General features: G+C 63.8%; 182 protein-coding genes, 4 tRNA genes and 4 rRNA genes (2 of these 190 running past the window's edge). 85 read left to right on the forward strand and 105 right to left on the reverse strand.

The window, feature by feature from the left end; all coding sequences use genetic code 11:
- From DVU_RS10835 to pgl, 5 genes are all read left to right on the forward strand, one after another.
- Positions 1-1490, forward strand: partial view of a methyl-accepting chemotaxis protein gene (locus tag DVU_RS10835; protein WP_010939584.1) — the 3' portion only. The gene continues 598 nt to the left of window position 1, outside the view; the window shows 1490 of its 2088 coding nt (coding positions 599-2088); the start codon falls outside the window, past its left edge; the stop codon is at positions 1488-1490.
- Between the two features lie 228 nt (positions 1491-1718).
- Positions 1719-2465: an N-acyl homoserine lactonase family protein gene (locus tag DVU_RS10840; protein ID WP_010939585.1), complete on the forward strand. Its 747-nt coding sequence runs from the start codon at positions 1719-1721 to the stop codon at positions 2463-2465.
- Between the two features lie 367 nt (positions 2466-2832).
- Complete coding sequence (locus DVU_RS10845) at positions 2833-4092, forward strand: hypothetical protein (RefSeq protein ID WP_010940659.1); 1260 nt, start codon at positions 2833-2835, stop codon at positions 4090-4092.
- Between the two features lie 33 nt (positions 4093-4125).
- Positions 4126-4593 carry a CesT family type III secretion system chaperone gene (locus tag DVU_RS10850; protein WP_010939586.1) on the forward strand — a complete coding sequence of 156 codons (468 nt, stop codon included), beginning with the start codon at positions 4126-4128 and terminating at the stop codon, positions 4591-4593.
- Between the two features lie 217 nt (positions 4594-4810).
- On the forward strand, positions 4811-5560 hold the full coding sequence (pgl, locus tag DVU_RS10855) for a 6-phosphogluconolactonase (RefSeq protein ID WP_010939587.1): 750 nt from the start codon (positions 4811-4813) through the stop codon (positions 5558-5560).
- Positions 5561-5841: 281 nt separating this feature from the next.
- Here pgl and DVU_RS10860 read toward each other — a convergent pair whose 3' ends face one another.
- Positions 5842-6570 carry an IMPACT family protein gene (locus DVU_RS10860; RefSeq protein WP_010939589.1) on the reverse strand — a complete coding sequence of 243 codons (729 nt, stop codon included), beginning with the start codon at positions 6568-6570 and terminating at the stop codon, positions 5842-5844.
- Between the two features lie 82 nt (positions 6571-6652).
- Between DVU_RS10860 and DVU_RS10865 the strand changes: the two genes are divergently transcribed.
- The 7 genes from DVU_RS10865 (at position 6653) to DVU_RS10895 (ending at position 17622) form a co-directional block, all read left to right on the forward strand.
- Positions 6653-9241, forward strand: coding sequence for a type IA DNA topoisomerase (locus tag DVU_RS10865; RefSeq protein WP_010939590.1), 2589 nt, complete (start codon positions 6653-6655; stop codon positions 9239-9241).
- A 289-nt stretch (positions 9242-9530) separates the two neighbouring features.
- The gene (locus tag DVU_RS10870; RefSeq protein WP_010939591.1) at positions 9531-11300 is read left to right on the forward strand and encodes a methyl-accepting chemotaxis protein; all 1770 of its coding nucleotides are present in this window, start codon (positions 9531-9533) and stop codon (positions 11298-11300) included.
- 611 nt (positions 11301-11911) lie between these two features.
- Positions 11912-12406, forward strand: a complete 495-nt coding sequence (locus DVU_RS10875) for a rubrerythrin family protein (protein WP_010939592.1) — start codon at positions 11912-11914, stop codon at positions 12404-12406.
- A 125-nt stretch (positions 12407-12531) separates the two neighbouring features.
- Positions 12532-13188, forward strand: coding sequence for a winged helix-turn-helix domain-containing protein (locus DVU_RS10880; RefSeq protein ID WP_010939593.1), 657 nt, complete (start codon positions 12532-12534; stop codon positions 13186-13188).
- A gap of 25 nt (positions 13189-13213) precedes the next feature.
- A complete protein-coding gene (locus DVU_RS10885) occupies positions 13214-15052 on the forward strand; it encodes a UbiD family decarboxylase (RefSeq protein ID WP_010939594.1) in 1839 nt (612 codons plus the stop codon).
- 425 nt (positions 15053-15477) lie between these two features.
- Positions 15478-16950 carry a UTP--glucose-1-phosphate uridylyltransferase gene (locus DVU_RS10890; RefSeq protein WP_014524502.1) on the forward strand — a complete coding sequence of 491 codons (1473 nt, stop codon included), beginning with the start codon at positions 15478-15480 and terminating at the stop codon, positions 16948-16950.
- Positions 16951-17199: 249 nt separating this feature from the next.
- Positions 17200-17622 carry a hypothetical protein gene (locus DVU_RS10895; protein ID WP_010939597.1) on the forward strand — a complete coding sequence of 141 codons (423 nt, stop codon included), beginning with the start codon at positions 17200-17202 and terminating at the stop codon, positions 17620-17622.
- 212 nt (positions 17623-17834) lie between these two features.
- On the opposite strand, the gene DVU_RS10900 is transcribed toward DVU_RS10895, so the two are convergent.
- Positions 17835-20552 carry a heavy metal translocating P-type ATPase gene (locus tag DVU_RS10900; protein ID WP_010939598.1) on the reverse strand — a complete coding sequence of 906 codons (2718 nt, stop codon included), beginning with the start codon at positions 20550-20552 and terminating at the stop codon, positions 17835-17837.
- Positions 20553-20824: 272 nt separating this feature from the next.
- Between DVU_RS10900 and DVU_RS10905 the strand changes: the two genes are divergently transcribed.
- Positions 20825-21022 (forward strand): heavy-metal-associated domain-containing protein, encoded by a 198-nt coding sequence (locus DVU_RS10905; RefSeq protein ID WP_010939599.1) that lies wholly within the window; start codon positions 20825-20827, stop codon positions 21020-21022.
- A gap of 96 nt (positions 21023-21118) precedes the next feature.
- Here the strand turns inward: DVU_RS10905 and DVU_RS10910 are convergent, their stop codons facing one another.
- Together DVU_RS10910 and DVU_RS10915 are read right to left on the reverse strand one after the other, a co-directional pair.
- Complete coding sequence (locus DVU_RS10910) at positions 21119-22021, reverse strand: AMIN domain-containing protein (protein ID WP_010939600.1); 903 nt, start codon at positions 22019-22021, stop codon at positions 21119-21121.
- A complete protein-coding gene (locus tag DVU_RS10915; RefSeq protein ID WP_049775581.1) occupies positions 22021-22737 on the reverse strand; it encodes a tetratricopeptide repeat protein in 717 nt (238 codons plus the stop codon). Before DVU_RS10915 ends, DVU_RS10910 begins: the two co-directional genes overlap by 1 nt.
- 273 nt (positions 22738-23010) lie before the next feature.
- On the opposite strand from DVU_RS10915, the gene DVU_RS10920 reads away from it, so the two are divergent.
- The 4 genes from DVU_RS10920 (at position 23011) to DVU_RS10935 (ending at position 26459) form a co-directional block, all read left to right on the forward strand.
- The gene (locus DVU_RS10920; protein ID WP_010939601.1) at positions 23011-23364 is read left to right on the forward strand and encodes a hydrogenase maturation nickel metallochaperone HypA/HybF; all 354 of its coding nucleotides are present in this window, start codon (positions 23011-23013) and stop codon (positions 23362-23364) included.
- 10 nt (positions 23365-23374) lie between these two features.
- A complete protein-coding gene (hypB, locus tag DVU_RS10925; protein ID WP_010939602.1) occupies positions 23375-24049 on the forward strand; it encodes a hydrogenase nickel incorporation protein HypB in 675 nt (224 codons plus the stop codon).
- A complete protein-coding gene (locus DVU_RS10930) occupies positions 24046-24927 on the forward strand; it encodes an Mrp/NBP35 family ATP-binding protein (protein ID WP_010939603.1) in 882 nt (293 codons plus the stop codon). Before hypB ends, DVU_RS10930 begins: the two co-directional genes overlap by 4 nt.
- Before the next feature lie 302 nt (positions 24928-25229).
- A complete protein-coding gene (locus DVU_RS10935; RefSeq protein ID WP_010939604.1) occupies positions 25230-26459 on the forward strand; it encodes a Smr/MutS family protein in 1230 nt (409 codons plus the stop codon).
- A 330-nt stretch (positions 26460-26789) separates the two neighbouring features.
- Here DVU_RS10935 and proC read toward each other — a convergent pair whose 3' ends face one another.
- Both proC and ndk read right to left on the reverse strand, forming a co-directional pair.
- Positions 26790-27587 carry a pyrroline-5-carboxylate reductase gene (gene proC / locus DVU_RS10940; RefSeq protein ID WP_010939605.1) on the reverse strand — a complete coding sequence of 266 codons (798 nt, stop codon included), beginning with the start codon at positions 27585-27587 and terminating at the stop codon, positions 26790-26792.
- A complete protein-coding gene (ndk, locus tag DVU_RS10945) occupies positions 27587-28006 on the reverse strand; it encodes a nucleoside-diphosphate kinase (protein WP_010939606.1) in 420 nt (139 codons plus the stop codon). Before ndk ends, proC begins: the two co-directional genes overlap by 1 nt.
- Positions 28007-28083: 77 nt before the next feature.
- On the opposite strand from ndk, the gene DVU_RS10950 reads away from it, so the two are divergent.
- Positions 28084-28275, forward strand: a complete 192-nt coding sequence (locus DVU_RS10950) for a hypothetical protein (RefSeq protein WP_164928137.1) — start codon at positions 28084-28086, stop codon at positions 28273-28275.
- A 282-nt stretch (positions 28276-28557) separates the two neighbouring features.
- Here DVU_RS10950 and DVU_RS10955 read toward each other — a convergent pair whose 3' ends face one another.
- The 12 genes from DVU_RS10955 to dut all read right to left on the reverse strand — a co-directional run bounded on the left by DVU_RS10955 (position 28558) and on the right by dut (position 40644).
- The gene (locus DVU_RS10955) at positions 28558-30108 is read right to left on the reverse strand and encodes a divergent polysaccharide deacetylase family protein (RefSeq protein ID WP_010939608.1); all 1551 of its coding nucleotides are present in this window, start codon (positions 30106-30108) and stop codon (positions 28558-28560) included.
- An 80-nt stretch (positions 30109-30188) separates the two neighbouring features.
- Complete coding sequence (locus DVU_RS10960) at positions 30189-31475, reverse strand: S41 family peptidase (RefSeq protein ID WP_010939609.1); 1287 nt, start codon at positions 31473-31475, stop codon at positions 30189-30191.
- A gap of 32 nt (positions 31476-31507) precedes the next feature.
- Entirely contained in the window at positions 31508-32680 is a 1173-nt protein-coding gene (locus DVU_RS10965) for a murein hydrolase activator EnvC family protein (protein WP_223294660.1), read from the reverse strand.
- Between the two features lie 8 nt (positions 32681-32688).
- The gene (locus DVU_RS10970; protein ID WP_010939611.1) at positions 32689-33369 is read right to left on the reverse strand and encodes an endonuclease III domain-containing protein; all 681 of its coding nucleotides are present in this window, start codon (positions 33367-33369) and stop codon (positions 32689-32691) included.
- 249 nt (positions 33370-33618) lie between these two features.
- Positions 33619-34470 carry a 50S ribosomal protein L11 methyltransferase gene (locus DVU_RS10975; protein WP_010939612.1) on the reverse strand — a complete coding sequence of 284 codons (852 nt, stop codon included), beginning with the start codon at positions 34468-34470 and terminating at the stop codon, positions 33619-33621.
- A 3-nt stretch (positions 34471-34473) separates the two neighbouring features.
- Positions 34474-35166, reverse strand: a complete 693-nt coding sequence (locus tag DVU_RS10980) for an amino acid ABC transporter permease (protein ID WP_010939613.1) — start codon at positions 35164-35166, stop codon at positions 34474-34476.
- A 10-nt stretch (positions 35167-35176) separates the two neighbouring features.
- Positions 35177-35878 (reverse strand): amino acid ABC transporter permease, encoded by a 702-nt coding sequence (locus DVU_RS10985; protein ID WP_010939614.1) that lies wholly within the window; start codon positions 35876-35878, stop codon positions 35177-35179.
- 61 nt (positions 35879-35939) lie between these two features.
- Positions 35940-36752, reverse strand: a complete 813-nt coding sequence (locus tag DVU_RS10990; protein ID WP_010939615.1) for an ABC transporter substrate-binding protein — start codon at positions 36750-36752, stop codon at positions 35940-35942.
- Positions 36753-36809: 57 nt separating this feature from the next.
- Positions 36810-37538, reverse strand: coding sequence for an amino acid ABC transporter ATP-binding protein (locus DVU_RS10995; protein WP_010939616.1), 729 nt, complete (start codon positions 37536-37538; stop codon positions 36810-36812).
- A 409-nt stretch (positions 37539-37947) separates the two neighbouring features.
- Complete coding sequence (locus DVU_RS11000; protein ID WP_010939618.1) at positions 37948-38268, reverse strand: hypothetical protein; 321 nt, start codon at positions 38266-38268, stop codon at positions 37948-37950.
- Positions 38269-38727: 459 nt separating this feature from the next.
- Entirely contained in the window at positions 38728-39927 is a 1200-nt protein-coding gene (locus DVU_RS11005; RefSeq protein ID WP_010939620.1) for an aspartate aminotransferase family protein, read from the reverse strand.
- 204 nt (positions 39928-40131) lie between these two features.
- Entirely contained in the window at positions 40132-40644 is a 513-nt protein-coding gene (gene dut, locus DVU_RS11010; RefSeq protein ID WP_011791926.1) for a dUTP diphosphatase, read from the reverse strand.
- A 182-nt stretch (positions 40645-40826) separates the two neighbouring features.
- Between dut and glgP the strand changes: the two genes are divergently transcribed.
- The 3 genes from glgP to DVU_RS11025 all read left to right on the forward strand — a co-directional run bounded on the left by glgP (position 40827) and on the right by DVU_RS11025 (position 45588).
- Positions 40827-43394: an alpha-glucan family phosphorylase gene (gene glgP / locus DVU_RS11015; protein ID WP_010939622.1), complete on the forward strand. Its 2568-nt coding sequence runs from the start codon at positions 40827-40829 to the stop codon at positions 43392-43394.
- Positions 43395-43734: 340 nt separating this feature from the next.
- Positions 43735-45147, forward strand: coding sequence for a methylenetetrahydrofolate--tRNA-(uracil(54)-C(5))-methyltransferase (FADH(2)-oxidizing) TrmFO (gene trmFO, locus DVU_RS11020; RefSeq protein WP_014524506.1), 1413 nt, complete (start codon positions 43735-43737; stop codon positions 45145-45147).
- A 72-nt stretch (positions 45148-45219) separates the two neighbouring features.
- The gene (locus DVU_RS11025; RefSeq protein WP_010939624.1) at positions 45220-45588 is read left to right on the forward strand and encodes a hypothetical protein; all 369 of its coding nucleotides are present in this window, start codon (positions 45220-45222) and stop codon (positions 45586-45588) included.
- A gap of 100 nt (positions 45589-45688) precedes the next feature.
- On the opposite strand, the gene DVU_RS11030 is transcribed toward DVU_RS11025, so the two are convergent.
- On the reverse strand, positions 45689-47326 hold the full coding sequence (locus DVU_RS11030; protein ID WP_010939625.1) for a glycosyltransferase family 2 protein: 1638 nt from the start codon (positions 47324-47326) through the stop codon (positions 45689-45691).
- A 126-nt stretch (positions 47327-47452) separates the two neighbouring features.
- On the opposite strand from DVU_RS11030, the gene DVU_RS11035 reads away from it, so the two are divergent.
- Both DVU_RS11035 and DVU_RS11040 read left to right on the forward strand, forming a co-directional pair.
- Positions 47453-49177, forward strand: a complete 1725-nt coding sequence (locus DVU_RS11035) for a glycosyltransferase family 2 protein (protein ID WP_014524507.1) — start codon at positions 47453-47455, stop codon at positions 49175-49177.
- Positions 49174-50421 carry a glycosyltransferase family 2 protein gene (locus tag DVU_RS11040; RefSeq protein ID WP_010939627.1) on the forward strand — a complete coding sequence of 416 codons (1248 nt, stop codon included), beginning with the start codon at positions 49174-49176 and terminating at the stop codon, positions 50419-50421. Before DVU_RS11035 ends, DVU_RS11040 begins: the two co-directional genes overlap by 4 nt.
- 260 nt (positions 50422-50681) lie before the next feature.
- On the opposite strand, the gene DVU_RS11045 is transcribed toward DVU_RS11040, so the two are convergent.
- A complete protein-coding gene (locus DVU_RS11045) occupies positions 50682-51272 on the reverse strand; it encodes a TrmH family RNA methyltransferase (protein WP_010939628.1) in 591 nt (196 codons plus the stop codon).
- Positions 51273-51473: 201 nt separating this feature from the next.
- Here DVU_RS11045 and DVU_RS11050 point away from each other — a divergent pair, with 201 nt between their 5' ends.
- The gene (locus DVU_RS11050) at positions 51474-52901 is read left to right on the forward strand and encodes a sodium:proton antiporter (RefSeq protein WP_010939629.1); all 1428 of its coding nucleotides are present in this window, start codon (positions 51474-51476) and stop codon (positions 52899-52901) included.
- Between the two features lie 295 nt (positions 52902-53196).
- On the opposite strand, the gene DVU_RS11055 is transcribed toward DVU_RS11050, so the two are convergent.
- Positions 53197-54306, reverse strand: coding sequence for an HDOD domain-containing protein (locus DVU_RS11055; RefSeq protein ID WP_010939630.1), 1110 nt, complete (start codon positions 54304-54306; stop codon positions 53197-53199).
- Positions 54307-54852: 546 nt separating this feature from the next.
- Between DVU_RS11055 and DVU_RS11060 the strand changes: the two genes are divergently transcribed.
- Complete coding sequence (locus DVU_RS11060) at positions 54853-56508, forward strand: sigma-54-dependent Fis family transcriptional regulator (RefSeq protein WP_010939632.1); 1656 nt, start codon at positions 54853-54855, stop codon at positions 56506-56508.
- A gap of 103 nt (positions 56509-56611) precedes the next feature.
- Positions 56612-57418: a ferredoxin reductase domain-containing protein gene (locus tag DVU_RS11065; protein WP_010939633.1), complete on the forward strand. Its 807-nt coding sequence runs from the start codon at positions 56612-56614 to the stop codon at positions 57416-57418.
- A 223-nt stretch (positions 57419-57641) separates the two neighbouring features.
- Here DVU_RS11065 and thiE read toward each other — a convergent pair whose 3' ends face one another.
- The 13 genes from thiE to lysS all read right to left on the reverse strand — a co-directional run bounded on the left by thiE (position 57642) and on the right by lysS (position 72878).
- Positions 57642-58301 carry a thiamine phosphate synthase gene (gene thiE / locus DVU_RS11070; RefSeq protein WP_010939635.1) on the reverse strand — a complete coding sequence of 220 codons (660 nt, stop codon included), beginning with the start codon at positions 58299-58301 and terminating at the stop codon, positions 57642-57644.
- The gene (gene thiM / locus DVU_RS11075) at positions 58298-59101 is read right to left on the reverse strand and encodes a hydroxyethylthiazole kinase (RefSeq protein ID WP_010939636.1); all 804 of its coding nucleotides are present in this window, start codon (positions 59099-59101) and stop codon (positions 58298-58300) included. The genes thiE and thiM overlap by 4 nt, the downstream gene beginning before the upstream one ends.
- Before the next feature lie 329 nt (positions 59102-59430).
- Positions 59431-60597, reverse strand: coding sequence for an aminotransferase-like domain-containing protein (locus DVU_RS11080; RefSeq protein ID WP_010939637.1), 1167 nt, complete (start codon positions 60595-60597; stop codon positions 59431-59433).
- A 34-nt stretch (positions 60598-60631) separates the two neighbouring features.
- On the reverse strand, positions 60632-61468 hold the full coding sequence (locus DVU_RS11085) for an LpxI family protein (RefSeq protein WP_014524508.1): 837 nt from the start codon (positions 61466-61468) through the stop codon (positions 60632-60634).
- Positions 61469-61667: 199 nt separating this feature from the next.
- Positions 61668-62471 (reverse strand): acyl-ACP--UDP-N-acetylglucosamine O-acyltransferase, encoded by an 804-nt coding sequence (lpxA, locus tag DVU_RS11090; protein WP_010939640.1) that lies wholly within the window; start codon positions 62469-62471, stop codon positions 61668-61670.
- Positions 62471-62935, reverse strand: a complete 465-nt coding sequence (gene fabZ / locus DVU_RS11095; RefSeq protein WP_010939641.1) for a 3-hydroxyacyl-ACP dehydratase FabZ — start codon at positions 62933-62935, stop codon at positions 62471-62473. The genes lpxA and fabZ overlap by 1 nt, the downstream gene beginning before the upstream one ends.
- Entirely contained in the window at positions 62935-63969 is a 1035-nt protein-coding gene (gene lpxD, locus DVU_RS11100) for a UDP-3-O-(3-hydroxymyristoyl)glucosamine N-acyltransferase (RefSeq protein ID WP_010939642.1), read from the reverse strand. Before lpxD ends, fabZ begins: the two co-directional genes overlap by 1 nt.
- Positions 63970-63979: 10 nt before the next feature.
- Complete coding sequence (locus tag DVU_RS11105) at positions 63980-64507, reverse strand: OmpH family outer membrane protein (protein WP_010939643.1); 528 nt, start codon at positions 64505-64507, stop codon at positions 63980-63982.
- 150 nt (positions 64508-64657) lie between these two features.
- Positions 64658-66364, reverse strand: coding sequence for an N-acetylmuramoyl-L-alanine amidase (locus tag DVU_RS11110; protein ID WP_014524509.1), 1707 nt, complete (start codon positions 66362-66364; stop codon positions 64658-64660).
- A 396-nt stretch (positions 66365-66760) separates the two neighbouring features.
- Positions 66761-69451 (reverse strand): outer membrane protein assembly factor BamA, encoded by a 2691-nt coding sequence (gene bamA / locus DVU_RS11115; protein ID WP_011791908.1) that lies wholly within the window; start codon positions 69449-69451, stop codon positions 66761-66763.
- Positions 69432-70133: an ABC transporter ATP-binding protein gene (locus DVU_RS11120; RefSeq protein ID WP_010939647.1), complete on the reverse strand. Its 702-nt coding sequence runs from the start codon at positions 70131-70133 to the stop codon at positions 69432-69434. Before DVU_RS11120 ends, bamA begins: the two co-directional genes overlap by 20 nt.
- Positions 70130-71365, reverse strand: a complete 1236-nt coding sequence (locus tag DVU_RS11125) for a lipoprotein-releasing ABC transporter permease subunit (RefSeq protein WP_010939648.1) — start codon at positions 71363-71365, stop codon at positions 70130-70132. Before DVU_RS11125 ends, DVU_RS11120 begins: the two co-directional genes overlap by 4 nt.
- Before the next feature lie 7 nt (positions 71366-71372).
- Positions 71373-72878 (reverse strand): lysine--tRNA ligase, encoded by a 1506-nt coding sequence (lysS, locus tag DVU_RS11130; protein WP_041722967.1) that lies wholly within the window; start codon positions 72876-72878, stop codon positions 71373-71375.
- 268 nt (positions 72879-73146) lie between these two features.
- Between lysS and DVU_RS11135 the strand changes: the two genes are divergently transcribed.
- The 17 genes from DVU_RS11135 (at position 73147) to DVU_RS11215 (ending at position 94916) form a co-directional block, all read left to right on the forward strand.
- Positions 73147-73222 (forward strand) — tRNA-Asn (locus DVU_RS11135).
- Positions 73223-73645: 423 nt separating this feature from the next.
- Positions 73646-74503 carry a helix-turn-helix transcriptional regulator gene (locus DVU_RS11140; protein WP_014524511.1) on the forward strand — a complete coding sequence of 286 codons (858 nt, stop codon included), beginning with the start codon at positions 73646-73648 and terminating at the stop codon, positions 74501-74503.
- 124 nt (positions 74504-74627) lie between these two features.
- Entirely contained in the window at positions 74628-77645 is a 3018-nt protein-coding gene (locus DVU_RS11145) for a M16 family metallopeptidase (RefSeq protein ID WP_010939652.1), read from the forward strand.
- Positions 77642-78547 carry an ABC transporter ATP-binding protein gene (locus DVU_RS11150; RefSeq protein WP_010939653.1) on the forward strand — a complete coding sequence of 302 codons (906 nt, stop codon included), beginning with the start codon at positions 77642-77644 and terminating at the stop codon, positions 78545-78547. The genes DVU_RS11145 and DVU_RS11150 overlap by 4 nt, the downstream gene beginning before the upstream one ends.
- Positions 78548-78564: 17 nt before the next feature.
- A complete protein-coding gene (locus DVU_RS11155; RefSeq protein ID WP_010939654.1) occupies positions 78565-79233 on the forward strand; it encodes a hypothetical protein in 669 nt (222 codons plus the stop codon).
- On the forward strand, positions 79230-80594 hold the full coding sequence (locus DVU_RS11160) for a DUF4857 domain-containing protein (RefSeq protein WP_010939655.1): 1365 nt from the start codon (positions 79230-79232) through the stop codon (positions 80592-80594). The genes DVU_RS11155 and DVU_RS11160 overlap by 4 nt, the downstream gene beginning before the upstream one ends.
- Positions 80595-80626: 32 nt before the next feature.
- The gene (locus tag DVU_RS11165; protein WP_010939656.1) at positions 80627-83254 is read left to right on the forward strand and encodes a TonB-dependent receptor; all 2628 of its coding nucleotides are present in this window, start codon (positions 80627-80629) and stop codon (positions 83252-83254) included.
- A 52-nt stretch (positions 83255-83306) separates the two neighbouring features.
- Positions 83307-85226 (forward strand): extracellular solute-binding protein, encoded by a 1920-nt coding sequence (locus DVU_RS11170; protein ID WP_010939657.1) that lies wholly within the window; start codon positions 83307-83309, stop codon positions 85224-85226.
- A complete protein-coding gene (locus tag DVU_RS11175; RefSeq protein WP_010939658.1) occupies positions 85226-86347 on the forward strand; it encodes a microcin C ABC transporter permease YejB in 1122 nt (373 codons plus the stop codon). Before DVU_RS11170 ends, DVU_RS11175 begins: the two co-directional genes overlap by 1 nt.
- On the forward strand, positions 86344-87375 hold the full coding sequence (locus tag DVU_RS11180; protein ID WP_010939659.1) for an ABC transporter permease: 1032 nt from the start codon (positions 86344-86346) through the stop codon (positions 87373-87375). The genes DVU_RS11175 and DVU_RS11180 overlap by 4 nt, the downstream gene beginning before the upstream one ends.
- Before the next feature lie 5 nt (positions 87376-87380).
- Positions 87381-89159, forward strand: coding sequence for an ABC transporter ATP-binding protein (locus tag DVU_RS11185; protein ID WP_010939660.1), 1779 nt, complete (start codon positions 87381-87383; stop codon positions 89157-89159).
- A gap of 3 nt (positions 89160-89162) precedes the next feature.
- Complete coding sequence (locus DVU_RS11190; RefSeq protein ID WP_010939661.1) at positions 89163-90116, forward strand: MotA/TolQ/ExbB proton channel family protein; 954 nt, start codon at positions 89163-89165, stop codon at positions 90114-90116.
- Positions 90100-90513 carry an ExbD/TolR family protein gene (locus DVU_RS11195; protein WP_010939662.1) on the forward strand — a complete coding sequence of 138 codons (414 nt, stop codon included), beginning with the start codon at positions 90100-90102 and terminating at the stop codon, positions 90511-90513. The genes DVU_RS11190 and DVU_RS11195 overlap by 17 nt, the downstream gene beginning before the upstream one ends.
- Positions 90510-91418 carry an energy transducer TonB gene (locus DVU_RS11200; RefSeq protein WP_010939663.1) on the forward strand — a complete coding sequence of 303 codons (909 nt, stop codon included), beginning with the start codon at positions 90510-90512 and terminating at the stop codon, positions 91416-91418. The genes DVU_RS11195 and DVU_RS11200 overlap by 4 nt, the downstream gene beginning before the upstream one ends.
- 281 nt (positions 91419-91699) lie before the next feature.
- Positions 91700-91775, forward strand: a tRNA-Asn gene (locus DVU_RS11205).
- Between the two features lie 479 nt (positions 91776-92254).
- On the forward strand, positions 92255-92707 hold the full coding sequence (locus tag DVU_RS11210; RefSeq protein ID WP_010939665.1) for a CesT family type III secretion system chaperone: 453 nt from the start codon (positions 92255-92257) through the stop codon (positions 92705-92707).
- A gap of 112 nt (positions 92708-92819) precedes the next feature.
- Positions 92820-94916 (forward strand): hypothetical protein, encoded by a 2097-nt coding sequence (locus DVU_RS11215; protein WP_010940660.1) that lies wholly within the window; start codon positions 92820-92822, stop codon positions 94914-94916.
- 246 nt (positions 94917-95162) lie between these two features.
- On the opposite strand, the gene DVU_RS11220 is transcribed toward DVU_RS11215, so the two are convergent.
- From DVU_RS11220 to DVU_RS11285, 14 genes are all read right to left on the reverse strand, one after another.
- Complete coding sequence (locus DVU_RS11220; RefSeq protein WP_010939666.1) at positions 95163-96554, reverse strand: sigma-54-dependent transcriptional regulator; 1392 nt, start codon at positions 96552-96554, stop codon at positions 95163-95165.
- A 5-nt stretch (positions 96555-96559) separates the two neighbouring features.
- Positions 96560-97816, reverse strand: coding sequence for a PAS domain-containing sensor histidine kinase (locus DVU_RS11225; RefSeq protein WP_010939667.1), 1257 nt, complete (start codon positions 97814-97816; stop codon positions 96560-96562).
- Position 97817: 1 nt separating this feature from the next.
- Positions 97818-98960, reverse strand: coding sequence for an iron-containing alcohol dehydrogenase (locus DVU_RS11230; protein WP_010939668.1), 1143 nt, complete (start codon positions 98958-98960; stop codon positions 97818-97820).
- A 488-nt stretch (positions 98961-99448) separates the two neighbouring features.
- A complete protein-coding gene (locus DVU_RS11235; protein ID WP_014524512.1) occupies positions 99449-100330 on the reverse strand; it encodes a hypothetical protein in 882 nt (293 codons plus the stop codon).
- A gap of 68 nt (positions 100331-100398) precedes the next feature.
- Positions 100399-100890, reverse strand: a complete 492-nt coding sequence (locus DVU_RS11240; RefSeq protein ID WP_010939670.1) for a ferritin-like domain-containing protein — start codon at positions 100888-100890, stop codon at positions 100399-100401.
- Positions 100891-101147: 257 nt separating this feature from the next.
- A complete protein-coding gene (locus tag DVU_RS11245; protein ID WP_010939671.1) occupies positions 101148-102035 on the reverse strand; it encodes an FAD/NAD(P)-binding protein in 888 nt (295 codons plus the stop codon).
- Positions 102028-103107 carry a 4Fe-4S dicluster domain-containing protein gene (locus tag DVU_RS11250; RefSeq protein ID WP_041722705.1) on the reverse strand — a complete coding sequence of 360 codons (1080 nt, stop codon included), beginning with the start codon at positions 103105-103107 and terminating at the stop codon, positions 102028-102030. Before DVU_RS11250 ends, DVU_RS11245 begins: the two co-directional genes overlap by 8 nt.
- On the reverse strand, positions 103107-104591 hold the full coding sequence (locus tag DVU_RS11255) for a hydrogenase iron-sulfur subunit (protein WP_010939673.1): 1485 nt from the start codon (positions 104589-104591) through the stop codon (positions 103107-103109). The genes DVU_RS11250 and DVU_RS11255 overlap by 1 nt, the downstream gene beginning before the upstream one ends.
- Positions 104579-106537 (reverse strand): CoB--CoM heterodisulfide reductase iron-sulfur subunit A family protein, encoded by a 1959-nt coding sequence (locus DVU_RS11260; protein WP_010939674.1) that lies wholly within the window; start codon positions 106535-106537, stop codon positions 104579-104581. The genes DVU_RS11255 and DVU_RS11260 overlap by 13 nt, the downstream gene beginning before the upstream one ends.
- The gene (locus DVU_RS11265; protein ID WP_010939675.1) at positions 106534-107538 is read right to left on the reverse strand and encodes a CoB--CoM heterodisulfide reductase iron-sulfur subunit B family protein; all 1005 of its coding nucleotides are present in this window, start codon (positions 107536-107538) and stop codon (positions 106534-106536) included. Before DVU_RS11265 ends, DVU_RS11260 begins: the two co-directional genes overlap by 4 nt.
- Complete coding sequence (locus DVU_RS11270) at positions 107535-108095, reverse strand: 4Fe-4S dicluster domain-containing protein (protein ID WP_010939676.1); 561 nt, start codon at positions 108093-108095, stop codon at positions 107535-107537. The genes DVU_RS11265 and DVU_RS11270 overlap by 4 nt, the downstream gene beginning before the upstream one ends.
- 227 nt (positions 108096-108322) lie before the next feature.
- Positions 108323-109504: an iron-containing alcohol dehydrogenase gene (locus DVU_RS11275; protein WP_010939677.1), complete on the reverse strand. Its 1182-nt coding sequence runs from the start codon at positions 109502-109504 to the stop codon at positions 108323-108325.
- A gap of 584 nt (positions 109505-110088) precedes the next feature.
- Positions 110089-110589: a methyltransferase family protein gene (locus DVU_RS11280; protein WP_010939679.1), complete on the reverse strand. Its 501-nt coding sequence runs from the start codon at positions 110587-110589 to the stop codon at positions 110089-110091.
- A gap of 354 nt (positions 110590-110943) precedes the next feature.
- Positions 110944-111735: a transporter substrate-binding domain-containing protein gene (locus DVU_RS11285; protein ID WP_014524513.1), complete on the reverse strand. Its 792-nt coding sequence runs from the start codon at positions 111733-111735 to the stop codon at positions 110944-110946.
- 276 nt (positions 111736-112011) lie between these two features.
- Between DVU_RS11285 and DVU_RS11290 the strand changes: the two genes are divergently transcribed.
- Both DVU_RS11290 and DVU_RS11295 read left to right on the forward strand, forming a co-directional pair.
- Entirely contained in the window at positions 112012-112728 is a 717-nt protein-coding gene (locus DVU_RS11290) for a superoxide dismutase (protein ID WP_014524514.1), read from the forward strand.
- Between the two features lie 183 nt (positions 112729-112911).
- Positions 112912-113328, forward strand: a complete 417-nt coding sequence (locus tag DVU_RS11295) for an EF-hand domain-containing protein (protein WP_010939683.1) — start codon at positions 112912-112914, stop codon at positions 113326-113328.
- A gap of 341 nt (positions 113329-113669) precedes the next feature.
- On the opposite strand, the gene DVU_RS11300 is transcribed toward DVU_RS11295, so the two are convergent.
- Entirely contained in the window at positions 113670-116675 is a 3006-nt protein-coding gene (locus DVU_RS11300; RefSeq protein ID WP_164928138.1) for an ATP-binding protein, read from the reverse strand.
- 115 nt (positions 116676-116790) lie between these two features.
- On the opposite strand from DVU_RS11300, the gene DVU_RS11305 reads away from it, so the two are divergent.
- Complete coding sequence (locus DVU_RS11305) at positions 116791-118833, forward strand: YgiQ family radical SAM protein (protein WP_010939685.1); 2043 nt, start codon at positions 116791-116793, stop codon at positions 118831-118833.
- Positions 118834-119027: 194 nt separating this feature from the next.
- Here the strand turns inward: DVU_RS11305 and DVU_RS11310 are convergent, their stop codons facing one another.
- The gene (locus DVU_RS11310) at positions 119028-120788 is read right to left on the reverse strand and encodes a hypothetical protein (protein ID WP_010939686.1); all 1761 of its coding nucleotides are present in this window, start codon (positions 120786-120788) and stop codon (positions 119028-119030) included.
- A 352-nt stretch (positions 120789-121140) separates the two neighbouring features.
- On the opposite strand from DVU_RS11310, the gene DVU_RS11315 reads away from it, so the two are divergent.
- The 3 genes from DVU_RS11315 to DVU_RS11325 all read left to right on the forward strand — a co-directional run bounded on the left by DVU_RS11315 (position 121141) and on the right by DVU_RS11325 (position 123598).
- Complete coding sequence (locus tag DVU_RS11315) at positions 121141-122568, forward strand: DNA integrity scanning protein DisA nucleotide-binding domain protein (RefSeq protein ID WP_011791846.1); 1428 nt, start codon at positions 121141-121143, stop codon at positions 122566-122568.
- A 329-nt stretch (positions 122569-122897) separates the two neighbouring features.
- Complete coding sequence (locus tag DVU_RS11320; protein ID WP_010939688.1) at positions 122898-123380, forward strand: EVE domain-containing protein; 483 nt, start codon at positions 122898-122900, stop codon at positions 123378-123380.
- Positions 123377-123598, forward strand: coding sequence for a SlyX family protein (locus DVU_RS11325; RefSeq protein ID WP_010939689.1), 222 nt, complete (start codon positions 123377-123379; stop codon positions 123596-123598). Before DVU_RS11320 ends, DVU_RS11325 begins: the two co-directional genes overlap by 4 nt.
- 435 nt (positions 123599-124033) lie before the next feature.
- On the opposite strand, the gene DVU_RS11330 is transcribed toward DVU_RS11325, so the two are convergent.
- From DVU_RS11330 to DVU_RS11350, 5 genes are all read right to left on the reverse strand, one after another.
- Positions 124034-124453, reverse strand: a complete 420-nt coding sequence (locus DVU_RS11330; RefSeq protein ID WP_011791844.1) for a VanZ family protein — start codon at positions 124451-124453, stop codon at positions 124034-124036.
- Between the two features lie 360 nt (positions 124454-124813).
- Positions 124814-125497 carry a rhodanese-like domain-containing protein gene (locus tag DVU_RS11335; RefSeq protein WP_014524516.1) on the reverse strand — a complete coding sequence of 228 codons (684 nt, stop codon included), beginning with the start codon at positions 125495-125497 and terminating at the stop codon, positions 124814-124816.
- Between the two features lie 160 nt (positions 125498-125657).
- Complete coding sequence (locus DVU_RS11340; protein ID WP_010939692.1) at positions 125658-125987, reverse strand: hypothetical protein; 330 nt, start codon at positions 125985-125987, stop codon at positions 125658-125660.
- 133 nt (positions 125988-126120) lie between these two features.
- Positions 126121-126318 carry a 4-oxalocrotonate tautomerase DmpI gene (dmpI, locus tag DVU_RS11345; RefSeq protein ID WP_010939693.1) on the reverse strand — a complete coding sequence of 66 codons (198 nt, stop codon included), beginning with the start codon at positions 126316-126318 and terminating at the stop codon, positions 126121-126123.
- Between the two features lie 2 nt (positions 126319-126320).
- Positions 126321-126830 (reverse strand): nitroreductase family protein, encoded by a 510-nt coding sequence (locus tag DVU_RS11350; RefSeq protein WP_010939694.1) that lies wholly within the window; start codon positions 126828-126830, stop codon positions 126321-126323.
- A gap of 101 nt (positions 126831-126931) precedes the next feature.
- On the opposite strand from DVU_RS11350, the gene DVU_RS11355 reads away from it, so the two are divergent.
- Positions 126932-127411, forward strand: a complete 480-nt coding sequence (locus tag DVU_RS11355; protein ID WP_010939695.1) for a winged helix-turn-helix transcriptional regulator — start codon at positions 126932-126934, stop codon at positions 127409-127411.
- A gap of 425 nt (positions 127412-127836) precedes the next feature.
- Here the strand turns inward: DVU_RS11355 and DVU_RS11360 are convergent, their stop codons facing one another.
- The 5 genes from DVU_RS11360 to DVU_RS11380 all read right to left on the reverse strand — a co-directional run bounded on the left by DVU_RS11360 (position 127837) and on the right by DVU_RS11380 (position 131722).
- A complete protein-coding gene (locus DVU_RS11360; protein WP_223294680.1) occupies positions 127837-128745 on the reverse strand; it encodes a DMT family transporter in 909 nt (302 codons plus the stop codon).
- 98 nt (positions 128746-128843) lie between these two features.
- A complete protein-coding gene (rarD, locus tag DVU_RS11365; RefSeq protein WP_011791842.1) occupies positions 128844-129746 on the reverse strand; it encodes an EamA family transporter RarD in 903 nt (300 codons plus the stop codon).
- 240 nt (positions 129747-129986) lie between these two features.
- Positions 129987-130541, reverse strand: coding sequence for a hypothetical protein (locus DVU_RS11370; RefSeq protein WP_011791841.1), 555 nt, complete (start codon positions 130539-130541; stop codon positions 129987-129989).
- 122 nt (positions 130542-130663) lie between these two features.
- Entirely contained in the window at positions 130664-131122 is a 459-nt protein-coding gene (locus DVU_RS11375) for an outer membrane lipoprotein (protein WP_010939700.1), read from the reverse strand.
- 333 nt (positions 131123-131455) lie between these two features.
- The gene (locus DVU_RS11380) at positions 131456-131722 is read right to left on the reverse strand and encodes an RNA recognition motif domain-containing protein (RefSeq protein WP_010939702.1); all 267 of its coding nucleotides are present in this window, start codon (positions 131720-131722) and stop codon (positions 131456-131458) included.
- 261 nt (positions 131723-131983) lie between these two features.
- Between DVU_RS11380 and DVU_RS11385 the strand changes: the two genes are divergently transcribed.
- Positions 131984-136225 (forward strand): EAL domain-containing protein, encoded by a 4242-nt coding sequence (locus DVU_RS11385; protein ID WP_010939704.1) that lies wholly within the window; start codon positions 131984-131986, stop codon positions 136223-136225.
- Between the two features lie 338 nt (positions 136226-136563).
- Here DVU_RS11385 and DVU_RS11390 read toward each other — a convergent pair whose 3' ends face one another.
- A complete protein-coding gene (locus DVU_RS11390) occupies positions 136564-137073 on the reverse strand; it encodes a hypothetical protein (protein WP_011791839.1) in 510 nt (169 codons plus the stop codon).
- Between the two features lie 264 nt (positions 137074-137337).
- Here DVU_RS11390 and DVU_RS11395 point away from each other — a divergent pair, with 264 nt between their 5' ends.
- Positions 137338-138285: a magnesium transporter CorA family protein gene (locus DVU_RS11395; RefSeq protein WP_223294656.1), complete on the forward strand. Its 948-nt coding sequence runs from the start codon at positions 137338-137340 to the stop codon at positions 138283-138285.
- A gap of 305 nt (positions 138286-138590) precedes the next feature.
- A complete protein-coding gene (locus DVU_RS11400; RefSeq protein ID WP_010939708.1) occupies positions 138591-139223 on the forward strand; it encodes an HD domain-containing protein in 633 nt (210 codons plus the stop codon).
- Positions 139224-139300: 77 nt separating this feature from the next.
- Here DVU_RS11400 and DVU_RS11405 read toward each other — a convergent pair whose 3' ends face one another.
- The 5 genes from DVU_RS11405 to DVU_RS11425 all read right to left on the reverse strand — a co-directional run bounded on the left by DVU_RS11405 (position 139301) and on the right by DVU_RS11425 (position 145496).
- The gene (locus DVU_RS11405; RefSeq protein ID WP_010939709.1) at positions 139301-140521 is read right to left on the reverse strand and encodes an ABC transporter permease; all 1221 of its coding nucleotides are present in this window, start codon (positions 140519-140521) and stop codon (positions 139301-139303) included.
- On the reverse strand, positions 140522-141988 hold the full coding sequence (locus tag DVU_RS11410) for an ABC transporter permease (RefSeq protein WP_014524517.1): 1467 nt from the start codon (positions 141986-141988) through the stop codon (positions 140522-140524).
- Positions 141985-142884: an ABC transporter ATP-binding protein gene (locus DVU_RS11415; protein WP_014524518.1), complete on the reverse strand. Its 900-nt coding sequence runs from the start codon at positions 142882-142884 to the stop codon at positions 141985-141987. The genes DVU_RS11410 and DVU_RS11415 overlap by 4 nt, the downstream gene beginning before the upstream one ends.
- Positions 142881-144116 carry an efflux RND transporter periplasmic adaptor subunit gene (locus DVU_RS11420; protein ID WP_010939710.1) on the reverse strand — a complete coding sequence of 412 codons (1236 nt, stop codon included), beginning with the start codon at positions 144114-144116 and terminating at the stop codon, positions 142881-142883. Before DVU_RS11420 ends, DVU_RS11415 begins: the two co-directional genes overlap by 4 nt.
- Positions 144117-144587: 471 nt before the next feature.
- On the reverse strand, positions 144588-145496 hold the full coding sequence (locus tag DVU_RS11425) for a hypothetical protein (protein WP_014524519.1): 909 nt from the start codon (positions 145494-145496) through the stop codon (positions 144588-144590).
- 204 nt (positions 145497-145700) lie between these two features.
- On the opposite strand from DVU_RS11425, the gene DVU_RS11430 reads away from it, so the two are divergent.
- Positions 145701-146111 carry an Hsp20/alpha crystallin family protein gene (locus DVU_RS11430; protein ID WP_010939712.1) on the forward strand — a complete coding sequence of 137 codons (411 nt, stop codon included), beginning with the start codon at positions 145701-145703 and terminating at the stop codon, positions 146109-146111.
- A gap of 60 nt (positions 146112-146171) precedes the next feature.
- Positions 146172-146525 carry an Hsp20/alpha crystallin family protein gene (locus DVU_RS11435; RefSeq protein WP_010939713.1) on the forward strand — a complete coding sequence of 118 codons (354 nt, stop codon included), beginning with the start codon at positions 146172-146174 and terminating at the stop codon, positions 146523-146525.
- Between the two features lie 225 nt (positions 146526-146750).
- On the opposite strand, the gene DVU_RS11440 is transcribed toward DVU_RS11435, so the two are convergent.
- Both DVU_RS11440 and DVU_RS11445 read right to left on the reverse strand, forming a co-directional pair.
- On the reverse strand, positions 146751-147377 hold the full coding sequence (locus DVU_RS11440) for a DUF2238 domain-containing protein (RefSeq protein WP_010939714.1): 627 nt from the start codon (positions 147375-147377) through the stop codon (positions 146751-146753).
- Positions 147378-147557: 180 nt separating this feature from the next.
- On the reverse strand, positions 147558-148451 hold the full coding sequence (locus DVU_RS11445; protein ID WP_010939715.1) for a flagellin N-terminal helical domain-containing protein: 894 nt from the start codon (positions 148449-148451) through the stop codon (positions 147558-147560).
- A 258-nt stretch (positions 148452-148709) separates the two neighbouring features.
- Between DVU_RS11445 and panB the strand changes: the two genes are divergently transcribed.
- A complete protein-coding gene (gene panB / locus DVU_RS11450; RefSeq protein ID WP_010939717.1) occupies positions 148710-149633 on the forward strand; it encodes a 3-methyl-2-oxobutanoate hydroxymethyltransferase in 924 nt (307 codons plus the stop codon).
- Positions 149634-149751: 118 nt separating this feature from the next.
- On the opposite strand, the gene DVU_RS11455 is transcribed toward panB, so the two are convergent.
- Entirely contained in the window at positions 149752-150327 is a 576-nt protein-coding gene (locus DVU_RS11455; protein WP_010939718.1) for a hypothetical protein, read from the reverse strand.
- 172 nt (positions 150328-150499) lie between these two features.
- Here DVU_RS11455 and panC point away from each other — a divergent pair, with 172 nt between their 5' ends.
- From panC to DVU_RS11470, 3 genes are all read left to right on the forward strand, one after another.
- Positions 150500-151351: a pantoate--beta-alanine ligase gene (panC, locus tag DVU_RS11460; RefSeq protein ID WP_010939719.1), complete on the forward strand. Its 852-nt coding sequence runs from the start codon at positions 150500-150502 to the stop codon at positions 151349-151351.
- Between the two features lie 51 nt (positions 151352-151402).
- Positions 151403-152578, forward strand: coding sequence for a methionine adenosyltransferase (gene metK / locus DVU_RS11465; RefSeq protein WP_010939720.1), 1176 nt, complete (start codon positions 151403-151405; stop codon positions 152576-152578).
- Positions 152579-152748: 170 nt separating this feature from the next.
- Positions 152749-152955, forward strand: a complete 207-nt coding sequence (locus tag DVU_RS11470; RefSeq protein ID WP_010939721.1) for a twin-arginine translocase TatA/TatE family subunit — start codon at positions 152749-152751, stop codon at positions 152953-152955.
- Between the two features lie 296 nt (positions 152956-153251).
- Here the strand turns inward: DVU_RS11470 and DVU_RS11475 are convergent, their stop codons facing one another.
- A complete protein-coding gene (locus DVU_RS11475) occupies positions 153252-154964 on the reverse strand; it encodes an L-lactate permease (RefSeq protein ID WP_010939722.1) in 1713 nt (570 codons plus the stop codon).
- A gap of 1129 nt (positions 154965-156093) precedes the next feature.
- Between DVU_RS11475 and DVU_RS11480 the strand changes: the two genes are divergently transcribed.
- On the forward strand, positions 156094-157044 hold the full coding sequence (locus tag DVU_RS11480; RefSeq protein ID WP_010939726.1) for a UDP-glucuronic acid decarboxylase family protein: 951 nt from the start codon (positions 156094-156096) through the stop codon (positions 157042-157044).
- 263 nt (positions 157045-157307) lie between these two features.
- Here DVU_RS11480 and rrf (DVU_RS11485) read toward each other — a convergent pair.
- The 6 genes from rrf (DVU_RS11485) to DVU_RS11510 all read right to left on the reverse strand — a co-directional run bounded on the left by rrf (DVU_RS11485) (position 157308) and on the right by DVU_RS11510 (position 162559).
- Positions 157308-157422, reverse strand: a 5S ribosomal RNA gene (gene rrf, locus DVU_RS11485).
- 46 nt (positions 157423-157468) lie between these two features.
- Positions 157469-157583, reverse strand: a 5S ribosomal RNA gene (gene rrf / locus DVU_RS11490).
- Between the two features lie 102 nt (positions 157584-157685).
- A 23S ribosomal RNA gene (locus DVU_RS11495) occupies positions 157686-160615 on the reverse strand.
- 148 nt (positions 160616-160763) lie between these two features.
- A tRNA-Ala gene (locus DVU_RS11500) sits at positions 160764-160839 on the reverse strand.
- Between the two features lie 22 nt (positions 160840-160861).
- Positions 160862-160938: transfer RNA gene (locus DVU_RS11505), tRNA-Ile, on the reverse strand.
- 72 nt (positions 160939-161010) lie between these two features.
- Positions 161011-162559, reverse strand: a 16S ribosomal RNA gene (locus tag DVU_RS11510).
- The 16S, 23S and 5S rRNA genes sit together here with 2 tRNA genes alongside, the layout of an rRNA operon.
- Positions 162560-163064: 505 nt before the next feature.
- Here DVU_RS11510 and rdgC point away from each other — a divergent pair.
- The 7 genes from rdgC to DVU_RS11545 all read left to right on the forward strand — a co-directional run bounded on the left by rdgC (position 163065) and on the right by DVU_RS11545 (position 171144).
- Complete coding sequence (rdgC, locus tag DVU_RS11515; RefSeq protein WP_010939729.1) at positions 163065-163679, forward strand: recombination-associated protein RdgC; 615 nt, start codon at positions 163065-163067, stop codon at positions 163677-163679.
- Positions 163680-163843: 164 nt separating this feature from the next.
- The gene (locus DVU_RS11520) at positions 163844-164374 is read left to right on the forward strand and encodes a hypothetical protein (RefSeq protein WP_011791831.1); all 531 of its coding nucleotides are present in this window, start codon (positions 163844-163846) and stop codon (positions 164372-164374) included.
- An 11-nt stretch (positions 164375-164385) separates the two neighbouring features.
- Complete coding sequence (locus tag DVU_RS11525) at positions 164386-165405, forward strand: ABC transporter permease (protein ID WP_010939731.1); 1020 nt, start codon at positions 164386-164388, stop codon at positions 165403-165405.
- Positions 165402-166304, forward strand: a complete 903-nt coding sequence (locus DVU_RS11530; protein WP_010939732.1) for an ABC transporter permease — start codon at positions 165402-165404, stop codon at positions 166302-166304. Before DVU_RS11525 ends, DVU_RS11530 begins: the two co-directional genes overlap by 4 nt.
- Positions 166305-166745: 441 nt before the next feature.
- On the forward strand, positions 166746-168365 hold the full coding sequence (locus DVU_RS11535; RefSeq protein ID WP_010939733.1) for a DNA repair protein RecN: 1620 nt from the start codon (positions 166746-166748) through the stop codon (positions 168363-168365).
- Positions 168366-168367: 2 nt separating this feature from the next.
- Positions 168368-169951: a hypothetical protein gene (locus DVU_RS11540; protein WP_010939734.1), complete on the forward strand. Its 1584-nt coding sequence runs from the start codon at positions 168368-168370 to the stop codon at positions 169949-169951.
- A 323-nt stretch (positions 169952-170274) separates the two neighbouring features.
- Positions 170275-171144, forward strand: coding sequence for a pesticin C-terminus-like muramidase (locus DVU_RS11545; protein WP_010939736.1), 870 nt, complete (start codon positions 170275-170277; stop codon positions 171142-171144).
- A 360-nt stretch (positions 171145-171504) separates the two neighbouring features.
- Here the strand turns inward: DVU_RS11545 and rnr are convergent, their stop codons facing one another.
- From rnr to DVU_RS11560, 3 genes are all read right to left on the reverse strand, one after another.
- On the reverse strand, positions 171505-174165 hold the full coding sequence (gene rnr, locus DVU_RS11550; protein WP_010939737.1) for a ribonuclease R: 2661 nt from the start codon (positions 174163-174165) through the stop codon (positions 171505-171507).
- Between the two features lie 29 nt (positions 174166-174194).
- On the reverse strand, positions 174195-175259 hold the full coding sequence (gene lpxK, locus DVU_RS11555; RefSeq protein ID WP_010939738.1) for a tetraacyldisaccharide 4'-kinase: 1065 nt from the start codon (positions 175257-175259) through the stop codon (positions 174195-174197).
- 166 nt (positions 175260-175425) lie between these two features.
- A complete protein-coding gene (locus DVU_RS11560; protein ID WP_010939740.1) occupies positions 175426-176127 on the reverse strand; it encodes a Bax inhibitor-1/YccA family protein in 702 nt (233 codons plus the stop codon).
- A gap of 494 nt (positions 176128-176621) precedes the next feature.
- Here DVU_RS11560 and DVU_RS11565 point away from each other — a divergent pair, with 494 nt between their 5' ends.
- Both DVU_RS11565 and DVU_RS11570 read left to right on the forward strand, forming a co-directional pair.
- Complete coding sequence (locus tag DVU_RS11565; protein WP_010939741.1) at positions 176622-177920, forward strand: (Fe-S)-binding protein; 1299 nt, start codon at positions 176622-176624, stop codon at positions 177918-177920.
- A 305-nt stretch (positions 177921-178225) separates the two neighbouring features.
- Positions 178226-180565 (forward strand): DUF3536 domain-containing protein, encoded by a 2340-nt coding sequence (locus DVU_RS11570; protein WP_010939742.1) that lies wholly within the window; start codon positions 178226-178228, stop codon positions 180563-180565.
- Positions 180566-180861: 296 nt separating this feature from the next.
- On the opposite strand, the gene DVU_RS11575 is transcribed toward DVU_RS11570, so the two are convergent.
- Positions 180862-181344, reverse strand: coding sequence for a hypothetical protein (locus tag DVU_RS11575; RefSeq protein WP_010939744.1), 483 nt, complete (start codon positions 181342-181344; stop codon positions 180862-180864).
- A 260-nt stretch (positions 181345-181604) separates the two neighbouring features.
- Between DVU_RS11575 and DVU_RS11580 the strand changes: the two genes are divergently transcribed.
- From DVU_RS11580 to pstA, 5 genes are all read left to right on the forward strand, one after another.
- Positions 181605-182447 (forward strand): sulfide/dihydroorotate dehydrogenase-like FAD/NAD-binding protein, encoded by an 843-nt coding sequence (locus DVU_RS11580; RefSeq protein ID WP_010939745.1) that lies wholly within the window; start codon positions 181605-181607, stop codon positions 182445-182447.
- Positions 182440-183870 (forward strand): NADPH-dependent glutamate synthase, encoded by a 1431-nt coding sequence (gene gltA / locus DVU_RS11585; RefSeq protein ID WP_010939746.1) that lies wholly within the window; start codon positions 182440-182442, stop codon positions 183868-183870. Before DVU_RS11580 ends, gltA begins: the two co-directional genes overlap by 8 nt.
- 241 nt (positions 183871-184111) lie before the next feature.
- Positions 184112-184924, forward strand: a complete 813-nt coding sequence (locus tag DVU_RS11590; protein WP_010939747.1) for a phosphate ABC transporter substrate-binding protein — start codon at positions 184112-184114, stop codon at positions 184922-184924.
- A 79-nt stretch (positions 184925-185003) separates the two neighbouring features.
- A complete protein-coding gene (gene pstC, locus DVU_RS11595; protein ID WP_011791822.1) occupies positions 185004-185897 on the forward strand; it encodes a phosphate ABC transporter permease subunit PstC in 894 nt (297 codons plus the stop codon).
- A gap of 86 nt (positions 185898-185983) precedes the next feature.
- Positions 185984-186913, forward strand: coding sequence for a phosphate ABC transporter permease PstA (gene pstA / locus DVU_RS11600; RefSeq protein WP_010939749.1), 930 nt, complete (start codon positions 185984-185986; stop codon positions 186911-186913).
- Between the two features lie 454 nt (positions 186914-187367).
- Here the strand turns inward: pstA and DVU_RS11605 are convergent, their stop codons facing one another.
- The 7 genes from DVU_RS11605 to DVU_RS11635 form a co-directional block, all read right to left on the reverse strand.
- Positions 187368-188081 (reverse strand): 4Fe-4S dicluster domain-containing protein, encoded by a 714-nt coding sequence (locus DVU_RS11605; protein WP_011791820.1) that lies wholly within the window; start codon positions 188079-188081, stop codon positions 187368-187370.
- A gap of 179 nt (positions 188082-188260) precedes the next feature.
- Positions 188261-191272, reverse strand: coding sequence for a formate dehydrogenase-N subunit alpha (gene fdnG / locus DVU_RS11610; protein WP_010939752.1), 3012 nt, complete (start codon positions 191270-191272; stop codon positions 188261-188263).
- A gap of 16 nt (positions 191273-191288) precedes the next feature.
- Entirely contained in the window at positions 191289-193034 is a 1746-nt protein-coding gene (locus DVU_RS11615; protein WP_010939753.1) for a cytochrome c3 family protein, read from the reverse strand.
- 26 nt (positions 193035-193060) lie between these two features.
- On the reverse strand, positions 193061-194353 hold the full coding sequence (locus DVU_RS11620; protein WP_010939754.1) for a cytochrome c: 1293 nt from the start codon (positions 194351-194353) through the stop codon (positions 193061-193063).
- 3 nt (positions 194354-194356) lie between these two features.
- Positions 194357-195421, reverse strand: a complete 1065-nt coding sequence (locus DVU_RS11625; RefSeq protein WP_010939755.1) for a hypothetical protein — start codon at positions 195419-195421, stop codon at positions 194357-194359.
- A 394-nt stretch (positions 195422-195815) separates the two neighbouring features.
- The gene (locus DVU_RS11630; RefSeq protein WP_010939756.1) at positions 195816-196361 is read right to left on the reverse strand and encodes a GNAT family N-acetyltransferase; all 546 of its coding nucleotides are present in this window, start codon (positions 196359-196361) and stop codon (positions 195816-195818) included.
- Between the two features lie 48 nt (positions 196362-196409).
- Positions 196410-197504, reverse strand: a complete 1095-nt coding sequence (locus tag DVU_RS11635) for a hypothetical protein (RefSeq protein ID WP_223294655.1) — start codon at positions 197502-197504, stop codon at positions 196410-196412.
- A gap of 838 nt (positions 197505-198342) precedes the next feature.
- Here DVU_RS11635 and DVU_RS11640 point away from each other — a divergent pair.
- From DVU_RS11640 to DVU_RS11675, 8 genes are all read left to right on the forward strand, one after another.
- Positions 198343-198633 carry a late competence development ComFB family protein gene (locus DVU_RS11640; RefSeq protein WP_011791814.1) on the forward strand — a complete coding sequence of 97 codons (291 nt, stop codon included), beginning with the start codon at positions 198343-198345 and terminating at the stop codon, positions 198631-198633.
- A 570-nt stretch (positions 198634-199203) separates the two neighbouring features.
- Positions 199204-200028 carry a histidinol-phosphatase gene (locus DVU_RS11645; RefSeq protein WP_010939760.1) on the forward strand — a complete coding sequence of 275 codons (825 nt, stop codon included), beginning with the start codon at positions 199204-199206 and terminating at the stop codon, positions 200026-200028.
- A 5-nt stretch (positions 200029-200033) separates the two neighbouring features.
- Positions 200034-201932: an ATP-binding cassette domain-containing protein gene (locus tag DVU_RS11650; RefSeq protein ID WP_010939761.1), complete on the forward strand. Its 1899-nt coding sequence runs from the start codon at positions 200034-200036 to the stop codon at positions 201930-201932.
- A gap of 85 nt (positions 201933-202017) precedes the next feature.
- Positions 202018-202944 (forward strand): phosphoribosylanthranilate isomerase, encoded by a 927-nt coding sequence (locus DVU_RS11655; RefSeq protein ID WP_014524521.1) that lies wholly within the window; start codon positions 202018-202020, stop codon positions 202942-202944.
- Positions 202945-203453: 509 nt separating this feature from the next.
- A complete protein-coding gene (locus DVU_RS11660; protein ID WP_014524522.1) occupies positions 203454-204440 on the forward strand; it encodes a 4Fe-4S binding protein in 987 nt (328 codons plus the stop codon).
- A 186-nt stretch (positions 204441-204626) separates the two neighbouring features.
- On the forward strand, positions 204627-205487 hold the full coding sequence (locus DVU_RS11665) for a zinc metalloprotease HtpX (protein ID WP_010939764.1): 861 nt from the start codon (positions 204627-204629) through the stop codon (positions 205485-205487).
- A gap of 74 nt (positions 205488-205561) precedes the next feature.
- On the forward strand, positions 205562-206095 hold the full coding sequence (locus tag DVU_RS11670) for a PaaI family thioesterase (protein ID WP_010939765.1): 534 nt from the start codon (positions 205562-205564) through the stop codon (positions 206093-206095).
- Between the two features lie 29 nt (positions 206096-206124).
- Positions 206125-206577, forward strand: a complete 453-nt coding sequence (locus DVU_RS11675) for a lipoprotein (protein ID WP_010939766.1) — start codon at positions 206125-206127, stop codon at positions 206575-206577.
- A gap of 235 nt (positions 206578-206812) precedes the next feature.
- On the opposite strand, the gene DVU_RS11680 is transcribed toward DVU_RS11675, so the two are convergent.
- The 16 genes from DVU_RS11680 to mraZ form a co-directional block, all read right to left on the reverse strand.
- Positions 206813-207547 carry a DUF4851 domain-containing protein gene (locus DVU_RS11680; protein WP_010939767.1) on the reverse strand — a complete coding sequence of 245 codons (735 nt, stop codon included), beginning with the start codon at positions 207545-207547 and terminating at the stop codon, positions 206813-206815.
- Positions 207548-208093: 546 nt separating this feature from the next.
- On the reverse strand, positions 208094-209443 hold the full coding sequence (gene ftsZ, locus DVU_RS11685; RefSeq protein WP_010939769.1) for a cell division protein FtsZ: 1350 nt from the start codon (positions 209441-209443) through the stop codon (positions 208094-208096).
- 49 nt (positions 209444-209492) lie between these two features.
- Entirely contained in the window at positions 209493-210719 is a 1227-nt protein-coding gene (gene ftsA, locus DVU_RS11690; RefSeq protein WP_010939770.1) for a cell division protein FtsA, read from the reverse strand.
- 30 nt (positions 210720-210749) lie between these two features.
- Complete coding sequence (locus DVU_RS11695) at positions 210750-211586, reverse strand: cell division protein FtsQ/DivIB (RefSeq protein WP_010939771.1); 837 nt, start codon at positions 211584-211586, stop codon at positions 210750-210752.
- Entirely contained in the window at positions 211577-212467 is an 891-nt protein-coding gene (murB, locus tag DVU_RS11700; RefSeq protein WP_010939772.1) for a UDP-N-acetylmuramate dehydrogenase, read from the reverse strand. The genes DVU_RS11695 and murB overlap by 10 nt, the downstream gene beginning before the upstream one ends.
- A gap of 1 nt (position 212468) precedes the next feature.
- Positions 212469-213833, reverse strand: coding sequence for a UDP-N-acetylmuramate--L-alanine ligase (gene murC / locus DVU_RS11705; RefSeq protein ID WP_010939773.1), 1365 nt, complete (start codon positions 213831-213833; stop codon positions 212469-212471).
- A gap of 10 nt (positions 213834-213843) precedes the next feature.
- A complete protein-coding gene (gene murG / locus DVU_RS11710; RefSeq protein WP_010939774.1) occupies positions 213844-214941 on the reverse strand; it encodes an undecaprenyldiphospho-muramoylpentapeptide beta-N-acetylglucosaminyltransferase in 1098 nt (365 codons plus the stop codon).
- 3 nt (positions 214942-214944) lie between these two features.
- Positions 214945-216087: a putative lipid II flippase FtsW gene (gene ftsW / locus DVU_RS11715; protein WP_011791803.1), complete on the reverse strand. Its 1143-nt coding sequence runs from the start codon at positions 216085-216087 to the stop codon at positions 214945-214947.
- On the reverse strand, positions 216084-217385 hold the full coding sequence (gene murD / locus DVU_RS11720) for a UDP-N-acetylmuramoyl-L-alanine--D-glutamate ligase (RefSeq protein ID WP_010939776.1): 1302 nt from the start codon (positions 217383-217385) through the stop codon (positions 216084-216086). The genes ftsW and murD overlap by 4 nt, the downstream gene beginning before the upstream one ends.
- 15 nt (positions 217386-217400) lie before the next feature.
- The gene (gene mraY, locus DVU_RS11725; RefSeq protein WP_010939777.1) at positions 217401-218477 is read right to left on the reverse strand and encodes a phospho-N-acetylmuramoyl-pentapeptide-transferase; all 1077 of its coding nucleotides are present in this window, start codon (positions 218475-218477) and stop codon (positions 217401-217403) included.
- Positions 218467-219903 carry a UDP-N-acetylmuramoyl-tripeptide--D-alanyl-D-alanine ligase gene (locus DVU_RS11730; RefSeq protein WP_010939778.1) on the reverse strand — a complete coding sequence of 479 codons (1437 nt, stop codon included), beginning with the start codon at positions 219901-219903 and terminating at the stop codon, positions 218467-218469. Before DVU_RS11730 ends, mraY begins: the two co-directional genes overlap by 11 nt.
- On the reverse strand, positions 219894-221354 hold the full coding sequence (locus DVU_RS11735) for a UDP-N-acetylmuramoyl-L-alanyl-D-glutamate--2,6-diaminopimelate ligase (RefSeq protein WP_010939779.1): 1461 nt from the start codon (positions 221352-221354) through the stop codon (positions 219894-219896). The genes DVU_RS11730 and DVU_RS11735 overlap by 10 nt, the downstream gene beginning before the upstream one ends.
- Positions 221351-223423 carry a penicillin-binding transpeptidase domain-containing protein gene (locus DVU_RS11740; protein ID WP_010939780.1) on the reverse strand — a complete coding sequence of 691 codons (2073 nt, stop codon included), beginning with the start codon at positions 223421-223423 and terminating at the stop codon, positions 221351-221353. The genes DVU_RS11735 and DVU_RS11740 overlap by 4 nt, the downstream gene beginning before the upstream one ends.
- Before the next feature lie 14 nt (positions 223424-223437).
- Positions 223438-223725, reverse strand: a complete 288-nt coding sequence (locus DVU_RS11745) for a hypothetical protein (RefSeq protein ID WP_010939781.1) — start codon at positions 223723-223725, stop codon at positions 223438-223440.
- 2 nt (positions 223726-223727) lie between these two features.
- Positions 223728-224699 carry a 16S rRNA (cytosine(1402)-N(4))-methyltransferase RsmH gene (gene rsmH / locus DVU_RS11750; protein ID WP_010939782.1) on the reverse strand — a complete coding sequence of 324 codons (972 nt, stop codon included), beginning with the start codon at positions 224697-224699 and terminating at the stop codon, positions 223728-223730.
- 13 nt (positions 224700-224712) lie between these two features.
- Positions 224713-225162, reverse strand: coding sequence for a division/cell wall cluster transcriptional repressor MraZ (gene mraZ / locus DVU_RS11755; RefSeq protein WP_010939783.1), 450 nt, complete (start codon positions 225160-225162; stop codon positions 224713-224715).
- Between the two features lie 153 nt (positions 225163-225315).
- Between mraZ and pyk the strand changes: the two genes are divergently transcribed.
- Together pyk and DVU_RS11765 are read left to right on the forward strand one after the other, a co-directional pair.
- Positions 225316-226725, forward strand: a complete 1410-nt coding sequence (pyk, locus tag DVU_RS11760; RefSeq protein WP_010939784.1) for a pyruvate kinase — start codon at positions 225316-225318, stop codon at positions 226723-226725.
- A 2-nt stretch (positions 226726-226727) separates the two neighbouring features.
- Entirely contained in the window at positions 226728-227783 is a 1056-nt protein-coding gene (locus DVU_RS11765) for an HD-GYP domain-containing protein (protein ID WP_010939785.1), read from the forward strand.
- A gap of 219 nt (positions 227784-228002) precedes the next feature.
- Here the strand turns inward: DVU_RS11765 and DVU_RS11770 are convergent, their stop codons facing one another.
- Together DVU_RS11770 and DVU_RS11775 are read right to left on the reverse strand one after the other, a co-directional pair.
- The gene (locus DVU_RS11770; protein WP_010939786.1) at positions 228003-228488 is read right to left on the reverse strand and encodes a CBS domain-containing protein; all 486 of its coding nucleotides are present in this window, start codon (positions 228486-228488) and stop codon (positions 228003-228005) included.
- Positions 228489-228849: 361 nt separating this feature from the next.
- On the reverse strand, positions 228850-230091 hold the full coding sequence (locus DVU_RS11775) for an HD domain-containing protein (protein WP_010939787.1): 1242 nt from the start codon (positions 230089-230091) through the stop codon (positions 228850-228852).
- A 197-nt stretch (positions 230092-230288) separates the two neighbouring features.
- Between DVU_RS11775 and rplM the strand changes: the two genes are divergently transcribed.
- Positions 230289-230686, forward strand: partial view of a 50S ribosomal protein L13 gene (gene rplM / locus DVU_RS11780; RefSeq protein ID WP_010939788.1) — the 5' portion only. The gene runs 37 nt beyond the window's last position; the window shows 398 of its 435 coding nt (coding positions 1-398); the start codon lies at positions 230289-230291; the stop codon falls past the right edge of the window.

Raw genomic sequence — 230686 nt, forward strand, 5'->3', positions numbered from 1 at the left:
CCCTCACTCGCGTGACAAGTGCCTTGCATATTGGGCAGACGGGCTATGTCATGCTTGTCGAGGACACCGGCATCATCATCTCCGATCCCAAGCACGAGCAGTTCGCCTTCAAGAACATCACCGAAACGGGAACCCCCGCGTTCACGCGCATCATGGGCATGAAGCGCGGCATGTTCGAGGACTCCCTCGACGGCAAGGACCGCATCTTCACGGTGGTCACCGGCTATCTCGGGTGGAAGCTCGTCTCGGTCATCGATGCGGACGAAGTCTACGGCAAGGCCCGCTCACTGGTCTTCACCATCGTGAGCATCGGCTTCGGCATCGCACTGGTCCTTCTCGCCGTTGCATGGTTCATCGCCCGCTCGGTGGCAGAACCCATCCGCATGCTGGTCGAGGCCTCCGGCGAGGTGGCGAGGGGCAACTTCAACGCCCTGCCATCCGAACGGCACTTCAGCGGCGAACTGCTCACCTTGCGCGGTAGCCTCAACGACATGGTCACCCAACTCGGCAACCTCGTCTCAACGGCAGAGACCAAGACCCAAGAGGCCGAAGAACAGGCCCGCAAGGCCGGCGAAGCACTCACGCAGGCGGAAGAGGCCCGACGCGCAGGAGAAGTGGCACGGCGGGAAGGCATCATGCAGACTGCCGGAAGGCTCGAATCCATCGTCGACCAGATAACCTCCGCCTCGCAGGAACTCGCCTCGCAGATTGGCGAGGCGACGCGAGGCTCGGATATCCAGCGGGCCCGCACCACCGAAGCCGCCACCGCCATGGAGGAGATGAACGCCTCGGTGCTGGAGGTTGCCAGTAACGCCTCACGCGCGGCCGAGAGTGCCGAACATGCCCGCAAGGAAGCTGAGGGCGGCGGCGGTATCGTACGCGACGTGGTGAGCAGCATCGGCGAGGTGAACCGCTTCGCCGCCGAGATGGGCGGCAGCCTCGACGACCTCGGCAAGCAGGCCGAGGGAATCGGGCACATCATGACCGTCATCACCGACATCGCCGACCAGACGAACCTGCTGGCACTGAACGCAGCCATCGAAGCGGCACGCGCGGGCGAAGCTGGCAGGGGCTTCGCCGTGGTCGCCGACGAAGTACGCAAACTCGCCGAGAAGACCATGACCGCCACCAAGGAGGTCGGCGACGCCATCGGTGCCATCCAGCGCGGCACACGCAACAACATCGACGGCATGTCGCGGGCTTCCGGCGTCATCAGCCAGAGCACCGACCTCGCCTCGCGGGCGGGCGACGCCCTCGGGCGCATCGTCAACATCGTCGAATCCACGGCCGACCAGGTACGTTCCATCGCCACGGCGAGCGAGGAACAGTCGGCGGCTTCGGAAGAGATCAACCGCAGCACCGAAGAGGTGAACCGCATCGCCTCCGAAATGGCAGAGGCCATGTCGCAGTCGGCGGTGGCGGTCAACGAACTGGCCCGCCTTGCAGCCGACCTGCAGGACATCATCCGCCAACTCAAGGAAGACCGCTGATACCCGTCGTCGGACGTCGTAGCCACAATGAGGCCCCCGGTCGGACAGACCGGGGGCCTTTCACGAGGCGCGCAGGCCCGAAGATGCCAACCGGACAAAGCCTACCTGAATGGAAGGTTATGGGGTGACAAGGGCACCATCCGGCATTACCTTGCCTTCCGGACGACGGTGTCGCCGCATGACGGCCCCGGTTTCATCGTAACGGCAACCGGCAACGGGAGACCCATCATGAAATACAGAATCCACCCCATCGTCATGGGTTCGAAGGTGTTCGACAAGGGCATGATGACCTATCAACTCGACTACGGCACGCCCTACACCATCCCCATCTACTGCTGGTACATCGAAGGCGGCGACAAGAAGATTCTCGTCGACACCGGCGAAATGCAGCCCATCGTCTCCGAAGACCGCGAGAAGGCCCTCGGCGGGCATATCCACACCTTCGAAGAGGGGCTGGCGCGCTTCGGCCTCAAGCCCGAAGACATCGACATCATCATCCACACCCACCTGCACAACGACCACTGCGAGAACGACTACAAGTGCCCCAACGCGGAGATATACGTCCACGAGAAGGAACTCGAGAGCATCCACGACCCGCACCCCCTCGACTTCCGCTACATGGAGGACTACATCGCCGACGTGGAGGACAATGGACAATTGCGCGTGGTGAGTGGGGCTGAACAGGAGATAGTGCCCGGCATCCGCGTTGTGCACACGCCCGCCCACACAGAGGGCGGCCTCACCGTGCTGGTGGATACCGACAAGGGCCGCGCCGCCATCACCGGGTTCTGCATCATCGACGAGAACCTCAACCCGCCCAAGCAGATACGGGCCATGGAGATGGAGGTCATCCCTCCGGGAACCTGCATCAACCCCAAGGAAAGCTACGACATCCTGCTGCGGGTGAAGGACATGGCAGACATCATCCTGCCGCTGCACGAACCCCGTTTCGCATCGGGCGAAGCCATCGGCTAGCCCTCCGCCATATGCATTCGACAGGCCACCTTCCGGGGTGGCCTTTTTTGTGCCGTGGGCAAGAACGCATGCAACCGGCATGGTCGGCAACCGGCATGCCTACGCCCTGCGAAGCATGCCAACGACGTTGCAGCCCTGGCAACGACGTTGGCCGGGGACTATGCCGTCATGCTCTCGCTCGCGTACCTGACAGCTGACAGCACGCCTGAAGCCGGGAGGCAGACGACAGCAGAGACGTGCACCGGGGAGTGACGCCCCGGCCCATAATGTGCATACTGTCAAACGAAGGTGCTGCAAGCCGCCGAGGGTTGTCAGCCCCCCCTTCTCAGCCCGCATCCCGCGCCACGCGCGGTCACGAGGAGACCCCATGCCCCCGACGATACGACATGCTGGCGATGCAGCCTCATACGCACGCCTTGACGGCAGTTTCGAGCACGACCTGAAACAGTCAGGACAGGGGACGTTGACCGTCGGTACGACCAGATACCGGGTCAGCCTCCACCATGACGGCTTGTCCGTGACACCCGACAACGTGTTCGCCAGACTACGCCATACCTTCTCGGCACGTCGCCCGGAGAAGCTGCAATGGCTGCTTACGGAACGTCTGCAATCGTCGCGTGGCGCCGAAGCACGATTGGAAGTCATGCAGCAGGCCAAGGAACACGCGTTTGCAGACCGTTTCTCACACATCGACATACGCAGTACGAGTACCCTGTCTCCCGGCGAGATAGATGCCATGCGGCAACAGGCAGCCTACGGCTTCGAGGTTGCAAAGCCCATAAGGGGCACACTGTCCGTGGTCGGAGACACGCCGCAACGCGCCCGGATGCAGATGGTAGACACCCTCAACCTGCGAACGGGCATCATGTACCAGCCCGTGATGCGGGCGGCGGTATTCAACCTCATGGGCACAGCGCCCGGAGAGGGACTGCTGTCAGCCGGCGGGTTGCCCCGAAAGACCTACCCCGGCGACGATGAAGGCACCGCATGGCGCACCTTTCTTGCCGAACGCATCGAGGCGGGCACCGCCCACCTCGACCTTTTCGCCCGGCTTGACACCCTGCGGCAGGCCCTTCCGAACCTTCATGACGGGGCCGAAGCCTGCGGCCTGACACCCGCACGGCATACACGGCTGCTTGCCCACGGGTTCGACGGAGAAATACGCGATGCCCTTCTCAAGAACTCGCCAATCCTCGGCAAGACACTGCGCGACATGACCCCCGACGCGAAAGAGAGGCTGCTGCGCGAACTCGTCGAAGACGTCAAGACACTCCTCGAAAAACCCACACTGGCGGAACGGGGCCAGCACCTCGACCGGCTCATCACCATGCGGCCCCAGTGCGGAGAAATCATCGCAAACGCCATGCAGACCCACTTCTTCAGACAAACCAGCAAGCTAGGCCTTGAATTCTTCTCCACACGCGGACAGGGAGTGAAGTTCTGGATGCAGACCCTCGATGGAGAAAAGATAACAGACAGCGCGACGTTTGCAGGAACGGCGCAACGCAGGGCCAGACTTGAGGAAGGATACAGCGAAGCCATCACCTTTTCCGAGATGCGGCATGCCATGCGCCTGTTGCAGGCCAATCCCGACGCCGATATCGGCTTTCTCAGCTACCGCGACTGACGACTTCCCACCAGCTTTCTGTCAGGAGACACTATGCATAACGCCCCCCTCTTCCAGAGTGCCCTTGCCCAACTGGCCTGCGACCTCGACATCGCCGGGCTGGATTTCGATGAAGGCGGTTTTGTGAACCTCGACGTGGATAAGGACGACGGCATCTCCATCTACCGCGACGAACAACGTACCTGCCTCGTGCTTGCGGGGGTCGTGGGGCCTGTGGACGAGGGGACGCTCTTTGCCCTTGCCCCCGACCTTCTGGCCCTTGCCCTCGTTCCCATGAACACCCCGGCACCATGCCCCGGCTACGACGAGGAACAGGGGCTGCTCGTGGTCTACCAGCATTATCCGGTCTTCGATGCCCCGGCACCCGGCGAAATGGGGAAGGTGCTTTCCGGCTTCATCGCGTATCTCAAGACGATGCGCCGCCTTGCAGCCTCGGCACAGGACAGGTTGATATCATTGCAGGAAGAATCCCCTGCGCCAGAATCCGGCCTCAAGGTCTAGCACAAGGGGGTCGCGGAGCAGCTATCCGGGCAATGGACGGCAGGGCGCACAGAAGGTGTGCGCCCTGCCCTTTCCGCCGGCAACGGAAAAACCGTTCCCATGCTGCGCAGAAACGGGCCCCACTCGCACAGGTGTCTTCCCAACGCAAGGCACGTATGGCAATGTCGAACACACGCCATCACGCGCACATCACACGAGACACCGCAAGGAGCCAACCATGTTCCGCAGCCGTTCCATCCACCTCTCGCTGCACATCCACAAGAACCCCGCCGCCATGGCAGAGCGCGCCGCCCACCTGCTGGCCGACTGCTGCGAACAGGCCATCGCGGAACGGGGCGTGTTCAATCTGGCCCTTTCTGGCGGCTCCACCCCCATCCCGCTTTTCAGACTGCTTTCAAGCTCCGACTGGGCCGAACGGCTGCCGTGGGAGAAGATAGCCGTATACTGGGTGGACGAGCGCTGCGTCGGCCCCGAGCATCCCCAGAGCAACTACGGCGTGGCCCGCCGTGAACTGCTCGGCAACGTACCCGCCACGCGCTTCTACCGCATGAAGGGCGAAGCCGACCCCGTGGATGCGGCCCTCGCCTACGAGAAGCTCCTGCGCGAGCATTTCAACCTCGGCCCGGGCGAATTCCCGCGCTTCGACTGTGTCATCCTCGGCATGGGCGACGACGGGCACACCGCCTCGCTCTTTCCGGGCGAACCCGGCCTTCAGGAATGTGAACGGCTTGTCATCGACCAGTACGTCCGCAGGCTCAAGACCGACAGGCTCACCCTCACCCTGCCCGTGCTCAACAACGCCCGGTGCTGTCTCTTCCTCGTCACGGGCGAAGAGAAGCACGACGTGCTCTCCAAGGCCCTGAACCTGCTCTCCGAACCTTCACTGCCCGCCCATTTCGTGCGTCCGCCCTCCGGCGACCTTGTATGGATCGTCGACGACGCGGCAGCACGCGGCCCCGAAAAGTAGCTGGCGCGACGCGACAGGTCGCCTGCCGCCAGAGGCACAGTACGGTCTGCTCCTGCGATTTACATGCAAAAGGGGAAGCTTCGGCTTCCCCTTTGCGTTTACTGAACACGGGCATATCACTCCGGGGCCGACGGCGGGCACGCCTTGGCGAGCGAAGCAGTCGCAGACACCATCAAAGCTGTCCGTCAGAGCATATCAACAGGATTTCAGGGCATATCCGCCGGATGTGGCGCAGGCCGGGGCCTCATGTCCCTGCATCAGACTTGCCCCTCATGCGGCAGCTAGCCCGCCGTGTCATCGTCCCCGCCAGCCTCATGCCGCGCGATGGCGGGCTGCGTGGCCCCACCCTGACCGCAGGCCCTTTCCTGATCATCATCTGCGGCAGCATCAAGGACAGAGGTGAGCACGGCCCCCCCGGTCATCTCCACCAGTGCCGCCTCGAACATGGCAAGACGTTCATGCGGCAGCGAGACCTCGAAGACGGCGTCGACACCGAAACGTTCTGCCACCGTCACCGCCTCGAACGTCGGCAGCAGCCGCTGGAAGAGCGTCACCTGCGTATAGTCGATGACCACCTCCACACGCACGGGAATGATGCGCTCACGCCGCGGCAACGTATCAAGACCTATGCGCACGAGGCCCTGATACGCCCGGACGAGGCCCCCGGTACCAAGCTTGACCCCACCGAAATATCGTGTCACCACCGCCGCCACCTCACCCACTCCGCCATGCAGCAGCATGGTCAGCATGGGCCGCCCCGCCGTGCCGTGCGGTTCACCGTCATCGCTGAATCCTACGCGGGCTGTGGCACCGGGTGCGCCCGCCGCGAAGGCCCAGCAATTGTGCGTGGCATCCGGGTGTTCACGCCGGATGGCCTGCACGAAGGCATGGGCCGAAGCCGTGTCGGGGGCATGTGCCAGCGTGACGATGAAGCGGCTACGGCGTATCGTCTCCTCCTCACGGTGGAAGACGCCGGGGGCGAGGTCTGGTATGGGGTAACGCGCACTCATGAAGGCTGCCGTTAGCCTCCCCCGCACGCCCGGTCAACCCGCAGCCACCCGTACAACACGTCGAAACGTCCAGCAGTACAGCATGTCCAAAACGCTCATCATCGCCGAAAAGCCCTCCGTGGCCCGTGAAATCGCCCCCCTCGTCGGCGCACAGGGGCGCCGTGCAGGCTACCTTGAAGGCCCCGACCATCTGGTCAGCTGGGCCGTCGGACATCTTGTGGGCATCGCGGAACCCGAAGAACAGGACGAGGCATGGGCCGGACGCTGGACACTCGAGCAACTGCCCATGCTCCCCCCGCGCTTCCAGTTGCGCGTACTGCCCGAAACGGCAGACCAGTTTTCCGTACTCCAGCGTCTGCTGCTGGACGACCGGGTGACCGGCATCGTCAACGCCACCGACGCCGGACGCGAGGGCGAACTCATCTTCCGGCGTATCTACCTCGTGGCGGGATGTGACAAACCGGTGCGCCGCCTGTGGGCCAGCGACATGACAGAGGAAGGTCTGCGCAAGAGCCTCGCAAGGCTACTGCCCGACGAGGAGAAGCGTAACCTCGGCCTTGCCGCCTTCGCCCGCGCCGAAGCCGACTGGCTTGTGGGCATGAACTTCTCGCGCCTGTTCACCGTCAAATCTGGCGGCCTCGTCTCCGTGGGGCGCGTCCAGACCCCCGTACTGTGCCTGCTGGCCGACCGCCGCCGCGACATCGAGCACTTCACCCCGCAGGACTTCTGGACCGTGGAGGCGACGTTCGACAAGAACCTCGATGCTGGCACGTCGACCGGCACAAGGCCGATGACGTCTCCCGCAGCCCGCAGCACCGTGCCCTGCCTCGCGGAATCCGGCCCTGCCACCGGCGATGCCCCTCCTGCACCCGACGGTGACAGGACAACACAGTCCGAGGCCCAGACAGACGAGGGAACGAAGCCCGACGCGCAAGCAGACGCCCTTTCAGATGCCTCATCTGCCGCACCAGCAACATCCGCGCCGGACACTCCCGTCGCGTCGGATGTCCCCGATGCTGAAATCGCCGCCCCCGAAGCCGCCGCAAACGACGACAGGTTCCGTGGCGTATGGCACCGCCCCCCCGACCGCCGGGAGACGCGCGTGGACAGCGGCGAAGAAGCCGACGCCATCGCCACGGCATGCACCGGAAAGCTGGGCATCGTCGAATCCGTACAGGGTCGCGCAGGAACGCAACAGCCCCCCCTGCCCTTCGACCTGACGACTCTCCAGCGTGAAGCCAACACCCGCTTCGGCTACTCTGCCAAGGATACGCTGACCCACGCCCAGTCGCTGTACGAGACGCGCAAACTCATCACCTACCCGCGTACCGACTCGCGCCACCTCACCAAGGAACTCTTCGGCGAGATTCTCAACCATTTGCGTGCGGTGCATCACCTCTACCCTGAAGAGACCATGCTCGCCGTAGGGCGCATCAAGTCGGGCAAGGCCAGATTCGCCTGCGTCGACGACCGCAAGGTCACCGACCACCACGCCATCATCCCCACGGCACGCAAGGGCAATCTGACGCAACTTTCCGCACCTGAACGCAACATCTACGACATGGTCTGCCGCCGCACCATCGCGGCCTTCTGCCCCGAGGCGAAGTTCAGCACGTCCACCGTCACCGTCATGGTGGGCGAACACCCCTTCATCGCCAAGGGCAAGGTCTTCAAGGACAAGGGCTGGATGGTCGTCGAACCGTGGCGCACAGCCGAAGACACCCCCCTGCCCCAACTCCGCAAGGGGTCTAAGCTGCTCACCCTCGATGTGGGGCCAGTCAAACGCCAGACCAAGGCCCCGGCACATTTCACCGACGCCTCGCTACTCGCCGCCATGGAAACCGCAGGGCGGCTGGTCGAGGACGATGCGTTGCGACAGGCCATGAAGGAAAGGGGCCTCGGCACTCCGGCGACCCGGGCGCAGGTCATCGAAACCCTCGTGGCCCGCGGCTATGTGGCGAAGCAGGGCAAGAAACTCGTCGCCACCGACCGGGGCATGCAGGTCGCGGAGACCGTCACCACCCTGCTGCCCGATGTGGCCTCGCCCGAACTCACAGGGCAATGGGAAAAACGCCTCAAGGACATCGAAGCCGGGGCCGACAGCTACCCCGCCTTCATGCGTTCCATCCGCGAAAGCGTGTGGCACGGCGTCCATCGCATCCGCAACCGCGACATCCGCCCCCTGTTGCGCGACATCGCCGCGCGTAACAGCCGCCCGCCGGACGGGCGCTGCCCCCTGTGCGGTGGCGACGTCGTGGAGACGCCGCGCGGGTTCGCCTGCAAGGGCGACTCCAAGGGCAAGACAGAGGGTGACTCCACCGCCGCCCGCTGCCCGTTCATCATCTGGAAGGAGATGCACGGAAAGGCCATGGATGAGGACATCGTGCGAGAATTGCTCGCCAAGGGCCGCACAGCGGAGGCCTTCGACCTCACATCCCGGCAGGGCAAGAGCTTCCGGGCGCACCTCGTCCTCGAAGGAGGACGGGTGGGCCTCGATTTCGTGCGCGACAGAACCCCCTTCCGCCGCGACGAAGACCCGCAACGCACCGTCCATGCTACGGGGGCACGCCCTGCCGCAGTCCCTGACGTCGACACGACTTCCGATGCACATCCCGGTGCGGATGATGCTTCCGCCCCCCTCACCGAATCTTCTCACGCTGAAGGTGGCTAACGCCCCTACGTCTCTGCCACGATACCTGTCCCGGCATCTGTCTGCCCAGAATCTAGCCCTCCGTGCACTACGGGGGGCTCACTTCTTTTCGTTCTACTCGACAATATGCCGATACATGTGTCCAACAACCTGTAACCATTCTGATATAACCAGCCCTCAAAAAGCGATTACTCGCTGACTATTTTCTGAAAATGAGGGCTATCCCCCATGCCATACCCCAGGGAGATATGCTAGACAGGCTGCTCTTCTGTTCCGGGAACCAGTCAACTAACGTATCAGGATCGAAAAGATGAACACGACTCGCACCATCGGCCTGCGGACCAAGCTCCTCACGGCTTTTCTTTTGGGCTCTTGTATCACCCTCACCATCGCCATGATCGGCATCAACAGGCTTCATGCCCTCGACGTCGCAGATACTAGACTCTACGAACGCATGACCGTACCCCTCGACGCCATAGGCAACGCTGCCGTGGCCTTCCAGCGCACCCGTATCAACATGCGCGACGCCCTCAACGCACCGACCGAGGCCGAACGGGCAAAAGCACGCGAGACCATCCGTGGCCTTCGCGGCACCTTGGACAAGGACCTTGCCATTTTCGGGAAGGCTCTCGACTCGGAATCCGAACGCAGGGACTTTGATACCTTCGAGAAGACCCGACAGACCTATCAGGCGCTGATGGACAAGGTCTTCCTGCTTCAGGAATCTGGCCAGCACGATGAGGCCGTATCCATCGTCAATGGAGAAGGACGCGACCTTGCCCACAGATATCAGGAGCTTCTTGACAAGCTCGTGCAGGCGAAGGTCTCAGCGGCAAGACAGACCTCCACGGACAACTCCGACCTCGCTGACAAGGCCACGGCCCTCATGTATCTGCTCACCGCCCTCGGTCTGCTGGTCTCCGTGGGGTCGGGCCTGTTGCTCACCCGCAACGTCATGAACCAGCTGGGTGAAGACCCGGGCTACCTTGCACAGGTCGCGGGCGAAATCGCCTCCGGCAACCTCGACGTCCGGTTCCGGGAACAGAAAAGGGAAGGCGGCGTCTACCATGTCATGCGTGGCATGGTGCAGACCATGAAAGACAAGATTACAGAGGCTGAAGCGCAGACCGCCGAAGCCGCCGAACAGGCGCGACTTGCACGCATCGCCACCGACGAGGCCAACGCAGCCAAGACGGCGGCGGAACGCGCAAGGGCTGAAGGGATGATGCACGCGGCACAGCAGCTGGACAAGGTCGTCGAGATCGTGAGCAGTGCCAGCGAAGAACTCTCCGCACAGATAGAGCAGTCCAGCCGTGGCGCGGAAGTCCAGTCGCAACGCGTGGCCGAGACAGCCACGGCCATGGAGGAGATGAACGCCACAGTCCTTGAGGTGGCGCGCAACGCCTCACAGGCTGCCGACTCGTCCGCAGAGGCGCGCGCCAAGGCCGTAGCGGGTTCCGACGTGGTGACGCAGGCCGTGGCGAGCATCCGTTCCGTCCAGACCGTGTCTCTGGCACTCAAAGAGGATATGGCAGCACTGGGCAAACAGGCCGAAGGCATAGGCCGCATCATGAACGTGATCAGCGACATCGCCGACCAGACCAACCTGTTGGCCCTCAATGCCGCCATAGAGGCGGCGCGGGCTGGCGACGCCGGACGCGGCTTCGCCGTTGTCGCCGACGAGGTGCGCAAACTGGCCGAAAAGACCATGGCTGCGACGCAGGAGGTGGGTGACGCCATCCGCGGCATCCAGCAGGGTGCGGCACGCAACATGGAGCACGTGGAGAACACGACGACCACCATCCATCAGGCCACCGAACTGGCAGGGCAGTCCGGGACCGCCCTTGAGGAGATCGTCCGCCTTGTGGAGGTCGCCACCGATCAGGTTCGCAGCATCGCCGCAGCCAGCGAGGAGCAGTCCGCAGCCAGCGAGGAGATAAGCCGCAGCGTGGACGAGATCAATCGCATCTCGGGCGAGACGTCGAGCGCCATGAACCAGTCGGCGCAGGCCGTGGGAGAACTCGCGGCACAGACGCACAGCCTGCGCGGGCTCATCGACAGGATGAAGACCGGAGGTTAGACCCCTCGGCATACATATGCAAAGGGCGCGGCATCCTCGGGTGTCGCGCCCTTGTCGTTCAACCGCCCTGTGGTTGGCAGTGGCGAGAGTCCTAGGAGGGTCATGCACCGCGCCGGGGTCCCGCCTCTGGCAGAACACGGCTAGGGGAGACTGCATGCTACGCCGGGGTGGCAGGCCTTCGGCCTGTCATCTCCCCCGCCACGGCCGCACCGGGAGGGAGACATCATCCCTCCGCAGGGGGCAATGCGTTCTGACAGGGACCGCCCCCTCCCCGAAGCATGGACCGAAAGGCGACGGCGCCCTGTCCCGCAGTACACGCCTGAGAAGTCATAGTCTCGTGCGAAACGCATGACGCCAGACTTCGCGTTCCGTCTTCACGTGCGGGAAAGGCCCGGCAGCAGGCCTCGGCCAGCATCTCAGCGACAACGTCGTCGCCGCTGACGCGAACACACCATACCCAGACATGCCGGTCAAAGTGTCGCACGGGCTTCCTCTTTTACGCTACATGTGCTGTTATGACGAATAAACTTCAAAAAAAGCCTTTACAAACCTCCGTCTGTTTCATAAATAGGAATCGTTCCTGTTATTAAAAAACAAGTAAGGAGAACATAATGTCCAAGACCCATGAGAACATGATGGCTGCTTTCGCCGGTGAGTCCCAGGCCAACCGCAAGTACCTCGCCTTTGCCCGTCAGGCTGAGAAGGAAGGCCTGCCGCAGGTCGCCAAGCTGTTCCGTGCCGCCGCCGAAGCCGAGACCATCCACGCCCTCGCCCACCTGCGCAATGCGGGCAAAATCGGTTCCACCGCCGACAACCTCAAGTCCGCCATCGAGGGCGAGACCTACGAATTCACCAAGATGTACCCCGAAATGATCACTGAAGCCGAAGCCGAAGGTGAAAAGGTCCCCGGCCGCTACTTCGGCTGGGCCAATGCAGTGGAAGAAGTGCATGCCAATCTTTACAAGAAGGCCCTTGCCGACCCCGCCGCCCTGCCGGAAGTGGACTACTATGTCTGTTCCGTATGCGGATACACCCACGAAGGCCCGCACGACGGCAAGTGCCCGGTGTGCAACGCAGCCCCTTCCGCCTTCTACAAGGTCGACTAGTCTTCCGGCGGTGGCGCAGCCGCGCGCCGCAACAGCCTTCTCCTCACTGCCCCTGCGGGTCGGCATCCATGCGATGTCGGCCCGCAGCCGCGTTGCGGGCATGTCGCCCATGACCGGGGTGGCGGATGTCCCGCCCTCGACAAGGCCCGGACGTTGGCATATCTTCGGGCATCATCATGCTGCTCACCGTCCGCGCCGAAAGCGCCCCTCTTATCGACTTCCTGCGAACGGGCCTCGCCCCTGAAGGGGTGCGGGTGCGCAGCATTGCGCCCGATGCCCCGGCCCCCATCGAAGGGGGGGCACTGCTGACGACAGACCCTGAAGAACCCGGGCGTGTACCGCACCTGTGTGCCGTACTCCTGCTTGACCGCGACACGCCAACGCCCAAGGGTCGCGACGCACCGCCCGTGCTGCGGATGCCCTTCTCGCTTGGGGCACTCTGTGACGTGCTTCGTGCGGCTGGCTGCCATCCTCTTGCGGGACCGAACACACTGGCAGCCGGAGAGTTGACCCTCGCCCTCGACACCGGACGCGTCACACGCGACTACGGCATACTTGCCTTGCACCCGCAGGAACGCTACCTGCTTGAAAGGTTGCTGCGTCAGCCCGGTCGCGTCCTGCACCGGGCCGACATCGGACCGTGGTGCTTCGATTACGAGGCACCCCCGCGCCCGGGGCAGATAGACGTGCTGGTCTCACGCCTGCGCCGCCGCCTCGACAGGAACTTCGAACGCCCCATGCTCCACACCATGCGTGGCGTGGGCTATGTGCTGCATCCCTGACGATGCGCCCCATCCGGAGAACAACGTGACCTACAGAAATCTCTCGAGTTGCCTCATCGACCTCGAACGCAACGGGCATCTCATCCGCATCGACACCGAGGTCGACGCCCGTCTCGAACTGGCCGCCATCCAGCGGCGCGCCTTCCGCGCCAAGGCCCCCGCCATGCTTTTCACGCGGGTGAAGGGATGCCGCTTTCCCATGGTCGCCAACCTCTACGGAACCCGCGACCGCATCCGTTTCATCTTCCGCGATACGCTGCGCGCCGTGGAGGGCATCTTCCGCCTCAAGATAGACCCCTTCGACCTCTTCAGGCATCCGCAACGCTATCTCGGTGTTCCGCGGTCGCTGTGGGGAATGATGCCCCGGACGGTACGCCGCGGCCCGGTGCTCGAATGCCGCACCACGGTGCGCGAACTGCCTCAGCTGGTATCATGGCCCATGGATGGCGGCGGCTACGTCACCCTGCCACAGGTGTACACCGAAAGCCCCGACCGTCCCGGCTTCATGCACTCCAACATGGGCATGTACCGCGTCCAGCTCACGGGCGACCACTACGAACCCGACCGCGAGGTGGGGCTGCACTACCAGATACACCGCGGCATAGGCTATCACCACGCGGAGGCACTACGTCGCGGCGAACCGCTGCGCGTCAACATCTTCGTGGGCGGGCCGCCAGCCATGACCGTCGCTGCCGTCATGCCCCTGCCTGAAGGCATCGCCGAAGTACTCTTCGCCGGGGCCTTGGGCGGATTCCGCATCCCCATGATACGTCGCGCTGGCGGTCTGCCCATTCTCGCAGAAGCCGACTTCTGCATCTCGGGCACCATCGCCCCCCACCAGAAGCCGGAAGGGCCCTTCGGTGACCACCTCGGCTACTACAGCCTCGCCCACGACTTTCCTGTACTGCGGGTCGATGCCGTCCACCACAGGCGTGACGCGGTGTGGCCCTTCACCACCGTGGGGCGCCCTCCGCAGGAGGACACGGTGTTCGGCGAGTTCATCCACGAACTCACCGCTGCGCTGGTACCGCAGGTCTTCGCCGGGGTGCACGAGGTGCATGCCGTGGACGCAGCGGGCGTGCATCCGCTTCTGCTGGCCGTGGGCAGCGAACGGTATGTGCCCTACGCCGGGGAACGCCAGCCGCAGGAACTCATCACATGCGGCATGGCATTGCTGGGCAACACCCAGACCTCGCTCTCGAAATACGTCATCATCGGGGCACGCGAAGACGACCATGACCTGTCGGCCCACGACATCCCGGCTTTCTTCACGCACATGCTCGAGCGCACCGACTTCTCGCGCGACCTGCACTTCATCACCCGCACCACCATCGACACCCTCGACTACACGGGCATCAGCCTCAATCAGGGGTCGAAGGTGGTATGGGCCGCCGCAGGGTCTCGCCGCCGCGACCTCGCCGACACCCTGCCCGAGACGCTGACGCTGCCCGACGGCTTCGGCAGCCCGCGCCTGTTCCACAAGGGCATCGTCGTGTTGCGCGGCCCACGGCATACAGCCCGTCGTGACGAACACGACCCGGCCATGGAACGGCTGGCACAGAGTCTTGACGATGTGCGCGGACTCTCCGGCGTCCCCCTGTTCGTTGTCGTGGACGACGCCGACTTCACGGCTGCCGACTGGGACAACTTCCTGTGGGTGACCTTCACACGCTCCGACCCCGCCACCGACCTCTACGGTGTGGGGGCGTCGACCCACTGCAAGCACTGGGGGTGCCGCGGGCCCCTCATCGTCGACGCACGCCTCAAGTCGTTCCATGCCCCGGCACTGGAGACCGACCCCGAGGTGGAACGTCGCGTCGATGCGCTGGCAGCCCCCGGCGGGCCGCTTCACGGCTATCTCTAGCCGCCAGCACCACCAGAGATATAACAGGCCCCCATGCTCATGCATGGGGGCCTTTCACACCCTGAAGCACAGGGGTATGGCCCGATAACCGGCCCCACCTTCCCGCTGCATACGTCAAGCGGTCTATCGTCTTGCTGTGTGGGGCCGCGCGCCTGCCACGACATGCCCGCGCATACCCGAAGCCATCCGGCATGGAGGCAGCACGGCGATGCTACCCGTACAGGCCGCCATAACCTGTGCAGTCATTGGCTTTTCTGTTGCCTCTGAGCCACTCCATGCGCTACAAGGCAAGGCCATTCACCGACACCATGACACCAGATGCGACATTTTGATGATAAAGACGCCCGCTGAAGCACTCCCCCTCGCACGCGCATACAGCATGTGCTATGCTGAAGGCTCGGACATGCAGCACGCGAGGAGACACCATGACCGCATCCACCGGTGAACAAAGCCCATTTATGGAATCGAGCGCCCCCATGTCACCTCGCCCCGAACATGCGACACATTCCGCGCGCGAGTCGTTCAGTCGCCTCATGCGTGAAGAGAGGCTGCCGGGCGAACTCATCGACCTCTTCCTCGGCTATCATGGCGAAATCGAGGCCAGCCATACCGGACTCATCGGTGAGAATGACATCCTGCCCGCCAAGGTCGAGGATTTCACCCATCTCGACAGCCTGACCCGCTATGCCCCCGAAGGCCGCAAGCTGATGCACCGCGCCGTCTGCATCAGGCTCAATGGTGGTCTCGGCACCAGCATGGGCATGACACACGCCAAGTCGCTTCTGCCAGCACGACACGACAGGAGTTTTCTCGACATCATCCACGGACAGGCAGAACATCAGCGCAAGGCCCACGGCGGCGCATCGCCCCTGCTGTTCATGAACAGCTACGCCACGCACGCCGACACCCTGCGTGCCCTCGAAAGCATGGCGGCCCCCGAACACATGCCGCGTTGCTTCCTGCAGCATCGTTTCCCCAAGGTCGACCGCGCCACACTCCTTCCCGTACGAAGCCATGAAGCCGGCGACATGGCGTGGAACCCTCCGGGGCACGGCGACATCTACGCCGCCCTCGTACTCTCGGGCATGCTCGACGCCCTGCTTTCCGAAGGTCGCCGATGGGCGCTGGTTGCCAACGCCGACAATCTAGGGGCATCACTCGACCCGGCCATTCTCGGCTACATGGCGGCACATCGCATCCCCTTTCTCATGGAATGCGCCCGTCGCACCCCCGCCGACAGCAAGGGCGGGCACCTTGCCCGCACACCGGAAGGCGGTCTCGTCCTGCGCGAGGTGGCACAGTGCCCTGCCGACGACATGGCCCACTTTCAGGACATCCATCGCTACGGACTCTTCAATACCAACAACATATGGCTCGACCTCGCGGCACTGCGTGACAGGGTTGAACGCTACGGCCTGTTGCGGTTGCCCCTCATCCTCAATCCCAAGACGCTCGACCCCCGCGACCCCGAATCCACTCCCGTCTGGCAGGTGGAAACGGCCATGGGGGCGGCCATCGCCCTCTTTCCGGGTGCGACAGCCATCGTCACCCCCCGCCGCCGCTTTCTGCCGGTCAAACGCTGCAACGACCTGCTGCTACTCTGGTCGGACTGCTTCAGCCTCGGCGAGGACTTCCACCTCAATCGCCGCGTGGCGCATGACAGCCCCCTGCCCCGCATCGACCTCGACCCCAAGCATTACGGCACATGGGACAGGCTCATGCAGCGCTTTCCGCACGGCGCCCCCGCCATGCGCAGCTGCACCGCCATGCAGGTGCGCGGAGACGTCCGCTTCGGCGATGACGTAGCCCTCGACGGAGAAGTCCGCATCCGTAACAGTGCAAAGGCACAGGCTGTCATCCCCGACGGCACGCGTCTGTCTGGCGAAGTGCACTTGTAGCCTGCTGGACGGGCTGTCGCCTGAACATGCCCACAGAGTCCGGTGTGCCATGCGTGACTGCCGGACAAGCGTGCCCGTGCGCTGGACGATGGGCGGATGCCGAATCTGCAGCACACCACATGCTCTAGGCGCGCTGCATTTCTCTAGATTTTTTCTTGAATTACGCACAGCCATGGGCTAACGTCGGCGAGAAGAGCCGCAGCCCGACGGCAGCGGCACCACCATGCGATAGCAAGGGGGCCACGCAGTATGCCGCAGGTAGCAGCCCGCATCAACGAACAGCAGGAAAAATGGCTGAAGGACTACTTCAGAACCAAGAGTGCGGGGGCCGAGTTCATCCTGCCTTGGGCTGTCGACACCTTCTTCAGGGCCATCTCAGCTATCAAGGGCATCTTCTCGGGACCTGAACTCAAGACCATCGTCGAGGCGCACCGCGACATGCGTCTGCTGCCCGACCACACCCGACTCGACTACCTGCTTCTGCGCGTCATGGATGCCTGCGAGGTGACCCAGCTGCACGTCAAGCACGGGGCCAGCAAGGCCAGCCTCGAAGCCAAACTCAAACGTCTCGACGATACGCAGGCCACGGCGCTCATGGTCTGGGCATCTGCCTTCTGGGTAAGCCGCAACCATACCGCCGAGAATCTCGAAGTCTACATCAAGGACTACTAGACGCTCTATCCGGCAATCTCTTGTCATACCTACCTTTCCGGATTCGCTCCGGATTTGTCCCGGACAGATCCGGCCACGCCCCTGATTCGGGGTGTGGCAGCAGGCCCCGCCGCTGAACCCCGACGGCAGTTCGAGAATAGCATACCCCCTCCAGAAACGTCGGGGGGCACCTCTCGATGAGGTGCCCCCCGAACGCATTCAGGGTATGGGAATCAGCAAGTGCCTCCGCGTTCAGGCGTGAACAGCCGCAGCCGCAGGGCGTTGCCGACCACTGAGACCGAAGACAGGGCCATGGCCGCACCGGCAAGCATGGGCGACAGCGTCGGCCCGCCGAAGGCATACAGCAGCCCCGCAGCGACAGGGATGCCAAGCACATTGTAGCCGAAGGCCCAGAAGAGATTCTGGCGGATGTTGCGCATGGTGGCACGGCTCAATTGCATGGCCACGGGCACACTCGTCAGCCCGCCACGCAAGAGCACGATGTCTCCCGCCTCCACCGCCACGTCGATACCCGTGCCCATGGCAATGCCCACATCGGCCCTCGCAAGGGCCGGGGCGTCGTTGATACCGTCGCCCACCATGGCCACCACGCGGCCCTCACCCTGCAACCGGGACACTTCGCGTTCCTTGGCATCGGGCATGACCTCGGCGACGACCTCATCCATGCCCGCCTGACGGGCGATGGCCTCTGCCGTGCGCCTGTTGTCGCCGGTCAGCATGACAGCGCGCACACCGCACTGGCGCAGGCGTTCCAGCACTCCGCGCGCTTCGGCGCGCAGCGGGTCTGCCACACCGACGATGCCGCGCATCTCCCCGGCGGCGGCAAGCAGCAGTGGCGTGACGCCCGCGTCGGCGAGGGCATCGAGCATCTCCCGCAAGCCATGGGCATCCAGCCCCGCAACACCTGCTTCAGCCATGAAGGCATGGTTGCCCAGAAGGACGCCAGACTCTCCGGCATCGGTACGCACACGCCCGCGCACGCCACGCCCCGGCACGGCCTCGAAAGCCTCAACCGGCCACGGGGCGATGCCCGCCTCCGCAGCCCCGGCGAGGATGGCCTCCGCCAGCGGGTGCTCGGATACGGCCTCCAGCGAAGCCGCAAGCCGCAGTACCATCCGGCGAGGCGTGTCTTCGGCCACATCCGGTGCAAGCGGCTGCGTGAGGCGCATGCCAGATGCGCCGCCTTGCGTGCCGTCCCCGCCCGACGCGGACACGTCAGTCTGCCACGGGCCGTCTTCAACGGCACTCACATGGACAAGACGCGGCTTGCCCTCCGTGAGGGTCCCCGTCTTGTCGAAGACCACGGTGTCGACGCGACCGGCTGTCTCCAGTGCGGCCCCGCTCTTCACCAGAATGCCCAGCTGCGCCCCGCGTCCCGTGCCCACCATGATGGAGGTGGGCGTGGCAAGCCCCATGGCGCACGGGCAGGCGATGACCATGACCGCCACGAAGATGCGCAGCGCGAAGGTGAAATCGGCGTCTCCCACCGTATACCACCCCACCCCCGCCAGCACAGCAAGGGCCATGACCGTCGGGACGAAGTACAGGCTCACCCTGTCTGCGATGTTGGCGATGGGGGCCTTCGACCCCTGTGCCTCCTCCACGAGACGGATGATGCGCGCCAGCACGGTATCGGCCCCCACGCGTTCTGCACGCATGACGAAGGTACCGAGACGGTTGATCGTGCCACCCGCCACGCTGTCTCCGCCCGTCTTCGAGACGGGCAGGCTTTCGCCCGTGAGCATGGATTCGTCCACGCTGGATGTGCCGGACACCACCGTGCCGTCGACGGGGATGCGAGCCCCCGGACGCACCTGCAACAGGTCGCCCGCACGCACCTCCGCCACCGGAACTTCCTGCACAGCCACGTTCGTGCCGTCTCCGGCCTCGTGCCCGACAGCTGGCCCGCCGTCAGCAGACACAAGACGCAACGCAGTCTCCGGGGCGAGGTCCATGAGCGACTTGATGGCCTCTGACGTGCGCGCACGTGAGCGCATCTCGAAGTACTTGCCCAGCGAGACCAGCGTGATGAGCACCGCCGCCGATTCATAGTAGAGGTCCATCACCCGGTGCGCCACGTCCACGCCAAGGGCTATCTCCACGGTGTTCCACAGGCTGTAGATGAAGGCTGCCCCCGTGCCCAGCGCCACAAGGGAGTCCATGTTGGGAGACAGACGACGCAGGTTGCCGAAACCGATGCGGTAGAAGTCGCGCCCCGACCACATGACGGGCAACGTGAGCAGAAGCTGGGCCACGGCGAACGTCAGCGGAGAATGGGCGGGATGCAGGAAACCGGGCAAGGGCAACCCCATCATGTGCCCCATCGAAAGCAGCAGAAGCGGTACGGTGAAGCCGAATTCCGGGACAAGACGCGCCTTCATGCGGGCAAGCCTGGCGTCGGCATCATGCCGCTGCCTTTCCCACAGCGACGCACTCGACGCCGCATCCGCTGCCTGTTCCTGCAAGGTGGCACCGAAACCAAGCCCGCTGATGCGTTCTACGACGGAGGCCGCCAGCGACCCGGCGTCCACACCGGGCAGGGGCGTCACCTGTGCGGTCTCGGCAGCGAGGTTCACAGACACCGCCCCGACCCCGTCCATGGTGCCCACCACCTTCTCGATGCGTCCGGCACACACGGCGCAGGTCATGCCCGAAACGGCGAAACGCAGGTCGTTCCCCCCTCCCGCAGGGGCGGCGTCCGGGGGCATGGCTTCGAAGCCGAGGGCGGACACCTGCCGGACGATGGCGTCGAGGTCCGTGCGGTCATCCCACGTCACATCCATGACCTCCGTGGCAAGATTCACCGCCACGGTCTCCACACCTTCCATGCGGCCGACCATCTTCTCGATGCGTCCGGCGCACACGGCGCATGTCATGCCCCGCACCGGCATCCGGCTACGGTGTCTCACGGAATCGGTCTGGCTATCCATGACTCCTCCTGTTCACCCGGTCGCATCGCGCGCGCAGTGTCCGGCAACGGACATCCGTGCTTGCACAGTCCAAGAGGGTGGCTATCTCTACGTTGCTTCCGCTGCTGCGAAGACTTGCCGACGAGCATAGTCCCGACCGGGACAAGCCGCTTATCCTGCCTTCGCACGGGGAAAAGAGAATGCCCGCCCCGACTAGCGAGGCTATGACAAACCCTTTTCAAGATAGCCACATTGGCGTACATGGCAAGATAATCATTATCAGGAGGAACGACATGCCCACTCTCAACGTGCAGGGAATGTCCTGCAATCATTGTAAGATGTCTGTCACCAAAGCCCTGTCGGACATCCCCGGCGTCAAGGACGTGGACGTGAGCCTTGAAAAGGCACAGGCTTCATGGACGGAGACCGCGTCGGTGGATATCGAGAAGGTCAAGGATGCCATACGACGCATAGGCTTCGACGTCGCCTAGACAACGCTGTTGACGAAACAACGATGAACCCCCGCCACGGCATTCGTGACGGGGGTTTTCTGTATCATCAACGGGGACACGCCCCGCTGCTTCAGACTACTTCACGCGGACTTCAAGGGCTCCGCCCTTCTTGACGACCTCATGCCCGTCAGGCCCCTTGTCGAGGTCGAGGACGATGCGCGTCTTCTCTCCGGGCTTGCCCACGCGAACGGCCTTGATGACCCTGTTGGAAGGCACGGTGGGCACGTTGACGGTCCACGCCCCGACGAGGTCGACGACCATACGGTCGGGTTCCTTGAGGACGAACGACTTGTACTGCGCGCCGGAAGCACCTTCAAGATGCAGCACGGCTGTGCTGCCTTCGAACTTGATGCTCGCCTTCGCGGTCTGACCGCCAGAGGTGGCCTTGGGCGCAGGTGCGGCTTCGGTCTTGGCAGCCGGGGCAGCAGCCTGCTTCTTGGCGGGCTCGACCTTGGCAGGTGCGGCCTTGACGGCTTCTGTCTTGGCAGGCTTCGGGGCTTCAGCCTTGGCCGGGGCTTTAGCGGCCTCCTTCTGCGCAGGCTTGTGTTCCGTCTTCTGCGCGGGCTTCGCGGCATGGGCAGGCTGACTGGGCACAGCCTTGGCAGCCTTGTGCGTTTCGGGCTTCAGACCGGGCTGGTCGACCAGCGGGCCCTCCTCTTCGCCCGGCTGCACACCGGCAAGACCACGCGGGTCTGCCAGCGTTCCGGCACCGCCAGCCTCACCCGCCGGGGAAAGCTCACGCAACGTGCCGTTATCGAGGGGCATCAGGCCACCGGGCATGGTGCCGTTCCCGGTCGCGGCGTTACCGGCGTCGACAGTGCCAGCTTGTTCCGTCACCTGCCCGGTGACCTCAGGGCCCGCCGTCACCCCTGCGGGGGCCGTGGGGTCTGGCTCGCCGGAAGAGAACTGGTTGACCGCAATGAGCGCCATGGCGAACAGCAACACGGCGACGATGAGCATGGCGATATTCTTGTTCATCAGCGTCTGGTCTCCTGCGTTGTCCCGGTCGTCGTGCCACCGGAACCTGCGCCCTCTCCCGCCGGACGATGCCGTTCTATATAGGCAAGGAACAGCGATGCCGGTTCAAGGTCGGGCGATATGTTGAGTGAATGGTTGAGATGCCTCACCGCCGCGTCGATGTCTCCGTCTTCGTACAAGGCGCGAGCGGCGTTGAAATGCGCATGGCTGTCCTCTGGTGACAGCGCAAGCACCCTTCGGTGAAAGTCGCAGGCCGTCTTCAGAAGCCTGCGTTTACGCAAATGGATGCCGAACTCCGTGAACAGATGCTTATGGACAGGCCCGACACCCTCTTCGGTGGCAAGGACATGCTCGAAGAGACGAAGCGCCCCTTCGCGGTCTCCGTTGCGCAATCGCGTCATACCGAGTGCGAACCCGGCGCGCAACTCATGTTCGAGTTCGTCTTCCCCCGCGTCACCGCCCTGGACGCCATCGCGGGCTGGCTGCGGTTCGAAATCCCGCAGCGGAACGGCGAGAATGCCCGGTTGCGGCTCGAAATCATCGCGAAAGGTGGCCGCGCTCACAGGCCGGACATCGCCAGCCGGCTGATAGGCACCGTCGAGCGGCTGGACGAGATAACGGTCTCCGTCATCCCATACGAACCAGTACCGCTTGAGTCGACCGTCACCGCCTCGCGGACGCGTGGCATGAACGCCGATGAAAGCTCCGGTGTGCATCGCTCCTCCCCGGCCCTGCATTGCAAGGTTCGGCAACGGAGACATACCCCTTTTCCCACCGCTTGCAAACGGGTGAGCGCTCCTTGCGCACCCTGAAATGTGACGGAACAGAAGGTGTGACAGGGCGGATGGCAGGCGGCCTTGGTGTCTGGCGGGCGGGGACAAGAGGCAGAGGGACAGGGGGAGGATCGAACGGACGGGGCGACAGGTGAGACGACGGGGGAGACGGCGGGCGGGGTGGACGCCCTCTGGCTTTTCCAGTATCCAAGGCACATGCATGAAATGTCCGTAGCCACAAGCCTTCTTGACATCGTCAGGGAAGAACTGGGCAAGCACGAGGTCGAAAAACTGCTTCTCGTGCGCGTCCGGTACGGCGCTCTTGCCAATCTCGTCCCCGAAGCCCTCGAATTCGCCTTCGAGGTGCTCACGACCGGGACGGATTTCGAGGGCGCACGGATAGAGCTTGTCCAGAACCCGGTGCGTCTGGCCTGCGGGGGCTGCGGCAGGGAGTTCGAGCCGGAGGGACGTGAACTGCTCTTCAGCCCGTGCCCCGCATGTGGCGAGGAGGTGGGTCACACCGTCCTTTCCGGGCGCGACCTCTATGTCGAACACATCGAAGCCGAATGACGGAGCCGACATGGACATTCCGGTGATTCGCAACGTGCTGGAGGCCAACGACAAGATGGCCGACCAGCTCCGCAAGCTTTTCGCACGCCACGGCGTGCTGGTGCTCAACCTCATCAGTTCGCCCGGGGCGGGCAAGACCTCGGTGCTTGAACGCACTCTCACCGACCTGCGCGACGAATTCCGCATGGCCGTCGTCGAGGGCGACCTCCAGACCGACAACGACGCACGCCGCGTCGCCGCCACGGGCGCCCGTGCCGTGCAGATCAACACCGACGGCGGCTGCCACCTCGACAGCAACATGGTGCTCGACGCCATCAGCAACTTCGACCTCGCAGACCTCGACATCCTCTTCATCGAGAACGTCGGCAACCTCGTCTGCCCGGTGGAGTTCGACTGCGGCGAAGACCACAAGGTGGCCCTGCTCAGCGTCACCGAAGGCGACGACAAGCCGGAGAAGTATCCGCTGCTCTTCAACCTTTCGTCCGTCATGCTGCTCAACAAGGTGGACCTTCTGCCCTACGTCGACTTCGACGTGGAACGGGCACGCCGCTTCTCCACCCGTCTGAACCAGAACCTCACCATCTACGAGCTTTCATGCCGCAGCGGCGAGGGGTTGGCCCCGTGGTACGACTGGCTGCGTGAGGCCCTCAAGGCCAAGCGCGCCGCAGCGGAGGCCAAGGCATGAGTGAAGCATGTTCCGGCTGCTCCAGCACGGCGCAGGGCGGCTGCGGCGGTAGCGGCGCCCAAGACCTTGAGGCCATGGCCGCACAGAAACGGCTCAAGGACAATCTCGCCCGCATCAGACACCGCATCGTCGTCATGTCCGGCAAGGGCGGCGTGGGCAAGAGCACCGTGGCGGCGAACCTCGCCGCAGGTCTCGCTCTTGCCGGCAAGCGCGTGGGCCTGCTCGACGTCGACGTGCATGGCCCGAGCATCCCGCGCCTTCTCTGCCTCGACCAGTCGAAGGTGGATGTTGAGGGCGACCTCATCAAGCCCGTCATGTGGGGTGACAACCTCAAGGTCATGTCGCTGGGCTTCTTTCTGCCGAACGGGCAACAGGCCGTCATCTGGCGCGGACCGGTCAAGATAGGCTTCATCCAGCAACTCGTCGGCGATGTGGAATGGGGCGACCTCGACTACCTCATCGTCGACTGCCCTCCCGGCACGGGTGACGAACCTCTCTCCGCCGTACAGCTGCTCAACCCCGGTGCCCACGCCCTCGTGGTCACCACGCCGCAGGCCGTGGCCATCGACGACGTACGCCGTTCCCTCGGCTTCTGCGCCGAGATAGGCATTCCCGTACTCGGCCTCGTGGAGAACATGAGCGGCATCGTCTGCTCGCAATGCGGCAACATCGAAGAGTTGTTCGGCAAAGGCGGCGGCGAAGCCCTCGCCAAGGAGATGGCCGTACCTTTCCTCGCCGCGCTGCCCCTCGACCCGCAGGTCGTCCGCAGCGGTGACGAGGGATGGGTGTACATCAAGCATCACCCCGAACGCCCCACCGCGCTGGCACTGCGTCCGGTCATCGACGCGGCGCTGGGGCTGGACGCCGCCAAGGCATAACCCGTCTCTTCTCGCTCATCCCGGGGCGGCCCGCACAGGCGGGCCGCCCTTTGCGTCCGGTCCCGTACCCGGCCCCGTGCCCGCCTCCGTGCCTGGCCCCGCGCCTTACGGCGCCCCCCTCGGCTTCAACGTATGCACCCACGCCTCCATGACGCGCACGACCGTCCATCTGTGCAGAGTGCGTCAGGGCGCGTACGTTTCCGCCATCCCTTCACCATCCCCCTGCCATCGTCTCACAGCACGCGCCGTCTTGACATGCGCCCCCCGGCGGATGAACAATCGCGCTCTTACAGGAGCCTGTCATGTCCAAGCACGATACGCCGATAGACGACACCAATCCCTTCCGCGCCCTCCAGAAACGCCAGTTTCGCGATGCGCGAACCGCCTCTGCGGAAAAGAAACCCGAACCAGCACGCCATTCGGTCGCCCTCCCCGACGACGAATCCGAAGCCTTCGCCGCAGCCATGGGCGGCGTACAGCGTCTTGATGCCCCTTCCGGCAAGGCACCTTCACCCGGCAAGGGCGGCAAGACGAACAAGGGACACAGAGAGGGCGGCGCTTCAGGTACGCCCCATGCCCCCCAGCCTGCTTCCGGCGCCGTCAATCCGGCCACACCCACCGGCCATGAGGGGACGCCCCGTGCCCGTGACGCCCATGGTCGTCCGACGCCCGCCATGGAAGCCGCACTGCGCGACAAGGCTGGCATCCAGCCCGCAGATGAGGGCAGTTTCGCACTGGGGCAGCACCCGGCGTTCAAGTCGCTTCGCGAGAATGCACAGCAAGCGGATGCGGACGTCCTGCTGCCGGAAGCCCCGCATGGACAGCCAATCCAAGGCCCTGCCAGCCATCCCGACGTGAAGACCTCGCAGCGACGCCTCGACGTGCGTGAACGTTCACGCCATGCCGTCAGCGACCACGGGACGCAACACCCCACCCGCGCGACATCCGGCGATGATGACGATGACATGTCGTTCGCCACAGCCATGCGCGGCATCACGCCCCTGTCGGGCAAGGGGCGCGAAGTGCCCCCCGCCGTGACACCGGGCAAGGCGGCGACCTCCGGACGCGACCCCGTGCAGGACTTCCTTGAGGGACGCATCGAGTTCGCCCTTGAGTACACGGAAGAATACCTCGAAGGGCATGTGGTGGGGCTGGACGAGTTGACCATCGGCAAGCTTCGCGCCGGGCAATACAGCCCCGAAGCGCACCTTGACCTGCACGGGCTGAACGCCTTGCAGGCTTACCAGTCGCTGGTCGGTTTCTTTCGCGGGGCCTATCTCAAGGGGCTGCGTACCGTGCTGGTCATTCCGGGACGTGGTCGCAATTCGCCGGATGGCCTCGGCATCCTGCGTGAGAAGCTGCAATCGTGGCTTACCCGCGACCCGTTCAAACGGGTGGTGCTCGCCTTCTGCACGGCACAGCCTACCGACGGCGGTGCCGGGGCGGTCTACGTGCTGCTGCGCAAATTCAAGAAGAGTCGCGGCAAGATACAGTGGGACAGGACACCGAGCGACGCCGACCTGTTCATGTAGCACGCCCCCTCACACACGGGACAGCCCGCCACCACAGACCGGGCGGCGACAGGTCAGCGGCGAGACATCCCCATATGGCCTGATTCAACGCCCCTGTGTAACGCGCTGGGTGCTGACTGCGGGAGGGATTCAGGGTCCCCCGCAGGGGACGGCAGGGAGACACCCCGTCCCGGCCCTTGGCCACAGATGATCGGGCCGTGCCCTCTTGCGGCCTGACGCCGATGCAACCGGAACCCATTGCCATGCCTGCGAGAACGCCCTCCGTCTTGCGACGGAGGGCGTTCTTTCAATCACATGGACGGCGCATGGACATGCACCGCACCCGACGCTCTAGCGTTCCATCTCCTGCCCACGCCTGTAGGCGGCGAGGATGGCGTCGATGATGCGTCCGCGCACGGCATCCCTGTCGAACTGGTTCATGGCGGCGATGGTGTTGCCCGCTGGCGAACACACGGCCTCGCGAAGCAGAGAGAGATGCGTACCTGATGTGGCAGCCAGCTTCACCGAACCGGCGAAGAGGTCGACCACCATGTCCGTCGCCTCATGACGCGGAAAGCCCAGCGTCACCGCAGCCTCGACCACGGCTTCCATGAAATGGAAGACATAGGCCGGGCCACAGCCCACGACCGCCGTGAAGGCGTTGAACTTCTCTTCAGGCAGCACCAGCACACGGCCAAGCGCCTCGAAAAGCTCCTTCACGAGAGTGCGGCGTACCTCATCGAGGGTCGCGTCCTCGAAGCACAGGGCGAAGACGCCCGCCCCCACCATGGCGGGGGTGTTGGGCATGACGCGCACCACAGGACAACGCCCGCCGCTCATCTCACGCAGTGAGCCGACGGACACGCCCGAGGCGATGGAGACCACGACCTTGCCGGAATCGAGTTCCGGCATGGCCGCACCAAGCACCGCGCCGACCTGACCCGGCTTCACGGCCACGAGAACAATGTCCGAAGCGCGCACGGCGGCGGCGATGTCAGCCACCCCTTCGACGCCCGCGTCGGCAAGCGCAGCCAGCTTGGCGCCCGTGGGGTCGCAGCCGACAAGACGCAGTCCTTCACGTCCGGAAAGCCCGCGCAGAATGGCGGAGCCCATGTTGCCGCAACCTATGCAGCCGAGTGTTGTTTGCATTAGCCTACGATCTCCAGCGCGTTGAAGAAGTACGAGATCTCGAACGCGGCGGTTTCAGGGGCGTCGGAACCGTGAACCGAGTTGGCCTCGAGGCTCACGGCGTACTTCTTCCGGATGGTACCTTCCGCGGCATTGGCCGGGTTGGTGGCCCCCATGATTTCACGATACCGGCTGATGGCATTCTCGCCTTCGAGCACCGAGCAGACCACCGGGCCGGAGCACATGTAGGTGGTCAGGCTATCGAAGAAGGGACGCTCACGGTGCACGGCATAGAAGCCTTCGGCCTGCGCCTTGGTCAGATGGATCATCTTCATGGCGACGACCTTGAGCCCTGCGCCCTGGATCATGGCGAGGACCTCGCCCTGCAGATTGCGCTCTACGGCGTCGGGCTTGATGATCGAAAATGTACGTTCAACCACGGTACTACCTCCACTTGCAGTTCGGACGACCCGCGTCAACGGAACAGGACGCGTCGTCCGCTAGGGGTTGCACACAGGTGCCATTCACCTGTGCGTTACAGGGGCGCAACGGGATTCCCGCCCGTGACGCCCGTACATCACCACACATGCGACCCGGTCGACGCGGCACGTCAGTCGGCTTGCCCGACATCAACGGCATCATCGACGTCCTCGACATCAGCGGTATAGGTGTTCCGCTCCTCAACGGCGCACCCGTCGCCTTGTGGTGACATGATTCGCTATCCCCCCACCCGCAGGGGGGAGAATCCGGCGACGGCACACCGCCGGAGGGCATGAAACATCTGATCAAAACCGTAGTGCCAGTGGCTTGCCTCTACACCTCACGCCGGACACCCGCCGTTCACGCGCAGGTCATGTCGCACAGGCCGCCACATCCGGCGTCGGCGTCCGGCGTCGCCCACAACGCCCGACAGCTGCATCGCCATCTGCATCGGCCTCTGGCATGAGCACCCGGCACAGCATCCGGGAATGGCCCGTCTCTCCGGCACCTGTCATCGGCGCGCAGTCGTCTCCGCATCAAGCAGCTGACGCATGGTCACGATACGCACCGACTTGTCGCGCGTACGCTGCCACTCCTTGAGTGCCGCCACTGTCTCGGCGAGAGGATGCCCGATGGCGACAGCCACGCCCTGTTCATGGGCTACGCGCGCCGCCTTGTCGAGCTGGAACATGATGTTGCGCTTGTCGTGGATGACATCAAGGAACACGTTGCGCTTTCCGGCGGGCAACCCTGCCTTGCGCGCCTCACGATAGAAGACCGACCCGGAATGCGTCACGCTGTCGAGCACGAAGAGCCCCTTGCCCTCCAGCGCGTCACATACGGCGCGTACGCCACGGGTGTCCTGCGTGAAACGCGACCCCATATGGTTGTTGAGGCCCACGGCGTGGGGTACCCGGGCGAGGTTGTCCCGCAGCGTCGCCTCTATCTCGTCACTGCCCATCCGTACATAGATGGCACCCGGCCCCGGCTTCACCGACGGATACTTGAGCGGTTCCATGGGCTGGTGGATCATCACCTCACGTCCGGCGCGGTGTGCCGCCTCCGCAGCCTCACGCGCATGCGAGCTTCTGGGCCACACCGCGAAGGTGACGGGGTAGTCGAGCTTCAGCAGGTCACGCACCGCCCCCATGCTCTCGCCTATGTCATCGATGACGATGGCAAGCAACGCGCCTTCCACCGGGGTTCCGGGACGGGGCTCTTCCACCGACTCATACAACGAAAGGGTGATCTCATGCGTGAGCACCCCGCCCACGTAGACCTCAATGAGGTCATCGGCCTTCTTGCGCATCTGCGCACGCTCGGCCCATACGGAAAGAGCTTCGACGAACGCCTTGACGAAACGGTCGGGGGCGTCGCCGACACCCAGTGTCATCTGCTGGAAATGGTAGCTTTCGCCCTGTTCGTTGCGTGTCTCGACGCTCGCGATGCGCAGCCTCTCCCGCGCGATGCCGAGACGCACCAGCGTCTGCACCAGCGCGTAGTCGACCTGCTTCACCCCTTCTTCCAGCGGGGCGTCGAGGGATTCCTCGTAGGGCAAGGCCCCGGCGTTGACCGGGGCACGCACCGCGCCCTCACCGTCCACGGCGTCGGAAGTGGCGTTTCGGGGCACGGACGGCGCGGCCTTGTCCGCGTCCCCACCCGGTGTCGAGGCATCAGACTGCGCGTCGGCGTGTACGCCCTTACCGGTCGTCCTTGAGGCTTCACCCGACTGCACCTTCCCGGCTGTGGCGGAAGGCTGCGCTGGCGTCGGCCTCGCGGGAGAGGTTGCCGCGGGGGTCTTCTGACGTTCGGTCTTCGAGGGGGGTACGGGCCGTGTGGCATCAGCCCCGCCCTGCCACAGCCAGTACCCGGCCATGACCGTGAAGACGAGGCACAGCACCCCCATGATGACGATGACAAGTCGCGTCAGGGTCTTCTCTGTAGCTGCGGGGGTCTTGCTTCCCTTGCGGGTGCCAGACTTGGTGCCACTGCCGCGTGAACGGCCTGACGTGCCGTCTCCCTTGGCTGTGCTGCTTTTCTTCTGCGGGCGTTTGGCGGCCATGGTATCCCATACGGAAGGAGGGCGCGGTCACCCGCGCCCCTCCGTATCTGCGTCTCGCACACCGTCTTCCGGTATGCCTTCTAGCGTATTTCCTTCAAGGCGGGCAGCCGCTTCACGAACTGCAATGCCATGCGCAACTGGTTGTCGCGTTCAAGCAGGTCACGCACCTCGTCAGACTGGTCGTTCTTGCCCTGCTTGCCCCCGGCACCGTTCTCCAGATGACGCGAAAGATCCTTCTCCCGCAACATGTTGAAACGCTGCATGGGTTTGGCGTCGTCCTCACGCGGGGCTTCGAAGGGAATCTCAATGTCAGGGTCGATGCCCTCGGCCTGAATGGAACGGCCATTGGGCGTGTAGTACAGTGCAACCGTGAGCTTGAGTCCCGCGCCGTCGGAAAGCGGGATGACGTTCTGCACCGACCCCTTGCCGAAGCTGCGTTCACCCACCAGAAGCGCGCGCTTCTGGTCGCGCAGGGCCCCGGCGACGATCTCCGAAGCGGAGGCAGACCCGGCGTTGATGAGCACCACCATGGGCGCGGTCACGTCGGTGGACTGCGCCTTGGCGTTGTACTCACGCCCCGTGTCGTCGCCGCGCCCGCGGATGGAGACGATGCCCCCGTCACGCAGGAACACGTCGGACACGCTCACGGCCTGGTCAAGCAGACCGCCGGGGTTGTTGCGCAGGTCGAGCACCACGCCCTTGACGGGCCCGCGCTTGTTCGCCTCGCGCAGTGCTTCCAGCAGGTCGCTGGTCGTACGTTCGCTGAAGCGGGTGAGGCGCACCCACACGTACCCCTGCTCAAGCTGCTTCGACTTGACGCTGACGAGGGGGATGGCGTCGCGCACGATTTTCACCGTGCTGGGGGCCTTGGCTTCGCGATGCAGGATGAGCAGTTCCACTTCGCTGCCCTTGGGCCCGCGAATGCGCGATACGGCCTCCTGCGTGCTCATCTCCTGCGTGGGCTGCCCGTCGACGGCGAGAATGAGGTCGCCCGCCTTGAGTCCCGCCTTGAACGCAGGAGTGTCCTCGATGGGCGACACAACGGTGAGTTGCCCGTTCTCGCTGGATATCTCGATGCCGATGCCGAAGAACTCACCAGAGGTGGTCTCCTGCATCTCCTTGAATTCTTCCGGGGAGAGGAAGGTGGAGTGGGGGTCAAGCCCCTGCAACATGCCCTTCACCGCTCCGTTCATGAGGTCCTTGCGGGGCACGTCGCGCACGTAGTAGCGCTCGACGATGTCGAGCACCTGACTGAAGCGCTTCAGCGCGTCATACTTGGACTCTTCGGTGGTCGCGAAGACTGCTCCACCTGAAAAGGCGACCGCGGCACACAGGCCCAGCGATACCACCCATAACGTAACGCGCATACCGATGATCCTCCGAAAGCCAGATAACGTCGCTAGTTGGCCCTAGTTAACCACCCATCAGGGTTAATGGCTTTTTGATGAAAACGCAATTCGAAATAGACTCCGGGCCCGTCGGCACCGGGGTAGAAGCCCGCGGCGCCCACAGCCGCACCCGCCCCCACCTCCTGTCCCACCCGCAGGGGGCTGTCGGCAAGGAACGCGTAGAGCGTGTAATAGGCCTTGTCGTGCATGAGAATGACCACACGACCGAAGCCGCGCAACACGTCGTTATGCACCACCTTGCCCCACGCCACCGCACGCACGGGCGTGCCCTCGCGCAGGGCGATGCCCACGCCGCGCACCGGCGGGTTGGCCTCCGGCGCCCAGCGGCGGACCACCCGCCCTTCCGCAGGCCACGGCAGTCTGCCCTTCATCTTGGAGATGTCGCGCCCCGCCATCTGCTCAAGGCGTACGTTGAACTCCTGTATGAGGGCCAGCACGTCGCGCAGTTCACCTTCGGCATCCTGCTTCTCGCGCCGCACGTCGGACAACTGCTGCCTGAACCGCAACTTGTCCTGCAAGAGGCTGTCCCTGTCCGCGCTGATGCGGGCCACCTGCGTCCGCACTTCGGCCATGAGGGTCTCGCGCTTCTCAAGCGAGGCGGAGATGGCCTCCTGCTGGTGACGCAACTCGGCACGATGCGTCTCTATGCTGCGGTATATCTCCTGCGTCCACGTATATTCGCGTTCTGCGGTCTGCCAGTCCTCGATGTCGCGCCCGCCGGTACCCTCCTGCCGCACGTGCAGGGGCCAGAGCATGGACATGAGCCGTGCGAGTTCGGCCTCTGACGCATCACGATCCTTCTGGAGGCGTTCCAGTGCCTGACGCACATCACCCACAGCCGACTCCAGCAGCGCGAGTTCAGCCTCCTGCTTCGCCACCTTGCTCTCCAGCAGGGCGATACGGTCTTCAGCGGCGGCAAGATTGGCGTTGAGCGAACGCTCTTGCGCAGAGAGTCTGGCGAGGCTGTCGCGACGGGCCTTCTCACGGGCACGCTCTTCACTGATGGCCTCGCGTAATTCCTTCTCACTGGACGGGGCGGCATGGGCAGGTGTGACGACAAGGCAGCACAGTGCCACAAGAAGCAACGCCAGCCATACCGGGGCCGAGGGGGCCGCATGGCCTACGGTCAGACCGTGCCCCATCAGGCCGCGCGTCCCTAGCACTCGCACCCCTAGCACGCGCACCCTTCCATGAAGGGACCGAGAGGGCACGCCGCGCAGTCGGGACGGGACTTGTGGCACCACCCTTTGGCCACCCGGACGATGAGGGCGTGGAATTCGTTGTAGAGCACCGGGTCGGGGTCGAGAACATCCATGAAGAAGTCACGCATCTCGTCGTAGTGGACATCCTCGGGCAGAAGGCCGTGCCGCGAGAGGATGCGACGCGTGTACGCATCGACCACGAAGGAGGGATGCCCGAAGGCATAGAGCAGGATGGAGTCGGCAGTCTCCGGGCCGATGCCCTTCACGGACAGCAGGCGCTCACGCAGGGCGTCACCGTCCTCCCCGGCAGACGCCGAAAGCGCGTCGAGGTCGCCCGCGCAGGCCTCGTCGAAGAAGAGCATGAGGTCACGCAGACGGGTCGTCTTCATGCGGAAATAGCCCGAAGGCCTGATGCAGGCCTCGACCAACTGGGGCGAAGCGGCGAGAAGCGCGCCCACATCCGAGAGAAGACCGGCATCACGCAGGTTGGCGATGGCCTTCTCCACATTGCCCCACGCCGTATTCTGGGTGAGCACGGCCCCTATGGCCACCTCAAGGGGAGTCTCGCCGGGCCACCAGCCGCTTGGGCCGAGGCGGGCAGACATCGCCGCGTACATGTCAAGGAGAAGTCGTTGCCTGTCGCTTCGCATGACGGGACTCTAGCCGTTACGACAGCGCATCGCAACAGACGGGACTGACAGGACTGACGACAAGAGCATACATGGCAAGGTGCTGGAGATGGGACCGGACAGCCCGACACTTCACGACGGGACTGCCGGACGGGTGAAGACCGAAAGACCGGCGGCAGGCATACCACGTATGCCGCAGGGCCGCCGCGAGGTGCAGGGGCGGCTACACGACTGGCGGGCGTGAAGTTCCCCCCACGCCCGCCACGAACGCTATTCCCAGACCAGCGCGGCCCACTCGCCATCGATGATGCGTCGGGCCGGGCCGAGGCCCTGCGCCCTGTAGGCGGCCTCGACGCCGTCGGCCTGCACTTCGAGAAGCCCGGAGAGGACGAGGCAGCCCGCGTCACCCTTGAGGGCCGTGATGTCGGCGGCAAGTTCCTTCAGCGGCTGCGCGAGGATGTTGGCCAGCACCACGTCGAAGGTGCGCCCGCGCACGACTTCGGTGCTGCCCGCCATGACGTCGAACGCCTCTGCCACACCGTTGATGTGGCGGTTCTCATCGGCGTTCTCCACCGCGAGGGGGTCGATGTCGGTGCCTGTGCCGGAAAGTCCGAGCAATGCGCAGCCGATGCCGAGAATACCCGACCCCGTGCCGAGGTCGAGAAAGCTCATTCCGGCGCGGATGCGACCTTCCGCCGCCAGTTGCGACACCACGCCAAGGCAAAGGGCCGTGGTAGGATGGTGTCCGGTACCGAACGCCGTCTTGGGTTCGATGACGATGGGCATGCGCCCTTCGAGAGGGGCACTGTCGCGCAGCCACGGGGGAATGACCAGAAAGTGCGTGCCCACGGGGACGGGTGTGAAGAACTCGCGCCACGAGGCAAGCCAGTCGGCGGCCTCGACGTCTTCACGGTCAAGCAGGGCGTCGGGCAGGAAGGCCCGCACGTCGGCCACGAGGGCTTCTATGAAAGGGGCGTTCTCGCAGTGGACGCGCAGACGCACCTCTCCGGTGGGCAGCGATTCCTCTTCCCACCCGAAGGCGACCTTCTGCGAAAGAAGGCCCGAGGTGAGCTCTGCGCTTTCCTCGGGCACGATGATGTCAAGTCTGTGTAGTTGCGGCATGGCTCATGTTCGCGCCTGATACCGCGCCATCTGCTTTTCAAGCCGTCGACTCGTGGCCGTGAGCACCCAGCAGATGACGAAATACATCAGGGCGATGGTCAGAAAGATTTCAGTCGGCGCCGTGAGCGTGCGGTTGTTCACCTGCGTCGCGGTGCGGGTCAGTTCCGATACGCCGATGATGTACGCCAGCGAGGTGTCTTTGGTCAAACTGACGAACTGGTTCACGAACGAGGGAATCATGTTGCGCAATGCCTGCGGCAGGATGACGAAGAGCATGGCCTGCGTCTTCGAAAGCCCCGTACCGCGTGCGGCCTCCATCTGTCCTGCGGGCAGGGCCAGCACGCCAGCGCGCACTATCTCCGCGATGTAGGCGCCGGTGAACACGATGAAGGCGATGAGGGCGCTCTCCGCCTCGGGCAGGGTGTGCCCAAGAGCGATGGGAGCGAGAAAATAGAACCAGAAGATGAGCATGAGCAGCGGAATGCCGCGTATGACCTCGACATACACGATGGCGGGGGCGCGCACCCACCATTTTTCCGAAAGGCGCATAAGGCCGAAGGCCAGACCAAGCCAGAAGGCCCCGAAGATACCCCCTATAGCGAGGAGGATGCTCATGGCCATGCCACCGAGAGGCCCGTCGGGGTACGACCCGACGAGCAGATAGTTCATATTGTTCCAGACGACATCCCACTGCATGGTGCACCCCCTAGTATTTGATCGTCCGCAGGAAGTGCGTGTTGTACAGGTTGATGAGAAGCGAGACCATGAGCGATATGCACAGGTAGATGAGCGTGCTCACGGTGAACGCCTCGAAGCCGTGGAACGTGTACGACTCTATCTGGCGGGCCATGTAGGTGAGTTCCATGACACCGATGGTCATGCACAGCGAAGAGTTCTTGAACAGGTTGAGCGCCTGCGAGATGAGCGGCGGCACGATGATGCGAAAGGCCTGCGGCAGCACGACGTAGGACATGGCCTGCATGAACGACAGGCCGCATGCGCGTGAGGCTTCAAGCTGCGTGCGGGGAATGGAGAAGATACCGGAACGTATCTCTTCGGCGATGAACGCGGCGGTATAGACGGTGAGCGAGATGACCCCCGCCGCGAATTCGAAGTTCTGCTTGTACAACCACTGGTTCACGGCGTCGGGCAATACGGCGTCGGAACCGAAGTACCAGAAGAATATCTGCACCAGAAGCGGCGTGTTACGGAAGAACTCCGTAAAGGCAACGCTGAACCACACGAAAGGCCGTACGCCGGAAAGGCGCATGACGGCGATAAGCGTACCCAGCAGCATGGCGAGCACGAGTGAAAGGCCTGAAAGCTGGCAGGTGGTGATGACCCCCTGCACTATCCAGTCGAGACGCTCACCCGAGAGAACGAGATTCCAGTCGAACGTGTACTGCAATGCGGTATCCACTTGAACCGGGGCGCGGTCGACCCGCGCCCCGGGAAAGGTCGGTCATGCCTCAGGGCCAGACTTCCATCTTCCACTTGAGGGGGATGAAGTACTTGGTGTCCTTGCCGAACCACTTGTCGTACGACTTCTGGTAGGCACCGGTTGTCCACATCTCCGCAAGGCTCTTGTTCACGAAGTCGCGGAACTTCGAATCGTTCTCGACCAGGCCGAGACCGTAAGGTTCAGAGGCGATGAAGTCGCCCACGATGTCCCACTTGTCAGGCTCGGGGTCGGAATTCTTGAGGCCCACGAGGATGGGTTCGTCGGTGGTGACGGCTTCGGCCTTGCCCTGCTTGAGGGCGAGGAACGCCTGCGGGTACTCGTCGAACGACACCACCACGCAGTCGGGCTGGGCGGCCTTCATGTTCTTCTCGGAGGTCGACCCCTTCACGGTGGCGACCTTCTTGCCCTTGAGGTCGGCCGCGGACTTGATGCCACCGCCCTTCTTCACCAGCAGGCGCTGACCTGCGTCGAAGTAGGTGATGGAGAAGTCGATCACGTCGTCACGCTCGAACTTGTGGGTCATGGTGGCAGCCACGAGGTCCACCGAACCCTGCGTGAGCATGGGGATGCGGGTGGCGCTGGTCACGGTCTTGACCTCCAGCTTCACCCCTGCCCTGTCGGCGATGAACTGGCAGATGTCGACGTCGAAGCCCACAAGCTGCTTGGACGTCTCATCGATGAAACCGAAGGGCACGACGGAGTCTTTCACGCCGCACACGAGCGTGCCGCGCTGCTTGATCTCGTCGAGCTTGCCGGCATGGGCCACCGCTGCGGTGAGAACCAGACCGAGGGTCAGGGCCAAAAGCAACAGACGCTTCATGATGCTCCCTCTCTGCTACGGGTTGCGGGAGAAGCTCTCCCTGTGAATCCGCTCCGTCTACAGTATCTCGCGCAGGAACGCCTTGGTGCGCTCATGCTGCGGGTTCGAGAAGAAGATGTCCGGCGGGGCCTCTTCGACGACGTTGCCGCCGTCCATGAAGATGACCCTGTCGGCGACCTCGCGGGCGAAGCCCATCTCGTGCGTGACGCAGAGCATGGTCATGCCTTCGCGTGCGAGGTCTTTCATGCAGTTGAGCACTTCGTTGATCATTTCCGGGTCGAGCGCGGAGGTGGGTTCGTCGAAGAGCATCACCTTGGGCTGCATGGCAAGCGCACGCGCGATGGCGACACGCTGCTGCTGCCCGCCCGAGAGTTCGACCGGATACTTGCCCGCCTGGTCGTGGATGCCAACCCGTTCGAGAAGTTCCATGGCGACGGCCTCGGCCTTGGCGCGAGGCATCTTGCGCACCTTGATGGGCGCGAGGGTGACGTTCTTGAGAACGGAAAGATGCGGGTAGAGATTGAACTGCTGAAAGACGATGCCCACCTCGGTGCGCAGGTCGTTCACATCCACGTCCTTGTCATGGATGCTCTTGCCCTCGAGCAGTATCTGCCCCTTCTGGATGGGTTCGAGCCTGTTGAGACAGCGGATGAACGAACTCTTGCCGGAACCTGACGGGCCGCAGATGACGAGCACCTCGCCCTTCTCGACCTTCTGGGTGATGCCTCGCAGTACGTGGAATTCACCATACCACTTGTGGACATCGTGGAACTCGATCATGGCCATATGGTCACTTCCGTGGGCTTGGTCGATGCGGTGGCGGCGCGCAAGGGGCCGCGCTCCGAACCGGGGGTATGCTTCCCCCGACGCAGGAGATGGCGTCGCAAGAAGCACGGGTGCACACGTATCGAGGCACTCGACCCTTGCCGCCATCGCCGGGAGTCAGGAGCATCTGACGTTTTTTCGTAATGACAACCAAGCTGTAGCGGAGCCTGCGACGCCGTGTCAATAGCGCGTTGTGACAAAAAAGTAATTCAAGGCCGATCAATCGCATTTCAGCCGAAATATGCACCATGGCCGAAGCTGTCACACAACAACCCGGTTTACCATGTGAAAACGACAAAAATACGAAGGTCGGAAGCAGCGGCTCGCTCGCTTCCGACCTTGACTGATTTTACAAACAAGACAATTCGCCTCACACGCTCATATCGAGAAAGGTACCTTTCCCCGTCCACGGCATGAGCACGCTCTTGTTGAAATTGTAGTCCTCCGCCATGGCGGCGGATGAACCTGAACCCGCGAGAACAGGGCCGTTCAGGCGGTCAAGGGTCGATGTCACCACCATCGCCCCCATGGTCTGCCTGTCCATGGGCATCGAGTCCGGGGAAGCGGCGACCGCAGACATGCCACCTGCACCGCCGGCACCCTTGCCGGAAGCGAGAGGCATCCATGAAGACTGCTGGTTACCGGCAACCGCCGCACTCCATCCTCCTCCCGAAGAGATAGCATCGAGCATAGCCCCCTCCCTTTTGCAATTTTGAAAACACGCATGACGCCCTATACGGGACTGTTCCGATTGTACGACGGGGGCACCCCTGCGGACATTATTTTCACTGACGCCCGCCCGCCTTCATCGCGCCCGCTAGGGGATGATACCGCTGCACCTGAATGCTTCTGGGTGCTTCTGCGGAAGGCGTTGGCAGATGGAGGCGGCATATCGCGCCGACCATCGGTGTCGGTGATGGCTTCGGGCAGATTCGGCCAGATCTGGAAGGTTGCGGAAGGATGGGTATAGGCCAACGACGGTGGTATAGGTATGAGAGGTAACCCAGTCCATGAAAAAGGCACTCGCCCACGGCGGGAGTGAATCCCGCCGTGGGCGAGTGCCTTTCGCTGCCCGCCGCCCTTCAGGCGGCAGCACAAACCGGGGCGACTCGCGTCGCCCCGGTTTGACTATACCACGATATGATGTCGCCTAACGGCGTGCGAGGATGTCTTCGAGGGTGTCGGCAAAGGCGGTGAGGTCTGCCTCGTCGATGGTCAGGGCGGGCACGAGGCGCAATACCTTCTCCTGCGTGTTGTTGCAGACGAAGCCGCGTGCCACCAGTTCCTTCCACACCTCCTTGCCGGAGAAGGTCAGCACGATGCCTATCATCAGGCCATAACCGCGCACTTCCTCGATGGTTCCCGGAAGCTTCGCGCCGATGGCCCGGAAACGCTCCATGGCCCTACCGCCCACGGCGGTTGCGCGTTCATCGAGACGGTCGCGCTTCATGATGTCAAGGGTGGCCGCCGCCACGGACGACACCAGAGCCCCTGCCCCGAAGGTCGTGGCATGGCTGCCCGCCACGAAGCCCTGCGCCACCTCGTCGGTGGTCATCATGGCCCCCATGGGCAGTCCATTGGCAAGGGCCTTGGCCGACGTCACGATGTCGGGTTCGACACCATAATGCTGATGCGCCCAGAAGCGACCGGTGCGGCACAATCCGGTCTGGATTTCGTCCACCATGAGCAGCACGCCCTTCTCGCGGCAGAGGTCGGCCACGGCACGGGCATAGTCCTGCGTCATGGGACGCACACCGCCCTCGCCCTGCACCATCTCGACCAGCACTCCCGCAGTGGCGGGGGTGATGGCGGCCCGCAAGGCGTCGATGTCGCCCCACTCCGCCTGCCTGAAGCCGGCGGGCATGGGTGCGAAACCGTCCTGAAAGCGCTCCTGCCCGGTGGCAGCCACCGTTGCCAGTGTGCGCCCGTGGAACGCGCCGGTGAGCGTGACCACTTCATGGGCGTCGACGCCACGCACGCGCTGCATGTAGCGACGTGCCAGCTTGATGGCCGCCTCGTTGGCCTCCGCGCCGGAGTTGCAGAAGAACGCCTTGGTGCAGTGCAGGGTGGAAAGGAGCTTCTCCGCAAGGTCGAGTTGCTCTTCCTGATAGAAGAGGTTGCTCACGTGCACCAGCTTGCGTGCCTGCCGCGCCATGACCTCGGCGAGTTCAGGGTGACAGTGGCCGAGACTCGTGACAGCGATACCTGAAAGCAGGTCTATGTATTCACGCCCCTCATGGTCCCACATGCGCGAACCCTCGGCCCGCTGCACGGAGATGGGATATCTGCCATAGGTGCGGCAGAGGAGCGATTCTTCACGATTCTTGAGTGCTTCGAACGAAGTGGTCATCATAGACTCCTGAACTATGAGGTTCATACGCGCCGCGCGGTCGGCACCATGGGATGCCATCCTCTCGCGTTGTGGCGCGGTCATCGGACGATGCGGAAAAGGCGACATGGCGCAGGCACGATGCACGGCGGGCAAACCCGCCATCCTGTCGTGTCCTCGGGGTCGCGTCCCTTCTGGACGGGCCACAGCCCGTCGCGGACGCGCCTAGATGCGGCCCGTGTGTCCGAAGCCGCCTGCACCGCGGTCTGTCTCTCCAAGGCTTGCGACCTCTTCGAGAGCCACGCGGCAGAAGGGCTGGAACACGAGCTGCGCCATGCGCTCGCCTCGTCGGAGTCGACGGGGTTCGCGCGAGGTATTGAGCAGCGAGACGATGATCTCGCCACGATAGTCGGGGTCGATGACGCCCACGCCCTGACTGACGGTGAGCCCCATGCGCGCACCCAGGCCGCTGCGCGAATAGACGAAACCCGCCATGCCCTGCACGAGCGGTTCGACAGCCACCCCGGAAGGGACCATGAACCGTTCACCGGGAAGGAGCGTCACCTCGGCAGCGTCGAAACAGGCCCGCAGGTCGAGTCCGGCCGAACCGGGGGTGGCATAGGCGAGGCCGCTGCCGGATTCGGCGTCGGCGGTGTAGAGGGCGCGTGCGTCGCGCAGATAGAGCACCCGTACTCCCGGCATGGAGGGGGAGAGCACATTTTGGCACGGACTTGTCACGGGGGTGCTCCTGTGTAAAGACTAGTTGAATCTGCGAAGCCTGCGCACGAAGACCTGTTCCTATGCCAGACGGGGGTGCAAGTCAAAACCGCAGCGCGATTATCATTGCCCGCCGTCTGACGGTATCCGACAATTCCCGTAGCATCCCCTTTCCGCCATCATCGCCGACAGGAGGCGTGTCCATGCAGCCACTCAAGGTGTTCAGCGTCGTCCCGAAGCTCCCCGAAGGTCTCGAAGGTCTGTGGGAACTCGCCTACAACCTCTGGTTCTCATGGAACGAGGAGATTGCGGCACTCTTCTCGCAAATCGACCAGCAACTCTGGATAGAGAGCTACCGCAACCCGGTGTGGTTTCTGAACCATGTCCCGCAGAGGGCCCTTGAGACGCTGGCACAGGACGCCCTCTACAAGTCCCGCCTGCGTGAGGCCGTGGCACGGCAGCGGCAGTATCTTTCGCGTCCCGCATACACCCTCAAGGGTGATGAAGGGGGCGAAGGCATCCGCGTCGTCTACTTCAGCCTCGAATACGGCATCTCGCTCTGCCTTCCCATCTATTCGGGCGGACTCGGCATTCTCGCTGGCGACCACCTCAAGTCGGCCAGCGACCTCAACGTCCCCCTTGCCGCCATCGGCATCGCCTACCAGCAGGGCTACTTCCGGCAGTACATGACGCCCGACGGCTGGCAGCAGGAACGCTACCCCAACTACGACTTCGAACAGATGCCCATGCGCCCCGCCCTCACCCCCGACGGGCAGCCCGCCGTGGTGCACCTCGACATCGGCGACCGCCCGCTCAAGGCCCGCATATGGCGCGTGGACGTGGGGCGTGTGCCACTTTACCTGCTCGACACCAATATCGCCGAGAACCCGCCGGACTTCCGGCAAATCACCGAACGCCTGTACGGTGGCAACAACGAGATGCGCCTCTGGCAGGAGATGCTCATCGGCATCGGCGGCATCAAGGCGTTGCAGGTGCTCGGCATCTCGCCCAAGGTCATCCACATGAACGAAGGACACTCGGCCTTCGCCGGTCTTGAGCGCGTCCGCCTGTTCATGAAGGAGCACGGACTCTCGTTCGAGGCCGCCGTCGAGGTCGCCGCCGCGGGTTCCATCTTCACCACCCACACCCCGGTGCCCGCAGGGAACGACCGTTTCGCCCCCGACCTCATGGCCCGCTATTTCGAACCGTACGCCAGCGACATGGGGCTCGCCTTCAAGGTGTTCATGGCACTGGGCCGCGAGGTGCCGCATGACGACAGCGAACCGTTCTGCATGCCCGTGCTGGCCCTGCGCCTGTCACGGTTCAACAATGGCGTCTCCAAACTGCACGGGCGCGTGTCGCGCAACATGTGGAAGCGCGTGTGGAACCAGTTCCCCGTCGAGGATGTGCCCATAGGAGCCCTCACCAACGGTGTGCACGCCCCCACATGGGTGGCCCCGGACATCGGCCTGCTCTATGACAGGTACCTTGGCTCGAACTGGCGCGAAGACCCCGACAGCAGCCGCGCGTGGAGCCTTGTCGATACCATCTCCGATGCGGAACTCTGGCGCACCCATGAGCGGCTGCGCGCCCGCCTCGTCGACTTCGCCCGCATGAGACTGCACAGGCAGCTGGCGGCACAGGGGGCACGCAGGCAGGACATCCAGATGGCCGAAGAGGTGCTGAACCCCGAGGCCCTCACCATCGGCTTCGCGCGGCGGTTCGCCACCTACAAGCGCGCCAACCTGCTGTTGCAGGAACGTGACAGGCTCATACGCCTTGTCACCAGCACCGACCGTCCGGTGCAGTTCATATTCGCGGGCAAGGCCCATCCGCAGGACCAGGAAGGCAAACAACTCATGAAGGAGCTCATCGCGCTGTGCCGCAGCCGCGAATGCCGCATGAGCATGGTCTTTCTGGAAGACTACGACATGGAGGTGGCCTCGCACCTCGTCTCCGGCTGCGACATCTGGCTCAACAACCCGCGCCGCCCGCTCGAGGCCTGCGGCACCAGCGGCATGAAGGCCATGCTCAACGGCGTCATGCAGTTTTCGACACTCGATGGCTGGTGGGACGAGGCATACAGACCCGACAACAGCCTCGGCTGGGCCATCGGCAAGGGAGAGGAATACGAAGACCCCGACTATCAGGACTTCGTCGAGGTGCAGACGCTCTACAACATCCTCGAGAACGACATCATCCCCGACTTCTACGACCGCGGGCACGGCGGCATTCCGCGCACATGGGTACGGCGCATGAAGGCTGCCCTGCGTGAACTGGCCCCGGCCTTCAACTCGCACCGCATGGTCATGGACTATGCCGGCACCGCCTATGCCCCGGCCCTGCACAACTTCAATGAACTGACGCAGCGCGACTTCGCCCCGGCACGCGAACTCTCCGAATGGCGCATGGACATCATGACCAAGTGGAGCATGCTGCAGATACGCAACGTCCGCGCACAGCAGGCCGATACCCTGCACGTGGGCGACGCCCTCACCGTGGAAGCGGAGATACTCCTGAACGGCATCGACCCCGGGCACATCCGGGCCGAGATTTACGCCGGACATCTCAATCAGGACAACAGCTTCGCCCATCGTGAACTCAGCCCGATGCAGCACGTGGGACAGACCGACGACGGCTGGCAGGTCTTCCGGGGCACTACGGCCCCGGCCGAGGCGGGCCGCTACGGGTTCACCGTGCGTGTGTGCCCCACGCATCCCCGGCTGGCCGACCCGCACTCGCTGGGCCTCATCCGCTGGGCGGGGGTCTAGGGCGCGGCGACACCACGCCTCGCCCGTTCACACAAGACACGAAGGCCGTCTCCGCCAAGGAGGCGGCCTTTCCGCGCACGGACAGGCGCCCTGCGACACCGGAACACACAGGCCGCCCAGAAACGATATGCTCCTCTACGCCTCCGGCAGAGGCATGACGAGACGCACCGACAGCATCCGACATAGCCCGTACATACCGACCGTGCGTCTCACTCTGACGCAACGCACTCGTACGCTACCCGCGCGCGCCACACTCGTGCACCACACTCGTGCACCACACTTGCCTATCGGCCCGCGATGACCTACTTCTGCGGGCCAACGACCCCACGTGGAGGACAGCTTGACCACCATCACCACCGCCGCCATCATCGGTGCGGGCCTCGCAGGATGCGAGTGCGCCCTGCGCCTCGCCCGCGCGGGCGTTCGCGTCACTCTCTTCGAGATGAAGCCCGCCGCCTTCTCGCCTGCGCACTCCAACCCCGACCTCGGGGAACTTGTGTGCTCCAACTCGCTGCGTTCCGATGACATCGCCTCCGGCGTGGGGCTGCTGAAACAGGAGATGCGTGAACTCGGCAGCATCGTCATGGAAGCGGCCGACGCCACCCGTGTTCCGGCAGGGAAGGCCCTTGCCGTCGACCGCGACCTCTTCGCGCGGCACATCACCGCCGTCATCGAGGCGGAACCCGGCATCACGCTGGAACGCCGCGAAGTGGCCTCGCTGGACGACCCTGCCCTTGCGTCCGCCGATGTGGTGGTCATCGCAGCCGGGCCTCTTGCCAGTGCGGGACTCAGCGACAGCCTCGCCGCCGTGGTCGGCGGGCAGTTGTACTTCTACGACGCCATCGCCCCCATCATCGCCGCGGAATCCATCGACCTTTCCATCGTCTTCAGCGGTTCGCGCTACGGCGAACCCGGCGAAGAGGGCGACTACCTCAACTGCCCCATGAACCGCGACGAATACGACGCCTTCTACGAAGCGCTGCTGGCAGCCGAGAAGGTTCCCTCGCGCGATTTCGAGAAGGAGTTGCACTTCGAAGGGTGCATGCCCATCGAAGCACTGGCCGAACGCGGCCCCCGCACGCTGGTCTTCGGCCCCTTCAAGCCCGTGGGATTCACCGACCCGCGCACCGGAACCCGCCCCTACGCCATCATCCAGTTGCGTGCCGAGAACCGTAACAAGACGGCCTTCAACATCGTCGGCTGCCAGACCAAGCTCAAGTACGCCGAACAGGAACGGGTCTTCCGCATGATACCCGGTCTTGCCGGGGCCGAGTTCGTGCGCCACGGCAGCGTCCACCGCAACACCTACGTCAACGCCCCGCGTGTGCTGGCAGACGACCTCTCGCTACGTGCCGACAAGCGCGTCTTTCTCGCCGGGCAGATTACCGGTGTTGAGGGCTACGTCGAATCCGCAGCCTGCGGCATGTGGCTCGGAATGGTGCTGGCGGCGCGGATTCAGGGGCGCGAACTCCCCACCCCGCCGCCCCAGACGGCCCTCGGTGCCCTGCTCATGCACCTGCGCACCCCGGTGAAGAACTTCCAGCCCTCCAACGCCAACTTCGGCCTCATGCCCGAACTGGGCCTCAAGGTGAAGAAGCGCGAACGCAAGCCGCTCTACAGCGCCCGCGCCCGTGAGCACTTCGTGCGCTGGCTTGCCGAGGCGGGTGTGACGCCCGTCATCGAACCGCTGTTGCCGACGGCGCCAGACACGACAGGCGCGGCAGGGGAAGAGACGACACAAGCCGAATCGTAAACCCACCGTCTTTACGCCAGTGCCTGTCTTCAGGTAGGGTCGTCTGAAGCCCCCATAGGGAGGAAGGCAGGCATGGCATATGACGGAACGGACGTCCTACTGGTCGCAGCTTCGGCACTCGGTTTTCTCGCCGGCGCCTTTATCCATGGGTCCGCAGACCAGTTGATGCGACGGTACGTGCCCTACACGTTCGCACAGGAAGACACGCTCAGGTGGTCTGCCCACGAATTCGCCTTCGAAAAAAACGTGCCGCTACATATCCAGAAGAGGTATGTAGCGGCCGGTCTTTTGTGCGGGCTGGCGTCACTTGGGGCCACAACCGTCGCGTTCAGGGCGGGCAACCTCATGGGAATGGTGCTCTTCTCCCTTGCCAGCTGCGCCATCATCCACTCGTACATCCGCGACGTTCTCGCCTACAGGCGGAACAGGGAATCGCACTGAACGACGCGCCCACGTTCCGCAGACATCAGAAGGCCTGACCGACTCCAGCCATACAGGGCAGCGTCTTGAATGACCTGACAGGATTAGAAGAGCACACGCCCTACCCGGAACAGCGTTGCAACACGTCGGCGAGGAGTGCCTCGTGCTCACGCTGGCGCACGGCATCGAAGTCCTCCGGCGTGTAGCGCATCTGCAACTTGTACAGGTTGGCCCACGCGCTGGAGAGATGCACGGCGTCCGCCTGCGCCGCACGCCCCGACCGCTTCATGTGCCGCACCCGCAGGTGCCCCTGATAGACGGGCAGGTCGCCCGCCACGGCATGGCGTATGTCATGTTCGAGGTCGTCGTACTGGCTGGGAGAGAAGCGCACGTCGAAGTGTCCGCAACGGTCGATGGCCTCCCGGCGGAACAGGTGACAGCAGCCCGTCACCGACACGCAGGGCCGCATGTAGCCGAAGACCCCGAAATCCAGTTCCTGATGCTGGATGTCCGACACCGAGAAACGCCGTTCGTAGACCGGCACCGGGCCGCCCGGTTCACCCGAAGGCCCCCCGGGGTCGAGGTGCAGGTCGACACTCTGCAACATCATGGGCACGGCATGGTCAACCACCCGGCACCCGTACACCCCGTGGCCGGGGTACGCCGTCATGGCGGCGCCGAAGAGACGCAGCCAGTCCGGGGGCACAACTGCGTCGTCGTCAAGGAAGACAAGCCAGTCGCAGCTGCGGGTCTCCGGCAGGGTGAGCAGCCAGTTACGGGCAGCGGGCGCACCGACGTTGCACGGCAGCGTCACCACCAGCAGCCTGTCGCCAAGACGCGCTCGGTACTCTGCCAGCACCTCCTGCGTGCCGTCGGTGGAACCGTTGTCGAGCACGATGACCCGCGCATCGCCAAGGTCTGAACCGGCAAGCGCAGCCAGGGTCTGCGGCAGGCAGTCCGCCTTGTTCCAGCTGTAGAGAAGCACAGCCCCTCGCCCCGCCGGGAGGTCTCCGGGCCTGTCGCGCCCGCGTGCCACATCATCACAGCGCAGCAGCAGGTTGACCTGCCATGGCATGTCCGGGAGTGCCGCCTGCCATGCTGCGAGGGCAGCCCCGGCATCGCCCGCCCGGTACGAGGCCTCGCCCATGCGTATCCGCCACACGTCCAGCGGCAGCCCCCTGAAGGCACGGGCGTAGCCTGCGGCGGCGTCCGTCCACGCCTCGCGTGCGAAGGCAACATCGGCACGCATGGCCTCCAGCAACGGGGCAGGAATCCCCTCCGCACCGGCAAGCCAGCCCTCGAACCAGTCGAGGCAGCCCTCCGCAAGTCCCATCAATGCCGCCTGCCGCGTCCAGAAGAGGTTGCGGGGTTCAAGCCTGCGCATCCTTTCGAGGTGGCGGCAGATGGCCTTGGCATCACGCGAATGCAGCACCTGCAACAGTGCCCCGGCATCGGCGGGCGGCGTGTCATGGTCTGCCAGATGCGCGGCAAGACGCGCCACCTGCGTCGGCAAGAAGGGGTAGGCACCATGCAACACCAGCATCTGCCTTGCCGTGCGCCCCTCCAAGGGTGCCGACTCCCACGCTGCCCGCATCAGCCCGCCCCCGAGTCGCAAAAACCGAAACGCTGCGTCGGGGGGCGCACCGCCCGCCTTCTGCAACGCGACCTCCGCCACGGAAAGCAGATGCAGCCTGCCCACCCCGCCCTTGAGCAACGGCACGCGCAAGTCGTCGGGGAGTTCATTCCAGAAGCTGAACATAGGGTACTCCGTGGCGTTTCGGGCGTGGGCCGGGTTGACATCATGGGGCGAACACCCCCACACTGCGGGCATCATCCTGCATGGACAGGACAACCTCTAGCCCGCACGCACGCAAGCCGCAACCGTATGTCTTCATCGCCCTCTTCCGCCTCCATCGCCGCGCTGGTCGACCTGTGCTGCACGCACGTTCCCCTGTGGGAATGCGGCGCACTGGGGGCGGACAACGCATGGCGGCTTGCCTCGACGGCACTTCAGACCGGCGACGCTGCCCTTTGCGGGGTGGGTGCGCAGCTGGCACGTTTCGCATGGGAGGCCGACCCTCTCGACCCGCGCCTGTCTCGGCTTGTGGCTGCGCTGGAAGAGGACGGACTGCTTGCCGCCCCTGCCGCTTCGCTGGCACAGGACGTCGCCCGCCGCTGCCGCGTACCAGGCGACCACGCCCTCCTGCATTCCGTCACGGACGGCAACGCGCTACGCGACATCGTACTGCCGCGTCTTGCCGACCCCGCACACGGTGCCTTCTGGCTTGGGCGCGGCGTGGCTTGGTGCATGTCGTCTCAGGCGGAGGATGCCGCAGCCACCCTCGACATGCTGCTGGCAGCCTTTCCCGGTTGCCACCCTGCGCTGTCGCACCGTCTGCGTACCGCCTACGCCGTCCTGCACGGAACACACGGCGAAGCCCACACACTGCTGGAGACCTTCGCCCCGTCAGGCCGTGATGGTGTCGCCGTCGCAAACGGTGCCGAATACGGCGGTCACGACGCCACGCGACACGGTACGCATACGCCGTTCATGAACTGGGCCATCGTTCGCCGTGCTGCCCTCCTTGCCGAAGAAGGCGACACGGCCGAAGCATCTGCCCTGCTTCGCCGTGTATGGACGGCCATGCCGTGGCACCCCAACCTCGTTCTGGCACTGCACGAACTTGAACGGCCCCACCCGGCCCCGCCCAAGGACACGCCGCCGCCTGCCATCCTGCTCTATTCGTGGAACAAGCGTGATGTCCTCGCCGCCACACTGGATTCGTTGCGCGCATCGGGAACGGGCGACGCCCCGGTCTTCGTGCTCGACAACGGTTCCACCGACGGTACGGACACCATGCTCGACGCCATCGCCCGGCAGTGGGGCAGCCCGTTCACCAAGCTGCACCTGCCCGTGAACATCGGCGCGCCTGCCGCGCGCAACTGGCTGCTCTCGCTGGATGCGCTCAAGCGCCACGACCGGGTGGTCTTCCTCGACGACGACGTGCTGCTCGACCACGGCTGGCTCGACGGGCTGCTCTCCGTCGCCGTGGCGCATCCCTCCGCCGCTGTCGTGGGGTGCCGCATCACCGACGCCGCCGCCCCCCACGCCGTGCAATGCGCCGACTTCTTCGCCCTTCCACCCGCATTGGGGCAGCGCAGCTTCGCAGACCTCGAAGAGCACCTGTTCATCCACGGCAACGCGGGCGCGAGCACAGACACCCTGCTCACGGCCTACAGCCGTCCGTGCCTCTCCGTCTCCGGCTGCTGCCATCTTTTCGACCGCGCCGCCCTCGACGCGTGCGGACACTTCGACATACGCTTCTCGCCAAGCCAGTTCGACGACCTCGAACATGACCTGCGTACCGTCCTCTCCGGACGCGAAGTGTGGTATGCAGGCGGCGTGCGGGTGCGTCATGTCCAGCATTCGAGCCTGCGTCAGGCGGCGGACAGGGCACGTAGCGCACATATTTTCGGCAACAGGATCAAACTCGAACACCTCTACCCCGCACAGCGTGCAGCCGAGGCCCGCGAGACTTCGGCACTGGCCGCGCGCCGGGACCTGCTGCGCAAGGCCAGCCGCCTTGCCGGCACTGGAAGCCGACCATGAAAGCCCCTCTCGTCTCCATCATCATCCCCGTGTGGAACCTCTGGGAGTTGACGTGCGCCTGCCTCGACAGCATCCGGGCGCACACCCCCGGCAATGCCGTGGAGGTCATCGTCGTGGACAACGGTTCCGACGACACCACGGCAACAGCACTCGCCCCCACGGGCGAGGGCCTCTTCGGTGCAAGATTCCGCCGCATACGGCTTGAGACCAACAGGGGCTTCGCCGTGGCGTGCAACCTTGGCGCCGCCAAAGCACAGGGCACCTACCTGCTGCTGCTCAACAACGACACGGTGCTCTCACCCGGCTGGCTGCCGCCACTCCTGCGCGAATTCGACGACGAACCCAGAACAGGTGCTGCGGGGCCGCTGCTGGTCTACCCTGACAGCGGCAGGGTTCAACACTGCGGCATCGCCTTCGCGCCCACCTTGCAGACGGAACACCTCTACGCGAACTTTCCCGCCACGCATCCCGCCGTCCGCGCCCGGCGCACCCTTCAGGCCATCACCGGCGCAGCGATGCTGCTGCCCACGGCCCTCTTCCGCCAATGCGGCGGCTTTCATGAAGGATACAAGAACGGCTGCGAAGACCTCGAACTCTGCTGCCGCATCCGGGAACAGGGGCTGCGTCTCGCCGTGGTGCCCGAAAGCCTCGTGGCACACCACGAAAGCCGTACTCCCGGGCGCAAGGAGCATGACGCGGCCAACGCCACCCTGCTCAACCGACGCTGTTCGGGCTGCTTCGGCCCCGACCTGCACCGGCATGCCCTGCGCGACGGTTTCGCCATCGCCCTCACGCCGTGGCTCGACACCTACCTTACCCTGCCGCCCGGCCGCGAAGCGGCACTCACGCGCGAGCATATCACCGACTTCGACCCCGGACGCTGCTGGGAAACCCTGCAAGGCGAACCGCTCTGGCATGGCGGGTACGAGATGCTGTGCTCCATCCTCGACGAGGCCGGACGCCACGCCGAAAGCGCAGGGGTACGGCTGCTTCAGGCGGGATTCTTCCCCACGCTGCCCGGGTTCAGGCAGTTGGCCCGGTCGGCGGCGCTGTCTGGCAATGACGAACTGGCGCGACAGGCCGCGGAGAAGATGCAACACATCGGCGGCATCCTCGAAGACCCTGAACCGCTGGTGACACGCGCCCGTGGCCTTGTGCGCTGGGCACGCCGTGCAGGTGAGCCTGCCGTAGAGGCCCTTTACACGGGGTGGCTCACGGACATCGGCCTCTCGGCTGACGATTGATACGCCCGTCGGGGCCGACCGCAGGGCACAGCCCCACCGGCATGCGATGCCATGCCGGAGAGGGGCGGGACAGACCCCGGCGACGAGTCACGAACTGGTCACTTACGAGTCGCAACACCCCGTGCCCACGCCAGCCGCCCGCCACCGCTTGCGGCGTGGCTGCCGGACATGGCCCCACAACAGGCAAGCCCCCGAAGGAACCATCCTCCGGGGGCTTTCATACGATGCGGGCACGGCGGGTGCGCCCGCGAACGTAGTGGCTACTTCTCAATCCACTGTGCGAGTCGCGCCTCGAACTCTTCGTCCGTATAGGTGGACTTGGCGTACATGCCTGCCACCACGCGCTGCCGCGACGCTTCAGAAAGGAGAATGGCGGCGGCGACAGACACGTTGAAGCTCTGTATCATGCCGTACATGGGGATGTAGACTTCGCCATCGACGACATCCACGAGCTCCTGCGACACGCCGCTGTGCTCGTTCCCCATGATGATGGCGGTGGGCCGGGTGAGGTCGTAGTCCGCAACGGGCTTCGCCACCGGGCTGCAACTGGTGGCCAGCACCTGATGACCGCTGGCGCGCAGTGTGGACATCAGGCTGTCGCGGTCCTGATGGCGGACGGTATCCACCCACTTGCGGGCCGAGGCCGAGGTCTTGCCGCTGAGGGAGGGGAATGCCGTATCGGTGTAGTACAGGTGCACCTGTGCCACGCCGAAGGCATCACAGCTACGGTAGATGGCCGAAACGTTGTGGGGGTCGTGGATATTGGCAAGAACCAGCGTCAGGTCCTTCTGGCGCCACGAAAGCACCTTCCTGAGGCGGGCAAGGCGTTCCGGCGTGATGTCACGGGGCATGACGGGCCTCCTTCTTCATGGGGACTACCGCCATCGTGGCGGCGAACATCCCTTACCCGCCATGCCATGCTTTGTCACCCCTTCCATGCATGGTAGGATATATCCGACACGATAGATGCCGATTCACCTTGCATCGGTGTCGGTTTTGCGGCTACATTGGTCGACCATTATGTTATTTTAATCTCCCGCAGGAGGAACCAAATGCGTTTTCTTCCCCTTGCGGCCATCGCGACCTCGCTGATGGCCCTGACCCCCGGCATGGCACTTGCCGCCGGTGGTCATCTGGACCTCGACGGGGCCACTCTACCTGTATTGTGGACCATCCCCTTCGCGTGCATGCTGCTTTCCATCGCCGTCATGCCGCTCACCGTCCCCCATTTCTGGCATCACCATTTCGGCAAGGTTTCGGCATTCTGGGCACTGGCATTCGCCGTCCCCTGTGCCGTGCAATTCGGCCTTTCCCTGACGGTATACCAGCTGCTGCACGCCTTCCTGCTGGAATACGTGCCCTTCATCATCCTGCTGTTCTCGCTGTTCACCGTGGCGGGCGGCGTGCGCCTCAAAGGTTCGCTGGTGGGTACGCCCGTGGTCAACACCGGCATCCTCGCCGTGGGTACGCTGCTGGCAAGCTGGATGGGAACCACCGGTGCCGCCATGCTGCTCATCCGGCCGCTGCTGCGTGCCAACAAACATCGCCGCTACCGGGTGCATTCCGTGGTGTTCTTCATCTTCCTCGTGGCGAACATCGGCGGTTCACTGACACCGCTGGGCGACCCGCCGCTCTTTCTCGGCTTCCTCAAGGGCGTGAGCTTCTTCTGGACGACCTCGCACCTCTTCATGAAGACCGTCATCCTCTCCCTCATCCTCATCGCGGTCTTCTATGTCCTCGATACGGTGCTCTTCAACCGTGAAGGGCGCCCCATGCCCGAGAAGGATACCGCAGGCACCGGAGAGAGACTCGGACTCGACGGCATGGTCAACCTGCCGCTTCTCGGCGGTGTGGTGGCGCTGGTGCTCATGTCCGGTCTGTGGAAGCCCGGTGTGATGTTCAACGTCTACGGAGTCGAACTCGAACTCCAGAACATCGCCCGCGACCTCGGACTCCTGCTTGTGGCAGCCCTCTCGCTCAAGCTCACCAGCACGGAATGCCGCCGCCTGAACGACTTCACATGGGCCCCCATCGAAGAGGTGGCCAAGCTGTTCCTCGGCATCTTCGTGAGCATGATTCCCGCCATCGCCATCCTCAAGGCGGGGGACAAGGGAGCGCTGGCATCTGTCATCAACATGGTCACCGCCAACGGTGAACCGGTCAACGCCATGTACTTCTGGCTCACCGGTCTGCTTTCCAGCTTCCTCGACAACGCCCCCACCTACCTCGTGTTCTTCAACACGGCGGGTGGCGACGCCATGCACCTGATGAACGACATCCCCGAGACCCTCGCCGCCATCTCGGCGGGCGCGGTGTTCATGGGGGCGTGCACCTACATCGGCAACGCACCAAACTTCATGGTGCGTTCCATCGCAGAGGAACAGGGCGTGCCCATGCCCAGCTTCTTCGGCTACATCCTGTGGTCGTGCGCCTTCCTTGTGCCCTGCTTCGTTCTTCTCACATGGCTGTTCTTCATCTAGCGACCCGTCCGGAGGGGCACAGCAGAGGCGCATGACGCGCCACAGAGCCCTAGCAGCGGTGCCTCACACCAAGGAAGACGGCAGGGGCAAGACTCGAAGAGCCCCGACCATGTGATGGACGTCGGGATATGACGCAGAAAAGCCCCCCGTGTGGAACGCACGGGGGGCTTGAAGTTGTGGGACCAGAGACCGGGCGGGAGACAGATACCATGCGGGAACAGGAAAGGCCGCATCCCAAGAACATGACCAATGGCCACGTCACGACAGCGGGAAGCGCACCCGCCTCGCGGTGTCGCTAGTCGCCCTGCAGCAGGCGGCTGAGGGCCTGACTCTGCTCGACCAGACCATTGGTCATGGCTGCGATGTCGTGCCCCGAAAGTCCGAGGGTATCGACGGCATCAAGGTCGAGGGGGGCGATGCGCGCATCCAGTGCCCCGCCGATACCCATCCCCTTGACCACCGCGTCGGCTATATGCACTTCGAGTGCCCCATCGACCGGCGGATTGTCACCCACGGTAGCCAGAGGGGCATGGTGGGAACGCACCACGTCGATGAGGAACGCAGGGAGATTCCACGTCTTCAGCACGGTGGCGCCGAGTTCGGCATGGGTCGTGCCAAGTTCGAGGCGCTCGGCCTCTTCGCAGGAACAACCGGTGGACTGGATGCGCCGCACGATGCGTTCCGCCCTGTCGGGCGCGGCCGAACACAGGGCAAGCCAGCCCATGTCATGCAGCAACCCCGCCACGAAGAACCGTTCCGGGTCGCTACGCCCAAGGCGCTGCGCCAAAAGACGCGCCGCGATGCCACATCCGACAGAATGCAGCCAGAAGCCCTGGATGTCGACCACGAGAGGCGGGCGTTCCCGGTAGAGGCCCAGCACGAACGTGCCGAGGGCCAATGCGGAGACACGGCGTATGCCTGAAGCCGCCACGGCACGGGACACCGTCTCGATGGGGGTGGAGAAGCCGAAATGAGGGCTGTTGACCAGCTTGAGAAGCGACGCGGTGAGACGCGGGTCCTTGCTCACGATGGCGGCTATCCGCTCATACGAGACATGCGGCTGCCCCAGCGCGTTCTGAAGTTCCATGAAAAGTTGCGGAAGCGCAGGAATGCGCAGATGATCCACATCAAGTGGCACGGGCGGGGCATCTGGGTCATCGGCGACATCGGGAAGCCCCGCGGTATCGAGGGCAGCCACTTGCGTGAACAGTGGCGGGCCGCCCGGGGGGGGCAGATTGTCGCGCTGCCGCACCATCATGTCTTCCACGGCATGGCGGGCAAGCAGGTTGAGCAGTGGATGCCGCACGCCCACGAGCGAAAAACGGGCAGCCACGGCCTCCTGTGCCTGTTCCTGCAGCAACCTTTGAGCCGTGCCCGAATCGGGGTCAGCCTGACGCAGGTTCATGCGGTGCCTCCTTCATGACATTGTAACGGCATTATGCCAAATGCGTAAAGGCGGCAAGCACATTGAGGTGCAGGAGGCGGGATGCGCGGCGCAGGCAACCCTGTACATCCGAAGCTGGCAGCACCCGGTGCTGTCAGACAAGGCTACAGGACAGGCACGTCGGATTTGAACACCGCTTCCACGGTCACGCCGCCGCCCATGAATAAGGCAATCGGTACATGGGTTGGCACACGGCAAACTCGAGTACGAGAAATGCCTAGAATAACAGCACGGTTCGAAAAAACGGCAGAACCCCGACGAGGGGAGCGCCGGGGTTCTTACGGAATGAAGCGACTGAATCTTCAATCCACATGCGAGGGATCACGCGGATTGCACACCGAAAAGAGCGGTTAACCGTTCTTTCAGCCTTATAAGCAAGGGGTGTGCCAAGAAGCACCGCACACGCAGACGGCCTCAGCACTGCCTTTACGGAGAACGCACCACATCTTGACATTGACGACATGTCGTCATTAGCGATATATCGTTACGAAATTTCGCGGAGAAACCATGCTCCAACCCGGAAAATTCACACGCATCGCCCCGCATGTACTGCGCGAGTTCGACATCTCGCCCTTCTTCGACCTGTTGCTCAGCATGGCGCAAGAGCGCACCGTCGAAGGGCTGCTGCAACTCAGCACACGCGTCTACCGTGGCACGCATGTGGCCTGTGGCGGCGTATGGTTCACCGAGAAGGCCTCCGGCGACGACGGCGCGGGATGGGTGATGCGCCTCATGACCCTTGCGGGACGTACACACAGGCATCCTCGCACATGGACGCACACGGCAGGCGACTACTCGCTCATCCCCCCGCAGGAACCGCTTCTGGGGGCCGTGGCGTTGAGCGGCGAACCTCTGGTCGTCGCGTCCCCCGATGAATGGACGCGCCCGGAATGGGCCGTCGACGAAGGGTTCGCCGCCTATTCGGCCTTTCCCATGATGTGCAAGGGTGAACTCGTGGGACTGCTCGCCCTCTTCTACGAGCGCCCCATGACGGACAGGCTGGGCGACCTGCTGTCCCTTCACTACAAGATGCACAAGATATATGCCGACTCGCTGGCAGCCGCCATCACCAATGCACGCGCCTTCGAGGAGATTCTGCACCTGCGCCGTGAACTCGAACGCGAGAACGAACGGTTGCGCCGTCAGGTCGAGCATGGAAGCGCAGACGGCAACCTGCCCATCGTGGGCGACTGCCCCGCATGGCTTCGCGTTCTGGCGCAGGTGGACATGGTGGCACCTACCGACGCCACAGTGCTGGTGCAGGGCGAATCGGGCACAGGCAAGGAGCTTGTGGCTGAAGCCATCCACCGACGCAGTCAGCGTTCCACAGCCCCACTTGTGCGCGTCAACTGTTCCGCCATCCCCCGCGAACTGTTCGAGAGCGAGTTCTTCGGCCACGTCAAAGGGGCCTTCACCGGGGCTGTGCGCGACCGCATAGGCCGTTTCCAGATGGCCGACGGTGGCACGCTGTTCCTCGACGAAGTGGGCGAGATTCCGCTTGAACTCCAGGGCAAACTCCTGCGCGTCCTGCAGGAGGGCACCTTCGAACGCGTCGGTGAAGACAGGACCCGCAGCGTCGACGTACGCATCATCGCCGCCACCAACCGTGACCTCCGGCAGGAGGTGGACGCCGGAAGGTTCAGGCAGGACCTGTTCTTTCGCCTTAGCGTCTTTCCGGTGGAATTGCCGCCCCTGCGCGACCGCCAGGGAGACATTCCGCTGCTGGCGCGCCACTTCATCGCCCAGTCCAGCCGCCGTCTCGGCCTGCCCACCCCCCGCCTCACCCCGGCAGCGCTGGCACGCCTTTCAGCCTATCCGTGGCCCGGAAACGTGCGCGAGATGCAGAACGTCATCGAACGCGCCGTCATCATGGCAGAAGAGGGAGCGCTCGGCATGGATGCACTCCCCGCCCCCGAAGGGCTGCGGCACGACGACAGGGTGTCTGTCGCCGCCCCGGCACCCGGCGCGACGACCATCGTCACCGAAGAGGAGTGGCGCACCATGCAGCGCGACAATATCAGGCGCGCCCTGCAAGCCGCCGAAGGACGCGTGCATGGCGTGGGGGGGGCCGCTGAACTGCTTGGCATACCGCCGACCACGCTGCGTTCGCGAATGCAGGCGCTGGGGCTGTCTCCGAAACAGGGGCACGGCCCGAAAGGCTAGCCGGACAGCCTTCTGCCGCCCTGCACGAAGGTTGTATAGATTGAACTGCCGGACTGGACAGAAGCCCCCGCCTCGACCACTATGGATACGAGGAGAAGCAGCCATGTCCGACACCCCGCCCATCATGCAGCCCGATGACACGCCAGACGAAACGTCCGGCGCGACGCACGACATCCCGGCAGATGAAGCCTTCGTCGTCGCCATCATCGCCGAAGACGCCGAAACGACGACCATCGTCATCGAACCCGCCAGCGCACAACGCCTGAAGGCGTTCCAGCCGGGGCAATTCGCCACGTTGCGCATCCTCGATGATGACGGCTGGAGTGTGCCCCACCCGTTCACGCTCTCCGGCGCACCGCATCAGGGGGTGCGACTGACCGTGCGCCACAGGGGCCATTTCACTTCGCAAGGAATTCCTCGACTCAGACCCGGCGACGCCATCAAATGCGCGGGGCCGTATGGCGTGTTCTGCCGCGACATCGCCGCCAAGGAAGACATCGTCCTCATCGCGGGGGGGATGGGCATCACTCCGTTCCTCAGCGTGTTGCGCCATTTCGCCCGTACGGGTGCGGACAACCGCATCACCCTCTTCTGGGCCAACCGCAACTTCGCCGGGGCCTTCGCCGCAGACGAACTTGCCGGCCTCACCCGCGCCCTGAACCTTCGCGTCGTCCATGTCCTCAGCCGCGAGACGAACCCAGACCTCAACAGCGACCCGGCGTTCCCTGCCGTGGCCTTCGAAAAAGGTCACATCGACAGTGACGTGGTGCAACGACACGTACCCCACGCCGCAACGGCGTCGTTCTACCTGTGTGCCCCGGCGGAGATGCGCCGTGCCGTGCTGGCGGAGTTGCAAGCCTGCGGTGTGGACATGTCGTGCGTGGAGTCGGAGGACTACACCTTCGCGTGAGACCTCGGCCCTGCACTACGTGCCACACGCGCCGCATACGGAACGCACAGGCGGGAGGTGAAGACGACACCGCCCCCCCGGAATCTCCGGGCGATGCGCATGGCAAGGGGCATGGTCGCCGCCTGTCTCATGCCATGTCAGCAGGCAGGCGCAGGCTTGTCGGGAAAGGCACGGACGTACAGGGAGCTGACTCCATACCCGGCCCCCATGTTCAGGCCCTTTGTCAGATGCGAACAGGCACCCGCACCTCATCCACCACAGCGCGCAATGCACGGGTAGCCGCAAGCGGGTCGGCTGCGCCGCATATGGCCGAGACCACGGCGATGCCCTCGGCCCCGGCATGCAGCACTTCAGCGGCATTGACCGGGCCGATGCCACCTATCCCCACAAGGACGTGACGTGTCATGCGCCGCAGGCCGCACAGCCCCGCAACGCCCCACGGGGGCGCGGCATCGGGCTTCGTCGCCGTGGCGAAGACGGGGCTTACGCCAAGATAGTCCACCGGGGCATGTTCCGCTGCCTTCGCCTGCGCCGGGGTCTCCACTGAAAGGCCCACGATGGCATCCGGCCCCATCAGCGCCCGCACGTCACCAACGTGCATGTCTGACTGCCCCACATGCACCCCGTCGGCGCCGGCAGCCAAAGCCACATCGACCCTGTCGTTGATGAGCAAGGGGATGCCGCGGGGACGCAGCAACGCCACCAGCGCACGGGCACGGTCGACGAAAGCCCGCGTGGGCGTGGCCTTCTCGCGCAGTTGCACGATGCCGACCCCGCCGGAGATGGCCGCGGTCACGACCTCATGCAGGCGGGCGTCGGTCAGCCCGGCGTCGGTCACGAGGTACAGCCCGTAGTCCACCGCGGCCTTGCGCACCCGTGTCATGCGCGCACCACTTCGACCTCGTCGCGCACCGTGACGAGGTCGAGGGAGTGAAGGACGTCGAGAAACGCCACCTGGAACGAACCCGGCCCCTGCGACCGGCGCGCGGCCAGTGCCCCGGCGGCAGACATGGCCGCCATACCCGTGACGGCCCCTTCCAGCACGTCGGCGGCGACAGCCACATGTGCCGCCACCAGCACGGTCGCCGTACAGCCCATGCCCGTCACGCGTGGCATCAGCGGACTGCCACCACGCACAAGCCACAGCGCATCGCCATCGGTCACCACGTCCTCGGCACCACTGACCACGACCACGGCACCATAGCGACGTGCCAGTGCCCGCCCCCCGTCGACGGCCTCGTGCGCGGTGCGTGCACTGTCCACGCCTCGGGTGTCTCCGGCGGCCCCTGCCAGCGCGAGAATCTCCGACCCGTTGCCCCGCACCACGGCCGGACGCACCTTCTCCAGTATCTCCAGTGCCGTGGTCGTGCGCAGACTGCTGGCCCCCGCACCCACAGGGTCGAGTACCACAGGCAACCTGCGTTCGCGCGCGGCCATGCCCGCCAGCATCATGCTTTCCACCCACGGCTTCGTGAGCGTGCCGATGTTCAGGACGAGGGCCGAGGCGATGCCCGCCATCTCGGCCATCTCTTCGGGGGCATGGGCCATGATGGGCGACGCACCGGCGGCCAGCAGCGCATTGGCCGTGGTGTTCATGACCACGAAGTTGGTGATGCTGTGGATGATGGGCGCACGTTGCCGCACTGCCGCGACGTTCTTCCACACCGTACCTGTCGAAAACATGGGGTCCCTCCTCAGATGACAATGGCATCATAAAGGATAGCCATGTCGGTTTCCTGCGTCCATATCCTGCGAGGCAGGTCTTGTAGCCCTGTATCAGACAGACGTCCTGCCGGGCGCCGTCTGCGACAATGGGCGCGGCAACAACAGTCCCTCGTCATGCCCCGTAAGGTGTCGGGCTTCGAACCGCCGAGGCATGACGCGGCCCTGCGGCTTCCGGTGAACCAGCGACACGACCAGCCTACGGCAAAGGGCCGGGATGAACCCGGCCCTGATCATGCTACGATACCCTTCCGCCCCGGCAAACCGGGGACGATGCACCGGACGGCATGCTAACGCGCAAGCTCTTCGGTGAGGCACGCGCCGAGGCGCGCGATGCCCTCGACGATGTCGTCCTGACTGGCGTTGGAGAAGTTGAGGCGGAAGCCGGTGTCGGTGCCGTCCACATAGAACGGACAACCGGGCACGAAGGCCACCTTGCGCTCGATGGCCTTGTGGAACAGATGCTCAGAGGTCACGCCTTCGGGCAGACCGCACCACAGGAACATGCCGCCCTCGGGTTCCGTCACGGTGACGCATTCGGGGAAATGCTTGCGGATGGCGTCCATCATGCACTGGCGCTGCGCCCCGTAGCGTTTGCGAATCGAGGCGATGTGCTCGTCCACGTCGTTGTCCACGAGGAAGCGATGCAGCAGACGCTGCGTGAACATGGGGGTATGCAGGTCGCTTGCCTGCTTGGCGGTGACCATGTGCCGCATGAGTTCGGCAGGGGCACAGGCCCACCCGATGCGCAGCCCCGGCGAGACCACCTTGGAGAACGAACCGAGCAGCACCGAAGGCGACTCGGCCCACTTGCGGATGGGCGCCACCGGCGTACCCATGAAGCGCAGTTCGCCATAGGGATTGTCCTCGACGAGCATACAGCCCGTCTCGGCCATGATGGCGGCCACTTCGCGGCGGGTCGGCTCATCGTAGGTGATGCCGGAAGGGTTCTGGAAGCTTGGCACGGCATAGAACAGCCGGGCACCCTTGGCCTCACGGCGCAGGGCCTCGACATCGACGCCGAGGGGCGTGAGGTCTACGGTACGGAATTGCGCGCCGTAGAACGAAAAACACTGGATGGCACCGAGATAGCCCGGACGTTCGATGACCACGGGCGCGCCGCGGTCGATGGTGGTCTTGGCCACGAGGTCGAGCGCCTGCTGCGAACCGGTGGTGATCAGAATCTCATCGGGGGACACTTCGATGCCCTGCCGTGCATAACGGGCGGAAATCCACTCGCGCAGGGGCAGGTAGCCCTCGGTGGTGCTGTACTGCAGGGCCTCGCTTCCGCTTTCGGCCAGTACCGCGGCTGCGGCCTCTGCCACGCCCTGCACCGGGAACGAATCGGGATGCGGCAACCCGCCCGCGAACGAGATGATGTCGGGACGCGCCGTGACCTTGAGAATCTCGCGGATATAGGACCGCTGCACGTTATCCATGCGTTTCGCTATCTGCATGGCTCCTCCTTCGGGGTCCTGCCCGCGATGGTGTTCAGGGACGGGCCGCTTCCGCCGCCATGAAGTCCTCCGGCAAGGCCACGATGGCGATGCCGTGCCTCTCTGCCAGCGCGAGGCTCTCGTCCCTGTCGAAAAACAACGTCTTGTGTGCCTGCAAGGCAAGACATGAATACCCGTACTCCGCCAGTACGCCGATGGTGCCGGTGCCAAGGGCGGGCAGGTCGATACGTTCGTCCTGACCGGGCTTGACGAGCTTGATGGCAACGCATCCCGCCCCGCCGAGTTCACCGCCGCGACGCAAGGCGGCGTCTGTGCCCTCGGGGCCTTCGACAGCCATGACGATACCCCGCTTGACCACGATGCACTGACCGATGTCGAGCCTGCCCATGGTGCGGGCCACTGGCCAGCCGAAGCGGATGTCATCCCACTCTTCGTCACCGGGCTGCCGCCGGGTGAGCACGCCCTCGGGGGCTCGCAGTCCCGGCACAAGTTCCGCGGCCTGCATCACCTTGAAACCATCCGATTCGAGCTCTTCGATGACGGCACGCAACAGGGCGTCATCGCCCTTGCCGCGCAGCCTGAAGAGCACGCGTGCGGCTCGCAGGTCGGGTCTCAGGTCGAGCGCGCGGGGCTTGTCGATGGCCCCGGCGAAGCAGAGGCGCGAGGCGCCCTGCCCGTGGAAGAACTCCGAGAGTCGCCCGAACTGTCCCAGATGGATGAGCGAGAACGCATCGCAGGCCTCCGCCAGAGAGGGGTCGGTATGACCGTGAAAGCCGCATATGGCGACACGCAGTCCGGCGCGGCGCGCCTCGCGTGCCACCAGCGCAGGGAACTGCCCCCGCCCGGCGATGATGCCCATGCTCTCGCTCATGTAGCCGTCCTTGTATTGCCCGCCCCGGCGACCGACCGTCCATGCCCACAGGACATGCGGTCGAAGCTGGCGGCCTTCTGTATTCCATCACGTCATCGGGCAGATGCCCTGTTCCGGTCACTGGCGATGACACATGCTGCATGAAAAAGGGGAAAGGGCCACGGCCTCTTTCCCCTCTGCATTGCGTTCTGGCCCGTGCCTACGCGTCTTGCTGCCCTCGGTTGGCAGAGAGGATGCCACGCTCGCTGCCCCTGATGAAGGCTACGAGGTCGAGAATCTCGGGGAAGTTGCCGAACTCGTATTCGAGTTGTTCCAGCGCTTCCTTACGAGGGGTCTCGGATAGCCATATCAGCCTGAAGGCGTTCTTGAGGGCGGCGATAAGCTCGCGCGAGGCGTGCATGCGACGCAGTCCCACGAGGTTGGGGCCGTGCACGGCGGCACGGCTGCCCACGGCAAGCATGAAGGGGGGCAGGTCTTGCGGCAGACCGCTCATGCCCGCCACGAAGGAATGCTGCCCGAGGCGCGTGAACTGATGGACGGCGGAAAGGCCCGAGATGATGACGAAGTCACCGACGGTGACATGCCCCGCCAGCGTGGCGTTGTTGGACATCACCACGTTGTTGCCCACGACGCAGTCGTGCGCCACATGGGTGTAGGCCATGAAAAGGTTGTTGTCGCCGATGCGTGTGCAGCCTCCGCCCCCTTCGGTTCCCCTGTGCAGGGTCGAGAATTCGCGGATGTTGTTGCCGTTGCCGATTTCCAGCCACGACACTTCACCGGCGTACTTGAGGTCTTGCGGTTCGCCGCCGACACAGGCGTAGGAATGCACATGGTTGTCGCTGCCCATCCGGGTGTAGCGCTTCACGGTAGCGAAAGCGTCAAGCCGGGTGCGGTCACCGATGACCACATCCTCTTCGACGACCGCGCACGGGCCGATGACGACTCCTTCGCCAAGCTGTGCCGAGGGATGGACGAACGCAGAAGGATGCACCTGCGCAGACATCACATGTCCTCCCTGTTGGTCACGGCGGCGGTCATCACGGCTTCGGCGGCAAGTTTGCCGTCGACGTAGGCACGCCCTTCCATCTTCCACAGCTTGAGCTTGTGCTTGAGCAGGCGGCAGTGCAATTCCAGCTTGTCGCCGGGGTAGACCGGCTTGCGGAAACGCACCGACTCGATGCCCGTGAAGAGAAAGAGCTTGTCCTCGACGGCTGTGTCGGTGCTCTTGACCACGAGAATGCCACCGGCCTGTGCCAACGCTTCCATGATGAGCACACCGGGCATGACGGGCACGCCGGGGAAATGCCCCTGAAAGAAGGGCTCGTTCATGGTGACGTTCTTGTAGGCCTTGATGTAGTCGCCCGGAACGTATTCGACCACACGGTCGACGAGCAGGAAGGGATAACGGTGGGGCAACAGCCCCAGTATCTGACGGATATCAAGAATGCTCTGCGCCGGGTCGATCATCACTGTTCCTCGGAAAGGCTCTTTTTGAGTTCGGCGAGCTCCTTTTCGAGCTTGCCGAGCCTCTTGTACATGTCGGGGAGCTTGGGCATGACCGTAAGCGTACGCATGTAGGTGGACTTGTCCACGGCGGGCGCTCCGCCCACGGTCTCTCCTGCGGGGATGTCCTTGGCGACACCCGACTTGGGCCCGATGGTCACACCGCTCCCGATGGAGAGGTGCCCCGCCACGCCCACCTGCCCGGCCATGGTCACGTCATCGCCCACCTTGGTGCTGCCGGAGATGCCCACCTGCGAGACGATGAGACAGTTGCGCCCCATCTCCACATTGTGGCCCAGCATGACAAGGTTGTCGATCTTGGTGCCGTCTCCGACGGTGGTCACACCAAGCACGGAACGGTCGATGGTCGTATTGGCGCCGATTTCAACGTCGCTGCCGATGCGGACGGTGCCGACCTGCGGAATCTTCTGGATACCGAACTCGGTGCGGGCGAAGCCGAACCCGTCGGCCCCCAGCACGACACCGGCATGGAGGATGCAATCGTCGCCGATTTCGACACCGGCCATGAGCACCACGTTGGGGTACAGGGTGCAGCCCCCTCCCACCACGCAGTCCTCGCCGATGTAGCAACCGGGAAAAAGAACGGTCCCCGCCCCGATGCGAGCACGGGGACCGATGTATACATGCGGATAGACGGCGCACCCTTCACCGACGACGGCTTCGGGGTGGACGACAGCCTGTTCGCTGACACCTTCAAAACTGCCCTGCTTGCGTGCGAAGAGGGCCAGAGTGCGACCGAAATCGAAATAGGGATTCGCACTCACGAGGGCTACGGCCACATCCTGCGCGTGTTCGGCGGCGACGATGACGGCCCCGGCACGCGTGGTGGACAGTTGCCCCATATAACGCGGATTGGCCAGAAAACTGATCTCGTCGGGCCCTGCGGCCTCCAGCGTGTTCACACCGGAGACCTCGCGGTCTTCCCCGCGCAGTTCAAGCCCCAGCAGCCCGGCGATCTCGGAGAGTCTTCTGACCATCTCGCACCCGCTATTTCTTGCCAGCGTGCCAGACGCGGTTGACTTCGATGAGCATGTCGTCGGTCACGTCGAGGCTCTTGTCGGCGTGGATGACACCGGCAGCGGCACCGTCGAGGATGACGGTGAAGCCCTTCTTGGCAGCGTAGTCGCTGGCGGCCTTCATGATCATCTCGGCCATGTCCTGACGGATACGCATCTGGGCTGCTTCGACCTTGCGGGCGAACACGCGGGCCTTGTCCTCGAAGTCGCGCTTCAGGCGGATGAACTCGACCTTCTTGTCCTCCTTGGCTTCGGGGGACAGCGCGGCGGACTGGGCCTTCATCTCGTCGGCGCGCTTCTTGAGGTCGGCGGCCTGCTTGTCGAGCTGGTCCTTCTCCGGGCCGAAGGTGGCCTTCATCTTCTTCTGGGCTTCCTGCGCGGCTTCGCACTGGGTGGCCAGCTTCTGCATGTTGACGATACCGACCTTGAGGTCGGCGGCCATGGCGGTGGATGCGGCCATGAGGAAGGCAGCCACGGCAAAGACAAGAATCTTACGCATTACAGCGCTCCTTGGGAGGTGGATAGATACCGGCCCGGCAGCGGGCCTTTTTCGCATACATGCATCATAGCGCGCCCGAGGCGCAAACGCCACGCTTTCACGGGGGTTCCGGTCAGATAGCGCCATGCCCGAACCCCGTCAAGCGGCTAATCAACGCGATGCGTACCCTTCAAGTTTCCGTTTGTAGCGCATCAGCCCGTCGACAATGGCATCAGCGAGCGCACGCCTGTATTTCGAGCTGGCCAGAAGTCTGGCCTCGGCCTTGTTGGTGCAGTATCCCACTTCCACGAGAACCGCAGGCATCCGTGCCCCCATCAGGACATAGAAGGGAGCCGAGCGGACGCCATTACCGTGCGGGGCACCGCCGTACGACGCGAGCCTCTTCGTCATCGAGCTCTGCACCATACCCGCAACATCACGCGATTCTTGTGTCTTTGCGCTCAGCATGAGGTCGGTGAGGATATATTGGAGATCGCTCAGGTTCTTCTCACTCACGGAGTTCTCTCGCGAGGCGACCTTGGCTGCGCTGCTGGTGCTGGCGAGGTCGAGGTAGTAGGTCTCGACCCCGGAGATGGAACTGTCTGTATTGGCGTTGACGTGCAGCGAGACGAAAAGGTCCGCCTTGCTGTTGTTGGCCATCTGGGTACGGTCGTCAAGCGGGATGAACACGTCGCGCTGCCGCGTGTAGAGCACCTTGAAACCCGCCGCGCGCAACCGTTCACCTACCAGTTTGGCCATGGCGAGCGTCACTTCCCGCTCGACGATGCCGTTGGCCATGGCCCCGGGGTCCTTGCCGCCATGCCCCGCGTCGATCATGATCGTCTTGACGCCAAGCCCCAGCTGTTCTGCGATATCCTTGGGCTTGCCCTGCGGCTTGCGCACCGACACCCCCGCCTCTGCGGAAGTGCCTTCGGGCAGCCCCTTGGTAGAGCGTGTTGCCTTGGCGACGATACGGTAGGGTCGACCGGCGATGGCATCGACATCGTACCGCTCCACGTCACTATAATCGATGATGATACGCGTACGGCCCTTGACGGAGAGGTCGACCCTCACACGGGAGAGCACCTTGCCGGATATGCGTGCGCCGGGACGGACCTTCTCGTCAGCCCGTGCACCGTCGACATCGATGATGAGACGCGAAGCCCGACCTGTGCGCTCATCGCCGGGCACGAACTGATGCGACCAGCGTGCCTCACGATCAAGCTCAATGACCACCTGGGCGTCGTTGCCGGACACTTTCCACGACACCTGCCGCAACACGGCAAGGGCATCGCCATCTTTCGAGGAGCCTGACGTCGTATCGTTTGCCGCCGGGGCGGCAGGCTGGCGTGCCTCGGACTTGCCTCCGGAGAGCATCGCACGGGCGGCGTCCGCCATATCGCCCTTGGGGAATTCGCGAAGCTGGCGTTCAAGAATCTTGCGCGCAGCAGAAGCATCATCGAGACGTTCCATGCACAGCTTCGCCGCGGCGAAGAGCGCATCATCGGCAAGCGCGCTGCGGGGATAGCGACGCGCCACCTCTTCATACCGGTCGACAGCCGCCTTGAAATCAGCAGGGTTCATCGAACGTCTGGCAAGCCCCTCACGCGTGAGCGCAACCCGGTAGAGGGCAGCGGGCGCATTGGCCCACCCCTTGGCATCCTTGTGGATGCCGACGAAGAGTCGCTCGACCTTCTCCCACTCATGCCGCAGCCCCGCACGCCGGGCGTCCTTCTCGAGGGCCTCAAGCTCTTCCTTGGCGTTCTCATAACGCGCTTCGAGCGTAGACGCACGGGCAGCCAAGGCGCTACCGCCCATGCCGAGGAAGGTCACCAGAGACAACAGCAGGACAATGAGTGGAAGGCGTATGGAATGCATTCTTCTCGCGGTAGGGTTGAAGGCAAAGGGGATGATGTGTGCGCGGCAACAACGTTACCCTGCCGCAGACGCGCCAGACTACTCCATGAAGCACGCGACGGCAAGCGGCGTTGTCCCGTGTCAATGACAGAGGCGTGGTCTGCTTCGCACAGCCTTCAATCACGCCCCGGAATACGGGACAGTCTGCCATCTGGGCGGCGTAGGTGCCGTCGGCTTTCGTGGGCATGGTGCGGGCTGGACTCGTCGCCACCGGAAGAGCATCGACGATGCGAGGACAAGGCAGGAGGTCGTTCACGCCAAGGCAGCCCGTCTGCTCCCTTCACTCCGGTCCCGACCCCACGGGCGACAAATGAAAGGGGGCGCGGTTCACACCGCGCCCCCCTTTCTCACATCCTGCTAGAAGAACTGGCCCATCGAGAATTCGAAGCGACCGCTATGCTGTTCTCCGTCGCGTCCCTCGTCGAGAGGGAAGCCATAGGCGAACCGCAGGTCGCCCATGGGCGAACGCCAGCGCATCTCGAGACCCACGGACTTCTTCAGCTCGTCGTCCCAGTTGAATTCGGCGGACGAGTCATAGTTGATGCCCATGTCGAAGAAGGGCACCAGCGCGAGGCCGAGGTCGGGCTTGAACACCCAGATGTATTCGAGGTTGACGAAGGCCATACGGTCGCCGCCGATGCGGTCGCCCGATTCGGGGTCACGCGGCGAGATGTCACGCGAGTTGTACCCGCGGATGCTGTCGATGCCACCGATGTAGAAGCGTTCGAACACGGGGACGTCGCCCTGCCCGTTCTCCAGCACGGCACCACCACGGGTGCGACCATGGAGCACGTGGTTGGGGGCAAGCTGGTGATAGGCCTGAAACTCGACGACAGGCTTGATGAAGTCGTCGTCACCGCCGATGGGCCCGCCACCGAACTCGTTGAAGGTCTTGAAGATGGTACCCTTGGTGGGCTTCTCCTTGCTGTCGGTGGTGTCTCGGGTGAACCGGACATGCGCGACGCTGGATATGTTCTCGCCCTCACGCTCCTTGATGATCTTCGCGGCATCGTCATCGATGTCATACAGTTCGTAACGGTCGAGGCGGTAGCCCCAGCCCACGGTGCTGTATTCGCCCACAGGCAGGGCGAAGCGGATGGTGTCACCAATGGTGTTCTTGCTGAAGTCGTCGAAGTACTCGCGCGAGATGTAGGCGTCGTTGCCGAAGCTCAGGTCGCCGTCATTGACGCGGGGGTTGGTGAACGAGGCGATGAAGGAGTTGCGCTTGCCCGAGAAGAACGCCTGCAGCGAGGCATAGTAGCCCTTGCCGAACAGGTTGCGTTCCATGATCGTGCCGCTGACGCCGAACTGATAGAAGGTGGAATAGCCGACACCGCCTATCAGGGCACCGGTGTTCTGTTCCTTGACCTTCACCTTGAGGTCGACCTCGTCCTCCTTCTGCGTGGGCACGAGTTCGGTGTCCACCTGCGAGAAGTAGCGGGTACGGTTCAGACGCTCGTTGCTACGGCGCAGCTTGGCGCCTTCGAACATGTCGCCGTCGGCAATGCGCATCTCGCGCAGCACCACGTTGTCACGGGTCTTCTGGTTGCCTTCGACAAGCACGCGGTTGATGTAGACCTTCTGACGCTTGCGGATGACGTAGGTCACATCGATGACATGCTCTTCGGCGCTCTTCTGTGTGCGCGAATTGATCTCGGCGAAGGCGTAGCCGTAGTCGGCGTAGTAGTCGCTGAGCAGCTTGTCGTCGGTCTGCATCACGTCAAGGGCGAAGTACTGGTTGTCCTTCTTGTGGTCGTCGAGTTTGACGACCTTCAGAAGCCGCTCGTCGGTATCGATAAGTTCGCCGTCGAAGCCGATCTTGCCAAGCTTGTAACGGGGTCCTTCCTTGACTGCGAAGGAGACGATGATGCCGTCCTCCTCATAGTCGACCTTGGGGGCGGAGACCAGCGCGTCGACATAGCCATGATTGAGGCAGTAGGCGGTGATGGCGGCAGAGTCGCGTTCAAGCAGTTCGTCCTTGAGGACGCCCGTGCCGGTGAACCACGAGAACATGCCACGCTCGGAAAGCGCGAGGATGTCCTTGACTTCGCTCTCGGAAAGCTCCTTGAGTCCCTCGATCTTGACCTTCTTGATATAGAGCTTGTTGCCTTCCTCCACGTTCAGCACGAGCGTGGCGGAGGCAGCCCCCTGACGCGCCTCGACGCGGTGGGTCACATGGGCGAGGTAGAAGCCTTCCTTGCGATAGAGTTCCGTGACCTTCTGCAAGTCCTGCGCGAGGAGTTTGTCGTTGAGGACCGAGCCCGTCTTGGAGCTCATGGCAGCGAGGATATCGTCGTGACCGACCTTGTCGGAGCCTTCGATGACGATGTTGTCGATGCGCGGCTTCTCGGTGACGGTGTACACGAGTACCGTTCCGTCGCCGCCCTGCTCCACACTCGCCTGCACGTCACTGAAATAGCCGAGATCCCAGATGCGCTTGATTTCCTTGTTGATGGCGGCGGGGTCGATGGGGTCGCCCTTGCGGGTGGAGAGGCGCATGAGCACGACGTCGGGGTCAAGCACCTTGGTGCCGCGCACCTTCACGTCGGCGATGGCGTTGCCGCTGGTGAATTCGCCCGCCACACGGTCGACCAGTTCGTCGACGGCGGGAAGGATGTTGATGATGCCCTGCTTCTGGATGAAGAAGGGTTTGGCGGGCTTGACGCCGAGGGCATCGACAACGCGCAGGTCTATGCTGAAGCTGTCTCCCAGCTGGGTGAAGCTGCCGTACACCGTGTACCCTGCCTGCGCCATGACCGCGAGGTTGCGCGCCGAGGCGATGTCGAGTTCGGTCACGCGCTGGCGGCGCAGTATGGCCTTGACGTCCGACTGGGGAAGCACGTGCAGCCCGCGCGCAACAAGGCGCTGGGCCACGAGTTCGGGCAGGTCTTCGTTCAGGTACTCGAGGTCCTTGCCCGCGTTCACCTGAAAGGGCAGCACCATGATGGTGGTCTCCTGCACGGCGGGTGCTGCCTGCACAAGGCCCACCTGCACAAGAAGGAGCAACAGGAACGCGAGAATGAGGCCCCTACGGGCGGTGTTGGTCATAAAGCTCTCCGGCTCTGAGTTCGAGGCGCCTGCCCATCAGATCGGCCAGTTCCCGGTTATGGGTGACAACGATCAGCGTCATGCCGAGTTCACGGTTGAGATCAAGTAGCATTCTACCGACGACATCGCCGGTACGTTCGTCGAGGTTGCCGGTGGGTTCGTCCGCGAGCAGGACACGGGGACGCAGCAATATGGCGCGTGCAATGGCCGCACGCTGCCGCTCACCGCCTGAAAGGGTCGTCACCTTGTGCTCGACCCGGCCCGAAAGTCCCACCTTGTCGAGGGCCTCGCGCGCAAGGCCGTAGGCCTCCGCATGCGGCATGCCGCTGATGATGGCCTGCATCGCCACGTTCTCCACCGTGCTGAACTCGGGCAGAAGGTGGTGGAACTGAAAGACGAAGCCGATCTCGCGGTTGCGGAATGCGGCCTTCTCTTCCGGCGACATGGCCCCCATGTCACGATCGAGAAAATGCAGTTTTCCCCATGTGGGAGTATCAAGAGCACCGAGCAGATGCAAGAGGGTGGACTTGCCGGAACCGGAGGCGCCGACGATGGCGACGGACTCGCCCGCCTCTATGGTCAGGTCGAGGCCCTTCAGGATGACGAGTTCCTCGCCGGGGCCGTCGTATTCCTTGCCTACGCCTTCGAGGCGGTACAGCGGTGTGGATGGTGTCGTCATCATTCGTACCGCAACGCTTCGACCGGTTCGAGGGCCGCAGCCTGCCGCGCCGGGTAGATGGTGGCTAGAAAACAGAGGAGCATGGCAGCGCCGCCCACGGCGGCAAGGTCCGACCACTGGAGCAGCACGGGCAGGTGGTCGATGGAATAGACACCCTGCGGCAACTTGATGAACTGGTAGCGCTGCAACGCCCACGACACGGAGAGCCCCAGCACATAACCGAGCGCAGTGCCGATGGCCCCGATGATGGTACCCTGCAGCATGAATATACGCCGTACCATGCTGCGTGTGGCCCCCATGGACATGAGGATGGCGATGTCGCGCGTCTTCTCCATGACCAGCATGACCAGCGTGGTGACGATGGAGAACGACCCCACCAGCACGATGAGGGCGAGGATGACGAACATGGCCGTCTTCTCCAGCTTGAGCGCGGCGAAGAGGTTGGCGTTCATCTCCATCCAGTTGCGGACATAGTAGGGGTAGCCGCCCGACGCCTTGAGCACGTCCTCGCCGATGACGTCGGCCTTGTAGACGTCATCGACAACGACCTCGATACCCGAGACCTGACCTTCAGGCAGTCCGAGGATGTCGCGTGCGGCGTCGAGAGTCACGAATCCGAGCGAGGAATCATACTCGTACATGCCGGTGGTGAAGATGCCGGCAACCCGGAAGGGACGGATGCGGGGGGCAAAACCCGTGGTGGTCTTCTGCCCGTCGGGAGACAGCAGGTTCACCCTGCTGCCGGTGGTGATGCCGAGTCGGTTGGCGAGTTCCTGCCCGATGATGATGCCGTGCGCACCGTCGGGCCCGGCCGGCAGGTCGCGCAGCCCCCCCCGCGTCATGCGCGAGAGGATGGACAGCACACCCGGTGCCGTCTGCGGGTCGATGCCGCGCAGCACGAGTCCTTTCACGCCATGAGGCGTGGACAGCATGGTCTCGGAGTAGATGAACGGGGTTGCCCCCTTCACGCCGCGCACATCCTGCACGCGCCCCATGAGCTCGCCGACGTCGCGCATGGCGGCGGGCTTTGAACTCATGACGATGACATGGGCATTGGCACCCAGTATCTTGTCGCGCAGGTCTGTGGTGAAGCCGTTCATGACGCCAAGCACGACGATGAGCGACGCCACCCCCAGCCCTACGCCGATGATGGACATGGCGGAGATGACGGAGATGAACGCCTGCTTACGCCGGGCGAATAGATATCGCCCGGCGACGAACAACTCGAAGGACATGTGGTTTTCAGCTCTCCGGCTTCAGCAGCGGAAAGAGGATGACCTCGCGGATGGAGGGCGAGTCGGTCAGCAGCATGACGAGGCGGTCGATACCCACGCCCTGCCCAGCCGCGGGCGGCATACCGTATTCGAGCGCGCGCAGGTAGTCCTCGTCCATGAAATGCGCCTCGTCGTCACCAGCCTCCTTCTCCTTGACCTGGTCCTCGAAGCGCATGCGCTGGTCGACGGGGTCGTTCAATTCAGAGAAGGCGTTGGCGAGTTCGCGCCCGGTGATGAACAGTTCGAAACGGTCGGTGACGTCCGGGTTCTGCTCGTTCCTGCGCGACAGGGGCGAGATGTCGGTCGGGTAGTGGTAGATGAACGTGGGCTGGATGAGCCGGGGTTCCACGTCGAGGTCGAACAGCTTGGCCTGTAGCTTGCCCAGCTTCTCGCCCTGAAGCACCTTCTCGCCACGCTCACGCACGTAGGCACGAACCTTCTCGTAGTCGTTGTAGAACTCGGGGGAATGCCCACCCACCTTCTCAAGCGACTCGTGGAAGGTCAGACGCACCCACTTGCCGGGCGTGAGGTCGACCTCCTGCCCCTGATAGGTGATGACCGAAGAGCCACAGACCTCGCGCGCGATGTGCGAGAACAGCTCCTCGGTGAGGTCCATCAGGTCTTCGAACGTGGCATAGGCCCAGTAGAACTCACACATGGTGAATTCAGGGTTGTGCTGGGTGGATATGCCCTCGTTGCGGAAGTTGCGGTTGATCTCGAAGACCTTCTCGAAACCGCCCACGAGCAGGCGTTTCAGATAGAGCTCGGGCGCGATGCGCATGTAGAGCTGCATATCCAGCGCGTTGTGGAAGGTGACGAACGGCTTTGCCGTGGCGCCGCCGGGGATGGCCTGCATCATCGGCGTCTCGACTTCCATGAAACCGCGGGCTTCGAGGAAGCGCCTGAACTCACGGACGATGATCGTGCGCTTGCGGAAGATGTCGCGGGCCCGCGGCGTGACGATGAGGTCGACGTAGCGCTGGCGATAGCGGATTTCCACGTCCTTGAGGCCGTGATACTTCTCGGGGAGGGGCCGGATGGACTTGGTCAGCAGGCGCACCTCGGTACAGGAGAGCGTGAGCTCGCCCGTCTTGGTGCGAAAGAGCCTTCCGCTCACGCCGACGATATCGCCGATGTCGAGCTTCTTGAAGGTCTTGTAGGCTTCTTCGCCCAGTTCCTCACGCGCGGCATAGCACTGCATGCGCCCCGTGCGATCCATTATATGGAAGAAGGCCACCTTGCCGAACGAACGGTGCGAAACGATGCGCCCCGCCATCGTGAAGGCGGCGTCCACCGTTTCGAGCTCATCAGCATCGAGCCCCTCGTACTCGGCAAGTACCGGTGCGATGTCGTGCTTCTTGATGAAACCGTTCGGGTAGGCCGACACTCCGGCGTCGAGAAGTTCGCACGTCTTCACGACGCGGTTCTTCACCACCTCGTTAAGCTCGTCGCGGGCTTCGAGGCTTTCGAGCATCGGCATGAAATAGTCGGCGTGGGCCGACTTCGTGGGCAATTTGACCTTCTTGCGCTTCGGCTGTTCCTGGATACTCAAGACAGACACTCCGTAGTCTTGGAAATTCGCTCATGTGTCGAATTGGGAAGGGGTATGCCAATTGCGCCCGCCCGTCAAGAAACGCCCCGCCAGCCTGCGTCCTTTATCTTTTTCTCCCGCCCTCCCTCTTTTTTCTTGACCCTCGCCCCCCGACCGAGTATCAAGTGCTCCGCGCCATGAGGCGCCACCTTCCCCGGTGGCTCAATCGGCAGAGCGGGTGACTGTTAATCACTAGGTTGGCGGTTCAAGTCCGTCCCGGGGAGCCAGATGATCTAGGCCTGTAGTAATACAGGCCTTTTTCTTTTTCTGCACCACACTCCCCCCGTAGCACCCGGCAGTCTCGTCATGGGGTTGTGGGGGGACTCTCAGGTTGAGAGAATGCGTCACACAAGCTGAATACGCTCACCTCTCGACGGCCACGGGCAACGGCTGACACATTGCACTCTCTGCATCCCCCTGAAGGCATGGCCTCGGGGGGTCTTTGCATCCTGCCCCCCTGTACACCACCGCCCGAAAAGACACTTCACGTCCGGCCGTTCCGATACGCAGATTGCGCTTCCGGGATAAGACGTTATCCCCATGTGTGATATTTTGACTTTGATTTTCACTTTCATTATTCACAAACATCGAACGACGTAACCACTCGCACGACAGCGTCGTGCACCACCTCCGCTGCAGGACCACACCACATGCCGCTCATTCCCACGCCAGCCTTCCACTCTCCGCAAGCAAGGGCATCGCGCACCGCCGAGGTTCACATCACCCCCCTCCTCGACCGGCAGGGCATGTGCCTTCTTCATGTCGAAGCCCGCGCCGCACATGACGGCCTGCTCATCCAGCCGGGGACGGAAGGGGTGCTCACCTGCCTCATCCTGCACAGTGGTCCCGCACCGTATGGCGAAGGCATCACCCTCTCCAGCGGCATCGCCCGCACCATCTCGATACTTGGCGTAGACAGGGCCCTGTGCCCCGACCTTGCCGACATGCCGCCGGTACTCACCGTGCTGGCAAGCCCCTCGGTGCTGCTTTCATTGCAGGCATGGCATACGGGCGCCCATGATGGCATGTCGCCCACTCGTGCGGCCGCCCGCCTCCTCGACCTCTTGGCCTCCGTCGTGGAGACCGCCCGCTGCGAAGACGAAGACATGCCCCCGGAACATCGCGCCGCGCACATCCTCGCCACGCATCTCGCGTCGCCTCCGCCCATCGACGACCTCGCCCGCATATGCCGCACCAGCAGGGCGACGCTGGCCCGCAGGTTCAGGGCCACCTACGGTACCACCATGCGTGAATACCTGCGGCTTCGCAGGCTAGAAGCGGCCTATCGCCTTCTCGAACGAGAAGGGGTCTCGGTGACGGATGCCGCCTACGCCGTCGGCTACGAGAGTCTGCCCTCGTTCTCGCGCGCCTTCCACGAACACTACGGCAAGGCCCCGGTCATCGTGCGCAACAGGGTGCCTACATACGTTCCGCCTGCCCCCGTGGGGTATGTCTGCCGCCTTCACGACAGTCGCCCCCCATCCCCCGTTCACGACATCCACGACTGACAACGTCGTCCTGTTTTCCGGGGTTCGCCCCGCCACCATAACCCCCGCCCGCCGGGAGGTCTTCGACGACGCCCGAAGGCGACACGAGACCCCACGACGCGGGCAGCCTGCAAGGTGACACCTCATGTCCATGAAACACTCCTCGATGCGTACAGGCGGGACGGCGGCCCTTGCCGCCCTTCTCTGCCTCACAGGTGGATGCCTGCGCGACAGGGCGCCATCGGCACCACCTGCACTGGTCGCCCCCGCTGAATCCACTGCCGTTCCCTATGGCTGGTATGACGGCCGGTGGCCGCATGAACGCCCGCTGCCCCCCCACGAACGCCTCCTGCCACACGACAGCGCACGCTTCGGACGGCTGGCAAACGGGTTGCGGTACGTCATCGTCCCCAACGCCAAACCGGAAGGACGAGTGAGTCTGCATCTCGACGTACAGGCTGGGTCGCTCATGGAGACTGACGAACAACGCGGACTGGCGCACTTCGTCGAACACATGGCCTTCAACGGGTCGCGCAATTTCGCACCCGGCACGCTCATCCCCTTTCTGCAGCACAACGGCATGGCCTTCGGGGCCGACGCCAACGCCCATACCAGCACGGCAGAGACCGTCTACAAACTCGACCTGCCTACCGCCGACACTGCGACCATCGAAAAAGGGTTGCTCATCCTGCGGGATGTGGCCGACGGGCTGCTCATCCTGCCTGAAGAGGTCGAGAAGGAACGCGGCGTCATCCTCGCCGAGAAGCTGGCGCGGGATAACCGCAGAAGTCGCGCGGGCAAGGCCCTGCGAGACGTCCTCTATGCCGATAGCCGCTACGCCTTCGAGACCATCGGCCTCGAGGATGTCGTGCGCCATGCCCGCCCCGAGACGCTGCGCGCCTTCTACGACACATGGTACCGCCCCGAACGCATGGTGCTTGTGGCTGTGGGGGCCGTCACCCCCGCCGACCTCGCGACCATGGTCGAACGTCACTTCGCTGATGTGAAGGCGCGCACCGGCGCACCGGTCATGCCCGCGCCCGGCAACGTCAGGCACGAAGGCGTACACGCAAGCTACGACCCGGAGACGGGAGGCGGCGTGACGGTGAGCGTCACCGCCATGCACACGGCGCGAACCGAGGTCGACTCCATGAGCCTGCAACGCCGCAGACTGGCAGAGGCCGTCGCCACCAGCGCGTTCCAGAAGCGGTTGCTGCGCCTCGCCTCCACGCCCGGTGCGCCCGTCCTTGGCGGTCATATGGCCATGCCCGTCGGTTTCGAGATGTTCGAGACCGCCACCATCACCATGCGTGCCCGTGGCGAAGACTGGCGCAACGCGCTGACGACCGCAGAGACGGAACTGCGCCGGGCCCTCGAACACGGCTTCACGCAAGACGAGTTCGAGAACGCGCGACGCGTGTGCGAGGGGCTTTTCACCACCATGCGCCGTGAGAAGGCCAATCGCACCAACAGCGACATCGCCGCAGAGGCCGTGGCCTGCTTCAACGCCGACAGGGTGTTCCAGTCCACAGACCAGACCTGCGACCTCTACCTGAACATGCTCTCCAGCCTCACCCGAGGCGAGGTCGAAGAGGCATTCCGCCGCCGCTGGGACACAGGCAACAGGATGTTGCACCTCTCCGGCATGGCAGGCGTGGAGAACGCCCCGGCGCGCCTTGTCGAGGCGTGGGCCGAGAGTACCGCACACGCTGTCGAAGCACCGCGTGACAGCGTCGCTACGGCCTTCCCCTACCTTGCCGAACCCACCCTGCCCGCGCTCGTGTTGCACGACTCCTCGCGCCAGTTGCCGGAAGGCCCGGCCCTTCGCACCGTACGCCTCGACAACGGCCTCACCCTGCACATGGCCGTCACGCCCTACGAGAAGGGACGCTTCAGCCTTTCGCTGTTCCACGGTGACGGGCTGGACGGTCTGGACGATGCGACCTACGCGGTGGCACGCGCCACCGAACGCACCCTCCGTGAAGAGGGAGTGGGACGTCTCTCGCGCGAGGCCACACGCGACCATCTCGGCTGGAGGCATGTGAAGGTGGAGACGGACTACCGCGACGACGCCTTCACCATCAACGCCAGCGGCCCCGGTGAGGAACTCGACGCCGTCACCGCCGCCCTGTGGACGCAATACACCGACCCCACCCCCACGAAGGCAGGACGGGCGCGGGCCATAGAGGGACTTGAAGCAGGCAGGGACGAACGCGAGAACACCGTCGAAGGCGTTGCCCCTCACCGCATTCGCGCCTTCCTCTACGGCGACGCCCGCCGCACCGCACCTCTTGACGGCCGGGATGTGGCCCGTGTGCCGCTCGACGCCATGAGCGACTTCGCCCTTGCCCGCACGTCCACGCCTCCTCGCACCATCGTGGCAGTGGGAGACTTCGACCCCGAACGTCTCATCGAACGGGTGCGCCATCTCTTCGCCATGCCAGCACCCGTGCCTGCCTCCCACGAGGCACCGCATGAGGCCATCCGCTTCCCCGCCGGGGCACGGCGCACCGTCGAAGTGGCCGACCCCGATGGCAAAGCGCACCTCGTGGTGGCGTGGCGGCATGACCTTGAGGACGAATCAGACCAGCGCGCGCTGGCCATCCGCCACCTGACAGCATCATGGCTCAACGAAGTGCTGCGCGAAGAGGTGCGAGAGGCCATCGGCGCCTCATACTCCCCCTCCGGGCGCTATCGCCATGACCAGGAACGCGGGGGCTTCGGCACCTATGTCGCCTCGATTCGCACCGATGCGGCACTGGTCGACAAGGTACGGCGGGCCGTGCGCGAGGCGGCCCAAGGGCTGGCGAAGGGCGAAGTGCCCCCCGGCACGGCTGCGCGCCTGCGCGCACCGGTACTCAACGCCATCACCAAGGCCCGCGACTCGAACACCTACTGGCAGCGCATCATCGAAGCCGAAGTCCTGCGCGGCAGACCGGCGGCCCGCCATGCCGAAGCCTTCGCCAAGGCACTGGGCACCGTCACCGATGCCGACATCGCTGCGGAAGCACGCGCCGTCTTCGCCACAAGAAGTGCCGAACTCGCCATCACGGGCAAGGCACCTGCGACAAAGCCCGGCGGCAAACCCTCCAAGGCTGCGGTCTCCCGAAAGATACCCGCCGGGACCACAACCGAAGAAACAGCCCAAGGAGTAGCCCGATGAGCGGCACGACGATGATCGAATGCCGGGGCCTGCGCCACGACTACGGCGAACGCCCCGTGCTGCACGGGCTGGACTTCACAGTGGAAGAGGGCGGGGTGTTCGGCCTTCTGGGCCGCAACGGCGCGGGAAAGAGCACCACCATCAACATCCTCATGGGATTCCTGCGTCCCACGGGCGGACAATGCAGCGTGTTGGGTGCACCCAGCCATGCCCTGCCCCCTGCCGTCCGTGCTGACATCGGCCTGCTGCACGAGGGGTTCATCCAGTACGACTTCATGACCATCGCCGAACTCGAACGCTTCCATGCGCCGTTCTATCCCCGGTGGGACAGTGGCGTGCTGCGCGAAGTGGTGGAACGCCTCGACCTGCCCATGGGCAGACGCCTTGGCCGCATGTCATGCGGTCAGCGGGCACAGGTGGTGCTGGGACTCATCATGGCCCAGAATCCGCGCCTCATGCTGCTGGACGACTACTCCATGGGGCTGGACGTGGGCTATCGCAGGCAGTTCATCGACATGCTGCGCGCCTACGTCCGCGAACGCGGCACCACCGTACTGCTCACCTCCCATGTTGTGCAGGAACTCGACCGCCTCGTGGACAGGATGGTCGTGCTGCAACGGGGCAGGGTCGCAGCCGACTGCACCAGAGCCCTGTTCATGGAGACCTACCGCCGCTACCGGCTGCCACTCTCCGAAGCCGTCCTGCGCCTTGTCCCCGACGGCATCATCCTCGACACCGACGACGATGCGGAAGGCGTGACGCTCTTCGCCGCAGCCGCCCCGGAGAGGATGCGCTCACATCTCGCATCGCTGGGCATCGCCTGCGATGCACTCACCGACGTGGCCCTCACCTTCGAGGACGCCTTCGTAGCCCTCACCACGGCCCGCCGTCTGCCCGCATGACAAGGAGAAAGCCCCCCATGCTGCGCGCACTTCTCTACAAGGAATGGATCAAACTCCGCTACGCGGGATGGCTGGCCCCTGCCGCCATCCTTCTCGGACTGGGCGATGCGTGGCTCAAACTGCGCGGCGTCCGCAACAACCACGGCCCTGTCGACCTCTGGAACATGCTGCTCTTCAAACAGACCATCTTCTTCGAGACCCTGCTACTGACTCTGCCCCTCGCGGGCGTATGGCTTGCCGCCGTACAGTATCGCCCCGAATGCGCGGGCAGACGCCTGCGCCTCGCCCTGCACCTGCCCGTGCCCCATCGCACGGCCCTCTACGCCCCGGCGGCGGTGGGCCTTGCGCTGCTCACGCTGGCGGGCGGGCTGGCACTGGGCGGTTTCGCCCTCATCCTCTGCGTTTACGGAATGCCCGCCGAACTTGCCGCGCCCATCGTCCGCACGGCACTGCCCGCGTTGCTGGCGGGGCATGTGGCCTACTTCGCCACCGCCGCCGCACTGGCTGACACCCGCATGATTCGCCGTTGCGTCATCGGCTGCGCCGGTCTCGCCTACGCACTGCTGTTGCTGAAGACCTACGGCTACGACGCCATGACGGGCAGCCTCGGCTGGTACGCGCTGGCGTCCCTGCCATGGATTCTGCCGCTGGAGGCCGCCGCGCTGCGCCTCAAGGAGGGAGCATGACACTCTCACCCGCCCGCCTCGCCTGCGCGGTGGTCACCGCCATGTCGCTTTTCTGGTTCATCCCCGATGTGTACCGCCGTGCCACCAACCCCGAAAAAGTCAGGGCCACCGCCTACTACAGCGCGGTGGAAGAACGCTTCATGGTGCGCACCGACACCTTCACGGGCGCAGGCTATGCCGACGAGTCCGGCAACCCGCTGGAAGCCCCGGCCTTCAAGGAACGGCTGCCTTTCCTGTATTTTGCCGAACTTGAGAAGCAGGGTCGCTTTCCCGCCACCGTTGCCGGAGTGCCCGTGACGGCGCAGGATGCGCGCAACGCCCTGCAGACGGTGCAACTCTCGCCGCGCATGTGGAACCTGCCGAAGATGCCGCTCAATGTGCTGCTGGACGCAGCCCCCGCCGGGGCGCACCTCTCGCTGCCGCCCGACATCTTCCGCATCACGGGTACCGGACTCGACTTCATCCGCTGCGCCGACGGCAGCCTCGACACCGCCAAGACCGCCAGATTCGCCGAAGCCCTGCGCACAGCGGACGTGCGCTTCCCGTTGCGCGGCCTCGGGTCGAACCCCAACCCGCTCAAGCCCTTCGACGAAGGCTGCCTGCTGGTGGACGCCGAAGGCCGCGTGTTCAGACTCGCCATGCACAAGGGCGAACCCCGGTGCAGGGCAACGGGCCTCGCCATCGACGGCGAAGTGAAGGCCATCACCGTCGAGGAACACCCCCGCCGCGCCTTCGTGGGCACCATCGTCACCGGCGATGCCGTACACCTCGTCACCTACGACGACACGCTGGTGAGGCTGCCGCTGGAAGGCTTCGACGCGGCAGGCAGTTACGCCGTGCTGCGTAGCGACCCGCTCAATGTCACCCTCGCCTCCGCCGACCTGCGCGACCGTCTCACGCAGCCCACGCGCTACATCGCCACAGACGCACAGTACAACCCGGTGCACACCTTCGACCTGTACTTCCCCGCTGAGGCCAGAAGCCGCATCGAAGCCGCGCAGATTGCCGGGTCGGAGCTTTCTCCGCTGGCCTTGCGACAATTCGCCCCTGAAGAAGGTCGTGTGCTCTTCCGCATGGAACCCGCCGCATCGCTGCCTCTCGCCGCACTGGGCTGCGCACTATCGGTCGCCCTCCTCGTGCTGGTGCGCAGGCGCACTCGCACAGGTCTGCACTGGGGCGAGACACTCTTCGTCGCCGCGACGGGACTGCCGGGCCTTGCCGGGGTGCTGGTCTTCGGCCCGCTGGCGACCCCGAGTGAAAGCCTCACCCTTGGCAAGAACACGCCCACTGACGATGGACCCGAGAGACTGAACGGGTTCAAGAAGACGGGCTGCGCCTCCTGCTGTAGCGGCAACAAATGAGAATGAAATCCCATATCGTGAGGAGGCATCGAATGAGACACATGGCAACACTGGCGCTCTGCGCCCTGCTCGCCATGCCGGAAGGGGCAGTCGCCGCCCCGACCACCATGCCCGCAACGCCCGCACAGGCGGAGTCGGCTGGCAAGGCTGCGAAGACCCCATCGGCCAACACCACCAAGCCCGGAGCGGCCAACGCCACACTGCCCGCGCCCGCAACTGCGCCCGCGTCCGGCCCGGCGACTGGCCCGGCGACTGGCCCAGCAACCGGCACGTCGTCCACATCGGCGTCGGAGGTCTACAGACTCGACCCGTTGCGCGTCTCGGGCGAGACGCAGCAGATGGGCAAGACCGTCATCGACGGCGAAAAACTCAACAGCCTGCCCTCACCGGGCCGCACCATCAACGACGCACTCCGCACCCGTTCGGACGTGCAGTTCGATGAAGGCGCGTACTCATCGACCCAAGGGGGCGAGATACGCCCGCCGCGCGTCTCCATCGCAGGCAGCCGCCCGTATGAGAACAGCTACGTCATCGGCGGCATCTCCACCTCCAACCGCATCGACGCCTCGGGCGAAGACAGAAGCACGGCCGACGGCGTGGCACCCACGGGCGAAGCCCAGTCGTTCTATATCGACACCGACCTGCTGGATGGTGTCACCCTCTTCAACAACAACATCCCCGCCGAATACGGCGGCTTCACGGGCGGCATGGTCAAGGCCGACATCCGCGACCCGCGCATGGACGGGGTGCATGGCTTTCTCAAGTATCGCCACACCCGCGACAACTGGGCGCACATCACCGCCCCCGACATGCCAAGCGGGACGACACAGGTCGACAAGCAGGACCGATTCCAGCGGCACGACGGTTCCGTAGCCGCGGAAGGGCCGCTGACTGAACGACTCGGGGTCATCCTCAACTACAGCGTGAAGCACTCCGTCATCCCCATGGAGACGGCGTGGGGTTCGCCCAAGGACCAGTACCGTACCAACGAGAACTTCATCAGCAAGCTGGCGTTCATGGATGACGGGCCGTTCAAGGGGTCGTTCACCCTGGGCTACGCGCCCTACCAGCGCGAGATGTACATCTCGAGCAGACTCGACAGCGACTTCTCCGTGGACGGAGGCGGCTTCTTCACCGCCCTTGACGGGACCTACGACTTCGGCCCCGTGGCGTGGAAGAACACGCTGGGCTTCTCGCGTAGCGAACTGTCACGCTACGGAACCGGTGATGTGGCAAGCACATGGCTGCGCTACAAGACCATCGGTGGGTCGCGCTTCGATAGTGCCTATGCCACGTGGGGCAAAGGCACCTCCGCCATGGAAGGCTCCATGGGCGACTATGAACAGTCGCAGGACGATGTGTCATGGAAGAGCATCCTCGACTTCGACCCGGTCCACACGGGCGTCCTCTCGCACGTGTTCCAGACGGGCATCGAGGTGCAGCATACCGACGCCTCGACCGACTCAACTGGCTATACCGCCTACTACAACCCCTCCATCCCCAACAGTCAGGCCGACCGCGACAAGATACCCGCCGGGCCGGGCAACGTCGCAGGGGAACAGTTCGCGCAGAACAAGACGGTGGAGGATGCCTACAGCCGCTCGGCCTCCATGAACAGCTACGCATGGTTCGGGCAGGACACCATCGAAATAGGCCGCCTGACGCTGCGGCCCGGTCTGCGCGTCTCGCATGACGACCTGACCGGGAACATCGACCCGGCGTGGCGTTTCATGGCCGACCTCGACGTCTTCGATGACGACGTGGTGCACCTCATCGGCGGTGCCAACCGCTACTACGGTTCGCAGATGCTCGCCTACGCCCTGCGCAAGGACAGCGGTCTTGCCAGATACAAGCGCAGCTTCACCGGGGGCAACCTTGGCGACTGGGTCTACGACAAGACCACCGGCGGCAAGAACTACGACCTCGACGAACTCGACACCCCCTATTCCGACGAACTCATGGCGGGCGTCACCCTCAAGGCGTTCGACACCCGCTTCGGGATGCGCGCCGAATCGCGCAAGCACCGCGACCAGTTGCGCACGACTCTCGACACCAATGGCGCTACCACGCTGAACAACAGCGGCAAGACGGACTACTGGGGCGTGACATGGACGGTGGAACGCGACTTCAACACCGAACACATGGGCGACCACACCGTTGAACTCGGCATCACCCGTTCCAACACCAAGAGCGACGGCACCGACTTCGACAGTTCGTTCCTCAACGGCGACACGGGGTCGGTCATCGAGTGGGAGAAGGTCTACTTCGAAGGTTCCCTCGTACCGCGCAGCAACCTGCCCGCCTCCAACTACAACCGTCCGTGGGTGGGCACCCTCACCCACACCGCCCGGTTCATGGATGACGACGCACTGCGATGGTTCAACGTGCTTCGCTACAAGGGGCCGGGCACCGACCTCGTGCGTACGGGCACCTTCACCGACACCGACGGACTTCGCTACGACGCCTACGAAGCGCGCACGTTCAGCGACAGCGTCACCGTCGACACCGCCGTGGAATGGGACGCCCTGCGTCATGAGGACCACGTGCTCACCCTCACCATGGAGGTGAGCAACCTCTTCGACCAGAAGAGCAACGTCGATTCGTCCACTGGCTATGTCATGGGCCGGCAATACTACGCCGGATTCAAATACACCTTCTGATGTTTACAGCCGTGCCGCGCCCGAAAGGGCGCGGCACCCCGGAGACTGCCTCATGTCCGCCCTGCCGCGCCTGCACCCTCGCGCCCACGTATTCAGCGGCCTCACCGCCCTCATGTTATGTCTCGCCACCGCCATCGCCCCCGCCATGGCGGGTGTCCGCACACATGCCCTCACCCTTGCCGGGGCCGTACCCGCACTCTCAACGGGCTTCGCACACATGCCGCATGTGAACCCCGAGGCACCCAAGGGAGGCACATTGCGCCTTGGCGTCATCGGCGGCTTCGACAGCCTGCATCCCTTCATCATGCGTGGCATCCCCGCCGCACAACTGGGGCTGACCTACGAGACGCTGGGCGAGACCGTACCCGGTGAGGACGGCGTCATCTACGGCCTGCTGGCCGAGAGTTTCGAAGAGTCCGCAGACGGCGGGCATCTGGTTTGCCACCTCGCACCCGCGGCACGCTTCGCCGACGGGCACCCCGTCACCGCCGCCGACGTGGTCTTCTCGTTCGAGATGCTCACCCGCCACGGGTCGCCCTTCTACCGGGACTACTACGCCGGGGTCGGCACCGTGACCGCGGTGGACGCCCGCACCGTGCGCTTCGACTTCACATCGCGCCACAACGCCGAACTTCCCTACATCGTGGCCCAGTTGCCCGTGCTGCCCCGTCACTGGTGGCAGGGGCGCGACTTCACCGCACCGCAAGCCGAAGCCGCACCGGGCAGCGGCCCGTACCGCGTACGCGAGGCACGCCCCGGTTCAGGCATCACCTACGAACGCGTTCCGGGATGGTGGGGGGCGAAGCTTCCCATCAACAGGGGCCGCTACAATTTCGACGTCATCCGCTGCGACTACTACCGCGACACCACCGTGGCACGGCAGGCGTTCCTCGCCGGAGAGTTCGACCTGTGGAACGAGAACACCATCAAGGACTGGTTCGCCTCGTACGACGTGCCCTCCGTCCGCGAAGGGCGCATCACCCGCGAGGAGATTCCCCACGGCAGGCCCGAGGGCATGGGCGGCTTCGTCTTCAACACGCGCCGTGCCATCTTCGCCGACGTGCGCGTCCGCCGTGCCCTTGCCATGTGCTTCGACTTCGAATGGACGAACCGCGCCCTCTTCCACGACGCCTACAGACGTTACGACAGCTTCTTCTCCAATTCTCCGTTCGCAGCCACCGGCACCGCCACCGAAGGCGAACGCGCCCTGCTGCGCGAAGTGTCCCCCGAAAGGGCCGCCATGCTCTCCGGCCCCCCCCCTCTGCCCGCCACGCACGACGGCAGCGGCGACATCCGCCCCGTCCTGCGCGACGCCCTGCGCCTGATGCACGACGCGGGCTGGAACCTGCGCGACGGACGCCTTGTCGATGCCTCGGGCAGGCCCTTCAGGTTCACGCTGCTGCTCTCGTCCAAAGGTCTGGAACGCGTGGTGCTGCCCTTCAGACGCAACCTCTCGCGCCTCGGCGTGGAGATGGATGTGCAGGTGGTCGACCAGACGCAGTACGTCTCACGGGTGCGTGCCTTCGACTACGACATGGTGCATGCCACCATGCGCCAGTCGTCGAATCCCGGTAACGAACAGCGTGCCTTCTGGACGACGGCGGCAGCGGACGCACCGGGGTCGCGCAACTACGCGGGCGTGCGCGATACCGCCGTCGACGCACTGGTCGAACGCATCATCGCCGCACGCGACGCCGCCACCCTGCGCGACGCCGTCCACGCCCTCGACCGGGTGCTGCTGCACGAGCACTACGTCGTCCCCGGCTGGTACAGCGACAGGCAACGCATGGCCTACTGGAAGACCCGCGTGGCGCACCCCGCCTTCACCCCGCGTGGGGGCATCGACCTGCACTCGTGGTGGGCCGTATCCGGCGATGACACGCAGGCCAAGGGTGTTCCGGCCAAGCCGGCACAGGGCGACGGTACTCAGGCTGATGCGGCCCGCAGCACACCCGCAACGGAGACACGCTGATGCGCGCCCGACAGTCATCCCACGGCGGGGCATGGGGCTACATGCTGCGCCGCCTGCTGCTGGTGCTGCCCACGCTTCTCGGCATCGTCACGATCAACTTCTTCGTGGTGCAACTGGCCCCCGGCGGCCCGGTGGAACAGTATATCGCCCGTCTCGAAGGTGATGGCGCCGCCTACATGGAACGCATCGGCGCAGGTGATGGCGGCGACATGCAGCCCGCAGCCGACGACGGGACAGCCGCCTACAAGGGGGCGGCAGGACTCAGCCCGCAGGCTGTGGAGGCCATCCGCCGACAGTACGGCTTCGACCGCCCCATCCTCGAACGCTACGTCACCATGCTGGGCGACTTCGCCCTGTTCAGGTTCGGCGACAGCCTCTTCAAGGGGCGCAGCGTCATCGACCTCGTAGGTGACGCCATGCCCGTATCGCTGTCGCTGGGACTCTGGAGCACCCTCGTCATCTATGCCGTCTCCATCCCGCTGGGCATGGCGCGTGCGCTACGTCGCGGCAGCCGATTCGACACCATGAGCGGCATCGCCGTCATCGCGGCACACGCCATCCCCGCCTTTCTGCTGGCGGTGCTGCTCATCGTGCTCTTCGCCGGGGGCAGCTACCTGCAATGGTTCCCGCTGCGGGGGCTGGTGTCGCCGGGGCACGACGCGCTGCCTTTCGGGGCACGGGTGCTCGACTATGCGCACCACATGGTGCTGCCCGTGACCGCCATGGTCGTGGGCGGCTTCGCGGGGCTGACCAGCCTGACGCGCAACGCCTTTCTCGACGAACTCGGCAAGGCCTATGTGGAGACGGCCCTCGCCAAGGGCCTCACGCGCAAGGCCGTGTTGTGGCGGCACGTCTTCCGCAACGCCATGCTGCTGGTCATCAGCGGGCTTCCCGGTGCCTTCGTGCGGGTGTTCTTCACCGGTTCGCTGCTCATCGAGACCATCTTCTCGCTCAACGGTCTCGGACTCATGGGGTTCGAAGCCGCCATGCAGCGCGACTACCCTGTCATGTTCGCCTCTCTCTATGTCTTCACGCTCATCGGTCTGACGGCATCCCTTGCCGGAGACATGCTCTGCATGGCCGTTGACCCGCGCATCGACTTCGAAAGGAGGGCGGCATGACCACCGCACAACGACGCTGGAACGCCTTTCGGCGCAACGGGCGGGCGTGGTGGTCGCTGGTGTTCTTCGTCACACTGTTCTGCCTGAGCCTCTGCGCCGAAATCATCGCCAACGACAGACCCCTGCTGGTGATGGTGCATGGCAGGCTGCACTCTCCGGTGCTGCACGACTACACCGAACGCGACTTCGGCGGCGAATTCGACACCCCCGCCGATTTCCGCGACCCGCTGCTCACCGCCTACATCGATGCCCACGGCTGGGCACTCTGGCCCCCGGTGCGCTTCGCCGACGCCACCATCAACTACGACGCCCCCGCCGTGCCCGCCCCGCCCGGTGGCGGCAACTGGCTGGGCACCGACGACCAGGGGCGCGACATCCTCGCACGGCTTCTGTACGGCTTCAGGCTTTCGGTACTGTTCGGGCTGGCACTCACCCTTGCCGGGTCGGTGACGGGCATCGCAGCCGGGGCGGTCATGGGCTACCGGGGTGGAAGGCTCGACCTCTTCGGCCAGAGGATACTGGAGATATGGTCGGGTATTCCCGTGCTCTACCTGCTCATGCTGGTGGGCAGCATGTTCCGCATGACGTTCTGGACACTACTCGGGGTGATGCTGCTCTTCGGGTGGATGCGCCTCGTGCCCGCGGTGCGCACCGAGTTCCTGCGAGGGCGCAACCTCGACCACGTGCGGGCGGCACGCGCCCTTGGCGTACCCCAATGGCGCATCATGCTGCGCCACGTGCTGCCCAATGCCATGGTCGCCGTCGTCACCTTCCTGCCTTTTCAGTTGAACGGTTCCATCGTGGCACTCACGTCGCTCGACTTTCTCGGCTTCGGCCTGCCGCCGGGGTATCCGTCACTCGGTGAACTGGTGGCGCAGGGACGCGCCAACCTCCACGCCCCGTGGATAGGATGCTCGGTCTTCGGGCTGCTTGGCGGCACCCTGATGCTTCTCGTCTTCATCGGTGAAGGCGTGCGCGACGCGCTCGACCCTTCGGTGACAAACCCCGCCCCCTCCCCACGGAGATGACCACCATGACCCACGACCTTCTGCATATCGAAGACCTGCACCTCGCCTTCGGCGGGAGTGCCCATCCCCCTGCCGCGTCGGGCCGCGCCGTCCTGCACGGTGTGGGCCTCACCATGCGCCGGGGAGAGATACACGCACTGGTGGGCGCCAGCGGTTCGGGCAAATCGCTCACGGCAAGGGCCGTCCTCGGACTGCTGCCTCCCGGCGCACGCCTGACCCACGGCAACATCCGCTTCGAGGGGGCGCAACTGGCCCATGCTCCCGAATCCGCCCTGCGTGCCCTGCGGGGCGACCGCATCGGCATGGTCTTCCAGGACCCGCTTTCGAGCCTCAACCCCCTGCACACCATAGAACGGCAAGTGGCTGAACCGCTGGCCATCCACAAGGGCATACGCGGCCCCCGTGCACGGGCGCGGGCACTTGAACTGCTCGACATGGTGGGACTCGACGAACCTGAGGCACGACTCGCCAGCTACCCGCACCAGCTTTCGGGCGGGCAGAGGCAACGCGTGGCCCTTGCCATGGCACTGGCCAACGACCCGGCACTGCTCATCGCCGACGAACCCACCACGGCCCTCGACACCACGGTGCAGAGCCAGATACTGCGCCTCATCGACACCCTGAGGCACCGTCTCGGCATGGGCGTCCTCATCGTCAGCCACGACCTCGGCGTGGTCCGCAGCCTTGCCGATGTCATCCATGTCATGGACGCCGGGTGCATCGTGGAGAGTGCCCCGACGACGCGCATCTTCTCCGCCCCCGCCTCGCCGGTGACCCGCGCGCTTCTCGGGGCCGAAGGCCCCTCCGGGCCCGCCCCGCTGCCAGAGACCACGGCGACTCAACCCGCCCTGCTTGAAGCCCGCGACATGGGAGTGACCTTCACACGCCAGAGGGGTCTCTTCGGTCTGCGCAAGACCGGGCATGACGCCCTCGTCTCGGCCTCGTTCACGCTACGGCGCGGGGAGTGCCTCGGCGTGGTGGGTGAAAGCGGTTCCGGCAAGAGTACGCTGGCCCTCGCCGTATTACGGCTCATCGCCTCGCGTGGCCGCGTGACGCTGGACGGTCAGCGACTCGACACGCTGGACGAAGAAGCCCTGCGCCCGCTGCGCCGCAAGGTGCAGGCCGTCTTTCAAGACCCCTTCTCCGCACTCAACCCCCGCATGACCGTGGCCGAAAGCATCGCCGAGGGGCTGACGACCCACTTCCCCGACCTGCGTGGAAGGCAGGGCCTCAAGGCCATGCACGACAAGACGCTCGCCGCCCTTGATGAAGTGGGACTCTCCGACGACTTCATGCAACGCTACCCGGGCGAACTCTCGGGGGGGCAATGCCAGCGGGTGGTCATCGCACGGGCACTGGCCCTGCGCCCCGAGGTTCTCGTGCTGGATGAACCCACCTCATCGCTCGACCGCGCCCTTCAGTTTCAGGTGGTGGCCCTGCTGCGCGACCTGCAACTCCGGCATGGCATGGCCTGCCTCTTCATCACCCACGACCTTTCTCTGGTGCGCAGCTTCTGCCACCGTGTGATGGTGCTCCACCGTGGGCATGTGGTCGAGGCCGGCCCCACGCCCGTGGTACTCGACGCCCCTGCCACCGCCACCACGAGGGCACTGGTCGAGGCTGCACTCGGCTGTGCACCGGCATCTGCCTCCGGCCTGTCCGCCGCGACAGCCGAGCCTACCGGCCTCATGGTCGGACGTCCCCGCTTTGCGGAGATGACACCGGCACACGACGCCGCCACCCCATCAAACAGACGACCGCGTTCCGACGCGGCAGGAGCCTGATTCATGGAAATCATCGAACTCTACTCCCACGCCACTCCTGTGGCACGTGCGGTCATGGCGGTGCTGGTGGTCATGTCCGTGGTCAGCTGGTCCATCATCGTCCGCAAGGCCCTGCTCTTCCGCAGCATCGAAGGACGTCTCGACGGGGCCATACACCGGCTTGAAGCGTGTGACGGCATCGCCGAGGCCATGTCGCGTTTCAAGGGCCATGCCGACAACACCGTGTGGCATCTGCTGCGTACCGGCTACCGAGAGTACATGCGGCTGCTGCCCCGCCGCGCCCCGGCTGAGGTCATCGCCGACAACGTGCGCCGGGCCATGCGCCACGCCGTCGCGGAAGAGACAGGACGCCTCGGTTCGCAACTGCCCCTGCTTGCCACCACTGCCAACACCGCCCCGTTCATCGGTCTCTTCGGCACTGTATGGGGCATCATGGATGCGTTCCACAAACTGGCGGGGGCCAAGACAGCGGCCATCGCCTCTGTCGCACCCGGCATCTCTGAAGCACTCATCGCCACGGCTGTGGGTCTTGGCGTCGCCATTCCCGCGGCCATCGGCTACAACCTGCACATGACCCGCGTGCGCCGTGTTCAGGCACGGCTCATCAGCCTTGCGGGACTCACCCTCAACACCATCATGCTCGAAACCGCCCCACTGCCTGCTGCGGAAAACGGAAAACCAACGGCCACTGACGGGGCCGAAGCCCCCGCCACGGCACGAAGGCACGACGCGGCATCCCTGACGCCCGCACAGCCCGTCACGTCGGACACGACAGACGCAGCCCTTGCTGTGAGCGGGGGTAACGGAACGGGCGGGACCGCGGGGTCGAGCGTGTGCAGCCCCTCCATCGAGACCGGAAGCTTGGCGGCACCAGCGTCACAGAAGGTCGTAGCGGGGCAGGTGCCATTGCACGCCGTGCGCGGCGGAAAGGAAGGGCGTGATGCATCTCTCGCCTGATGACGACGGTGTCGTCTCCGAAATCAACGTCACGCCGTTCGTGGACGTGATGCTGGTGTTGCTGGTCATCTTCATGGTCACCGCGCCCATGATGCAGTCGGGCCTCGACGTGGAATTGCCCAAGACCACCACGGTGGAGGCCGTGCCCGAAGACACGCCGCACGTCGTCCTCAGCATAGGGGCCGATGGACGACTCATGCTGGATGAGACCGACACCACAGACGATGCGCTCCCTTCGCTGCTCACTGAACGGGTCACCACGCCGGGCCGGACGCTCTTCCTGCGGGCCGATGCGGGCGTCCCCTACGGAAGGGTCGTGCGGGTGCTGGGACTCGTACGGGGGGCGGGCGTCTCCAGGATGCACGTCATGGCGGAAGAGGAGGAGGCCGGGTCATGAACGGATGGTGGGACAGAGGCACCGGCATTGCCGTGGCACAGCATCTCGTCCTCGTGGGCTTTCTCCTGTTCGGCCTCGCGTCCGGTGGCGACGGCAAGCTTGAAGGTGATGGCGTGGGTGGCGGTAGCCAGCTGATGGAACTCTCTCTCGGCGGCCCGGGCATGCCTGTATCCAAGCCCGCGCGTGCTGCACAGGCAACACAGCCCCCCCCTGCGGCCCGCCCTCCTGCCGCCCAGACGCCGACAACGCGCCCGCGCCCCGACGAAGCGACGGCGGTCAGCCCACGCAAGCGCCGCGTCGAAGCGAAGCCGCGTCCAAAGAAGGAAACTCCACGCCGTGAGGTCGCACAGCGTGCCCCCGTGCCTCGCGCCGAAGAGAAGCGGACAGTGGATACGCAGCCGACGCAAACGACGTCCACGACCACCGCGCCCGAGTCGTCACACGAGGGTGACAGTGCAGTGGCGAACACGGCACACGCAGGGGTGCCCGGCACAGGCACGACTCCCGGAAGCGGTGGGCCGGAGAAAGGCATGGCCTATGGCACTGGAGGCGGGACAGGCGGCGGGTCGACGGCACACGCGGGTACAGGCGGAGAAGGTCTTGGCGGCACGGGGGCAGGCACAGGCGGATACGACCGTGGGCCTCGCGCCGTGTACACGCCGCGTCCGCCCTACCCCCGCGAGGCCCTGCACAAGGGTGCCGAAGGCGTGGTCATGGTACGCCTGCTTCTCGACCCTTCGGGACGGGTGGTGCAAAGCCGCATCGCCGGGGGTGACATGGCAGACATCTTCGCCGAAACCACGCTGGAGACGGTGGAACGCTGGCGTTTCAAGCCCTGCGGCAGACAGGGGCGCAACGTGTCATGCGAGGTGGAGATTCCCGTGGAGTTCCGCATCGACCGCTGACGGTCGCCATGGCATGGCGGCCCCACGGCCCGATATCGGATGGCACGGCGGGGATGCCGAAGATACGGCACGCAGACAGTTGCGCCCTACCCGGCTAAGACACGGATGAAGGCAGACCGCCCGGAACATCTTCACTCCGTAGGCTTGCCCCACGGGTCAGAGTACACCGCCCCCCAAGAACGGCGCAAACACTGAGAGGATTCTACGACTTAATCGCCACCTACGCTTGACAAACAGGACACTTCACCATAAACAGCTGCTTCGCCGCATGTCGGCGACATTCCCCGGTGGCTCAATCGGCAGAGCGGGTGACTGTTAATCACTAGGTTGGCGGTTCAAGTCCGTCCCGGGGAGCCAGAATGATTTAGGCCTGTAGAAATACAGGCCTTTTTCAGTATATGTGCAAAGAACTACAAAACGTCCATTCTGATCATCAGCAAGGACACTCTTAACGAATAACACCTCGCAATAAAGTCATAACGTCTTCAGCTTACAACAAGGAACTCAATCAAGCTATCCATAGATGCAATTCAACCGTCAAATTGCATCCTCTTCTTACGCAAAAAAGAATAGGTATATTCAAGCAAAAATGACCATGCGCAGCTGTATAGTCTGCCATGGTCATTTTTGATTCACAGCATCTTTCATGCAACTCTGATATGCTTCAGCGATCTGTCACATGGCATGTTCGTCTTTGACGGAAGAGCACCTATACGGTTATGACCACTGACAAAACACACTCTGTACCTGTCTGCTGGACGTCAAGGCGTGTTCCTTGCCATGGCAGGCTGCGTATGGGCAGTACATGCACTGATATCACACCATGAGGTAGGGCCATGAGCACAATCGAGAAGATCATCGAAGAATTCGGAGAACGCACCGGCATTGCAGGATTCGCACTCGACGCAGACGGCACCTGCGTGCTTAGCTTCGACGACATCGTGGTGAATCTGGAACTTGTCCGCGACAAGGCACGGCTTTATGCCTTCACAGTCATCACCCTGATGCCCGACGATGATGTTCAGGCGATGGCGCTATGCCGCTATGCTCTCGAGCAGAACCTCAGCCTCGCCATCAGCGGGGCTGGCATACTGGGACTCAGCCAACAGCATGGGCTTCTCTTCGCCAACGCTATTGGCACCGAACAGCTTGACCTCACGGCCTTTGAAGCCTTCCTTGAAACCCATGTGAATGTCAGCGAGGGACTGCGGCAAGCCACGCAAGCCATAGGTGCCGAGACTCCCGCAACCGATGCGGCTATATTGCAGGGGATGGCGTTGCGGGTCTGATTCGCAAGTGGCACGCCTTTCGCTATTGCGACACTGTTCTGGCTGTGCCACCCCGCAGCCGATGTTTCACTTCTGACAATGCGTCCACTCCATCCATCAAAGAGAGGTTGCCATGAATGGCAATTTGCAAGCCCTTGGACTACTGCGAAACCAGTTCGAAACCATCGGGGCGGAGCATGTGCGCTCTGACGGTGATGCGCTCGTGGCTGGCACTCGCGGTGCATTCGGTCGTGCCGTCAACTGGCTACGGTCCATCGGCAAAGGTGATGCCGCACAGAACAACCGTGCAGTGGTCGGCAACCTTGTGGCAAAGCTACGTGATGCTGGCGTGAACGATGCCAAACTTGACGTGGCCCAGAGGCTTCTCTCGTCTCACTGCGCAAACGGCAAACCCATCTCAGGGCGCACCATGGCAATGGTGACGGCAACGGTCATCAAGCTTACCCGCGAAGAACTGCCCATTTCCGCCAACCTCGATATCAACATCACGGGTCTGCAAGAGCGGCTTGGGCAGGAATTCGATGACATATTCTCTGCCAAGGCCACCCGATTCGGCATGGGAGACACCCAGCCCACGGCCGAGGAAAGACAGCAACTGCTTGGCGAACTGCGCACGAAATGCCGCCAGTGGGGTGAAAACCACGGCCTGCGCAGCCCCGGTCTTGCAGAAGCCCGGGCCATGCTGACAGAGTCGTGCCGCGTTCTGTGCCTGCAGAAACTCAACGTCGCGCTGGAGGTCAAGCTACAATCCGTGGCCGACCACTCCACGGCTGACGCCCCGCTATGCACGATGCTGCGCAGTGCCATGCAGGACAGGGGCATGCACTTCGATTTCAAACCGGAAGACCTCGACAAACTCCAGTCCCGCATGGGTGCGCGCTTCACTTCCGAGTTCAAGTTCAAGAACACCCATCCCCCGACGCAGGAAGAGGCCACCGCCGTCGCCAACCGCGTCGTGCATGAGTTTCTCGATTCTCTGGCCATCGTCGACAACCACCCTTCGCTTACCGCCGACCAGCGCGCTGTTGCGCGGGACGTCCTCATCTCCTTCCCTGCCATGCTTCCCCCAAACCTGACCACTGCGGTCTGCGACAGCATTGGCCAGGTCGCGCAGTCGATGGACCGCCTTATCTCAGGACAGCTTGGCCCGCAGGAGATGAAAACGGCCATCTCGAATCTACCCCTCGCCATCAACGCCGCTGCCGCCAAGCATCTGCGCCCCGGCGTAGACGGTGCCGATGAAGTGGGCAGCCTCCGCAACGCAGCCATCGCGATAGGCGCAAAACTCGCGCACATGCCTGAGGGACAATCGCCACGCAGCGTCTTTGAACGCCTCACCGCTCCCGAGAGTGACTTCACGGCCCTGTGCTTCTCCCTTGGGCACGGAGACCCGAACGACCGTCAGGTCAGCAACGAACGCGCCGCAACGGTACAGTTGCTTGATGTACTCGCCCATATGGCGGGCATCGACGCGCAACAGTTCGCTATTGCGAGACAGGTGCCCGGTGTGGGCCAGTTGAGTATGGCGCAGGTACGCGCAGCCCTGCCTCAAGGGGTTCACAGCCTCGGCTGGCCGGAACCGCAGCAGGTAGACGTGGCGAAATTGAGCGACGGGCTTGTCAACGGTCTGAAGAAGACCATGGAGCGTCCCTCCGACTTCGGCGGTGTTACTGTGCCAGGAGCATCACAGGAGTTCCAGACGGACTATCTGCCCCGATTCGGGACGCAGTTCCTCAAGGACTTCTTCCGTAACGGCATGGCGATCAATGGCCATCTCTACGGTGCCACCGGCACCAACGACCCTGTGGCCATGGAACGTGAACTGCGGGCCTTCGCCGATGCGTTCCCGAGCATCGAGGAAGCTGGCAAGGTCACCTATGCACTGCATCAGGCGATGGCTGCCGACGTGTTCACGAGTATGGCGGCGCAACCGGCTTTACGCGAATGCACCATGGAACTGCTTTCAGCACAGGGGCGCAAGACCGTCGAGATGAATACCGTCGCCCTCACCAGTCGGCCCGATGGCAGCTATGCGGTCGCCTACGACCTCCGGCTGCAGTTCGCCAACCGGGACTCCGCCGACGAATCCACACGTGCGCTGGGACTCAACGCCCACGCCGACATGCGCATAGCCCTGCACGACGGTATGCCCACCGTGGACGCTGAAGGCTTCGACATCGCCTTCAGCAGAAACGCGCTCGACCTGTAGGCTACGCCCGTCTGTTCATGCGGCCCGGTCAGATGCGCATCATGGCAGCATCTGACCGGGCTTCATCTCCGCATATCGAACGCAGGATTCGATCATGACGGCCCACTGTGCAGACGCCACTTCCATGGAATAACGTCGGTCACTGGACAGGCAGCATCGACGTATCGCCACAGGAAAAGACTGCTTCGCACCTGCACTCGCCACCGGGGCACGAGACGTCAGCCCTTAAACGGCATGGCGCAACGGCTAGCCGATGTCGTATTCCCGCATCTTGCGGTACAGCGTCTTGCGGCTGATGCCCAGTGCTGTGGCAGCCAGCGAACGGTTGTTATCGTAGAATTCGAGGATACGGGCGATGTGCTCGCGTTCCATGGCTTCAAGCGACAACGGTCCCTGCGCCTCGCCCATGGCACCGGACGCACCGGGTACACCTGAAACACCGGACTGCCCGCCACCGCCACCCGCAAATCCCGCGAGGTCACGCGGTAACGCATGTTCGGTGATGAGGTTGTTCTCGGCGAGGATGATGCTGCGTTCAAGCACGTTGCGCAATTCACGCACGTTGCCGGGCCATGCGTACTGCATCAGGCACGACATGGCCCTGTCGGATATGCGCAGGTCGTCGCGCCCGTTGCCGAGACGGGCGAGAAAGAACTCCGCCAGCAGGGGAATGTCCTCCTTGCGCTCACGCAGGGGGGGCATCTCGATATTGAACACGTTGATGCGATGGTACAGGGCCTCGTGGAAGCGTCCAGCCTCGACCTCTCCGGCGAGGGTGCGGTTGGTGGCGAAGATGAGCCTGATGTCGCAACTGCGGTGGTCCTTCTCTCCCACTCGGCGGTAGGTCTTGTTCTCCAGCACCCGCAACAGCGAAGCCTGCACCTCCATGGGCAATTCGCCTATCTCGTCGAGGAACAGCGTTCCCTTGTTGGCGAAGGCCATGAGCCCGTCGCGGCTTTCCAGTGCCCCCGTGAACGAACCGCGGACATGGCCGAACAGTTCGCTACGGGCCAACTCCTTCTGCAACGTGGCGCAGTTCTTGATGATGAACGGCTTGTCTGCGCGAGTGCCCAGCGACTGGATGGCATGGGCCGCCACCTCTTTGCCTGCGCCGCTTTCACCGGTGATGAGGACAGGCACATCGGTCGGTGCCACCTTTTCGATGAGGTAGCGCACCTCCTTGATCACCTGTGAGTTGCCGATAAGCGTCACACCCGGTCGCCCACGGTCGTGCGCATGACGCAACGCTCTGTTCTCATTGCGCAAAAAAGCCCTTTGATAGGCACGCTCGACCACCACTTCGAGCTCGGTCAGGTTGAACGGCTTGGTGATGTAGTCGTAGGCACCCAGTTTCATGGCTTCCACAGCATTGTCGATGTTGCCGTGCCCGGTGATGAGGATGACCTCCATGTCGGGATAGCGCTGGCGCAATTCCACCATGAACTCGATGCCGTCGGCGTCGGGCAGCCGGATGTCCAGCACCACCACCTCGTAGGTGGCGCGCCGCAACCGTTCACGCGCCTGCCGGGCACTACCGGCCACATGCACGGCGCGCGCTGGCGTCGACAGTTCCTTTTCCAGCAACTTGCCGATGGATGGTTCGTCATCCACTGCCAGCACGGAATAACTGGTACGCACGTCGGTCACTCCCTCGGAAGCGGCAAGGTGACGGTGAACACGGACCCTTCGCCCTCTTTGCTTTCCACACTGATGTCGCCGCCGTGTTCCGTGACGATGGTGTAGCACGTCGAAAGCCCGATGCCGATGCCACGCCCCACGGGCTTGGTGGTGAAGAACGGTTCGAACAGCGAATGGAGATGCTCCTGCGGAATGCCGCTGCCCGTGTCGCGCACCGTGAACCCGGCATGACGCTCGTCCCTGAAGGGCGCCACCGTGATGACCGCGGTCTTTCCGCCGTGGGCATCAGGCGGGGCGTCATCTCCGGAGTCGCCCGCCGATGGCGCAACCGCCTCCAGTGCATCGAGTGCGTTCACCAGCAGGTTCAGCATCACCTGTTTCAACTGCGCCTCGCACCCCAGTATGACGGGTGCCGTGGGGCACAGGCGGGTGTCGATGCGCACGTGACGATATTTGGGTTGCTTCAGGTGGTTGTGCAGCAGTTTCAGGGTGTCATCCACCACCACGTTGAGGTTCACAGGCGAGAACGCCGACGAATGGGGCCTGCTGAAGGTGAGCAGCGAGTGGACTATCTCCTGACAACGGCGACACTCGCCCAGTATGGTGCCCGCATAGTCCGTAAGGTCGGCGTGCAGGTCAGGGTCGACGGAACCGCGCAACCGTTTGACCCGGCGCAGGATGCCCTCGGCGAAGCCGTTGATGGCTGTCAGCGGGTTGTTGACCTCATGCGCCACCCCTGCGGCGAGCATACCCACCGTAGCCATCTTCTCGGCCTGATGGAACTTGGCCTGAAACTCCTTCTGGAGCGTCACGTCTCGCTTGAAGATGAGAATCTGCCGGTCGTGCGTGGCAGGGTCCTTGATGGGCGACGCCACCATCTCGAACTGGAACTTGCGCCCGTTGATGCGAAAATGCGAGGTCTCGCAACAGACCTCCTCGGTGACGAACGACCGGTGCGCCGGGCATTCCGGGCAAGGGTGGTCCTGCCCGCGGAATATCTCGTAGCAGAACCGCCCCTCCGGGGCCTTTACCCCGGTCACGTCGTAGAACACATGGTTCACGGAGATGATGCGCAAATCCTTCGAGAGCATCATCATGAGGTCGGTGATACCGTCGAGGATGGCCTCCTTCTCAAGGCGGCTACGTTCGGACTCACGGTGCGCGGCCTTCAGTTGCACGATGCTCTGCCGCAACTCCTGAAAGAAGCCAAGCTTGCTGTGCTCGATGCCGATAAGATCGTCGAGGCTCGTTTCACGGGTCATGTCACCACGCCTCTTCGCACAGGGCGAGCAGGTTCTCGCAGGTGGCCTCGCGCGGGTTGGTCACAGTGCAGGCATCATTGAGCGCCGTCCGGGCGATGGTCTCGAGCACGCCCCTGTCGGGCAGCAGTTGCCCGAGACGCACCGGAACCCCCAGTGCGGAGAAGAACTCGTGCAACCGTTCGATGCCCGCCCGCGCGATGCACTCGGCACTGGCGACACGCGGCCCGACGACGATGCGCCCGATGGCCGCCAGCTTTTCCACGCTGACCGGAAGATTGAACCGCATGACATGCGGCAGCAACACCGGATGCACCAGACCGTGCATCACGTCGAACATGCCGCCAAGCGAATGGGCGAGGGAGTGCCCGATGCCGAGTCCCGCATTGCTGAACGACATGCCCGCCTCGGTGCTGGCGATGCTGAGTCTCTCCAGCGCGGCAGGGTCGCGCCGTTCGACGGCAGGCATGAGGTTGTCCATGATCAGTTCCATGGCACGCAACGCCTGATGGTCGGTGAACGGCGAGGCAAGGCGCGAAAGGTACGATTCGACGGCATGGGCGAAGGCGTCGATGGCGGAGGCGATGACGAGTTCCTCGCTCATGGTCATGAGCACCTGCGGGTCGATGATCGATACGTTGGGCACCAGTGACCGGCTGATGATGGACATCTTCAGCCGACGCTCCACATCAGTGATGATGCAGAATTGCGAGATGTCCGAACCGCTGCCCGCCGTGGTGGGCAGAAAGATCATGGGCGGCAGGGGCCGCATGATGCGGTTGGCCCCCTCGTAGTCGTTGATGCGCCCACCGTTGCCGACGATGGTGCCGATGCCCTTGGCGGTGTCCATGGGGCTTCCGCCGCCCAGCGCGATGACGACGTCGGCACGCTCTTCCTGATAGACCCGCGCCCCGTGATGCACCTGATGGTCACGCGGATTGGAGTTGCAGTCGTTGAAATACACCCATTCGAGACCGTCGGCTTCGAGGATGTCCACGACACGCTCCACCCAGCCGCTGGCCTCCAGCCCCTTGTCGCTGACGAGGAGCACCCGCGCAGCCCCGAGTCTGCGTGCGCAGGGCGCAAGATGGTTGAGGCTTCCATTACCGAAGATGATCTCGGGAATGGCGAACTTGGTGATACGCATCTGCCCTCCTGCCCGGTCGTTCGTGAAGTGCGTCAGGGTGCCGGATGCCGTGTGGGGCTGGACAGCCCGGATGTACGCGGTGCCCACGTCCCGGTCTATGCCCCGCCTTGGCCTGCGTGAAACCGTGAAGCAAAAGCGGAGACCATGGACCCCGTGTCGGCGTCATGAATCTCCGGGATGGTGCCTGCGCCTCGCCGTACCTGTACGCGGATGTACCGCAGCAGCCAAAGGCGTCCTGCGCTTGCAGGCCCGGTGCAATGCGGTACCGGACGCGCCTTGCCAGATGTCGCCCTATCCCGATGCTCCCGGTGCACCCGGTAGTCTGACCATGGGCCCCCGGAATCCTCGATACACTCTGGCATCCTGCATATCGAGGATGTCAGGACAGGGGCAACACCACAGACACAGGGGCACATCGGCGACACGGGGTCTCCGGGCACATGAAGTGCGAAAGGTGGGAGAAAATGCGAACCGTCCCGCGCCTCACCCTAGGTGAGCAGATGGCATACGGGAGATGTACGTCCCTCGCTCCCTCCGCAGACACCTCCCATTCCGGCAAGCCGTCCCGGTCTGACGATCACCAATCCATCCGAACGGGTGACCATGTCGCGGATATAACCACGTCGGGCGAATTCCTGCAACAGTTGCTGAATATCCCGCCCCTTATCATTGGCGGCAAGGGCGCGGAGACGTTGCAGGTCGATGAGACAGGGGTCGCGCAGGGTCCAGACGACACCGAGCAGCCACTTGCCCAGTGCATCACGCCCGAGGGCCGCCCTGTCTGCGATGAAGCGCGCTGTTCCCGAAGACAGGCGCAAGGCATCGAAGAACTCGTGCCCGAAGTCGATACGCAATCCCCCGGAGGCAACGTCATGCACGACAGACGACAACAGCTGCACCTGTGCCGCGAAACGGTCGTCGCCGTATTCCATCCGTGCCTCATGCAGACGCTTCAGCCGGTTGGCGAAACGCACCGCCCCTGTCCGGCCCCCCATGCCTGCCAGCCGCGCCGCCTCTTCCACATGACAGCGCAGACGCGACGTACGCGCCCCCTGACGCAGGGCCAACGACACGCAAGCGAGGTAGACATCGAGGTCGCCCTGATCAAGCCATGGGCCCTCACAGGCGACGGCGGCAGAGGGCACGAGCGGATTGCCCCTTCGGCAGCCCGCCCGTGCACCCCGAAGGTACGTGGCGGCGAAGAGGTCCGAGGCAAGGAACAATGCGGACATGAGGTCGCCGAAGCTACGTTCGTCGGCTGGATTCCATGCCGCAAGCCCCCCGGTCACGGATGTGCCGAAGGGCCGCGCCAACGGGGTAGAAGCGGCATCATCACCATATTCGAGGCCAAAAGAGGACGAATGGAACATGGACACCTCCACTGCCAAATGGGGAGGAGAACCGACGTCCCGCGGCGTGCCGCGCAGCCGGACGCAGACTAGCTGCGCTTCGCCTGAACAAGCATGGCGGTGAGTGCCCGCAGGTGGGCACGCTCTTCGTCGATGCAGGCATCCACGGCAGCCTTCTCGCTGGCGGGCACGAGGTTGCGCATCTCGGTGAAGAACAGCAGCGTGTCCTTTTCGAACTGAATGGCCATCTGCAAGGCGGTGGCATGGTCGTCGGCCGCGCCCTTGAGCGAGGTCAGCGTCCCGGACTGCGTGAACAGGGCGTGCGAATCGAGCAGGGCATGCAGGTATTCGACATACTCTGCGGCGATGCTCCATGCGGGCAGTTCGACGGGTCCCACCCTGTCGGCCATGGCACGGAACGTCGCCTCATGCTTGGCCTCTTCGGCGGCGAGGTGCTCGAACAACGCCCGCACTTCGGGATTCGTGGTCATTGCCACGGCCTGACGGTACACGTCCTGACCGCGCTGTTCGATGCGGATGGCTGCAGCGGTGACATCGGCGGCATTGAAGAACTCGGCCATGGTCTCTCCCTCGAACCCCGACGCGGCAGACCCGCGCCGGGGGCTTGTGGATTTCACGATTCGTGCTGTGCTGTCGATGCCTGACGGTCCCGGCTGTCGCCATCACTGGAGTTTACGCTCCGCCCCCGGCATCGCTCCCCGCATGGATGGCATGTTCCCCCGGCTACCCGCCCTGCCCGGCCGGCGTCGATGCCCGCCGCCAGATTACGGCGAGCGCCGGATGGCAGACGGCAGCAGGGGACAGCCCTGCATCGCGGCTACAACTCGTTGGGCAGTTCCTTCAACTCGGCATAGGAGAACACCGGCCCGTCGACACACACGTACTTGGTGCCGATGTTGCAACGCCCGCAGATGCCGATGCCGCACTTCATGCGCCGCTCCAGCGTGGTGATGATCTGTTCGTCGGCGAAATGCAGCTTCTTCAGCGCCTCCACCGTGAACTTGATCATGATGGGGGGGCCGCACAACACGGCCACGCTGTTGGCGTTGGACGGCGCGAGGTCGAGCAGCACGTGGGGAATCAGCCCCGCCCGGTGCGGCCAGTCGTCCGGTGCCTGGTCCACGGTGAGCGTGGTGTTCATGTCGCTACGGCCAAGCCAGTCCTGCACATCGTCGCGGAAGGCCATGTCGCCGGGGGTGCGTGCCCCGTACAGCAGCGTGATGTTGCCGTAGTCGGCGCGGTTGTCCAGCATGTACAGCAGCAGCGTCCGCAGCGGCGCCATGCCGATGCCACCGCCCACGAACACGATGTCCTTGCCGCGCATGTCCTCGAAGGGGAACCAGTTGCCCAGCGGGGCGCGAACGCCCACCTTGTCCCCGGGTTTCAGGCCATGCAGGGCCGCCGTCACCTCGCCAGCGCGCATGATGCTGAACTGGAGATAGTCCATGCGGGTGGGCGGCGAGTTGATGACGAAGGTGGATTCGCCAACGCCGAAGAGCGAAAGCTGCCCCACCTGACCGGGGTTGAAACGGAAGGCGTCCATGCGTGCCGCATCGTCGATGCGTACGCGCAAGGTCTTGATGGCCGGGGTCTCCTGCACGGTCTCAAGCACCGTGGCCACATCGGGCAGATAGGGGTTGTCGGTGAACCCCGACCCGAGTGTGGTCACATGCGCGCCCGCTTCAGGGGTGATGGCGTCAGGCATTGGGGGTCTCCTCGCTGGGTTCGGTGGCGCGCACCACCATCTCGCGGATGTCTACGGACACGGGGCAACCGGTGATGCAGCGGCCGCAGCCGTTGCATGAGACGATGCCCTCGTGCAGGTCGGGATAGTACGAGAACTTGTGGCCCACGCGGTTACGCAGGCGCAGGGCCTTGCCCATGCGCGGGTTGTGACCGCTGGCCTCACGGGTGAACAGCGACGACATGCAGTTGTCCCAGCTGCGCAGCCGTCTGCCGCGCATGCCGTCTCCGCCGTCGTTCTCGTCGGTGATGTTGAAGCAGTAGCAGGTGGGGCACAGATAGGTGCATGCCCCGCACGCCAGACACTTGTCGGACATGGCGCGCCAGAAGCCCGAATCGTCGAAGCGCTCGCGCAGACGCCGGGGGGTGGTCGAGAGGTCGGGGGCGGGATTCTGCGCCTCAAGGGCAGACAGCGTGGCCGTGTGCACGGCCTCTGCCGCCATCACACGGTCGGCCCCCGCTTCGGGCAGGCTTGCGCCCTCAAGGACTTCCTGACCGCGCGGCGTGACGGCCTGCGCCACGAATCCGCCTTCCACAGGGGTCATCAGGATGTCCGACCCCGTGGTATCGGCAGGGCCGCACCCCGTCCAGTGGCAGAAGCAGGTCGAACAGGGCTTGGCACATGCCAGCGTGACGACCACCGTGGCGTCCCGCCGCGCCGCGTAGTACGGGTCGCGGTGAGGGCCGTTCAGGTACACCCGGTCGAAGATGTGGAAGCCGCGCGCGTCGCACGGGCGACCACCGAATATCAGTGCCGGGGGGATGTCCGCCGTGGCGTCGAGACGCACCGTGGTGTGACCGGGGTCGTTGGGGTCTTTCTCGCGAATGAAGGCGAACAGCCGCTCACTCTGCGGGAAGATGATCCCCTTGGGCGGTACGGTGGCGCGGGCCAGCAAAGGTTCCTCACCCTCCGCACGGGGACGGAAGACGACGGCGTCGGCCTCCCTGCGGGGCGCATAGGCCACGCGACCGCGGGCCATGAGGTCGAGGGCGCGGGCAAGTTCACCACGCGCGATGTAACGTGCGAAGCTCATCACAGCCCATGCTCCTTGATGTTCTTTTCTTCCACGGCGAACGACAGCAGCGGCGGCACCGCCTCCACGTCCATGCCCGCCCGGTAGTCGAACAGGTCACGCACCGAACGGTTCATCCACTGCTTCAGGGCCAGAACGGGGATGTTCACCGGGCATGCCCGCTGGCATTCGCCGCATTCGGTGCAGCGCCCGGCGAGATGCAGGGCGTGGATGATCTGGAACTGGAGCTTCTCGCGCACGTTGCCTTCCTGCGTCGTCCAGTGGGGGTCGCGGCTTTCGCCGATGCACTGGTCACGACACACGCACATGGGACAGGCGTTGCGGCAGGCGTAGCAGCGCAGGCAGCGCTCCATCTGACCGCGCCAGAAGCCGCGCCGCTGTTCGGGCGTCATGGCGTCCAGCGCATCCAGACCGGGCGGAGCCGCCGGAGGTGCTCCGGCAGGGGTTGATGCGACACCCTCCACCACTTCGCCCAGCAGGGGCGACGGGGTGTCGCAGGTGCGGCATTTCTCGGCCACCACATCGGCAAGTTTCAGCTGCGCGGGGGTAGCCCCCGTCACGGTCAGCACGTCGCCCTCCACCGACATCGATGCGGGCGCGGTGCCGGCATGGTCGCCGCCATCGTCGGTCCCCAGTGCCTTCTGCACCTGCGTCACGTCGACCACGCCCTCGCAGGGCATACCGAAGACCCGGACATTGTCGGGTTCGATGAGCTTCTCCTGCAGCAGTTCGATGACCGACCGGCTGTCGCAGCCCTTCACCACCACCCCCACCTTGCGGTTCTTGAACTGCGGCAGGTAGGTGGCGAGGTTATGTACGTTGAGCGGCCCCCAAGTGAGCTTGTCCACGTCTTCCGGCTTGCGCATGAAGAGCGGCGTGGCGTGCAGGGCGTCGTACCCCTGTTGCCAGCCGATGACGCAATCGAGTTCGGGCAGGGCGGCACGTATCCGTTCGCGCAGACGCTCAAGCGACTGGGCGAGAGAACCCGCAGGCGGATACGCCAGAGGACGCAGCGGGGCACGCAACGCATCCCCCGCCGCTGCGAGGGGCAGGTACGGCACGGCATCTTCGATATGCGGGGCGTGCCCAAGCTGATGCACCTTCTCCACGAAGGTCGACACCACGTTCTTCCAGCGTTGCCCTTCCGATGCCGACACCCACGTGTACTGGAACCGTTCCGGGTCGATGCCGAGGGCGGGCAGGAAGGACTTGAGCGTCTCAAGCCGACGCCGTGCGTAGAAGTTGCCGTGGCTGTAGTGACAGTCGCGCGGATGACAGCCGGAGACGAGCACTCCGTCCGCACCGCTGATCAAGGCCTTGATGATGAAGAGCGGATCGACGCGCCCCGAACAGGGCACGCGCACGATACGCAGGTCGGTGGGCTGCGAGAAGCGGCCCACCCCGGCGGTGTCGGCACCGCCGTACGAACACCAGTTGCACAGGAACCCTACGACGCGGAGTTCCTTCCCCTTCAGGACAGGCATAGTGCGTTGACCTCCGCGAGAATCTGATTGTCGGTGAAGTGCTGAAGCTGGATGGCCCCCTGCGGGCAGGTGACCGTGCAGATACCGCAGCCCTGACACACGGTCTCGATGACGCGGGCCTTGGTCTCGCCGCGCAGTTCCATCCATTCGATGGCACCGTAGGGGCAGGTGGTGATGCACTTGCCACAGCCGATGCAGCGACGCACGTCGACCTGCGATATCTGCGGGTCGCTCTCGAGCTTTCCGCGCGCGAACAGTCCGAGCACCTTGGACGCTGCGGCACTGCCCTGCGCCACCGAGGACGGGATGTCCTTGGGCCCCTGACACGAACCGGCGAGGTAGACACCTGCGGTGTTGGTCTCCACAGGGCGCAGCTTGCAATGGCTTTCCATGAAGAAACCATAGTTGTCGTAGGAGATGCGCAGCTTTTCGGCGAGTTGCGGCGCACCGCGCGAGGACTCGGCACCGACTGCCAGCACCACGAGGTCGGCGGGCACCTCCACCTGCTCACCCATCAGCGTATCCACACCGCGCACCAGATACGTATCGCCCTGCGGGACGATCATGGAGACCCGGCCGCGCACGTACTGCACGCCGTACTCCTCCATGGCCCGACGGGTGAACTCCTCGTACATCTTCCCCGGTGCACGGATGTCCATGTAGAAGACATAGCTGCGCGAATCGGGGATGTGGTCCTTGGTCAGCACCGCCTGCTTGGCGGTGTACATGCAGCAGAAACCGCTGCAATACGGACGGTCCACCGAACGGTCGCGCGACCCCACGCACTGGATGAACACCACGGTCTTCGGTTCCCTGCCGTCCGAGGGACGACGCACATGCCCGCCCGTGGGGCCGGATGCCGAGAGCAGCCGTTCGTACTGGAGCGAGGTGATGACGTCGGGATACCGGCCGCCGCCGTACTCCGCATAGCGGGTATGGTCGAAGAGGTCGTAGCCGGTGGCGGTGACGATGGCACCCACGTCCTCCACGACAATCTCATCCTCCATGTCGTAGCGGATGGCACCGGTGGGGCACATCTTGGCGCACACACCGCATTTGCCCTTCACGAACTGGCGGCACGCCGTGGGGTCGATGATCGCCTTCTTGGGAATGGCCTGCGGAAAGGGGATGTTGATGGCGGTGGTGACGCCCACATGCTCGTTGAAGGCGTCGGGAGACTTGCGGCTGGGGCATTTCTCCATGCACAGGCCGCAGCCGGTGCACAGGTCCCAGTCCACATAGGTGGCCTTGCGCCGGATGTTCACCGTGAAGTTGCCCACATAGCCGCTTATGCTCTCGACCTCGGCATGGGCGTACAGGCGGATGTTGGGATGCTGCGCCACGTCCACCATCTTGGGGCCGAGGATGCAACTCGAACAGTCCACGGTGGGGAAGGTCTTGTCGAGTTTCGCCATCTTGCCGCCGATGGTCGATTCACGCTCGACGAGCACCACCTCGACGCCGCCGTCGGCACAGTCGAGGGCCGCCTGAATGCCCGCCACGCCGCCACCGATGACGAGCACGCGCTTCGTCACGTCGAACGACTTGGGGTAGAGGGGCGCGTTGAGGCGCAGCTTCTCCACCGCCATGCGGACGAGTTCAGCGGCCTTGTTGCTGTTGGCCTCACGGTCCTTGCCTATCCACGAGACATGCTCGCGGATGTTGGCCATTTCGAACATGTAGCGGTTGAGCCCTGCCCTCTCCACCGTGCGGCGGAAGGTGGGTTCGTGCATCCGTGGTGTGCACGACGCCACCACCACGCCATCCAGCGCATGCTCGCGGATGGCGTCGACGATGGCGGCCTGCCCCGGTTCGGAGCATGCGTACATGGTGTCCGAGGCGAAGACCACATCCGGGTAGGCACGTGCGACGTCGGCCACACCGGGCACGTCCACGGTGCCGCCGATGTTGCTGCCGCAGTGACAGACGAAAACACCTATTCTCATGCCCTGCCCCCTTCGGCCCGTCCGGCCTCGTCTGGCCCGTCCTGCCCGGCGGCAGCGGATGCCCTGACCGTCGTCGCCTTGCCGGAACGTACGGCAGCGGCCTTTTCAGCCTCGCGCGCCGCAAGGGCCTGTTCTGCACGGCGGAAGGCGATGGCCGGGTCGACACACAGCTGTTCAAGCCCCAGTTCGCTCTCGGGCACCCCAAGGGCACGCCCCAGAAGCTGGGTGAAGTAGAACACCGGCATGTCCATGGCGTGACCACCGGGCCATGTGACCTGCGGCTGGCGCAGGTCGAGGTTCATCTGGCACAGCGGGCAGGCCACGACCACGGCGTGGGCCCCCGCGTCACGCGCGGCCCCGAGCAACCGGCCGGAAAGCCGGGCCACGATGTCGTTACGCGCGACGCCATACGAAGCCCCGCAGCATTCCACCTTGTAGGGATAGGGAACGACCTCCGCCCCAAGCGCGGTGAGCAGGTCGTCCATCGATGTGGGGTTCTCCGGGTCGTCGAAGCGCATCACGTCGGCGGGACGGGTCATGATGCACCCGTAGTACGGGGCGACGCGCAACCCGGCGAGGGGACGGCGCACCTTGGCGCGGATGGCGTCAAGCCCCACGCGCGTGACCAGCATCTCGAGCATGGAGTGGACATCGGGCAGTGTGGCGAGCGCATCGGCGGGCTCGTCGAGAAGGCGCCCCACCGCGGCCCTGAAACCGTCATCGGCCATGCGGTGACGGGCGGTCTTGAGATTCGAGAGACAACTGGGACATGGGGTGGCCACGGCCTCGCAGCCCGCACGGGCGGCCCCCACGAGATTGCGCGCCGAGAGTGCGCCGGACAGCGTATGATCCAGCGCGTGGGCCGGGGTCGAGCCACAGCAACTCCAGTCGGGAATCTCCGTAAGCGCCACCCCCAGCGCCGCGCAGACGGCACGGGTGGACCGTTCGTACTCGCGCGAGGTGCCAAGGCCGGAACAGCCGGGATAGTAGGCGAGATTCATCGCGTCCTCTCCTCCTCGAAGCGCTGGAAGATGCGGGCGATCTCGTCCCGTCCCCTGATGCCGTGCGGCAGGGGCGACAGCTTGCCCTTGGGGGCGATGCGCGGCAGCAGGTCGATATCCGTCAGCACACGCCCGGTGCGGGCCACATAGTTGGCCACGACCCCGAGTTCATAGACCCGCCCGTGTTTGCGTACCGAAGCCAGAAAGGCGTCCCAGAACGTGGTCACGCATCTCTCGGCGCCCCTGCCCTCACGGCGGGCCATGTGCCGCAGGACGTCCATCACCCTTGCCACGTCGATGTTGTTGGGACAACGGGTCGTACAACTGGAGCAGGACAGGCACAGCCATATGGAACGGCTGTTCAGCACCTTCTCCTTTCTGCCCGCCTGCAGGTTGCGCATGATCTGGCTGACCTGGATGTCATAGGCGAACCCACACGGACACCCCGCCGTACAGTTGCCGCACTGGTAGCAGTGCGAAAGATCCTGCCCGCTCTCTTCCATCACCGCATGGATGAAGGATTCGTCGCGGGCAGTCTCAAGGTTGGTCACGTCCATGTCGTTTCCCGGCACGTTGCGGTTGCGCGCCCCGGATAACGCTGCGGGAAGGGTCTGGAGTCCACCTTCCCGCAGCTTCCGGAAGCACAAGTAGGGACATTGCCAAAACCGGTCTGGGCCGATGCGTTCACTCCGCTAGCGGAGAGGGCGGTGAATCTTCACGCCACCGTGAGGTGGTGTAACGCCGCTACTGGCAGACGACCCACGCCCGGTTCTGTCTGTACTCCTTACAGGGCCGCTTCGTAAATGGCTGCGACGTCAGCATCCGTCGGACAACGCGGATTGGTCAGGCCGCAGGCGTCCTTCTGCGCGTTCTTGGTCATGATGGCGATGTCGGCGGCCTTGACGTCCTTGCCGTAACGCTTGCCAAGCGCCACCAGACCGGCGGGGATGCCCACATCGGTGGACAGGCACTTGATGGCGCTGATGGCCCTTTCGGCGGCTTCACGCGTGGACAGACCGGCGATGTTCTCGCCCATCAGCTGTGCGATGCGGGCGTAGCGGTCAAGCTTGGCGATGAGGTTGAACTTGGAGACGTGGGGCAGCAGGATGGCGTTGCACTCGCCGTGCGGCAGGTCGTAGAAACCGCCAAGCTGGTGCGCCATGGCATGGACATGGCCGAGGCTGGCATTGTTGAAGGCCATGCCGGCAAGGTACTGCGCGAAGCACATGCGTTCGCGGGCCTCGAGGTCCTGACCGTTGGCAACGGCACGGCGCAGGAAGGTGGCGATGAGCGTGATGGCCTGTTCTGCGCAGGCGTCGGTCATGGGGGTGGCGATGGTGGAGACGTAGGCTTCCACGGCGTGGGTCAGGGCGTCCATGCCGGTGGCCGCGGTGAGTGCGGGGGGCATTCCGAGCATCAGCAGGGGGTCGTCGAGGGCGATGTTCGGGGTCACGCGCCAGTCGACGATGGCCATCTTCACCTTGCGGCTGGTGTCGGTGATGATGCAGAAGCGGGTCATCTCCGAAGCGGTGCCTGCCGTGGTGTTGACCGCAAGGTAGGGGGGCATGCGCTGGGTCGACTTGTCCACGCCTTCGAAGTCGTGAATCTTGCCGCCGTTGGCGACGACGAGGCCGATGCCCTTGCCACAGTCGTGCGAGCTGCCGCCACCGAGGGTGATGAGGCTGTCGCACTTGTTCTTCTTGTAGACGTCGACACCCTTGTGGACGTTGTCGTCCGTGGGGTTGGGGATGGTCTCGTCATACACGCTGTAGGCCATCTTCGCGGCGTCGAGAAGGTCGGTTATCTGCTTCAGGATGCCAGCCTTGACGATGCCCATGTCGGTGACGATGAGCGGCTTCGACCCGCCAAGCGCCTTGATCTTTTCAGGAATGGCCTTGGAGGCACCGATGCCGATGAGGGTCACCCGGGGAATGAAGAAACCGTAGACCTGTTCCTGTACTGCCATGACTGCCTACCTCGCTGAGTTGGGGTTAGCGATGTCATCGCGGAGTACGACTACCCCGCGAACATTCTTCACCATCATCTAAGCAAGGAAGGGGCCAAACACTGTTTTCCATGAAATACATACAGTTATACATTAGTATAACATGATTCGCTGTATCCTTCGGGGCATGGGCCACCCTGCCGGTGTTTCTTTTCAGGCGACAGGCAGCCCACACGACACTCACGAAACAAAAAAAGACCATGATGACAATACGTTGTCATGACATGGTCAAAATGATGCACCAGCAGAGACCGTTTGGGTCGAAATGCCACATATGCCAGAAAAAACATAGATGGCTGGACAAAACACCCCGGACGAGTCTCGCGAAGCCCGCAACCACACGCGTGCACAACCATGGCCATGCAAGCTTGTGAAGGCATGGGAGACCACACGGTGCCGTCATTCAGCCGAAACAACTCGTCCGGACCACTCGGCCGGAACAACGCGGCTGGCACCGTCCCTCCCCGATACCGTCACCGGTCTATGCGCAACAGCGGCGACTCAAGGGGCACCGTGAAGAGGGCTTCAGCCCTGAAGCATGGATACTAGTCACGCGCGCGCCGTCCGGGGTCGGGCACGAGACGTCCCACGCGCACGGTATACCTGCGCCATGCCTCACCGTATCTGGCTAGCATGATGGCCTCGTCTGCGACCACGGCGTCGCGGAACACGGCCCACGCCGTCACAGGCCCGGCAAGCATGAGCCACGACCCGGCAAGCAGTGCCACCCCCGGCAGGATGCCGAAAATCCACCCTGCCTCCATGGGATTGCGCGTATAGCGGTACAGGCCTTCACTCGGGAACGTCCCGTCACGGATGGAACGGCGCACCTCATGGCGTGCCTGCCTGATACAGACGCCCCCCGCGACAAAGAGCAGGCAGCCCAGGACAAACCATACATATCGGGGCAACAGCCCCAGACTGAACAGGTCCGGTGCCCATACCGTGCACACCGCCCCTGCCGCTTCGACCAGAAGCGCAGGCAGCAGCACCCGAGCACTCACACCCCAGAACGGCCCGTGTAGCAATCCGGCATCACTGGACATGGCGTTCTCCTTCGGTAGAGGGATTGCGCTTCCACTTTACGCCACACCTGCCACGGGGTGAAGAAAAAAACGTGCAATGCCGGAAGATGGCAGGGGGCATGACGCCGCATGGTGCGACATCATCCCCTCCGTCATGTCGCCGGGGTGCCGTACACATGCATGATGACCGATGCATGAAGCAGCCTACGGACAGAAAGATGTCAGACGCTGCGTGGGCGCAGGGTGCATCCCATACGGCCCCCTCTGCGCAGGACGAGGTAAAACCCAACCACGGAACCCAACCACGGGCCTTGGCATCTGATACCGCCCTTCGAGCGTGGCTTCCCTCACCGGCGACAGCTGCGAGACGGTCGTTCAGCGGTCGACTCTACTCTCTGCGGCGTCATAACGCTCCATGAGTGCTTTATACGACCCGTCGGCTATCATGGCCGCGAGTCCTGCATCGAAGGCCCGGATGATGTCCTGCGCACCGGGGTTGTCCGGGTAGGCGACGACGTAAAGGTCATTGGTCACAAGAGGAGGCTCGATGAACGCCACCTGTCCGGCAAGGTCTGCCGGCAACTGTTCCAGTTGCGTCCGGGCCACGAGTTCGTCTTCGATGATGAGGTCGACTCTGCCGGAAACGAGCTTGCGTACGTTATCCTTGAAGTTGGTCACCTCCTCACGCCTGATGGAGGTGTCGGCCATGAACGCATCGGTATAGCCATAGCCCCTTATCGTCCCCACGGTCTTGCCCTTCAGACTCTCCTGTCCCGCAAAGACGAAGCTTTCTCCGGCACGCTGCATGAAGAGCAGTCTGTTACGCGCAAAAGGTCGGCTGAACAGGTAGCGCTTTGCCCGTGCCTCCGTGCGCCAGCAATTGATGAGCAGGTCCACCCCGCCGCGTTCAAGGCGTTGTTCGGCCCGCACCCATGGCAGATAGACCATGGTCACGGTGTAGCCCGACCGCCCCAGTGCCAGTGACAGGATTTCAAGCGTGAGCCCATGGGCGGGGTGTGCCGGGTCGGCATAGGGCGGCCACGGGTCGGCGGTGGCGATGACGGGACGTGAGGTCGATTCCGCCCGCGAAGCGTCCGTACCGAATCCCATGACCGAAAGGCCAGACACCATAAGGGCCAGCAAACCTATACGAAAGCAGTTCTTCACCTGCCCTCCCCCGGTGTCCATGTTCCCCCGGACGATCAAGACATGCAACGCTGCTGCCGGTGCAACAGGCACATCATGTCCATTGTGCCCACATCACAGCAGGTATGCAACGCCCCCCTGGCAGATTCCCGTCTGAACATGTGCCGGGGGGCTTCTCCCCCGTATTGCACCGTGAGGATACCGTGCTATGCTGAACGGAATCCACCCCGATATCCTGTGGATGCCACATCTCCCATTTTCAACCCGGGGCATCCGCGTCCCGGAAAGGAGAAAGCCATGCCTTGCAACGTCACGCGTCGTTCCTTCATGGGCCTGTGCGCCGCAGCCGCCGTCGTCACGCTTGGAGTACCCTTCTTCGGGGCACGAGTCGCACACGCCGCAGGTGAGGCTGAAGCCTTTCCCATGCCGCCCCTGCCCTATCCCGACACGGCCCTCGAACCGGCCATAAGCGCCCGTACCATTTCGTTCCATTACGGCAAGCATACGGCGGCCTACTACGCCAACCTCAACAAGGCCGTGGCGGGCACTCCGATGGCGACCATGAGACTCGAAGACGTGGTGAAGTCGGTGGCGGGCGACCCTGCCAAGGCGGGTCTGTTCAACAACGCCGCGCAATCGTGGAACCACACCTTCTACTGGGCAGGCATGAAACCGGGAGGCGGAGGGACACCCCCCGCCAAGGTGGCAGATGCCCTGAAGGCATCGTTCGGTTCTGTGGAAGCCTGTATGGAGCAGCTGTCTGAAGCGGCGAAAACCCAGTTCGCCAGCGGATGGGCATGGTTGGCCAAGGGAACCGAGAACGGCAAGCCGGTGCTCAAGGTCATGAAGACGGGCAATGCAGACAACCCGATGACGCAGGGCCTCACCCCCGTGCTGACCATCGACGTATGGGAGCACGCCTACTATCTCGACTACCAGAACAAGCGCCCCGACTACGTGAAGGCGTTCTTCGAGAAACTCGTGAACTGGGACGAGGTGGCAACACGCCTCTAGACTCGGCCTTCCGGCGAGGGGCGCGCATCCCCCGATGTCCGCCCTCATCGCGCCCATCGACATGTGAAGACGGCCGACAGCCCCTGTTCGAAGTCGCGCTTCGGCCCGCACATAGCCTTCACACTCCCGGCCTTTGCTGGTATGTGCAGGCGACGCGCCATCGCGCGAATCACAGGAGGACCGATGAAACGCATGCTCCTTACGGCGGCCATCATTCTTGCAGCCGCCACCTCCGCACAGGCAGACGACAAGTTCGGCACCATGGATACAGACGGAAACGGCGTAGTAAGCTGGGAGGAATTCCAGAAGGCCTATCCGCAGATGCGCAAACCCGCCTTTGACGCCGTGGACACGGACGGCGACGGTTCCATGACCCACGACGAGTGGCACGGCTTCAGGTCACGCCACGGCGAAGGGGGCAAAGGCATGGGAGGCAAGTCCATGGAAGGCATGATGCAGGGAATGCCCCCCGGCAACATGCCGCCATCCGGCATGCCGCCTTCGGGAATGCCCTTGGTGATGCCCCCCAAGGCCGGAGAGAAGACCGGTGACACCCCCTCTCCCCAGACCATGCCGATGGTCGCCCCCCCGAAGAAGTAGTAACCAGCCCCGCACCGGCAACCGCATCAGTCAACACGAGAAGGGGACACCGTACGGTGTCCCCTTCTCGTGTTCGTCATGAACCACGTCGCAGGCGTGTGCCGCCTGCACCGGTTCTCTGGAAAGACATGAAAAACGAGGCGGTACGGAACAAAACAGGACTCCGGTCGGGCCTGTCTCCTGATGTCTCCTCGTCCGTACACGCGCACGCGCAGGGATGCCGCCACAGCCTGCCTCAGGTTCCCCCTGCCCGCACCGGACACACACTGGCGGACCAGACGGAAGGTCGGTGGCAGCGCGGCATCTCGACTATCGTCAGTCAGCCGCGTGGCTGACGGCTTTCAGTCCTCGGATAGTGCGGGGACGAGTTTGCGCAGGTCGTGCTCAAGCTGGTTGAGGGCATCGGCGAGAAGCATGAAGACCGGGCGCGCGTCTTCGGTCGCCCCGATGCGAACCCTGTCCTCGAGCCGTTCAGCCAGCACCTGCAGGCGCAAGGCGCCGATTCCCTCGGCCTCATGACGCAGAAGATGCGCCAGCGAGGCAAGTTCGACGCGGCTTCCCCTGTCCATGGCCGACCACAGGCTCTCACGCAGACTGGGAACCTGCCGCACGAACCGCATCTGGGCATCGGGGGCGGTCAGCAGCAATGCCCCCGGCTGCAACAGGGGGACGTCTTCCGGCAATGCCACACGCTCGGATGCAGGCTGCCCGGCATCGGCACCTGCAAGATGCTCGACGGCTTCACACAGGGCTCGCCCCTTGACAGGCCGTGACAGCAACGCATGGGGAGCGGCCAGAGGTTCCACCGATTCGGGCAGGAACGTATCGCCATCGCAGATGAACACCAGGGGCAAGGCCGCCCTGTTCGCGCCATATCCCCCCTGACGGAGGGACTCGCAAAAAGCCCACGCACCGGGAGTCGCCTCGACCACGACAGCATCATGGCGTTCTGCCACCAGCACTTCAGCGGCCTCTGACAATGCCGACAGGGCCGTCACTGCATGCCCGCGTCTGCCGAGGCTCTTGACCATGGCCCTGCGGCACAGGGGGTCCGACTCGACGACGAGAATCCGCAAGGGTGCCGCCTCTAGCCGTCTGTCACCCGCCCCGCGCCCTTCCGGGCGTCTTCCGGTACCAGAAGGGGCATCAGGAGTGGCAACGCAAGCGACCTCGCAGATGCCATCCCGCGCCGCACCCTCTGAAGCGAAAGGCACATCACACCAGAATTCGCTGCCCTTGCCCGGTTCGCTTCGCAGTTCAAGCCTGCCGCCCATCATCTCCACCAGCCTGCGAGAGATGGCGAGCCCCAGCCCTGTTCCTCCGAAGCGACGCGCCGTGCTTTCATCGGCCTGCACGAACGATTCGAAGATGCACGCCTGCCTGTCCGGCGGGATGCCGATGCCCGTGTCCGTCACCGTGAACCGCAATCCGCGCACACCGCCATTGCCCCCCTTGAGGATACCCCCCCCTGTGTCGGTGGAACAGATGCAAGGGGTGACCGTGAGGCTCACGCCCCCTTCGTCGGTGAACTTCAGCGCGTTGCCCACAAGGTTGAGCAGCACCTGACGAAGCCTTGCCGGGTCGCCGGTCACCGTGGGGGGCACATCGCGGGCGATGTAGAGTTCGAAGTCGAGCCCCTTGCGGTCGGCGACATGGGTCATGAGCCGCACAACCCCCCGCGCAAGCCGCGAGGGAGAGAACTCCACGCTCTCGAGGTGCAACCTTCCGGACTCGACCCGCGACAGGTCGAGCAGGTCGTTGACCACAGCCAGCAGCGCCTCGGCACTATGCAGCACGCCCCGCAGGTTCTCGCCCACGCCTTGGGATATGGGTTCCTGAAGGGTCAGTTCGGTGAGACCGATGATGGCATTGAGCGGCGTGCGTATCTCATGGCTCATGTTGGCGAGAAACACGCTCTTGGCCCGACTCGCCTCTTCGGCCCGCTGGTGCGACGCGGCGAGTTCGGCCTCTGCCCTGTGGCGTTCGAGCGCGGCGCCGAGAATCTCGCTGGCGGTCTGGAGAAAGAGGATGTCGCCCCCCTGCCATGTCCTCTCCGTGCGGGTGTCGTCGAAGCCGACGAAGCCGCACCATACCCCACGGGCAAAGATGGGGAGGACAAGCAGCGAACGTATGCCCTGCGCCTGAAGCACGTCACGCTCCGGCAGCGGCTGGTCTGCGACAGGGCCCACCACGGCGCGCCCCTTGCGGAGTTCATGCAGCCAGTTGGGAGCCTCCGACGCATAGATGATGTTCTGCAGCGCCGGGTTGTCCAGTTCGGGGCGCACACCCGGCGCGCTACTCTCATAGCGCTGCGAGCAGCACAGCCGGCCTTCGGCATCCTCATAGTTCTCGAAGATATAGGCCCTGCAAGCCCCCGCTCCCTGACGCAATGCGCCCAACACCCCCACGAGGGTCGACTCGGAACATGACCGGGAGAGCAACTCGCGTGCACAGGACGACAGCACGTGCTCATAGAGGTAACGCACCTCCATGGCCCTGCGAGCCTTGCGCTTCTCCGACACGTCACGTGCCACCATGATGGCGAGGCGCGGCCCGCCCACGCGGTCGACAAGGCGCGCGCCCACTTCCACGGGCACGAAGGTCCCATCCCGGTGCAGGTAGACCGTCTCGACGTTCTCGAGAACGGCCCCGGCGGCGATGCTGTCCAGAATCTGGCGGCAGCCGTCCGCTGCCATGCTGCGACGTATGCCGCACAGGCCAAGGCCGAGCAGTGTGTCACGGTCGTAGCCCAGCATGGTGCAGGCACCACTGTTCACATCAAGGAAACGGCCTTCTTCGAGGTCGACGAGAAAAATGGCCTCGGCCGAGGCGTCCAGTGCGGCACGAAAGCGCAGAAGGTCCTCCTGCGCCTCACGCATGTCCGTGATGTCGACGGCGAGTTCGTAGCGCACGGGCCTGCCATCGGGCCAGTGGATGCAGCGGTCGATGCAGCGGAACCACCGTCCAAGCCGCGGGTTGCGCCACTCCCATACGACCGGGCGTTCGGGATTGCGTTGCAGTCTGCCCGACGTGCAGAACGGACATGGCGTGTCCCGCCCCTGCAGCAGTTCATAGCATTTTCTGCCCTGCCATGCGCCCACGGCCATCGTCAGCGAGCGGTTGACGAAGAGCAGTTCATGCGTCTGCATATCGCTCACATAGGCGTAGACGAGAGGGGCGTCGGAAGCGGGTGCGATGATTTCGGGTAGCAGGCTGCCAAGGGCCTCACCGGGTGCAGGGCCCTCGAAACGCGCGCACAGGCGCAGCAACCGGTTCTCATCCTCAAGGCGTGCTATGCGTTCGCGCAGGGCCTGTACCTCTGCGGAACCTGCGGCTTCATCCTTCACTTGCGGCCCCGTGCTTTCCGTGCGTTGGTCGTATGTCATCCCGGGCATATTGAGCGATTCGCCCTGCGATGGCAACCTGCTTGCTTCCCACCCTTCGTACACCTATACTGAAGGGATGCAGTCCGACACGCTCCGCTTTCGTACCCCCCTCGCCCAGCCCCGCTTCCTGCCCATGTCGCGTGCCGAGATGCACGCCATAGGGTGGGATGCGCTGGACGTGCTGCTCATCTCCGGCGACGCCTACGTCGACCACCCGACCTTCGCCGCCGCCCTTCTCGGACGCTGGCTGGTGGCCCACGGCTACCGCACGGGCATCGTGGCGCAGCCACGCTGGAACACGCCGGAAGATGTGCTGTGCATGGGCAGGCCCCGACTCTTCGCGGGGATTGCCGCCGGGGCCATCGATTCGATGCTGGCCCACTACACCGCCTTCCGCAAGAAACGCCACGACGACGCCTACACCCCCGGCGGCAAGGCCGGTGCACGTCCCAACAGGGCGGTCATCGTCTATACCAACCTCCTGCGGCAGGCCTTCGCCGGACTTCCGGTCGTCATCGGGGGTATCGAAGCCTCGCTCAGGCGCGCCACACATTACGATTTCTGGACGGACTCGCTACGGCGCTCCATCCTGCTTGACGCCAAGGCCGACCTGCTCGTCTACGGCATGGGCGAATACGCCCTGCGCGAGGCGGCGGCCCGGTACGACGCGGCCATGAACGAAGGTGGGGCCGCCACGGCGGCAGAGGCCCTGCATGGCATCGGCGGTACGGCATGGGTCGGCACGGAGTCAGACATGCCCGAGGGCGCATCAATCATGCGCCTGCCCTCGCACGAGGACATCTCCGCCGATGTACGCCTGCTCATGGAGGCGACCCTCCAGCAGGAACGTCATGTCCATCGCGGCGACGCATGGGCCATCCAGCCTGTGGGGAGTCGCGCCGTGATCATGGCCCCCCCCGCCCCGCCCATGTCCTCTGAAGACCTCGACAGGTTGTACGCGCTCCCCTTCACCCGCGAGGCACATCCCTCATACCGCGAGACCGTGCCCGCCGCGGACATGATACGCACGAGCATCACCACCCACAGGGGATGCGGCGGCGGATGTTCGTTCTGTTCGCTGGCCCTCCATCAGGGACGACGCATCGCCTCGCGCAGCCGTGACTCTGTCCTCGCGGAGGCACGCGACCTCGCTGCCGCTGCGCGAAAGGGCGTCTCCATCAGTGATGTGGGCGGCCCCAGCGCCAACATGTGGCAGGCCCGCTGCACGCTGAACCCCGCCAAATGCCGTCGTGCCAGTTGCATGTTCCCCTCCGTCTGCAAAGGTTTTGCGGTCGACCAGCGCAAGGCAGTGCGGCTGCTTCGGGAAGTGCGCGACACGCCGGGAGTGCGCAACGTACGCGTGGCCAGCGGCGTCCGTTTCGACCTCGCCTTGCGCGAAGGCGAGGCACTGCGCGCCTACACCATGGAATTCACCGGCGGTCAGCTCAAGGTCGCCCCGGAGCACATCTGCGACGAAGTGCTCGAATACATGCGCAAGCCGGGACTTCCGGTCTTCGAGAAGTTCCTTGAGGCCTTCGCGGCCTTCTCCGACGAGGCGGGCAAGGAACAGTATGTGGTACCGTACCTTCTGAGCGCCTTTCCGGGCTGCACCGACGACCACATGCGCACGCTTTCACGCTGGCTTCAGGCGCGGGGCTGGTCGCCGCAGCAGGTACAGTGCTTCATCCCCACACCGGGCACGGTGGCTACCGCCATGTACGCGGCAGGCATCGACCCGGAGGGCAACCCCATCCCCGTGGCCCGCACCGACGCAGAGCGCCTGCGCCAGCACGGCATCCTCATGCCCGACACAGGACGCCCCCCCTCACGTGACGCCGACAACCGCCGCCGGGGCGATGCCAGACAGAGTGAGACTGGACGCGGCAAGGCCGGAACGCGGGACGGACGGCCGCATCGTTCCGACCGTGACACCGGAAATGCCAACAGGCATGACGGTGGACGAAGTGACAGGAGGGGCGGCAGGCGCGATGAAGACAGGCCCGACCGTGGCAGGCGCAACGGGGCGAGGCCGGATGGCGGCGCGAACAGAGGCAGGGCCGACGCCGAAGAGCGCCGGGAGGGCAGGAAGGGGGGCAGCAAGAGGCCGCCCCGCCGCTGACGTTGAACCGCGTGGTGCGGCGCACCGCCGATGCGTCTTTTCCGTCTTCTTGCGTTGCAGAGGCAGCAGGCCTGTGCCGACCGAGTACCATCCAGCGCCCCGAGGACGCCGCAGCCGTGCGAGTGCATGCCATGCAGGCGACATGGTAATCCGGGCTGCGCGATAATCCGGGCTGCGCGATAATCCGGGGCGTCCTAGGTATCCTGCCCGGTGTCCGGCGTCGTGGCGACGCCTGCCCCGGCGGGGTCTCCGCCATCGACAGCAGCGTGCGGGACACTTGTCTCCTTGTGCGGTCTGCGGCCGACCTCGGTCTCCGGCCCCCACGCACGTTCACGACGGCAGGCCCGAAGGGCCGCCTCGCGAAGCGGGGCCACGCCATGCCGCAGCAGGGCCGCCATCACGCTGGCCGGGCCTCCTTCCATCTCGTGGGAACCATCAGCCGCGAGGTCGGGCGTGACCGGCAGCGGCAGCGACGCCCCCAGCATATCCGTGAGGACGGTCTCGGCCACGAGCATGGCGTCCTGCCCTCCCCCCACCGATGGGCGCCCAAGCGCGGCAAGGACCATCCCCCCGGCTTCGGGTGGCAACGCGCCCAGCACCGCCGCCACATGACGCGGGTCGCGCCGGACCAGCGCCGTGCAGACGGCGAAGGTCACCGCCAGCCCGGCCGAAGACAGCACCCGCCCCAGCGCCAACGGCGGAACACCGCCGAAGCCCGTGAACGGCGTGTGAGGACCGCCTGCCATGCCTCCAGCCTGTTCCACCAGCGCCACGACTTCGCGCACCCTTTCCGGTGAGAAGGCACGCATCAGCAACCGCCTTGCCTCCGCTTCGCCTCCTGTCACGAGGGCTTCGACAGCCGTCACCATGGCACCGTCCTGCCGCAGTACCGCCTCGACCTGTTCCGCGAACAGGGGTTCAAGCCCTGCCAGCGCCCTGACGAAGGCCGCCGCCGCACCGGGCGTCATGACTCCCAGCGTCTGCACAGTATGACTTTCACCAAGGGACAGGGTACGTACCACGAACCTCTCGGTGGCTGTGAACACCCGTAACGGTCCACTCCGCCGCGCCATGCGCCGGCGAACCTCTTCGGCCATCTCCGGTGCAAGCAGCGGCAGCAGACGCGTCCGGCGACGGACGGGACATGCCGCCAGCAGCACAGCCCCCAGTTGCGGGTGCGCCCTGTCGATGCGGGCGACGAGGTGTTCATCGGGCAAGGTGAGCAGGGCGTCCACCATCTGCGCCGGGCACTCGGCCTCGATGGGCACCACGTGCAACGACTCATCCTCGAACAGGGGATAGAGGGGGGCAAGCAGCCCGTCAGGGAACCACAGGTGCCAGCATGCCTCTTCGGCACCGCACAGAAGGCGCAACACGGCCTGCCAGCCCCCTCCCTCCCCGAAGGATGTGGCAGATGCGAGTTCGCCCTCCGCCACGGTCTCTATCTCGAAGAACGGCAGAAAGGCCGCCTCGAGGTCAAGCTGGACCGCACGCATGAAATGCCCGCACACCGCCATGACGACCTGCGACGGCGGCCAGCTGGCACACCCCTTCGGCATCCCCCCCGCACCGAGGGCATGGCGGGCCACAGTGTCCACCCACCCCTCATCGACCGCAAGGCAGACGACATCATCGAGGGGAACCACCGCCGCCATATGCCACAACACCCTTCCCGACCGGACGGCGACATCCTGCTGATGCCCAGCGGATTCCGCGTCATGCTGGCATCCGGGCTGTTCATGGAAACCGGAGGGGCGATGCGACACCGACACCACCTCCACGACGCACGGGGTGCCGGTGTAGGCCGAAAGCCGGGTGGCGGCGCCACGGGCGAAGCGCCGCACGATGCGTTCAAGGACAGGCAACCGCTGCGGGGGCGACGGCCCGACCCCTCGCCTACCCGCACGGAAAGGCAGCAACTTGCGCTTGCCCGAAAAGACGGATGACCGTGCCATCACTCCTCCTGAACAGACGATGGACCTGTACGCAGTGTAACCCGGTCAGCCCGTGCGCGCCACTAGATGCGCAACCCCGCGGAAGCCCCGGCCCGGCAGCCCTTCGGGCCGACAAGCCTGGCTCGCCCCGAGGGTTCATCGCCTCCACCATCGTCCGGTGCGAACACTCCGGGCGGGCAGGCTCACCCGATGTACCGGCCAGACACCCGGACGGGCGGGACGACAGTCTCCCCCGGCTTGTCATATACGCATCTTCCGTATATCGCTGGTGAAACATGCAGGGATAACATGCGCCGGACGCCGCGTCCCTGACCAAGCCCGGAGAGGGACACGGAACCTGCGAGGGAGTGTCATGAGCAGGATATACCGCAGCCTATGCCTCGCCCATGCGATGGACGCCCTACGGCAGGGGCTTTCGCACTTTTCGGGTACCAGCCGCGTGGCACTGCTCATGTCCCTGAAACGGGGCGACCATCTTCGCGTCTACGACCCCCAGAACCTGCTGCGAGACCACGAACCGCGCCTGCGCGAGACCATGCTCGACCACATCGACTGGATGCTCACGGGGCCGCCCATGCGAGGTATCTCGCCCCACGAACAGCACCCCCTGCCCGACCCGCAACTGACGGGGCTCATCGCCCATGCCTGCCGTACCCGGCACACGTGGCTTCAGGTCTGGTTCACCGAAGAGCACCCCGGCATGTGCTCCACCGGCCCCACGCGCTGCTGGCTTGAATACGCCGCCAACCAGCTTTCCCTCGACCTCGGCACAGTGGGCAGCCTGCGTGCCGGAGTCTCGGCCTTTCTGCTGCAAGGCTATGCCCTTCACGCCGTACGCGACTGGATTGTCGACCAGCGCAACCGCGCCATGGGACCGGATACGAAGCTGCGTGTCTACCCCACGCTGGACGCGGTGCTGGGCATCTCCCATACCCGCGAGGAAGGCGCATGGCCCGAAGGACGACTCGCCTTCATCGAACCGGCATGGTGTGAGCGACTCGACTACCTCGCCCGGTTTCCGGCGCACGAACGGCCCCTTCTGGCGAACCTGCGCCACTGCCGCAAGATGCTGCAATCCGTCACGGGGTCGGACAGGATTCTCGTCTCTGACGGGGTCTCCATAACCGGCATCACGCGCGAGAAGCTGCCTCCCTGCACCATCGTCGCAGACTACAGGGGGCGGCACGGCTTCCTCTGGCTGGATGCCGAACTTGTATGCAGCTTCTCAGACGGTTCGTTCCACTCTTCCGACCGCCGCCCCAACCTCGTCCACCTCGAAGAATTCCTGTTCGAAGCCCGCTGCACGGCCGAAGAACAGCAGAAACTGCGCCGCGTGGCGTTGCGCATCGTCGAGTGCGCACAAGACCGCAAGCACGGCTGCGCACTCATCATCGACCTCGGAACACCGCCGCGCACTCTGGCGGGGCAGTCGCTGGTCACCCCCGTCGACCTCGATACCGACGAAGGACTGAGCCTTGCCTGTGCGCTGGCGAAGGTCGACGGTGCATTGCACATCAGGCGTGACGGTGCATTGCACGGCTTCGCATGTCTCATGGACGGACTCTCGGTCGCCGGAGAGAACAGGGCGCGCGGTGCACGCTTCAACAGCGCGTTGCGCTTCACCGCCAACAAGGACGACCTCATGGTCATCGTCGTCTCGGCGGACAGACCCGTCTCGGTGATACAGCGCGGCGTCGAACTCACGTCCGCATGCGCGTGGTTGCCACCTTCCACCTTCGCCACGCCACCGCTGCTGGAACACTGGATACAGGGCCCCTGACGCGAAGGCGAGAACCCCGCTTGCAAGACGGACGGGAGAGATGAGGGCAGACACCGGCGAATGGCCTGCAACGCCATACCGGCAGGCCCATACCGGCGAATCCCATGCGCCATGTCCATGCCGCCATCATGCCCCCGCATGTTCAGCGCGTCACCGCAAAGCCTGCGCCTGCGTCGCACTTCAAGGCCACACAGCACACCACTCCGGTCGGTTGCTCTTCCTTGAAGCATCGACACCCGTGGCGCAGCACCGGGTGCTGGCGCTCGTCCGCCCCCTCATGCTAGGGTGCGGCCCATGAGCCGCAACCATACAGACCACAGGAACACGCCATGAACTACTGGCTCTTCAAAAGTGAAACGGACTGCTTCTCCGTGGACGACCTTGCCGCCTCGCCCGACGCCACCTCGTCATGGGATGGCGTTCGCAACTATCAGGCCCGCAACTTCATGCGTACCATGCGCAAGGGCGACCTCGGTTTCTTCTATCACAGCGGAAAGAACCCCGAGATCGCAGGCATTGTCGAGGTCGTGCGCGAAAGCCACCCCGACCACACCGCGTGGGACCCGGAGAACGATCACTACGACCCCGCATCCACTCCCGATGCCCCTCGATGGGACATGGTCGACGTGCGACTGGTACAGCGCTTTGTCACGCCCCTGCCCCGTGCCGCGCTGAAGGGCGTCGCCGGTCTTGAAGGCATGGAACTGCTGAAGAAGGGAAGTCGACTTTCGGTGCAACCCGTCACGCCGGAGGAATTCGCCATCGTGCGGCACCTCGCCGAACAGGCACAGAACACCTCGGAGGGAGCATGAGCAGAAGCGTGGAGGAACGGCTGGCGCGACTTGAGGAGACGCTCTACTTCCAGGACGACACCATCACCCAGTTGAACGAGGTCATCGCCGACCAGCAACGTCAACTCGATGAACTGGAGAAGCGCTGTGCCGCAAGCGAAGACAAGTTGCGCAGCCTCATGCTGCTGCTTTCGGATGATGGCGGAGAGGACAACGGGCCTCCCCCGCACTACCTCTAGGACACCAGACAGACAGATGGCCGCGGCTGACGGCCCTGACAACAGACAGACCTTCGCCACCGGCGGAGGTCTTCCTGTCTCATCTGTCGTCTCTCGGCGAGAGGTCATGCTGGCGTGAGGTATTGCTGCCTTGGAACGATGTGAGGGGCTGAAGCGCCACGCAAGGATGGGGAGGGGCGTTCACTCTCAGCCCGCCCGTCCGGTTGGCGGCCCGACGCACCGTCATGACGTGCGCGACACCGTGTGACCAGAAGGAGGAGTGGGGTCGCACCGCGCGGCATCCTGATGCGGGTATCGTCCGCTGGCAGACTGCCGCCGGACACTGTCAAAGGTATCACCGCACCGGCAGATGCGGACATGTCGCCCTGTCAGGCTTCGCCGCGTGTCGAAGGCGAGACTGCGTCGTGCCCGACGCCCCTGCCTCGCCATCGCCGGTCACCGCCGTGACATGTCATCCGCACTGGTACAGATTCGGACGAGTCTCCGACGCAAGGCAGCCCACCCATCCCGCGCCTGCCGTCTTCCGGCAAACCAGCCGCAAGCCACGCCAAGGGCGTTCGCCGCCATATCCGCCAGAGAGGCGAAGCGACCGGGCACGAAATGCTGCGCGACCTCGATACCGCCCCCCAGCAGGACCATGGCGAGAGAGGCGTACGAAGCCGCAACCGGGCGGGTGAACGCCGCCCACGGCAACAGCGCCAGCCATGCATAGCCTATCAGGTGCTCAACCTTGTCGATGTGCGGCACCGGCGGGCCGTCGGGCACCGGCAGCAACGACCCCGCCACGACAACTCCGATGGAGACCAGCCAGAGAACAAGAAACGTCGTTCTCACCTGCCGCGATGGCACAGACATCACTCATCCCCCCATGACACCATCGTGTCCATCGTCGGACGCCCTCTGTTGTGTTGTCGTGCACCACGGCACGGATTGCGGGATTCGGACTCCGGGGATGCCAGCTGCCCTCTGTCAGCGGCAAGGCCTCACGGGTAAGGGCCGACCGACGACCCACTCAGGTGATATCCGAACGACATCACACCGACGACATCACACCGACGACATCACGCCAACGGCAGCCCCCCGACGGCGGCACTCGACAGCAGTACATGGGGACGTACCCCGGCGGTATCACAGTCACCGCATCGGCAGACCTTTCGCTGACGCGCCTGTACCCTTCACGACCTTCGGCGACGCCACGCGTCACCGTCGCAGGACTCACCCTGCCCCGGTGCACCGCCCTCGCATGTCCCCCGCGGCGCGTCCATGCAACAACGGCAACCCCGCTGCACGCCATGCGGCCATGCCACCGCAGAGCATCGCCACATTGCGGGCCCCGAGCAGCAACGCCTGCCCAAGCCATCTATGCGCCAGACAGGGACAGCCCGTCGCGCCCATCGCGCCCGTCGCGAGGGTGCTGCCGACCTCCACAGGGCCGCCCCGGCCGGGGGGAGGACTGTTCGTGGAAAGACAGCCCCGTCCCGCATCGGGGCAGGTCGCAGCCGCCTCACTGCAGAACACGAGCATACTGCCGGCATGACGCCGCAGCAGGCGGGCAAGACGCCGCTGCATCGCATACCGTGCGAACAAGTCCGGCAACCAGCGGAACAGCCCGGCATCCCGCAACGGTATCGCACCGGGGATGTGCCCGCCTTCCCACGCCGAAGAGGGGCGCAAGTCCACGGCTACGCACACGCCCTGTTGCATTCCCGCCGCAAGGGCCAACGCATCCATCTCTACGACGGGCACGCTGACGCCCCCCGCTTCCGGCATGTCCCTGTGGGCAGGAAGGATGCCCTTCGCCTGCCCATGACCTTCTGGACGGGCGACAGCAAGGTGCGCTGGAAGCCCTGTGCCGTCTTCCGGCGGGGAATCGGAGATACGATGACGATATGCTGCCACAAGCCACCTCGGCGTATGGCTGATTGTACCGCCCCGCACCATGAGGGGCAAGGCTGGTCAGCCGAAGCAGCCGGAGAAGGCCCTAGCGGCATCAGGTCGCAGGGAAAACCAGAGGAACATCCGCACGATGCATTGTTCGGCACATCGTGCGGACGTTACGCTAATTGGCGGATACGGTCGCCTGTGCGGGCGTCTCCTCCTCGTCCTGCAGCAGCAGTCCGAGAGGAACGTAGGGCCCGAGGGGGATGAGGTCGAACTCCACCTGCTTTTCACGCACCAGCGGCAGTTCACGCAGCATGGCCCGTGCGTCGTCGACGGAGGGGGCTTCGAGCACCAGCACGGTACCCGACCTGTCCTGCCTGAAGTACATCTCGCGCACCACGTCGGCGAGGTACAGCCGCACGCACTGCGAAATCTCCTTCAGGAAAAGCTCGCGAATCCTTTCGGGGGTTGCCTTGTCGCGCACCTTATCGATGGCAAGAATCTTCATGCTTCGCTCCTTGGGTATGCGAGGAGGCCCCACCGCAAGGGCGAAGCCTCCGTTCCGCATCCGGGTACGCTTTTTCGGGCTTCGCCTCAAGCCCCCGCGACCATTGCAGCGCAAGCAGCACGACCGTGTCGCTTCATGAACCTTCCCGATGCCTGTCGGCCAGAAGGACACCGCCCACGGCATAGTCCTCTGCGGGACGGCATTCGAGCACCACGACGATGGTCTCCGGAGGCAATCCCATGATGCGCGCCGCACTCTGCGTGAGCTCATGCACGAGTTCGCGTCGGGTCTCCAGTGAAAGCTGGTTCGCCTGAACGGTGATGATGGGCATGGCTACCAGCCGTTATGATGTATCTTGGACTCGTCGTAGCGGTCTTGCGGCTTGAGTTCCTGCGCAGGATGCCCGATGACGATGAAACCGAGCGGCATCACCTGTTCAGGCAACGAAAACTCGCGCCTGAACGCCGCGACCCTGTCCTCCATCGGGTAGATACCCGTCCAGACAGCCCCAAGGCCAAGCCCCTGTACGGCAAGAAGCAGATTCTGGATGGCGGCTGAACAATCCTGCACCCAGTAGCCGGGGTACTTCTCGGCACTGAGGTCGGCGCAGACGAGGATGCCAAGCGGTGCCTGCGCCGCCATGCCGGCGTACTGGCTGTACGAGGGCACCTTGTCGAGCATGGCGCGGTCGTCCACGACGACGAAGCGCCAGGGTTGCGCGTTGCCCGCACTGGGTGCGGCCATGGCTGCGGCCAGAAGCCGTTTCACGGTGTCTGCGTCCACCGGGGCTTCGGTGAACTTGCGAATGCTGCGGCGGGAATGGATGGCTGTAAAGATGTCCATGACGACCTCCGGTCTTGGCGTTGACTTCGTTCCCAGTCTACCCCACTATATCCATACATCAAGTACACACCATAAAGTAGCATTGTACCCTAGAGGATACCATGAAAAAGACCACCGCCCGCGATGCCGACCACCGCCCCTGCCTTCTGAAGCACTGTGCGGGCAAGGACTACTACTGCTCGCTGGAACTCACGTTGCAGGTCATCGGAGGCAAATGGAAGCCCATCATCCTCTGGCGCATCGGACAGGACGGTGTGCTGCGCTTCAGCGAACTGAGGCGCATCCTCCCCAACATCACCCAGAAGATGCTCACGCAGCAACTGCGTGAACTGGAAGCCGACGGCATGGTGCACCGCGAGGTGTATCCGCAGGTCCCCCCCCGCGTGGAATACTCGCTGACGGAACTGGGCCGGACGCTCATGCCCGTGCTTGAGCACCTCATCCTCTGGGGACGCGCCTTCGAGGAGATGCACGGCGTCACACCCGCACCCTACAAGGAGGACGGGACGGACACAGAGAAGGCAACCGCAGCCGCCCCGGCAATCGACGGGGACGAAGCCGACGACGAGGCCGCGGCCTAGCCCTGCCCCAGGTCGGGACAACGCCCTCATCTGCACCCCGGCGAAGCATCTTGCCCGACGACGAAGCATCTGGCCCGACGACGCGCGGCATCCATCTCGCCGGGAGTCACGAAGCGTGTCCCCTTCGGCAAGGGGGGCCGGGGTGTCGGCGACCCCATCGTCACAGGCCCGACGCAGCATCTAGCCCGACACAGCGTCTGCACCGACGACGAAGCATCTGGCCCGACGCACCGGCGCAGAACATCTGGCGGGCGCGGCGAGGCATCTTGCCCCGCGCAGCGTGGCGAAGCCGCGGCACGGTGCGGGATAACACCACCGAAACTTCACCCGCCCCTCGCGGCGCTCTTTCGCCCTGTCCAGTCTGCCAACGGACTGCTGGCACCAGCGCCCTGCGCCCCGTCATCACACGAGGCACGGAAGCAGCGCTACAGGTGGTGCCGCATCAACAGCAGTGCCGTGCCTGCGAAGGCCACAGCGGCCCCCACCACGGCACGCACCGTCGGTCGCCTGCCCGTCATGAACCATACCACGGGCATGATGGCGATGGGCTCAAGTCCGATGAGCGTGGCTGCCACGCCCGTGTCGGTGTTGGCCACCGCCACAAGTGAAAGCCACATGCCGATGCCGGGGCCAAGTACGGCCCCCAGCGCCATGCGCGGCAACACTCCCCGCCCGCTTCGCAAAGACTGCATCGCAGCCCGCGAACCGCCCATGAGGGCCACGACGGGCCAGAAGACCACCGCCGCCGCCACGTTACGGAGAAACGCACAGAACAGCGGGTCTGCCCCGGTGCTGAATCCCTTCTTGGAAAAGAACATGGCAAGGGCGAGGGCCAACGCCGACCCCAAGGCAAGGGCGATGCCCTTGCGGCGCTGACCCGGGGTCGTGGCCAGCCCATCAGACCGGCCGCCGCCGTCCGTGACGACGATGATGACGCCGACCGTGGCCACAGCTATCCCAAGCACTCCGGCCCAGCCGAGACTCTCGCCGAGGAACATCACGCCCAGAAAGGCCGTCATACTGGCTGCAAGCGACTGGCACACGCAGGCCACCCGCGGGCCAAGCAGCACGGTCGAACCGTAGAACAGCCAGTCGCACAGGGCCACGCCGGTCAGCCCGGACAGCGAGAAGTACCACCACACCGAAGCGGGGTGGTCGAACGACACCCCTGAGAAGACACACGCAGCCCCAAGCAGTGCCACCGCCAGCGGCAGACGCAGGAGTGTCAGGTTGGTCGCTCCCATCTCGCGGGAAAGCTGCGAATGTATCTGGCAGGAAACGGCCCAGATGCAGGCCGTGCCGAGGGCGGCAAGTTCGCCCGTTCCGAATGCCATGGTCAAGACGATACTCCGTGAAGACGCCGGGACGATACGGTATGCACCGTACCGTCACCGGGAGGCGGGTGTGCAGGAACAGGGTACGCAGTCCGGAATCAGGGCTTTCTGTGCAGGGCGCGCCATCCTTCGATGGTGTACAGGGCCAGCGCCCCCCATATGCAGCCGAACGTCACCAGATGCGACGGCGTGAGCGGTTCATGGAAGACGAAGACCCCGAGCATGAACGCAAGTGTGGGGGCAAGGTATTGCAGCACCCCCACCGTGGTGAGACGAAGGCTTCGCGCCGCAAAGGCGAACCAGATGAGCGGCGTGGAGGTCGCCACGCCCGCCCCCATGAGCAGCAGGTCGGTCGTCGGGGCGAGATGCATGAACGCACCGCCGCCGCCAAGGTGCAGGCGCACCAGCCACACCGCGACGAAAGGTGCAAGGATGCTCGTCTCGATGAAGAGTCCGGGTACGGAGGCGACCTTCACCGTCTTGCGCATGAAGCCATACAGAGAGAACGACCCCGCCAGCGTCAGCGCAACCCACGGGAAGCGCCCGTACCCGGCAAGCATCCACAGCACCCCGAAGGCGGCAAGGGCGATGGCTGCCACCTGCAGGCGCGAGGGACGTTCACGCAGGAACACGCAACCCAGCGCCACGTTCATCAACGGGTTGATGTAGTAGCCAAGGCTCGTCTCCAGCACATGGCCCGTGTTCACCGCCCAGATGTAGAGATACCAGTTGAAACCGACCAGCAGACCGCTGCATGCCACACGCAGCAACGTCCCCCGGTCGCGCACAGCGGCACGCACCTCTGCCCATCGACCGGAGAACACCACCACGGGCAAGAGAAAGACGAAAGACCACAAGATGCGGTGACAGAGAATCTCGAACGGGGGAACGTCGAGCAGCTGTTTCCAGTACAGGGGCAGCAGGCCCCACAGGGCGAATGCCCCCAATCCCGCCACAAGGCCCTTGCGCGAGGTATCGGAGGTCACGGGTGCGCTGGGCATGGAAGGCTCCGGACGGATGTCGAAAAGAAACGGGGCCGCCGAAGCGGCCCCCTGCAAAGAACTTTTGTACCGCTAATGCCACGTTCTACAAACACGATGAACGCCCGTCAGGTACGGTAGTCGTCCGGCGCATGCTTGCCGCCACCGGGGACATGCGTACGGCGCACATCGCAGACTCCTTGGCGCTAGCGCCTCCCCGGAATGCATCGGTGGCTGCCGACACATGGCGAGGACGCCATGCTAGACGTTGAAGGAGCGGGCGAAGAGGGCTTCGATGGCCGCACGCCCGTTGTCTTCAAGGAAGCGGGTGCCGGTGGCCGTGAAATGCCGGTGGCCGATGCGTGGCTCACTGACCGGCGACCATGCGGACTTGTCCCACATGTACCAGCCGTTGCGGGTCTGGTCGAAGACGTAAAGGGGCTTGTTGCATATCTTGGCGAACTCGGCACCCCAGCCTGTACCGCCGGTCACGGTGTCGTCCTCCTGAATGGAGCCCACCACCCAGACCTCATGCCCGCAGCTCACCTGCCAGCAGATGGACTGCAACACCTTGCGAAAAAGAGGGGCGCGCGTGTACTGGCGGTTCATCAGCCGCGACACGTAGGTGAGGCTCACGTCCTTGAGGGCGAGTTCTTCAGAGGTCAGCACCCTCACGCCACGTGTGCGTTCTATCTGGTGCCCCTCGAAGCTGTAGTTCACCTCTTCAAGACCATACTTCTCGGCAATGCCACCGAAATGGGCCTCGGTGCCCGTGGCACCGCCGCTGTACAGAATGCAGTCTCTCGGGTCGAGCATGTGGTATCCTCCATCGCTAGGGAAGTGAGGCCCGTCGGCCGTGGTACCGTGGCATGAGAAACCCGCCCCGGAAGGGGGCGGGTTCATTATACGCATTCGGCGTCAGGTGTACAGGGTGCAGACTAGTGACGCACCCGGGCCGAACCGTCGCTGCCTTGCAGCACGCGCACACGGTCGCCCACGGTGAACACTTCGTCAGGTTCCTGCACGATGGACATGACCTGTCCGTTTTCGAGACGGACCGTGATTTCGAGCGCCCGCTTGTTGTTGAGGGCCTTCTCACCCGCATAGCCCGCGGCGGCACCGCCGACGGCGCCACCAAGGGTGGCGAGGGTGCGGCCCTTGCCGCCGCCCACCATGTTGCCGAGGACCCCGCCCACGACGGCACCGCCGAGCATGCCTAGACCGGACTGCTGGTCTTCGATGGTGGCATCGTTGATCTGTTCGATGGTACCCCACTGCACCGTGTGGGCCGTACGGGCCTGACCGCCCTTATAGGTGCTGCCGCCATAACTGGGGCCGCACGCGGCGAGGAGCAACGTGGCGATGAGAAGCCAGGCGCAGGTCTTCAAATTGCGCATTTTCATCTCCTTTCATGGTTCTGTGTCGGCACGCCGACCAGTTTTACCCCTCTCTTGTATCCCCAAGCGGGAACCGAAGCAAGGGAGTCGCGCTGAAAGCCCCGGCAACACCACGGCGCGGGTAGCGCGATGCGTCGTGATTGCACCATGCCAGTCCGCCCCCACGCTCCGATACGACATGAAATCATAAGCAGCATCCGCTCACGTGATATGGCATGATTAGGGCGTGAGTGAGAAGGCTTCCGGCAACCGCGACATAGCCAAGACTATAATGGAGGACATGAAAAACGCCCCGGAACGACCGGGGCGCGAGATACGGCACGGACGCGTCGCCTAGTAGCGGGGCGGGCGGGGCGCGCGGGGACGGGCTTCGTTCACGCGCAGGGTGCGACCACCGAACGAAGCGTTATCAAGAGCTTCGATGGCGGCGACAGCCTCGGCATCGTCCATCTCGACGAAGCCGAAGCCACGGGCACGACCCGTATCACGGTCGCTGACCAGCTTTACGGAAAGAACGGGACCGAACGGAGAGAAGAGGTCCTGCACCTGCTCTTCAGTGGCGGACCAGGGAAGGTTCCCGACGTAGATGGACTTGGCCATGAGAAAAACCTCTTGAAAAAAATAACGAAATGTTCGCGCCTCAAAGCAGGCAGAACCAATCTGCCCGTCGCGCGGGCCTTCAATGCCCATGCCCCAAGCCGCGCGTAGCGTCAACAGAAAAAGCGATGTAGTTTTAATGATGTCGGAATCATGCAGCGAATGCGGGCGCCCTGCCGTGTATCCCTTACTGTGCCTCTTCGTGCACATGACTCTTTCTTTCGGTCAACGATTGAGGTAGAGACTCCAAGCAGGTAGACCAGAATGTCACGTTACATCCGCGCCTTGCTGTGCTGTGTGGTCATTGCGCTCATCGTAGCGGGCGCATCACCTATCCGGGCTTCCGATGTAGGGTCTTTGCCACTGCGCCTCGCCCTGCGGCCCGACATGCCTCCATACCAGTTCTTCGATATGGAAGGACGCCCACAGGGGCTGGTCGTCACCGTATGGGAAAGCTGGACGCGTGCCACGGGCACTCCCGTGATTTTTGTGCCTGTCACGGAGAACGAGATTCCCGACGCCTTCGCCCGGTCGCGCATCGACGCCGTCGCCGCCCTGCCCGCCCAGTTGCTGCCTCGTTTCGGTCTCGCCGAAGCGGCAGAGGTGGGCCATCTTTCCGTAGGCATCTTCTCGCATACCGGGAACTCTTCGCCTGACCCTGCCGACCAGGGGCAGGGGAGTGTCACATCACCCGCCATCCCGGCCGGGATGGGACTCGCCACCATCCTGCAGGATACGCTGCCGGGAGTGAATCCCGTCGTCTTTCCCGACACCACCAGTCTGCTTGCCGCCGCCCATGCCGGAAACGTACGGCAGATTGCCCTTTACATGGCCCATGGTGACTACCTGCGCAAACACGGACGCCTCGAAGGTTTCGATGCGGGCATCGCCGTAGCCTCAAGTCGGCTAGTGGCGGCCCTCCCCGCTGCCGACATCGCACGCAAGCAACGCATTCGACTCGGTTTCTCCCGTCTGGCGGATACCGACCACCGCGACCTTGAGGCCATGTGGCACGGTGCGCAGACGGCCTTTCCGTTCATGCGGCCCCTCGTGCTTCTTGGCGTACTGACATTCCTGCTTCTGGTCGTCGTACTCGGCCGCAACCTCGCGCTGCGCAGACGCATGGAGAAGGAACGTGCCGAACGCCGCCGCACCGAGAACATGCTCGACGGCTTTCTTGAACGCCTGCCAGACAACCACTTCACCCTCGATGTGGATGGAACCGGCGCTGTCGTCATGGCAAGCAACGGCACGGAGGACGTTCTTGGCGTCTCGCCGGATGAGGCACCATCCAGACTCCGGCACCTGCTTCCCCCGACGAAGGACGGCGCGTGGTCGCAGGCGTCGTTCTCGATTGAAGCGGCACACGCTGACGGTTCACTGCGCACGCTGGACTGCCTTGCCACCACGCCCGACGAAAGGGGACACCGCCGTGTCCTCGTGTTCGACACCACCCGCCGCAACCTCGAAAGACAACGTGTCGAGGCCATACATCACCGCTACATGTCCATCCTCGACAATGCGCCGGTGGGCATCTTCCGCATCATGCCCGACGGTTCCATGGTGGGTGCCAATCGCGAGATGGCAAGGCTATGGGGGTTCTCGTCGCCCGAAGAACTGCTCGCGTCGGAGGAGGCACGCCGCCTCATCCTCTGCGACGACCCCAAGGCCTGTCCCCTGAGTTTTGCCCGCATCGCCGCATCCGGCGGGCTGGTGAACGAGGAGGTGCTGTGCCGCACCCGCGACGGACGCAGCTTCACCGGGCTCGTCTCGGCACGGGCAGTACCGCAGGACGACGATGTACAGTCATACGTCGACGGCTTCCTGCTCGACATCTCGCAACTCAAAGAGGCACGGGACAAGCTACGCCAGACAAGCCGCAACCTGGCCGACATCATCGACTTCTACCCCGATGCCACGCTCGTGGTCGATGCCGCAGGAAGGCTGGTGGCATGGAACAGGGCCATGGAAGAACTCACGGGCATCGCCGCGGCCGACATGATAGGCAAGGGCGACTACGAATATGCCCTGCCGTTCTACGGTGAGCGCATCCCCATTCTGTGCGACCTGCTGCGCGACCCGGCCATCATCCCGGCCGCGCGGTACAGTCTTCTTGAGCAGACTGAACACCGCATCGTGGTGGAACTGCCTCTCCCGTTCTTCCGCAAGGGGCGCGGGCTGTTCGTGTGGACGGCGGCATCGGCCCTCACGGACGAACACGGCAAGGTCACCGCAGTCATACAGGTCATCCGTGACGTGACCGAACGCAGGATTGAACTGGAAGCGCTCGCCAAAAGCCGCGAGCGCTACCAGATGGCCATCGAAGCCACCAACGAGGGAATCTGGGAATGGGACGTCACCACCGGCGAACTCTACCATTCACCCCGTTGTGTCGAGATACTGGGCCGTGGGGGCGCAAGCGCACCTGACACCCTTCTCCGCGACCTCTCCCTGCAGGTTCATCCGGATGACAGGCTGAGGATGGTGACGCTGACGCAATCGCTCATGACGGAACCCGTCGAACGCTTCTCGCTGGAATGCCGGATGCGCCATCCCGTACAGGGTTGGCGGTGGGTACTCTGCCACGGCGTCGTCCAGCGCAACGGTTCAGGCGGGCCAAGACGCATCACCGGGTCCATCGCGGACATCACCGAGCGCAAACAGAGTGAGATCATCAGTGCCATCCTGCTCCAGATATCCAACGCGGTGAATGTCACCCACGACATCGAGGGGCTGTTCAGCACCATCCATGACATCCTGCGCAGCTATGTCGCCGCCGAGAACTTCTTCATCGCCCTCGTCGACGAGAAGCAGGACCGGCTCGAATTCCCCTACCATACCGACGAGAAGGACCCTTCCCTGCCGCGGCTGGAGAGCATCTCGAGCCTTGCCTCGCCGCCCCCGACCCTTGAGGTCATCCGCACCGGGCGCCAACTGCTGCTCTCGTACGAAGACCTGCTAGGCCGCGCCTACATCGGCACCATCGCCTCGGTCTGGCTGGGGACCCCCCTCAGGGTGCGCGGCAAGGTCATCGGTGCCATGGTGCTGCAGCACTACTCCGACCCCGATGCCTTCTCCGACAGCGACGCACGCCTCATGACTTCGCTCGCCGACCAGATTGCCGTGGCCATCGAGCGCAAGCAGAACGAAGAGCAACTCACCTACCTCGCCCTGCACGACAGCCTCACGGGGCTGCCCAACCGTACGCTGCTTCTCGAACGCATCGAACAGGCGCGGCTACGCTCGTTGCGCGGCAAGGGGCGCTCGTTCGCCGTCATGATGATCGACCTCGACAGGTTCAAGATCATCAACGACAGCCACGGGCACGCCGTGGGCGACAGGCTGCTCCAGATGGTCTCTGCGGCGGTGCGCCCCGTGCTGCGCCCTGCGGACACGGTGGCCCGCCTCGGTGGTGACGAATTCGCCATCCTGCTGGAGGATGTCGCCACCCCGCGCGAAGTGGTGCATGTCGCCCGCCGGGTCATCAAGGCCGTCGAACGACCTGCGCGCGTCGCCAACAAGCTGCTGCGAACCTCGGCCAGCGTCGGCATCGTGCTGCGCACCGATGGCTACGGTTCCGCCGACGAACTGCTCCGCGACGCGGACATCGCCATGTATCAGGCCAAGGAACAGGGGCGCGGACGGTTCAGGGTGTTCAACCGCACCATGCACCAGCAGGCCATGGACGCCATGAACCTCGAGAACGACCTCGGGGCGGCACTCCGCTGGGGACAGTTCGAACTGGACTACCAGCCGGTGTTCGACACGCGCTCGCGCGCGCTGCTCGGATTTGAAGCCCTTGTGCGCTGGCGTCACCCCCTCAGGGGACTCATTCCGCCCACGGCGTTCATCCCCGTGGCTGAAGAGACGGGCATCATCACACGCCTCGGCCACTGGGTGCTCGAAACCGCGCTGACGGCACTGGCGCGCTGGCGCCTGCAGATTCCCGGCATCGACGACCTCTACGTGGCCGTGAACATGTCCGCCCTGCAGTTCGCGCAACCCACGCTGCCGGGAAGCGTGCGCGACGCATTGCAAAAGACGGGGCTACCCGCCTCGTGCCTCAAGGTGGAAATAACCGAAACGGCCATCATGCAAGACCCCACAACGGCCCTGCAACGCATCTCGGCCCTGCGCGACCTCGGGGTAGGCATCGGCATCGACGACTTCGGCACCGGCTATTCATCGCTGGCCTATCTGCAGCGGTTCCCGGTCGACACCCTCAAGGTCGACAGGTCGTTCGTCTCGCAGTCCACCACACCCGAAGGCGAAGGCAACCGTGAAATCGTTCGGGCCGTCGTCGTGCTTGCCCACAGCCTCTCACTGGCGGTCGTGGCGGAGGGGGTGGAGACCGAAGAACAGTTCGCCTTCCTCGCCGGACTGGGATGTGATGCCGTGCAGGGCTACCTGCTGTCACGCCCGGTACCCGAGGCCGACATTCCGGCCCACATCTCCACCACATGGGCACTGCCCGCGCAGGGCGACGCCATCCCTGAATCGCCGTAGCACTGCCGGGCGTACATCTCAGTGCCCCAATGCTCCGATTTCGCTCCCCGCGGGAAGGAGCGAGGTTCGCGCAGGGGCTGTCCCCCGCATCCCTGCCTTGCAGCACGCCCCCTGCGGCCCACAGCACGCGCCGCCGGACTCCCTCGCCAACGTCCCCTGCGGCCGACCATACGTGCTGTGCCGGCCCTGATGGCGGTCGTGACACGGATGTCCCCTCGCGTGCCCGCCCTACACCAAAGCCTCAACGACCGAAAAGCCCCCCGGAGAGACTCCGGGGGGCTTCACGCTATCGGAACCCGTGCCGACGGTGCGGGCACGGGAACGGCAACGACGTATGGCTAGCAGACGCAACGCAGAACGCGGATACCGTCCTGAAAGAGCACTTCCATCTTGTCGGGCCTGAGAATGGCACGCACCTCACCCAGTCCGAAGGTCGGGTGGGTGATGATCTGCCCCTCTTCGAAGACGCCGTCCATGCGGTACGGCACGCCTCCGTCCTGAACCTGCCGCGCCATGGCGACCTTCCACGCGATCTCGGTGGCTTGTGCCTCCTGCGCGGCACGGGTGGCCGCGCGGGTTACGGCAGCCTTGCGCGCAGCCTCGGAACGCGACACCGCCACGGCCTCGCTACGCGAAGCGCCGGAACGCACATGACGCACAGCCGGGGCCTCCGACCGCGCGCGTACGGGCTTCGCCGGGCGGAACTTGTGAACGCTGCCACAGGCGCGGCATTCGACCTTGACCACCTCTCCCCCCACCATGGCCACGATGACATGCCCTGTCACGTCGCCGCACCGGGAACAGCGCGATTCTATCCTGTCCCCTGCGGTCAGACCTGAAGTACTCATCAACACATCCTTTTCGCTAGTCTCTGTTCACGAAGGCCGTAACGACGACAAAAAACCACAGGCGAACCCTGTGGCTTCGTTTCTTGCGGCAAAGAGGCCGTTTCTACTGCTTCCGACGCCGCAAGGCAAGCCCGAAAGGAGGAGTGCGGCATCAGGAGGCGGGGATGGTGGCCGGTCATGCGGCTTGGCAGAAGGGCTGCGGAGGCCTCTGGCCGCAGACTTCAGCGAGTGCATACCGGCCCGTTTCATGATACGCGACCGTTCATGGATATACGCACCCTGTACCTGCACGGCGATGGCGACACCACCCGGACAACGGATTCTCCCGTTGAGGGAGGTATCGTCTGGTACGATATGGATATCGACATGGATGACGACCCCACTCCCGCACTGACGGGACTGGGGCTGCCCCCGCACATCCTTGAAAGCTGCCTCGCAACCCGGCGCTTCCCGGAAACCGAGGCCTTCGCCGGAGGCGTACTGCTGCATATGCCCGTGCGCCAGCAATGGAACGCCCCCCGTGCCACCTATCTCACCCTGCTGATGCTTGCGGGCAAGGTGGTCTCGCTGCACCGTGCCCCCCTTCCCGTCACGGTGAAGACGGCGCAACGCCTGACCATGGGCGATGCCCCCCACCTCGGGCTGGCGCGCGACCTGTTCCTGTACCTGCTTGAAGCCGTCATCGAAACCAACATCCAGAATTTCGTCGAGGCGCGCAGCCACATCGAAGAACTCTCCCGCACACTGGACGAGACGCCCGATGCCGTGGGGGTCGACGACATCCTTCCCTTCAAGCGCAATGTCGCCCGCCTCACCGTGCAGCACGAAGAGCAATTCTATTGCCTGACGGCCCTGCAGGGCATCTTCGCGGGCGGTGCCCCCAACGCCCAGCGAGACCCGCGCCTGCGCGACATGCTTGACACGCAGGCCCACCTCGCCCGCAGTGCCGACCGCATGGAATACCGGCTGCGCGACATGCAGCAACACTGCCACTATGTCATGCAGGAACGCACGGAACAACGCCTGCGCATCCTCACCATCCTCTCGTCCATCTACATGCCGCTGACGCTCATCGCTGGCATCTACGGCATGAACTTCAAGGCCATGCCCGAACTCGACTGGGAATATGGCTACTTCGCGGTTCTGGGGCTCATGGCCGCCACAGCCGCCGGACTGCTATGGTTCTTCAGACGGCGCGGGTGGCTGGGGTGACGACCTCGCACCCGGCGCGAAGACCTTGCCTGCGGCGCGGTCTCACGCGGCCAGCCGACAGCGAAGCGCGCCCGTGAGCACCCGTAATCTTGAGGCGAACTGGTACGTAACATGGAGGCAAAGCTACGCCACCATGGATGACCCATCTGCACCGAACATGCGGGCCGGAAGGCGCGGCAGGCTGTTGCGTCATCGACGCGGCCCCCCCTTTGCCGCGCCGCCGCCATGTCTGTACATCCACCGCCACAACGCTTAAGCTGCGCCGGGCCGGACGACCTCCGGCCCCTATCTTTTCAGGAGGCACCATGACAGCCTGCGACCCGCAACAGAACCTTCAGGGACGCGACCGCATGAAGCGGCTTGCCGACTTCCTCTTCGAGGCGGGGATGCTCCGCCGCACCCCGCGCACCGGCTACCAGTTCCTCGGAACGGGACAGGAGAATGTGGCCGAGCATTCGTTCCGTACTGCCGTCATCGGCTTCGTGCTGGCACGGATGGCCGACGCGGACACCGCCCACACCGCCCTGCTTTGCCTGTTCCACGACTTCCACGAGGCACGCATCGGCGATTTCAACTATGTGAACCGCATCTACAACACCAGCGCCCCACGCACGGCACTCGAACATGCCACCGAGGGCACGGGCCTCGCCGACGACCTGCTGCCCCTGTGGGATGAACTCGAGTCCGCAGCCACCATCGAGGCGCGCCTCGCACAGGATGCAGACCAGATAGACCTCATCCTCAACCTCAAGCAGGAACTCGACCTCGGCAACCGCTATGCCGCCAAATGGCTCGAATGCGCCCTGCAGCGGCTACGCACCGCCGAAGGCCGCGAACTGGCGAACACCATCGCCACCACCGACCACACGGACTGGTGGTTCATCGGCCCCGACAGGTCATGGTGGGAACGCAAGAACGGCAAGGGCAAGCACAAGTAGCGTTGCGTCGCCTCACTCCGGCAATGCACCATGTGCCGGATGCGGCGATGCTTCGTCCCCGGACGCCCGCCTCCTGACTATTCGGGGTGCCGCAATACGTCGAGGACGTCGACCCGTGACGCCTGCCATGCGGGATAGGCCCCGGCCGCGACACCCAGCACCACCGAGGCGATGCAGGCCCCGGCGGCCAGCAGCGGGTCGTAGGTATAGGGGAAGTCGCCCACGGCATAGACCACGGTCACCAGTGCAAGGGCCACGACGACACCAAGCGTGCCGCCCACCCCTGCCATGAGTCCCGCCTCTGCGAGGAATTGCCGCACGATGACGTTGCGGCTGGCCCCCACGGCACGGCGCACACCTATCTCCAGCCTGCGTGCGCGCACCAGCAGGGTCATGATGGACAGGATGCCGAGGCTGCCCACCGCGAACGAGATGGATGAACTGAGCACCCCGAGCGTCTGCACGAGGTCGAGGGCCTCCTTGCGCAGCTTGTTGGCGTCGCGTGCGGAAAGGACGGAGAAGTCGTCCTTCTGCCCTGCGGCGATGAGATGCCGCGAACGCAGGATGGCTGTCACCGCCGCCCTTGCGGCCTCCTCGTCGGCCCCGTCATGCAGGTTCATGTAGACGCCGCTTATCCAGTCCTGATTGGCCATGCGCCGCATGTACGTGGAAAGAGGGACATAGACCTGTTCGTCAAGGTTCGTGCCCGACACGTCCTGCCCCTTCTCCTCCATGACGCCCACGACCTGCACCGGGGCGCGGAAGAAGAACACGGTGCGCCCCACGGCATTGTCGGGTCTTTCGAACAGGCGTGTGGCGATGGCCGTGCCCAGCACGCACACCAGCGCCCGGCCTGCTTCGTCCTCGTCGGAGATGAATCGCCCGTATGCGGGGCTGTAGGCCCTGACGCGAGCGAATCCGGGCAGGGTCGCCACCAGTTGCGACGTGGTCTTGATGCTGCCGTAGCGCACCGGCATGGGGGCGTTGCAGTAGGGTACGCCGTCGCGCACCTGCGCCACGCCCCCGAGGATGGCCTCGGCGTCCTGAAGGGTGAAGGTACGGTTCACGCCGCTAACACCCGAAGGGCCGTCACGCCGGAAACGCACCTGCCCAGAAAGGGCCTGAAGCAGATTGGGCCCCAGCTTCTGCGTCTCGAGGTCAGCCTTCAGCACCATGGCCCCGGCCACGTGCATCACGGCGGTGAGGGCCAGCGCCCCCAGAAAGACGCCCAGCATGGCCAGCAACGCGCGGGTACGGTGCGCCGCCAGCGACTTGAGGATGATGCCCAGACCGCGCATCTACTCCCCTCCCCGCAAGGCGGCGATAGGGTCGAGGGCCGCGGCGGCGCGGGCCGGACGCAGGCCGAAGACCACTCCCACGACCGATGAGGCGACCACGGCGATGCCGAAGACCTTGGCGGAAAGCACCATCTCGATGAATCCCAGCCGTTCCAGTGCCTGCCCCATGGCCATGCCCAGCAGCAGGCCCACGATGGCCCCTAGCAGCGTCAGGGCCACGGCCTCGCACAGGAACTGCACCAGTACGGCGCGGGAGGGTGCCCCCAACGCCTTCTTGAGACCGATCTCGACCCGGCGTTCCGTGACGGAGAGATAGAATAGATTGGCCAGCACGAAGCCACCCACCGCCATGGCCGCTGCCGCCGTGATGCCCAGAAAGAGCACCAGCCCGCCCTTGATCATGGACAGGAAGCGACGCACCTCGCTAGCAGTGAGCACGGTGAAGTCATCCGGGTCTTCCCCCTTGAGTCCATGCAGGTCGCGCAACAGCGACGTGAGGTCGGCCACGTGGCGGTCGATGTTCTCCGCATCGGTGAACTTCACGCGCAGGGCCCGGAAATAGCGACGGTCGAGGTTGAAACGCTGCGTGAGGGTGGTGATGGGCACGATGAGGCGGTCGTCGACGCTACCGCCGCCGCCCGACATGCCCCTGTAGGCGAGACGGCCCACCACCGTCATGGGCACACCCGCCATGAGGAACGAACGCCCGACGGGGCTCACATCCCCGAAAAGTTCGCGGGCGGGCTTGTCTCCCAGAAGGCAGACACGCGCCCCGCGCCGGACGTCCTCGGCGGTGAAGTCGCGCCCTTCGACGAGAGGCCAGTTCCATGCCTCGGCGTAATTCTCTGTGGCACCCACCACGATGGGCACATCGTAATTGGCGTCTCCATTCTTGAGGCGCACAGCGCTCTTGGCACGCATGGGCACCACAAGATACGCCCCTGGCAACGACGAACGCAAGGCGAGGGCGTCATCCCACGACAGGGTGAGGTTCCTGTCCCCCACCGCCCGGTGGATGGTCGAACCGCCGAACACCAGCACGGCATCGGGGCCGAACATGTCGGTTATCTCTTCGGCCTTCTTGCTTGCGCCATCGACTGCCGCCACGATGACCGTGAGCGAGGCGATGCCCAGCGACACCGCCGCCACCACGAACAGGCTACGCAGCCTGTAGGCCCCGAGGGCGAAGAAGGCCATGCGAAGGGCCCGCCACAGCAGGCGCGGCGACAGTCCCGTGAGGGCAGCCACCTGGCCCGCCATGCGTCCAAGCGTACGTCCGGGCATACGCCCCTGCATGTGGCCCTGCGTATGCCCCTCCATGAGCTTGGCCCCGCCTGAGGCCATGCCTGCGGAAACGCCCCCGGCCATGGGCTCCACCACGCCGCCCGCCGTGCCGTCTTCCGGGCACCCTGTCGCGCAACGCGACACGGTGTCCTCCGGGCAGGTGGCCGAGGGGTCTCGCGTCATGCGCTCTCTCCGGCAGCGGAACCCCGCACGGAAGCCTCGGCACCGCAGGAATCGGAAGCCGCTTCTCCTGCCCCGCCTGCGCCCCCCTTCAGAGGGGTGCCCATATCCTGTGCAGTGGGCGTGATGGGGGCGTCACTCTCGATGACACCATCACGGATGAAGATGCGCCGCCGCGCGCAGGCTGCCGTGGCGGCGTCGTGCGTGACCACCACCACGGTCTTGCCCGCCTTGTTGATACGCCCGAGCAACGCCAGTATCTCCGCACTGGTGGCGGAATCGAGCTGTCCTGTCGGTTCGTCGGCAAGCACCAGTGCGGGGTCGTTGAGCAGCGCCCGCGCCAGTGCGACGCGCTGCTGCTGCCCGCCTGAAAGGCGCGCCGGGGTGAAGTCCATCCGGTCGCCAAGGCCCACGATGTCGAGCAGTTCAGCCGCCCGCTGGCGCAGCTGACGCAACGGCGTGTCCGCGTACATGCCCGGCAGCAGGACGTTCTCCAGCGCCGTCGCATAGGGGATGAGGTAGAAATTCTGAAAGACGAAGCCTGTCAGGCTGTTGCGCCGATGGCTCAGGGCGTCGTCATCAAGGGTGGAGGTGTCCTCGCCCGCCAGCCGGTAGACGCCCGAGGAGGGCCTGTCCAGCAAGCCGAGGATATGCAGCAGCGTAGACTTGCCGGACCCGGACGTTCCCTGAATGGCCACGAACTCGCCCGGGCGGATGGAGAACGTGACCCCGCGCAGTACGTCCACCGCAAGGTCGCCCTGCGTGAACGTGCGCCATACGTCACGCACCTCGATGAGCGCCTCCGCATGGCCTCCCCCATGCCCGTCCGGGGACACGCCCGCGGACACTTCTGCGGACGCTTCTGCGGGCGACGGCGTCGTAGCGCCGGACACGGTCACTTGCGTGCCCCCTTGGAGGCACCGGGCAACTCCACGCGCACTCCCACCTTCTGGCCCTCAGCCAGCCCTTCCACGACCTCGGTGACGTCGGGTCCCGCAGTGCCAAGCACAGGCTTGACGCGCCGCACCTTGCCACCATCGTCGATGAAGACCACACGCCCGCCGTCCACCCACTTGATGGCGTCATTGGGTATCACCAGCACGTCCTTCTTGCTGGCGACGATGATGCGACACTGGGTGGTCATCTCCGGGCGCAGGTGTTCGGATGTGGCAGGGTCGAGACGCACGAGGGCCTGATAGTAGACGATGTTGTCGCGTATCTCCGGCTGCGGGTATATCTGGTCGACCACGCCCCGGAACGTCTTCTCGGGCTGGGAGTCGACGCGAAACTCCACGTCGAGCCCCGGACGCACCTGCCCCACATCGGTCTCATCGACGTAAATCCACATCTCAAGACGCGACGGGTCGAGGATGGTGATGAGGTTCACCACCTGAAAACCGGCGACCACGGTCTCGCCCTCGGGCGCCGTCACCTGACTGACGATACCGCTGATGGGACTGCGGATGACGGCATAGGAAAGGCGGATGCGCGCCGTCTCAAGGGCAGCCTTCGCCTGTTCGGCGGCCTGACGGGTGCGCTTGCGCTCGGTGCGGAATTCGTTACGCAGCCTGTCGAGCGTCGCTTCACGGGCCACCAGCACGTTGGAGAGGCTGCGCGACCGCTGCTGGGCCTCGTCGAGGCTGTTGCGGGCGTCGAGGTCCTGTTCCACCAGCTTGCGCTTCCGTTCCATGGTCAGGGCGGCGTACTCGCTTTCGGCACGGGCGGCCTGCACCTGCGCTTCGGCCTCGCGTATCTGCAACGGGTACGAGGTCTCAACGCGCGCGGCTTCGGCCTCGGCCTGCCGCAGCTTCGCCTCTGCCTCATCAAGTTGGGCGCGCTGTTCACGGTCGTCGATTTCGGCGATGACCTCGTCCTTCTCGACCCGGTCGCCCACCTTCACATGCAGTTTGCGGATGATACCGGTGAACCGCGAACCGGTCTTGACCACGGCGCCCACCTGCGGCTTGATGATGCCCGTGGCTTCGAGCGTCTTGCGCACTTCGCCCCTGGTGACGGTGGCCGTCTCGCGGATGACGGGGTCGGCCGTCCCCCGTCGGGCATACAGCCACACGCCGACGGCGATACTACACAGGATGAGGGCGAGAATGGCGTACATGCGGCGTCTGGTCATGGCGTCTCCGGGCAGTGGCGTTGGCGCGACGGTTCGCGCCCGCAGACTATAACCACGACCTGCGCCGATGGGAACGGCATCGGGCACACGAAGTGCGCCATATTCACGGACTGATGCCTCTATGACAGCCGACGGACCGGGGCGAGAGCACCGCGTGCATCCGGCTTCTGGGGCTTCTGGTTCCTCGGGAAGTTCATGGCTGCCGGAAACCTAGACAAAGCCCAAAATGCGGCGGGGGATGCACGACCATCCCGCATCCGTGGTCCGTACCGCATTCTGCGCGCACTCGTCGCGCATGCCCGCGCATGGAGGCATGGCTGTCACGCAGACTTCCGCAACGAACCGCGAGAGTCCACGACGCCGACGCACGCACCGGAGTGCCTCTGCCCCGGCAGTACATGTCCCCCACCGCGACATACTAGCCTACGGAAGATGAGGCGGGAACAGTCACCGTACCCGCCGGAACGATCATCAGAAGGGTTCTACGGGAAGGGCCGTCAACCCGTCCGGTCCGTCCGCAAGGTGCAGCCCCCACGCCTGCCACAGGGCATCAAGCAGTGCCACGCCCTCGCGCAGGTCGGTCACTCCCGACACATGGCGATTCCTGAAGAACGACAGCAGGGGCTGCGCCGCCACGGGCAATCCGTCACGCAGTGCACCAGCCACCTCAAGCGCCTTGTCCGGGGCATGGTCCATCCCGGCCCACGCCAGTGCCAGCGCCACAGTGCGCTGCACCACCATGCCACGCATGACGGAGAGGAAGCCGGCGACATCTCCATCCTTGCGCAAGGTGTCATTCAGGCGACGCGCCATGTCCTCGCGCCCGTGCCCGAGTGCCACGGCAGCCTGCCCTGCCAGGGAACGCACGAAATCATCCACGGCCCGCCCGGAAAGCTCTTCGTGCAGCGCATCCCGAACGAGCGCGTCGCGCCACGCCCACGCCTTGCGCGCGGCATCGTACTCGCCGAAGGCCCTGTAGAGTTCACCCATAAGCACACGTTCGCGATCGACCTTGCCGCGCAGCAGGGCAGGAAACGTCATCTTGTGCACAAGTCGCGTGAGTTCGTGCCAATAGAGGGCATGACGGATATGGGCGTCGAAGCCGGGGCCGAACAGGCGTGGATGCAGCACCATCACCCACCCGGTACGTCCCGGCACCGAAAGGATGTGCGGCTCACCTGCGGGACGTCTTCCCCCGCGCCCCGTCTCCGCAACCGCTGTCGCGACAACCGACGCGAAATCAGCAGCGGCGACGATGCGCTCGATGCGTACCACCTGCGTCAGTTTCGCCGCCGCGCCCACGATGACGGAAAGCTCTTCATGCAACGCCTTGCGGGTCTCCTCAAGGGCTCCTACCTGCACATCGATGACTGTTCCCACCGCTCCAACCTCCATCAGGACATCGCCCGGCAGGCAATGGCAGCAGCCTCGACCGTACCGGGTGCCTTCCGGTAGCCGCAGAGGTGCGGCTTGTCAAAGGGTAACGCCGGGGCGGAAGACTCCGTCATCTTTGTCCACTCACACTGTTGACAGCCCGGACGTACGCATTATCCTGATGTTTGCCAACGACAAGGAGGTACGAACATGGTGATCGACTTCAACAGTCTGTATGATGTCCCGAAGAACTTCGAAAGGCTCTTCGATGAATTTGCAAGGATGCAGGCCGGTGGCGCAAGGCGAACACAGTATCCTCTCGTCAACGTCTATGAAAGCGATAACGGATACGTTGTCGATGTCATCGTTCCTGGCGTAACCCCTGAAGACATCGAACTCACGTTGACCGAGAGCAATCTCATCATCAAGGGAGAACGCAAGGCGTCTTCAGGAAGGATGTTCAGGCAGGAGCGCTCGTCAGGATCCTTCCAGCGCATCATCAACATGAATGTCCCCGTCGACAGGGACAATGTCGAAGCGCGAAGCGTGAACGGAATCCTGCGCGTCTCCATTCCCAAGGCCGAAGCAGTGAAACCGCGCCGCATCGCCATACAGTCCTAGGAACACACGACACATCGAATCATAACTCCCGAAGTCGGGTATGACCACGGAGGCAGAATAATGCAGAAGGATACCGAGACCACGAGGCAGGTCGTTCCCGCCACGGACATCCTCGAGATGGATGATGGCTTCCATATTCTCATGGACCTTCCGGGCGTGGGTGCCGAAGGACTCGCCATCGACCTTGAGGAGAACGAACTCACCATCAGGGGAACGAGTACCTACGCACCGGTGGACAAGGGCAACGCCATGCACGTCGAATTCGATGCCGTATCGTACGCCCGCACGTTCACCCTTTCAGACATCGTAGACCGTGAACGCATCAAGGCGACGTTGCGAGATGGACAACTCGACCTCTTCCTGCCCAAGGCGGAAGCGGCGAAGCCCCGGCGCATCGAGATTCGCACAGCGTAACCCGTACGCACATACCACAGACGGTAAAGCCCCCGCGACGAGATGTCGCGGGGGCTTTACGCGTGATGCAGAATACGGTCTCTCGGTGGCGGGTCGTCTCCGGTCTCTGCACGCCAGACGGAAAGACATCGCCCCATCGTCACGACAGGCAGCCGCAACGCCTATCGTGTGCTGCGGTGAACGAAGCGCACCTTCCCCCCGTCAAGGCAGCAGGACAGCGGTCAGCTATCGGGCTGACGGGACGGGGTCGTGGCTTCCCCACCTTCTGCCTGCCGTCCAGAAGAGCGCAAGCGAGAAGAGCGCCCCCAGCGTATCCGAGAGCATGTCCTTCTGCGCGTCCCATATGTCACCCTGACTGCCCAGCACGGCGATGCCCGCCTCGGGGTCGCTGCTCACGGCGTACCACCATTCGAGAATCTCATACCCCGCCGCCACCGACATGATGGCGAACAGGCCGAACAGTGTGGAGACCACAGGACCCGCCAGACGCCGCCGGACGAGGATCTCGGTGAAGGCGTAGGCATAGAAACCCACCGAAAAGTGACCGATCCGGTCGAAATGGTTGCGGCTTGCACCGATGATGTCCGAGACGAAGCCGAAGGGCACGGCGGCAAAGGTGAAGTGCCCACCCACGGTGTGCCAGAAAAGCCAGAATGACATCAGCAGGTAGGCGGCGTTCGAAAAGCGGTATCTGCGCGCCGTGAACACCAGAATGGTAAAGACGAAGACCACGGGCACGGCCTCTGCAATCCAGACCGCCCTGTCCGCCGGGGCGATGCCCAGCACGATGAAGAATACGACAAAGACGGATGCCAGCATCTCCGGCAGGCGTTCCGCAAACGTTCGTGACATGCATCTCTCCTTGTCTGCGCACCATGCACCATCATCGGGGGCACTGTAAATGCGGCGACACCCTCCCGCGGTGTGCCCGCAGGTACGACCAGACGCAGGGCCTTGAAACGCAGAAACCGGGCCGCTTGCGCGGCCCGGTCGTGTGTGTCCCGGAGAATCCCCTCTCCGCCCGGTCGGCCGTTAGCCGCCGAGAAGCTGCATCGCCATACGAGGCAGCGAGTTCGCCTGCGAGAGCATGGCCACCGCAGACTGGGTCAGAATCTGCTGGCGCACAAACTCTGTCATTTCCGACGAGACGTCCACGTCGGAAATGCGCGATTCGGCGGATTGCAGGTTCTCGGCCTGAGTGCGCAGGTTGCTGATGGTGTTCTCAAGGCGGTTCTGCAACGCACCGAGAGAAGCACGGATGTTGTCCTTCGAGATGATGGCGTTCTGGATCGCCACCAGGGCCTGCTGCGCGGCAGACTGGGTGGAGATGGTGTAACCGGCGCTACCGGCGGTAGCCTGGTTGCCGACGCCAAGTGCCGAAGCCGTCGAGGTGCCGATCTGGACGTAGTAGTAGTCCTCGGCGGAGTCGTTCGCGGTACCGAAGTGGATCTTCATCTTGCCGGTGGACTGCAGCCCCGAACCGTCGTGCGTATCGGAGGACAGGTTGCCGTTGAGCAGATGGAGACCGTTGAAGTCGGTCGCGTTGGCGATTCGGGTGATTTCCGAGGCCATGGCCTGGTATTCCGAATCGATGATGAGACGCTGGTCCGAAGTGTAGGTACCGGTCGCGGCCTGTTCGGCCAGTTCCTTCATGCGGATGAGCTTCTCGTCGATGACCCCGAGGGCGCCGTCAGCGGTCTGGATGAGCGAAATAGCGTCGTTCGCGTTACGCACGCCCTGATTGAGCGCGGAAATGTCGGAACGCATCAGTTCGCGAATGGCCAGACCGGCCGCGTCGTCGGCAGCAGTGCCGACACGAAGGCCGGAAGAAAGCCTGCGCACGGAAGTGGAAAGCTTGCCGTACGAGTTGCTCAGGTTCCCAGCGGCATTCATCGCCATCATGTTGTGATTGATAACCAGTGACATAATATTCCTCCATGAATATTCAGTCGTTCCCGGCGGCGGCACACTGCCGGTCGCGTCCCTGCGACCAATCCGCCGTGCTTGCCCTTCTCTTCGACCATTCGCCAACAGACTATAGGGCTCGCATTAGATTTATTCGCAACGAGTTCGATACAAAGATCATTTTATCTTGAAGGAGCCATATCGCAGGCCACTCCCGCATTTGCCTTCAGGGGGGTGGCGGCAGTACACTCCGGAGACGAACACAGCGAAGGAGCAACCATGAGCACACATACGCCCCCCTCTTCAGCCACGCCGACATCCGGGCAAGGCGTACGGCCACTCACCACCGCCGACATCCGCAAGGCCAAGGGACGGCAGCGTCTGGCCATGCTCACAGCCTACGACTACACTTCAGCCCGTATCGTGGATGGTGCCGGGGCCGACCTCATTCTCGTGGGCGACTCGCTGGGCATGGTCATGCTTGGGCGTGAAGACACCCTCTCGGTCACCCTCGACGAGATGCTGCACCACTGCCGCGCGGTGGTACGTGGTACGCGGCACGCGATGGTCGTGGCGGACATGCCCTTCATGACCTACGAGACCGGCGTGCGTGACGCACTCCTCAACGGTGCGCGTCTCTTCCGGGAGAGTGGCGTGCGTGCGGTGAAACTCGAAGGTGCCGGCCCGGTGCTACCGCAGGTACGGGCACTGGTCGACGCGGGCATCCCGGTCATGGGACATCTGGGCCTCACCCCGCAACGGGTGGCGGAGATGGGAGGCTTCAAGGTTCAGGGAAGACAGGCGGAAGCGGCCCTGCGCCTCTTCGACGACGCGCTTGCCTTGCAGGAAGCGGGCTGTTTCAGCCTTGTGCTCGAATGTGTTCCGGCACCGGTCGCCGAACAGGTCACGGCCCGGCTGCACATCCCCACCATCGGCATAGGCGCGGGCGCGGGTTGCGACGGGCAAGTGCTCGTTCTACACGACATGCTGGGGCTGTACGGCGAGCTTTCACCGCGATTCGTCAAACGCTACGCCGACCTCGCCGGCATGGCGGGTGAAGCTGTGGCCCGCTATGCGCATGAAGTACGCGAGGGGTCATTCCCTGCTGCGGAACACACCTTCGGTATCGACGACGGGCAGTTTGAGGCCTTCATGGCTGCACTGGACAAACGCGGATGCCGCCAGACACCGACAGGAGAATGACGCCGAAGGCAGGCCTGTCCGCATCGACAACACTTTTCTGACTGGGGCCCGATGGCGGTTGTGCCCAAGCGGCGTGCCCTACCACGGCCACGGGCTGGGATACGCCCCGCGTACGCCCTCAGCGCCCTTCAAGCAACCATACCGTGGGTGCTTCGATCAACAGCAGACGCCCGTCGCTCATGCTTTCGCGCGTGGTGCCGAAACCGTCACGGTGGATTGAGAACACCGCATTGGGTTCATGGCTCGAATCATGCAACACCAGAGTGTCGTTCTCCAGTTCACGAACCGTACTCCAGTGCCTGATGAGCGGGTCGCCCCGGAAGGGCAGATACCTGTGAAAGCGGAACACGGCAGTGCGTCTCGGCCCTCCCGCAAGCCAGCCGCACAGCGTACCCCACAGGAGGCGGGGCGTCGGGGTGGTGGGCGACGAGAAGGGGCGTGTGGCTGTCATGGGAAACGGTGCATCGAGGCACAGTCCGTAACGGGTGAGAACCTGTTCCACAAGCCATGCATAATCGGTCTCATTGTGAAGCGTGACATGCAGCAGCGAGGCGTCACGGGCGATGTCCTCAAGCGTCTCGGTGAAAATGCGACGCGCCTGCCCCATGCCTAGACCATGTGTCAGCTGCAAGGCGTTGAGCACGGCATAGAGGGCACAGAACACGTCCAACTGTCCCTGATAGAACGGTTGCATGGTCACTCCTTGGGCGGGATACCTGCCATGTGTGCCCCCGGTAGCACTCCCGCGTCAAGATGTGATAGCCTGTCCTGCCCTATGTCTTCCCCTCCCCGCGCACACGTGGGGACTGGACAATGCGAACGGCTGCGTGTATATGACCCGTACAACTATATGTGGATAGGTTGATATGCAGATAATTACCGAGCCTCAAACGATTCAGCAGGCCTGCCTCCGCTGGAGGGCAGACGGGGTGCACACGGCCCTTGTGCCGACCATGGGCTACTACCACGCAGGTCATGAGAGTCTCATGGCCCACGCCCGCGCCGTGTCGGAAAAGGTGATCGTGAGCCTCTTCGTCAACCCCGCCCAATTCGGGCCGGGCGAAGACTTCGCCGCCTACCCGCGCGACCTCGAACGTGACGCGGCCATGGCCGAAGCCCAAGGGGTGGACGTTCTCTTCGCGCCCAAAGCCGAAGACCTCTACAAGAAAGACCACGCCACATGGGTCGAGGTCCCCGCGCTTTCGCAGACCATGTGCGGCCTGTCGCGCCCCACCCACTTCAGAGGGGTGTGCACCGTCGTCACCAAGCTGCTCATGCTCACCATGCCGCGCATCGCCGTCTTCGGGCAGAAGGACTGGCAGCAGGTGGCCGTGATACGCAGGATGGTGCGCGACCTCAACATTCCCGTCGATATCGTGGGGCGGCCCATCGTGCGCGAACCTGACGGTCTGGCCATGAGCTCGCGCAACATCTACCTCACTGCCGAAGAGCGCCTTCAGGCACCGCACATCCATCACGGACTCGCCCTCGGTCGCGCCATCACCCAGAGTGGAGAACGCGATGCCGAGACCATCAAGACAGCCATCCGCCGTTACTGGGCCCAGAACCTGCCCGGCGGAGAAGAAGACTATCTGACCATAGTCGACCCCGTGTCTCTCGAACCGGTCGACCGCCTCACAGGGGCCACTCTCTGCGCCACGGCCGTCAGGGTCGGACAGGCGCGGCTTCTCGATAACATGATGCTTCTCGGCGACTAGACCGCCGTAGCCACGCCCCCCGCGGGCACGACATTCCCAAGGAGGAATCAGATGATCCCCAGCAAAGGCAAATACTACTTCACGTCCGAATCCGTCACCGAAGGCCACCCCGACAAGGTCGCCGACCAGATATCCGACGCCGTGCTCGACGTGCTGCTGGCGCAGGATCCCAACTCCCGCGTGGCTTGCGAGACCCTCGTGACCACGGGCATGGCGGTCATCGCCGGTGAAATCACCACCCGCGGCTACGCCGACCTTCCCCATGTCGTGCGCGAGACCATCCGCAACATCGGCTACAACAGCTCCGAAATGGGCTTCGACTGGCAGACCTGCGCCGTCATATCCTCCATCGACAAGCAGTCCGCCGACATCGCACAGGGCGTAGACCGCGCCACCAACGAAGACCAGGGCGCAGGCGACCAGGGCATGATGTTCGGTTTCGCCTGCGATGAGACCGCCACGCTCATGCCTGCCCCCATCTACTGGGCGCATCAGCTTTCGCAGCGTCTCACCGAAGTGCGCAAGGACGGCACCGTCGACATCTTCCGTCCCGACGGCAAGACGCAGGTCTCGTTCGAATACGTCGACGGCAAGCCCGTACGCATCAACAACGTCGTCGTCTCCACGCAGCACAAGGACAGCGCCAGTCAGGCCGACATCATCGACGCAGTGAAGACCCACGTCATCCGCCCCATCCTCGAACCCAGCGGCTTCTTCGATGAAAAGGCCTGCGACATCTTCATCAACACCACCGGGCGCTTCGTCATCGGCGGCCCCATGGGCGACTGCGGCCTCACAGGCCGCAAGATCATCCAGGACACCTACGGCGGCATGGGTCACCACGGTGGCGGCGCATTCTCCGGCAAGGACGCCTCCAAGGTCGACCGTTCCGGTGCCTACATGGCCCGCTACATCGCCAAGAACGTGGTCGCTTCAGGCCTCGCCCCCAAGTGCGAAGTGCAGATAGCCTACTGCATCGGCGTGGCAGAACCCGTGTCGGTGCTGGTCTCGTCGCAGGGTACCGCCAGCGTTCCCGACGAAGTCCTCACTCGCGCCGTCCGCGAGGTGTTCGACCTGCGCCCCTTCCACATCACCCGCAGACTCGACCTGCTGCGCCCCATCTACGGCAAGACCTCGTGCTACGGGCACTTCGGTCGCGAGTTGCCCGAGTTCACATGGGAACACACCGACGCTGCCGCCGACCTGCGCACCGCCGCCAAGGTCTAGTACGCAACCTGTCGATGACCATCGAGGCGGGGCCCTTCAAGGGCCCCGCCTTTTTCGTCCATGAACATTACATGAAGATAACGGCCACGGGGCTTCACGATGCGCAACAGCCATGGCACGATGCCACCACCCAATCACCCCTACAAGGCTTCGCGCCCTGAGGAGCACCCATGATAGGTCAACTCTTCCAGCCCGCACATCTGCTGGTCATCCTCGTCATTGCGCTTTTCGTCTTCGGTCCCAAGAATCTGCCGGGACTGGGCAAAACCATCGGCAAATCCCTCAACGAGTTCAAACGCAGCCTCAATGAAGAAGACGAGGTCGACATCTCCGCACAGCCGGGAAAGAAGCCCTCGGACGGAAGCCCGAAGCACTGATTCCGCGTCGTGATGAATACGGGCGCCCTTACCGGACGAGTCTCTCGGCTGCCGGGGCGTTCTTCGTGCCATAGGCATGAGCAGACGGCGACGTGTCCGCAGGCGTCCTCATCCTGCACCGCAGTGCCCCGTAACTGGTCGGGGGGCTACAGCGCAGCCGCGAAGGGACGCAACGGCCGAACGCACCCATCAGGGAAGCAAGAAGCCCCGCCTTCCGAGGAAAGGCGGGGCTTTTCACGAACGGACTCCTGATGAGACCGTCATGGGACGCTGCGGCTGCGCCCCTGCATCGGGATTTAGAAGAGGTGAGGCAGGAACACGAAGCTCATGAGCGACGCGACGACACCCACCACCACGCCATAGAGCACGAAAGGCAGGAAGCAACGCTTCAGCAAGGTCCCTTCGCGCCCCGTAAGGCCCACAACGGCGCACACAGCCACGATGTTGTGGATGCACACCATGTTGCCCATGGCACCGCCAACGACCTGCGCAGCCACGATGACCTGACGCGGCATCGACAGTTGCGCGGCAACACCCCACTGGAATTCTGCGAAAAGCAGGTCCGAGACCGTGTTCGAGCCCGTGATGAACGACCCAAGACCACCGACGAACGATGCCAGCATGGGCCACGCGTTACCCGCGACGGCAGCCACGGCCTTGGCCATGGCCAGCGGCATGGAAGGATAGGCGTTGGGGTTGAGGGCTGCGTCGACGACCCCCGACCCGCGGAAGATGGACACAAGGGCGACCGCAAAGAAGAGGGCGATGGTAGGCGACTTCATCTTGGCGATGGATTCGCCCCATGCGCGCTTCACTGCGTCACCCTTCATGCCATGCAGCAGGATGGTGAGCAGGGCCACAAGGGTGAAAGGAATGGTGCCGGGCAGGTAGAGATAGTCGATGGATGCCGAGACGCCCTTGTAGCCGAGAATGTCGTTGAAGGGGATTTTCTGCGCGGAGAGAAAGCCCTTGAGCCCAAGCTCGGGGATACGGGTCACGACGAGGATGAGACCGATGAGCACGTAGGGAAGCCATGCCCTGAACTGGCTCATGTGCGCCTTGAACTCGGTATTGGCGGCAGTACGGATGGAGCCCGTCCATTCCGCGTCCCAGCTGGACTGGGGGCCGAAGTCCCAAGGGGTTTCAGGCACGCAGAACCCACGCTTTGCACCGGCAACGATGATACCGAGGCCCACAAGACCACCGATGAGCGAAGGGAACTCCGGCCCGACGAACCATGCGAACACGTAGTAGGGCACGGCAAAGGCAACGGCCGAGAACACGCAGAACTTCCATGCCTTGAAACCCTCTACCCACGACTTCTTCTCCCCGAAGTAACGGGTGAGGAAGCCCAGCATGAAGATGGGCAGGATGACAATCATCGGGCCGTGCATCAGCGTCGCCCACTGGCCGATGACCTTCGCGAACGAACCGAAGTCGGTGAAGTTAAGCCCGGGTATGCCTTGGGCGACGGCTTCCTGCGTCAAAGGGGCAAGGAATTTGAGGCCGATGAGCACCGGTGTGCCCACGGCACCGAAAGAGACCGGAAAGCTGTTGAACACAAGGCATATGACCGCGGCGGCAAGCGGCGGAAAGCCCAGCGAGAGCAGAAGCGGCGCAGCAAGGGCTGCGGGGGTGCCGAAACCTGCGGCACCTTCGATGAACGCCGCGAACATGTAGCCGACAATGATCGCCTGAATGCGCTTGTCTCGGCTCACATTCTGCATGCCGTACTGGATTGTCTCCATCCCCCCGCTATACTGCAAGGTGTAGAGAATGATGATCGCACCAAAGACGATGATCAGCACACCAATCGCGGTGACAATGCCCTGCAAGGTAAGGGCGGACACATAGCCGGCCGGAAGATTCCAGACTCCGATGGCCCCGATGACACAGACAAGCCATGCCAGAGGCATGGCGCGGGTCGCAGGAAAGCGTAACCCTACCATCAGGACCAGAGCGACGAGAATAGGCAGCAAGGCCACGAGGGCCAGCAATTCAATGGACATGGAAACTCCTCGAACGTAAACCATACAGCGATGACATCGCATCAGAACAAGACGTACAAAGCTGCCGCAAAGCTTCGAACATCTGCACCAGAGACCGCATGCGTCGTCATTTTTCCATTTTATACTGTTGCACGACGACGCCAGAGCATATGACTCACTGCAAAGCAAAGAGTCAGTGCGCTTTGCTTCAAACAGCAATTACCGGGCCAAGACGCCACGCAAAGTCACAACATCTCAAAATCATATCATTACGGTGCGTTACAAAAGAAGCACATAAATAAGAACATGGGCCGTGTCCGACATTGCAGACAGGGCCCATGTGCAAGAGGGAATGGCCCACTCTTTATTATTTCCATTTAATTAATTTTTATTAATAAAACTTGAAGTCTGAAAAAATGGACTCAGTTATTCCTGTTTGAGCCACAGGTTAGCATCAAACGAGAATGGTCTCGGAATGGCATGGTCGGGGAACGCGCCGTTTGAGGGATAGAGGTGACAGCCTGAAGGTCTGCCTCCTCACGACATCAGAAACATAGCTCACCCAGAGGCTGCGGGGCCCTCAAGAAGGACGGATGCAGGCTATGGCCCAAGAACAGGCCAAGCGCGACTCAATCGGCGAAGGCGAGGCAGTGCAACAGCATACCGAACCTCCAGAAAAGGCTGGAGAGGCTCACGTCGAGAGCGCGCAAGGCATACTCCCCGATCAAATGAAAAGACGACGAGCCCCCCGTGGCGAACGTGACCACGGGGGGATGTACGGGCTGCCCATCACAGAAGCAACCGTATCGATGGCATCGCCTTGCATTCCCCTCTGCGTCGTGCAGGTCGTGCGGAAGGCAGAGAAAGGCGGCACTAGCCTTTCCTTGCACGCGGCATGCTCTTCTGCGTCGTACCGGATACCACCGCATCGACGCCCCCTGAGCATGCCGCCAGGCTCGATGGAACTGTCGAACAAGCTGCCTCTGTCGAGCATGCCGACTTGGCGAATGTGCTACTTTGATTTAGGTTTCAGGCATGCACGCTGCATTGGCTCGTGCTCGACGCCAAGCGACGTCTGTACGGCTAACGGATCAACTCCGCCTGTCGTCCCACCTCTACCCACACGAACGGCGGACACGAGGTCTTCACGATGCATCTCCGCAAACGCGTACTTGTCACGGGTGGAGCCGGATTCGTCGGCTCACACCTCTGCGATCGTCTGCTGAAAGACGGGCACGAAGTACTCTGCGTCGACAACTACTTCACCGGTGCTCGCGCCAATGTCGAACACTTGCTGGAAAACAGGAGGTTCGAGCTCGTCCGCCATGACATCACCTTTCCGCTGTACGTCGAAGTAGATGAAATCTGGAATCTGGCGTGCCCTGCCTCTCCAGTGCACTACCAGCACGACCCCGTACAGACGATAAAGACATGCGTGCATGGAGCCATCAACATGCTTGGCCTCGCCAAACGTGTCGGGGCACGGATTTTTCAGGCATCCACGTCAGAAGTGTACGGCGACCCGGCTGAGCATCCGCAGACCGAAAACTACTGGGGAAATGTCGATCCCATAGGAATCCGCTCGTGCTACGACGAAGGCAAGCGGTGTGCAGAAGCGCTCTTCTTTGCGTATCATCGGCAAAACGGACTCGACATTCGGGTGGGCAGGCTTTTCAATACCTATGGGCCTCGCATGCATCCCAATGACGGACGGGTGGTGTCCAACTTCATCATGCAGGCGTTGCGAAACGAGCCCATCACCATCTATGGAGACGGAAGCCAGACCCGTTCCTTCTGCTACATCCATGACCTGATCGAGTGCATGATTCGCTTCATGGATTTGCCACCGGGACTGCATGGACCTGTGAACATAGGCAATCCGGCTGAGTTCACCATCAGGGAATTGGCAGAAACCGTCATTGACCTTGTGGGTAGTCGATCGACCATAGCTCATCTTCCGCTTCCGAGTGGCGACCCCCGGCAAAGACGTCCGGATATAAGCACCGTACGCGAGAAACTGGGCTGGGAACCGCAGACGCAGCTACGCGAAGGATTGCGGCATACCATTGCCTACTTCCAAGGGATGCTCGCCCCAAGCTAGAGGCAGGTGTGCGACACCTCGTGCACTTGGGCGACAGGACTCGTTAACGGCATGATACAAGAGTTCATTTCTGATCACGTCCAGCCCGGATGGCAGGCTGAATAGAAGATGCCTCTTCATGACGATGACATCCCATTCGGCGTCAGCAGGGCGTGGCCGACACAGGCAGGCTAACAGGGACAGAGAAAGAAGCCCGGCAGATTCAGACCAGAGACAAAAAAGAACGGCGGCAACCAGATGGTTACCGCCGTTCTTTTGAAGATTCTTGGCGTCGGCCTACTTTCCCACGAGCTACCCCGCAGTATCATCGGCGATGGAGGGCTTAACTTCCGAGTTCGGAATGGGATCGGGTGTACCCCCTCCTCCATGGACGCCAAAAGAAAATTGGCTGCATCACAGCATCTGCACAAGATAAAAAGAAAAGTCCTGGCGTCGGCCTACTTTCCCACGAGCTACCCCGCAGTATCATCGGCGATGGAGGGCTTAACTTCCGAGTTCGGAATGGGATCGGGTGTACCCCCTCCTCCATGGACGCCAGGACAGATTCTTTGGTCACCGTCCGGGAAGGCTGGCTATGCTCACGCCGCCACTTCGTACGGGACCGAAATAGAATCAAATAGGGTGGAAAGGAATTGTATGAAGAAAACAAGGCGCTCGGGCTATTAGTACTGGTCAGCTCCATGCGTCGCCGCACTTCCACCTCCAGCCTATCGACCAGGTAGTCTACCTGGGCCCTTCAGCTCTAAAAGAGGGGAGAACTTATCTTGAGGCAGGCTTCCCGCTTAGATGCTTTCAGCGGTTATCCCTTCCACACATAGCTACCCTGCTATGCCGCTGGCGCGACAACAGGACCACCAGAGGTATGTCCATCCCGGTCCTCTCGTACTAGGGACAGGCCCTCTCAATTCTCCTACGCCCACAGAAGATAGGGACCAAACTGTCTCACGACGTTTTAAACCCAGCTCGCGTACCACTTTAAACGGCGAACAGCCGTACCCTTGGGACCTGCTTCAGCCCCAGGATGTGATGAGCCGACATCGAGGTGCCAAACCGCGCCGTCGATATGAACTCTTGGGCGCGATCAGCCTGTTATCCCCGGCGTACCTTTTATCCAATGAGCGATGGCCCTTCCATGCGGAACCACCGGATCACTAACGCCGACTTTCGTCCCTGCTCGACATGTCTGTCTTGCAGTCAAGCTCCCTTATGCGTTTGCACTCGACGCCTGGTTTCCAATCAGGCTGAGGGAACCTTTGCGTGCCTCCGTTACAATTTGGGAGGCGACCGCCCCAGTCAAACTACCCACCAGACACTGTCTCCCTCCCGGATCACGGGTAGGGATTAGAGCCTTAGACTTGCAAGGGTGGTATTTCAAGGATGGCTCCCCCCATACTGGCGTACAGGGTTCACAGCCTCCCACCTATCCTACACATGCAAGCCCAAAACCCAATGTCAAGCTATAGTAAAGGTGCACAGGGTCTTTCCGTCTTTCTGCGGGTACACGGCATTTTCACCGCGACTTCAATTTCACCGAGTCTCTGGCCGAGACAGTGTGGAGATCGTTACGCCATTCGTGCAGGTCGGAACTTACCCGACAAGGAATTTCGCTACCTTAGGACCGTTATAGTTACGGCCGCCGTTTACCGGGGCTTCGATTCGGAGCTTCGCTTGCGCTGACCCCTCCTCTTAACCTTCCGGCACCGGGCAGGCGTCAGTCCCTATACGTCGTCTTGCGACTTCGCAGAGACCTATGTTTTTAGTAAACAGTCGCCACCACCATTTCACTGCGGCTCTCCGAGGCTTTGGATGTATACCCTACACCTTAGAGAGCACCCCTTCTTCCGAAGTTACGGGGTCATTTTGCCGAGTTCCTTGGCCAGAGTTCTCTCGAGCGCCTTGGGTTATTCACCCCACCCACCTGTGTTGGTTTCCGGTACGGTCTGTACGCACTATACTTAGGAGCTTTTCTAGGGAGCATGGACTCGGCGACTTCAGACCTTGCGGTCACGGACTCGTGTCTCGGCCTTAAAGGGGGCGGATTTGCCTCTCCCCCAAGCCTACGCACTTGCACCGGCTAAGCCAACAGCCGGCTCGCTTATCCTTCTCCGTCCCTCCATCGCGCGAACGCACAGGTACGGGAATATTAACCCGTTTCCCATCGACTACGGCTTTCGCCCTCGCCTTAGGGACCGACTAACCCTGGGAAGATTACCTTTACCCAGGAAACCTTGGGTTTACGGCGAACAGGTTTCTCACCTGTTTTATCGTTACTCATGTCAGCATAATCACTTCTCTGCAGTCCAGCGTGCCTTCCGGCAAACCTTCAGCCCACAGAGAACGCTCCCCTACCGATCGTACTAGACGATCCCGAAGCTTCGGCTCCATGCTTAGCCCCGTTACATTTTCGGCGCAGAGTCATTAGACCAGTGAGCTATTACGCTTTCTTTAAACGATGGCTGCTTCTAAGCCAACGTCCTGGCTGTCTGAACAACTCCACCACCTTTCCCACTGAGCATGGAATTGGAGGCCTTAGCTGTCGATCTGGGCTGTTTCCCTTTTGACGACGGACCTTCGCACCCGCCGTCTGACTCCCGGGGTACATCTCTGCGGCATTCGGAGTTTGAAAGGGTTTGGTAATCTGGTGGGACCCCTAGCCCTGTCAGTGCTCTACCTCCGCGAGACAATTTCCCGAGGCTATACCTCAATATATTTCGGGGAGAACCAGCTATCACCGAGTTTGATTGGCCTTTCACCCCTATCCACAAGTCATCCAAAACGTTTTCAGCCGTTACTGGTTCGGTCCTCCACAAGGCTTTACCCTTGCTTCAACCTGCTCATGGATAGATCACCCGGTTTCGGGTCTACTCCGTCGTACTTATCGCCCTTATCAGACTCGCTTTCGCTACGGCTCCACTTTCGCTTAACCTCGCACGACAGAGTAACTCGCTGACTCATTATGCAAAAGGCACGCGGTCACATCTCAAGGATGCTCCCACAGCTTGTAGGCAACAGGTTTCAGATTCTATTTCACTCCCCTGACAGGGGTTCTTTTCACCTTTCCCTCACGGTACTAGTGCACTATCGGTCGCTGGTTAGTACTTAGCCTTGGAAGATGGTCCTCCCAGATTCCCACGAGGTTTCACGTGCCTCGCAGTACTCAGGTGCCTCTAGGGTGACGTTCGGTTTCAGATACGAGGCTATCACTCGCTATGGCGGAGCTTTCCAGCTCACTTCTCCTGCCTAGTAGTCAATCCCACATCGAGGTCCTACAACCCCGGATGGTCGAAACCATCCGGTTTGGGCTAATCCCGGTTCGCTCGCCGCTACTTCGGGAGTCTCGTTTGATTTCCTTTCCTCCGGGTACTGAGATGTTTCACTTCCCCGGGTTGGCTCCCTGCAACCTATTTGTTCAGTTGCGGGTGACAGGACATGACTCCTGCCGGGTTTCCCCATTCAGACATTCCCGGATCAAAGGATGTTTGGCTCCTCCCCGAGACTTATCGCAGCCTACCACGTCTTTCTTCGCCTTCCAGCGCCAAGGCATCCACCTGTTGCCCTTGGTAACTTGTTCTCTTCGAACTTCCTTTCCAACCCTATTCAATTTTCAATGAGCTTCGGCTTACCGCCGAGGCCAGGCGCGAACCTGGATGACATCCACGAATCTTTCGTGACTGCGACCATATTCGCGCATGACAAAGAACCATCCGTCGTCCACCAAATGGTGGAGGCGAACGGGATTGAACCGTTGACCCCCTGCGTGCAAGGCAGGTGCTCTCCCAGCTGAGCTACGCCCCCACTTGGTGCGTGTCGCCTGACGTGGTGGGCCTGGGAAGACTTGAACTTCCGACCTCACGCTTATCAGGCGTGCGCTCTAGCCACCTGAGCTACAGGCCCGTCGGCTCTGCTTTGCAAAGAGCACTTCGGCTCCTTGAAAGTGAGCAGCGAGTCGGGAGTTTCGTATTCGGTAAAGGAGGTGATCCAGCCGCAGGTTCCCCTACGGCTACCTTGTTACGACTTCACCCCAATCATCGGCCCTACCGTAGACGGCTGCCTCCATTGCTGGTTAGCTCACCGGTGTCGGGTAAAACCAACTTTCGTGGTGTGACGGGCGGTGTGTACAAGGCCCGGGAACGCATTCACCCGAGCATGCTGATCTCGAATTACTAGCGATTCCAACTTCATGCAGTCGAGTTGCAGACTGCAATCCGGACTGGGACGCACTTTTTGGGATTGGCTCCACCTCGCGGTATCGCTGCCCTTTGTATGCGCCATTGTAGTACGTGTGTAGCCCTAGGCGTAAGGGCCATGATGACTTGACGTCGTCCCCACCTTCCTCCCCGTTAACCGGGGCAGTCTCACCAGAGTGCCCAGCATTACCTGGTAGCAACTGGCAATAGGGGTTGCGCTCGTTGCGGGACTTAACCCAACACCTCACGGCACGAGCTGACGACAGCCATGCAGCACCTGTCTCGGAATTCCCCGAAGGGCACCCTTCCTTTTCGGGAAGGTCTTCCGGATGTCAAACCTAGGTAAGGTTCTTCGCGTTGCATCGAATTAAACCACATACTCCACCGCTTGTGCGGGCCCCCGTCAATTTCTTTGAGTTTCAGCCTTGCGACCGTACTCCCCAGGCGGGATGCTTAACGCGTTAACTACGGCACCGAAGCTCAAGGCCCCGACACCTAGCATCCATCGTTTACGGCGTGGACTACCAGGGTATCTAATCCTGTTTGCTCCCCACGCTTTCGCACCTCAGCGTCAGTACCGGTCCAGGTAGTCGCCTTCGCCACTGATGTTCCTCCAGATCTCTACGGATTTCACTCCTACACCTGGAATTCCACTACCCTCTCCCGGACTCTAGCTCGGCAGTATCAAAGGCAATTCCGCGGTTGAGCCGCGGGCTTTCACCCCTGACTTACCAAGCAGCCTACGTGCGCTTTACGCCCAGTGATTCCGATTAACGCTCGCACCCTCCGTATTACCGCGGCTGCTGGCACGGAGTTAGCCGGTGCTTCCTTTGGAGGTACCGTCAGACCACGGCTGATTAGCACCGTGGCGGTTCTTCCCTCCTGACAGAGGTTTACGATCCGAGGACCTTCATCCCTCACGCGGCGTCGCTGCGTCAGGCTTTCGCCCATTGCGCAATATTCCCCACTGCTGCCTCCCGTAGGAGTCTGGGCCGTGTTCCAGTCCCAGTGTGGCCGGTCATCCTCTCAGACCGGCTACCCATCGTCGCCTTGGTGGGCCGTTACCCCACCAACTAGCTAATGGGACGCGGACTCATCCATGAGCAGTAGCTTGCAAGCAGAGGCCACCTTTCCCCCGAAGTTGAAATCGGAGCGTATTCGGTATTAGCGACCGTTTCCAGCCGTTATTCCCAACTCATGGGTAGATCATCCACGCGTTACTCACCCGTGCGCCGCTTTACTCGGACCGAAGTCCTTTCACGCGCGACTTGCATGTGTTAAGCACGCCGCCAGCGTTCAATCTGAGCCAGAATCAAACTCTCCAGTTAGTAATTGGAGAGACCACACCCCTTTCGGGGCATGACTCAAATAGGCTGATCTTCTATTCTCCCGACTCGCTATTCACTTTTCAAGGAACCGAACCCTTCCGAAGAAGGATTTCCCGTTTGCGGGAAATTTCTTTTTGCCCTACTTGCGTTCGGGCGTCAACACTTTTGTGTGAATTTTAATTTCCACTCTGGTGTCGAACGTGCCGTCGTTCGCCTTGCGGCTTTTCGTCGGCGCGGTTGGGACTTCTACGCGATTCACTCCGGAAGTCAACGTCTTTTTTCGAACTTGCTCGATAATTTCTCAAAAAGTCTTTGGTATCAACACATTGTGTCAACAAACAAACAGACATGGTCCAACGGCAAGCTGCAAGCACACCTGTAAACGCCCCTGTAGGAATGGAGACATCGCCCATCGTGACGACCACCGTACCCATATCGGTCTTCCATACTGGCGTGCCCTCCCGACTTGGGCTAGAGAAAGGCATCATCGAAACGAGGAGACCCCATGAGCTTTCTCAACGCAAGCACCAGCTTCACACGCTTTCGCATACTTGACCCTGTTCCGTCGGCGTTATGGCCCACCATTCCTGACAAGCTGCGTCAGTTCAGCTTTCGGGACATCGACGACACCTCGGACGAGAGGGCATGGGGATGGGTATGCTTCGACGACATGCTCGATAGCCAATGGCGCACCGCACCTCCGGAAAAGGGCGAGTTTCTCGCGTTCTCGCTCCGCCTTGATACCCGGCGCATTCCCGCTGCCGTCATCAAGAAGTATACGGCGCTGTCACTCCGCGACGAAGAGGAGCGCAACAAGCAACAGGGCAAGAAGTTCATATCGCGAGAACGCAAGAAGGAGCTCAAGGAACAGGTCAAGCTGCGCCTGCTTTCACGCTTTCTCCCCATTCCCGCCGAGTTCAATGTCGTGTGGGCGACCACCTCGAACATGGTCTACTTCGCCTCGACCCAGTCGAAGATGTGCGACCTGTTCATGGAGTATTTCACGCTGACCTTCGACCTGCATCTCGAGGCGATGACCCCCTACCAGCTTGCAGCGTCGATGCTCGATGAGAACGCCATGTCGCGGCTGGACATCATAGAGGCGACCCAGTTCGCCTGATTCGCGGACTCGACAGCGGCAGGCATCTTCAAGGTGAAGTTGCCCCCTCCACATGATCGGGCACAGCCGGTCACCACAGGCAGGGGACAGGGGACACGCCAGTGCCTGCATCCGGACGAACTGCATACGACACCCCACGACAGGGCGTCACCCAAGGAATAACGATGACCGACACAGCATATCTTGGACAGACCGTAGACGTCATTCTCGGTCAGGAGTTCCTCACCTGGCTCTGGTACAGGAGCGAATCTCGGAACGGCAGCTTCGAGACCGAAGATGGACGGAACTTCGGCGTGTTCATGGAACAGCGCATCGCCGTTCAGGGTGGTGAGGGCGAGAGCCTCGAGACGGCGACCGTATCCGGCAGCATGTCGCAGTTGCGTGAAGCTCGGCTTGGGCTTTCGACGGGCAAGAAGGTCTCGCGGGCGCTCATCCGCATCGAGCGCGACGCCGACAGCTGGCTGCTGACGCTCAAAGCCGAGGACTTCGCCCTCAACAGTCTCAAGACGCCCGTCATCGAGAAGGATGGCGAAGACGACGACCCCGACGCCCGCTTTCTCGAGAAGATGTATCTGATCGACACCTGCCTCGGCTTCCTCGACGAAGTCTATCGCCAGTTCCTTGCCGTGAGGCTATCGCCCCGCTGGAACGACGAGGTCCGAGACCTGCGTGTGTGGATGGAACGTACGGCTTGACGGGAACCGCCATGCCAGCACCAGCCTCGACACGCCTGACAGCCCTCGCCCGGAGAATGCTCCGCAAGCTTGCATGGATGGTGGTGGTGTTTCTGGGCATCACCGTCATCTGCTTCTGGGTCATCCACCTCGCACCGGGGTCGCCCACCGACCTTGAGACGACCATGAATCCACTTGCAGGTGCAGAGGCACGGAAACGCCTCGAGAGCATCTACGGGCTCGACCAGCCGTTGTACGTCCAGTATGCACAGTGGCTTGGCAGACTGGTGCGTCTCGACTTCGGCAATTCCATGTCCAGTGATGGCAGACCCGTCATGGAGCGCATCCGCGAACGTCTGCCTCTCACCGTGGGCATGAACGTGGCGGCCCTGTTTCTGACGCTTCTGCTTGCCGTACCCATCGGCGTCGCATCCGCACACTGGCAAGGGGGCTGGTTCGACCGGGGCATGACCGTGCTCGTGTTCATCGGCTTTGCCATGCCGGGATTCTGGCTGGCGCTGCTGCTGATGCTCTTCTTCGGCATCCATCTCGGCTGGCTTCCTCTCTCGGGGCTGACGTCGCTGGACTACGCCACGCTCTCGCCGTGGGGCAAATTCCTTGACGTGGCCCGCCACCTTGCGTTGCCGCTCTTCATCTACACCTTCGGCAGCCTTGCAGGCATGTCGCGTTTCATGCGTTCTGCCATGCTCGAAGTGTTGCGGCAGGACTACATCCTCACCGCACGGGCCAAGGGGCTGCCGACACGGACCGTCATCTTCCGGCACGCCCTGCGCAACGCGCTGCTGCCGGTCATCACCATCCTCGGCCTCTCGCTGCCGGGGCTGATAGGCGGCAGCGTCATCATCGAATCCATCTTCGCCCTGCCGGGACTGGGGCAACTCTTCTACACCGCCGTCATGGCGCGCGACTACCCGCTCATCATGGGCAACCTCGTCCTCGGTGCGGTACTGACTCAGGCTGGCAACCTGATTGCGGACCTGTGCTACGGACTCGCCGACCCGCGCATCCGCAACAGTGGAGGAGACCGATGAACGCCCCCCACAGCAACGCGGGCACCGAAACCGGAACCCCGTTCGTCCCCCCACCCGCGACGACGTCACGGCCCTCCACATCCCGATTCTGGCAGAGGAACATCCTCTTCGCCATCGGCTTTGCCATCGTCGGCAGCATGTCCCTGCTTGCGCTGCTGGCACCTTGGATTGCGCCCTACGACCCCACGGCCCTGCATCTCGACACCATCCTGTCGGGCCCGTCCGCCACACACCTGCTTGGTACGGACGCGCTTGGTCGCGACGTGCTCTCTCGCCTGCTGTACGGGGCGCGCGTCTCGCTATGGGTAGGCTTCGTCTCCGTGGGTATCGCCGTAGCCATCGGTCTCGCCGTGGGCCTCGTCGCGGGGTATTTCGGCGGCATCATCGACGAACTCGCCATGCGCCTTGTGGACATCATGCTGTGCTTTCCCTCGTTTTTCCTCATCCTTGCGGTCATCGCCTTTCTCGAACCAAGCCTTGGCAACATCATGGCTGTCATCGGGCTGACCTCATGGATGGGAGTGGCGCGGCTGGTACGCGCCGAGACCCTCTCACTGCGGGAACGGGAATTCGTGGCGGCCGCCCGCCTTGCCGGGGCCGGGCGCACACGCATCATCCTCACCCACATCCTGCCCAATGCGATGGCACCGGTGCTGGTTTCGGCGACGCTGGGCGTAGCCGGGGCCATTCTCACCGAGTCGGCCCTCAGCTTTCTGGGCCTCGGGGTGCAGCCGCCCGACCCCAGCTGGGGCAACATGCTGCTGGAGGGCAAGGACGTTCTGGAAATCGCCCCGTGGATGTCGCTCTTCCCCGGCCTTGCCATCCTTGTCACCGTACTCGGATACAACCTGCTGGGTGAGAGTCTGCGCGACTTTCTCGACCCGCGCCTGAAAAAATAGTCGCGTTCCCAACGATGCCCCACGACGCAGGACGCATCCCGACACACAGAAGAACGCGCCTCAAACGGATGCACCTCCGCGCACCTCTCAACAAACACGGTTTGTTATGCTAGGGTGCGCCCATGCAGACCAGAGGACGGTCGACGACGCCGGATGACCTCCACAGAGGGGACGGTGCGGGTCGACACAGGTGCTGCGGCACAGGACGGAGAACCGCCAGGGGTGTGCACCCACGGCAGCGGTCAGTTCCCATCGCACGGCGGGGCGTACAAGGCGCCACAGGGAACGGGGAGCGCATCCGGGTGTTCATTGTGCAAACCGGGCCAAGCGGGGCAACACGGGCCGCGACAACGGCCTCGCAGCACTAGCGGCATCACCTGCAACGGGCACAGCATAGCGCCCGCCACATGAGTCTCGTCATTCACCGCACATGGAGCGGCCATGCTGGAATATCTTCGCATCAGAGACCTCGCCCTCATCGAGGACATGGAACTCGAGTTCTCCAACGGACTGAACGTGCTCACAGGTGAGACCGGGGCAGGCAAGAGCTTCATCCTGAAGGCACTCAACTTCCTCACCGGCGACCGCCTCGGGGCGGATATGGTGCGTCCCGGACGCGACAAGGCGCAGGTCGAGGCACTGTTCATGCTTCCCGACGGTGAATGCATCATGCGGCGTGAACTCGTGGCTGCCACAGGTCGCAGCCGTCTCTTCATCAATGACGCGCTCAGTTCGCAGGACGCGGCACGCGACCTGCGCCCTTCGCTCATCGTCCATACGAGCCAGCACGGACAGCACAAGCTCTTGCAGCCTTCCTTTCAGGCCCAGTTGCTGGACACCTATCTCCAGAGGCCAGACCTGCTTGAGCGCCGGGAGGCGACCCTGCGACAGCTTCGGGACGTTGCGGCACAGCGTGAAGCCCTGCTCGAACGTTCCCGTACCCTCGAAGAGAAACGGGATGTACTCGAGTACCAGCAGCGCGAAATAGAGCGGGTAGCGCCCGAACACGGCGAAGAGGAACAGCTCGAAACCCGCCGCAACGAACTGCGTGACGCCGCCTCACTGCTCGAAGGCTACGAACACGGCATGGCCCTGCTGCGCGGCGGGGCGGACGGCCCCGGCATGGTCGACCTTCTTGGTCAGCTGGAACGGCAACTCGACGAACTCTCGAACCTCGACGACGCCTTCGGCACCGACGCCGAGGCTGCACGCACCTACCGCGACACGCTGCATGACCTCGAGCGCAGACTGCGCCGTCGTCCCGCCATCGCCGACCCCGGCGAGCGCGAACGTATCGAATCGCGCCTTTTCGAACTGTCGCAGCTTAAACGCAAACTGCGCCGGTCGCTGGACGACATCCTCAACCTACGGGATGAGATCGACGAGAACCTGTCGTTCCTCGACGCCTGCGGGCTCGACATCAAAAGGCTCGAACGTGAGGAAGCCTCCTTGCGGGAACAGCTCAAGGCCGTACTCGACGAACTCACCCCGGCGCGGCGCCTCGCAGCCGAACGTCTGGCACGCGACCTTGAGAGCGAACTGGCGGGCCTCGGCTTCTCCGAACATGTGCATGTGGATTTCGAATTCTCCCCCACCGAAGCGTGGCCCGGCTGTCCTGAAGAGAAGGCACGCCTCCTCTGGGTGCCCAACCCCGGACAGGCTCCGCAACCGCTCGACCGCATCGCCTCGGGCGGCGAGCTTTCACGGTTTCTGCTTGCGGTCGTGGGGCTCATGTCGCAAGGCGAGACCGCCACGCTCATCTTCGACGAGGTGGATGCGGGTGTGGGCGGCCTTACACTGCACCGGGTCGCAGACCGACTCGAATCGCTCGCCCTGCACCGTCAGGTACTGTGCATCACCCACTGGCCCCAGATAGCGGCACGTGCCGCCCGGCACTTCCAGATACGCAAGGAGGTGACGGATGGAGCGACCTCGACGCTGTGCGCCAGACTTGAAGGCGAGGCCATCCGCGACGAACTGGCGCGCATGGCGGGCGGCGGCACCGAAGGGCAGGCCCTCGCCGATGGACTCGCCGCCCAGAACACGCACGAGGGGTCGTAGCCATGACCGACGAGAACGCCACCACCCCGGAAACTGCGGCAGCACCGCAGGCCGCGTCCTCCAATGCTGGGCCCGCCGGACATGGCACCCCCCTCCCCAACGGGGCCCTGCTCTCTTTCGAACAAAGGCTCGACGCCTATATCGCTGCACTGCGTGACCTGAAGGAACGACGGGCCGTCAAGGAGGTCACCGAACGGGAGATGCTGCAGCTGCTCATGCGGCTCAATGCCCCGCGCATCAACGAACTGCCCCTCCTTGAAAGCCTGCAGCAAGGCATCACCGACTTCCTGACGATACGGGGCGTGACCGACCCCCTGCACGGTTTCGTGGCCGAGACGGTACGCAAGGGGATAACCCTGATGAACCGCTATCTTACTCTCGGCCCCGACAGCCCCGACGCCGACGCCCTGCGCGCTGAAGTGGCCAACTGCGAAACCCTGCTGCTCAAGGGCATTCAGGGCATCGTCTATACCACGGGGCTATGCATGGACAACTTCACCGAAACGCTCGTCCGTGCCTACGGTGACGTGGCCATCGCCGCCTCCGACACCATCATCCGCGAGACGCCGCCCGGCGAGGACTTCTGGCGTAGGCACTTCGAACATTACGTCGTTGCCCTTGTCCGCAAGGCCTACGACAGCATCATCGAAGACGAGGGGTTCAGCATCGCCAAGGAGAAATCGGTGCTCGTCATCCGCTACCCCTTCGACGCCCTTCTGGCCCAGCTGCGTCTCACCCCTCCGCCCGAAGAGAAGTCACGCATACAGAAGCTGTTCGAAGGCGAAGCGCGGGACTTCGCCACCCGCAAGGCCCGCAAGATTGTGCAGAATCTGCTGCGTTCGCTGGCCGACAAGAGCCTGTATCCATTTGCGGACGACGCCATCGACTTCATCAGCCAGATTGTGTGCATCGACCCGGCAGCTGCCGAACTCGACCGCCTGCAAACCCAGCTCATCTCCGGTGGTACTCACGAGGACGGGCGACAGGTATCCGCCGCCGAAGTCCAGTTCGCCCGTGATCAGGTTCTGTGCATGGCCTGTTGCGTGGGGCTCACGCTCAACATCATGCGCGCCGACTTCATTGCGGGCCTTGGGGCGCTCGGTCAGCGCGACATCGCCCTGCTACGGCGCACGCTGGGCGATTTCTCACTGCCATGCATGGGCAGGACGCTCCAGACATTACTTGAAGTGCAGTTCGTCTCCGAGTTGCGCACCCGCGCGGGTGACGACCTTGGCAAGATGCACATGCGAACCCTGCGTGAGCGACGGACATCGACATCCGCCGTCGAAGCACTGTTCGACCAAGGGCTGACGCGCATCCGTCGCAACAAGTTGTGGGAACAGGACCCGCACCGGGAAGACATGCTGCTCTTCAAGCCGCAGTCGGCCAGCGAACTCGACGCACTGCTGAACATCCTGCAGGTCGAACCCCTTCTGGAGCGCGAAGTACGGCGACTCTGGGTCGAAGCTCCGTTCAAGGTGGAGTTCGGCGTGTTCCTGAGTCTGGACCTACTTGCGCGCTCCACGACCAACCTGAACCAGCGACTCGCCGAAGTGCTGGGCAGGTTCGGCATCACACGCATCTGACGCACGCACAGATGCCGGGGGACATCTCGCGTCCCCCGGTCGTGAAATCCGGACGCAGTGCCTCGCGGGATGACGCTTCATGGACGTGATCATGCGATGCGGAAAGTGCAGCATGACCACGCCACAGCGCCCGCATTCGGCGTGCCCGTCCGAACGCTGCGGCCCTGCCCCTCGCCCGGGCGCATCAAGCAAAACCACCCCGCAGGCGCATCCTGTCCAGCCAGTCCTGACCCTTTTCCGGTCACGTGGTCGCCCCCTGTACACCTGCATGACATCCGGTACGTGCCGTTGCCGATGTTACAGGCTGCAGACAGGAGGACACCATGCGACACACGCCTGCGACGACCCGGCCCCCGGAATACGACGCTTTCGACACCGCGGACGAAGCGTACATCTTCACGCGAGACCTTCTACGTGTCCACGAAGGCAGAAGGCGCAAAGCGTACATCCCGCCTGTGGGCAGAAGCAGTGCCACCATCTCGACAGGCCTCGACCTTGGTCAGCATGATGTGGCTTCACTGCATGCCATGGGCATTCCCGCCGCCATTGTAGGCAGACTGGCACCACTGGCGGGAAGGAACGCCCGCGAGGCACGGCAGATACTGCACCTGCACCCACTTGTCTTGTCAGAAGCCGAGGACCATGCCGTTGAAGAGGCCATCGTGCGGCATTTCATGCACACGACGGCACAAGCCTACGACGCGGCGCAACACACGACGTCCACTGAAGTCCCCCCCGGTGTCCACAGTCCGACAGGAGGGACGCCTGCGACGTCCACGGTAGCAGGAATCAGGACACCTGACCTGAGACGGCAGCATACGGCGTCGACAGGGCCGGAATCCGATGCTGAATCGGCCCTTCGCGTCGGGGGAGACGCGCCGACAGCGCTACCCCGTGGCAATGGACAGGCCGTTGCGCCCTCGACATCACATCACCGGAACGAAGCCTCGTCGCACCGAAGACGATTCAGCGACCTGCCCAAGGAATTGCAGGCGCCTGTCGTCTCGGTACTGTTCCAGCATGGAAGCCCCCGCGCCGTCCCCCGCTTCTGGGCCCTCGTGACACGAGGCGACTGGCGGGGGGCCATCGCAGAGATGCGGTCATTCTACCGTCGGCCCACAGTCCTGCAAACGCGGCGCGACGCCGAAGCCGGCATCATGGAAACGGGGCTGAAAAGGCTTGAGATGGCGTAGTGGCATGCAGTGCCGCGCACAACACCGGTCTCCGCCCGGATATCGGGATTGCTGACGGCCCGTGTCGAGGTCCGGCAATGACGGCAGCTGTTGCGGTGCACACATCCCAGCGACGACGGGCTGGCGGGCACACGCAGCATCCCCGGAGAAGGAACGCAAAAGGGCCGACCTTGCTCCTTTCACGGAACAGGGTCGGCCCTCGAGACATCAGGAAGCAGACACAGAGGCGCGGGTGCGGGCAATACGTGTCGTCAAAAGAGCCCGCACTCGCCAGACTCCGTCACCGTCTCACGAGACGTCGTCAGGCTTCACGCCGTTCACTCAGAGACTTCCGCAAACGGGACAGAGGCACACCGAGGCCTACTCGTCACTCTTCTTGACCCTGCCCTGCCCCTTGCGGTGGGATGAAGCCTTTCCCTTACGGGACTGGCCTTTTCCGGCGGGCTTGCCGCCAGCCTGTCCATCCTTGCCATCGCGCCCGTCGCCTTTCTTGCGGTCGCCACCAGCGCCGTCGCGAGGGGCCTTGCCCCTGGCCGGATTTCCCGCACCGCGTGCCCCCTCGTTGCGGGAACGACCACGCCTTCTATCTCCCCCGTCGCGCGACGATGCATCGTCATCTCTGCGGCGACGGGTACGGGTCGTGTCACGCGGGTCGTCCTCCTCTGTCGCGGCGCGTATCCACGGCGGCAGTCTGTCGCCGTCCGGCATGTCGCCATCGGCAGAGACCTCCGGCGAGGCGTCAGGCGACGCCTTCACGCGAGGCGTGGCATCGTGACGGGACCGACCGCGGCCGCCACGCCCGGAACCATCGCGCCCGGAACCATCTCGACCGGACGCGGCAGACCGGCGCCGCGTCGGAACCGGGGTGTCGTCACCTTCTTCCCTGACGAGTTCGAGATTCACTTCGAGCCGCCCCACATTCACATCGGCAAGGCGCACCTTGACCTGTTGCCCGAGGCGGAACGTGCGTCCGGTGCGTTCGCCACGCAACTCCTGACGCTCGGGTATGAAGGCGTAGTAGTCGTCATCGAGGCTCGAAAGGCGCACCATGCCGTCCGCCAGCACTTCGTTGAGTTCAACGAAGAAACCGAAATCGAGTATGGACGAGATAACCCCGGTGAGCGTTTCCCCGACACGCGAGCGCAACAGCAGTACCGTCAGGCGCTTAAGTATCTCGCGCTCGGCCTCCATGGCCTTGCGTTCGTGCTGGCTCAACTGGTCGGCGATGGCGACAAGCTTGCCGCCCGCGGGGGTCGGCCCGGGGTCGCCCCCGAGCGCGCGTTTCAACGCCCTGTGCACCACGAGGTCGGCATAGCGCCGGATGGGCGAGGTGAAATGGCAATAGCATGCTGACGCAAGCCCGAAATGGCCCTCATGTTCCGGCGAATAGCGCGCCTGCATCATGGTGCGCAGGGTGAGCCTGCTGATGAGGAACTCCTGCGCCGACCCGTGGGCCTTCTGCAACACGGTCTGCAACGCCCCGGCAGAGGCCTCGCGCGGCAGTCCCTGCGCGATGTCGGTACCGGCAAGCACCTTGAACAGGGCAGACAGCTTTTCCGGTTCGGGTTCAGGGTGGACACGGTAGAGGAAGTCCGCCTCCTTCTCGGTGAGGAAGCGCGCCACCGCCTCGTTGGCGGCGATCATGAACTCCTCGACGATCTGATGGCCGAAATGGCGCACCTTGCGGCGGATGTCCACCGTCTCGCCGTAGATGTTGAAGGCGATTTCAGGTTCCGGCAGGTCGAAGTCGAGGCTTCCGCGTTCACGCCGCCGCTGATGCAGCACACGGGCCAATTTCTCGGCCTGTTCCAGCATCGGCAGCACGGGACGCAACACCAGCCTTTCCTCCTCGTCGCCGAGGAGCAGGGCGCGGTTCACCTGCCCGTAGGTCAGGCGCGCCTTGGATTCGATGACGGCGGGGTAGAACTTGCACTTGCCGGGTGACCCCTCGCCGAAGAAATAGATTTCCGCCACCATGGCGAGGCGCGGCACACGGGGGTTCAGGCTGCACAGCCCGTTGGAGAGGGCCTCGGGCAGCATGGGTTCCACCGACTGGGGGAAATAGTACGAGTTGGAGCGTTCGAGCGCCTCCCTGTCCATGGCGCTGCCGGGGCGCACATAGTGCGACACGTCTGCGATGGCGACCCACAGCCGCCAGCCCTTGCCCTGTTCCTCGACACAGATGGCGTCGTCGAAGTCGCGGGCGCGGGCACCGTCGATGGTGACGAACTCCATGTGCCGCAGGTCGATGCGGTCGGCGAAATCGCCACCGCCGGGGGCCGGGGGCAAGGTCGCCGCCTCTTCGAGCACAGGGACGGGGAACTCGGTGGGGACACCGTGGTTGATCTTGACCAGACGCTCCTGCACGCTCACGTCGTCCTCAGACCCCAGATGGCGCACGGCGGTCGCCGCCCACAGTCCATCCTCGACGCGCTCTCCGGGGCTCACCACGAGGATGTCATCCTTCTGCGGCTTGCCTTCAAGGCCCGTCACATCGACAAGGAAATGCACCTTGATGCGCGCATCGGCGGCACGGCACAGCAGGCCCTGCCTCCCCATGCGCTTGACGACGCGCGCGGGCATCTCCTTGAGGCCACGTTCGAGGATGCGGACGATGCGCCCTTCGGGGTTGCGTCCGCGCCCGCCGGGCAACAGCACCACCACGACCTTGTCGCCGTGCCACGCCTCACCCATTTGCGTTGGGTGCACGTAGATGTCCGTCCTGCGCCTGTCTTCGGGCAGTACGAACCCCATCCCGGTGCGCTGCACCTGCAACGTGCCGGTCACCATCTTCATGTGGTCGGTCAGGCCCCACGCACCGCCGCGCAGACGCAGGATGCGTCCTTCAGCCTGCAAGGCTTCGAGCGATTCTTCAAGCGTGCGTTTTTCCTTGCGATGCAACCCTAGTATACGCAACAGCATATCCAGTCTGAGAGGCCGCTGGGCCTCGCGGAATGCCTGCATGAGAGCATCCCGGCCACTGCCCATGGGGGCCTTGCGGGACGTCTTGTCTTTTGCCATGTGAAATTCCTTTCCGGCATCAGCCGGTGCTATGACGTTCCGGCGCGCTCTCGCGCCAGCCGCGCCCATCTCTCATCCCACCACTGCGGGAAGGGGGCTGCGGTGCCTATGGCAGGCCCGAATACGGTCTGCAGGTCGAACGTCCAGAGGTCGAGGCCCGCGAAGCGTTCAAGCTTCACCGCGTCCTTGGGGGTGCACACCAGTTGCGCACCCTCCTGCGCGAGCGAACGCACATCGTCGGGCCCATAGGGATGATGGTCGGGGAACACCCGGTGCCTTACCGGAGCATACCCGAAATAACGTGTCGCCGTCTCGCCCACCTGCCCCGGGCCGCCCACGCCGGAGACGAGGACGTAGGGCGCGCCGTCGAAATGGGGTCTCTGCTCGTTGCCGCCCACCCGCAGCAGCCCCGAGGGGCGCAGCCAGAATGAGAAGACCGGAACCCCGTAAGGCGCGAGGCGCTCTTCAAGTACCGGGGCAAGGGCTTCGAAGACCTCCGGGGAGGACTTGACGAAAAAGGCCGTGGCGCTCTTGAGCGCACTCGCCCCCTCCCGCCATGAACCCGCCGGGAGCACCCTGCCCCACTGGTCGAGCACGTCGTCCGGGCGCAGCACCACAAGGTCGAGGTCGCGCCGCACGGCAAGGTGCTGCATTCCGTCATCGAGCAGGTAGAAATGCGGACGCAGTTCATGTTCGGCCCACCGCCCCGCCCTGCGGCGCACGGGGTCGACCAGAACGGCGGCATAGGGGTTGCGCCGCGCCAGCATCAAGGGCTCGTCACCAGCCTCTTCCGCCGTGTGCTGCGAACCGACCAGAAACGGCACCGTAGGCGGCTTGGCGCCGTATCCGCGCGTGAGGACGGCGGGGTTGAGCCCCCGCGTCCCTGCCCAGTGCAGCAGCCAGTCCACAAGCGGCGTCTTGCCCGTGCCGCCCCATGCGATGTTGCCCACAGAGACCACAGGGCGCGAGGGACGGAAGGCGGGCGACATGGGCGATTCCCAGAAGCGGCGGCGCACCGCCATGCAGGCGGCATACACCCGTGAACAGGGGACGAGCAGGGGAGCGAGGTGATTCTGGAGGGCGGCGACGTGCATAGGCGGGCGTCCGGAGGGGAGGCGGCGGTTTCGACGGCAACTGCAGGAAGGGGCCTCATACAGGGTTGCGCATGGGCCCTGACACCCCTTCCATGAACCAGCTTCAAGCAACCACGGGAGGCCACCAGGCCTCCCGTGGTTCGAATCGCTTTCCGGGATGGTGGGGCTAGTCGCGCGACGAGCCGAACAGGCGCACCATCATGATGAAGAGGTTCACGAAATCAAGGTACAGGGTCAGCGCACCGAGGATGGTGCCACGGCGTATGGCCACGGCGTCGTCCATGGGGGCGTTTTCGCCGAAGGCCTTGAGCTTCTGGGTGTCATAGGCGGTGAGGCCGGTGAACACCAGTACGCCCACGGCGCTGATGATGAACTCCATCATGCTGCTACGCATGAAGATGTTGACCACCGAAGCGAGGATGATGCCAAAAAGACCCATCATCAGGAAGCTGCCCATGGAGGTGAGGTCACGCTTCGTGGTGGCACCGTAGATGCTCATGACGGCGAACATGCCCGCCGTGGTGATGAACGCCTGAAACACGGCACTCTGCGCATAGACCAGCAATATCGATGACAGCGTGAGGCCGTTGAGTGCGCTGTACAACAGGAACAACCCCGAGGCCATGCCCGCCGAAAGGCGTGCGATGCCCGCGCTTATGCCTATCACCAGCGCAAACTCGGCGATGATGAGGCCGAAGAACACGAAGGTATTGCCGAAAATGAACGCAATGAGGGCTTCACTGCTGGCCACACCCCACGCCGCCGCCGCTGTCACGGCAAGGCCAAGGGTCATCCACGAATAGACGCCGCGCATATAGGCATTGGTGGCTTCCACTCTGGCGGCACTGCCCATCGTCCTGTTGTACATGGTCTCTTCCTCCGGGTGCCTGGATATACACCCTGTTTCATTGCGCTGTCGCGCATCGTATCCTGATTGTGTGCCCGGTCTTCCGGGCGGCGCATCCTCGCCCACCTTCGGGCAACGCCATCCGGTCGGGCCGTTTGCAGTCTCCTGCAATGAAAAGAGATAGCAACGCCACTCCACTCTGGCAAGTGGAACGCCGCCAGCGGCGTCCATGCGCCCTTGGTCTGCGTATCCGCACTTGGAAACACCGCCGGGTATGAACTACACTACATACTGCCATCCGAAGCCACACGGCGCACCGCCGAAGGACAGCAAACGGCAGGAAACAAAACAGCCAGAAAGCACAAAACGATAGCGCGCAGCGCACTCCGAAGGGGGACGAGACCCGGACCTCACCACCTGCGAAAGGCCATGTACGGGGCTTTTCAACGCCGGATTTTGGTGACAGTATCCCTCCGCCTCATGCAACGCCCGCGCCCTGCGCGCCAGGAGACATCATGTCAGACGACACGCTCAAACCGCATCAAGAACCCGGCCGCACCTTCAAGGACCGGGTCATGGAAGTGCTGCCCGACGGCGGCAACCTCAACCTCTGCCTGACCTGCGGCGCCTGTTCAGCGGGCTGCCCGGCCACGGGGCTTGAGGACATGGACCCCAGAAAGTTCCTGCGCATGGCCGCCCTCGGCATGGACGAGGAGGTCACCACCACCCCGTGGGTATGGATGTGCACCATGTGCATGCGCTGCATGTACGTCTGCCCCATGCAGATCAACATACCGCAGCTCGTCTATCACGCCCGCGCAAGCTGGCCCCGCGAGAAACGCCCGCGTGGCATCGTCAATTCCTGCGACGCGGCGCTCAAGACGGAAAGCAACAGCGCCATGGGCGCCTCGCCCGACGACTTCGCCTATGTGGTCGAAGACGTCCTTGAAGAAGTGCGCTCGACCCAGCCCGGTCAGGAGAAGCTCACAGCCCCCGTGGACAAGCACGGGGCCATGTACTTCCTCAACCAGAACTCGCGCGAACCCGTGACCGAACCCGACGAGATGGTACCGCTGTGGAAGATCCTCGACATGGCGGGTGCGGACTGGACATACGGTTCCGTCGGCTGGGCGGCGGAGAACTACTGCATGTTCGCAGCCGATGACGAGGCGTGGGAGACCATCGTCCGCAACAAGGTCAAGGCAGTGGAGGACCTCGGCTGCAAGGTCTGGCTCAACACCGAATGAGGCCACGAACTTTACGCGATCCGGTCCGGATTGCAGAAATTCAATATCAAGCCCAAGTTTGAAATCGAGTCCATCATCAGGCTGTACGCCCGCTGGATACGTGAGGGAAAACTGCCCGTCAGCAGCGAATGGAACCGCGAACGCAAGGTGAAGTTCACCGTACAGGACCCCTGCCAGCTGGTTCGCAAGAGCTTCGGCGACCCTGTGGCGGACGACCTTCGCTTCGTGGCCAAGGCCGTGTGTGGTGAGGAGAACGTCATAGAGATGTGGCCCAACCGCTCAAACAACTACTGTTGCGGCGGTGGGGGCGGCTTTCTCCAGTCGGGCTATCCCGAAGCGCGCCGCTATTACGGCAGGTTGAAGAACGAGCAGATTGTCGCCACGGGTGCGCCGTATGTCATCGCCCCGTGCCACAACTGCCATTCGCAGATAAGCGACCTGTCCGACCACTACGGCGCAGGCTACCGCGTGGTGCACCTGTGGACCCTCATCGCCCTCTCGCTTGGCATCCTCGGCGAGAACGAAAGGGAATACCTCGGGCAGGACCTCTGCGACTGCGGTCTGTAGCACCATCGGCAGACACAGGCCCCGGACGCCACCGGGCGCGCGGCAACGGCCGACGGCGTTGACCATGATAACGACACACGGGGGGTGGCCATCTGGCCGCCCCTCTTCGTTTCACGCCACCACAGCACGCATCCTCGCGACCGCACACCGCGCATCCATTCCGCGAAAGCGCACACCGCACATTCATCCTTCCCGTTTACGCTTTTACACCGCACTACGACGGTGTATGCTGGAGGCAGGCCTCTACGGCTGCCCCGCAACGGGCCCCGACATCTGGCCGCCACTCCATACGGCAAGGAGACAGCATGGCACGGCACCTCTGCATCCACGGCCACTTCTACCAGCCCCCACGGGAAGACCCGTGGCAGGGAGACGTCCTGCCCGAAGGCAGCGCAGCCCCCGCCCACGACTGGAACGAACGCATCCACCGTGAAAGCTACGCCCCGCTGGCATGGGCGCGCCGCCTCGACGCCAATGGCCGTATCGCAGACATCATGAACTGCTACGAGTGGATGAGCTTCAACGTAGGCCCCACGCTGCTGCGCTGGATGGACAGACACGCCCCCGACACCCTGCGCCGCATGGTCGAGGGCGACAGGCAAAGCCTCGCCCGCTGGGGCCACGGCAACGCGCTGGCGCAGGTGTACCATCATATCATCATGCCGCTGGCCACTGTGCGCGACCGCGAGATGGAGGTGGCATGGGCCGTGGACGACTTCATGCACCGCTTCGGCCGCAAGCCGGAAGGCATGTGGCTGGCCGAAAGCGCCGCCGACCTGCCCTCTCTGGAGACGCTGGCCGATGCGGGCATCGCCTTCACCATCCTCGCACCGCGTCAGGCGCGCGCCGTCGCCATGCTGGACGGCAGGCCCGCCGATGATGCCGCATGGATGCCCGTGGACGAGCATTCTCTCGACATCCGCGAACCCTACCTCGTGGAACTCCCCTCCGGGCGTTCCATGGCCGTCTTCTTCTATGACGGTGCCCTGTCGCGGGCCGTGGCCTTCGAAAGACTGCTGCAAGACGGCGAGGGTTTCTGGAGGCGCCTCGTGGGGGCCGCCGGCCCCGGTCTGCTTTCCGTGTGTACCGACGGCGAGACCTACGGACACCATTTCACCTTCGGGGAGATGGCCTTGGCCCACGTTCTGGGACAGGGCTATTCGGGCCGCGACGACCTGCGTCTGACCAACTACGCGGCGCAACTGGAACGCACCCCTCCCAGACGGCGTGTCCTCCTGCATGAACCGTCGTCATGGAGTTGCGCCCACGGCGTCGAGCGATGGCGTAGCGACTGCGGCTGCACCGACGGCGGGCATCCGGGCTGGAACCAGCGCTGGCGCAAGCCCTTGCGCGAAGGGCTGGATGCCATGAAGCGCGAGATAGACGCCCATTTCTCCCGGCGCGGCGCGTCGCTCTTCTATGACCCGTGGGCGGCACTCCGCGGGTATGGCAAGGTGCTGGCGACGCAATCAACGGCGGCAGCGACACCTTCGGCCGACAGCGCACAACCCGCGGCCCCGGGCACGGCGCTCCCTGATGCACTTGAAGACGCCCGCTCCACCTTTGCCGCAAAACACCTGCGACCCGACCTCGCCCCCTCGGACATCGATACGGCATGGCGTCTTCTGGCCATGCAGGAAGCGGCCCTTGCCGCCTTCGCCAGTTGTGCATGGTTCTTCGACGAAATCTCGCGCATCGAACCCGTCAACGCCATGACCTACGCCCTGCGGGCCTCCGACCTCGCCGCCGCCACAGGCACGGGCGACATCCACAGGCATCTTCTCGAACACCTGCAACGGGCCGTCTCCAACAAGCCCGAAGAAGGCACGGGGGCGGACATCTTCACCCACCACGCCCTTCCCCGCCGCGAGACGGTACCGGGGCTGGTGCTTCAGGCCCTGTGCCTCCTCGAAGCCGCAGACGCCTTGCCCGCCGCGGGCGACACCGCCACATGGACGTGGCCTGGGGCACAGGTCGCCGTCCGTCTGGAGTCCGCCCCCGGCGACGTGCCGCTGCAAGGCATGGCCGAAGTCCGCCTTGCCCTTGAACCCGGGGGAGAGACGGTGCACTTCGCGTGGACGCCGCCACACGCCACGGGGGCAACAGGCAGCCTCGTCCGCGTGGTGCGTGCGGATGGAACGCAGGAGGCCATGCGGCTGATGGACCTTGCCCGCAACCGGCGCGAGGCGTTGCTGGCGGCACTGACCACAGGGGCGACCCGGCGTGCCGACGAGCTTCTCGGTCCGGTGGCACGCATGATGCTGCCGCTGGTCTCACCGTGGGAGGAGGCGCAACGCGACATGGTGCGTTCCGAAGCGTGGGCACCGCTTCTGCCCACGCTGGGGCTTGCCACCATCACAGGTTGCGGGGCATCGCCGGAGACGTTGCGCCTTGTGGAGGACTACCTTCGCGCCAACCTCGGCGCAGGCGACCGCAGACGGCTGGCAAGACTGGCCGAAGGCATGTTCACGGAACTGCTCGACGCGCCGGAACCCGACTGGGACAAGATCGAACGACGCATCGTGCGGACACGCGCCCTGCTGCCGGACATGGACTGGTGGTCCGTGCAGAACCGGATATGGCAATGGGGGCTCGCCGGTGAAGGGCCGCGCCGCTGCGCTGTCCAACTCGGGTTCAGGGTCTAGCAACACGACCGGAAACGAAGGGAGAAACCGTTCCCGGCAGGTGACACGACGTACAGCTCCGACGTGCTGCCACGGACGCACTGCTACAGCTTGCTGAGACGTCGGGCGACAACAGTGGTCAGCGCGACCAAGGGCGCAAATCGCCTCAATGCCGCTGCGTGAACGGATGGCACACCGTCAGAGCCTGTGCGCGAAACGTCCCCTGACCGCATGAGGAGAGGGAACCTTCGCCTTCGGCGTGGCTGATACGGTCGTGTATGCGAAGAAAGATGCGAACGCGGCCTGACAATGCGTCGTCAGACCCGGGCGGAGAGCATGGTGGGCACGTTCACACGGCGGGCGACGTCACCATAGGCACGGGCACCTGCCGCAGGTGACCGTGTGGGGCGAGGCTGCTGAGTCTCATCGGCCGTGGCACTGCCGCCAGCCCCCGGCACCCCGGCGACCTGCCCGGCCACCAGCCCGGCATCGGGCTGCACCGCAGCATTGGCCGCATAGGCCGAACGGGCACCGAGTGCCCGACCTACTTCGGCGGCATCAAGTGCATCCCCGAATTCGAAGGCCTGCACGCGGGCAAGCAGTGCCGCGGCCTCCCGCGCGGCGGCGCGAGGGTCGGGTGCGGTTTCCGTCTCATACCGGACGGAGAATGGGCCGAGTTTGACCGCCACCTCGCTACGACGTGAGGCCAGAAGCGCCAGCGCAGCCTCCGCCTTGTGCGGCGACTGTCTGTCGTAGGCTGAAACCGCCTGCTGTTGTATGCGTCCGGCCTCGATACGCATGAAACGCCCCTCTGCGATGGAGGGAGGAGAGTGACAGGGTATCCTCCGCGTCAATGCACCTCACCTCGTATCGAATAAAGATAGCCGTGCCGCACGGCGCGTGCAAGTGCCATTTCGCTTGCCAATGCTGCGACCTGCTTTTACGAAGAAGGGCGGAGCATTGACACACCGGGCGCCATTCTGCACCGCCACACCCGCGCCCGCCCGATACCGCCCCCCACGCTTTTCCACATGCCGCGCCGAGGAGGAAGACAACAGACATGCCCAATATCATTCTCAAGAAGGAACGCCTCATCCCCGGGCAGACCAGCAAACTGGTCATCGACGCCCCGCACATCGCGCGCAAGGCGAAGCCCGGCAACTTCGTCATCCTGCGCGTGTGCGAAAAGGGCGAACGCATTCCCCTTACCATAGCGGACGCCGACCCGGACGCGGGCACCATCACCATCGTCTATCTCGTTCTCGGCAAATCGACAGCCATGCTTGAGACCCTCGGCGAAGGCGATGCCATCCTCGACCTGTGCGGTCCCCTCGGCAAGCCCACCCATATCGAACGCTGCGGTACTGTCATCTGCGTGGGCGGGGGCACTGGCATCGCCGCCATGCATCACATCGCCAAGGGACACCATCTGGCGGGCAACCATGTCGTGGCCATCATCGGTGCGCGCAACAAGGACCTGCTTCTCTTCCACGACGACCTCTCGGCATTCTGCCCCGAAGTGCTCGTCTCCACGGACGACGGCAGCTTCGGGCACAAGGGGCTGGTGACCGACCTGCTGCGCCAGCGCCTCGAAAACGACCCCGGCGTGGCGGAGGTCGTGGCCGTGGGTCCCGTGCCCATGATGGCAGCCGTGTCCCGCACCACCGAACCCTTCGGCGTGAAGACCACGGTAAGTCTCAACTCCATCATGGTCGACGGCATCGGCATGTGCGGCGCATGTCGCGTGACTGTCGGCGGCGAGACGCGCTTCGCGTGCGTGGACGGGCCGGAATTCGACGGACACAAGGTGGATTTCGACGAATTACGCAAACGGCTTGGGGCGTTCCGTCCGCAAGAGAAGGAATCGTTCGACCATTTCTGCAGGTGTACGTGCCATGAATAGTGACAAGAAGGGCAGAAGCCTGCAACCGCGAGTCCCCATGCCCTGCCAGCCCGCCCATGAGCGGGTGGGCAACTTCCACGAAGTGGCCCTTGGCTACTCGCGCGAGGACGCCATGCGCGAGGCCTCGCGCTGCCTGCAATGCAAGAAGCCCAAGTGCGTCAAGGGCTGCCCCGTCGAGGTGCAGATACCGCAATTCATCGCCGCCCTTGCCAAGGGCGATGTCGAGTCGGCCTACCGCACCCTGCGCGAGACCAACAGCCTGCCCGCGGTCTGTGGCCGGGTCTGTCCACAGGAGAACCAGTGCGAAGGGGCCTGCATACTCGGGGCCAAGGGACAACCCGTGGCCATCGGTCGTCTCGAACGCTACGCCGCAGACACCTACATGGCCCTCGACGCCTGCGACCAGCTTACGGGCAGGCCCGAGTGCCCGCTCATCGACCCCGACCTCAAGGTCGCGTGCATCGGGTCCGGGCCCGCAAGCCTCACCGTGGCGGGCTACCTTTCGTCGCGCGGGTTCAAGGTGACCGTGTACGAGGCCCTGCACGAACTTGGCGGGGTGCTCGTCTACGGCATCCCCGAATTCAGGCTGCCCAAGTCCGACATCGTGGAGAAGGAGATTGCCGCCCTGCGCCAGCAGGAGGTGGAGTTCGTCACCAACTGGGTGGGCGGGCGCACCTTCTCCATCGACGACCTCTTCGCCGAAGGCTACAAGGCCGTGTTCATCGGGGTCGGGGCCGGGTTGCCCCGTTTTCTCGACATCCCCGGAGAGAACCTCGTCGGGGTGTTCTCGGCCAACGAATACCTGACGCGGGTCAACCTCGGGCGTGCCTACGGCTTCCCGGACTATGACACCCCCGTCTACAGGGGGCGCGAGGTCACCGTCTTCGGCGGAGGCAACGTGGCCATGGACGCGGCACGCACTGCCCTGCGCCTCGGCGCGGAGAGCGTTCGCATCGTCTACCGCCGTACCCGCGACGAGATGCCCGCCCGCCTCGAAGAACTTGAACATGCCGAGGAGGAAGGCGTTCGCCTCGAACTTCTGGCCGCACCGCTCGGCTTCAAGGGCGACGCGGACGGACGCCTCACCGCCGTGACCCTGCAACGCATGGAACTGGGCGAGCCCGACGCCTCGGGCAGACGCAGCCCCCGCCCTGTGGAGGGCGCGGTGTACGACCTGCCCACCGACCTTGCCGTCATCGCCGTGGGCACACGCCCCAACCCAATCCTGCTCGAAGCGACCCCCGGACTCACGCTCGACCGCCGGGGCTACATCGCGGTGGACGAGGCCACGGGCATGACATCCATCCCCGGCGTGTACGCCGGTGGCGACATCGTGACGGGAGCCGCCACGGTCATCCTCGCCATGGGTGCCGGTCGCAGGGCCGCCAAGGACATAGAAGCCCGACTGCGCCCTGCCACATAGACGGCGCCCTCCCCCTTCACGCGAGCCCCGCAGCATCGTATACTTGTCGCGCCTCACGCCACACCACTGCCAGAGTGGCGTGAGGCGCGGCGACACCAGACATGCCCCTCCACCTTCGCCGAAGCGCTTTCCACGTCACGAACATGTGCGACCGCCGCAACCGTTCCGTAACATGAGGGCCCTATTTTCCCCTCACGCGCCACGGCGCGCCCCAGTTCTGCAACATAACCGGAGGAAGAACATGTCGATCAAGCGTTTCGCCCTCGTCGCCCTCATGACGCTTGGCCTTGCCGCCAACGCCTTCGCCGCCGACAAGATCGTGGTCAAGGGTTCGACCACCGTGCTCCCCATCATGCAGAAAGCTGCCGAAGCCTACATGAAGAAGACCCCCGGCGTGGAGATCGAAATCTCCGGTGGGGGTTCCGGCAACGGTATCAAGGCCCTCATCGACGGCACGCTGGACATCTGCATGTCCTCGCGCAAGATCAAGGACAAGGAAGTGGAAGCCGCCAAGGCCAACGGTCGCGAAGCCGTCGAGCACATCGTCGCCCTCGACGCCATCCTGCCCATCGTCAACAAGGGCAACCCCGTCGACAACCTGACCATCGACCAGCTTCGCGCCATCTACGAAGGCAAGATCACCAACTGGAAGGAAGTGGGCGGCAAGGACGAAGCCATCGTGGTCATCTCCCGCGACACCTCCTCCGGCACCTACGAATCGTGGCAGCATTTCGTCATGAAGGACGCCAAGGTCTTCCCCGGCGCGCTGTTGCAGGCATCCTCCGGTGCCGTGCTTCAGGCCGTCTCCAAGAACTCCAAGGCCATCTCCTACGACGGCATCGGCTACGTGAACGACACCGTCAAGGCCACCAAGGTCAACGGCGTCACCGGTTCCGCCGCCACCGCCAAGGATGGTTCGTACGCCATGGCCCGCGACCTGCAAATCTACACCCCCGGTCAGCCTCAGGGTGCGGTGAAGAACTTCATCGACTTCATGAAGTCGGCCGAAGGCCAGGCCCTCGTGCAGGAAGCCGGCTTCATCCCGACCAAGTAGCATCCCTGCCCCAGCCCATCCCTGCCCCCCGCGCCACTGGCGCGGGGGGCGCACCATCAGACAGGATACCGGTACGCAAATGGCCATGTCGCGACGCGCAAAAGACAACATGGTGCACGGCGCCTTCTGGACAGCCGCCGCCCTCTGCATCGTCACGCTGACGCTCATCATGGTCTTCCTCTTCATGGAAGGCTTTCCCATTTTCCAGCATGTGAGCCTTGCCGACTTCATCTTCGGCAAGCTGTGGTATCCCACATTCGACCCGCCGGAATTCGGCATCCTGCCCATGATAGTGGGGTCGCTGGTCGTGACCGCGCTTTCGTCGCTCATCGCCATCCCGCTTGGCATCATGACCGCCATCTACCTTGCCGAGTTGGCCGGCCCCCGGATGCGCGCCTACGTGAAGCCCCTCGTGGAGATGCTTCAGGCACTGCCTTCGGTGGTCATCGGCTTCTTCGGCATGGTCATCGTGGCCCCGTGGCTACAGGAGACCTTCGACATCGCCACAGGTCTCAACATCGCCAACGCATCCATCATGCTGGCGTTCATGGCCGTGCCCACCATCACCAGCATCGCCGAAGACGCCATCTACAGCGTACCCAACGACATGCGCGAGGCCTCTCTCGCCCTCGGGGCCACCCACTGGCAGACCATAGGCCGCGTGGTCGTCCCTGCGGCACTGCCCGGCATCAGCACGGCGGTCATCCTCGGCATGGCGCGTTCCATCGGAGAGACCATGGTCGTTCTCATGGTGGCGGGCGGCGCAGCCATGCTGCCCGGTTCCATCTTCGACCCTTCACGGCCCATGCCCGCCTCCATCGCAGCAGAGATGGCCGAAGCCCCCTTCCGTAGCGACCATTACCACGCACTCTTCGCCACCGGCCTTGTGCTCTTCTTCTTCACTCTCGCCTTCAACGCACTGGCCGCATGGATTGCCGAAAAGAAGAAACAGGTGGGAACGGCAACGCTGTAACCGGCCGTTGCACCCTGTCGACAAGCATCACAACGCCGGAGCATCCGGCCCATGCGGCACTGCCGCACAAGCACGCAGGAGCGACAATGCCCCGCACTGCCTTCGCCTCACAGCAGACGGCCACCCTCGGCAACATTGGCCACATGCCTCAGGATTCCGGCTATGTGAAACGCCGCAAGCCTCTGCAACGATTCATGTTCGGCCTGTTCCATGTCGCCGTGTTCATCAATGCGGCGGCCCTCGCCATCATCTGCGGCTTCGTCCTCTACCACGGTCTGCCCGCCATCAGTTGGGAGTTTCTCACCGCCTTTCCGCGTGACTCCATGACCAAGGGCGGCATCCTGCCGTGCATCCTCGGCACCATCGCCCTCAGCTACGGTTCAATGCTCATCGCCCTGCCATGGGGAGTGGCCACAGCCATCTACCTGCAGGAGTACGCCCGCCCCGGCCCGCTGGTGCACGCCATACGTCTGACCATCAACAACCTGGCAGGGGTGCCTTCGGTCGTCTTCGGCCTGTTCGGACTCTCGATGTTCGTCACCGCCATGAAGATGGGAGTCAGCCTGCTGGCGGGCATGTTCACGCTGGCGGCACTGGTGCTGCCGCTCATCATCGGGGCATCCGAAGAGGCACTGCGCTCGGTCTCGCAGACCTACCGCGAAGCGTCACTGGGGCTTGGGGCCACCAAGTGGCAGACCATCTCGCTGGTGGTGCTTCCCGCCGCGCTGCCCAGCATCCTCACCGGGGCCATCCTTGCCGTCGGTCGCGCCGCAGGTGAGACGGCAGCCATCATGTTCACGGCTGCCATGTTCTTCAGCCCCCGCCTGCCCGGTTCGCTGTTCGACAGTGTCATGGCCCTGCCCTACCACATCTATGTGCTGGCGACGGCAGGTACTGAAATCGAACTGACGCGCCCCATGCAATTCGGCACCTCGCTGGTGCTCATCGTGCTGGTGCTGGGCATGAACCTCATGGCCATCATCATGCGGGCGCGACTCCAGCGCAGACTCCGCTGACGGGCCTCCCGAAGAGAATACCGGCCCCGGAGCACGTAGTACGTCGCACCTGAACCGCACCGGGCACCCTCTCGCCCTGCCCACGCGCCATGGGCGGACACGCGACTCCCACGCGAATGACCGCAGCCTGAACCCCGTCTAGAGGGTTCAGGCTGCGGTCATTTGCGGGCACTCCGAACCGTCGTATGGCCAGAGGGCCGACCTCCCGCCGCAAGGACGGCCCTTCGACTGTGGTGCACCATACCCTCACCAACCGCCTTTCAGACCACGGCAAAGCCGGACGGCTGAAGCCATGGGAACAGATTCCATTCCATACACGAAACCCCGGAAGGTGATCGTCAGCGACAACCTTCCGGGGTGTTGCGTATCCAGTCGGCGCGGCCTGCCGGATGCTGCCCCCCATGCCATCGCCCAGTGCCGCAGCAGGCATACGGCGCGCTAGCAGGACGCGACGCTAGGCGAAAGGACGCAGGCGCAACAAGGCGCGACGGCTGAAGGGCCCGATGCGCGAGGTGTCGGCTTCCGCCACCATGTGCGAATGGTAGTTGGCGGGGGCGAGCTCGCACAGGTACAGGACCCGTACAAGGTCGGAGTCCGCCAGCAGGGCTGCGGGGCTCCTCTTCTTCACCTCGCCGAGGCGTTTCTGCGCCAGTTCAAGCATGTCGGCCCTGTCACCGAAGTGCATGGTCCCCGTGGGGCAGGTCTTCACGCACGCGGGCAGCATGCCGTTCTGCACCCGGTCGATGCACATGTTGCATTTGGTGAGCAGACCCGTTGCCGGGTCTTGCCGCGGGATGTCGTAGGGGCACGCCGAGCGCACCTCCATGTAGTCCAGTCCCTTGGTCTTCTCGGTGTAGAGCACCGCCCCGGTCTCCGCATCCTGCACGATGGCACCCGGAATGAGGGCATCCGCCACCATCTTGCACGGTGGTTCGAGACAGTGGCGGCATTGCTCCGGGAAGAACAGCCATTTCAGTTTGCCATCCACCTCGACCTCGTTGAAGCGCACCAGCTTGAAGGTGCTCGGCCCGAGGTCGGGCGGATTCTGGTATGAGCCGGTGTTGCGCGTCTCGATGCTGCCGAACTTCTTCCACTGCTTGCAGGCGGCCTGACAGCCCCGACAGGCCGTGCAACGCGTCTGGTCTATGAAGAACGTCTTGCCGTTCATGTATGCCTCCCTGATGTGACGCCTCGACACTCTCCGCATTCCCTGCGGGAGGCTGCCGAGGGGGCGCACGCCGGAGACATCGTCTCCGGCGCGACCGCTCCACTTCTTGCCGCGTACACCGCCCCCGCAAGGGGTCGGTATCGCGCCATGCATGCATCAAGTCTTCTGATGGCGCGCCACTAGGCCTTGCGCAGGTTGACCATGAAGACCTTGGTCTCGGGAATGCCAGTGTTGGGGTCGCCCACCGAAGGCGAGAGCAGGTTGGCAGAGTCGCCCTTGCCCACATGCTGCCCCCAGCCGAACTGCCACGGTATGCCCACCTCGTGCATGACCTCGCCCATGACCTTGAAGGGCTTGAGACGTGGCGTGACGATGGCGACCACCTGCACCTTGCCCCGCAGCGATTCGAGCACCACGGCGTCGCCGTTGGCGATGCCGAGTTCCTTGGCCAGTTCGCGGCTTATCTCGCAGAAGCCCTCCGGCTGCATCTCCTTGAGCCACCCGGTGTTGCGGGTCATCGTGCCCGACTGCCACTGTTCGGTGACGCGGTAGGTAGTGCAGATGAAGGGGTAGCGCTTGTCGCGCACCGCCTTGGGTTCGTGGCTGAACGCCAGCGCAGTGGGGTTGACCCGCTGCTTCGAGAAGGGATGGCTTTCGAGAGGACTCTCGAACGGTTCGTAGTGCTCCGGGAAAGGCCCGTCGACCCTGCCGGGGCCGAACAACTGACCGCGCCCCTCGCGTATCATGATGAAGGGCAACTTCTCTCCGGGCTTCCAGCCGCCGTCAGGCACGTCGCCCACCCACTTCTCGCCGTTCCATGCGATGACGGCACGCTTGGGGTCGAAGGGCTTGCCGGTCATGTCCACCGCCGCACGGTTGTACAGGATGCGACGGTTGGCGGGCCATGCATACGACCAGTTGGGGAACAGCCCTATGGCGGCCTGTTCCGGGGTCTGCGTACGGTCTCGGCGCGCCATCATGTTACCGGCGTCGGTATAGCACCCGGTGAATATCCAACACCCGGACGTCGTCGAACCGTCGGCCTGCAACATGGCGAAGCCGGGTACCTGCTGCCCCGCCTTGTAGGTCTTGTCGCCTATGGTCACGTCCGTGAGGAACTTGCCGTTCAGCGTCTTCGCCACCTTGTGGTGATCGTACTTGCCGTCGGTACGGTAGTCGGTGTCCAGCGCCAGCACGGGTTCGGGGAAGGCTCCCTTCTCCTCGCGGTAGAGTTTGCGTATCTCGTCATAGAGGTCGAGGACGATGTCACCGTCCGAACGGCTGTCGCCCATGGGTTTCGGCCCCGGTTCACGCCATTGCAGCCAGCGACCGGAATTGGCGATGGAACCGCCCTTCTCGACGCTCATGCACGCAGGCAGGAAGAACACCTCGGTCTTGACCTTGGCGGGGTCTACCCCCGGCCCCTTCCAGAAGAGCGAACTTTCGTTCTCGAAGAGGTTGACCACCACCATCCAGTCCAGCGTCTCCATAGCCTTGCGGTTCTTGCCCGCGTTGGCCCCGCCCGCACAGGGGTTCTGCCCCCACACGAAGGCACCCTTGAAGCCGCCCTTGCTCATGCGCTCGAATATCTGCAACCACGAGTAGTCGGTTATCTTCCCGTCATCGACCTTGGGGTGCCAGAGGTAGCCGTCCTGATGGCTGGCCGTGGGATACACCGACTTCATGTACGAGGCGAGATACTTGCCGCGGTTCGACCACCAGTTGGCGCTCTTCGGGTCCTTGTCCACCGGCGTCGTGCCCTTCACATAGTCGTCGAAGGTGGCCCACGAGGCCTTGGGGGTGGGCAGGTAGCCGGAGAGGTTGTCGCACAGCAGCGAGATGTCGGTGGTGCCCTGCACGTTGGATTCGCCGCGCAGCGCGTTGACCCCGCCCCCTGCGATGCCGATGTTGCCCAGCAGCAGCTGTATCATCGAAAGCGCACGGATGTTCTGTACGCCCACGGTGTGCTGGCACTGCCCCATGGCATAGAGGATGGTTCCCGCCCTGTCGGGCTTGCCCGTCGAGGCGAAGGTACTCCACAGCGTCGCCAGCTGCTCTTCGGAGATGCCCGTCACGTCGGAGACGGTCTTCCTGTCATAGCGGGCGTAGTGGGCCTTCATGAGTTGAAAGACGCAGCGCGGGTCGTTCAGCGTGGGGTCTTTCAGGGTCATGCCGTTCTCGTCGGCGGCGAAGGCCCATTTCTTGGTGTTGTAGGTTCCCTTCTCGGCGTCGAAGCCGGTGAAAAGACCATCGGCGAAACCGTAGTCCGCACCGACGATATACGAGGCGTTGGTGTAGTCGACCACGTACTGCCTGAAGAACAGGTCGTTCTCCATGATGTACCGGATGAGACCGCCGAAGAAGGCGATGTCCGTGCCCGACCTGATGTGGGCGTGGATGTCGGCCTTGGCGGATGTGCGCGTGAAGCGCGGGTCCACATGGATGAGCGTTGCACCGCGTTCCTGCGCGCGCGTCACCCACTTGAAGGATATGGGATGGTTCTCGGCGGCGTTACTCCCCATGATGAGAATGACGTCGCTGTTCTTGAGGTCGATCCAGTGATTCGTCATCGCACCGCGTCCGTAGGACTCTGCCAGAGCCCCCACAGTCGAGCTGTGTCAGATACGTGCGTGACTCTCGATGTACACGAGGCCGAGCGCGCGCATCATGGCTTGCATGAGCCAGCCCTCCTCGTTGTCGACGGCGGCCGAGCCCACCGAGGCTATGCCCCGGGTGCGGTTGACGGTCTGCCCCTTGTCATTGGTGAGTTCGAAGGTGGCGTCGCGCGTCTCCTTGATCTTGCGGGCGATGCGCGGCAGGGCCCAGTCCCACGACTTCTCCTCCCACGCCGCGGCACCGGGTGCACGGTACAGCACCTTGGTGACACGCTTGCTGCGTTCGGTGGTCTGCCAGATGGACGCACCCTTGGGGCACAGCGTCCCTTCGTTGGTGGGATGGTCGGGGTCGCCCTCGATGTTGATGGAGCGTCCGGTCTGGGTGTCGGTGTAGACCAGCAACCCGCATCCCACCGCACAGAAGCAGCAGACAGAGGGTGTGACCTTCGCCTTGGCGATCTTGAGTTCCGCAGCCCGCGCCACCGTGGGCGCGAGGCTCTGCCCCAGCCCGGCGAAGGCGAGAGCGCCTGCGGAAGCCGAAGCGAGCTTGATGAACGTTCTGCGAGGCATTCGCATGATGTGTCTCCCCTCTCTACTGATTGTTGCCCGGAGTGTGACAGTCGCGACAGCCGACGGGACCGGCGGCCTTGCCCTTTTCACGCAGCGCAAGGTGGCATGTCATGCACCCGCGTTCCTTGCCATGGAAGGCGTTGCGGAAGTAGCCCACTTCGCCCAGACCCTCGATGGTGTCGGGACGGGGCCTGTCATGGCAGCCCTTGGTGGCGCAGGTCTGCTTGCCCTCCTGATAGCCCTTGTGGTGACAGGTTCCGCAATCCATCGAACCGTGGGTGTCATGAGGGAAGAGCACGGCGGGCTTGGTGAGTACCGTACCTGCGGGCAGGGTGATGGGAATGGTCTTGCGGATGACCACGGGATGGTGCGCCGAAGCCTCCATGGGCAATGGCTCACGGTGGCAGACGCTGCAGTTGTTGCCGCCGCCCATGACCTTGGCGTGCTGCTGGTACTGGATGGGCGGCATGTTATCGAGGTCGCGGCCGAAGGGATTCTCGGCGGGATATTCGGCGTGTGCCGCACCGTGGCATGTCGGACAACGCAGGTTGCCCATGTCGTCGGCGCGGGCCGAGAAGCGGTCCTTCTCCGAAGCCGTCCACTTGTTGAATGCCGATGCCGTGGCCGTGGCAGGCTTCTGGGCGAAATCATGGCAGCCGGTGCAGTCGGGTTCCATGGCCCACGGCGCACGCGGGTTGATGTCATCGACCGCGGACACGGCGCGGGGCTTGAGTTCCCTTGCGAGACGTGCCGCACTCTTGCGTCCAGCCTTCTCCTCCCAGCGCAGCAGGGAGAGGGCGTGGTCTTCCATGGCACCATGGCAACGCGTGCAGTCCAGTGCCTTGGCCTTGTGCAGCCCGCGCATGAAGCGCGTGGCGCCTTGCGGCGAAGAAGGATGGCAGCTTGCACATGTCTCGGCGCCGCCGTCGGTCATGTAGTTGGCATGCCAGCCGTGCAGGGCCGCCGAAAGGCTGGGGGCCGGGGCCTCGGGTGCCCCGCTGTGGCACGAACGGCACTCCACAGGGGCCTTGGCAGCCTGCGCGACGAGGTCGGTACCGTTGATGCGGTCATGGACGGTGAGCACGTCATCGGCCGTCGCCGGGGAGATTCCGGCCAGCCCGTCGCGCTTCCAGGCGCCGCCATGACAGTTGCGACACCCCACCTCCGTGGAGACGGGCAACACGGCGGCGGTACGGGCAAGAAGCCTGCCTTCGTCGTCGTGGGCCTCAACGGTGACCGTCGGGTAGGCATTGAACCCGCCGGAAGCGCGATAGGGCATGATGCCGATGCCGTCGGCGGCGAACGTGCTGCCCCCCTGCTCCAGTTTCATCTCGCCTGCTGCACCGGAGACGGGTGCACCTTCAAGGGTGGCGTGTTCGCGTTCGACACGCCACGTGATGCGTACGCCCTCTGTCACCGGCGCGGGGCCGGGCCCGCGGCGCACGAGTTGCGCCCGCAATGCCGCCTCGGGGGGCAGCATCGTCCACCGGGGTTCGGCGTCCGTCACCATCTGCATACCCTGCGTACTCCACGCCAGCAGTATGTAGTCGGCCCTGTCCGCATCGAAGGGCGGTATCGACGTGACGGGCATATACGGAGACGGGGCCGCTGCCGATGCCGCTGGGGCCTTGGCCGCAGGCGTCTCGCCCGTCGTCCGTGCCGGGCGCTCCAGCCCGCCCGCGGCGAAGATGCCGAGCAGGGCGACGACGGCGACAAGCCATGCGAAATAGTAGAAGGCGGTGAGTCTTGGCGACTGCTTGGATGGCATGAATCTACTCCTCTTTCATGCGGGGGCTAATGACGCCGTGCGTCGCGCTCGTTGACGAGGTAGGTGGCGAGGGCCCTCCGTTCTGCGGGGGTTCCCACGAACGGCGGCATGTAGCCCTGTAACGCTCCCTGCCCGGTGATCAACGCCTCGACCCCGGTGAGTGGCCTGTTCGCGATGCGGGGCAGGATGTCGATCATGGGGGCTCCGAGGCCGTGGCAGTTGGCGCACTGCACCTGCCACAGTTCGCGTCCTGCCTCATGCATGTTCGCTTCGGCAACCTGCTTGACGCCAGACCACCGCGCGACCTTCAGCATCCCTTCGAGGTCGGACTTGGCACCGGCTTCGGGCGTGATGCCGTTGGACCAGATGACACCGTGGACAATCCACGGGCGTCTGCCCGTCTCGCGCACCCACTCGAAGGTTCCGACCTGACACAGGCCGAGCACCAGCAGCAGCGCAGCCACAGGCACGCGCGCCCCGGAGGGAAGCCGCGTGAAGAAGGCCAGCCCGCCCACCATGAGGGCAGCCAGTACCCACGGGAAGGCTTCGAGGAAGGGCCGGATGTCGGCGGTTCGCCGCAGCACCATCTCGAGTTGCGGTGCAGGCAGCGCCCCGAGGTACCACCATGCGCCAACGGCCATGAAGGGAATGGGGACGAGTGCCCACAGCCGCGTCACGCCCGTCATGAGTTCCCGTGCGCGCTCGTCGTCGATGAGCGAGGCCCACACAAGGCCGAACAGCCCCGAGAGCATGGCGCACAGGGCACTGCGGAAGAGCAGCGAGGGCCAGAAGGTGGGATTGAAGAAGCCGTCCCAGAAGCCCTGCGTCTGCATCCACGCACCGGGTGTGAGCATGAAGGTGATGATGCCGTTGATCATGAACAGCGAGAGATACGCGAACAGGCCGTACAAGAGCCCCACATTGCGGTGGTCTTCGAAGCGCATCTTCCCGAAACCGTAGTAGTAGACGAGTAACGCCACTATCTCGCCGAGGAAGAACACCCATTCGGTGGCCCAGGCATAGACGAAACGATGCACCAGCAGGCTCGTGGCTGCCGGACTGATGAGCGAGATGATGACCCAGATGCCCACGCCGGATACACCGCCGAACACCATGCTGAGCAGCAGGAAGAAACGGGTGAACCGTTTCACCCAGAACGTGGCTTCCGCCGACCCCGCGCGTTCTGCGCGCGTGGCGGCATGGACGAGCAGGAAACCGCCCCCCACTGCGAACTGGGCGACGAACACATGCAGAACGGAGATGATGGCCACAAGCAGGCCACCGTTGATCCCCCAGAGTTGCCATACGGGATAGTCCATGTGCTAGGCCCCCTTTCGACTGCTGCGCATGAGGCGGAGCATCCAGATGATGGCGGCGACACCGCAGACCGCAGACGCGAGAAAAAGCACCAGCGGTGAGGTTTCGACGAAGTTCACGGGTTGGGGTTGCGCCCATGGGGCAAGATACCCCTCACGCAATGAGGCGCGCATCACCGCCATGACGGTGACCGTGCCGACGGCTGCCCCCACGGCGAGGGCCACGCTACGCGCGCGGGCCGCCAGCAGGGCAAGGGCCGTTCCGATCAGACCGAGGATGAAGGCCGCAGTCGCGAGAGTGTCCCCCCCCATGAAGCGCAGCATCAGGTCGCGGGGCAATGCCATGAGGAACCAGATGCCCAGGGCTATCTGCGCATACGTGGCATGGCTGAACCAGCGCAGCCCCGTCTCGATGCCCTCCGCCGCGTCAGGTGCCCCCCACGAGGCGCGTCGCACATGGAAGAGCGAAAGCGCCAGACCGCCGATGGCGATGGATCCCACGAGCATGTGCAGCCAGCGCGGTATCAGTGTCGGGTCGCCGAGGTTCAAAAGCGCGCCGTCACGCCGCTCGAACCATGCCAGCCAGCGTTCCGGCTGGAGCATGAGCGTCATGTTGTTGCTGAAGACGAACGACGTGGCCACCAGAAGCAGGAGCGCCAGAACGATGACGGCGATGCGCCGCGTGCCCAGTTCGTCGTGATTGATGGCGAAGATGTACAGGCCGTAGTAGGCGAGCATCACCAGACCGACGATGCCGAGCCACCAGAGCGCCATGATGACGGAACTCGTGTAGAAGAAGTTGCCATAGAGCACCTGCACGAAGAGCAGTGGCGGCACGCCGAGGTTGATGGCAAGCGCCAGTGCAGTGGGCAGGCGGGTGGCGAAGTCGCGCACCGGCCCCTGTTCGGACGCAGGTTTGCGCAACGCGTGCACCGCCACGATGACCGTGCCGCCAAGAACCGTGTTCATGAGCAGCAGATGCAGGACGAAGGTCAGCAGAAGCAGGATTTCGAACCACCACGCCGGGCCGGGCATGGCGTCAGCCAACGGGATGAGAGAGGCGGGTTCCATGGTGCGTCCTCGCAGGAAATACGGAAGGGGAAGGCATTAACCGATACTTGTTATTTCTAGCCTAGAATAATCCCCGTGGCAACGCGAGGTGCGAAAAGAATCAACGGCACACCGCGTGTCCCAGTGGTGGCTTGCAATGCGCGCTCACGTGCAGGCTTCGCGGTGTCTACCGGCGAGCCTATCACGGCACGGTGCCATCGCCGCCACAGGGGGTACGAGGGAGAATGAAGGAGGAAGGGACGCAGACGGACAGAGTGCCCCCGCACAAGGGAACACGGGAAAAACGTCGGGCGAGGGAGGGGCAGACAGCCGACATGTGCGCAGCGGTGCCGTACCCGGGCGACGCAACCCACTGCCGCAGGGGAAGGGGGCAGCCGCAGACAGGTCGTCGAGGCTACCGTGCGAAGCGGTCGTGCGTGATGCGGTAGAGGACGTGCGGTCTCAACGGGTGGTCGTCAGGCAGGCGGGGATGGTCGAAGGGGGACTCCAGCGTCATACCCAAACGCCGCATCACGCCTTGCGACCGGGTGTTGCTGACGGCGGTGAAGGCCACGACACTGGACAGGCCAAGTTGCCCGAAGGCGAAGGAGAGACTGGCGCGGGCCGCTTCGGTGGCATAACCGCACCCCCAATAGGGACGTGCCAGCCGCCAACCGACTTCGGTACAGGGAGAGAAGGGCAGGTCTTCGGGCTGATGCAGCCCCACGAAACCCATGAACGACTTGTCCTGTGTGCGCTCGACGGCCCAGAAGCCCCACCCTTGCCGTTCCATGAGCAGCACTATCCGGTCTGCCATCGCGTCGCTTTCCTCGCGCAAGAGTGGCGCGGGGAAATACCGCATGACTTCGGGGTCGGCGTTGAGCGCTGCGAAGGGCTGCCTGTCGGAGTCAAGCCACGGCCGCAGCACAAGCCGCGTCGTATGGAGCGTCACGGGTGTCATCGTGTGTCGGCCTGAGGTCTGCTCATGGGTCGCGCCCGCACGGGGCGGTCAGTCTTCGCTGGAGGTATCGCCAAGGTCGAGCACGTGTCTGCCCAGGACATAGTGCATGAGACGGGGGCGCTGGGCCGATTCCTCCAGCGCGGCGATGATACGCTGGATGCGACGCGATGAACGCAGCACGCCGTCGATGTACTCGGTGAGCATGAGCGTATCGAGGCGGGTGAGTTTCTCCTGCAACCTGTCGGCATGGGCGCGGGCAGGGGCGTCTTCGGGCAGCAGGTCACGCAGGGCCTGCATCTCCGTCGTGGCGTCCTCCCACTCGTCGTGCATGTCGTCGAGGAGTTCGGCGCAGAGTTCACCGTAGTTGCGCAGGATGGCGAGGGCGTTGTTGCCGTGGTGAGCGACGGCACCTGCCGCCTTTTCCAGCGCGTCACGGGCCACGGCGAGGCGACGCCCCGTGGTGAGGGCCACGATGCGGGCGCACTTCGCGAGAAAACGTGCGTCGTAGCCGTCGAACCCGCCCTCCTGTTCGGAATACAGGAGCACGAGCCCGAAGGGGGCCTTGTCCTTGCGCTCGCGCAGCACGAAGGCAAGCCGTGAGCGACACCCTGCCTTGTAGGCCATGCAGTCGAACGACTCGCCACCACGGTCCATGCCGCGCAGGTCGTTGGAGACGACGTGTCGCGTCCCGTCGCAGACTGCACGCATGACAGGATGCCCGGCAAGCCCCTCCTCGAGGATGGGCGAGAAGATGGGTACGGCGCCGCCATCGGGCCTGTCGGAGGCCACAACCCGCCAGTCTCCGTCCGCATCGCGCAGGCGGCACACGAAGAGGTCTGCCCCGAAAAAGCGGACGAGGGTCTGGGCACTCTGCCGCAACGCCTCTTCGGGCGGCACCATCTCCTCAGCGACGCCAAGCAGTTCGTTGGTGACGCGAATGAGCGGTTCCATATCATGACGCATGGCCGCCACGTCGCCCAGAAGCCCCAGAAGGTCGCGCCAGCCCTGTACGGGGCCCTTGCCCGCATTGGGGCGGTGCCCGCGCTTCATGGCCGTATGGACGGGAGGCAACAGGGCTATGATGGCCCTGCGAACATCTTCAGGAGCGCTCTCAAGCCAAAGCACGAATGCGTCGTGGAGCATCGTCCCGTCAGGACGGCATTCCGCACCGGTTCTGGACGAGGTTTTCACTCTGAAGGCTTCGTGTAAGGACAAGCATGCATCGTCAGCAGACATCGGTGAATCCCGGGCGAAAAGCCCATGAAAAAAAGAAAGCGCGACGTTTCAATGTTGGCAAGATGCGACAGAAGGAACCGCTACGTGTCCACCGGCTGTGAACGGACTCTCGCACTGCTCTTGCGCCACGGCATGATACCGTCATGGCGAGCGCCTCCCGACGGAGGGGTAAAAGCAAGACGATGCGCGGCTTCTGACGACATCCTGTGCAGCTTCGCGCCCGCCCCGATGCGGTCGCGCCAGCGATGCACACAGGGCACTGGACCCGTTTCGTCGCGTGCATCACCTGTCACAGAACGCAGCCATGGTCAAGCCGATGCCACGGCCCGCGTCGGCTGCGAACCTGCCGGTTGCGAACCTGCCGGTTGCGAATCTGCCGGTTGCGAATCTGCCTGCATGGCACCGACGTGCAGAGGATGTCTTCAGTCCCGCACGCCTTTGTCCGAACCACCTACAAGATAATCCTTTCCGGCACATTGTCACGACAGGAAGTATGCGGATACCGGACAGCCCCCGTCCACGGCGCGGCCACCTGATGGAACCGCCCACCGATGACCGCAACGCCTCCTCCGGGTCACAGCGGGTGCAGTCCGTCCCGCCACAGCCGTGCACTTCCGGCGTATGGCCCTGTTTCCTGCCGCACCCGTTCCGAATCCGTGCCATGCCTCGCGTACGAAGGTTGCGGCGATACTTCACCATTGCTATGGTGAATGTCTACCCGCCACTTCGGCAGCAGGAGACGCACATGGCCGCCCCCGATGATAAGTTCATGGTCGAAGGCGTAGACCTTTCCCGCACCCGCAACCGCAACGAAATACGGGTGGTCAAGGCCATCCGCACGGTCCTCGGCGAACCGCCCGTCTACACGCCTGACCCCAAAGACATACAGGACATCTACGCGCTGGCGCTCAATGCCCTGCCCCCGCGTTACGCGCAGCACGGTACCATCGTCCTGCGCGACCCGGTGCGCGACGAACAGATTCTCGAAGCCGTGCGCGACGCCTTCATCCGGGTCATGGAACACCCCAAGGCGTGACAGCCCCCCCCAACGCCCACACAAACGGCACTGTCAGCGACGTGCTCACAGTGAAACGCCGTACCCGGACCGTACAGTGACCACGCCATACCTGACGCCACAGGCGTCCTCGCCTGAAGCGGACGCTCCGTGCCCGTTCTTCCCGGGCCGACGGGGCAGGTAAAGTGACACGGGCGAACGGCTGGCTGTGGCGACGGGCTGACCATGACGACGGGGGCGCCCCGACGACCCGGCAGAGAGGCGAGCGCAACAGGGAACAACCTGTCGACACTCTAAAGCCAGACAGCGGGCCCGTCGGGTCGACGAGACGTACCAGGCGGAAAGGGCAGACCGTCCCCACCGTGGCGACGGGTGACAACGCTTGCGGACCAGACTGGCCGGGTGTACCGAACAGGCCGGATGTGCCGGACAGGGCCACACCGCAGGCGCCTGCCTGCACATCCCCTGCCCGAGGTCGCATACGGCAATGCGCAGACACCGCACGACGTCCCTCGCTTCCGACAACCATTCCCGGCGCATGACCACGCCACGACCGACAGGGACGCAGAGACACCGCCCCATGGAGAGACCATGATCACCATCGACCTGCATACCCACACAAGCCACTCCCACGGTCAGGCGACCGTGCAGGAGATGTTCGAAGCCGGTTGCGCACGCGGCCTGCTCGTACATGGATTCTCCGAGCATTCGCCTCGACCTTCGGGGTATGACTACCCCAAGGACTACCGCGACAAGCTCACCCGCAGCTTTCCCGACTATGTGGAACAGGTGCGCACCCTCGCCGCCACCTACGCCCCCGAACGCACCGTGCTGCTGGGCCTCGAGATGGACTGGCTGCCCGGGCAGGAACCCTTCATCGACGCCACCATCCACCGCTACGACTATGACTACGTCATCGGTGGCATCCACTTCCTCGGCACGTGGGGGTTCGACTACACGCCCGACGACTGGCAGGGCTTCAGCCCCGAACAGACCGCCGACATCTATGTCCGCTATTTCGAGTCGTTGCGTCGCATGGCGGCCTCGGGCATGTTCGACATCGCCGCCCACCCCGACATCATCAAGATATTCAGTGCCGCGGCGTTCCACGACTGGCTGGCGACCGACAAGGCGAAAGCCGTGGTACGCGACGCCCTTGAGACGATGCATACGGCGGGCATGGCGATGGAGATATCCTCTGCGGGATTGCGCAAGCCTTGCAAGGAAATCTACCCCTGCCCCGACATCATGCGCATGGCTGCCGACATCGGTCTGCCCGTGACCTTCGGGTCTGACGCCCACTGTGTGAACACCATCGGCTGGGGTTTCGACACACTGGCCGACTACGCAAGGGGTTTCGGGTACACCCGTAGTGTCTGGATGCGACGGGGCGAACGATTCGAGCGTCCCTTCTGAACGCCATGAAACAACTGACCGTTCCTCTGGTCGTGGCCCATCGGCTTCGCGTCACTCTCGGTGGACGCACGGCCCTCGATGGCGTCGACCTCGTGGTGCACGAAGGCGCACACCTTGCCGTGCTGGGGCCCAACGGGGCGGGCAAGTCCACGTTGCTACGCGCCCTGCGCGGCCAGATGCAGCCGGACATGCGCCACGGCGGCCGCCTGCTGTGGCGCGCCGTATCCGCCCCTGACGGGGGTGTGCCCGTATCCGGCCAGAGGCGACACGCAGGGCAGACGGACCAGACAGGGAAGGCAGGGCACGGCGGGGCACATCCCACGCCCGGACTCTCGTCGCAGACCGACGCTGGCACGTCCGCCTGGGCGGATTCCATCCATGGCGTGTCGTGGCAGGACACCATCCCCGCCTCCGGTCACGTCCACGGCATGGATGACGCGCCACTCACGGGCCGCGCCCTCGCCGCCCTCGTGTCTGCGGCCCAGCAGGAACAGCATGTCAGGCGAGGGTGGAACATCACAGGCGAAGAACTCGTACTCGGTGGCCTCTTCGACACGCCCATGCCCTACGAGGAACCGACGCCGGAACAACACGCACGTCTCGCGCCCCTCATGGCACGCCTCGACGCCCACGACCTCATGCACACCGCCGTCCCCTCGCTTTCGCAGGGGCAGCTGCGGCTGTTGCTGGTCGCCCGCGCCCTGATACGTGCCCCCCGCCTGCTGCTTCTCGACGAAGTCTGCGACGGGCTGGACGCCATGGCACGTGCACGGGTGCTCTACGCCCTGACGCAGGCCGCGGATATGGGCACGACACTGGTCGTGGCCGCCCACCGTGCCGTCGACCTGCCAGAATGCGTCGTCGACGGCATACGGCTTCACGCCGGACGCATCGTGGCGCGTGGTCCTGCGACGTCGCTGCTTGCATCGGAAGAGACCCACGCAACGCCCCCTCCGGGCATCGACGCTGGAACCCCGCCTCACCCCGACACCGACACCGAAGAATGCTCCGGGCAATCCGCAGAGACATCACCACGTAAGGTCGGCACTCCGGATACGGCACACCCTGCCCCCCCCGACCGTCATGCAGGTACACGGCCCGGTGCGCGGCAAGGCGGCGGGCATGACGACCGGTCAGACGTCCTTCCAGATGAAGAGCACGACGGCGGACAGGACGACATCCTCGTGCTGGTGTCGAACGCCACCGTCTTCGTGGAACGAACCCCCGTGCTGCACAACGTGGACTGGACCATCCGCCGGGGCGAGCAGTGGCTGGTGGCCGGGCCCAACGGGGCGGGCAAGTCGACGCTCCTGCGCCTGCTGGCGGGCGAGGAGTTCGCTGCAGCGGGTGGCGATGTCCGCCTCATGCCCCGGACGTGCGGCGAGGCGGCCCGTGGACTCATGGCCTTGCGCCGTCATGTTTCCATCGTATCCGACAGGTTGCAGGCCACCTACGCCTACGATGTCAGCGTGGAGGATTGTGTCCTCTCAGGTGTCGAAGGCACCATCGGCCTCTACGAACAGCCTTCTCCCGAAGAACACGACAGGGCCATGTACTGGATGGACATCCTCGGCATCACGCATCTGGCTGGCAGACACATCCGCAGCCTTTCGACAGGGCAGGCTCGCCGTGTGTTCCTTGCGCGTGCCCTGACTGGGTCTCCGGTGCTGCTTCTGCTCGATGAACCGTGTTCCGGCCTTGACGACGCAAACCGCCACGCCCTGCTGCAAACCCTTGGCACACTTACCCGCCACGGGGTGCACCTCGTACTGGTAACACATCATGAGGCCGACATCATCCCGGAGACGACACACCGGCTGCAACTCGAAGCGGGGCGCGTCGTGCACGCCGGGCCATGGAACCCGCTCAACGGCGGAGGCATCGCCGGGGGTGAAAGAGCATGAACATCGCCACGCGTTGCGGCTTCACCTCGCCACGCCCCGAAAGGCGCGCTGTCACCGGCAAGAGACCCCGTCGAAGGAACAGGCCATGAACGCCACGCGACCGCCCTCTGCTATCCATGATGGCGAGACACAGCAGACCGCCGATTGCGCTACGACCGGGGTGGCGGGACGGATAGGGGCGGCTGGACTGGCGAAGGTGAAGGCGTTGACCGCAACGCTTGAAGCTACAGGGGCGACACCCGATGCCACACTCACGAATCATCGCCACACCAGCGACATCGACGACACCCCGCACCACCTGATGCGAAGGGGCATGCCCTTCTCCCGCTGCATCCAGATAGCCGGAGTGCACGACGCGGATGAAGCCTGCCTTCTGGCACGTTGCGGCGTCCATGCCGTGGGGCTGCCCTTGCGACTGCCCGTCAACGCCGAAGACATTGACGAGGCAGCCGCCGCACGGCTAGTGGCAGGGCTTCCCCCCGTCATCACCCCGGTCGCCATCACCTACATGGACGACGCGGACGAAGCCGACGCCTTCTGCACCATGCTGGGCGTAGGTCACCTGCAACTGCACGGGGCCATCCGGGTCGATGAAATGGCGCGGCTACGCAGGCTGCGCCCCGACCTCTTCATCATCAAGAGTCTTGTGGTGCGCGAACACGGCGGGATGGACAACGGCGAGACCCTGATGGGAGATGTTCAGGCGTTCGCCCCCCATGTCGATGCCTTCATCACCGACACCTTCGCCCCGGAGACCGGGGCAAGCGGGGCCACGGGCAAGACGCACGACTGGGCCGTAAGTGCTGCGCTGGTGCGTCTTTCACCACGCCCAGTCATCCTTGCCGGAGGGTTGCACCCCGGCAACGTGCGCGAAGCCGTTCGGCGGGTATGCCCAGCCGGAGTGGACGCGCATACGGGCGTGGAAGGCCCCGACGGGCGCAAGGACGAAGGCCTCGTGAGGCGCTTCGTGGCCGAGGCGCTGGCAGGCTTCGCCCTCATGGCAACTCCCTGAACTTGCAAGCGGCCCGCCTTTCGGCTATTGCTTGCAGACGGCTTGAGAATTCCTGAACAAACAGGGCCAGGAGGCGGTCATGGATTTCGTTTTCTTCTTTGCCGGCATTGCCGCTGTCACCGTCGCGCTGCTGTACCTCAAGTACTCCAGCTAGACGCGACTGCGGTGCGCACGCACCTTTCGGCACTCTGAACGGACGGGGCAACCTGTCCGTTCCGTTTTCTTCCGCACCTGCCCTTCATCGACAGCGGCATGGCCACCATTCCCTGTGCACCCGGTACACTTTCCCTGTCTCCCCCGCATCCCTGACGCAATGCCCCGCCAACGCACGTTCGCTGCCTCTCCATGCCCTTTCTGGCACCATTTCCCCGTGCATCCACGCAAAGGTAACAAGCCAGTCCACCCACCGCAGAACCTTGACGCCCCTCCACCCCGGCAGTACAGGAGTTGCGCCGCATTCGCGGTGTTCGCCCTCTCTCCCCTCCCCTCACCTGCCTTACGGAGAACGCATGTTCCGACTTCTCTCACCGTCACGGTGCCGCCTTGCCATACAGGCGGGTTTCGCTCTCTTCCTTGTCTGGGTCGCCGTCCGCTTTCACGAACATGTGTCGTGGGTCATGGGTCAGGCGTCGGCCTACACGCCCAAACCCGGTGCCGTGGAGGGATTTCTGCCCATCGCGGCCTTCATGTCCTTCAAGCGTCTTCTCGTCACCGGCGAGTACGACCCCGTGCATCCCGCAGGGCTGACCATCTTCATCGCCATCATGCTCATGGCATGGTTGCTGCGCAAAGGCTTCTGCGGCCAACTGTGCCCCGTGGGGCTTGCCTCGTCGCTTCTCGAAAAGGCGGGGCGACGGCTTGGAATACGCCGCCAGCCGGGGCCTCGTCTCGCACGGGTTCTCACCCTGCCCAAGTACATCGTGCTGGGCGGCTTCGTGTGGTTCATCGGAGTGCGCATGGGTGCGGGCGAAATCGAAGCCTTCATGTTCGCCCCGTATAACTTCGTCGCCGATACCAAGATGCTGCACTTCTTCATGTCCCCCTCCACGACGACCCTTGTCGTGGTCGCTCTTCTCGCAGCCGGGTCGCTGGTGATGCCCTTTCTCTGGTGCCGCATGCTCTGCCCCTATGGCGCCCTGCTGGGCCTTATGGCCAAGGTCGGCCCTACCGCAGTCACCCGTGATGCGGCATCGTGCGTCGGGTGCGGCCAATGTGCCCGCGCCTGCCCTGCGGGTCTGCCAGTCAACACCTCGACGCGCGTGAACGCCGCCGAATGCATGGGCTGCACCGAGTGCGTGGGGGCGTGTCCAGTCACGGGATGCCTGAACATCCGCACCCTGCGCTGGCGGCTTCCGTACTGGGCCATCGGAGCGGGCTGTCTCGCCCTGCTGGTGGCGTTGCGCCTTGTGGCCGGGCACTATGGCCTATGGGACGCGAACACCCCGCCGGAGATGCTTCGCCGATTCCACATGATGGTCTTCGGCATGGGCGACTAGCCGTGCGCCCCCCCTCATGAAGCCCCGGCACATGCCGTGGCAATGCACACCAAAGGCTAGTGCCGCAACGGATTCCAGACAGGAACCTTCGTGTTTCACTTGCCTTTTTGAGCGGCGGCATTAGAGTATCCCTGTCCGGCCCGAACCCAAGGCTCGCGACCGAACCCCAACAAGGAGACCCCTGCCGTGACGAGTCAGATCAAGACCGCCATGCTACTGGCCCTGCTATCCGCCATGATCATCCTCCTCGGAGGGGCCATGGGCGGCAAGACGGGCATAGTCATCGCCTTCGGCCTCGCCCTTGTCATGAACGTGGGCAGCTACTGGTATTCCGACAAGATCGTCCTTTCCATGTACCGTGCGCAAGAGGTGTCGCCCGCAGACGCCCCCATGCTGCACGCCATGGTGGATGAACTGGCGGCCAAGGCGGGCATCCCCAAACCCCGCGTGTGCATCATCCCCGAAGAGGCTCCCAACGCCTTCGCCACCGGGCGCGACCCGGCACACGGCGTCGTAGCCGTCACGCAGGGCATCATGCGCATTCTCTCGCCTGAAGAGCTGAAGGGGGTTCTGGCCCACGAAATAGGCCACATCGCCAACCGCGACATCCTCATCCAGACCGTCGCCAGCGTCATGGCATCCGCCATCGTATCCATCGCCAACATGATGCAGTGGGCAGCCATCTTCGGCTTCGGGCGCTCCGACGACGAAGAGGGCGGCACCAACCCGCTTGTGGCCATCCTGCTTGCCATCGTCGCACCCATCGCGGCGTCGCTCATCCAGTTCGCCATCTCGCGTTCGCGCGAATACCTCGCCGACGACGCAGGCGCGCAGTATGCGGGCAACCCGCTCTATCTCGCCAACGCCCTGCAGAAACTCGACGCATGGAGCAAGCGCATTCCCATGCAGTCCGCCAACATGGCTACCGAGAGCATGTTCATCGTCAGCCCTCTCACCGGGGGCGGAATAAGCTCGCTCTTCAGCACCCACCCGCCCATCGAGGAACGGGTCTCACGGTTGCAGGCCATGGCGGCAGGACGCCGTTAAGCCTGTCTGGCCGCAGTACGCAAAATGCACCCACCGGGCCGCCTCAGGGCGGCCCTTTTGCCTTCGGAGTCATCATGGACGACGTAAAGACATGCCCTGCACACGATGAACGCCACGGTACCGGTGCCGCCACCGATGACACCCTGCATGCCGTAGCCCCCGGAGGCACGGCGGCTGGCGAAGAAGAGATGCCGGTACACCCCGACCTTGAAGCTTTCATCGAGAGCATTCCGTGGCACCGGCATCTCGGACTGAAAGTACTGGCACTCCACCCCGGTCATGCCCGGCTGGTCATCCCCTTTCAGGCGGGCTTCACCGGCAACGCCGCCCGCGGGGCATTGCATGGCGGCATCATCGCCTCGCTGGCCGACAGTTGCGGCAACGCCGCGCTATGGACCCACTTCGGCCCTGACGACCGCATCGCCACCATCAACATCGGGGTCGACTACTTTCGTCCCGCCCCCCTTGCCGACCTCATGGCCGAGGCCGAAGTGCGGCTGCTTGGCAACCGCATCGGCAATGTGCACGTAAGACTGGCACCGTTGGCCGAGCCCTCACAGACGGTGGCGGAAGGACGCACGGTGTGCTATGTAAAGCGCATGTCGTAGGCTCGACCTGCGGCAACAAGGAGCGCAACATGCACACACGTTTCCTGCACGCCACCATATGCGCGCTGGGTCTTGCAGCCCTGCTGGCAGGCTGCGTCACCGGAGGTTCCGGTAGCCGCGCGGCTTCGGGCGACTGTCCCGGCATCTATACCATCGGCGATGCCTCATACGACTTCAAGCTGGCCATGGGCGCCAACATCATCCGTCCGGGCCGCATCCCCGCCGAAGAGGTTCCCGCCGGACTTCCCGCGACCTTCCTCGAAGACGACGGCAGCTACGGTGGTGCGCCTGTCTATTGCACTGCCGGAGAGGCCCGCGACGACATCGCCCACCTTCTGAAGGCGGGCAAACTTCCGCCTGATGTTGACTGGCAGGTCTATCAGCTTGAAGGCATCTGGAAGGACGACACCTATCCCATCAAGAAGGGTGAATACAGACTGCTGAAGCCCGCCCGCGTCCTCGATAAGGTCGAAGGCAAGTAGCACGACACAGTACGCTCTTCCGCCCTGCCAGCCCTTCCAGCTATCGCGCCGTGTCTGCTCTCGCCGCACTCTCCGCCTGGTTGTCTGGCCAAGGGCTGCCAAGGACGCAAGGGCTGTGCTCACGCTTGCACGTACGACGGCTGCAAGGGCGTTGAAGCGTGACTGCAGAGACTGGAAAACGACAGGAGCCGGGGCATGCCCCGGCTCTTTCTTGCATCATGTCAGCCTTGTGGGCTTACTTTTCGTCGGTGAAGAGATAGCGCGTATCGGGTTCCATGCGGCCTGCAAGTCCCGTGAACCCTCGCTGGGACACGTCAGCGGCGACGACCGGCGCAGCCACGTCGGACACCGCCCCCCCGAAAGCGACATCGAAGACGGACTGTGCCCGCTTCGCAAAGGCGACAAGTCGTTCGTCCCCGCCAAAGGTGGGCAAGCCCCCTGCAAACGACTCCGGCAACGGTTCGCGGTATTCAAGCACGATCTTGACCTTCCGGAATTCTTCAAGCCGTGTGAAACGACGGGCCAGCCACTTCTTCGGCCCCGTGCCGTTCTTGAGCGCAAACGCTGCAAAGGCATCGTCCGTCACATCCACCACATGGGTGGATGCTTCGAAATCGCGCCCTCCAAACTGCACCGTCCCCTTGTCCACATCACGGAGTGATGCGGAGAGGTCAAGACTCCACTGCCAGCCTTCCGGCACTTCTCCGATGATGGTGACAGCCTGTCCTGTCGAGGCTCCGGCTGCGGGTGCATAAAGCCTGTAGTAGAGGCGGGGGGCTTTGAAGCCCAGTTCAGTGTAGAGTTGGGGGGTTGCCACGCCCGACACCACAGGCGTCATGGCAGGTACCGTTATGGCAAGCGGGGGCTTCGCGCCTGAAACGAGGGCGTCTCCAGATGCGCCACGCTGCAAAGGAGCACATGCCGCCACCGACAGCAGCAGCGCACCGAGAATAATCAGAGGACGGAACATGTCGAACCTCCTGAATGGCTGATGTTACGGCGTGATGCCGTTGCCGTATTCTAGGCATTCCTGCGGAAATGACCAGTGGCTCGAAATGGATTGTGGTTGATGCGAGAGCACGAGGAAACAAGGCGATCTTCTGTAACCCGTACGGCATAAACGCAAATGCGCCACCCGAGTCTTCATATGCACGAAAACGGCGGGGCACGATGACGCCTTTTTAACGACGAGCACCCCCCGGCGCCATTCATGCTGTAGACCTAGCATGGCTGGTTCGATGACCATCATGTCCCGTAGCCTCGTGTGCGTTTCGCGATCGAAATGCATCAGGCGTGTAACAATGATGAACCCGGCACAACGTACGAGCAGCAGATGCTACGTGGAGCAAAAGAAACGAGAAAAGGCCACCCGCAAGGGTGGCCTTCCCGTAAACCGGTCCAGGACGGAGAGGCGTCATTCCGTTGATCCCGGACGCGGGGTCTATCTGTCGCGAATGGTGCACCACCGGGCCGCAAACAGCCCGTCTACCCCCTGTATGGTGCCCCGCAACGGGGACTAGTCGGCCTGCTTGCGAATGAACGTGGGCAGTTCGAACTCGTCCTCGTCGAAAATGAAATCATCCTCCCCCGGCACGTGCCCTCCATTGGAACGGCTGATGCCGGAAGGATTGCGGGTCTGTTTGCGCAGGTATGCGGGGATGTTCCTGTCTTCATCAGAGAAGTTGGACAACCCGCGCCCCGGCGCGACCTGCTGTGCCTGCTGGGGAGCCTGCTGCGGCTGCTGCGGGGCCTGCTGCGGCTGCTGACGCCCGAATTCGGCTACGGGGCCGGACTCGACACGGGCCTGCGGTGCAGGGCGCTGTGCGGCGGGTGCCGCCTGCTGCTGCGAAGGACGACGGAACTGGGCGATGTTGCCGTTCTGTGCGTTGGGTGTGACGGTGGCCGAACCACAGGCTTCGATGCCGGTGGCGATGACGGTGATGCGCATCTCATCGCCAGCCGACTCGTCGAAGACCGTACCGAAGAAGATGCGCGCCTCATCGTGTGCGGCTTCCTGAATGATGCCTGCGGCTTCGCTGACTTCGTCGATGGTGAGGTCGGGACCGCAGGTGATGTTCATGAGCACACCACGTGCACCGTCGATGGAGACGTCTTCAAGCAGCGGGCTGGTGATGGCCTTCATGGCGGCCTCGCGGGCACGCGACTCGCCACGGGCGATGCCTGCGCCCATCATGGCAAGACCCGACTCGCCCATGACGGCCTTCACGTCGGCGAAGTCGAGGTTGATGAGGCCGGGCACCATGATGAGGTCGGAGATGCCCTTGACGGCGAAGTAGAGCACTTCGTCAGCCTTCTTGAGCATTTCCACGAAGGTGGCCTTCTTGGGGGCCAGCGAAAGCAGCCTGTCGTTGGGGATGGTGATGAGGCTGTCCACATGCTCGCGGAAGTCGGCAATGCCCTGTTCCGCGGCTTCAAGGCGCTTGCGGCCTTCGAAGAAGAAGGGCTTGGTCACCACACCCACGGTGAGCGCGCCCATCTCGCGGGCGGCCTGCGCGATGACAGGGGCTGCACCGGTACCGGTGCCGCCACCCATGCCTGCGGTGACGAACACCATGTCGGCTTCACCGATGCAATCCTTGATCGCGTTCATGCTCTCGACGGCAGCGTCACGACCTATTTGCGGATTGGCACCGGCGCCGAGGCCCTTGGTGAGTTTTTCGCCAAGCTGTATCTTGAGTTCCGCCGAAGAACGGCCAAGGGCCTGCACGTCGGTGTTCGCGCAGATGAAGGTCACGCCCTTGAGCGTGGAGGTGATCATGTTCTGCACGGCGTTGCCGCCGCCGCCACCTACGCCTATGACCTTGATCTTGGCGGAGTTCTCGATGTCGATATCCATGAATTCCATACGCCTCTCCTTAAAGCCCCAAAGCGGTTCCTTCTGATAGACCCACGGTTTACGATATGTCGGAGAACCACTTCCGCATTCTCGACAGCACGCGGTTGAACACGTTGCCGTCGCGGATGCGGAACTTGAGCTCCAGGCCTTCCTTCTCGGCGCCGTAGCGCAGAAGGCCGACGGCCGTGGCGAACTTCGGGCTGTTCACCACGTCCTTGAGTCCACCCACGTTCCGGGGGTAGCCGATGCGGGTGGGCATGTTGAAAATCTGCTCGCCGAGTTCCTGACAGCCCTCGATGAGCGCCGTGCCACCGGTGAGCACCACACCCGAGCCGATCTGGTTCTTGAAACCGGATCGCACGAGTTCCTGATCGACGAGCGAGAGAATCTCCTCCATGCGGGGCTCGCATATCTCGGCGAGCACCTGACGGGAGAGACGACGCGGTTCGCGGCCACCCACACTGGGCACCTCGATGAGCTCGTCGTTACGCACCATCTCGGCCATGGCGCAGCCATACTTCACCTTGATCTTCTCGGCGGAGATCATGGGCGTGCGCAGACCGAAGGCGATGTCGTTGGTGAGGTTCTGCCCCCCGAGGGCGAGCACCCCTGTGTGCTTGATGGAATCGTTGGCAAACACGGCGATGTCGGTGGTGCCCCCCCCGAGGTCGACGAGAGCGACGCCAATCTCCCTCTCCTCCTCGGTGAGCACCGCCTTCGACGAGGCCAGCGCCTCAAGCACGATATCCGATACGTCGAGCCCGCTCCTGTGGCAGGAACGGACGATGTTCTGAGCCGATGTGACCGCACCGGTGACGATGTGCACCTTCACTTCGAGGCGCACACCCGCCATACCCAGAGGGTCGGCGATACCGCGCTGGTCATCCACGACATACTCCTGCGGGAGGATGTGGATGACTTCACGGTCGAGCGGGATGGCGACGGCCTTGGCGGCGTCGAGAGCGCGCTCGATGTCCTTGGGGCCGACCTCGCCGCCCTTGACGGCGATGACCCCGTGGCTGTTGAAGCCCTTGATGTGGCTTCCGGCGATGCCCGCATACACCGAGCGGATTTCGCAACCGGCCATCAGTTCGGCCTCTTCGAGGGCCTTCTTGATGGACTGCACGGTCTGCTCGATGTTGACGACGACGCCCTTGCGCAGGCCGGTGGAAGGACTCGTGCCGATGCCGACGATATCGACGCCATCCGCCGTAGCCTCGCCGACGACGGCGCATATTTTCGTGGTGCCGATATCCAGACCGACGATGAGGTCCGTTTTGGCCATTACTCTCTCCTTGCTCTACGAAAGCCTGCCCTAGCGGGATTCGGGGTCTTTGAGCACCCAGACGTTGCCGTCCGCCGCCCGCACTTCGCCTACTTCGCGCAGTTCGCCGCGTCTTCCGAGGTCGGCGAGCACCTGACAGAGTCTGTCGAGATTGCCACCAAGGTTCTCGGGGGCCACGCTGATGCGCAGACCGGGGTTGTCGAGGTAGAGTTCCACCCCTCTACCGGCACTGAGCCTGACCCATGACACCAGTGAGATGTCGACGGGCAGACGTGCCCCCTTGAACGCGGCGATCACTTCGGGCATCCGGGCGAGAAGGTCCTCGCCACCCGGCCCGACCTCCAGCGTCGGAAGAGAGGTGAACCTGCCCGGCCCCACCGGGGCGAGGATGTTGCCGTGCACGTCGGCATAGTACAACGTGCCATCGCGCAATACCCAGAAGGCTGGTTCCCGTTCCGTCACTCTTATCGCAAATCTATCGGGAAGCAAGCGTTTTACCGACACTTCCGCTATCCATGGCGAGCTTGCGAGGCGGTCTTCCACATCGGCGATGTTGAGTGCGATGCTGTTCGCCCCTTCAACGAGTCCCGCCGTGGCGAGTATTTCGTCTTTGCTTAACATCAGATTGCCCGAGATTTCAACATCTCTTATGGCAAAGTACTCATGCGTCGTCATGAATCTATAGGCATACAGAACTGCCACACTCATGAGCACAAGCAACGACCCGACGATGACCAGTCCGCTCACCCAGCGAAAAAAACTGCCGATCCCTTTTGTAGGGAGACTGCTTTTCTTCTCGCTCTTGCTCCAGCTTCTCGAATAGCTGTTGCGCGACTTCTTCTTGCCTCGTGAAAGTGCTACAGCCATGAGAGAATCTTGACCTCCAGCGTCAAATCCATCCCATGACGTCGTTTGACAATCTCTTGTGCCAGTTGAAGCAGTTCAAAGGCCTCATCACTTCTGCCTGCACCTTCATTCACGAGAAAATTGGCATGGACTTCTGAAAACGCCATACCGCCGATGCGTTTGCCACGAAGTCCCGCTTGGTCTATGAGGCGTCCGGCAGAGACACCGGGGGCGGGATTGCGGAACACGCACCCGGCGCTACGGGCAAGGACAGGCTGCGTGCTTTTTTTCTTCAGGTAGTTTGCACGCATGGCTGCCGTGATGGCGGCGCTTTCACCGCGTCGCAGCACGATGTCCGCCCCGGTCACGACAAACCAGCCATGGCAGCCCTTGAGACCGAAATGTCGGTAGGCGTACTCGATGTTCTCGTGCGGGACATCGGCAAGCCCGAAATCGGGGCTGAAGACCTCCACCGACCGCAGCACCGTGCCGAATTCACACCCGTACGACCCTGCGTTCATGGCAACGGCACCGCCCACGCTACCGGGAATGCCCGCAAGCCCTTCAAGTCCCGCAAGCCCCCACGAAGCCAGTTGCCCGAGCAATCGTGGCAGTCTGGTGGCAGCCCCGACGCGAACGACCACGCCCTCTGCTGTCTCGCCTACGATGGTGGGGGCGTCGTCCATGTCCAGCGACACGACGACGACAGGCAGTTCACCATCTGCGGCGAGGATGTTGCTGCCGCACCCCAGCATAAGCGGAGAACCGCCAAGGCACTGGAGAACACCGGGAAGGTCGTCAAGCGCATCACGCGACGTGACGCGCACCTCGGCGAGCGCCCTGCCCCCGAGCCGCAACGTCGTCCGCTCGGCTAATGACGGCCCTTCCAGCACCTTCAGCATGTCATTCCCCTGCCACGTAACGCTGGCCGATGGTGGTCACGCTGCCCGCCCCCAGGGTGAGCAGCACGTCTCCGGGGCGGAGCACACCCGGCAACGCTGCGAGAATCTCGTCGAAACTCTGGTAGTAGGTCACGTCGGTGTTGGACACCTGCCGGATGCCCTGTGCGAGGCTCTGCCCGCTCACTCCGGGGATGGGCTTCTCCGAAGCCGGATAGATCTCCGTAAGGAGCAGTTTGTCCACCGGTTCGAAGACCTTGCAGAACTCACCGAAGAGCGCCTGCGTGCGACTGAAGCGGTGGGGCTGGAACACGACCACCAGACGCCTGTCCGGGTACACGGAACGTGCCGTGGCAAGGGTCGCGGCGATCTCCACCGGATGGTGCCCGTAGTCGTCCACCACCGTGACGCCGTCGCGTTCGCCCCGACGTTCGAACCGTCTGCCCACGCCGCCGAAACGGGCGAGCCCTTCGATGCAATGCTCGGGGCTGATGCCCGCTTCGAGCGCGACACCGATGGCAGCGAGCGCATTCAGGATGTTGTGACGCCCCGGCTGCCCGAGATGTACCTCACCCAGACGTCCGCCACGAAGGAACACGGTGAAGACGCTCGTCTCGGCGCAACTCGTCACCTCGGCGCGAAGAGCGTTGTCCTTGCCGAAACCGTAGGTGACAACGCGGCGCTTCACCTGTGGCAGCAGGCGGCGCACACCGGGGTCGTCGCCGCAGACCACGTTGGCGCCATAGAAGGGCACCTTGTTCATGAAGGTGACGAAGGCCTCGTCTATCTCCTTCTGCCCGGCATAGAAATCCACATGGTCCATGTCGACGTTGGTGACGACGTTGACGATGGGGAAGAGGCACAGGAACGAACCGTCGGATTCATCGGCTTCGGCGATGAGGTATTCGCCTTCACCGAGGCGGGCGTTGGCACCATAGGCATTGAGCCGACCGCCGATGATGACGGTGGGGTCTTTGCCCGCCACGTCGAAGATGGCGGCGGTAAGCGACGTGGTGGTGGTCTTGCCGTGCGTACCGGCGATGGCGATGCCGGTGCGCAGCCTCATGAGCTCAGCGAGCATCTCGGCACGTGGGATGATGGGGATGCCCTTCTCGACGGCGGCGAGCACTTCCGGGTTGTCGTCACGCACAGCGGTCGACTTCACCAGCACCTCTGCATCGCTGACATTGCCGGCACCGTGCCCGATGAATATCTCGGCACCGATCTTGCGCAAGCGGCGCACCACGGCGCTGTCCGACATGTCGGACCCGTGCACGGCGTACCCGAGGTTGAGCAGCACTTCAGCGATGCCGCTCATGCCCGAACCGCCGATGCCCACCATATGTATCGTTCTGACCTTGTTCTTCATCCTATCCTCGTCACCGCGCCCGCGGCGTGGTCTTCAGCAGTTCGACGAGCCCGTCGACCACGGCGGCTGCCGCATCCGGGCGCCCCTGCGCCCGCGCCGACACCGCCATACGATTCAACCGGGCCCTGTCCGACAGGAGACCGACGAGCAATGCAGGCACGTCGGTCATGGAAATATCCTTCTGTTCCAGCAGCACCGCGGCACCGCGTGAAACGAGCCATCTGGCGTTATGCGTCTGGTGGTCGTGCGTGGCGAAGGGATAGGGCACCAGCACGGCGGGCTTGCCCGCCACGGCGAGTTCCGCCACGGATGTGGCCCCTGCGCGACACAGCACGAGGTCGGCCCATGCGTAGGCCGAGGCCACGTCATCGATGAACGCCTCGACGCGTCCCTCGCCGTGCCCCGTCTCTGCATAGGCCTTGCGGATGCGCTCCCAGTCCGCAGCGCCCGTCTGGTGCCACACCTCCACGCCCGCCTCGGCGAGTGCAGGCAGCGAAGAGACCACCGCGTCGTTGATGGCGCGGGCACCGAGGCTGCCTCCCATGACCAGAAGACGCCGCACATGGTCGGGGCGAGGGTCGGAACGCTCGGCACCGCACGCGACGATGGAAGCACGCACAGGATTGCCAGCAAGACACGTCTTCTGCGGCGGAAAGGCTCCGAGCGTATCGGGCAACGACAGGAAAACGCGCGGGACGACCCGCGAAAGCACCCTGTTCGTCAGCCCCGGCACGGAATTCTGCTCGTGAATGGCCGCAGGGCGGCCGCGCAGACGGGCCGCAAGAACGCCGGCAAAAGCGGCATAGCCACCGAACCCGAGCACGATGTCGGGGTCGAAACGCCCCATGACCGCATACGCCCGCGCGATACCGGCCGCCATGCCGAAGGCAGCGCCGATGGCACGGACGCCGCGCCCGAGCACACCACGCACGGGCAGACCGACGAAGTCGAGACCGGCACGCGCCGCGAGGTCTGCCTCGGGCCCGTAGAGTCCGCCCATGAAGAGCACGGAACACTCGGGATAGCGGGCCCGTATCTCTTCCGCCACGGCCAGTGCAGGAAAGATATGGCCCCCGGTGCCGCCCGTGGTCAGGATGACGCGCCGCATGGCCTACCTCGCCGTCCTTGAAAAATTGAGCAGCAGCCCCACGCAAATCAGCGATGAGAGCATGCTACTGCCGCCGTAGCTCAAGAACGGCATGGGGACACCCTTCGGGGGTGCCACGCCCATGACCACGGCGAGGTTCAGCACGGCACCCAGCAACAGCACCATGGTCACGCCGAAGGCGGTGAACCTGTCGCGCAGGTCGTGCTGACCGAGAATGATCTTGAAGCTGCGCCAGAACAGCAGGGCGAAGAGCGTCATCACGATGGTGACTCCGATGAGCCCGAGTTCCTCGCCAAGCACCGCCATGATGAAGTCGTTATGCGCTTCCGGCAGGTAGAAGAGCTTCTGGCGGCTGGCGCCTATGCCAACCCCGGTGAAGCCTCCCGACCCGAAGGCATAGAGCGACTGCACAAGCTGGTAGCCGGTATCCTGTGCATCCTTGAACGGGTCGATGAAGGCGAGCAGACGCCGGAAACGGTACGGCGAATGTACGATGAGCGCCCACGCGCCCATGATGGCGAAAGCCAGCGAGACGAACAGGTAGATGAAACGGGTGCCGCCCACGAGGCACATGAAGAAGAGAATCATGGCCAGAACCGCCGCCCCGCCGAAATCGGGCTGCAACAGCAGCAGCAGGCACAGCAGCCCTGTCACCGCGTAGGGCGGTATCACGCCGCGGCTGAAGGTCTTGATGATCTCCTGCTTGGTGCTCATGAAATAGGCAAGGTACATGGCAAGGGCGATCTTCGAGAACTCCATGGGCTGCAACGCCACGGGGCCGAGGGGTATCCACCGCCGCGCGCCGTTGATCTTGGCACCCACGGGAGTGAGCGTGAGCAGCAACAGGGCGATGACGCCGAAGAGCGCCGGGTACTGCAACTTGTAGAGCATATGGCGCGGCATGAGCGCCGCCACCCACATGGTGATGCCGCCGCCAGCGGCGAAGACGAGCTGTTTCTTGAAGAACAGGTACTTGTCGTGGTTGAAGCGCTCGGCCACGATGCCGCTGGCGCTGAGCACCATCATGAGTCCGATGCCGAGCAACAGCAGCACGATGCCGAAAAGCCACCAGTCCACAGGGCCGGTGGGGCCTTCAGCGCGGGACAGCACCTGTCCCAGCGGGCTCTTGCGCGTCATCCTGTTCATGCAAGCGACTCCACTGCGGCACGGAAGACGTCGCCCCTGTGCCCGTAGTTGCGGAAAAGGTCGAAACTTGCGGTGGCGGGCGCCATGAGAACCACCTCGCCCTGCCTGGCAGCAGAGGCGGCGCGGCGCACGGCCTCTTCAAGGGTGGCGTCCCACGTCATGGGTACGACGTCCCTCCACGCGGCCTCGAACACTTCCCGGCTTGCGCCGAAGAGCATCACGGCCCTGACCCTCTCACGCACCAGCGGTATCAGCCCTTCAAGGTCCCCGCCCTTGAACTTGCCTCCGGCAAGCAGCAGCACCGGGCGGTCGAAGGCCTCCAGCGCTACACGAAGGGCCGAGACGGTGGTGCACTTCGAGTCGTTCACATAGAGCACGCCGCCACGTTCCGCGACCTGTTCCAGCCGATGGGGCATAGGCGCGAAGGTGGCGACAGCCTGAAGCGCATTCTCGAGGGTGACCCCGAATTCGCGCGCCGCCGTCCATGCCGCTTCCGCGTTGGCACGGTTGTGGGCCCCGAAGAGACGACTCTCTGCGAACCTGTCGGTAGCCCGGAACGTCACGCGCCGGGCCTTCACGCCGTATCTGTCCACCAGCGGGGCAAGCCCCTCGCCGAACACAGCAAGGTCGTCCTCGTCCTGACAACGGAAGAGTCTGAACTTGGCATCGATGTATTCCTGCATGTCGGCGTGGTAGTCGAGGTGGTTCGCCGTGATGTTGAGAAGCATGGCGACCCGTGGCCTGAAGGTCGAACAGGTCTGCAACTGGAAACTCGAAATCTCGATCACCAGCACGTCTGCCCGCTTGCCCTCAAGCACGTACTCGCACAACGGCGTGCCGATATTGCCGCCGAGGAATACCGACAGCCCCTGCGTACGCAGCATGTGGGCGCAAAGACTGACCGTGGTGGTCTTGCCACTGGTGCCGGTGACGGCGATGACGGGCTCACCCGAGAGTTCACGCCATGCGAGTTCCATCTCCGCCATGACCTCCGGGCCTCCCGTGGCTGGCAGATAGGGTCGCAATGTCGCGACAGCCACGCCGGGGCTGGGCACGACAACGGCGGCATCCGCGAAATGCGCGGCGTCATGGGCCCCGCAGACGATTTCGACACCCGCGCCGGCGGCCCACTCCGCAAAGGTGGCGGGCACGTTGGCGGCATCGCGCTCGAGTACGCGCACCCGCGCGCCCTTGGCATGAAGGAGACGCGCCGCAGCGACGCCCGAACGCCCGGTGCCGACCACCACGGCGATGTCACCCGGCCTGATACCTCTGGTCTTTTCCTTGTCGCACGTCATGACGTCTTCTCGCGGTTACCGCAGCTTGAGAACCGAAAGGGCTATGAGCCCGAGCAATGCCGAGGTTATCCAGAAACGGATGATGATCTTCGATTCCGGGATGCCCTGCAGTTCGAAATGATGGTGCAACGGGGCCATGCGGAAGATGCGCTTGCCGCCGCTGAACTTGAAGTAGCCCACTTGCAGGATGACCGAGAGCGTCTCGACCACGAAGAGGCCACCTACCACCAGCAGCAGAAGTTCCTGCTTGCACAGCACGGCGAGAAAGCCCAGCGTACCGCCAAGACTGAGCGACCCCACGTCGCCCATGAACACCTGCGCCGGATAGGCGTTGAACCACAGAAAGCCCAGACCTGCCCCGACAAGTGCGCCGCAGAACACGGCCACCTCACCGACCCCGGGCACGTAGGGCACCTGAAGGTACCCCGCTATCTGGCTGTGCCCCGCCACGTAGATGAAGATGGAGAACACGATGCCCGCCACGATGGTGGGACCGATGGCGAGTCCGTCGAGACCGTCCGTGAGATTCACGCCGTTGGATGAGCCGACCATGACCGCCACTGCGAACGGAATGTACAGCCAGCCGAGGTCGGGCGTGAGCCCCTTGAAGAAGGGAAAGGCCAGCTTCGTGGAGTAGGCAGGCAGTTGCACCAGCAGGTACATGGCAGCCACCGCCACCCCGACCTGCCACAGGAACTTGGCGCTGGCTGTCAGCCCCTTGTTGTTGCGCCTGCGCAGCTTCGTGTAGTCGTCGAGAAAGCCGATGAAGCCGAAACCCGTGAACACGAGCAGCGTCAGCCAGATATAGGGGTTGCGCAGGTCGGCCCACAGCAGCACGCTGAACGTCACCGCAAAGCCGATGAGCAGCCCGCCCATGGTGGGAGTGCCTGCCTTGGACATATGGCAGGTGACGTCTTCATGGATGAACTGGCGGCACTTGAGGCGTTGCAGCCACGCGATGAAACGCGGCCCCACAACGATGGAGACGAGCAAGGCCGTCGCCAGCGCCCACGCCGAACGGAAGGTGATGTACCTGAAGACGTTGAAGACGGTGATGTCCGAACTGAGCGGATACAGCAGATTATAGAGCATCGTGAACCTCTGCGGTGGCGAAGGCGTCACCGAAGGCGGCGCGCAGGACTTCGAGCCTGTTCCCGCGTGAACCCTTGAAAAGCACATGGGCCGATGCAAGGCCCAGCGACGCGAAACGGTCGACGAAGCTGGCGGTGTCATCGACTGCGCAGAAGAGCCCGCCATACCCGCCAAGACGCAAGCCCATGGCTACGGCTTCGGCGTTGCCGCCCTTCCAGAAGACGGCCCGCGCCCCGGTGGTGGCCAATTGCCTGCCGAGACGCTCATGCGCGTCGGCGGCCTCTTCACCGAGTTCGAGCATCTCGCCAAGTACGAAGACCAGTGGCCCGCCAGCAGCCATCTCCGTGACAGCCTCGACCATGCGGGCCGATGAGAGCGGATTGGCGTTGTAGGTGTCGTCGATGCAGACGAAGCCGCCCACCGTCGCGCAGGCGAAACGTTGGCGCGGCAGCACGGCCTCTGCCAGCCCCGCGGCAATCTCCTCGCCGGAAAGCCCGCACAGATGCGCGGCGGCGGCCACGGCTGCAACGTTCTCGGCACCGAACGCCCCACGGAAGGGCGCGACGACCTCATGGACCGAACCGTCGAGCCATACACGGTAACGCCCGCGCACGCCGCCGTCGCTCCCTGCGGCGTCGGCAACAGGCCCGTCATAGGCCGCCCGGTAGCCCACCCCACGACCCGATGCGGAAAAGAACTGCAACCTGCGGCACACGCTACGCGCCTCGCGCACGAGGTCGTCATAATCGGCGCAGACAAGCCCCGTACCGCCTTCGGCCAGATGAGCCAGCAGCCGCGACTTGTAGTAGGCCACGCCCCGGTCGCCCAGACCGGCCACATGCCCCTGCCCGACATTGAGCACCAGCCCGATGTCGGGCCGCAGCACGGCACCGAGTTCGTCCATGTCCTGCGGCTGGCTGATGCCCGCCTCCATGACCCAGAAAGACTCGTTGCCTGTGGCTTCGAGCATGGAGAGAGGCAGCCCTATCTGGTTGTTGAGATTGAGCGGATTGCGTGCCGTATCACCCCGCACGCCAAGCACCTGCGCCAGAAGTTCCTTCACGGTGGTCTTGCCTGCCGTGCCTGTGACGCCCACGACGCGGGCCTTCGACCGCATGCGATGCAGGTTGGCGAGTCTGCCGAGGGCCTTCACGCTGTCGTCGACGACCATAATGGTCACGTCGGCGGATGGGCACTCCCCGTTGAACGGGTCGCGTTCAGCGATGAGGACGCGTGCGCCCTGCCGCACCACATCGGCGGCAAAATCATGTCCGTCGAAACGCTCACCCCTGATGCAGACGAAGAGGTCGCCCGGCGCGACCTTGCGGCTGTCGGAACGCACGGCGGCGAAGGTCGCGTCGCCCTGCGCGCCGAGTATCGCCCCTGCCCCGAGGGACTCGCGCATTTCGTTCGGTGTCAGTTGCACCCAAGAATCTCCCGGATGGTCTGTTGGTCGCTGAAAGGCAGCTTGCGGTCGCCCACCTGCTGATAGTCCTCATGCCCCTTGCCTGCCACGAGAAGCGCGTCTCCGGGACGCAGCATCTCCAACGCAAGGGCGATGGCCTTGCGCCTGTCGGCCTCCGCCACGACCTCACGCGCCCCGGCAAGGCCGGGCTTCACGTCTTCCATGATGGCGAGCGGGTCTTCATGGCGGGGGTTGTCGGACGTGAGGACGGCCACGTCGGCATGTGCGGCCACGGCAGCGCCCATGAGGGGGCGTTTGGTGCGGTCGCGGTTGCCGCCGCAGCCGAAGACCGTGACGATGCGCGTGAAGCCCACATCGCGCAACGCGCGCAGCACGTTGACGAGGGCGTCCGGCGTATGGGCGTAATCGACGAAAACGTCAAGCCCCCGGTCGTTGGTGATACGCTCCAACCTGCCGGGAACTCCGGTGAAATTTTCAAGATGAACAAAATCGGCGGGCGAGAGGCCAAGCCCGAGACCCACGGCCTGAACGGCCAGCAGGTTCGAGGCGTTGTGTGCGCCCACGAGCGGAGAGTCGACCTCCCACGTGCGGCCCTCGAAGTGCATGCGCAGGTGAACGCCCGCAGTCGAGCAGCGCAGCATCTCACCATGCAGGTGCCTCGTTCCGGACACGGGCGCACCGGTGAGGGCGAAACCGACTGCACCCGGCAGGTCGGCGAGCAGACGCCGCCCCCAGGGGTCGTCGGCATTGACGGCACAATGCTTGCCGACTTCCGGCAACTCCCTGAAAAGGCGTGCCTTGGCGTTGAAGTAGGTCTCCATGTCGCCATGGTAGTCGAGGTGGTCTTGCGTGAGGTTGGTGAGCACCGCCCCGGCGAAACGTATGCCCGCGACCCGCTCCTGATCAAGCGCGTGCGACGACACTTCCATGAAGGCGACATCCACACCCGCACCCGCCATCTGGCCAAGCATCTCGTGTAGTTGCAGACAGTCTGGAGTGGTCAGCGGGGCGGCCTCGACATGCCCGGGCCACCGGTAACTTACCGTTCCGAGCACGCCGCACCGGCGGCCTGCCGAGGCGAAAAGATGTTCGAGCAGGTAGGTTATCGTCGTCTTGCCGTTCGTACCTGTCACGCCGACAACGGGAAAGGGCAACGATGCCGTGCCGTAACGCGCCTGCCCGAGCGCACCGAGCGCGGCGCGGGGGTCGTCATGCACAGCCACGGCAAAGGCGGCTTCCGGCAGGTGTTGCAGGCCGTCTGCACGGCACACGACCATGGTCGCCCCCTGCGCCACCGCCTGCGTGATGAAGGCGGCCCCGTCCACGGCGACGCCGGGAACGGCCACGAAAACGTCGCCCGGACCGACTCTGCGCGAATCGGTCCGTATCTGTGGGAGGGTCGCGGCAACGCGCCCGAGAAGGGTATCGAACGTCACTTGTTCAGGTTTCATGATCGCTCCGAAAGCCACAGTATGTATTCCTTGTCGTCCTGCCATGCGGCTCCCGGCTCGGGCGACTGCTTGACCACCGTCTGTCCCGTTCCCTTGAGGACGGGCACCCTGCCCTTCGTGGCGAACATCTCCACGGCACGGCGCACGGGCTTGCCCACCACATCCGGCACGTTGTCGGCGGTCTCGATGACACGCTCCGAGATCTCGCGCCTGACTTCCTGACGGATATCCTGCGGCGCACCCTTCTTCTGCACCTCGGCGACCTTGAGGTCGTCGGTGTCGACCGGTTCCGGCAGCAGGCCGTGGTAGGCCATTGTACGCAGGGCCACATGCTTGAACACCGGGGCCGCAACTACACCGCCGTAGGGGCTGCGCGTGGGTTCGTCGACCATGACGAAGATGAGGTAGCGCGGGCGGTCGATGGGTACGAGGCCCACGAACGAGGCAAGACGCCCCTTGCCGTAAGACCCCGAACTGTCGGCCTTCTGCGCCGTACCCGTCTTGCCGCCGATGGTGATGCCAGCGATGCGCGCACGCGTTCCGGTGCCGTCCTCCTCGACAACGTCGCGAAGCATGTCCATCACCTGCCGGGCGACCTTGTGCGAGAAGATGCGGCGCGGTTCTGCGGCCACGGCCACGCCGGGGCCCACGGGCGACGGGGACGGCACGACGTCCTGCTGCTGTGCACCGTTTTCAGGGATGAAGAGACGCAACTTCTTCAGCACGCCATCATTGGCAAGGGTGAGGTACCCCTGTGCCATCTGCAACGCGGTGACCGAAACACTCTGCCCGAACGAGGCGGTGATGAGGTCGGCTTCGCTCCAGTCACGGGGTTTGCGCAGAATGCCCTTGCTCTCTGCCACGGGCACGCCGGTACGTTCGCCGAAGCCGAGCTTGACAAGATAGTCGTGGTAACGACGCGTTCCCAGTTCCAGACCGATCTTCGCGCACCCGATGTTGCTGGAGTAGCGCATGATCTTGTTGACGGGCAGCCAGTCGTAGCTGTGGGTGTCGCGGATGTTGATGGTGCGCGTCTTCCACTTGCCCTTCTCGCAGTAGAAGAGCGTGTCGGGCGTGATGACGCCCTCCTGAAGTCCTGCGGCGACGAGGAAGGGCTTGAATGTGGAACCGGGTTCGAGCGCATCGCTCGCAAGACGGTTGCGCCAGCGGGCCGGCGTGTATTCCCTGTAGGCGTTGGGATTGAAGAAGGGGTACTGTGCCCACGCGAGGATGTCGCCACTCTGCACGTCGACCACCAGTGCGCCACCCCATTTGGCCTCGTAGGTGTCGACGGCGTCGGCAAGGGCCTCTTCGGCGAAGAACTGCACCTGCATGTCAATGGTCAGGCGCACATCGCCACCGCGGATGTCGTTGTCCGAAGAACCGGGAAGGTAGAAGCGTCTGCCTGCGGCATCCCGTTCCATGACCATGCGGGTGGATGTTCCCGCCAGCGAATCGTCCATGGCGCGTTCGACGCCCTCCAGCCCCTTGTCGTCGAGACCGACGAAGCCGAGCAGCTGTCCGGCCATCTGGCGGAAGGGGTAGATGCGTTCGTATTCCGTGGTCAGGCCCACCCCGGAAAGCTTCGCCTCGCGCACGAGGTTGGCCTTGCGGTCGTCCACCTTGCGGGCAAGCCATGCGAAACGCCGACGTTCCGAGAGGGCCGCACGCACCTGCGGCAAGGGCAGGTCGAGGCACCGCGACAGAACAGCGGCCGTGTTGTCCACATCCTGCACTTCGAGAGGATGCACATAGACCGAGCGCATCTCGACGCTACGTGCCAGCACCTGGCCGTTGCGGTCGAGGATGGAACCGCGCTGGCCCGTCACGAGTTCGGCAGCCACATGCTGCCGCCGGGCCATGCCCGCAAGCCTGTCACCTTCGATGACCTGCACGTGCCATGCGCGCATCCACAGCAGACACCAGATGACACCGAACAGCCCGGCCACTGCCTTGATGCGCAGCCTGCCCCAATCCACATTGCCAAGGCGCGACGAAAGCCCCCCGCCCATGCGGGAGGTCTTCTGGCGCGTGTTGCGCGTCTTGCGTGGTGTCTTGGCCCTCAGCATACTTCTCCGGCGGGCTACAGTCCGCCATCTCCCAGTCGACGTATCTGCCCCTGCCGCGCGTCCCTCATGCCGAGGGCAACGGCCTTGCGCCCCAGTTCATAGGGCGAGAGCAGCCTGTCACGTTCCACTTCGAGTTTGGCCTTCAGGCTTTGCCTGTCTTCAAGTTCGCCCTGCATCCGGCGCAGGTTGTAGGCCATGTCCATACGTTCGATGTTCAGCCACACCAGCGAAAGACCGATGACGAGGGAACTGAGCACGGAGAGGATGATGGCGAGAAGCCAGCCGCCCATACCCTGACGCACGGTTATACCTTCTCCGCCGCACGCAGTTTGGCGCTCGAGGCGCGCGGATTGCGGGCCAGTTCACCATCGGTCGCCGTGACCGGTCTCTTCGTGAGTATCCGCACCTCGGGGCTATGCCCGCAGACACAACGGGGCACATGCCGGGGGCAGCGGCACCCTTCCGCCCAGTGGCGCATACGATGTTTGACGATGCGGTCTTCCAGCGAATGAAAGCTTATGACCACAAGCCGACCGCCGGGGGCGAGTCGGGCGAGGATGGCATCGAGGAATCTCTCAAGTTCGCCCAGTTCGTCGTTGACGGCCATACGCAACGCCTGGAAGGTGCGCGTGGCCGGATGGTTGCGGGCCGTGGCCCGCCACTTGGCGGGATAGGCGCGCTCGACGATGGCGGCAAGTTGCAGCGTGGTGTCGATGGAACCGGTATTGCGGGCGTCGACGATGGCACGGGCGATGCGCCCCGCCATGGGCTCTTCGCCGTAGCGGGCGATGATGTCCCTGAGCACTTCGTGACGTTCACGGTTCACGAGGCGCCACGCCGATTCGTGGGCGTCGGGGTCCATACGCATGTCGAGCGGCCCGTCGGCATGGAAGCTGAAACCGCGTTCGGCGAGGTCTATCTGCATGGATGAGACGCCGATGTCGATGAGTGCACCGTCCACAGTGGGCCAGCCGAGGTCGTCGAGAGCCTCTTCGAACTCGCTGTAACGCAGGTGGTACAGATGGGTCTGCCCGGCGAAAGGCGCAAGGCGCGCCGTGGCGCGACGCAGGGCCTCGGGGTCGCGGTCGAGGCCGCACAGTTCAGTTCCCTCACCCGCCCGTTCGAGCACCGCACTGGCGTGCCCCGCCAGCCCCAGCGTCCCGTCGAGGTACCGCCCGCCCTTGCGCGGGGCGAGATACTCAAGCACCTCTTCCAGCAGCACGGGGATATGGGCAGCCCACTCGGGCGCCGTCATGTTCTCAGGATGCTCGCTCATAACCCCGCCTGCGTCAGAAGCAGAAATCTATGCCGCTTTCGGCCAGTTCTTCAGTGACGTCATCGAAGTCCTGCGCCACGATGGCGTCGAACTTCGACTGGTCCCATATCTCGAAACGGCTTCCCTGCCCGACCAGCACCACATCCTTGGTAAGTCCGGCATAGTCCATGTGCGAGCGCGAGACGCGCACCCGCCCCTGCGGGTCTGCCGTCATCTCCTCCGCGCCACCGATGACCAGCCTGCGAAAGTCGCGCATCTTGCGCGAGGGGTTCTTCAGGCGGTTGAACTTGTCTTCGAACTCGACCCAGTCCGGATACGGGTAGCCCACGACGCAACCATCGAAACTCGTCAGCACGAGCTTGCCTTCCTCCGAGCGAGATAGCAGAATATCCCTGAACTCGGGGGGCAGCATCAGCCGACCTTTGGGGTCGAGACTGCGATGAGAGCGTCCGCGAAACAGCATGGGAGCACCTTACCACGATTTACCACAATTTCCCACTTCATCTATGATAGAGCCCCGAGTGTCAATACGCTGAGAAGAGGAGTCTAGATATTATGTAGAAGTCTGGGGACAAACATCTTGACAAGACTAGACAAATTGCGGAGAGCACACACTATGCGCACAAAGATTATCGCCACCATCGGCCCCGCCTCCCGTTCGCACGAAGTCCTTTCACGCCTCGTCAATGCAGGCGTGGGCATCTTCCGCCTCAACTTCTCGCATGGCGACGCATCCATGTTCGTGGAGCTCATCGGGCTTCTGCGCGAACTGGAGCGTGAGAGCGGGCGCCCGCTCACCATCCTGCAAGACCTTTCGGGCCCGAAGATACGGATAGGCGAAATCGCCAAGGGCGCGCTCTCCGTCTCCAAGGGTGACAGGCTCCTGCTGGGGCCCGCCCCTGCCCCCGCCGACAACCGCCCCTTCATTCCCTTCGACCATCCCGCCGTACTCGCCGAGTTCGAGATCGGCGACAGGGTGGTGCTCTCCGACGGCGGGCTGCAGTTCCGTGTCGTGGACAAGGGGCCGAACGGCACCTTCGAGCTCGAGGCCAACAACAACGGCATGATCACCTCGCGCAAGGGCCTCGCCCTGCCGGGCAAGTCGGTCAAGCTCGCCGCGCTCACGGCCAAGGACCGCAAAGACCTTGCCGACGGCCTCGCCCTCGGGGTCGACGCCGTGGCGCTCTCCTACGTGCAGACCCCCGACGACATCCGCGACGCCAAGGAGATCATCCGCGCAGCGGGCCGCAACATCCCCGTCATCGCCAAGCTTGAAAGGCAGAACGCCGTGGACAGGCTCGACGAGATACTCGCCGAGACCGACATCGTCATGGTCGCCCGCGGCGACCTCGGCGTGGAGTGCCCGCTGCCCGAACTGCCCGCCATGCAGAAGCGCATCATCCGAGCCTGCAACCGTGCGGCAAAGCCCGTCATCGTGGCGACGCAGATGCTCCTCTCCATGGTCAACAGCCCCTCGCCCACACGCGCCGAGACCACAGACGTGGCCAACGCAGTGCTGGACGGTGCCGACTGCGTGATGCTCTCCGAAGAGACGGCCATGGGCAGCTTCCCGGTGGAGACCGTCAATTTCATGAAGGAAATCGCCATGAAGGCCGAAGAGCTGCACTTCGAATTGCAGCGTCTTCGTGAGCCTGACGTGGGACGCGGTTCGGCCGACTTCCTCGCCTACTCCGCCTGCCTGCTGGCTGAGAAGGCCAACGCCGATGCCATCGTCTCGCACAGCCTGAGCGGCAGTTCGGCGCGGCTCATCTCCTCGCGCAGGCCGCAGCAGCCGGTCTATGCCATCACGCCTGACCCGGCAGCCCAGCGCTGGCTCAACTTCTCGTGGGGCGTGTTCCCCGAGGGGGGCGACGAAGGCATAAGCGGACACCTTGAGCGTGCAGAGGCGTTCATCGAACGCTGCCCGGACATCCCCGATGGGGCCGACGTGGTCATCACCGCCGGACAGCCGAAGCCGGGCGACACCCCGCGCGGCACCAATCTGGTCAAGATTTACAGGAAATAGGCATGTGCGCGGTCAAAAGCCCCATCCCGGACAACATCTCCGAAGAGTACTACCAGATAAGCGCGGCGATTCTCTCGAGCTTTCCCAAGTATCGACCGCCTGTCGACCTCTTCCGTTTCCGGGACGACATCGCGCAACTCACGCCTTACAGCCGCAAGGGGCAGCGGCTTTCCAACGAACAGGTCGAAGAGGTCGCCCGCCTGTGTGACGAGGGCGACCTCTTCGTATCACGCACAGACCACCCCATCTATTCGCAGCACATCGTCAAGCAACTCGACCTCATCCTCGTCGACAGGAATCTCAAGGAAAGCGAGGTGGCTGACATCTGCCTGCGCGCCCTGGCACTCCGCTTCAGCGACTTCGCCGACCAGCCCGTGCGCCCCGTGTTCGAGACCCTCTACAAGGACATGATGGTCTTCACCGAGTATCTCTGGCAGGACAGGCACCGCATCAAGCTCTTCATGCGGCGCCTCTTCCGCGAACACACACTGGCACAGCACTCGCTCAACACCCTTGCCGTGGGCCTCTGGCTTTTCATCAACTCCATGGGTGACGGGCTCAAACGACGCGACCTCGACAGGGCCGCACTGGGCTTTTTGCTGCACGACCTCGGCATGGCGCGCATCCCCGCCTTCATCCTCTCCAAGACGACCCCGCTCAAGCCCGAAGAGCGCGACAAGATTCCCCTGCACCCCCTTTCGGGCATCAAGACGATGCACAAGCTGGGCCTTGCCTTCGACGAGATGCGACAAGCCGTACTCGAACATCATGAGCGGCTCGACGGTTCAGGCTACCCGCAGAAGCTCAAGGGCGAGCAGGTAAGCCGCATCGGCCGCATCGCCGCCGTCGCCGACTCGTTCAGCGCCATGATCGCCCAACGGCCCCACGCCCCCGCCAAGGAGCCCCTTGTCGCCGCACAGGAACTGGCAGCCGACCGCAACCGGTACGACACGCGCTACACAAGCCAGCTTCTGACCGCCTTCATGACCGGGGCGTTCTCCCGCGAAGGCGCGGCGACCACCGCCCTCGTCCTCGAAGCGCAGCCCACCCGCTCCTAGACGGCAACGGGTGTGCACCCCGCTTCCCTGTGCCCCTGCCTCCCACGATGACGCCCGTTCCCCTCAGGACGGCAAGGCACGAAAGGCGCTCACCTGCTCCGGAGTCGACACCGCCTGCCCGCACCTTTCGCAGGACACAAACGCCTCAGACAACAGAAAGGCCGCCCATGAGAGCGGCCGTCCTATTCCGTTGCCCGCGAACACGGGCACATGATGCGACTAGCTGCGACAGATGATCTCGCCGCTGATTTCGCGGAACACGTCGCTGATCATGATGGTGCCGATGACCTTTCCGGCTTCGACCACCACGGCATAGCTGCGTCCCTTCTTCACGAAGCTCTCCAGGACGAGCAGAATCGGTTCATCGGGGCCGACCACGGTCATGTCCCGGTCCATGAGGTCGGCGACGACCGACGACCCCGCCACCTTGCAGGCATTGCGGAAGATGCGGTCGAACCCGTCCTCCTCGATGCCGCGCAACGACCCGGTACGCAGCAGGTTGTCCTCCATGAAGCGCATGGTGTCCCAAATGGAGAGCGCTCCCTTGAGGTGCCCCTCGTCATCCATGACGAGGGCGCACAGGCTACCGGACCCGTCGGAAACGCATGCATTGAGCTTTCGCATGGCCTCGGCCAGCGAATCGTCCTCACGAAGGCGGGGATAGTCCTCCCGCACGATGTCCCAAGCGCGCTTTCTGAGCAGCATAAGTCCTCCTTGCGTGTCCGGTGCGGCAGGCACCGGACTACGGCGCCATGCTGGCATCGGTGACGATTCACGACATGCGAAGCCTTGTGCCGCTTCGCCCGACGGGAACGGCATCCCCCCGGCTCCATTGTCTTTGTAGCTTCACACCGTGGTGTCATGCAAGCGTATCATGCCCATCCCGCGCGAATACGGCGCACGGGCACACTACAGGGCACATGCCCCCGGCACCTGCCTTCATGACACGCGCACCGCGTCGCCCCTTCGGCAGACAGGGTACGCGGGCATCCTGCCTGAATCGCGGGCGAACCTGCTCACGGCGGAAGCAGGGCGTCCCCCCCACGGTACGTCCAGAAGACACCCGCTAATCGAAATCGGCGAACAAGGCGCCCACATGCAGCGGCCCGAGCACCACTTTCCGGTGTTCAGCCCGCAAACGTGCCTGCGCCTCCTGCAGATGGGGCGACGTGATGCCGTTGCGGATGGAGGTATGCGCCTCGATGAACGCCGCCATGGTGTCGCACACCTTCAGCACCCGCCCATCCTTGGGGTCGAAGGCATCACGATTGGCCCACCCCTGAAGCGCATCGAGGTCGACCTTGACCACCTTGCCGCCGTCGCGGATGGTCTCGTCGAACTCCGACCCCGTCTCGATGCCCAGGAAATAGCCGATGCGGTCGGCAAGCGCGCCGTGCCCCGCTTCGGTGAGAGGCCTGAAGACGCGCCTGTCCAGTTCCTGCTCTTCGTACTCGCGGATGAGTTCGGGCAGACGCTCCACTGAACGCTTCACGGGAGAGATGATGTCACGGGTGAGCAATTCGGGCAGGTCGTGGAACAGTCCCGTGAAGAAGTCGTTCTGACGGCGCGCCTTGCATGCCCCCAGCACGACGCTGAAGAAATAGCCGTAGCACGCCACGATGAACATGTGCCCCAGCACGGATGTCTCGGGAATGCGCGGCGTCTGCGACCAGCGCTTCTGAAAGCGCAGTTGCCCGCAAAGGTTGGCGAACCGCCCCACGGCATTGCTCGTGCCGCCGATGAGTTCGACGACACCGCGCACGTCGGTCAACTCGCCAAGACGCCGCTGGAATGAGCCGTCGATGTCGCCCATCTCGTCATCGAACGCATTGAACGGCTTGATGACGTTGAACTCCCAACCCGAGGCGTAGAGATGCGCGGCGTTGAGAATCCTGTCCGCCAGCGTATCGTGGTCGCGGCGTTCGAAGTAGGCGACAAGACGCTCCCACAAGCCTGCGTCAAGCGGGCTGACGATGCGCTCGAGTTCTTCAAGCACCCACTGCGTCAGCTGGCGGTAGTGCTCTTCATTCTCACGGATGCGGTAGAATACCGGTGGTTTGATGTCGGTGATGACAAGACGGTAGAAATAGTCGAAAATACCGCCCTCGACCACAGCCTCGCCAAGGGCGAGACGTTCCTCCTCGGGGAGGTGGGCACCGTTCAGTTGCAGGAGAAGCCATGCCACGATCATCTTGTGGCCCTGCTTGTCCACCTCGATAAGTTCGACGGGCCGCAGCTTGTCGTTCCACCTTTTCATGTACGAACCGGAAAAGACGAACTGGAGAAGACTCTTACGTATACCGGACATCGTGCCTCCGAGGGTCGATAAAACTTCTTGGCAATGTATGCCTTCATGGTATAAAGCTCAACAGTTTGACGAAACAAGGATACTACCCCCCGTAGTCCTGCCGGCAATCGGCGCCGGAGCCCGTTACTCTCCAGTTGACATGACGGGGGGAATTCCATAGATAGACCCTTCTTTCGAGCAGCAGAGAGGAGATACTGATGAAAACTTTCAGCCCTACGCCCGAGAACATCAACCGCGAATGGTTTGTGGTTGACGCAGAAGACAAGATTCTCGGCCGTCTCGCCACCCAGATTGCACATCGCCTGCGTGGCAAGCACAAGCCTGAATTCGCTCCGCACATGGACAACGGCGACTTCATCGTCGTGGTCAACTGCGAAAAGATCAAGGTCACCGGCAAGAAGCTGGACCAGAAGAAATACTACAACCACTCCGGTTACGTGGGCGGGCTTCGTGAAACCAGCCTCGAGAAGCTGCTCGCCAGCAAGCCGGAAGAAGTACTGCTCAAGGCCGTGCGTGGCATGCTGCCCCGCAACCGCCTTGGTCGTGCCATGCTCACCAAGCTCAAGGTCTACCGTGGCACCGAGCATCCCCATGC

The sequence above is a fragment of the Nitratidesulfovibrio vulgaris str. Hildenborough genome, assembly GCF_000195755.1.
Taxonomy (GTDB): domain Bacteria; phylum Desulfobacterota; class Desulfovibrionia; order Desulfovibrionales; family Desulfovibrionaceae; genus Nitratidesulfovibrio; species Nitratidesulfovibrio vulgaris.

What these genes read in the sequence shown, in the direction of transcription:
- DVU_RS10840 (WP_010939585.1), top strand. Translation starts at nt 1,719, where the DNA reads ATGAAATACAGAATCCACCCCATCGTCATGGGTTCGAAGGTGTTCGAC.
- DVU_RS10845 (WP_010940659.1), top strand. Translation starts at nt 2,833, where the DNA reads ATGCCCCCGACGATACGACATGCTGGCGATGCAGCCTCATACGCACGC.
- DVU_RS10850 (WP_010939586.1), top strand. Translation starts at nt 4,126, where the DNA reads ATGCATAACGCCCCCCTCTTCCAGAGTGCCCTTGCCCAACTGGCCTGC.
- pgl (WP_010939587.1), top strand. Translation starts at nt 4,811, where the DNA reads ATGTTCCGCAGCCGTTCCATCCACCTCTCGCTGCACATCCACAAGAAC.
- DVU_RS10860 (WP_010939589.1), bottom strand. Translation starts at nt 6,570, where the DNA reads ATGAGTGCGCGTTACCCCATACCAGACCTCGCCCCCGGCGTCTTCCAC.
- DVU_RS10865 (WP_010939590.1), top strand. Translation starts at nt 6,653, where the DNA reads ATGTCCAAAACGCTCATCATCGCCGAAAAGCCCTCCGTGGCCCGTGAA.
- DVU_RS10870 (WP_010939591.1), top strand. Translation starts at nt 9,531, where the DNA reads ATGAACACGACTCGCACCATCGGCCTGCGGACCAAGCTCCTCACGGCT.
- DVU_RS10875 (WP_010939592.1), top strand. Translation starts at nt 11,912, where the DNA reads ATGTCCAAGACCCATGAGAACATGATGGCTGCTTTCGCCGGTGAGTCC.
- DVU_RS10880 (WP_010939593.1), top strand. Translation starts at nt 12,532, where the DNA reads ATGTCCCGCCCTCGACAAGGCCCGGACGTTGGCATATCTTCGGGCATC.
- DVU_RS10890 (WP_014524502.1), top strand. Translation starts at nt 15,478, where the DNA reads ATGACCGCATCCACCGGTGAACAAAGCCCATTTATGGAATCGAGCGCC.
- DVU_RS10895 (WP_010939597.1), top strand. Translation starts at nt 17,200, where the DNA reads ATGCCGCAGGTAGCAGCCCGCATCAACGAACAGCAGGAAAAATGGCTG.
- DVU_RS10900 (WP_010939598.1), bottom strand. Translation starts at nt 20,552, where the DNA reads ATGGATAGCCAGACCGATTCCGTGAGACACCGTAGCCGGATGCCGGTG.
- DVU_RS10905 (WP_010939599.1), top strand. Translation starts at nt 20,825, where the DNA reads ATGCCCACTCTCAACGTGCAGGGAATGTCCTGCAATCATTGTAAGATG.
- DVU_RS10910 (WP_010939600.1), bottom strand. Translation starts at nt 22,021, where the DNA reads ATGAACAAGAATATCGCCATGCTCATCGTCGCCGTGTTGCTGTTCGCC.
- DVU_RS10915 (WP_049775581.1), bottom strand. Translation starts at nt 22,737, where the DNA reads ATGCACACCGGAGCTTTCATCGGCGTTCATGCCACGCGTCCGCGAGGC.
- DVU_RS10920 (WP_010939601.1), top strand. Translation starts at nt 23,011, where the DNA reads ATGCATGAAATGTCCGTAGCCACAAGCCTTCTTGACATCGTCAGGGAA.
- hypB (WP_010939602.1), top strand. Translation starts at nt 23,375, where the DNA reads ATGGACATTCCGGTGATTCGCAACGTGCTGGAGGCCAACGACAAGATG.
- DVU_RS10930 (WP_010939603.1), top strand. Translation starts at nt 24,046, where the DNA reads ATGAGTGAAGCATGTTCCGGCTGCTCCAGCACGGCGCAGGGCGGCTGC.
- DVU_RS10935 (WP_010939604.1), top strand. Translation starts at nt 25,230, where the DNA reads ATGTCCAAGCACGATACGCCGATAGACGACACCAATCCCTTCCGCGCC.
- proC (WP_010939605.1), bottom strand. Translation starts at nt 27,587, where the DNA reads ATGCAAACAACACTCGGCTGCATAGGTTGCGGCAACATGGGCTCCGCC.
- DVU_RS10955 (WP_010939608.1), bottom strand. Translation starts at nt 30,108, where the DNA reads ATGGCCGCCAAACGCCCGCAGAAGAAAAGCAGCACAGCCAAGGGAGAC.
- DVU_RS10960 (WP_010939609.1), bottom strand. Translation starts at nt 31,475, where the DNA reads ATGCGCGTTACGTTATGGGTGGTATCGCTGGGCCTGTGTGCCGCGGTC.
- DVU_RS10970 (WP_010939611.1), bottom strand. Translation starts at nt 33,369, where the DNA reads ATGCGAAGCGACAGGCAACGACTTCTCCTTGACATGTACGCGGCGATG.
- DVU_RS10975 (WP_010939612.1), bottom strand. Translation starts at nt 34,470, where the DNA reads ATGCCGCAACTACACAGACTTGACATCATCGTGCCCGAGGAAAGCGCA.
- DVU_RS10980 (WP_010939613.1), bottom strand. Translation starts at nt 35,166, where the DNA reads ATGCAGTGGGATGTCGTCTGGAACAATATGAACTATCTGCTCGTCGGG.
- DVU_RS10990 (WP_010939615.1), bottom strand. Translation starts at nt 36,752, where the DNA reads ATGAAGCGTCTGTTGCTTTTGGCCCTGACCCTCGGTCTGGTTCTCACC.
- DVU_RS10995 (WP_010939616.1), bottom strand. Translation starts at nt 37,538, where the DNA reads ATGGCCATGATCGAGTTCCACGATGTCCACAAGTGGTATGGTGAATTC.
- DVU_RS11000 (WP_010939618.1), bottom strand. Translation starts at nt 38,268, where the DNA reads ATGCTCGATGCTATCTCTTCGGGAGGAGGATGGAGTGCGGCGGTTGCC.
- DVU_RS11005 (WP_010939620.1), bottom strand. Translation starts at nt 39,927, where the DNA reads ATGACCACTTCGTTCGAAGCACTCAAGAATCGTGAAGAATCGCTCCTC.
- glgP (WP_010939622.1), top strand. Translation starts at nt 40,827, where the DNA reads ATGCAGCCACTCAAGGTGTTCAGCGTCGTCCCGAAGCTCCCCGAAGGT.
- DVU_RS11025 (WP_010939624.1), top strand. Translation starts at nt 45,220, where the DNA reads ATGGCATATGACGGAACGGACGTCCTACTGGTCGCAGCTTCGGCACTC.
- DVU_RS11030 (WP_010939625.1), bottom strand. Translation starts at nt 47,326, where the DNA reads ATGTTCAGCTTCTGGAATGAACTCCCCGACGACTTGCGCGTGCCGTTG.
- DVU_RS11035 (WP_014524507.1), top strand. Translation starts at nt 47,453, where the DNA reads ATGTCTTCATCGCCCTCTTCCGCCTCCATCGCCGCGCTGGTCGACCTG.
- DVU_RS11040 (WP_010939627.1), top strand. Translation starts at nt 49,174, where the DNA reads ATGAAAGCCCCTCTCGTCTCCATCATCATCCCCGTGTGGAACCTCTGG.
- DVU_RS11045 (WP_010939628.1), bottom strand. Translation starts at nt 51,272, where the DNA reads ATGCCCCGTGACATCACGCCGGAACGCCTTGCCCGCCTCAGGAAGGTG.
- DVU_RS11050 (WP_010939629.1), top strand. Translation starts at nt 51,474, where the DNA reads ATGCGTTTTCTTCCCCTTGCGGCCATCGCGACCTCGCTGATGGCCCTG.
- DVU_RS11055 (WP_010939630.1), bottom strand. Translation starts at nt 54,306, where the DNA reads ATGAACCTGCGTCAGGCTGACCCCGATTCGGGCACGGCTCAAAGGTTG.
- DVU_RS11060 (WP_010939632.1), top strand. Translation starts at nt 54,853, where the DNA reads ATGCTCCAACCCGGAAAATTCACACGCATCGCCCCGCATGTACTGCGC.
- DVU_RS11065 (WP_010939633.1), top strand. Translation starts at nt 56,612, where the DNA reads ATGTCCGACACCCCGCCCATCATGCAGCCCGATGACACGCCAGACGAA.
- thiE (WP_010939635.1), bottom strand. Translation starts at nt 58,301, where the DNA reads ATGACACGGGTGCGCAAGGCCGCGGTGGACTACGGGCTGTACCTCGTG.
- thiM (WP_010939636.1), bottom strand. Translation starts at nt 59,101, where the DNA reads ATGTTTTCGACAGGTACGGTGTGGAAGAACGTCGCGGCAGTGCGGCAA.
- DVU_RS11080 (WP_010939637.1), bottom strand. Translation starts at nt 60,597, where the DNA reads ATGCAGATAGCGAAACGCATGGATAACGTGCAGCGGTCCTATATCCGC.
- DVU_RS11085 (WP_014524508.1), bottom strand. Translation starts at nt 61,468, where the DNA reads ATGAGCGAGAGCATGGGCATCATCGCCGGGCGGGGGCAGTTCCCTGCG.
- lpxA (WP_010939640.1), bottom strand. Translation starts at nt 62,471, where the DNA reads ATGTCTGCGCAGGTGCATCCTTCTGCGTTCGTCCATCCCTCGGCACAG.
- fabZ (WP_010939641.1), bottom strand. Translation starts at nt 62,935, where the DNA reads ATGATCGACCCGGCGCAGAGCATTCTTGATATCCGTCAGATACTGGGG.
- lpxD (WP_010939642.1), bottom strand. Translation starts at nt 63,969, where the DNA reads ATGGTCAGAAGACTCTCCGAGATCGCCGGGCTGCTGGGGCTTGAACTG.
- DVU_RS11105 (WP_010939643.1), bottom strand. Translation starts at nt 64,507, where the DNA reads ATGCGTAAGATTCTTGTCTTTGCCGTGGCTGCCTTCCTCATGGCCGCA.
- DVU_RS11110 (WP_014524509.1), bottom strand. Translation starts at nt 66,364, where the DNA reads ATGCATTCCATACGCCTTCCACTCATTGTCCTGCTGTTGTCTCTGGTG.
- bamA (WP_011791908.1), bottom strand. Translation starts at nt 69,451, where the DNA reads ATGACCAACACCGCCCGTAGGGGCCTCATTCTCGCGTTCCTGTTGCTC.
- DVU_RS11120 (WP_010939647.1), bottom strand. Translation starts at nt 70,133, where the DNA reads ATGATGACGACACCATCCACACCGCTGTACCGCCTCGAAGGCGTAGGC.
- DVU_RS11125 (WP_010939648.1), bottom strand. Translation starts at nt 71,365, where the DNA reads ATGTCCTTCGAGTTGTTCGTCGCCGGGCGATATCTATTCGCCCGGCGT.
- lysS (WP_041722967.1), bottom strand. Translation starts at nt 72,878, where the DNA reads ATGCTCGAAAGCCTCGAAGCCCGCGACGAGCTTAACGAGGTGGTGAAG.
- DVU_RS11140 (WP_014524511.1), top strand. Translation starts at nt 73,646, where the DNA reads ATGCCGCTCATTCCCACGCCAGCCTTCCACTCTCCGCAAGCAAGGGCA.
- DVU_RS11145 (WP_010939652.1), top strand. Translation starts at nt 74,628, where the DNA reads ATGTCCATGAAACACTCCTCGATGCGTACAGGCGGGACGGCGGCCCTT.
- DVU_RS11150 (WP_010939653.1), top strand. Translation starts at nt 77,642, where the DNA reads ATGAGCGGCACGACGATGATCGAATGCCGGGGCCTGCGCCACGACTAC.
- DVU_RS11155 (WP_010939654.1), top strand. Translation starts at nt 78,565, where the DNA reads ATGCTGCGCGCACTTCTCTACAAGGAATGGATCAAACTCCGCTACGCG.
- DVU_RS11160 (WP_010939655.1), top strand. Translation starts at nt 79,230, where the DNA reads ATGACACTCTCACCCGCCCGCCTCGCCTGCGCGGTGGTCACCGCCATG.
- DVU_RS11165 (WP_010939656.1), top strand. Translation starts at nt 80,627, where the DNA reads ATGAGACACATGGCAACACTGGCGCTCTGCGCCCTGCTCGCCATGCCG.
- DVU_RS11170 (WP_010939657.1), top strand. Translation starts at nt 83,307, where the DNA reads ATGTCCGCCCTGCCGCGCCTGCACCCTCGCGCCCACGTATTCAGCGGC.
- DVU_RS11175 (WP_010939658.1), top strand. Translation starts at nt 85,226, where the DNA reads ATGCGCGCCCGACAGTCATCCCACGGCGGGGCATGGGGCTACATGCTG.
- DVU_RS11180 (WP_010939659.1), top strand. Translation starts at nt 86,344, where the DNA reads ATGACCACCGCACAACGACGCTGGAACGCCTTTCGGCGCAACGGGCGG.
- DVU_RS11185 (WP_010939660.1), top strand. Translation starts at nt 87,381, where the DNA reads ATGACCCACGACCTTCTGCATATCGAAGACCTGCACCTCGCCTTCGGC.
- DVU_RS11190 (WP_010939661.1), top strand. Translation starts at nt 89,163, where the DNA reads ATGGAAATCATCGAACTCTACTCCCACGCCACTCCTGTGGCACGTGCG.
- DVU_RS11195 (WP_010939662.1), top strand. Translation starts at nt 90,100, where the DNA reads ATGCATCTCTCGCCTGATGACGACGGTGTCGTCTCCGAAATCAACGTC.
- DVU_RS11200 (WP_010939663.1), top strand. Translation starts at nt 90,510, where the DNA reads ATGAACGGATGGTGGGACAGAGGCACCGGCATTGCCGTGGCACAGCAT.
- DVU_RS11210 (WP_010939665.1), top strand. Translation starts at nt 92,255, where the DNA reads ATGAGCACAATCGAGAAGATCATCGAAGAATTCGGAGAACGCACCGGC.
- DVU_RS11215 (WP_010940660.1), top strand. Translation starts at nt 92,820, where the DNA reads ATGAATGGCAATTTGCAAGCCCTTGGACTACTGCGAAACCAGTTCGAA.
- DVU_RS11225 (WP_010939667.1), bottom strand. Translation starts at nt 97,816, where the DNA reads ATGACCCGTGAAACGAGCCTCGACGATCTTATCGGCATCGAGCACAGC.
- DVU_RS11230 (WP_010939668.1), bottom strand. Translation starts at nt 98,960, where the DNA reads ATGCGTATCACCAAGTTCGCCATTCCCGAGATCATCTTCGGTAATGGA.
- DVU_RS11235 (WP_014524512.1), bottom strand. Translation starts at nt 100,330, where the DNA reads ATGTTCCATTCGTCCTCTTTTGGCCTCGAATATGGTGATGATGCCGCT.
- DVU_RS11240 (WP_010939670.1), bottom strand. Translation starts at nt 100,890, where the DNA reads ATGGCCGAGTTCTTCAATGCCGCCGATGTCACCGCTGCAGCCATCCGC.
- DVU_RS11245 (WP_010939671.1), bottom strand. Translation starts at nt 102,035, where the DNA reads ATGCCTGACGCCATCACCCCTGAAGCGGGCGCGCATGTGACCACACTC.
- DVU_RS11250 (WP_041722705.1), bottom strand. Translation starts at nt 103,107, where the DNA reads ATGAGCTTCGCACGTTACATCGCGCGTGGTGAACTTGCCCGCGCCCTC.
- DVU_RS11255 (WP_010939673.1), bottom strand. Translation starts at nt 104,591, where the DNA reads ATGCCTGTCCTGAAGGGGAAGGAACTCCGCGTCGTAGGGTTCCTGTGC.
- DVU_RS11260 (WP_010939674.1), bottom strand. Translation starts at nt 106,537, where the DNA reads ATGAGAATAGGTGTTTTCGTCTGTCACTGCGGCAGCAACATCGGCGGC.
- DVU_RS11265 (WP_010939675.1), bottom strand. Translation starts at nt 107,538, where the DNA reads ATGAATCTCGCCTACTATCCCGGCTGTTCCGGCCTTGGCACCTCGCGC.
- DVU_RS11270 (WP_010939676.1), bottom strand. Translation starts at nt 108,095, where the DNA reads ATGGACGTGACCAACCTTGAGACTGCCCGCGACGAATCCTTCATCCAT.
- DVU_RS11275 (WP_010939677.1), bottom strand. Translation starts at nt 109,504, where the DNA reads ATGGCAGTACAGGAACAGGTCTACGGTTTCTTCATTCCCCGGGTGACC.
- DVU_RS11280 (WP_010939679.1), bottom strand. Translation starts at nt 110,589, where the DNA reads ATGTCCAGTGATGCCGGATTGCTACACGGGCCGTTCTGGGGTGTGAGT.
- DVU_RS11290 (WP_014524514.1), top strand. Translation starts at nt 112,012, where the DNA reads ATGCCTTGCAACGTCACGCGTCGTTCCTTCATGGGCCTGTGCGCCGCA.
- DVU_RS11295 (WP_010939683.1), top strand. Translation starts at nt 112,912, where the DNA reads ATGAAACGCATGCTCCTTACGGCGGCCATCATTCTTGCAGCCGCCACC.
- DVU_RS11305 (WP_010939685.1), top strand. Translation starts at nt 116,791, where the DNA reads ATGCAGTCCGACACGCTCCGCTTTCGTACCCCCCTCGCCCAGCCCCGC.
- DVU_RS11310 (WP_010939686.1), bottom strand. Translation starts at nt 120,788, where the DNA reads ATGGCACGGTCATCCGTCTTTTCGGGCAAGCGCAAGTTGCTGCCTTTC.
- DVU_RS11315 (WP_011791846.1), top strand. Translation starts at nt 121,141, where the DNA reads ATGAGCAGGATATACCGCAGCCTATGCCTCGCCCATGCGATGGACGCC.
- DVU_RS11320 (WP_010939688.1), top strand. Translation starts at nt 122,898, where the DNA reads ATGAACTACTGGCTCTTCAAAAGTGAAACGGACTGCTTCTCCGTGGAC.
- DVU_RS11325 (WP_010939689.1), top strand. Translation starts at nt 123,377, where the DNA reads ATGAGCAGAAGCGTGGAGGAACGGCTGGCGCGACTTGAGGAGACGCTC.
- DVU_RS11330 (WP_011791844.1), bottom strand. Translation starts at nt 124,453, where the DNA reads ATGTCTGTGCCATCGCGGCAGGTGAGAACGACGTTTCTTGTTCTCTGG.
- DVU_RS11340 (WP_010939692.1), bottom strand. Translation starts at nt 125,987, where the DNA reads ATGAAGATTCTTGCCATCGATAAGGTGCGCGACAAGGCAACCCCCGAA.
- dmpI (WP_010939693.1), bottom strand. Translation starts at nt 126,318, where the DNA reads ATGCCCATCATCACCGTTCAGGCGAACCAGCTTTCACTGGAGACCCGA.
- DVU_RS11350 (WP_010939694.1), bottom strand. Translation starts at nt 126,830, where the DNA reads ATGGACATCTTTACAGCCATCCATTCCCGCCGCAGCATTCGCAAGTTC.
- DVU_RS11355 (WP_010939695.1), top strand. Translation starts at nt 126,932, where the DNA reads ATGAAAAAGACCACCGCCCGCGATGCCGACCACCGCCCCTGCCTTCTG.
- DVU_RS11360 (WP_223294680.1), bottom strand. Translation starts at nt 128,745, where the DNA reads ATGGCATTCGGAACGGGCGAACTTGCCGCCCTCGGCACGGCCTGCATC.
- rarD (WP_011791842.1), bottom strand. Translation starts at nt 129,746, where the DNA reads ATGCCCAGCGCACCCGTGACCTCCGATACCTCGCGCAAGGGCCTTGTG.
- DVU_RS11370 (WP_011791841.1), bottom strand. Translation starts at nt 130,541, where the DNA reads ATGCTCGACCCGAGAGACTGCATTCTGTACAGCGGCGGTGCCACGGGC.
- DVU_RS11375 (WP_010939700.1), bottom strand. Translation starts at nt 131,122, where the DNA reads ATGCGCAATTTGAAGACCTGCGCCTGGCTTCTCATCGCCACGTTGCTC.
- DVU_RS11380 (WP_010939702.1), bottom strand. Translation starts at nt 131,722, where the DNA reads ATGGCCAAGTCCATCTACGTCGGGAACCTTCCCTGGTCCGCCACTGAA.
- DVU_RS11385 (WP_010939704.1), top strand. Translation starts at nt 131,984, where the DNA reads ATGTCACGTTACATCCGCGCCTTGCTGTGCTGTGTGGTCATTGCGCTC.
- DVU_RS11390 (WP_011791839.1), bottom strand. Translation starts at nt 137,073, where the DNA reads ATGAGTACTTCAGGTCTGACCGCAGGGGACAGGATAGAATCGCGCTGT.
- DVU_RS11395 (WP_223294656.1), top strand. Translation starts at nt 137,338, where the DNA reads ATGGATATACGCACCCTGTACCTGCACGGCGATGGCGACACCACCCGG.
- DVU_RS11400 (WP_010939708.1), top strand. Translation starts at nt 138,591, where the DNA reads ATGACAGCCTGCGACCCGCAACAGAACCTTCAGGGACGCGACCGCATG.
- DVU_RS11405 (WP_010939709.1), bottom strand. Translation starts at nt 140,521, where the DNA reads ATGCGCGGTCTGGGCATCATCCTCAAGTCGCTGGCGGCGCACCGTACC.
- DVU_RS11410 (WP_014524517.1), bottom strand. Translation starts at nt 141,988, where the DNA reads ATGACGCGAGACCCCTCGGCCACCTGCCCGGAGGACACCGTGTCGCGT.
- DVU_RS11420 (WP_010939710.1), bottom strand. Translation starts at nt 144,116, where the DNA reads ATGACCAGACGCCGCATGTACGCCATTCTCGCCCTCATCCTGTGTAGT.
- DVU_RS11430 (WP_010939712.1), top strand. Translation starts at nt 145,701, where the DNA reads ATGGTGATCGACTTCAACAGTCTGTATGATGTCCCGAAGAACTTCGAA.
- DVU_RS11435 (WP_010939713.1), top strand. Translation starts at nt 146,172, where the DNA reads ATGCAGAAGGATACCGAGACCACGAGGCAGGTCGTTCCCGCCACGGAC.
- DVU_RS11440 (WP_010939714.1), bottom strand. Translation starts at nt 147,377, where the DNA reads ATGTCACGAACGTTTGCGGAACGCCTGCCGGAGATGCTGGCATCCGTC.
- DVU_RS11445 (WP_010939715.1), bottom strand. Translation starts at nt 148,451, where the DNA reads ATGTCACTGGTTATCAATCACAACATGATGGCGATGAATGCCGCTGGG.
- panB (WP_010939717.1), top strand. Translation starts at nt 148,710, where the DNA reads ATGAGCACACATACGCCCCCCTCTTCAGCCACGCCGACATCCGGGCAA.
- DVU_RS11455 (WP_010939718.1), bottom strand. Translation starts at nt 150,327, where the DNA reads ATGCAACCGTTCTATCAGGGACAGTTGGACGTGTTCTGTGCCCTCTAT.
- panC (WP_010939719.1), top strand. Translation starts at nt 150,500, where the DNA reads ATGCAGATAATTACCGAGCCTCAAACGATTCAGCAGGCCTGCCTCCGC.
- metK (WP_010939720.1), top strand. Translation starts at nt 151,403, where the DNA reads ATGATCCCCAGCAAAGGCAAATACTACTTCACGTCCGAATCCGTCACC.
- DVU_RS11470 (WP_010939721.1), top strand. Translation starts at nt 152,749, where the DNA reads ATGATAGGTCAACTCTTCCAGCCCGCACATCTGCTGGTCATCCTCGTC.
- DVU_RS11475 (WP_010939722.1), bottom strand. Translation starts at nt 154,964, where the DNA reads ATGTCCATTGAATTGCTGGCCCTCGTGGCCTTGCTGCCTATTCTCGTC.
- DVU_RS11480 (WP_010939726.1), top strand. Translation starts at nt 156,094, where the DNA reads ATGCATCTCCGCAAACGCGTACTTGTCACGGGTGGAGCCGGATTCGTC.
- rdgC (WP_010939729.1), top strand. Translation starts at nt 163,065, where the DNA reads ATGAGCTTTCTCAACGCAAGCACCAGCTTCACACGCTTTCGCATACTT.
- DVU_RS11520 (WP_011791831.1), top strand. Translation starts at nt 163,844, where the DNA reads ATGACCGACACAGCATATCTTGGACAGACCGTAGACGTCATTCTCGGT.
- DVU_RS11525 (WP_010939731.1), top strand. Translation starts at nt 164,386, where the DNA reads ATGCCAGCACCAGCCTCGACACGCCTGACAGCCCTCGCCCGGAGAATG.
- DVU_RS11530 (WP_010939732.1), top strand. Translation starts at nt 165,402, where the DNA reads ATGAACGCCCCCCACAGCAACGCGGGCACCGAAACCGGAACCCCGTTC.
- DVU_RS11535 (WP_010939733.1), top strand. Translation starts at nt 166,746, where the DNA reads ATGCTGGAATATCTTCGCATCAGAGACCTCGCCCTCATCGAGGACATG.
- DVU_RS11540 (WP_010939734.1), top strand. Translation starts at nt 168,368, where the DNA reads ATGACCGACGAGAACGCCACCACCCCGGAAACTGCGGCAGCACCGCAG.
- DVU_RS11545 (WP_010939736.1), top strand. Translation starts at nt 170,275, where the DNA reads ATGCGACACACGCCTGCGACGACCCGGCCCCCGGAATACGACGCTTTC.
- rnr (WP_010939737.1), bottom strand. Translation starts at nt 174,165, where the DNA reads ATGGCAAAAGACAAGACGTCCCGCAAGGCCCCCATGGGCAGTGGCCGG.
- lpxK (WP_010939738.1), bottom strand. Translation starts at nt 175,259, where the DNA reads ATGCACGTCGCCGCCCTCCAGAATCACCTCGCTCCCCTGCTCGTCCCC.
- DVU_RS11560 (WP_010939740.1), bottom strand. Translation starts at nt 176,127, where the DNA reads ATGTACAACAGGACGATGGGCAGTGCCGCCAGAGTGGAAGCCACCAAT.
- DVU_RS11570 (WP_010939742.1), top strand. Translation starts at nt 178,226, where the DNA reads ATGGCACGGCACCTCTGCATCCACGGCCACTTCTACCAGCCCCCACGG.
- DVU_RS11575 (WP_010939744.1), bottom strand. Translation starts at nt 181,344, where the DNA reads ATGCGTATCGAGGCCGGACGCATACAACAGCAGGCGGTTTCAGCCTAC.
- DVU_RS11580 (WP_010939745.1), top strand. Translation starts at nt 181,605, where the DNA reads ATGCCCAATATCATTCTCAAGAAGGAACGCCTCATCCCCGGGCAGACC.
- gltA (WP_010939746.1), top strand. Translation starts at nt 182,440, where the DNA reads ATGAATAGTGACAAGAAGGGCAGAAGCCTGCAACCGCGAGTCCCCATG.
- DVU_RS11590 (WP_010939747.1), top strand. Translation starts at nt 184,112, where the DNA reads ATGTCGATCAAGCGTTTCGCCCTCGTCGCCCTCATGACGCTTGGCCTT.
- pstC (WP_011791822.1), top strand. Translation starts at nt 185,004, where the DNA reads ATGGCCATGTCGCGACGCGCAAAAGACAACATGGTGCACGGCGCCTTC.
- pstA (WP_010939749.1), top strand. Translation starts at nt 185,984, where the DNA reads ATGCCCCGCACTGCCTTCGCCTCACAGCAGACGGCCACCCTCGGCAAC.
- DVU_RS11605 (WP_011791820.1), bottom strand. Translation starts at nt 188,081, where the DNA reads ATGAACGGCAAGACGTTCTTCATAGACCAGACGCGTTGCACGGCCTGT.
- DVU_RS11615 (WP_010939753.1), bottom strand. Translation starts at nt 193,034, where the DNA reads ATGCCATCCAAGCAGTCGCCAAGACTCACCGCCTTCTACTATTTCGCA.
- DVU_RS11620 (WP_010939754.1), bottom strand. Translation starts at nt 194,353, where the DNA reads ATGGACTATCCCGTATGGCAACTCTGGGGGATCAACGGTGGCCTGCTT.
- DVU_RS11625 (WP_010939755.1), bottom strand. Translation starts at nt 195,421, where the DNA reads ATGGAACCCGCCTCTCTCATCCCGTTGGCTGACGCCATGCCCGGCCCG.
- DVU_RS11630 (WP_010939756.1), bottom strand. Translation starts at nt 196,361, where the DNA reads ATGACACCCGTGACGCTCCATACGACGCGGCTTGTGCTGCGGCCGTGG.
- DVU_RS11635 (WP_223294655.1), bottom strand. Translation starts at nt 197,504, where the DNA reads ATGCTCCACGACGCATTCGTGCTTTGGCTTGAGAGCGCTCCTGAAGAT.
- DVU_RS11640 (WP_011791814.1), top strand. Translation starts at nt 198,343, where the DNA reads ATGGCCGCCCCCGATGATAAGTTCATGGTCGAAGGCGTAGACCTTTCC.
- DVU_RS11645 (WP_010939760.1), top strand. Translation starts at nt 199,204, where the DNA reads ATGATCACCATCGACCTGCATACCCACACAAGCCACTCCCACGGTCAG.
- DVU_RS11650 (WP_010939761.1), top strand. Translation starts at nt 200,034, where the DNA reads ATGAAACAACTGACCGTTCCTCTGGTCGTGGCCCATCGGCTTCGCGTC.
- DVU_RS11655 (WP_014524521.1), top strand. Translation starts at nt 202,018, where the DNA reads ATGAACGCCACGCGACCGCCCTCTGCTATCCATGATGGCGAGACACAG.
- DVU_RS11660 (WP_014524522.1), top strand. Translation starts at nt 203,454, where the DNA reads ATGTTCCGACTTCTCTCACCGTCACGGTGCCGCCTTGCCATACAGGCG.
- DVU_RS11670 (WP_010939765.1), top strand. Translation starts at nt 205,562, where the DNA reads ATGGACGACGTAAAGACATGCCCTGCACACGATGAACGCCACGGTACC.
- DVU_RS11675 (WP_010939766.1), top strand. Translation starts at nt 206,125, where the DNA reads ATGCACACACGTTTCCTGCACGCCACCATATGCGCGCTGGGTCTTGCA.
- DVU_RS11680 (WP_010939767.1), bottom strand. Translation starts at nt 207,547, where the DNA reads ATGTTCCGTCCTCTGATTATTCTCGGTGCGCTGCTGCTGTCGGTGGCG.
- ftsZ (WP_010939769.1), bottom strand. Translation starts at nt 209,443, where the DNA reads ATGGAATTCATGGATATCGACATCGAGAACTCCGCCAAGATCAAGGTC.
- ftsA (WP_010939770.1), bottom strand. Translation starts at nt 210,719, where the DNA reads ATGGCCAAAACGGACCTCATCGTCGGTCTGGATATCGGCACCACGAAA.
- DVU_RS11695 (WP_010939771.1), bottom strand. Translation starts at nt 211,586, where the DNA reads ATGGCTGTAGCACTTTCACGAGGCAAGAAGAAGTCGCGCAACAGCTAT.
- murB (WP_010939772.1), bottom strand. Translation starts at nt 212,467, where the DNA reads ATGCTGAAGGTGCTGGAAGGGCCGTCATTAGCCGAGCGGACGACGTTG.
- murC (WP_010939773.1), bottom strand. Translation starts at nt 213,833, where the DNA reads ATGAAGAACAAGGTCAGAACGATACATATGGTGGGCATCGGCGGTTCG.
- murG (WP_010939774.1), bottom strand. Translation starts at nt 214,941, where the DNA reads ATGCGGCGCGTCATCCTGACCACGGGCGGCACCGGGGGCCATATCTTT.
- ftsW (WP_011791803.1), bottom strand. Translation starts at nt 216,087, where the DNA reads ATGAACAGGATGACGCGCAAGAGCCCGCTGGGACAGGTGCTGTCCCGC.
- murD (WP_010939776.1), bottom strand. Translation starts at nt 217,385, where the DNA reads ATGACGTGCGACAAGGAAAAGACCAGAGGTATCAGGCCGGGTGACATC.
- mraY (WP_010939777.1), bottom strand. Translation starts at nt 218,477, where the DNA reads ATGCTCTATAATCTGCTGTATCCGCTCAGTTCGGACATCACCGTCTTC.
- DVU_RS11735 (WP_010939779.1), bottom strand. Translation starts at nt 221,354, where the DNA reads ATGAAACCTGAACAAGTGACGTTCGATACCCTTCTCGGGCGCGTTGCC.
- DVU_RS11740 (WP_010939780.1), bottom strand. Translation starts at nt 223,423, where the DNA reads ATGCTGAGGGCCAAGACACCACGCAAGACGCGCAACACGCGCCAGAAG.
- rsmH (WP_010939782.1), bottom strand. Translation starts at nt 224,699, where the DNA reads ATGAGCGAGCATCCTGAGAACATGACGGCGCCCGAGTGGGCTGCCCAT.
- mraZ (WP_010939783.1), bottom strand. Translation starts at nt 225,162, where the DNA reads ATGCTGTTTCGCGGACGCTCTCATCGCAGTCTCGACCCCAAAGGTCGG.
- pyk (WP_010939784.1), top strand. Translation starts at nt 225,316, where the DNA reads ATGCGCACAAAGATTATCGCCACCATCGGCCCCGCCTCCCGTTCGCAC.
- DVU_RS11765 (WP_010939785.1), top strand. Translation starts at nt 226,728, where the DNA reads ATGTGCGCGGTCAAAAGCCCCATCCCGGACAACATCTCCGAAGAGTAC.
- DVU_RS11770 (WP_010939786.1), bottom strand. Translation starts at nt 228,488, where the DNA reads ATGCTGCTCAGAAAGCGCGCTTGGGACATCGTGCGGGAGGACTATCCC.
- DVU_RS11775 (WP_010939787.1), bottom strand. Translation starts at nt 230,091, where the DNA reads ATGTCCGGTATACGTAAGAGTCTTCTCCAGTTCGTCTTTTCCGGTTCG.